This window comes from Aquibacillus halophilus, from assembly GCF_009649745.1.
GTDB lineage: Bacteria > Bacillota > Bacilli > Bacillales > Amphibacillaceae > Aquibacillus > Aquibacillus halophilus.
Map to the genome: position 1 here is coordinate 1 of NZ_WJNG01000006.1, position 165346 is coordinate 165346.

The 165346-nt window shown below is 35.7% G+C and carries 143 protein-coding genes, 3 pseudogenes, 1 riboswitch and 1 other annotated feature; of the genes and pseudogenes, 116 read left to right on the forward strand and 30 right to left on the reverse strand.

Annotation, left to right across the window (positions count from 1 at the left end; genetic code table 11):
- Positions 1-469 precede the first annotated feature (469 nt).
- From GH741_RS22100 to GH741_RS08180, 3 genes are all read left to right on the forward strand, one after another.
- Positions 470-598: a hypothetical protein gene (locus GH741_RS22100; RefSeq protein ID WP_276608222.1), complete on the forward strand. Its 129-nt coding sequence runs from the start codon at positions 470-472 to the stop codon at positions 596-598.
- A gap of 63 nt (positions 599-661) precedes the next feature.
- Positions 662-940, forward strand: coding sequence for a hypothetical protein (locus GH741_RS08175; protein ID WP_153736312.1), 279 nt, complete (start codon positions 662-664; stop codon positions 938-940).
- A 71-nt stretch (positions 941-1011) separates the two neighbouring features.
- On the forward strand, positions 1012-1563 hold the full coding sequence (locus GH741_RS08180; protein ID WP_153736313.1) for a GNAT family N-acetyltransferase: 552 nt from the start codon (positions 1012-1014) through the stop codon (positions 1561-1563).
- Between the two features lie 47 nt (positions 1564-1610).
- Here GH741_RS08180 and GH741_RS08185 read toward each other — a convergent pair whose 3' ends face one another.
- From GH741_RS08185 to GH741_RS08200, 4 genes are all read right to left on the reverse strand, one after another.
- Entirely contained in the window at positions 1611-3425 is a 1815-nt protein-coding gene (locus GH741_RS08185) for a cation:proton antiporter family protein (RefSeq protein ID WP_153736314.1), read from the reverse strand.
- 188 nt (positions 3426-3613) lie between these two features.
- Positions 3614-4312 carry a PepSY domain-containing protein gene (locus GH741_RS08190; RefSeq protein ID WP_153736315.1) on the reverse strand — a complete coding sequence of 233 codons (699 nt, stop codon included), beginning with the start codon at positions 4310-4312 and terminating at the stop codon, positions 3614-3616.
- 163 nt (positions 4313-4475) lie between these two features.
- Positions 4476-5825 (reverse strand): sensor histidine kinase, encoded by a 1350-nt coding sequence (locus tag GH741_RS08195; RefSeq protein ID WP_153736316.1) that lies wholly within the window; start codon positions 5823-5825, stop codon positions 4476-4478.
- Positions 5822-6502, reverse strand: a complete 681-nt coding sequence (locus GH741_RS08200) for a response regulator transcription factor (protein ID WP_153736317.1) — start codon at positions 6500-6502, stop codon at positions 5822-5824. Before GH741_RS08200 ends, GH741_RS08195 begins: the two co-directional genes overlap by 4 nt.
- Before the next feature lie 537 nt (positions 6503-7039).
- Here GH741_RS08200 and GH741_RS08205 point away from each other — a divergent pair.
- Positions 7040-7276: a hypothetical protein gene (locus tag GH741_RS08205; protein WP_153736318.1), complete on the forward strand. Its 237-nt coding sequence runs from the start codon at positions 7040-7042 to the stop codon at positions 7274-7276.
- Positions 7277-7385: 109 nt separating this feature from the next.
- Here GH741_RS08205 and GH741_RS08210 read toward each other — a convergent pair whose 3' ends face one another.
- The gene (locus GH741_RS08210; protein WP_153736319.1) at positions 7386-8867 is read right to left on the reverse strand and encodes a methyl-accepting chemotaxis protein; all 1482 of its coding nucleotides are present in this window, start codon (positions 8865-8867) and stop codon (positions 7386-7388) included.
- A 246-nt stretch (positions 8868-9113) separates the two neighbouring features.
- Between GH741_RS08210 and GH741_RS08215 the strand changes: the two genes are divergently transcribed.
- Together GH741_RS08215 and GH741_RS08220 are read left to right on the forward strand one after the other, a co-directional pair.
- Entirely contained in the window at positions 9114-10118 is a 1005-nt protein-coding gene (locus GH741_RS08215) for a DUF3231 family protein (RefSeq protein ID WP_153736320.1), read from the forward strand.
- Positions 10119-10367: 249 nt separating this feature from the next.
- On the forward strand, positions 10368-11366 hold the full coding sequence (locus GH741_RS08220) for a Gfo/Idh/MocA family protein (RefSeq protein ID WP_153736321.1): 999 nt from the start codon (positions 10368-10370) through the stop codon (positions 11364-11366).
- Positions 11367-11460: 94 nt separating this feature from the next.
- On the opposite strand, the gene GH741_RS08225 is transcribed toward GH741_RS08220, so the two are convergent.
- Positions 11461-12225 carry a PRC-barrel domain-containing protein gene (locus tag GH741_RS08225; protein WP_153736322.1) on the reverse strand — a complete coding sequence of 255 codons (765 nt, stop codon included), beginning with the start codon at positions 12223-12225 and terminating at the stop codon, positions 11461-11463.
- A gap of 190 nt (positions 12226-12415) precedes the next feature.
- Between GH741_RS08225 and GH741_RS08230 the strand changes: the two genes are divergently transcribed.
- The 5 genes from GH741_RS08230 to GH741_RS08250 all read left to right on the forward strand — a co-directional run bounded on the left by GH741_RS08230 (position 12416) and on the right by GH741_RS08250 (position 16789).
- Complete coding sequence (locus GH741_RS08230; RefSeq protein WP_153736323.1) at positions 12416-13321, forward strand: dienelactone hydrolase family protein; 906 nt, start codon at positions 12416-12418, stop codon at positions 13319-13321.
- 187 nt (positions 13322-13508) lie between these two features.
- Positions 13509-14909 carry an MATE family efflux transporter gene (locus tag GH741_RS08235; protein WP_153736324.1) on the forward strand — a complete coding sequence of 467 codons (1401 nt, stop codon included), beginning with the start codon at positions 13509-13511 and terminating at the stop codon, positions 14907-14909.
- 43 nt (positions 14910-14952) lie between these two features.
- The gene (locus tag GH741_RS08240) at positions 14953-15408 is read left to right on the forward strand and encodes a VOC family protein (protein WP_153736325.1); all 456 of its coding nucleotides are present in this window, start codon (positions 14953-14955) and stop codon (positions 15406-15408) included.
- Positions 15409-15417: 9 nt separating this feature from the next.
- On the forward strand, positions 15418-16122 hold the full coding sequence (locus GH741_RS08245) for an SDR family oxidoreductase (RefSeq protein WP_153736326.1): 705 nt from the start codon (positions 15418-15420) through the stop codon (positions 16120-16122).
- Between the two features lie 16 nt (positions 16123-16138).
- Complete coding sequence (locus GH741_RS08250; protein WP_153736327.1) at positions 16139-16789, forward strand: ThuA domain-containing protein; 651 nt, start codon at positions 16139-16141, stop codon at positions 16787-16789.
- An 89-nt stretch (positions 16790-16878) separates the two neighbouring features.
- Here the strand turns inward: GH741_RS08250 and GH741_RS08255 are convergent, their stop codons facing one another.
- Positions 16879-17814: an NADP-dependent oxidoreductase gene (locus GH741_RS08255; protein WP_153736328.1), complete on the reverse strand. Its 936-nt coding sequence runs from the start codon at positions 17812-17814 to the stop codon at positions 16879-16881.
- A gap of 244 nt (positions 17815-18058) precedes the next feature.
- Here GH741_RS08255 and GH741_RS08260 point away from each other — a divergent pair, with 244 nt between their 5' ends.
- From GH741_RS08260 to GH741_RS08475, 44 genes are all read left to right on the forward strand, one after another.
- On the forward strand, positions 18059-19360 hold the full coding sequence (locus tag GH741_RS08260; protein WP_153736329.1) for a four-carbon acid sugar kinase family protein: 1302 nt from the start codon (positions 18059-18061) through the stop codon (positions 19358-19360).
- Positions 19353-20348, forward strand: a complete 996-nt coding sequence (pdxA, locus tag GH741_RS08265) for a 4-hydroxythreonine-4-phosphate dehydrogenase PdxA (protein ID WP_153736330.1) — start codon at positions 19353-19355, stop codon at positions 20346-20348. Before GH741_RS08260 ends, pdxA begins: the two co-directional genes overlap by 8 nt.
- A 313-nt stretch (positions 20349-20661) precedes the next feature.
- Positions 20662-20943 (forward strand) — a binding site (T-box leader).
- Positions 20944-21005: 62 nt separating this feature from the next.
- Positions 21006-21848, forward strand: coding sequence for an SAM hydrolase/SAM-dependent halogenase family protein (locus tag GH741_RS08270; RefSeq protein ID WP_153736331.1), 843 nt, complete (start codon positions 21006-21008; stop codon positions 21846-21848).
- Positions 21849-21878: 30 nt separating this feature from the next.
- Positions 21879-22433 carry an ECF-type riboflavin transporter substrate-binding protein gene (locus tag GH741_RS08275; RefSeq protein ID WP_153736332.1) on the forward strand — a complete coding sequence of 185 codons (555 nt, stop codon included), beginning with the start codon at positions 21879-21881 and terminating at the stop codon, positions 22431-22433.
- A gap of 83 nt (positions 22434-22516) precedes the next feature.
- A complete protein-coding gene (locus GH741_RS08280; protein WP_153736333.1) occupies positions 22517-24229 on the forward strand; it encodes an ABC transporter ATP-binding protein in 1713 nt (570 codons plus the stop codon).
- Positions 24220-25050, forward strand: a complete 831-nt coding sequence (locus GH741_RS08285; RefSeq protein ID WP_153736334.1) for an energy-coupling factor transporter transmembrane component T family protein — start codon at positions 24220-24222, stop codon at positions 25048-25050. Before GH741_RS08280 ends, GH741_RS08285 begins: the two co-directional genes overlap by 10 nt.
- Positions 25051-25831: 781 nt before the next feature.
- A complete protein-coding gene (locus tag GH741_RS08290) occupies positions 25832-26575 on the forward strand; it encodes a YveK family protein (protein WP_338079304.1) in 744 nt (247 codons plus the stop codon).
- A 37-nt stretch (positions 26576-26612) separates the two neighbouring features.
- Positions 26613-27221 carry a CpsD/CapB family tyrosine-protein kinase gene (locus tag GH741_RS08295; RefSeq protein WP_338079305.1) on the forward strand — a complete coding sequence of 203 codons (609 nt, stop codon included), beginning with the start codon at positions 26613-26615 and terminating at the stop codon, positions 27219-27221.
- A 346-nt stretch (positions 27222-27567) separates the two neighbouring features.
- Positions 27568-29397 (forward strand): polysaccharide biosynthesis protein, encoded by a 1830-nt coding sequence (locus GH741_RS08300; RefSeq protein ID WP_153736335.1) that lies wholly within the window; start codon positions 27568-27570, stop codon positions 29395-29397.
- Positions 29398-29411: 14 nt separating this feature from the next.
- On the forward strand, positions 29412-30290 hold the full coding sequence (gene galU / locus GH741_RS08305) for a UTP--glucose-1-phosphate uridylyltransferase GalU (RefSeq protein ID WP_153736336.1): 879 nt from the start codon (positions 29412-29414) through the stop codon (positions 30288-30290).
- Between the two features lie 16 nt (positions 30291-30306).
- On the forward strand, positions 30307-31464 hold the full coding sequence (locus GH741_RS08310; RefSeq protein WP_338079319.1) for a glycosyltransferase family 4 protein: 1158 nt from the start codon (positions 30307-30309) through the stop codon (positions 31462-31464).
- Positions 31449-32567 carry a glycosyltransferase family 1 protein gene (locus GH741_RS08315; RefSeq protein ID WP_153736338.1) on the forward strand — a complete coding sequence of 373 codons (1119 nt, stop codon included), beginning with the start codon at positions 31449-31451 and terminating at the stop codon, positions 32565-32567. Before GH741_RS08310 ends, GH741_RS08315 begins: the two co-directional genes overlap by 16 nt.
- Positions 32564-33448 (forward strand): glycosyltransferase family 2 protein, encoded by an 885-nt coding sequence (locus GH741_RS08320; RefSeq protein WP_153736339.1) that lies wholly within the window; start codon positions 32564-32566, stop codon positions 33446-33448. Before GH741_RS08315 ends, GH741_RS08320 begins: the two co-directional genes overlap by 4 nt.
- A gap of 44 nt (positions 33449-33492) precedes the next feature.
- Positions 33493-34566 carry an EpsG family protein gene (locus GH741_RS08325; RefSeq protein ID WP_153736340.1) on the forward strand — a complete coding sequence of 358 codons (1074 nt, stop codon included), beginning with the start codon at positions 33493-33495 and terminating at the stop codon, positions 34564-34566.
- A 68-nt stretch (positions 34567-34634) separates the two neighbouring features.
- On the forward strand, positions 34635-35681 hold the full coding sequence (gene galE, locus GH741_RS08330; protein ID WP_153736341.1) for a UDP-glucose 4-epimerase GalE: 1047 nt from the start codon (positions 34635-34637) through the stop codon (positions 35679-35681).
- 217 nt (positions 35682-35898) lie between these two features.
- Entirely contained in the window at positions 35899-36498 is a 600-nt protein-coding gene (locus GH741_RS08335; protein WP_153736442.1) for a sugar transferase, read from the forward strand.
- On the forward strand, positions 36499-37173 hold the full coding sequence (locus GH741_RS08340; RefSeq protein ID WP_153736342.1) for an acetyltransferase: 675 nt from the start codon (positions 36499-36501) through the stop codon (positions 37171-37173).
- On the forward strand, positions 37127-38350 hold the full coding sequence (locus tag GH741_RS08345) for a DegT/DnrJ/EryC1/StrS family aminotransferase (RefSeq protein ID WP_153736343.1): 1224 nt from the start codon (positions 37127-37129) through the stop codon (positions 38348-38350). The genes GH741_RS08340 and GH741_RS08345 overlap by 47 nt, the downstream gene beginning before the upstream one ends.
- Positions 38350-38691, forward strand: a complete 342-nt coding sequence (locus GH741_RS08350) for a helix-turn-helix domain-containing protein (RefSeq protein ID WP_153736344.1) — start codon at positions 38350-38352, stop codon at positions 38689-38691. Before GH741_RS08345 ends, GH741_RS08350 begins: the two co-directional genes overlap by 1 nt.
- A 41-nt stretch (positions 38692-38732) precedes the next feature.
- Complete coding sequence (locus tag GH741_RS08355; RefSeq protein WP_153736345.1) at positions 38733-39887, forward strand: glycosyltransferase family 1 protein; 1155 nt, start codon at positions 38733-38735, stop codon at positions 39885-39887.
- A complete protein-coding gene (locus GH741_RS08360) occupies positions 39859-41037 on the forward strand; it encodes a glycosyltransferase (RefSeq protein ID WP_153736346.1) in 1179 nt (392 codons plus the stop codon). The genes GH741_RS08355 and GH741_RS08360 overlap by 29 nt, the downstream gene beginning before the upstream one ends.
- Before the next feature lie 14 nt (positions 41038-41051).
- Positions 41052-42083 carry a glycosyltransferase family 2 protein gene (locus GH741_RS08365; protein WP_153736347.1) on the forward strand — a complete coding sequence of 344 codons (1032 nt, stop codon included), beginning with the start codon at positions 41052-41054 and terminating at the stop codon, positions 42081-42083.
- Positions 42084-42102: 19 nt separating this feature from the next.
- Positions 42103-43284: a CDP-glycerol glycerophosphotransferase family protein gene (locus tag GH741_RS08370; protein ID WP_240795445.1), complete on the forward strand. Its 1182-nt coding sequence runs from the start codon at positions 42103-42105 to the stop codon at positions 43282-43284.
- Positions 43271-43696 (forward strand): FAD synthase family protein, encoded by a 426-nt coding sequence (locus tag GH741_RS08375; protein ID WP_240795446.1) that lies wholly within the window; start codon positions 43271-43273, stop codon positions 43694-43696. Before GH741_RS08370 ends, GH741_RS08375 begins: the two co-directional genes overlap by 14 nt.
- Complete coding sequence (locus GH741_RS08380; protein WP_153736349.1) at positions 43693-44682, forward strand: glycosyltransferase family 2 protein; 990 nt, start codon at positions 43693-43695, stop codon at positions 44680-44682. Before GH741_RS08375 ends, GH741_RS08380 begins: the two co-directional genes overlap by 4 nt.
- Positions 44683-44729: 47 nt before the next feature.
- Complete coding sequence (locus tag GH741_RS08385) at positions 44730-45701, forward strand: polysaccharide pyruvyl transferase family protein (protein WP_170287590.1); 972 nt, start codon at positions 44730-44732, stop codon at positions 45699-45701.
- A gap of 29 nt (positions 45702-45730) precedes the next feature.
- Positions 45731-46921 carry a glycosyltransferase gene (locus GH741_RS08390; protein ID WP_153736351.1) on the forward strand — a complete coding sequence of 397 codons (1191 nt, stop codon included), beginning with the start codon at positions 45731-45733 and terminating at the stop codon, positions 46919-46921.
- A gap of 16 nt (positions 46922-46937) precedes the next feature.
- A complete protein-coding gene (locus tag GH741_RS08395) occupies positions 46938-48143 on the forward strand; it encodes a glycosyltransferase (RefSeq protein WP_153736352.1) in 1206 nt (401 codons plus the stop codon).
- A gap of 635 nt (positions 48144-48778) precedes the next feature.
- A complete protein-coding gene (locus GH741_RS08400; RefSeq protein ID WP_153736353.1) occupies positions 48779-49960 on the forward strand; it encodes a glycosyltransferase in 1182 nt (393 codons plus the stop codon).
- Complete coding sequence (locus tag GH741_RS08405) at positions 49917-51008, forward strand: glycosyltransferase family 2 protein (RefSeq protein WP_240795447.1); 1092 nt, start codon at positions 49917-49919, stop codon at positions 51006-51008. Before GH741_RS08400 ends, GH741_RS08405 begins: the two co-directional genes overlap by 44 nt.
- Before the next feature lie 96 nt (positions 51009-51104).
- Positions 51105-52916: an ABC transporter ATP-binding protein gene (locus GH741_RS08410; protein ID WP_338079308.1), complete on the forward strand. Its 1812-nt coding sequence runs from the start codon at positions 51105-51107 to the stop codon at positions 52914-52916.
- 124 nt (positions 52917-53040) lie between these two features.
- On the forward strand, positions 53041-53634 hold the full coding sequence (locus GH741_RS08415; protein WP_153736355.1) for a hypothetical protein: 594 nt from the start codon (positions 53041-53043) through the stop codon (positions 53632-53634).
- Between the two features lie 134 nt (positions 53635-53768).
- A complete protein-coding gene (locus tag GH741_RS08420) occupies positions 53769-55049 on the forward strand; it encodes a hypothetical protein (RefSeq protein ID WP_153736356.1) in 1281 nt (426 codons plus the stop codon).
- A gap of 57 nt (positions 55050-55106) precedes the next feature.
- Positions 55107-58478: a non-ribosomal peptide synthetase gene (locus tag GH741_RS08425; RefSeq protein ID WP_153736357.1), complete on the forward strand. Its 3372-nt coding sequence runs from the start codon at positions 55107-55109 to the stop codon at positions 58476-58478.
- Between the two features lie 767 nt (positions 58479-59245).
- A complete protein-coding gene (locus GH741_RS08430) occupies positions 59246-61201 on the forward strand; it encodes an asparagine synthase-related protein (RefSeq protein WP_153736358.1) in 1956 nt (651 codons plus the stop codon).
- Between the two features lie 18 nt (positions 61202-61219).
- Positions 61220-61375, forward strand: a complete 156-nt coding sequence (locus GH741_RS08435) for a paeninodin family lasso peptide (RefSeq protein ID WP_153736359.1) — start codon at positions 61220-61222, stop codon at positions 61373-61375.
- A gap of 79 nt (positions 61376-61454) precedes the next feature.
- Positions 61455-62390, forward strand: coding sequence for an HPr kinase/phosphorylase (locus tag GH741_RS08440; protein ID WP_153736360.1), 936 nt, complete (start codon positions 61455-61457; stop codon positions 62388-62390).
- Entirely contained in the window at positions 62387-62677 is a 291-nt protein-coding gene (locus GH741_RS08445) for a lasso peptide biosynthesis PqqD family chaperone (RefSeq protein WP_153736361.1), read from the forward strand. The genes GH741_RS08440 and GH741_RS08445 overlap by 4 nt, the downstream gene beginning before the upstream one ends.
- 19 nt (positions 62678-62696) lie before the next feature.
- The gene (locus GH741_RS08450) at positions 62697-63137 is read left to right on the forward strand and encodes a lasso peptide biosynthesis B2 protein (RefSeq protein WP_153736362.1); all 441 of its coding nucleotides are present in this window, start codon (positions 62697-62699) and stop codon (positions 63135-63137) included.
- A 15-nt stretch (positions 63138-63152) separates the two neighbouring features.
- A complete protein-coding gene (locus GH741_RS08455) occupies positions 63153-64334 on the forward strand; it encodes a nucleotidyltransferase domain-containing protein (RefSeq protein WP_153736363.1) in 1182 nt (393 codons plus the stop codon).
- Between the two features lie 12 nt (positions 64335-64346).
- Positions 64347-66146, forward strand: coding sequence for an ABC transporter ATP-binding protein (locus tag GH741_RS08460; RefSeq protein WP_153736364.1), 1800 nt, complete (start codon positions 64347-64349; stop codon positions 66144-66146).
- A 73-nt stretch (positions 66147-66219) separates the two neighbouring features.
- Entirely contained in the window at positions 66220-67284 is a 1065-nt protein-coding gene (locus GH741_RS08465; RefSeq protein ID WP_153736365.1) for a YVTN family beta-propeller repeat protein, read from the forward strand.
- A 116-nt stretch (positions 67285-67400) separates the two neighbouring features.
- The gene (locus tag GH741_RS08470) at positions 67401-68354 is read left to right on the forward strand and encodes a metallophosphoesterase (RefSeq protein WP_153736366.1); all 954 of its coding nucleotides are present in this window, start codon (positions 67401-67403) and stop codon (positions 68352-68354) included.
- Between the two features lie 352 nt (positions 68355-68706).
- Entirely contained in the window at positions 68707-69927 is a 1221-nt protein-coding gene (locus GH741_RS08475; protein ID WP_153736367.1) for a CapA family protein, read from the forward strand.
- A gap of 77 nt (positions 69928-70004) precedes the next feature.
- Here the strand turns inward: GH741_RS08475 and GH741_RS08480 are convergent, their stop codons facing one another.
- Complete coding sequence (locus tag GH741_RS08480; protein ID WP_240795448.1) at positions 70005-70202, reverse strand: methionine aminopeptidase; 198 nt, start codon at positions 70200-70202, stop codon at positions 70005-70007.
- Between the two features lie 247 nt (positions 70203-70449).
- On the opposite strand from GH741_RS08480, the gene cyoE reads away from it, so the two are divergent.
- The gene (gene cyoE / locus GH741_RS08485; RefSeq protein ID WP_153736368.1) at positions 70450-71370 is read left to right on the forward strand and encodes a heme o synthase; all 921 of its coding nucleotides are present in this window, start codon (positions 70450-70452) and stop codon (positions 71368-71370) included.
- A gap of 78 nt (positions 71371-71448) precedes the next feature.
- Here cyoE and GH741_RS08490 read toward each other — a convergent pair whose 3' ends face one another.
- Positions 71449-72378 carry a DMT family transporter gene (locus GH741_RS08490; protein WP_153736369.1) on the reverse strand — a complete coding sequence of 310 codons (930 nt, stop codon included), beginning with the start codon at positions 72376-72378 and terminating at the stop codon, positions 71449-71451.
- A gap of 178 nt (positions 72379-72556) precedes the next feature.
- Between GH741_RS08490 and GH741_RS08495 the strand changes: the two genes are divergently transcribed.
- Positions 72557-72880: a DUF4870 domain-containing protein gene (locus GH741_RS08495; protein WP_153736370.1), complete on the forward strand. Its 324-nt coding sequence runs from the start codon at positions 72557-72559 to the stop codon at positions 72878-72880.
- A 175-nt stretch (positions 72881-73055) separates the two neighbouring features.
- On the forward strand, positions 73056-73415 hold the full coding sequence (locus GH741_RS08500) for a DUF4870 domain-containing protein (protein ID WP_153736371.1): 360 nt from the start codon (positions 73056-73058) through the stop codon (positions 73413-73415).
- A gap of 53 nt (positions 73416-73468) precedes the next feature.
- On the opposite strand, the gene GH741_RS08505 is transcribed toward GH741_RS08500, so the two are convergent.
- Both GH741_RS08505 and GH741_RS08510 read right to left on the reverse strand, forming a co-directional pair.
- Positions 73469-74188: a metallophosphoesterase family protein gene (locus GH741_RS08505; RefSeq protein WP_153736372.1), complete on the reverse strand. Its 720-nt coding sequence runs from the start codon at positions 74186-74188 to the stop codon at positions 73469-73471.
- A 105-nt stretch (positions 74189-74293) separates the two neighbouring features.
- The gene (locus GH741_RS08510; protein WP_153736373.1) at positions 74294-75490 is read right to left on the reverse strand and encodes an MFS transporter; all 1197 of its coding nucleotides are present in this window, start codon (positions 75488-75490) and stop codon (positions 74294-74296) included.
- Between the two features lie 368 nt (positions 75491-75858).
- On the opposite strand from GH741_RS08510, the gene GH741_RS08515 reads away from it, so the two are divergent.
- Together GH741_RS08515 and GH741_RS08520 are read left to right on the forward strand one after the other, a co-directional pair.
- Positions 75859-77184 carry a hypothetical protein gene (locus tag GH741_RS08515; RefSeq protein WP_153736374.1) on the forward strand — a complete coding sequence of 442 codons (1326 nt, stop codon included), beginning with the start codon at positions 75859-75861 and terminating at the stop codon, positions 77182-77184.
- A gap of 284 nt (positions 77185-77468) precedes the next feature.
- Positions 77469-79427 (forward strand): aconitate hydratase, encoded by a 1959-nt coding sequence (locus GH741_RS08520; protein ID WP_153736375.1) that lies wholly within the window; start codon positions 77469-77471, stop codon positions 79425-79427.
- 64 nt (positions 79428-79491) lie between these two features.
- Here GH741_RS08520 and GH741_RS08525 read toward each other — a convergent pair whose 3' ends face one another.
- Positions 79492-79710, reverse strand: a complete 219-nt coding sequence (locus tag GH741_RS08525; protein WP_153736376.1) for a hypothetical protein — start codon at positions 79708-79710, stop codon at positions 79492-79494.
- Between the two features lie 320 nt (positions 79711-80030).
- On the opposite strand from GH741_RS08525, the gene GH741_RS08530 reads away from it, so the two are divergent.
- Positions 80031-81401 carry a GntP family permease gene (locus GH741_RS08530; RefSeq protein ID WP_153736377.1) on the forward strand — a complete coding sequence of 457 codons (1371 nt, stop codon included), beginning with the start codon at positions 80031-80033 and terminating at the stop codon, positions 81399-81401.
- A 42-nt stretch (positions 81402-81443) separates the two neighbouring features.
- On the opposite strand, the gene GH741_RS22105 is transcribed toward GH741_RS08530, so the two are convergent.
- The 4 genes from GH741_RS22105 to GH741_RS08545 form a co-directional block, all read right to left on the reverse strand.
- Positions 81444-81575, reverse strand: a complete 132-nt coding sequence (locus tag GH741_RS22105) for a hypothetical protein (protein WP_276608223.1) — start codon at positions 81573-81575, stop codon at positions 81444-81446.
- A gap of 351 nt (positions 81576-81926) precedes the next feature.
- A complete protein-coding gene (locus GH741_RS08535) occupies positions 81927-82880 on the reverse strand; it encodes a ribose-phosphate diphosphokinase (protein ID WP_338079310.1) in 954 nt (317 codons plus the stop codon).
- A 248-nt stretch (positions 82881-83128) separates the two neighbouring features.
- A complete protein-coding gene (fdhD, locus tag GH741_RS08540; protein WP_153736379.1) occupies positions 83129-83926 on the reverse strand; it encodes a formate dehydrogenase accessory sulfurtransferase FdhD in 798 nt (265 codons plus the stop codon).
- A gap of 17 nt (positions 83927-83943) precedes the next feature.
- Complete coding sequence (locus tag GH741_RS08545) at positions 83944-86295, reverse strand: FdhF/YdeP family oxidoreductase (RefSeq protein WP_153736380.1); 2352 nt, start codon at positions 86293-86295, stop codon at positions 83944-83946.
- 328 nt (positions 86296-86623) lie between these two features.
- Here GH741_RS08545 and GH741_RS08550 point away from each other — a divergent pair, with 328 nt between their 5' ends.
- Positions 86624-86869 (forward strand): GlsB/YeaQ/YmgE family stress response membrane protein, encoded by a 246-nt coding sequence (locus tag GH741_RS08550; RefSeq protein ID WP_153736381.1) that lies wholly within the window; start codon positions 86624-86626, stop codon positions 86867-86869.
- A 131-nt stretch (positions 86870-87000) separates the two neighbouring features.
- Positions 87001-87078, reverse strand: a riboswitch (cyclic di-GMP riboswitch).
- Positions 87079-87094: 16 nt separating this feature from the next.
- Here the strand turns inward: GH741_RS08550 and GH741_RS08555 are convergent.
- Positions 87095-87268, reverse strand: coding sequence for an aspartyl-phosphate phosphatase Spo0E family protein (locus GH741_RS08555; RefSeq protein WP_170287591.1), 174 nt, complete (start codon positions 87266-87268; stop codon positions 87095-87097).
- 449 nt (positions 87269-87717) lie between these two features.
- Between GH741_RS08555 and GH741_RS08560 the strand changes: the two genes are divergently transcribed.
- The 7 genes from GH741_RS08560 (at position 87718) to GH741_RS21595 (ending at position 96262) form a co-directional block, all read left to right on the forward strand.
- Entirely contained in the window at positions 87718-88818 is a 1101-nt protein-coding gene (locus GH741_RS08560) for a PRK06851 family protein (protein ID WP_338079311.1), read from the forward strand.
- A 145-nt stretch (positions 88819-88963) separates the two neighbouring features.
- Positions 88964-90247, forward strand: a complete 1284-nt coding sequence (gene kynU / locus GH741_RS08565; RefSeq protein WP_153736383.1) for a kynureninase — start codon at positions 88964-88966, stop codon at positions 90245-90247.
- A gap of 1 nt (position 90248) precedes the next feature.
- Complete coding sequence (gene kynB / locus GH741_RS08570; RefSeq protein WP_153736384.1) at positions 90249-90881, forward strand: arylformamidase; 633 nt, start codon at positions 90249-90251, stop codon at positions 90879-90881.
- Between the two features lie 743 nt (positions 90882-91624).
- Entirely contained in the window at positions 91625-92320 is a 696-nt protein-coding gene (gene ric / locus GH741_RS08575; protein WP_153736385.1) for an iron-sulfur cluster repair di-iron protein, read from the forward strand.
- Between the two features lie 506 nt (positions 92321-92826).
- Positions 92827-93828, forward strand: coding sequence for a LacI family DNA-binding transcriptional regulator (locus GH741_RS08580; RefSeq protein ID WP_153736386.1), 1002 nt, complete (start codon positions 92827-92829; stop codon positions 93826-93828).
- A gap of 237 nt (positions 93829-94065) precedes the next feature.
- Positions 94066-96027: an aconitate hydratase gene (locus GH741_RS08585; RefSeq protein ID WP_153736387.1), complete on the forward strand. Its 1962-nt coding sequence runs from the start codon at positions 94066-94068 to the stop codon at positions 96025-96027.
- Between the two features lie 58 nt (positions 96028-96085).
- On the forward strand, positions 96086-96262 hold the full coding sequence (locus GH741_RS21595) for a hypothetical protein (RefSeq protein ID WP_170287592.1): 177 nt from the start codon (positions 96086-96088) through the stop codon (positions 96260-96262).
- A gap of 44 nt (positions 96263-96306) precedes the next feature.
- On the opposite strand, the gene GH741_RS08590 is transcribed toward GH741_RS21595, so the two are convergent.
- The 4 genes from GH741_RS08590 to GH741_RS08605 form a co-directional block, all read right to left on the reverse strand.
- Positions 96307-98826 carry an immunoglobulin-like domain-containing protein gene (locus GH741_RS08590; protein ID WP_153736388.1) on the reverse strand — a complete coding sequence of 840 codons (2520 nt, stop codon included), beginning with the start codon at positions 98824-98826 and terminating at the stop codon, positions 96307-96309.
- A gap of 137 nt (positions 98827-98963) precedes the next feature.
- The gene (locus GH741_RS08595) at positions 98964-99551 is read right to left on the reverse strand and encodes a class D sortase (RefSeq protein WP_153736389.1); all 588 of its coding nucleotides are present in this window, start codon (positions 99549-99551) and stop codon (positions 98964-98966) included.
- 179 nt (positions 99552-99730) lie between these two features.
- Complete coding sequence (locus GH741_RS22110; protein ID WP_170287593.1) at positions 99731-100039, reverse strand: LPXTG cell wall anchor domain-containing protein; 309 nt, start codon at positions 100037-100039, stop codon at positions 99731-99733.
- Entirely contained in the window at positions 100008-100409 is a 402-nt protein-coding gene (locus tag GH741_RS08605) for a hypothetical protein (RefSeq protein WP_153736391.1), read from the reverse strand. Before GH741_RS08605 ends, GH741_RS22110 begins: the two co-directional genes overlap by 32 nt.
- Positions 100410-100830: 421 nt before the next feature.
- On the opposite strand from GH741_RS08605, the gene GH741_RS08610 reads away from it, so the two are divergent.
- The 3 genes from GH741_RS08610 (at position 100831) to GH741_RS08620 (ending at position 102753) form a co-directional block, all read left to right on the forward strand.
- Entirely contained in the window at positions 100831-101475 is a 645-nt protein-coding gene (locus tag GH741_RS08610; protein ID WP_153736392.1) for a M50 family metallopeptidase, read from the forward strand.
- A gap of 110 nt (positions 101476-101585) precedes the next feature.
- Positions 101586-102125: an RDD family protein gene (locus GH741_RS08615; RefSeq protein WP_153736393.1), complete on the forward strand. Its 540-nt coding sequence runs from the start codon at positions 101586-101588 to the stop codon at positions 102123-102125.
- A 322-nt stretch (positions 102126-102447) separates the two neighbouring features.
- Positions 102448-102753: a DUF2642 domain-containing protein gene (locus tag GH741_RS08620; protein ID WP_153736394.1), complete on the forward strand. Its 306-nt coding sequence runs from the start codon at positions 102448-102450 to the stop codon at positions 102751-102753.
- 110 nt (positions 102754-102863) lie between these two features.
- Here GH741_RS08620 and GH741_RS08625 read toward each other — a convergent pair whose 3' ends face one another.
- Positions 102864-104048, reverse strand: a complete 1185-nt coding sequence (locus tag GH741_RS08625; protein ID WP_153736395.1) for an MFS transporter — start codon at positions 104046-104048, stop codon at positions 102864-102866.
- 144 nt (positions 104049-104192) lie between these two features.
- On the opposite strand from GH741_RS08625, the gene GH741_RS08630 reads away from it, so the two are divergent.
- The 4 genes from GH741_RS08630 (at position 104193) to GH741_RS08645 (ending at position 109558) form a co-directional block, all read left to right on the forward strand.
- The gene (locus GH741_RS08630; RefSeq protein WP_153736396.1) at positions 104193-105314 is read left to right on the forward strand and encodes a glycerate kinase; all 1122 of its coding nucleotides are present in this window, start codon (positions 104193-104195) and stop codon (positions 105312-105314) included.
- A gap of 229 nt (positions 105315-105543) precedes the next feature.
- Positions 105544-107064, forward strand: coding sequence for an aldehyde dehydrogenase (gene adh, locus GH741_RS08635; protein WP_153736397.1), 1521 nt, complete (start codon positions 105544-105546; stop codon positions 107062-107064).
- Between the two features lie 32 nt (positions 107065-107096).
- Complete coding sequence (locus GH741_RS08640; protein ID WP_153736398.1) at positions 107097-107459, forward strand: DUF779 domain-containing protein; 363 nt, start codon at positions 107097-107099, stop codon at positions 107457-107459.
- Positions 107460-107632: 173 nt separating this feature from the next.
- Positions 107633-109558: a glycoside hydrolase family 3 protein gene (locus GH741_RS08645; RefSeq protein WP_170287594.1), complete on the forward strand. Its 1926-nt coding sequence runs from the start codon at positions 107633-107635 to the stop codon at positions 109556-109558.
- A 940-nt stretch (positions 109559-110498) separates the two neighbouring features.
- On the opposite strand, the gene ppc is transcribed toward GH741_RS08645, so the two are convergent.
- Positions 110499-113267, reverse strand: coding sequence for a phosphoenolpyruvate carboxylase (gene ppc / locus GH741_RS08650; RefSeq protein WP_240795449.1), 2769 nt, complete (start codon positions 113265-113267; stop codon positions 110499-110501).
- Positions 113268-113653: 386 nt separating this feature from the next.
- Between ppc and GH741_RS08655 the strand changes: the two genes are divergently transcribed.
- Together GH741_RS08655 and GH741_RS08660 are read left to right on the forward strand one after the other, a co-directional pair.
- On the forward strand, positions 113654-114847 hold the full coding sequence (locus GH741_RS08655) for an MDR family MFS transporter (protein WP_153736400.1): 1194 nt from the start codon (positions 113654-113656) through the stop codon (positions 114845-114847).
- A gap of 264 nt (positions 114848-115111) precedes the next feature.
- Complete coding sequence (locus GH741_RS08660) at positions 115112-115264, forward strand: hypothetical protein (RefSeq protein ID WP_153736401.1); 153 nt, start codon at positions 115112-115114, stop codon at positions 115262-115264.
- Positions 115265-115470: 206 nt separating this feature from the next.
- Here GH741_RS08660 and GH741_RS08665 read toward each other — a convergent pair whose 3' ends face one another.
- Entirely contained in the window at positions 115471-116001 is a 531-nt protein-coding gene (locus GH741_RS08665) for a hypothetical protein (RefSeq protein WP_153736402.1), read from the reverse strand.
- 114 nt (positions 116002-116115) lie between these two features.
- Positions 116116-116286: a hypothetical protein gene (locus GH741_RS08670; RefSeq protein WP_170287595.1), complete on the reverse strand. Its 171-nt coding sequence runs from the start codon at positions 116284-116286 to the stop codon at positions 116116-116118.
- A gap of 365 nt (positions 116287-116651) precedes the next feature.
- Here GH741_RS08670 and GH741_RS08675 point away from each other — a divergent pair, with 365 nt between their 5' ends.
- Together GH741_RS08675 and GH741_RS08680 are read left to right on the forward strand one after the other, a co-directional pair.
- Complete coding sequence (locus GH741_RS08675; protein WP_153736404.1) at positions 116652-117164, forward strand: DoxX family protein; 513 nt, start codon at positions 116652-116654, stop codon at positions 117162-117164.
- Between the two features lie 619 nt (positions 117165-117783).
- Positions 117784-118239 carry a hypothetical protein gene (locus tag GH741_RS08680; protein WP_205677319.1) on the forward strand — a complete coding sequence of 152 codons (456 nt, stop codon included), beginning with the start codon at positions 117784-117786 and terminating at the stop codon, positions 118237-118239.
- A gap of 29 nt (positions 118240-118268) precedes the next feature.
- Here GH741_RS08680 and GH741_RS08685 read toward each other — a convergent pair whose 3' ends face one another.
- The gene (locus GH741_RS08685; protein WP_338079320.1) at positions 118269-118739 is read right to left on the reverse strand and encodes a nucleoside deaminase; all 471 of its coding nucleotides are present in this window, start codon (positions 118737-118739) and stop codon (positions 118269-118271) included.
- A gap of 271 nt (positions 118740-119010) precedes the next feature.
- Here GH741_RS08685 and rpiB point away from each other — a divergent pair, with 271 nt between their 5' ends.
- On the forward strand, positions 119011-119469 hold the full coding sequence (gene rpiB, locus GH741_RS08690; RefSeq protein ID WP_338079314.1) for a ribose 5-phosphate isomerase B: 459 nt from the start codon (positions 119011-119013) through the stop codon (positions 119467-119469).
- A gap of 136 nt (positions 119470-119605) precedes the next feature.
- Here rpiB and GH741_RS08695 read toward each other — a convergent pair whose 3' ends face one another.
- On the reverse strand, positions 119606-120382 hold the full coding sequence (locus GH741_RS08695) for a DeoR/GlpR family DNA-binding transcription regulator (RefSeq protein ID WP_153736407.1): 777 nt from the start codon (positions 120380-120382) through the stop codon (positions 119606-119608).
- 270 nt (positions 120383-120652) lie between these two features.
- On the opposite strand from GH741_RS08695, the gene GH741_RS08700 reads away from it, so the two are divergent.
- The 4 genes from GH741_RS08700 (at position 120653) to GH741_RS08715 (ending at position 124328) form a co-directional block, all read left to right on the forward strand.
- Positions 120653-121468 (forward strand): sugar phosphate isomerase/epimerase family protein, encoded by an 816-nt coding sequence (locus tag GH741_RS08700; RefSeq protein ID WP_153736408.1) that lies wholly within the window; start codon positions 120653-120655, stop codon positions 121466-121468.
- A 36-nt stretch (positions 121469-121504) separates the two neighbouring features.
- On the forward strand, positions 121505-122506 hold the full coding sequence (locus GH741_RS08705; protein ID WP_153736409.1) for a dihydroxyacetone kinase subunit DhaK: 1002 nt from the start codon (positions 121505-121507) through the stop codon (positions 122504-122506).
- Positions 122507-122517: 11 nt separating this feature from the next.
- Entirely contained in the window at positions 122518-123159 is a 642-nt protein-coding gene (gene dhaL / locus GH741_RS08710) for a dihydroxyacetone kinase subunit DhaL (protein WP_153736410.1), read from the forward strand.
- 185 nt (positions 123160-123344) lie between these two features.
- On the forward strand, positions 123345-124328 hold the full coding sequence (locus tag GH741_RS08715) for a 2-hydroxyacid dehydrogenase (RefSeq protein WP_153736411.1): 984 nt from the start codon (positions 123345-123347) through the stop codon (positions 124326-124328).
- Positions 124329-124790: 462 nt separating this feature from the next.
- Here GH741_RS08715 and GH741_RS08720 read toward each other — a convergent pair whose 3' ends face one another.
- Positions 124791-125687, reverse strand: a complete 897-nt coding sequence (locus tag GH741_RS08720; RefSeq protein ID WP_153736412.1) for a 2-hydroxy-3-oxopropionate reductase — start codon at positions 125685-125687, stop codon at positions 124791-124793.
- Positions 125688-126277: 590 nt separating this feature from the next.
- Here GH741_RS08720 and GH741_RS08725 point away from each other — a divergent pair.
- The 8 genes and pseudogenes from GH741_RS08725 (at position 126278) to GH741_RS08760 (ending at position 135312) form a co-directional block, all read left to right on the forward strand.
- Complete coding sequence (locus GH741_RS08725; RefSeq protein WP_153736413.1) at positions 126278-127609, forward strand: extracellular solute-binding protein; 1332 nt, start codon at positions 126278-126280, stop codon at positions 127607-127609.
- 91 nt (positions 127610-127700) lie between these two features.
- Complete coding sequence (locus GH741_RS08730; protein WP_153736414.1) at positions 127701-128648, forward strand: carbohydrate ABC transporter permease; 948 nt, start codon at positions 127701-127703, stop codon at positions 128646-128648.
- Positions 128648-129469, forward strand: a complete 822-nt coding sequence (locus GH741_RS08735) for a carbohydrate ABC transporter permease (RefSeq protein ID WP_153736415.1) — start codon at positions 128648-128650, stop codon at positions 129467-129469. The genes GH741_RS08730 and GH741_RS08735 overlap by 1 nt, the downstream gene beginning before the upstream one ends.
- Before the next feature lie 241 nt (positions 129470-129710).
- Complete coding sequence (locus GH741_RS08740; protein ID WP_153736416.1) at positions 129711-131282, forward strand: glycoside hydrolase family 43 protein; 1572 nt, start codon at positions 129711-129713, stop codon at positions 131280-131282.
- A 77-nt stretch (positions 131283-131359) separates the two neighbouring features.
- Entirely contained in the window at positions 131360-132010 is a 651-nt protein-coding gene (locus GH741_RS08745) for a ThuA domain-containing protein (RefSeq protein WP_153736417.1), read from the forward strand.
- A gap of 33 nt (positions 132011-132043) precedes the next feature.
- Entirely contained in the window at positions 132044-133162 is a 1119-nt protein-coding gene (locus tag GH741_RS08750; protein WP_153736418.1) for a Gfo/Idh/MocA family protein, read from the forward strand.
- Positions 133163-133192: 30 nt separating this feature from the next.
- A complete protein-coding gene (locus tag GH741_RS08755; RefSeq protein WP_153736419.1) occupies positions 133193-134161 on the forward strand; it encodes a sugar phosphate isomerase/epimerase family protein in 969 nt (322 codons plus the stop codon).
- A 23-nt stretch (positions 134162-134184) separates the two neighbouring features.
- Positions 134185-135312: pseudogene (locus GH741_RS08760) on the forward strand (Gfo/Idh/MocA family protein).
- 72 nt (positions 135313-135384) lie between these two features.
- Here the strand turns inward: GH741_RS08760 and GH741_RS08765 are convergent.
- Positions 135385-135522: a hypothetical protein gene (locus GH741_RS08765; RefSeq protein ID WP_153736420.1), complete on the reverse strand. Its 138-nt coding sequence runs from the start codon at positions 135520-135522 to the stop codon at positions 135385-135387.
- A gap of 343 nt (positions 135523-135865) precedes the next feature.
- Here GH741_RS08765 and GH741_RS08770 point away from each other — a divergent pair, with 343 nt between their 5' ends.
- The 10 genes and pseudogenes from GH741_RS08770 to GH741_RS08815 all read left to right on the forward strand — a co-directional run bounded on the left by GH741_RS08770 (position 135866) and on the right by GH741_RS08815 (position 148366).
- Positions 135866-136582, forward strand: a complete 717-nt coding sequence (locus tag GH741_RS08770; protein ID WP_420809392.1) for a GntR family transcriptional regulator — start codon at positions 135866-135868, stop codon at positions 136580-136582.
- Between the two features lie 107 nt (positions 136583-136689).
- Positions 136690-138786: an alpha-glucuronidase family glycosyl hydrolase gene (locus tag GH741_RS08775; RefSeq protein WP_153736422.1), complete on the forward strand. Its 2097-nt coding sequence runs from the start codon at positions 136690-136692 to the stop codon at positions 138784-138786.
- Between the two features lie 81 nt (positions 138787-138867).
- The gene (gene uxuA, locus GH741_RS08780) at positions 138868-139926 is read left to right on the forward strand and encodes a mannonate dehydratase (protein WP_153736423.1); all 1059 of its coding nucleotides are present in this window, start codon (positions 138868-138870) and stop codon (positions 139924-139926) included.
- Between the two features lie 54 nt (positions 139927-139980).
- Positions 139981-140826, forward strand: coding sequence for an SDR family oxidoreductase (locus tag GH741_RS08785; RefSeq protein ID WP_153736424.1), 846 nt, complete (start codon positions 139981-139983; stop codon positions 140824-140826).
- A 184-nt stretch (positions 140827-141010) separates the two neighbouring features.
- Positions 141011-141556: a D-lyxose/D-mannose family sugar isomerase gene (locus GH741_RS08790; protein WP_153736425.1), complete on the forward strand. Its 546-nt coding sequence runs from the start codon at positions 141011-141013 to the stop codon at positions 141554-141556.
- 35 nt (positions 141557-141591) lie between these two features.
- Positions 141592-142996: pseudogene (uxaC, locus tag GH741_RS08795) on the forward strand (glucuronate isomerase).
- Positions 142997-143416: 420 nt separating this feature from the next.
- Positions 143417-143656 carry a hypothetical protein gene (locus tag GH741_RS08800; RefSeq protein ID WP_153736426.1) on the forward strand — a complete coding sequence of 80 codons (240 nt, stop codon included), beginning with the start codon at positions 143417-143419 and terminating at the stop codon, positions 143654-143656.
- A gap of 381 nt (positions 143657-144037) precedes the next feature.
- Positions 144038-145753 carry a type 2 periplasmic-binding domain-containing protein gene (locus GH741_RS08805; protein WP_153736427.1) on the forward strand — a complete coding sequence of 572 codons (1716 nt, stop codon included), beginning with the start codon at positions 144038-144040 and terminating at the stop codon, positions 145751-145753.
- A gap of 286 nt (positions 145754-146039) precedes the next feature.
- On the forward strand, positions 146040-147194 hold the full coding sequence (locus GH741_RS08810; RefSeq protein ID WP_153736428.1) for a Gfo/Idh/MocA family protein: 1155 nt from the start codon (positions 146040-146042) through the stop codon (positions 147192-147194).
- Positions 147195-147274: 80 nt separating this feature from the next.
- Positions 147275-148366, forward strand: a complete 1092-nt coding sequence (locus GH741_RS08815) for a Gfo/Idh/MocA family protein (protein WP_338079317.1) — start codon at positions 147275-147277, stop codon at positions 148364-148366.
- Positions 148367-148422: 56 nt separating this feature from the next.
- Here GH741_RS08815 and GH741_RS08820 read toward each other — a convergent pair whose 3' ends face one another.
- Positions 148423-149598 carry an ROK family transcriptional regulator gene (locus GH741_RS08820; protein ID WP_153736429.1) on the reverse strand — a complete coding sequence of 392 codons (1176 nt, stop codon included), beginning with the start codon at positions 149596-149598 and terminating at the stop codon, positions 148423-148425.
- A gap of 155 nt (positions 149599-149753) precedes the next feature.
- Between GH741_RS08820 and xylA the strand changes: the two genes are divergently transcribed.
- The 13 genes and pseudogenes from xylA to GH741_RS08880 all read left to right on the forward strand — a co-directional run.
- Complete coding sequence (xylA, locus tag GH741_RS08825; protein ID WP_153736430.1) at positions 149754-151082, forward strand: xylose isomerase; 1329 nt, start codon at positions 149754-149756, stop codon at positions 151080-151082.
- A gap of 193 nt (positions 151083-151275) precedes the next feature.
- The gene (gene xylB / locus GH741_RS08830) at positions 151276-152775 is read left to right on the forward strand and encodes a xylulokinase (RefSeq protein ID WP_153736431.1); all 1500 of its coding nucleotides are present in this window, start codon (positions 151276-151278) and stop codon (positions 152773-152775) included.
- 203 nt (positions 152776-152978) lie between these two features.
- On the forward strand, positions 152979-154118 hold the full coding sequence (locus GH741_RS08835; protein ID WP_153736432.1) for a family 8 glycosyl hydrolase: 1140 nt from the start codon (positions 152979-152981) through the stop codon (positions 154116-154118).
- A gap of 193 nt (positions 154119-154311) precedes the next feature.
- On the forward strand, positions 154312-154965 hold the full coding sequence (locus GH741_RS08840) for a YesL family protein (protein ID WP_153736433.1): 654 nt from the start codon (positions 154312-154314) through the stop codon (positions 154963-154965).
- Between the two features lie 187 nt (positions 154966-155152).
- Positions 155153-155272 carry a glycoside hydrolase family 95-like protein gene (locus GH741_RS22280; RefSeq protein ID WP_338079318.1) on the forward strand — a complete coding sequence of 40 codons (120 nt, stop codon included), beginning with the start codon at positions 155153-155155 and terminating at the stop codon, positions 155270-155272.
- Positions 155273-155523: 251 nt separating this feature from the next.
- Positions 155524-157086: a response regulator transcription factor gene (locus GH741_RS08845; protein WP_153736434.1), complete on the forward strand. Its 1563-nt coding sequence runs from the start codon at positions 155524-155526 to the stop codon at positions 157084-157086.
- A gap of 13 nt (positions 157087-157099) precedes the next feature.
- On the forward strand, positions 157100-158845 hold the full coding sequence (locus tag GH741_RS08850; RefSeq protein WP_153736435.1) for a sensor histidine kinase: 1746 nt from the start codon (positions 157100-157102) through the stop codon (positions 158843-158845).
- A gap of 256 nt (positions 158846-159101) precedes the next feature.
- Positions 159102-160778 (forward strand): extracellular solute-binding protein, encoded by a 1677-nt coding sequence (locus GH741_RS08855; protein WP_153736436.1) that lies wholly within the window; start codon positions 159102-159104, stop codon positions 160776-160778.
- 258 nt (positions 160779-161036) lie between these two features.
- Entirely contained in the window at positions 161037-161981 is a 945-nt protein-coding gene (locus GH741_RS08860) for an ABC transporter permease (RefSeq protein ID WP_420809393.1), read from the forward strand.
- A 12-nt stretch (positions 161982-161993) separates the two neighbouring features.
- Positions 161994-162914: a carbohydrate ABC transporter permease gene (locus GH741_RS08865; protein WP_153736437.1), complete on the forward strand. Its 921-nt coding sequence runs from the start codon at positions 161994-161996 to the stop codon at positions 162912-162914.
- A gap of 122 nt (positions 162915-163036) precedes the next feature.
- Positions 163037-164059, forward strand: a complete 1023-nt coding sequence (locus GH741_RS08870; RefSeq protein ID WP_153736438.1) for an endo-1,4-beta-xylanase — start codon at positions 163037-163039, stop codon at positions 164057-164059.
- Positions 164060-164188: 129 nt separating this feature from the next.
- Positions 164189-164716, forward strand: coding sequence for a hypothetical protein (locus tag GH741_RS08875; protein WP_153736439.1), 528 nt, complete (start codon positions 164189-164191; stop codon positions 164714-164716).
- A gap of 269 nt (positions 164717-164985) precedes the next feature.
- A pseudogene (locus GH741_RS08880) lies at positions 164986-165346 on the forward strand (endo-1,4-beta-xylanase); the annotation flags it as partial.

A 165346-nucleotide genomic window follows, 5' to 3' on the forward strand; every position in this document is an offset into this window, starting at 1 on the left:
GATAACAAGTACTGATCCGGAAGTAGCATAATCTAAAACAAATATCAGTTAAGGATATGTTGGCTCTTCAAAAAAGATAATTATTGTAGGGTCTAATTTCTTATTGCCTTTTCACGTGAAGATTTTCATACAAAGAAAATAGATGTGTATTTTCGAGGAGTCTCCGTGTATTTCCTGCGTTGGTATAGTGCTTTGTTTGACTTATTACATTTAACCAGGCAGCAACGGTCTTCATCCGACGAGTAATCGCAGACCTGAATTATCTTCCTGAATCACATCGCACTTAGAAAAAGGGTTTGGATTTACTAGGAGTCTACTCATTCTGCCTATACTGGTAATAGTGTTCCTTTGTGAAGAGGACTTTCCCCTTAAATAGAAAGCTTTTCTAAGATGTTGAATTACACTACGTATAGGATAGTGATTGGAGCGGAGAACAGTGGACTCCTGCGGGAAAAGCAAATGGTTTTCGATGGGGCGAGTAATCGCAGTCCCAACAGCTGAAAATCCCACAGGAAGTGGTTTTCTTCCGAGGAAGTTGAAGCGTTGCCCGCGGAGAGCGACTGCCCGGAGCGGAAATCAACGTAGCAGTATATATTAATAGCAACAAACTATCGAAAAGAGTCTTTTTTAAAAAAATAAATTATTTCGAAGGAGGGTAATGATGTCTGTTAGTCATTATTACGAGTTGTGTCAAAAAAGCATAAAAAAATCGGTAGTAATCAGAGATGTTCATGGGAAGGTGTATGAAGGGGTTATTGAAAAGGTTGATTATGAGAAGGTATACCTTCGTCAACATGAAGCTGGAGGTGTGCCACCAGCAGGCCCCGGTGGACCTGGAATGTTTCTATGGGGACCTGCCTTTGGTGCTGGAGCGTTAGTAGGTATTGGTTTAGGTTCAATTGCCTCATTAGCATTTAGGCCATACCCTTACTATTGGTAATATGATTATTAAGGTGTGGCTTTAAATTGCCACTCCTTTTTTCTATGTAAACAACGTGAGGACGGGAAAATATGATTCATAGAAAAGAGTCTTTTCATTTTGAAACAGAAAGTCTATATATTCGGAATTTCTTTATTAGTGATAAAAAAGAGATATATTTGATTTATTCTGATCCAGGAGTACTTCAATTTGATAATAGTCCAGGATTAAAAAGTATAAAAGAAGCGGAGCAATTTATTAGACAAACGATGAATCCAAATCGTTATGATGATTCAATTAGATGGGCTGTTATTCAAAAAGAGTCAGGAAAGTTAATAGGAACCTGTGGGTTTCGAAACTGGGACCAGGAATCTAACCACGCAGAAATAGGGGGGAATTTTCTTAAAGAGCATTGGGGGAAAGGATATGCGACCGAACTGTTGCCGGAGCTGATTCAGTATGGATTTAAAAACCTCCATTTAAATAAAATTCAGGCCTATACGCTTAGAAAGAATAAGGCAGTTCTAAAGCTCTTAGAGAGGCTTAGCTTTAAAAGGGAGGGCTATTTTCGCGAGCACCAACTACTGAATGGCACCTATCAGGATGTCGTAATTTACGGAAAACTAAAGCGTGAAATGCAATAAACTGATGCACTTCACGCTTGTTTTTTGAGTGATTGGATAGTCTTGAATTAAGATAATGCTTTTTCAATCCCTAGCAGATCTTCATTTCTTCCACTTACAAGTAGCTTATCACCATTATGGAGAGATGTGTCTCCATGAGGGATAATTACTTGTCCGTAGCGGTAGATATGTAGAATAAGAGATTCTCCGAGAAACGGAAGCTCTGTAATTGGTGTCTGATCGAAATTAGAATGATTCACGACTATTTCTTTTATTGTTTTATTATGTTTGGTAATCAGTTGAAGAAGCCCAGGGTTATCAATTAGTGCTTTAAGGAATGTTCTTGTTGAGTGTAATGTTGAGTACACAGCAAAGTCTTCATCAACTAATTTTTTGTGTAAAGCCTGTTCTTCAACTTTAATGACAACAGTATCAATATCATGCTTCTTTGCATGTTGGCCGAGTGAGATGTTGGTTGAATCATCCTCAGTAGCAAAAATTATTTTGTCGGCTCGAAACGCATCCTTTTTCTCAAGCTGTTCAATTGAGAGCTCGCTAATTTGGATAATAGGAAACGGACTATCTCTTTCCTCTGTTTGTGTTTCGGTACTATATAGACGGACAATTGATTTATCTTCCATAATATCCCTAGCAACTAATAGGGTGGCCTCACTAGCACCAACAATTGAAATTTTAAGTTTTTTGCCATTTGAATTTGACGTTGGAAACATTTTCGCAAAAGCAATTGGTGAAATGAGACAAGTAATAATTGATACTAGGATAATAGCGCCATTAAGTACATCATTGATTACACCCAACTCAAGGGCAATCGATGCTGCTGCAATAACGAGGCTAAGCTTTGAAGCTGTTAAAATCCCAATGCTAATTGTTTCTTTCCATGAGTACCATTTTTTCAAAACAAGTGCAGGAATTATTTTAGCAACATACATAAACAACAATAATAGTGGCATTAATATTAAAATTCTTGAATCAACAAACAACTCCCAAATATTTAACCTAACCCCAACCATCACGAAGAAGATGGGAATCAGGAAACCAAATCCGAATGAATCTAACTGATGGACAAACTCTTTTTTTGGAGACAACAAAGAAATAATAACCCCAGCAAGAAAGGCTCCTAAAATATTTTCCGCACCAATCGTTTCTGAAAGGGAAACAAATAATAAAATTAAGGCAAATACTCCTCGAGTACCAAGTTGCACCGTTCCTTTAAGTAGATTATCAAACCATTCGAATTGAAAAAATCTACGGATTAAACGATAGGCAAGAAAAACGGCTACGAATAGGACGAAAAGCAGAAAAACCCTAAGCCCTTCCTCATCACGAAACATTGCATAGACGGTTAATAAAATCATTGTAGAAAAATCAGCTATGACGGTAACGAGTAGGATAATTTGACCTAGTATTCCTTCGGTTAAGTTTTTTTCTTTGATAACTGGAACGACAATACCTAAGGAGATCGTTGATATAATTAACGTCATGAGAAAAGGTTCTTTAATTAGTTGGAACCATACTAATAAATAAGATAGACCAAAAGAAATGGTGATAATAAGCGCGAATATAATCAGTGAAATAATAACAGGATTAGGCAGATTATCTGGCTTCTTCTTTTTCTTGAAAACACTAAAATCTATTTCTAAACCGCTAATGAACATTAGGAAAATAAAACCTAATAGCGAAAGTAGTTCGAGTAATGGATCTTCAGAAATAATGTTCAAACCACTTTTTCCAATAATCAAACCGGCTATTATTTCGGCTATAACAACTGGAACAAATGTCAGCCGAAAACGTTGCAGGATAATTGGGATGAAAAAAGCGATACCTACTACGAACATTAGTGAGGTTACGGATTGATGTTCCAATTAAACACCTACTTTCGAATCAATGATTAATGAAAATTCAGTTAATTGCTTTATTTAATTATCCTACCTTAATATGGAATTCATTAATAGCATAACGGTTTAATTTGCTATTTTATAATTTATAGATACTAAAGTACGAAAATAAGAAAAGGCATTGATTTAGTTGATCAATGCCAGTGTCTATTTTATTAATCGTCTAGATCATCAAGAGATACAGCGATAATTGCACCGGTGTAAGCGTCAATATCGATATCTACTTCATTTTTATCAGTAACTAATTCAATCTCATAAGTGAGATAACCGTCATCCTCATCCAATTCAATCTCGGTAATGGTACCATTTACTTCTGCTAGAGCAATTTCTTTAGCTTTTTCAGATGAAATTGGTGTCTTTGTATTCGTAGATTTTTTACTCACGTTCGTTTCGCTATCATCAGCATCGTCGTCATTTTTGTCAGTTGTATTTTCATTTTTACCATCAGCATTATCATCACTTTTTTCAGTTAGAGTTACATTCTTATCATCATTAGTATCATCATTTGACGAGTCGTCATCGGTTGAACGCTCTTGATCGTCTTTGCCATCGCTTGTTTTGTTTGTGCCTTTAAAATCTTCTTCTAGATGCAGTATCTCACCTGAGTTTGCATCAATTAAAAGTTCATAACTACGATCTGTTCCTTCAATTTCTACCTCGTAAACACTGTTCTTACCATTTTCATCTAACTCAATTTCAACGACTTCACCTGGAAATTGGTTTTGGGCTTTCGTTCGTGCTTCCTCCTCAGATAAACTAGCTGAAGCAGGTGATGCGGTTAATTGGTAAATCCCAAATGCACCACCAACAATAACAAGAGCACCGACAATTGAAATAAATTTTCTATTCTTCATTTTTATACCTCCTAATTTTGCACCACCACTTAATTGGTAGTGTGAAAAACTTCGAAACCGTTTTAAACGATGTCGGTTTTTCTAATTACTTATAGCATAAGCAATTTTTATGAAGGTTCGATGTGATTTAAATTAGAATTTGATGAGAATCTAATTAAAATTACTAATATGGAAGGTGGATGGTAAAGATAGACCATTCTCCTTGCTTGCTTTTCACCTTGATATCTCCACCATGTGCATGAACAATATAAAGTGCTATTGATAAACCAAGACCTGTTCCACCTGTTTTTCGGTTTCTAGCTTTATCAACCCGGTAGAAACGGTCAAAGATCTGCTCAGCATCAGATTCACTTAGTCCCTCTCCAAAATCCTTAACCGACAGTTGCAGTTCCTTGTCTAGTCGATCAATGCTCACATGAATTTCATCATCGCTATATTTGCATGCATTATCAATGAGAATATATAATGCCTGGCTAATTTTTTCTTTATCAGCACTAAAATCTAACTGCTGAATCTCAGTAAACAAGGTGATTTTACGACTGTATGCTACTGATAAGGAACGGATGACATCTTTAGTTAAGGAAACAACGTTTATTGTTTCAAAAAGAAGATTCTCACGTTGTTGGTTCTTGGCAAGTGATAGCATTTGTTCCGTCATATGTTGCATTTTTTCTGATTCAGAGCTAATTGCTTGAATAGCTTCTTCAAACACCTCGGGCTTTTCCTTTCCCCAACGTTTAAGTAGTTGAGCATAGCTTTTAATGACAGCAATTGGTGTTCTTAATTCGTGGGATGCATCAGAAACAAACTGTTCTTGGCGATTAACACTTTCATTTAGTCGATCAATCATTTGATTATACGTATTTTCCATTTGGTACAATTCATCATTGGAGCGGTTGTTCGTGTTTATTTTTTTCCATTCCCCATCTTTTGGGTTGTCTGTCATTGAATGGGTAAGCAGCTGAATTGGTCGGACAACAAAGTTTCCTAACAACCTGCCTGCTATAGCTATGGGAACAATCATGATTAAGGAAGCTAACACTAAGACAATCAACAGTGTAGACATTGTTTCATGAAGTGAAGTAAGATGTTCGGTCACCTGTAGTGTTATTATTTCCCCGTCGTTCCAAATTAGTGGAATTGAAATTACAGCATATGGAGTCTCATCCTCACCTACAACTATTTGATTGGACTCTGTCCTTGCAAAGGTGAATGGGAGGTTATAGTATTCGGCTCTCTTAGAAATTGATTGAATCACTTTCTCTTGATCATTAATAACTCTGATCATTCCGTTAGGTGGGATATATGCTTTTAAAAACTGGCGAGGCTCTGCTTCTATGTTTTCATTTTGTGCTAATGCCTCCATCAGGCTATTGGCTTGTGATTGGACGCGTTCCATTTCAGCGTTTAGTGATACATTATAAAATAAAAAATAAACTGCGGCGTTAACAAGAACGATACCGAGTATCATAATTAGGCTTAAAAATAGTTGGATTTTTGTTCGGATTTTCATGATTTGTTTTCCTTTATTGAATACCCTACACCACGAATGGTATTAATATATGGATTTTTAAAGGGGTTATCAACCTTTTGCCGCAAATATCGAATATAGACATCAACGACATTCGTGTCTCCGAAATAATCATAACCCCAAACCTGTTCGACTAATTGGTTTCGGTGTAATACTTGATTTGCATTTTTCATTAAATAGACGAGCAGATCAAACTCTCGTGGAGTTAGCTCGATGTGTTGTTCTTCACGCTTCACCTCGCGGGTTTGTACATTTACAGAAAGATCGCCAATTTTCAATTGTTCAGTGGAGGAGGAAGGGCGACTTCGCAAATGAACACGAATTCGTGCTAATAACTCTTCAATTTGAAATGGTTTTGTTATATAGTCGTTGGCTCCTAAGTCTAAGCCGGAAACTTTATCATGAACTTCATCGCGAGCTGTTAGTAATATAATTGGGGTTGCTGTATCTTTATTTCGAACCCGTCTGAGCACTTCCAAACCGCTTAATTGTGGCAAAAGAATATCCAATAAGATAAGGTCCCAAGATTGTCCAAGAATTTTCTCTAAGGCATCTTTCCCATTCGTGGCGATTTCAGTTTGATAGCCTTCATAGCTTAATTCTAGTTGAATAACTCTGGCAAGCTTTTGTTCGTCTTCAACAATCAGTATGTTTGGCATTCAAATATCAACTCCATTGAGGTTTCATTTATATAATACTAATAATAACCGAAATGGCTAAAATAGAAAGGTGTAATCAGAAAAACAAAAATATTACTCAAGGTTCTGAGATAATTGTACTGTGATTAGTACTTTTCCTGACATAAAAACTGATTCCATCACCATCTAAATTATGAGGTATTATTTTTCGCAGTTGATATAAATTGCGTCGTAACTTTGTGTGACTGTACCCCATCCTTTATAGGATGAGTGATCATCCATCGCTTCGGAAAAACACTCCCTTTCCATGGGGAACGCTTCAGCCTCCTCACGAGAAAAATCGCTCGTTGCGGGGTCTTCAGACTGTTCCTTTCCCATAGGAGTGTCGCATTTTTCCGAAGAATAGCTTTCTGTTCAAGTAAGTTGAACCTCAAAAAATTTTAATTCATTAATATCACTATTCATTTTTGAAAGTTTCATCTCGCAAAGATTTGTATTTTTATAGATCTTCGTGTATTTCTTACATAAGTATTTTGTTGTATTTGCACCTACACTTATATGGTGGTTGATTGGAGTGGAGGGCAGTCGACTCCTGCGGGAAAAGCGACGGCTGAAAATCCCGCAGGAAGCGGTTTTCTTCCGAGGAAGTTGAAGCGTTGCCCGCGGAAAGCGACTGCCCGGAGCGCAAATCTACATAGCAGCCGATTAAGGAAAAGTGAAAAAAAAATATCAATAGTTACGTCGGAGTCTATAGATTTTGTGTCTACAATGCTCTTATTAAAAAGGATAGATTGATAATTGTCAGACGGGGGAATACACACATTTAGTAGGGATACAAAAAAATGATACAACCTAATCCCATATAATAGAAGGAACTAGGTTGTATCATTAGTTTAAATGATAATTATTGATTAAAGTTATCTTTGATTGCAATTGCTTTGGACACTGTTTCATCCATGATTTTGGATAACTGGTGATTGCCGCTAGTTAGATTTTCAATAGTAGCATTCATCTCTTCTAAACTCGCAGATGTTTGTTCAATAATAGCAGCAAAATCATTGGTTGAGTTTTCCACGTCATTTGATTGATTCTGGACTTTTTCTGCTAAATAAGTGAAGCTCTTTAGACCTTCGTCCAGCTTATACATCGTAGTTGAAATTTGGTCGAAATACCCAGTTACTTCACCTGTTGATCGGACCCCAATCTCAATGTTTTGTTTACTTTCTTCCATTTGTTCGATTGCTTGCTTATTACTAGTATTTAATTCAGCTAGGTTCTTTGTGATTTTTTCAGTAGTTTTCCCTGTTAAATCAGCAAGCTTTCGAATTTCATCTGCAACCACAGCAAAGCCTTTTCCTGCTTCCCCCGCTCGTGCTGCTTCAATTGATGCATTAAGAGCTAGTAAGTTTGTTTGTTCGGTTATCTCTTTGATGGTACCGGCAAGTGTGTTAGTATCAGTTATTTTTTCGGTTAATATTTTAAACGTTGCATTCAAATCTTTAATTACATCTTCAATCGCCTTATTATTTTTATTAAGTTCATCAATTTTAATTTTTCCATTGTCCGTTAGCTTACTAGCATTGTTAGATGCATCATATAATTCAATTGATTTGCTATGCACCTGATCAATATTTGATTTTGTTTCATTTGTATTTTGTGAGATTTCAGAAATCTGCTCCGATTGTGTTTGACTACCAATCGATACTTCATTAATTGCCGATGCCATCTCATTTTGTGCAGATAAATTCGTTTGTAAATGATCATTTACTTCTGAAATACTTTCGATTATTTCAGTTATGTTTTGCTCTAATTGGATTTTTTGTGCTTCTTTTTTCTTTGATTCTTCTTCCGATTGATGCAAATAGTCTGCCAGCTTCTTTGTTTGCTCTGAGGCTAGGCGAATCACTACGTTGAATATAATTCCTGCTAAGACGTAGATTAAAAGAACCGTACTAAAAAGGTCTTGAATTGCTTCAGTGTTAGCTGTTACATAGAAATTGTTTGCGATTAAAACCGCCAATCCTAATATGTAGCCAAAGAAAAATATTTTTCTGTTTAGTTGAATGGCTGAGATGATTGTCATAAATAAAATAATAAGGATAGTGGGAATACTGCCACCTTCTTGGAAGATTGATATAAAGTTAGCAGAATAAACAACTGCAATAATTACATAAGGCAATATCGTTGGTTTTTTCATTATTCTTTGTAATACGAGGTATAGTAGGGCTACTAAAATAATTTCAGTTGCATAAACGATAAATGTAAAATTGTCTTGTTTAACAAAAGACAAGCCAGCCCCTGCAGCCAGTGAGATTAATACGGTAATTAGCATGAGTGTGTTCTTCTTAATCGTATCTTGTAGCTTCATATTTTCAACTAAATTCATGGTGGTCCCCCTATTGTTATGTAAGAAATGTATTACGCGAAAAATGTAGATAAATGTATATATTTAATTATATAAATACAACCATAAATTAACAATCAGTTTTTCAATAATTAATAGATATTTCCAACTTCTTTAAAATTATTACATTAGAATCTGTACAACCAATGCGACATAAGACAAATAATTAGCCGATTTTTTGGAATACTTATATATAGTCACTATAAAAAAATGGAGGTCATTCACTAAATGGAAACGAATCATCATCCAAAATTAACTTCTGCTGAAATGGCTGTTTTATGGGGTGCATTTCAAAATAGCACAGTAGTAACTTGTACTACTACCTATTTTCTTGAGATAGTTGAAGATGATCAAATACGCTCACTTTTAAAGTTCTCTTTAGGTTTATCGGTAGAACATGAGGAATTATTAAGAGGAATTTTTAAAGAAGAAAACCTTCCAATTCCAATGGGTTTTACGGAACAGGATGTTAATCTTCATGCAGATAGATTATATACAGATTTATTTATCCTTTCCTACCTTTCTCACATCGGTTCAATGGGATTAAATACGTATAGCATGTCATTACCAAATTCGTCGAGGGAGGATATTCGTGATTATTTTTCTAAATCTTTAAACTCTTCCATCGAACTATATAATCGTGTGACAGATGTTATGCAGGAAAAAGGGGTGTATATTCGTCCACCTTATATACCTTATCATGAACAAGTTGAATTTGTTCACAAGCAGCATTTTATTTCAGGGTGGATTGGGGAACAACGACCGCTTACATCAACTGAAATTTCATTTTTATTTAACAACATCCAGAGAAATGTACTTGGAATTGGAATGTTAACTGGATTCAGTCAAGTAGCGAGTTCTAGAGAAGTAGCGAAGTATGTTACTAGAGGGGTCGAAATTGCTAAGCATCATTGTGCAGTCTTTAGTAAGTTCCTAGATGAAAGTAACATCCTGGTACCAATGACTTCTGATGCATCTCCAACTCGATCTAAACAGGCTCCGTTTAGTGATAAATTGATCATGTTCCACACTGCCGCAGTTCAGGCGGCGGGAATGGGTTACTATGGTGCAAGTATCGCTACAAGTGCAAGGAGAGATTTAGCAGCTGCTTATACCCGTTTAATGGCCGAAGTAGGGGAATACACAGAAGACGGGGCAAAGCTTATGATTGAAAATGGTTGGATGGAAAAGCCGCCCTCTGCAGCAGATCGGAAGAACTTAGCTAACGGGTAACGATTAAGAGTCTTACTTAGTAAAGGGTAGAGCCAGTTATGGTAATCTACTCTTTTTTAGCTTAGCCGGCTTTTTTGTTATAATTATGATAAAGTAAAGGTAGAGTTTTCATCCACGATTTCCTCTAATAACTAGGGTATAAATAGAAAAAGATGCCCTGGATTGGGGTTGCAAAATTAACAACAGATAAGATGTTTATATACAGATTAAGTTTTATTTTGAAAAGTTACTAGAGGAGGAGTAGGTAAAATGGATAACAAACAGACCGGAAGAATTAGATGGGGAATTCTTGGTACAGGGGGGATTGCCAGTCAATTCGCTAAGGATTTGAAGTTTGCTGAGAATGCTGAGGGAGTTGCAGTCGGTTCACGGACACAAGAAAGTGCTACAGAATTTGCTGAAACGTACAGTATTCCAAAAGCTCACGGAAGCTATGAAGAACTAGCCCAGGATCCAAATGTCGATGCTATATATGTGGCCACACCACATCCTTTTCATAAAGAAAATGCATTGACCTGTTTGCGTGGTGGTAAGGCTGTTCTTTGTGAGAAATCATTTACAGTTAATGCAAAAGAGCTTGAAGAAGTTATTGAATTTGCTAGAGATAAAAAGCTTTTCCTTATGGAAGCAATGTGGACCCGTTTCTTACCACCAATCGTGAAAGTTAGGGAATGGATTGAGGGTGGAAAAATTGGCGAGGTTCGTCTAGTAAAAGCAGATTTCGGATTCCGCGCCCCTTGGGACCCAGAATGGCGCCTGCTTAATCCTGAACTTGGGGGAGGGGCGCTACTTGATGCAGGTATTTATCCGGTATCATTTGCCTCTATGATTCTAGGTTCAAAACCTGATAAGATAATGAGCACCGCCAATATCGGTGAAACTGGTGTCGATGAAGAATTTTCCGTTCTTATGTCCTATCCTTCTGGAAAAGTTGCATCGCTTAATGGCGCTGTTAGACTTGGCTTGACTAATGAAGCAGTCATTCATGGGACTGAAGGTTATATCCGTGTACCAACATTTTTACATGCTAAGGAAGCTTCACTGCATGTTGCTGGGGCGGAGATAGAAACATTTTATGATGATCGTGAATCAATAGGTTATGCATTTGAAATTGAAGAAGTAGGTAGATGCTTGAATGGGGATCTAAAGGAAAGCTCCATTATGCCACTGGATGAATCGTTAAAAATTATGAAGCTAATGGATGAAATTAGAGGGCAATGGGGACTTAAATACCCTTCTGAACAATGAGACTAAATAAAGTACTTATTTAGTTAACAAACTAGGTATGTCTATACAAAAGGGGTGTCCCGAACGCTTAGCATTCAGGACACCCTTTTTATGATTAAAAGTATGGAGTTTTACTATAGCTTTCGTAGAGACGTTTCTCATCGTCTCTCGTAAAGCGTTGGTGAAGATCGTAAAATGGGCCATTCTCAATTTTTTCTTTTGGTAAATCAACGACGACATTTCGGTCCAACCATGAGATGCTTTCAATCCAATCGATTGATAGTAACACGAATTTTCCTGGTAGCAATTTTTTCGTTTCCACGATAAAATAGCGAAGCTTCCAATTGTAATCATCAACTATGAAATCTGTCACATGACCGATTTCACCATCGGTAGCTTGAATGTTATAACCGGAAAAGTCACCTTTAATTTCCTTAACACTTCGCAGTTTTTTGCTTTCTTCTTGTTCTGGTGTTAGTTCTTTCTCTTTACTACCTGCTGACCTTAATTCCCCAGGTGTCGGGAATTGTCCCCAAGTCATAGGGGTGTCTAAATAATTCCAGTAATAAGGCCAACCATAATAAACACTCAACATCTGCTCTTGTTTTCTTGATACAGGTTGATGTTCATCGATACTAGGGCTATTTTTTATCATGTCTTTCGATTCAAAAATATTTACTGTTGAATTCTCATAATCGATATGGTCGAAAGAAATCGGTGAAACTAATACCTTTCTACCAGGTAACCATTTGTTTGTATCAACAACAAGGTACCTAACCACCCAACTATCCTCATCAAAATAAATGTCTTTCACTTTTCCTAATTTGCCATCTGTTGCTTGCACGTTAAATTCTTGTATCCGATTTGCATAATGTAACATTTCGATATACCTCCTCGAAATAATATGTCTTATTATCCTATTACCAAATAATATTATTCTTAAACATAATTAAGTTTGAGAGATTTACATCGAGTTCTCACACTTTTACCAATAGTTTTTGCTAGCACCAGTTAGTAAATAGATATAGAATGATAGCGAATACATAATGATTATCGAGAGGATGGAATAAATGAATCAACAGAAACGTAGGGAGGAATTGTATCGATTACTAGGTGATTTACCGGATAAATCACAGCCTATTTCAGCAAAAAAATTAAATGAAGAGGTAAGAGACGAATATGTATTAGAAAAATGGCTGCTCGATTTAAACGGTGTTGATAAAGTTCCTGCTTATTTTGTTCGACCACTAAACCAACAGGGACCATTTCCAACCATTCTTTTTAATCATTCGCATGGTGGACAATACCATATTGGAAAAAATGAACTACTTCAAGGTAATACCTATTTAGAAGAGCCTTCTTATGCGGAGGAACTAACAAAGATGGGATATGCAGTTCTTTGTATTGATGCATGGGGATTTGGCAGCAGGATGGGAAGATCTGAGGGCGAGCTTTTCAAGGAAATGCTCCTGAACGGGAAGGTGTTATGGGGTCAAATGGTTTATGATAGTATTCGTGCAATTGATTACTTAACCACCCGTGATGACGTAGATTCCACTCGAATTGGAACGATGGGTATGTCGATGGGAAGCGTGATGTCATGGTGGTTAGCCGCACTAGATACACGGATTAAAGTCTGTGTAGATATTTGTGGATTAGTAGACTTTCATACTCTAATAGAGGATAGGGGATTAGATGGGCACGGGATTTATTTTTATGTTCCTAATTTGTTAAAACATTTTTCGACCTCAGAAATTAATTCATTAATTGTACCACGTTTCCATTTAAGTCTTGCAGGAGACTACGATCGGCTTGTCCCGAGTAAAGGTCTTGATAAACTTGATCAGCACTTGAAAGCTGTATATGAGGAAAAAGGTGCTTCAGACAGATGGAATCTGTTACGCTACAATACTGGTCATTTGGAAACTGCCGATATGAGGTATGAAGTGAAGGTCTTTTTAGAGAAATGGCTGTAAAAACTCTAATTTATATAGGTAAAACTTTGAAAACTAAAGGACATGCAAATATTTAGAGGGAAATAGTTTATTTTGTTGAATCGAATTATGATAGCGCTTTATCTTTTTTTCAGCGTAGAGGGAGAGTCAAACATGAAGAATAGACAAAGAAATGTCCAACCGCGGAAAGTGAAGTGGTGGCTTCAAGATGTTTAACAAAGATAAAATTAAAAAAAGTAAAGACAATTCATCTATTAAAAAAGTCACTTTATTTGCAATAACATGGCCTATATTTATCGAAGTTTTTTTACAAACGTTCATGAGGATTTCTGACATATTTATGCTAAGCTTTGTATCCGACGAAGCTGTAGCTGCTATCGGTGTTGTAAACCAAATAATGATGTTTACCTTTGTCCTATTTAATTTTACTGCAATGGGATCGGGTGTGGTTGTTGCTCAGTATGTTGGTGCACAGAAACCAAAGGCGGTTAGCATTACGATTGCCAACTCGATTGTTATTAACCTTTTATTTGGAATTTTCATCAGTAGTATGGTGGTCATTTTTCGCCATGAGTTTTTAAGTTTGTTCAATTTGTCTCCAGAACTATTGGAGCATGCGAATATATATATGCTTATTGTTGGAGGTACATTGTTTACCCAAGCAATGATTCTTACAATTTTTTCAGCCTTACAAGCCCAAGGGATGACTAAAGATGTCATGTATGTCGTGCTTGCCATGAATGTTATAAATATATTTGGGAATTATTTGTTTATCTTCGGTGCACTAGGTGTACCACAATTAGGTGTAATGGGTGTTGCGATTTCAACAGCAGTTAGTCGGGGACTTGCAGTTGTTGCATTGTTTGTCATGTTATATAAACGAACAGAAATAAAGATAAGATTAGAAGATTACTATAAATTAAAAAAGGAATATGTTAAAAAAATCCTGGGCATTGGTGTTCCTGCTGCGGGAGAGCATTTATCCCATAATTTAAGCCAGCTAACAATTACAGTGTTTATTACAATGTTAGGTGCAAATGCATTAGCAACAAGAGTCTATACACAAAACTTAATGAATTTTATGACTGTGTTTTCGCTTTCTGTTGCAAAAGGGATGCAGATCTATATTGGTCAGTTGGTTGGTGCTGGAAAATTAGAAGAAGCTTATCAGAAGATGTACCAGGGATTGAGGGTAGCGATTACTGTTGCCCTTGCAGTTGGACTTACTATTGCTATCTCAGGAGAATTTTTATTAGGATTTTTTACCGAGGATGCAGAAATTATTGCATTAGGTTCAATTATCCTATTTCTTGGAGTTATATTAGAGCCGGGTAGAACGTTTAATCTAGTTATCATTAGTTCCTTACGTGCTGCAGGAGATGCCAAGTTCCCGGTAACCATAGGTATTTTGTCAATGTGGGGTCTTAGTGTACCACTTGCCTATTTTTTGGGTATTTCACTAGGCTATGGTTTAATCGGTGTTACGATTGCCATTATTATTGATGAATGGTTCCGAGGTTCACTTATGTTCCTGCGTTGGCGTAGTAAAAAGTGGAAGAAAAAAGTACTGGTAGAGGTAGATGAGGCTAAAACAGCTGTCGGTCAGTAGATTGGCTAATTTAGTTTCTTTTAATAAATAGGAGGTAATCATCATGGATAAAAATGTACTTGGAACAAATGTCATTGCTCAAATTGGTATCATCGTAAAGGACATCGAAAAAACTGCGCAGGTTTATGCTGATTTTTTTGGTGTTGAAAAGCCACCAATTAATTTAACAGATGCAGTTGAACAGGCAGAAACAGAGTATAAAGGTAATAGTACGGAAGCGCGTGCTAAGCTAGCGTTTTTTGATATGGGTTCATTGCAACTAGAATTAATTGAACCCGATCAACATCCAAGTACTTGGAGGGAATACCTTGATGAGCACGGGGAAGGTCCACACCATATCGCCTTTGTCGTTGAAGGTATGGAGGAAAAGATAAAAGTAATGGAAGCGAACAATATGCCATTACAACAAAAAGGCGAATATACCGGCGGACGTTACGCATATATGGATACCTTCAAGGATTTAAAAGTACTAGTCGAACTACTAGAAAACGATAAATAGGAGGCTACTATGAATATTTTAATAACAGGAGCCAACAGAGGACTAGGTTTATCCCTGGTGAAGCATGGAATTGAAAACGGTCACCATGTTTATGCTGGAACAAGAACAATTGATGGGAATACGATTGGAGACTTAAAAAAACTTCAGCAAGAATATCAAGAACAATTAAAAATAGTACAGATAGATGTTACTGATGAGGACACTGTCAAGGATGCTCTTCAGCAAATAAAGCAAACAACCAAACATTTGGATGTAATCATTAACAATGCTGGAATTTTAAATGAAAGAGACAAGTCGATTGAAGAACTGGATTTAGACGAATGTATGAAGGCTTTAGATATAAATACTTTGGGGCCTGTTCGGGTGACAAAGCATTTCCTTTCTTTATTAGAGCAAGGTGAAAAACAGTCAATTATTAATATTAGTTCAGAAGCCGGAAGCCTAACAAATGCATACAGTGGCGACTACCCATATGGATTGTCAAAGGTTGCACTAAATATGCTGACGGAAAAGCTGCATGCTACCTTGAAGGATAAAGCTATCCAGGTTCTTTCCGTTCATCCCGGATGGATGAATACAGATATGGGTGGTAGCAATGCTCCTACAGACCCAACTACTACTGCAGATGGAATCTATCAAATGATTGAACGTAAGGTTAAAATAAAAAGTGACTATCTTTTCGTTGATTATAATGGGAATGCTATGGAAATCTAGTAAGGAGTGAATAGAGATGACAAAACGAATTGTTGCCGCATTAGGTGATTTTTATCATGACAGAGATTTAGCTGTTCAGTCACTAGAGGCTGCTGTTAAATCAATTGAAGGTATAGAGATTGAGTATAAACATGTAGATGAGCTTGTTGAAAGCTTACAAACTAATCCCGATGCTGTTATTCTTTTCGCGGAGAACAGAATAAATCCTGAGGATGATCAAGTAAAAACATGGATGGATAATGATGCAGCACTTGCCATTAATCGATTTGTTGAAAATGGTGGAGGTTGGCTAGCATGGCATTCCGGACTAGCGTCCTATGACAACATCGAGGCTTATACTTCTATGCTTCACGGTTATTTCAAATATCATCCAGAAAAGCATCAAGTGGTGAGCTATACTTTTAACCCGGATTCAAATTTTATCGATGACGGACAAAACTTTGAAATCTTGGACGAGCACTATTTTGTAGCTTGTGACGTGGAGAATACAAGTGTCTTTCTAACGTCTGATTCTGTAGATGGATCCTCGATTGCTGGATGGTATCATGATTATGGAAAGGGTAAGGTTGTTTGTTTAATCCCTGCCCACCTTGAAGAAGGTTTAATGCACCCTGTTGTTCAAAAACTACTGATAAATTCAATTAAAAAGGTAAGTGACTTAGCATAGAATAACTGTGTGTAAATTATACAATAAACAAAAGTGGATCTACTCTTAATAGAGATAGATCCATTTTTGTTATTTCTTAAAATTTGAGCTTATTTCACTTTTATAACGATCTTTCCTTTAGCGTGGTGAGTCTCGCTCAGTGTATGAGCCTCTCGGAGTTCATCAGTTGAAAACCCGAAAACATGGCCAACTTGGGCTTTAACTATCTTTTTATCTAATAGATCACCAAGCTCGGTCAACTGCTCTCCATTTGGTGTAAGCCAATAAGACATTGCTTCTACTCCGTATTCTTTTGCTAAATCCTGGTCAGGCTGACCGGCAATAGTCACAAGCTTTCCTCCACGTTTTAGCACCTGAAAGCTTTTTTCTAAAACTTCGCCACCCATTGTGTCAAGAACAATATCGAAATCTTCCAGTTCCTCTGCAAAATTTTGTGTTTTGTAGTTAATAAACTTATCAGCACCTAGTTCTTTAACATACGTTTCGTTTTTCTCACTAGCTGTGGTGGCGACATATGCTCCTAAATATTTAGCGAACTGAATCGCTAAACTACCAACTCCGCCAGCACCAGCCTGTATTAAAACTTTATCACCTTTTTTAACCCCAGTTTTGTCAACGAGACATTGCCAGGCAGTTAGACCTGCAAGTGGAATGGAGGCAGCTTCCTCAAAGGAAATATTTTTTGGTTTTTTCGCTAATAGATTTTCGTCGACCGTGGTATATTCCGCATAAGTCCCATTAGCTGTCGTATCTGGTCTTGCGAACACCTCGTCACCAATTTGAAAATCTTTGACTTGTTTTCCAGTCTCTACAATCGTACCGGCGACATCCCAACCCAAGATAATAGGAAAGGAAAAATCAAGCATACTCTTTAAATAACCTTCTCTTAACTTCCAGTCGATCGGATTTATCGACGTCGCATGCACCTCAACTAATACTTGGTTATCTTTAATTTGCGGTTTCGGTACTTCTTGTTCTTGCAACTCTTCTTTACCACCATAGTTATTAATGACAATTGCTTTCATAGTTCAATCTCCTTTATTGGTAATCGTTATAGTATGAGCAAGTGTAGTAAATATAAAGGTGAAGTTCAAAAAAAATGCTTATGGAAGTGCTACTATCTGATGGTTATTTTAGAATGAAATAGTTTATTTCTAGCATCGCTGAGCCATTAGTTATAAAATGGTAACGTATTCAAATTTGTCCGTCTTAAAACATTTCCTCTACTGATTTAGTATTTCCAATAAAAAAGAAATGAGGTGGTGTTCAATGGAGCGATTGATTGGGCTGATAGCTGATGATCTCACAGGTGCAAGTGACAGCGGTGTAAAGTTAACTGAAAAAGGAATTGATACGTCCGTTTTATTTGAAATCCCGACAACTCACCGTTCGTTAACGGGTGGATTTGTCATTGATACTAACTCCCGTGCCTTAACAAAGAATGAAGCTTTTTCAATCACAAAACAAGCCGCGGAATTTCTTAAACAAGCAGGGTATATACATATTTATAAAAAGATGGATTCAACATTAAGGGGGCATATTGAAGCAGAGCTAGAAGCACTTCGAATTGTCTTTAAACCGGATTTCATAATTATTGCTCCTGCTTTCCCATCTTATGGTAGAACAACGAGAAATGGAATTCACTATGTAAACGATGTTAAAATAAGTGAGACTGAATTTAGTAAAGATCCAACACACCAGGTTCAAGAATCCTATATTCCTAGCATAATCGAAAAAGGGACCGGTCAAAAGGTAGGACTAATAAATACAAAAGAATTAGGAGATTTACAGAAAAACTGGCAAGCTAAACTCAAAGAATATAAAGACGAAGGTATCCAGTACCTCGTATGTGATGTTGATTTTCAGGAAGAGCTATCGTGGATTGCCAAACATATAAGTCAATTTTCTAGTAGCATTATCTGGGCAGGTTCAGCAGGATTAGCAGAGGTTATACCGGAAATACTAGGATTTAATAAGAATGAAGGGAAACGTGCTTTTCCAACCTCGAAAATAGTCATGACTGTATCTGGTAGTTTATCCGAAATGACACAACAACAAGTGAACTATGCAATCACACAGCCAAATGTTGCTGGTGTAGAAGTTCAGACGGACCGTATTTTTGGCGAGAACTGGAATTTTGATAAATCCTACTACATAGGACAATGTCTATCAAAATTAAGAGAAGGGAAACACGTAATCTTACATTTGCAATCAAATTCAGAAGTCCGCGATCAAGTAAACAGTCTAGCTGATAACTTAGGGTTAAATGCCTATCAGGTTGGACAGAAAATTTCCCGGGCAATTAGCGAACTAGTTCTAGAGGTAGTCCGTCAATGCCCTGACTTAAAAGCCTTCGTTCTAACCGGTGGAGATACAGCAAAAGGTATTAGCAAAGCCTTAGGGGCAATTGGACTACGTATCATCAAGGAAATCGAAGCAGGGATTCCTATTGGTAGGTTAATAGGTCCTGAAAAGGATATATATGTTGCTACAAAGGCCGGGGCATTTGGTGAAAGAGAATCTATTTACCGGGTAATGGAAGAGTTGAAAGGAGGATCTGAACATGAATAGAAAACCAATCATAGGAATTACCATGGGTGACGCAGCAGGAGTAGGGCCGGAGATTATCGTTAAAAGTCTTAGCCAACCGGGGGTATATGAAAGTTCCCAACCCTTGGTTATTGGTGATGCAAAAATATTAGAAAGAGCTGCAAACCTATTAAACCTAGATGTTCGTGTTAAAAGAATAGATTCTAATCTGAATTTTGAAGCGAAATATGGTGAAATTGCATGTTTGGATTTGGATTTATTGCCAGTCGATCTCCCGTTTGGTCAGATTTCTGCCGAATCAGGTCATGCAGCATTTGAATACTTGAGAACAGCAATTGAGTTAGCCAATGATAAAAAAATTGATGCGATATGTACAGCACCTCTAAACAAAGAAGCTCTGCATAAAGGTGGACATTTGTATCCAGGACATACAGAGATTCTAGCTGAATTAACTAACACCAAGGACTTCTCGATGATGCTCTCTTCTCCTAAATTAAAAGTAATCCATGTAACGACCCATGTTGGTATTATTGATGCTGTCAACATGATTAATCCAGGGAGAGTATATGACGTCATCCGATTGGCACACGACACGTTAAGTAAATCAGGAATTAATCATCCTAAAATTGCCGTCTGTGGAATTAACCCACACGCGGGTGAAAATGGTTTATTCGGATATGGTGAGGAAGAGGAGAAGATTATTCCTGCAGTTGAACAGGCCATTAGTGAAGGGATTAAAGTCGAAGGCCCCTTGCCAGCAGATACACTTTTCTATCGTGCAGTGCGTGGGGACTTCGATATTGTCGTGGCCATGTATCATGACCAGGGGCATGGCCCAATCAAGGTATTAGGACTAGAAGCTGGAGTTAATATTACTGTTGGTCTACCAATAATACGAACTAGTGTTGATCATGGAACAGCTTTTGATATTGCTGGTTTAGGTGTGGCCGATGAGCGGAGTCTGATGGAGGCTATTCGCCAAGCAATAGAGCTAGCACCAAAACAGTAGCGCAAAACATGCTGAGTTTAGCGCATATCCTCTAGGTTCGAGCGCATACTTGTGGGAATTAGCACATAATCAAGGGGTTTGAGCGCAATACTAATAGAACTAACGCATATCTGGATTTGAGCGCATTACATAGGTAGTCAGCGCATATATTTTAGTGATAGCGCATATCTTATGGGAAAGAGCACTTACCAAGTTTCCCGGTCAATTAACATTATCAGCAATTGTTAGAATATAAATTAGACAATTCCAATTCTTCAGAAAATTTATGTTGACAAACTATTTCTGTATCGTGTAATATTATTTCAATTAAAGAAATAAGGCGTTGAAGAGAGAAAGTAGAATCTTAGTTATTTTTTAGAAGAGAGCTTCGGTAGCTGAAAAGAAGCAAAAAATGCTGATTCGAAAATGGCCTCTGAGCTGCGGACTGAACGTATCTATTAGATATTACTAGGTTTTGACGAGATTTGGTACTCGTTATCAATACCACAGTATAAGAACCGAAGGAAGAATTGGATGTTCTGTACTTGTTAAGGCTGACTGCATGAGCAATCAGTGAATTAAGGTGGTACCACGTGAGACAAACCACGTCCTTATCTGTGTTTAAAAAGATAAGGGCGTGGTTTTTTTATTTTTCTAAAATAAGAAAGGAGTATTTATATGAGTCATGCATTGGTATTACAGTCAGATTTTGGATTAAGTGATGGGGCGGTTAATGCAATGAATGGAGTAGCGTATTCGGTAGATGCATCGATACCAATATTCGATTTAACACATGACATTCCACCATACGATATTTGGGAAGCTTCTTACCGGTTGTTACAGACAGTAACCTACTGGCCTGAAACCACTGTATTTGTTTCTGTAGTTGACCCAGGAGTTGGCTCTGACCGCAAAAGTGTGGTTATCAAGACAGATAGCAATCATTATATTATTACCCCAGATAATGGAACACTTACACACATCAATCAGAAAATTGGGATTAAGGAAGCGCGAATAATAGATGAAAAAATAAACAGGTTACCGAAATCTGGTGCATCCCATACGTTTCATGGTCGGGATATATATGCATATACAGGCGCTCGTCTAGCAGCTGGAAAAATACCCTTTGAAGAGATAGGCCCAGAAATATCGCTAGATGAAATCGTTAACCTATCTTTTTATGAAGCAAGTATTGATGACGGATTATTAACAGGTATAATTGACATATTAGACATTCGATTTGGAAATATTTGGACAAATATTGATCGCGAGTTATTTCTTCAATTGGGTATCGACTACGGGGACACAATAGAAGTTACAATTAAAACGGGAACAAGAAAAGTGTACAAAAACCTCATGACTTATGGACGGTCGTTCGCAGATATAAGTGTAGGTGAACCACTGGTTTACATCAATTCCCTCGACAATCTAGCCGTAGCGCTCAATCAAGGTTCGTTTGCAAAAGCGTACAACATTGGAACAGGATCTAACTGGAGTATCTCGGTTCGTAATAGAGCCTAAATTAATAAAAACATAAGGGAGATGGAGCAAATGAGTAGAGGAATAACAACCAAAACGATTGTAGCAATTGGAATTGGAACTGCCGTATTTGTTATTTTAAATCGGTTCGCAGCAATACCAACAGGAGTACCTAACACAAATTTTCAAACTTCTTATGCGTTTCTAGCACTGATGGCCATTCTTTTTGGACCAGTTGCAGGTGGACTTATTGGCTTTATTGGCCATGCATTAACAGACGCAATCGTTTGGGGCTCTGTTTGGTGGAGTTGGGTGATTGTCTCAGGATTCGTCGGAGTTGTAATTGGATTATTTGCTAACAAGATCAATATTGAAGATGGAACTTTTGGCGGGAAAGAAATTTTTACATTTAATATTGCTCAGGTGGTTGCCCAAGCTGTCGGTTGGTTTATTGTTGCGCCAGTTCTAGACATTCTCATATACGCGGAACCAGCAAACAAAGTGTTTTTACAAGGTATTGTAGCCGGTGCATTTAATATTTTAACTGCCGGAGTACTTGGTACACTTCTATTAGTGGCCTATGCAAAAACGCGTAGCAAGAGCGATAGTTTAGATTTAGATTTATAAAAATATACTAGGCCGGGGGCAGAGGTTTCCGGCTTTTTATATGGTAGAATAATAGAAAAAGTTTTAGGCTAGGGGATTACATAATGGGAAAACCAATCATTGAATTCGAAAACTTTGGCTTTAAGTATCGTAGTCAGGTGAATCCAACTCTTTATGATATCAATCTAACAATTGAAGAAGGGGAAAAGGTTTTAATTGTAGGACCCTCAGGTTCTGGAAAAAGTACACTGGCACATTGCTTGAATGGACTAGCTCCGAATTCCTATAAAGGAGATATTACTGGTTCGCTTAAAATAAAAGGGGAGAGCGTAGCTACTCAAGATGTTTTTGAGCGTTCCAAGTTAGTTGGCACCGTTTTGCAGGATCCAGATAGCCAGTTTATCGGATTAACCGTTGGGGAAGATATTGCTTTTTCATTAGAAAATGATTGTACATCCCAGGCAAATATGCTTGATAGGGTGGAAGAGGTATCTCACATGGTTGATATGGAGGGATACCTAGATTCATCGATTCATCAATTATCAGGTGGACAAAGGCAACGAGTAGCGCTAGGTGGTGTGATGGTTGATGATGTTGATATATTGTTGTTTGATGAACCATTGGCCAACCTAGACCCAGCGACTGGAAAGCATGCAATTTCACTTATTGATCGTATTAAGAAGGAAACCAATAAAACTGTAGTGATTATCGAACATCGATTAGAAGATATCCTTTATAGAACAGTGGACCGAATCATTGTTGTCAATGAAGGCCGTATTGTCAAGGATGCTACTCCTAATCAACTATTGGCTACTTCAGTTCTTGATGATAACAGCATAAGGGAACCGTTATACATAAAAGCACTTAAATATGCTGGGTGTGAGATTACACCAGAGATACAACCAGAAAACATCAACAGCATTCAGTTGTATTCATGTAAGAATCAATTAGTTGAATGGTTTGAGTCTGTGAATTTTGATGCTAACAGTAAGCACGTCGAACCGGGATTAGAGCTTAAAAACGTTTCGTTTAGCTATCAGTCTGATCAAGAGATTATAAGCAATGTTTCCTTCTCCATCAGTAAAGGTGAGATGGTGAGTATTGTTGGAAAAAATGGTGCTGGTAAGTCAACGCTCTCAAAGCTTATTTGTGGCTTTGAAAAACCAAGTGCAGGAAAGATTTTGCTTGGGGGAGAAGAAATCACTAACAATACGATAAAGGAACGTGCGTCAAAGATTGGAATGGTGATGCAAAACCCGAATCATATGATCTCTAAGCATCTAATTTTTGATGAAGTTGCCTTTGGTCTAAAGCTAAATGGGATTACAGAAGACGAGATTAAAGAGCGTGTTGAAAAGACGTTAAAGCTTTGTGGATTGCATCCTTTTCGTAATTGGCCAATTTCCGCACTAAGCTTTGGTCAAAAAAAACGAGTAACGATTGCGTCGATATTAGTTATGGAACCAGAGGTTTTAATTTTAGATGAGCCGACCGCTGGACAAGATTTCCGACACTACACTGAGATAATGGAATTTTTGATTGAATTAAATCATTTAGGAGTAACAATTATCATGATTACTCATGACATGCACCTGATGCTAGAATACACTCCTCGTGCAATTGTCATTGCTAATGGTGAAAAAATTGCTGATGACACAGCTGTAAACATTCTGACTGATGAAGTAATTATTTCGAAGGCAAACTTAAAGGAGACGTCCTTGTTTGAATTAGCGATCCGAGCAGGCTTTAAAAACCCCAGAGAATTTGTGCAGCGGTTTATTGATTACGATAGGGAGGTAAGACGGACATGGCAGTAGAAATGTTGTCTTTCATCGACCGAAAATCACCTATTCATCAGTTAACAGGTGCAACTAAATTGGTTTGTTTTTTATTATGGTCGTTTGCTGCCATGCTAACCTATGATACAAGGATTTTAGTCTTGTTGTTTATTGCTAGTTTATTAATCTTTAAGATATCTAAAATTAAAGTTCGGGAAATAGCCTTTATACTAATCTTAATTTTAACGTTTTTGCTAATAAACAATATTGCAATTTACGTATTTGCCCCTCAGCAAGGTGTGGCTATCTATGGAACCAAACATATTCTTCTTCAACTTGTAGGAAACTATGATGTCACGGCCGAGCAGTTGTTTTACCATCTCAATATCACGTTAAAGTATTTTGTGGTTATTCCTGCTGCGTTACTCTTCATTGTAACGACAAACCCGAGTGAGTTCGCATCCTCGTTAAATCGAATTGGGGTAAGCTATCGAATAGCTTATGCGGTATCGATTGCGTTACGTTATATTCCCGATATTCAACGTGATTATCGCACGATTGCTCTAGCCCAACAGGCTCGCGGAGTCGATTTATCCAGAAAGGAAAAACTACCAACCCGAATTAAAAATGCGGCCTCAATTGTTCTGCCACTTATATTTTCTAGCCTAGATCGAATTGAAATAATTAGTAATGTGATGGATCTTAGAGGATTTGGAAAGAACAAAAAACGAACCTGGTATCGTAATCGTCCCTTTCAAAAGGGTGACTATATTGCAATTTCCTTGTTATTATTGCTATTGATTATTTCACTTGTCGTAACGTTTTATGATGGGAATAGGTTTTATAATCCTTTTGTGTAGGATTAATTGGATAAACAAAGTAGTAATTTATTGTCTTTACATAGACATTCATGATTCCAAATATAAATTTAAAAATAAATATAAAGGTGTTAAAAACTCTTTTTTAAATTTAAATCTGTAAAAAATTGTCATTACGAATACAGCGAATATTCTACTTTTTTAATGGAAGAAGGCGAATTACTTGTAGTATTAATTACCTAATAAGCTATTTCAAACATTAAGTAGAGAGGAGAATTAAACTGATTCTACTCTCTATTTTTGTTGGAAATCCTTAGTTATAAAACAATCTTCTTAGTTGTAATGTGTATTCTATGAGAACTAAAAAGGAACCATAGATAAAATTAAACCTTTTGCTTACTAGTTTACTGTGTTTAGCAAATTGCAACAATATAATGCAAAAAGTACAAGAGTCTGTAGTTTTAAATGACTTTTAATGATTATTGACATTTACAGTTTTAGGTGAGATTATACCCATATATTATTCTTAATAGAGAACAAAACAAAAGATGATCCAAAAAGCGCGATTAAGATAAAAATATGGAGGTAGCCAATATTTTAAAAAAGATAACGGACCATAAGGAAAATTATAGTTTACAAACTCATATTTCGGTTAATTTTTCATATGATATTTAATGTGTAAAAGAAGTGTTAAAAATGGTTCTAGATTCTGTAAAGAATTAAAGGATAAAGTTGGATAGATGCTTTTTTTTAGTTAACATGTTCGTTATATAGAAGGAAACGATGTGGTTATAAATTTTGGTGTAGAAAAAGGTGATGAACAGTGAGCAGAATAAACCAAGGGTATGGATCAACTAATTTGAAAGCCAGGGAAATCAATTTAAAAGAATATTACGATTTAATCAAAAAAAGATTGTGGCTAATGATTTTAATTATAATTCTGACAACGTTAGCTGGATATTTCTATGATAGTAAATATAACAACTATGTACCGTTATATGAAACGTCAACAAGGATTATAATCGGTCCAGAAGCAGAATCGATGGTAACATTAATGGTTATGATTAAAGATCCAAGTATTTTGGAAAAGGTCATACAAGAGTTAGAACTAACAAGAACTACTGAGACTTTAGCGGCTCAAATTGATGTAGTCAGACTTGACGAATCAAGAGTAATACAGATTGCAGTTACCGATGAAGACCCTGTCTTAGCAGCAAATATTGCAAACGAGACGGCCAGGATTTTTAAGGAAGATATTGTGTCTATATTACAGTTTAGTGATGTTCGGTTATTATCAGAGGCCAAAGAGATGCCTTATCCGCTCAATGAAAAATCAAATGGTATAACCATCATTGCTTTTGTTTTTGGGGTTGTTGTCAGTATAGGTTTAGTATTTTTATTGGATTCTCTAGATGGAACGTTAAAAAAAGATCGAGATGTCGAAGAGATACTGGGTGTGCCTGTACTTGGGGTTATTTCGAATATGAACAGGAAAAAATATATTTCAAAAAAGCACAAGAATTATCAGGATTTAGAAATAAGGGGTGAGACAATTGGAGTTGAATAGGCGAAGTCAGGTGAAAAATTTCAAGAAAAGGAACCTTGTGACATATACAAATCCTGATTCAATGATTTCAGATCAATTTCAAACTATCAAAACAAATATTAAATTCTTAACAGAGAAAAGAAAAAATAAAGTTTTCTTAATAACCTCTCCAGGCTTGGGCGAGGGTAAATCAACCATATCCGCTAATTTAGCTGTCTCAATGTCTCAACAAAAGGAAAAAATCTTATTAATCGATGCAAATTTACGGGAACCAATTATCCATACCATTTTTAAACTTTCAAATGATATGGGATTGACAGATGTACTACAAAGTAAAAATTTACTTTATAACGCAATTAATAAAAGTGGTATTGGAAATTTAGACGTCATGACTAGTGGGTCACATTCTCCTAATCCAGCAGAGTTAATAAGCCATGAGTGGATGAGGGAACTACTTAATACGTTGGCAGACTCGTACGATATGATACTAATTGATGCACCTAGTATTCTCAAATGGACGGAAACACGAATACTAGCAAATCTTAGTGATAGTGTTGTTCTTACGATAGTACGAGGTAAAACGGGAATAGAAAAGGCTGAAGAGGCAAGAAAAGTTTTGGATCTAGCACATGCAAATTTAGTTGGGGCAATTATAACTGAAAAATAGAAAAGTTTAGATAAATTGTTCTTTATTGAGAACTACAGGTCTGTAATTAGCTTGTAGGTTCATATTATGGTGATGTCTACTTACCTATATCAAATTGTAGGCACTCGGTCATGCTGTGGGTTGGAATCAACCTTAGATGCGTTCGTTGTCGAAAGTGTGACGTGAGGATGGGTTAAATGCCCATATTTTTTATATTTTCACTTTAAACATTTACTTATGCGGCTTTATCACAAAGGCTATGTAAATAAGTGTTTAAATGACTTTATAATGGATGTTTTTGGTTGATATTTATAAAAATTTATATGCCAACAAGAACTAGAATCAAGTAGACAAAAGGGGGAAAGAAATGACGTATCGACAACGGTTGTCATTGTTTATTATTCTTGACTCATTTATCGTATTAATTGCAATATTTATAAGCAGCTTTCTTGTAGATGCAAGTATTTATGTGTTTACTGCGCCAGTGGTTATCAGTTCCATTGTTATTCTATTAAGTCACCACTCATTTTCAATTTTCTATAAGTTATATAAGAAGGCTTGGGAGTACGCAAGCGTAGGTGAATTAATTATTATTTTTAAAATTGTTTCATTTTCAGTGCTATTTGCCGTTGGTTTTCAGCAAGTTTTGTTTCAACAAACATATTTTAGGTTACTCGCTGTTACCTGGCTGCTTCACATGATGTTAATTGGTGGCTCTCGGTTTGTACTGAGAATGTATCGTATTTCAATTATTAATAATTCTAAAAATCAAAAAAGAACCCTAATTGTTGGTGCTGGTGCTGCAGGCACGATGGTAGCTAGACAACTTTTAAAAAATAATGATGGCCTATTACCAATCGCTTTCGTTGATGATAACTTTAAAAAACACCACCTAGATATCATGGGAATACCGGTTTTAGGTAGTGTGAGTAGAATTGAGGACGTGGTTAAAGATTATGCAATAGAGAATATAATAATCTCAATTCCTTCACTTAGTAAAAAAGAATTAAATGATATATTTCGAGAGTGTGCAAAGACAAAAGCAAAGACGAAAATACTACCAATGTTAGAGGATTTGGTAACAGGTAAAGTATCTGTTAACCAATTTCGTGATGTTCAGGTTGAAGATTTGTTGGGTAGAGATCAAGTTGATATGGATATCCAAGCCATTTCTGAATATGTTACTGAAAAAGTGGTTTTAGTAACTGGAGCTGGCGGCTCAATTGGATCAGAGATTGCTAGACAAATTTCGGAGTTTAACCCAAAGACATTAATTTTACTTGGGCATGGTGAAAATAGCATATATTCAATTGAGATGGAATTAAGGGTAACTTTTAAGCATTCACCAATTGAGTTTATAACGGAGATTGCTGACTTGCAAGATGCTAATAAAATGTCAGATGTATTTGGATATCACAAGCCCGATGTAGTTTATCATGCTGCAGCACATAAGCACGTACCTTTAATGGAGCGAAATCCTGAGGAGGCTGTTAAAAACAATATCATTGGAACGAGGAATGCTGCAAAAGCAGCAGATTGGCATGGAGTAAAGACATTTGTCATGATTTCCACTGATAAAGCAGTAAATCCCACGAGTGTAATGGGTGCAACTAAAAAGTTGGCAGAAATGGTTGTGCAAGGGATGGATAAACATAGTAAGACTAAATTTGTGGCGGTACGGTTTGGTAATGTGTTAGGGAGCAGGGGCAGTGTTATTCCTTTGTTTAAGAAACAAATCGAGACAGGTGGACCAGTTACCGTTACCCATCCAGACATGGTTAGGTATTTCATGACGATTCCTGAAGCGTCAAGGTTAGTGATCCAAGCGGGTACACTTGCTAAAGGCGGAGAGGTATTCGTTTTAGACATGGGTGAGCCAGTAAAAATAGTAGATCTTGCGAGCAATTTAATTAAACTTTCAGGTTATTCAACTGATGAAATCGGAATAGAATTCACAGGAATAAGACCAGGCGAAAAGTTGTTTGAAGAGCTTTTAAAAGCAGATGAGGTACAGGAGAAACAGGTGTACCCGAAGATATATATTGGAAAAACAGCAACCCTTTATTTGGATGAGATTGATGAAATTATTAACACATATGTTAATTTCGATAGAGATTCGCTAAGAGAGTACCTAGTGAACTTGGCAAATGGAAAAGTGGCGTTGCAGCAAAAACCATTTATGTCAGCATCTAGTTAGAGGAGTGTGAATGAATGAAAGTAAGAAAAGCAATCATACCAGCAGCAGGTTTAGGAACAAGGTTTCTTCCAGCAACAAAAGCGATGCCGAAAGAGATGCTACCAATTGTAGATAAGCCAACGATCCAGTACATAGTTGAAGAGGCAATCGAATCAGGTATTGAAGATATTATTATTGTAACAGGTAAAGGTAAAAGGGCAATTGAGGACCACTTCGACAACTCATTCGAATTAGAGCAAAATTTGTTTAATAAAGGGAAGTTTGATTTATTAAGCGAAGTCCAAAAATCTTCGAAACTAGTAGATATACATTATATTCGTCAAAAAGAGCCTAAGGGATTGGGTCACGCCATTTGGTGTGCACGTAAGTTTATAGGTAACGAACCTTTTGCAGTGCTATTAGGTGATGATATTGTCAGATCGGATGTGCCGTGTTTAAAGCAACTGATAGATCAATATAACCGTTATCATGCATCAATTTTAGGAGTACAAAAGGTTAAAGAAAATGAGGTGTCTAGGTACGGTATTGTCGACGGGACTATGATTTCTAATCGGTTTTACAACGTACATAATCTTGTGGAAAAGCCAAAACAAAATGAGACCCCATCAAATTTAGCAATCCTAGGTCGTTATATTCTCAGTTCTAGTATTTTTTCAATATTAGAAAATCAAACACCTGGTACTGGCGATGAAATACAGTTAACAGATGCCATTGCCGAATTGAATAAACACGAAGAAGTTTATGCCTATGATTTTGAAGGTCGAAGATACGACGTTGGAGAAAAATTAGGATTTATCCGAACAACGATTGACTTCGCATTGGAACGAGAAGAGTTGCGTGAAGATTTATTAGAGTATCTTTCTATTATAGTAGAGAAAGAGTTGATGAGGTAGATAGGATAGGTGATTAATTATGGCTAAGAAAATACTATTTTGCGCAACAGTTGATTACCACTTCGAATTATTTCATTTACCATATATGAAGTGGTTTAAAGATCAAGGGTGGCAGGTTGATGTGGCAGCACTTGGAGAAATTAAACTACTATATACAGATAATAAGTACAACATTCCAATCCAACGATCACCATTTAATAAAAAAAATCTACAGGCTTATAAGAAACTAAAGAACATCATTGATGAAGGGGATTATACTATTATTCATTGTCATACTCCAATAGGAGGGGGACTTACTCGTCTTGCTGCCAAGGGTGCTAGGGAACGGGGAACGAAGGTCATTTACACAGCTCACGGTTTTCACTTTTGTAAAGGCGCGCCTCTAATCAATTGGCTTGTCTACTACCCTATTGAAAAATTTCTTTCTAGAATTACCGATACATTAATTACTATTAATAAAGAAGATTACCGATTAGCAGTTAAACATAAGTTTAAGGCTGGGAATATTAAACAGGTCCATGGTGTTGGCGTAAATACTGACCATTTCAAGCCGTTAGATGTAAACCAAAAAAACGAAATGAAGAAGTCATTTGGCTATCAGCCGAATGACTTCTTATTATTTTACGCAGCGGAGTTCAATAATAATAAAAACCAAAAATTCCTACTTCAATCGTTGGCTCTAATTAAAAATGACGTTCCCGGTGCAAGGCTTGTACTTGCTGGTGAAGGGGCATTACTAGAGAATTGCCGTGAATTAGCTATAGCGCTTGGGATAGGTCACATGGTCGATTTTTTAGGTTACCAGAAGAACATTCAGCAGCTTGTTTCAATTTGTGATGTGGCGGTGGCATCCAGTCTTCGTGAAGGTTTGCCAGTCAATATTATGGAAGCGATGAGCTGTGGGCTTCCTATAGTAGCTGTCAATAATAGAGGACACCGGGAGCTTGTACAAAATAATAAAAATGGTTGGCTCGTGGAGCACGATGATAAAAAAAGGTTTTCCAATAAGATAAAGATGCTCGAAAGTGTTCCAGATCTAAAGGTGAAGCTAGGGAAAAATGGCCGTGAGATGATATTGAAAACTTACAGTTCAAGTAAAGTATTGTCTGAAATAAGCAAAATTTATAGTGTATATATGATTGAAGAGGAGGAGCCAGAATGGTCAGTCCATTAAGGGTACTTCATGTTGTAGTCAATATGAACCGTGGTGGAGCCGAAACTTTAATTATGAACCTCTATCGGAATATTGATCGGTCAAAGGTTCAATTTGACTTCTTAACTTGTAAACAAGGAATCTTTGATTCTGAAATTGTTGCAATGGGTGGGAAGGTTCATCGGATCCCTTATCTAACTGATGTAGGACATTTAAATTACAAACGTATGTTAGAAGAGTTTTTTAAAACAAATAATCAATACAAAATTGTTCATTCTCATATGGACAAAATGAGTGGACTTGTTCTTCGAGCAGCAAAAAAAGAAAATATACCTGTAAGGATCGCGCATAGTCACAACACAAGAAGCGAAGGGGCTTTACCTTCGAGAACCTATAAATGGTACACAGGTAGATATATCAATAATAATGCCACTCATTTATTTGGATGTTCTATCATGGCATCTAAGTGGTTGTTTGGTAAAAGAGCAAATGAAGCTTTTATCTTAAAAAATGGTATAGATACGTTCCAATTTCAATACTCTTCCACAAGAAGGGAGAAAATTAGAAAAGAACTAAATATTAATAAAGATACTTTAGTGTTGGGTCATGTCGGTAGGTTTTCTTCTCAAAAAAATCACTTTTTCCTATTGGAAGTTTTTGCGAATCTTATTAAGAACATACCAAACACTGTATTGATCTTAGTAGGTGATGGTTCACTAAAACAGAAGATTATCGAAAGGATAAAGAAATTAAACTTAGACGATAAAGTTAAAGTACTAGGTGTTAGAGAAGATATAAGTTTATTGCTACAATCATTTGATTTATTTGTTTTTCCTTCTATACATGAAGGCTTGCCGGTTACTTTAGTTGAGGCGCAGGGGGCTGGCTTGCCTTGTGTGATTTCCGATTCAATCACGAAGGAAGTTGATATGGAGATTGGATTGGTTCATTCTTTACCCATCAATGACTGTAGTATTTGGGTGAAGAAGATAACCCAAATAGCAAATAATAACTATTCTAGAGGGATTTCAGATAAATCTTTTGTCCTAAGAGGCTATGACATCAAGAAGACTGCAGTTCAAACACAATTGTCTTATCTAACGTTAGGTGAGAAAGCTATATGAAAAAGTTAACAGTATTTACACCGACATATAATAGAGCATATTGTCTTGTCACTTGTTATGAAGGTTTTAAAAATCAATCATCCAAAGATTTTATTTGGTTAATTATTGACGATGGATCTACTGACAATACGGAGGATCTTGTGAGTGGATGGATAAAGGAAAATACAATTGAAATAAGGTATTACAAACAAAAAAACCAAGGAATGCATGGGGCCCATAACACAGCATATAAACTAATCGACTCAGAGTTGAATGTATGTATTGATTCGGATGACTATATGCCTAAGGATGCTATTGAGAAGATACTCATTTTTTGGAATGAATATGGGAATGATAACGTCAGTGGAATAGTTGGTTTAGATTCATATACTGATGGTCGCATTATTGGAACAGAACTTCCTCAACAATTAAATAGCTCTACTTTATTTGATCTATATCATAAATACGGGGTAGTTGGCGATAAAAAGCTCGTCTATCGATCTGAGCTGACCAAAAAGTATCCTTATCCAATCTTTAGTGGTGAGAAGTATGTAGGACTTGCATACAAATATCACATGTTAGATAAGGATTATCAATTATTGTTAATGAATGAAGTGCTATGTTGTGTAGAATATCTAGCCGATGGGTCATCCAAAAACATGTTAAGACAATATCGTAATAATCCAAGAGGCTTTGCTTTTTACCGACGAGAATTGATGAAATTACCATTTACTAATGGAATTTTTAAATACAGGCAAGCTATACATTTCGTGTCTAGTAGTTTAATGAGTAGAAACTGGTTATTTATAAAAGAAACACCCCAAAAAATCCTAACTATTCTAGCAATACCATTAGGAATATTGCTGTTTTTTTATGTTACAACGAGAACAAGAGTTGCTTAAAATTACTAGATTCTAAACTCTTGTTTTACGAAAGGAATTTTTATATGACTCTTCTTTGGGTTAATCTTATTGTAGTTTTTACATTTGCTTTTTTTGCAAGATACGCAGCAACTCCAAGTATCAACATACCCGCACAGATTAAACCAAATAAGGTTCTAATATTTGGAGCACTGTTGTCTTTAATTGTCACCTCAGGTTTTCGATCAGGTGTTGGGGACACGGGCGCTTATAAACATATTTACGTAATAAATGATTTTACTTGGGAATTCATCAAATCCCAAAATGATATAGGCTTTGGTATCCTACAGATGGTTTTAAAAAAATATGTATCGGAAGATCCTCAAATATTAATATTTACTACTGCACTGATTACAAATTTGCTGGTAGTATCTGTATTATACAATTATTCCAGAATGATTGAGTTAAGCTTGTATGTTTACATTACTGGTGGCTTATTTTTGGTATCAATGAATGGAATTAGACAAGCGCTAGCTGCTGCGATAGTTTTCACTGCGACAAAGTTTTTAATAGATGGTAATTTTAAAATGTATTTTTTAATCGTAATCTTTGCTTCCTTTTTTCATCAAACTGCTCTTATTTTATTGCCTTTTTATTTTTTGGCGAGGCTAAAGGCCTGGTCAAAAGCAACTGTTGCCCTTATTGCTTTTGCAGTAATTATCGTAATAGGATTTGACATGTTCTCTACATTTTTGTTTTCTGTGATTGCTAATACCCAATATGGAGTGTATAAAGATTTTGACGAAGGTGGTGCAAATATTTTAAGGGTTGCAGTTGCCGCAGTACCGATTGCAGTCGCGTACCTAGGAAGAAGTAAACTAAGAAAAGTATTTCCTGAAAGTGATTATATTGTCAATATGGCTTTACTTGGGTTCATAGTCATGATTATTGCAACACAAAATTGGGTTTTTGCTAGATTCTCAATTTATTTTGGGTTATATCAATTAATCTTGATTTCTTGGATTGTTAAGATATTCAAAGAAAGAGACCAAAGCCTAATTTACTATGGAATTATCATTTGCTATTTTGGCTATTATTATTATGAGAATGTAATAACGTTAAATATTATATATAGAAATACCTTCTTAATAGGAGGTTAGTTAACTAACTTGAACAGTTGTTTTAGTTAGTTTTTTTTATTTCTTAAAATCGGAAGGGGGAATAATACATGGCAATTCTTGTAACCGGTGGCGCCGGATACATTGGGAGTCACACTTGTGTGGAGTTATTAAAAAGTGGCTATGAAGTAATTGTTGTCGATAATTTTTCTAACAGTAATCCAGAATCAATCAATAGAGTTCAAGAGATAACAGGTAAACAACTAAGAATGTATGAGGTTGATTTGCTAGACCAGTCAGGATTGGAACGAGTTTTTAAAGAAAATGACATTGAAGCTGTCATTCATTTCGCTGGACTTAAAGCTGTTGGCGAGTCGGTTACAGTACCACTTAAATATTATCAAAACAATGTGACGGGTACGATTATACTTTGTGAATTGATGAGGAAATATCAAGTTAAAAGGCTTGTATTCAGTTCATCAGCAACGGTTTATGGAGTATCTGAGAAAGTGCCAATCTCTGAAGAAGAAATACTTAGCTCAGTAAATCCGTACGGCAGAACCAAGCATCTAATAGAACAATTGTTACAGGATTTATATGACTCTGATCACGAATGGAACATTGCCTTGTTGAGATACTTCAACCCAATTGGTGCTCATGAAAGTGGACGTATTGGTGAAGATCCAAATGGTATTCCAAATAACTTGGTACCATACATTTCACAAGTAGCTATTGGAAAGCTAAAAAGCCTTTATATTTTTGGTAATGATTATCCTACAAAAGATGGTACGGGTGTTCGAGATTATATCCATGTAGTTGATTTAGCAATTGGCCATCTAAAAGCTTTAGAAAAAGTACAGTCTGCCATTGGTGTAGAAGCCTATAACCTTGGAACAGGTAAAGGTCACAGTGTGTTAGAGATGGTTGAGGCTTTTGAAAAAGCTTCTGGGAAGAAAGTTCCTTATATGATGGTTCAACGAAGAGTCGGAGACTCAGCTATTTGTTATGCTAATCCGAGTAAAGCAAGCGAACAGCTGGGATGGAAGGCTGAGAGAGATATTGATTTAATGTGTATTGACACCTGGAGATGGCAACAAAACAACCCAAATGGTTATCAAGAGAACAAGGAAAATAAACTAATGCATAAGCAGTACTAATTTTTAATAGTGTTCAGAGTGGGGTAAAGGATGAGTATTTCAATCAATATAACGAAAACAGACTTAAAAGAGATGTTACTAACTATCTACAAAAAAGGAAACGAATCAACAAGTATTAGTGCGCTCGAGGGTTATCATTGAGTTCAAAGAGAGCATATTGATGAGGGTAAGCTAAAAGGTTAGATAATCTGTTAATAAGAATTGGGGTTATGTCATGATGAAGCGATTAATGGATTTGGTCATCTGTTTGACTCTAATAACTGTATTGTTACTGATTTTCATAATTGTTGCTATAACTGTCAGAGTTAAACTGGGAACACCAATACTATTTAAACAATTACGACCAGGATTGTATGGCAAGGGATTTTACTTATTTAAGTTTAGAACGATGAATAACTTAATAGATAAAAATGGATATTTAAAATCTGATCAAGACCGGTTAACAACAGTTGGAAGTTTTTTGAGGAGATACAGTTTGGATGAGATACCACAACTGTTTAATGTTTTAAAGGGTGAGATGAGTTTGGTTGGCCCTAGACCATTATTGATGGAATACCTACCTCTCTATACGGAAGAACAAAAGATACGACACAATGTTAAGCCTGGTATAACTGGATGGGCACAAGTAAATGGACGGAATGAGATTGATTGGGAAGCAAAATTCAATTTAGATACTTGGTACGTCAAGAATCGAAATATACTTCTCGATATTAAGATTATTTTATTAACACTTTCCAAAGTAGTTAAGAAAGAAGGGATAAATCATCAAGGTCATGTTACGATGGGAAAATTCAAAGGCTCAAAAGAAGTGATATAGATGAGAGTAGTTATTGTTGGTGATGGTGGACACAGTAAGGTTGTTCAAGAGATGGTTAATTTGAAAAACGAAAGACAAATAGTTGCTATTCTAGATGATAAATACGGAAATAAAATTGAGGTCAACGATATAGTATTCGGTCCGTTACCTTTAATACATCACATATTAGATCATGAGATTAAAGTTATCATTGCAATCGGAAATAACTTGATACGGAAAAAAGTAGTATCCTTATTGAATTTGAGAGCAGAACAATTTTTAACAATTATTCATTCTACGGCGGTAGTGAGTAGTACAGCAAGAGTCGGTAATGGGACAGTAATTATGCCAAATGTAGTCATTAATGCTGAGACAACCATTGGTGATCATTGCATCATTAACACGGGGGCAATTGTCGAACATGAAAGTGTAATTAATGATTATGCTCATATCTCACCAAGTGCTACACTGACTGGAAATGTCCATGTTGGTGAAGGTGTGAATATTGGTGCAGGAGCAACTATTATACCTGGAATAAGAGTAGATAAATGGTCGGTGATTGGTGCTGGTTCCACAGTCATAAAACATATTCCAGCAGGTTGTAAGGCTGTTGGTAGTCCTGCCAGGATTTTGAAAAATAATCAACAGGATGAACTTTACCAAGAAAAGGTGGTGGTATCTATTGACAAAGCCTAGAATTTTTCTTTCTCCACCACACATGAGTGGTAAAGAAATTGATTACATCAGAGAAGCATTCAGTACAAACTGGATTGCCCCTCTAGGTCCCAATGTCGATGCATTCGAAAAAGAAATAGCGGAATATCTAGGAGTCAAAGAAGCTGTCGCCGTTAGTTCTGGCACTGCAGCTATTCATTTGGCTCTTTCTTTATTAGAAGTTAAAAGGGGAGACAAAGTATTTTGCTCAAGTCTTACCTTTGTGGCTAGTGCTAACCCTATTCTATATCAAAATGCTCAACCGGTATTTATTGATTCAGAAGAGACTTCATGGAACATGTCACCACAGGCGCTTGAACGAGCATTAATAGAAGCAGCTATTGAAGGGGAATTGCCCAAAGCTGTTATTGTTGTGAATTTGTATGGTCAGAGTGCAAAAATGGATGAGTTAATGGCCATTTGCAATCAATATAACGTCCCAATTATTGAGGACGCAGCTGAATCTCTAGGATCAACTTATAAAGGTAAGCCAAGTGGCACATTTGGAAGATTTGGTATTTTTTCTTTTAATGGCAATAAAATAATTACAACTTCAGCAGGGGGGATGCTTGTATCTGATGATGTAGAGGCATTGAATAGAGCACGTTATCTTGCAACCCAAGCCCGGGACCCATCAGCAAACTATCAACATAGTGTGATGGGGTTTAACTATCGGATGAGTAACATTCTTGCTGGTGTTGGCAGAGCGCAGATGGAAGTGCTAGACAACCGTGTTGAAACGAGAAGACGCATATTTGATCGGTATTATTTACAATTAGCTAATCTTCCTGGAATTAACTTAATGCCTGAAATGCTATATACAAGATCTAATCGTTGGCTTACAACATTAACAATTAATGAAGATCATTCTGGTGTTTCTGTAAAACATTTGTTGAAAGTACTAAATGATGAAAACATCGAAGCTCGTCCAGTATGGAAACCACTCCATTTACAGCCATTGTTCAAGGATGCTAAATACTATTCCCATAAAGAAAATGAGCATGTTGCAGAACGATTGTTTGCTGAAGGATTATGTCTTCCTTCTGGTTCTGGCCTGACAGTTCAAGAGCAAAATAGGGTAATTGACTGTGTGAAAAGGACAATATCGAGCAACATCAATAGTGAAAAAACCATTTTAGAAAATACGAGGTACAGCTAATGATAGGTAGCAATATTTATAGAATTCGAAAACAGAAAAGATTAACATTATCAGAGCTAGCCGAACGTGCAAATATATCTAAATCCTATTTAAGTAATATTGAAAGAAATTTAAATCAAAACCCTTCAATCCAAATAATAGGAAGAATTGCCTCAGTATTAGATGTAAATCTTGATAAAATTCTAGGAATTGAACAGGAAAAAACAGTTTATCCGGAAACAGAGTGGATAGAGTTTGTCAATGAGCTAAAGGATTCTGGAATAAAAAAGGAACAGCTTCATGAATACAAACCGGTCATAGAGTTTGTCAGGTGGAAAAATAAGAAACAGCAAGAGAAATAAATAGTACAGTGACTCAGTACTCTGAATTGAAAGGGAAATATATGAATAATAAAGAAAAAATCAAAGTCCTTCACGTTACTGGTGCGATGAATCGAGCGGGAACAGAAACGATGTTAATGAATATATTTCGGAGTATCAATCGGGACAAAGTGCAATTTGATTTTATTTCGTATGGTAGAGGCGATGCTGATTATGACGAAGAAATAAGAGATTTGGGTGGCCAGGTAATAAAACTTTCTAAACCAGACTCAGTTAAACAAATTTATAAAATTATTAAAAAGTATGGGCCATATGATGTCGTGCATTCTCATACACTATTCCATTGTGGGATTGCTAATCTAGCAGCTCTGCTAGCTGGTGTGAAAATAAGAATTGCTCATGCGCATACAACCTTAGATAACAATAATGGCCTAGTAAGAAAACTATACATTAATACAATGCGATTGATGATTAGTACATTTTCCACCAGCTTACTAGCTTGTAGTAATGGTGCAGGAAGTTACTTATTTGGGGACAGCAAATTATCTAGTGATAAGTATGCATATTTTCCAAATATAATTGATTTTTCGAAGTTCTTACAAATTCAAAAAACTGAAGTCAAGAAATTCAAGTTGGAACAAGGACTGGGAAATAGTATAGTAATAGGTCATATCGGTAGATTCATAGAAGCAAAAAATCACCGGTTTTTATTAGAAGTAATGAAAGATGTTCTTAAGAAAGCTCCAACTAGTAAACTGTTATTGGTCGGTGATGGAGATTTAAGGAAGGATATTGAAGAGCTATCAAAACAAGAAGGTATATACGATAGCATTAGATTTGTGGGTTTAAGAGATGACGTGTCAACGATGCTGCATAGCATGGATTTGTTTGTATTTCCATCACTATATGAAGGGTTAGGACTTGTCCTATTAGAAGCTCAAGCTAGCGGAATTCCGTGTATTGTGTCTGAAGCAATACAACCTGAGGCAGATTTGAATATAGATCTTGTATCAACTCTCACATTGGCAGGTGGATCAAAGACTTGGGCCGCCGAAATTATAGACAGAGTCGGAAAAAAAGAAAAGGATATTAATAAGATTACTAGTGGTTTTAATAGTAGTGGTTATTCATTACTAGGAGGAATTTCAAGGTTAATGTCTATATATAATCCAAACGAAGGAGAAACTTATGAAAAAGATGTTAGTCGCCTCCTTTGATATGGAAGTCGGGGGTGTAGAAAGAAGCTTAATCAGTATGTTAAATAACTTTGATTATGAAAATTACTCAATTGATTTGATGTTATATAGCCATACAGGTGAGTTTATGGATCTACTCCCTAATCAACCAGAATTACTATCAGAGTTACAGGCTTACAAAACATTTCGAATGTCGATTGGACAGATTTTCAAATCTGGTAGGCTTCCAGTAGGGATAGCAAGGTTATTAGCAAAGTATAAAGCGAGTCTAGATCAATCTTCTGAAAATGGTTATAAGCAAATGCAATATATGTGGAAGTATTCTCTACCTTTTTTACCAAAATTAGAAGGGAATTACGATGTTGCAATCAGTTATTTATGGCCACATTATTTTGTTGCTGACAAAGTTAAAGCAAAGACAAAAATAGCTTGGATTCACACAGACTTCTCCACGGTAGAAACGGATGTCGAAATGGACCTCAACATGTGGAATAAGTATGAGTACATCGTAGCTGTTTCAGAGGAGTGTCGAAATGCATTCATAAACAAATATCCAACTTTGGCAATGAAGGTTAAAGTAATTGAAAATATTACTTCACCAGACATTGTGCGAACATTAGCTAATGAAACCATTGACAATCCAATGGCAAGAGATCAACGTTTTAAAATCATTACTGTTGCGAGATTATCGCATGCTAAAGGAATTGATCAAGCGGTTAAGGCGTTAAGATTGTTAAAAGATAGAGGGTATCAAGATATTGCCTGGTATGTAGTTGGATATGGCGGTGATGAAAACTTAGTAAAAGAACTAATTTTTGAAAATAGTCTGCAGGACAATTTTATTTTATTAGGTAAAAAAACAAATCCCTATCCATTCATTAAAGCTTGTGACTTATATGTTCAACCATCACGTTACGAAGGTAAAGCTGTCACGGTTGGAGAAGCACAAATCTTAGCAAAGCCTGTTCTGATTACCAATTATCCTACTGCTAAAAGCCAAGTAGATGATGGCCATGATGGATGCATTTGTGATTTATCACCAGAAGGAATTGCCAATGGAATCGAAATACTATATAACAATGAACCATTAAGAAACACTTTATCTAAGTTTTGTAAAAGTGAAAGTTACAATAATAATGCAGAACTCGAAAAACTCTATCAATTAACTTAAGGGGGAACAATACATTGCGATGTGGAAAAGTAAGCATTATTGTTCCTATTTATAAAGTAGAAAAATACATCCATCGTTGTATCGAAAGTATTCTACACCAAACGTATTCAAATCTTGAAATTATCCTAATAGATGACGGTTCACCCGATAATTGTGGTGAAATAGTTGATCAATACGCTGAACAGGATGATCGTATCAAAGTATTGCATAAGAAAAATGGGGGATTATCTGACGCTAGGAATCACGGAATGAAGTTAGTTACTGGTGAATTCACTATGTTTGTCGATAGTGATGATTGGTTGGAGACATTAATGATTGAGAGACAAGTTAATTATTGTGTTAAGTATAGAGCTGATGCAGTGCAGTCAGCTTTTTATTATGCTTACGATGATCTATTGCTTTATGACAACAGGCATTATGAGCAAGGTGATAATCATATTGTTTTAGATAACAAGACACTAATGTACGAACTAGTAATCAATGAAAAAGTGAAGAACTTTGCATGGGGAAAGCTTTACAGGACAGTACTTATTAAAGATATTCCATTTAAAGAGGCTGTTTTGTTTGAAGATGTGTTTTGGGCACATCAAGTGATGCATCATATTACCACCTATGTAATGATTCATCAACCATTGTATTACTATTATCAACGTGACGATAGTATCGTCGCCAACTATACACCGAGAAACCTAGACATTATAAAAGGATTAAAAGAAAGACACAGTTTCCTCGAGAAATATCACAGTGATTTGAAAAACGAATCGTATAAGGTAATCACAAAGACATGCCTGATACACTACAACCTGTTGTTAATAAATTGGAAAAAAGATAAGCAAGGGGTACACAGAAAAGAGATTAGGTACTATATCCATAACAATTATCAAGTATTAAAAGAAGCTGTAAAAGATGATAACAAACTTCTAAAACAGTTTTCGTTATTTTCAGTCCATCCAATTCTAAATATTATGTACTTAGGGATGAAAAAAGGATTAAGAAAAATTCAATTTGGAGCAAAGCCTGCTGGGTTGGAGCGGATGAATCTATGATGTTGGGAGGGACTTAGGGTTGAATGCCACAAATTTTATTAAAAGGTCTATTTGTTTGTTAATTATTTATCTCTTTAATTGCTTGCCAATTAAAAAAAATAAAGTATTTATGTTTAGTTATTATGGGAGTCAATATGGATGCAATCCTAAATACATCACGGATTATATACTTTCCAACTATCCTAGCAATAAATTTGACGTTGTCTGGGCTTTTAATAATCCTAAGTCCAAGGCGATAGAAGGAATTAGAAAAGTAAAAACAATGTCAATTAGATATTTTTATGAACTATGTACAGCAAAGGTTATTCTTACAAATTTTCGAACAACTGAACTGTTTGTGAAAAGGAAGAATCAGTATTACATTCAAACCTGGCACAGTTCTTTAAGGTTAAAACATATAGAGAAAGATGCAGAGAATATACTACCTCAGAATTATCTAAATTTGGCAAAAAAGGACTCAACAAAGGTAGATCTGTTACTTTCTGGTTGCAAGTATAGTACGGAAATATTTAAACGGTCTTTTTGGTATGATGGTGAAATTTTTGAACATGGGACTCCGAGAAACGACTTTCTTTTTCAAAGTAATTCTGAAATTAGAAATCAGATTGTAAAAAAACTAAGTATTGGTTCTGATATCAAGATTATGTTGTATGCACCAACCTTTAGGGCAAGTGAGAGCTTGGAAGTATATGATTTAGATTACAGGCAAATATCAGAGAAATTAAAAAGCAAGTTCGGTGGTGAATGGCGTATTTTAGTAAAGCTACATCCACATTTGATATCCAAATCAAGTCAATTATTGTCTTATTTTAGTGCTATAGATGTTACTTCTTATGATGATATTCAGGAACTATTGGTTGTTGCTGATGCCTTAATTACTGACTACTCCTCGCTAATGTTTGATTATTCGATAACGAAGCGACCTTGTTTCTTATATGTCCCTGATATCAATGAATATACAAGCAAGGAACGGAAGCTGTATTTCGAAATAGAAGAGCTACCTTTTATTAATGCAACTAGTAATAGTGAGTTAATTCAAGAAATGGAGAGGTTTAATAATGTGAATTATCAGGAAAACTTAACACGATTTTTAGACAGTATTGGATCGTTTGAAAATGGAGATGCCTGTAAAAATTTGCTTTATCGTATTGACAAAGTTTGCTATAGCAAGGTTAGGAGTGAAATGCTTGAAACAGTATAAAGTTGGATATACAACCGGAGTTTTTGATTTGTTTCATGTTGGTCATTTGAATATTTTAAAGAAGGCAAAAGAACAATGCGAATATCTTATTGTAGGTGTGAGTACGGATGACCTAGTGACAGAGTACAAAAGTAAAAAACCAACCATTATATATGAAGATAGAAAAACTATTGTTGAGGGGATAAGGTATGTAGATGAAGTTGTACCTCAAATAAGTAGAAATAAATTCACAGCTTGGGAGCATTTACTATTCAACGTCATGTTTGTAGGAGACGATTGGAAAGGAAATGCTCTTTTTAATGAGCTGGAGAAACAGTTTAATGAAGTTGATGTGGATATCGTTTATTTTCCTTATACAAAGGGTGTGTCATCGACAATGGTGAAGGAGAAGATGGATAGGGTGATGAAATGAAACCAAAGATAAGTATTATTGTTCCAGTTTATAATATTGAGCAATACCTCAGGAAATGCTTGGATAGTATTCTTGCCCAAACATTCACAGATTTCGAAGTCATTATTGTTAATGACGGATCAACAGATTCAAGTGGTGACATTTGTGATGAGTATGCTGAACTGGATAACAGAGTCAGGGTAATTCACACATATAACGGTGGATTGAGTTCTGCTAGAAATGTTGGATTGAAGTTATCAAGAGGTGACTTTGTTGGATTTATAGATGGCGATGATTGGGTATTTAAAGACATGTATCAAACTTTATATGAATTGTGTAACCAGACAAATAGTGATATTTCAATTTGTACTATGTACAGAGAGATTGAGGGAGAAATAGTCTATGTAGACAGAGATAATTATATTAAAGAGATGGATAATGTTGAAGCAATGAGGCAACTTTTTAAGGGGAATCTATACCGATTCGCAGTATGGAATAAGTTGTACACTAAGAAATGTTTTGAGCACGTACAATTTCCTGAAGGAAGGATTCATGAAGATTTATTTACTACTTATAAGGTCTTTGCTAAAGCAGACAAGGTAGTATTTACTAATTATGCGGGATATATATATGTGAAAAGAGATAGTAGTATATTAACAACAAACTATAACGAAAAAAGACTAGATGCATTTTTGGGTTGGAATGAGATAATTTCATTTATGAATAAAAATTACTCTCAACTAGCTGAATACTATTTATCCTGTTTTGCTTATTGGGTAGTAGATAATGTTTATTATATTACATCTCAAGTTCAGAAAAGTAAGGATAGAAAAAAGTTTCTATCAACTATTCAGAATCATGTAGAGAATCATTATAAGCACATAATAAAAAGCGCAAATTTAGATATAAAATATAAGACTCATATAGGATTATTAAAATATGATATTAATTTACTACTGTTATCGATAAATTTTAATAAAATATTGAATAAAAGATTTAAACAATGAATGCACAAGAACATGTTTCAACCAATGAGAAGAAGGAGAAAAATTTTATGGATAAGCAAGCTGTGTGTGTCGAATCAATGATGGGATTGAAAGAAAAGATGAACAGTATATTGAGACGAATAATTCCTGAAGGATCAACTATCTATTTTTTTGATTATCCCGTCCATGGAAATGTCGGAGATATGCTTATATGGAAGGGTACTGAAAATTTTTTTCGTGAAAGCAGTATTAAAGTGAAAAGAAGATACAGTAATCATCAAATATTAAATAAGTTAAAAAATGGTAAAAGCATTAGCATTCCGCAGGATGTCATAATAGTTTGTCATGGAGGTGGGAATTTTGGTGATTTGTACATACAATACCAGAATGTTAGAAAGTTACTAGTAAATAATTTTTCTTCTCATCGTATTGTGTTTCTTCCACAGACAATATATTATCAGGACATAAAAAAAATGGAAGATGATTTTAATTTATTTAAGAAACATCAGGACCTACACATATTCACTAGAGATATGGAAAGTCTAGACATTGCAAAAAAATATTTGAATAACGTTTATGTCTGCCCTGATATGGCTCATTCTTTATATCCTATAAATACTAACGGATCAGAAGAGTTTAAAACCCTTCATCTTATTAGAAGGGATAAAGAATCTAGTGATCTTCAACAGAAAAGTTATGAAGAATCTAAGACTTTTGATTGGCCCTCATTATACAACAATCTTGAAAAAGGCCTAATCTCAGTTTTTATATCCGCACATAGTTCATCTAAGTTAAATGCAATATTACCTACCATGCTGTTACCAAAACTTTGGTTACTATTTACAAACTATTCAATTAGTAAAGCCATCATGTTATATAATGAACATCATTCTATTATTACTTCACGCTTACACGGGCATATATTAGCATGCTTAATGAACAAAAATAGTGAGCTAATTGACAATTCGTATGGGAAAAATTCAAGTTACTATAAAACCTGGACATATAGTGTGGTTAAATTAGAAATCTCAGAAGAATAAGAGAGTATAGTAGTGAGGTGAAAGGGCACATGAAACAACAAATCTTATTCGTCATTGATTCATTAGATTGTGCAGGTGCAGAAAAGAGCTTAGTAACGTTACTCTCATTATTAGATTATTCTCACTATGATGTTGATTTAATGCTTTTTGCTCACGGTGGAGAGCTGGAGGAATTAGTACCTACAGAAGTTACAATTTTAAAGCCACTGGAATATACAACATTTGCCGAAATACCTTTATATGAAGCTGTAAAACTTAGCATTAAGGAACTTGATTATAGGATGCTAGCATCGCGATTACAATATTCTACCCTCATACGTAAAGGGAAAAATACTAACCCTCAGAAGGCTAGATTGTTTTGGCAATGTGTTTCAAAGGTGATAGAAAACAATCCGAAAAGTTATGATACCGCTATTAGTTATGCACAAGGGGTTCCTACCTTTTATGTAGCCGATAAAGTAAAAGCTAAGAAAAAATTTGCATGGATTAATGTTAGTTATAGATTGGATCAAAAAGAGAAGAGTTTCCAAAAAAAATTTTATAATAAATTTAATCAACTCGTTGCTGTATCTAAGTCTACTAAAGATATTCTCATGGAGACATTTCCTGAATACGGTGAGCAAATAAAGATTATATATGATATTAATAATCCTCATGTAATTTCCAATATGGCAAAAATTGGAAATAGTTACGAGGATTTTTTTGACGGAATAAGAATTCTGACAATTGGAAGGCTTGCATATCAAAAAGGCTATGAAGTTGCACTTGATGCGTGTAAAAGTCTGAAAGAAAAAGGGTTGAAATTTAAATGGTATGTACTTGGAAAGGGGCCATTACAAAAAGAGATTGAGGATTATATAAAATTAAATGGTCTTACTGAACATTTTATATTGTTAGGGGTAAAAGCAAATCCTTATCCGTATATAAAAAATGCAGATATTTATGTTCAAACATCAAGATTTGAAGGATTTGGTCTTGCGATTGCAGAAGCACGAATGCTCAATGTTCCTGTTATTACTACTAGATTTGATGCGGTGTATAATCAAATGATTGATGAGAAAAATGGACTTGTAGTTGATAGAGAGGCTGAAGCTGTATGTAATGGAATTATTAGATTAGTAAATGATGTGAAATTAAAAGAAAGTATTATTCAATATTTAAATTTAGAGAAAAAAGGTAATCTTGAAGAAATTGAAAAGTTCTATAAATTAATAGGTTAAGAAAGAGAGTAAAATAATGAAGAAAAAAATTGTATTCATGGTTATTAATATGAATATTGGCGGCACTGAAAAAGCATTGCTTAATATGATAAATGAATTACCTAATAGCGAATATGATATTACCATTTTAATGTTAGAACATTATGGTGGTTTTTTAGATTCAATTCCTATTGAAGTAAATGTTATTTATTTAAAAGAGTACACAGAATTGAAAGATGCACTTGAAAAACCGCCTAAAACAGTTGCTCTTAATTTATTACGAAGTGGAAATATGATAATCGGACTAAGCTTCTATACAATTTACCTCATATCAAGGGTAACGAAAAACAAAAGCTTATTATTTAGGTATCTACTTCAAAATGTTCCAATTTTAACAACAGAATATGATATTGCCGTGGCTTATGCTGGTCCAATGGACTTCATTAGTTATTTTGTTGCAAATAAAATTAAAGCCAAAAAATACATTCAGTGGATTCATTTTGATGTTACAAAAATTGGATTTAACAAGAGTTACGCATCTTTAATTTACAATGAATTTGATCATATATTTGTTGTCTCTGCTGAAGGAAGAACGAAGCTAGTTAGTCAGTTACCAACACTTCAGAAAAAGATAGACACTTTCTTAAATATCGTGTCGCCTAAGTTAATAAGGCAATTGTCAAATGAAGGCGAAGGGTTTGAGGACAACTTTCAAGGAATAAGAATACTTACTGTTGGACGCCTTAGTAAAGAAAAAGGTCAAGACCTAGCTATTTCTGTACTGTCAAAACTTAAGGATAATGGTTTTAACGTTAGATGGTATTGTATCGGTGATGGAAACGCTAGATCAGAATATCAAAATTTAATAAAAAAATATGGTATAGAAAATGACTTTATTTTGCTAGGTGCCATCACTAATCCCTATCCATATATGAAACAATGTGATATCTATGTTCAACCATCAAGACATGAAGGTTACTGCATCACACTTTCCGAAGCGCGATGTTTTAGTAATCCTATTATAAGTGTTAATTTTGCAGGAGCATTTGAACAGATTGATCATAATAACACAGGCTTAATCATTAATTTTAGTTCTACTCAATTATATAATGCTTTAACACTATTAATGAATAATGAGACACTTAGACTAAAGATAAAAAGAAATTTAGAAAAGGAAATAATAAATACAGCAGAAGAAATAGAAAAATTAAATGTAATTTTTGATTTAGTTTGGGAATTGTAACTAAGTCATTCTAAAGGTTGATGAGGAGGTATTATCACATTTTAAAAGTGCCATATTTTAGGGGGGAATTTAATTAAAACGTGCCTTTAAAACTTGTATTACCAGAAAGAAGAAACACCAAATTATCCATTTCTTCATTACGTTCTTTTGCATCGATTCACAAAGAATCTACCAATAAAAAATTTAAAAATTATATATCAAAGAATGAACACATCAAGAGTACAAACAGAATTCCTTCAAAATTTATTAGACGACTTATCATTGATCAATAGAGTATAGTTTAAAGCCAAACGAGAACTTTTTTCACTTCAGCATGGACGAGATTTTCATAGACCTAACTTGGTTCATTGTATTAACTAAAGAGAAATTTGACACAACATATAGTACTTCCCTTAGACCTATAATTTACCATTTCATTATTTGGAATATCAAATAGTGAAAATAAACTTGGCATGTCATGGAATTGAATACACACTAGTATTTATGATGAATATTAAAGTATTGAATTCACAGAAAATGTGTTAGGGAATTTAAACGACTAGGCTAGTATAATTTGACTAACTATCGTAGAAAATTCCTAACTGAATTTCAGGGCTAAGCCTATCTTTATCAATAATTCGCAATGAGGAGATAAAATGAAGAAAATTCTATTTATGGTAAGTAGTATGAGTATTGGTGGAGTAGAAAAATCGCTTTTATCTCTATTTTCAATAATTTCAAAGGAAACCTATAGCATAACTCTTTTGTTACTCGAAAAAAATGGTGGTTTCCTAAAGCACGTTCCAGATTGGGTGAGAGTGGAAGAAGTGGATTGGTACAGAAACCTAAAGCCAATAATTATGCAACCCCCACAAAAAACTATTGCCAGTTTATATTATAATAAGAAATTTCATAAGATTATCCCTTTTATATGGTCATACATTATATCAAAAAAACTGAATAACAGGTACTTATATTATAATCATGTATTCAAAAATATCCCTAAACACGAAGTTAAATACGATATAGCAATATCTTATCAAGGACCCACAGATATCCTTGATTTTTTTATTGCGACGAAAGTAACTGCAAAAAAGAAAATTTCTTGGATTCATTTTGATGTTACGCAACATTCCATCAACAAAAAACTTTATAAGAATTTATATAGAATATATGACAAACTATTTGTTGTGTCTAGTCAAGCTGAAATAAAACTGAAGGAATTAATCCCTTCAGTAGAGGGTAAAACGGAAGTTTTTATGAATATTATTTCCGAAGAATTAATAAGAGAAATGTCAACAGTAAATGTAGATTTTTCAGATGAGTATGGTGGATTCAAGATTGTAACTGTTGGAAGGCTTTCAAAGGAAAAAGGCCAGGATATTGCCATTAAAGTATTAGCGGATTTAAGAGAGAATGGGTATAACGTTAATTGGTATTGTGTAGGGGAAGGCAGTGCTAGAGAAGAGTATGAAAATTTAATTAATGGTTACAACCTTAATAATCACTTTTTCTTGTTAGGAGAAAAGGATAATCCATACCCTTATATTAAGAATGCAGATATTTATGTTCAACCATCAAGACATGAAGGATATTGTTTAACGTTAGCAGAAGCAAAATGCTTGTATAAACCAATTGTAGTCACAAATTTTACTGGAGCGAATGAACAGATTGACAATGGTTTAAATGGATTAATAGTAAGTTGTGATGTACAAGAATTATATGAAACTATAAAGTTTCTTATTGATAATCCAAACCAAAAAGAGTTATTGACTACTAATTTAAAGAGCAAAAATGCTATTACAACAAATAAAAAAGAAAAAACGTTTAATGAATAAGTTAGGAAATGGGGTTTTAAAAATTGAACCAAAAATAACCGTTATTGTGCCTGTCTATAAAGCGGAACAATATATTCATAAATGTATTGATTCTATTTTATCACAAACATTCGAATGCTTTGAACTCATCCTTATTAACGATGGAACACCGGATAAGTCCGGAAAAATCTGTGATGAATATGCTCTTAAAGACAACAGGGTGATAGTAAATCATAAACCAAATGGTGGAGTATCTTCAGCACGTAATAATGGGATAAAGATTGCAAAAGGAGAGTATATGTTATTTGTTGACAGTGATGATTGGATTGAACCTAATACTTTGTCGACTTTAATAGATCACACTTTAAATGATGAGAATGATGTAATTATTTTTGGTTTAATCAAAGATTTATTTTCTAAAAAGGAATTAATAAAAAGTGAATACAATGGGTTCTTCAAAAAACAACAAATAAGCATTGAAGATCTAAGAAACAATTTTATATATTTTTTAAATTCGGTTGGAATGCACCCTTCTTGGATGTATCTATTTAAAACAGATATTATTGTTGAGCAAAATCTATACTTTGACAGTAAATTAGTATTATATGAGGATTTTGATTTTAACTTAAGATACCTGAATCATTCTAGTAAAATCACTTTTATACCAGACGCTTTGTATCATTACAATTTGGATGCATCAACAAACCAATTAGCTAAACGGAACAAAATTAATATAGTTTCTGATATTAGTACTGTTTGTAATTCGCTATTTGATTTCATAAATCATACCAATCAAAATATGATGCTCAAAAAAAACGCGGAACAAATGTATTCATATGTGCTTCCAATGTACACTTTATGTTTGAAAAATATAATCATCCACAAAAAAGTGACAAAAATGAGTGAGAAGTTTGAAGTACTAAAGCAACTACACAACGACGAAAATTTCAGACTTGTAATGTTGCACTATGCAAATTCTATTAGGTTTTATAAATTCCTATTTATTTTATTAAATAAAAAACTGTATTTATTTGCATATTTACTTCTTTTGTATAAGTTTTATAAATAAAGTAGTACTTTTTAGCCGGGGTGAGTTATTTAGATTTGATTTTATTATTTTAGGAAAATTGAAAGTAATAAATTTATTGATAAAGGGTGTGATGAAGTGGCAGAAAGTATCAGAAAGTTAGTAATGTTATTTAATAGAACTGAAAAGAAAAAGTTCCTAATTTTATTCTTTATGATGATAGTAGCAGCCTTGTTGGAAACAATAGGAATAGGATTGATTGTTCCTTTTGTAGGAATTGTAACCAATCCCGATATCATACAAAATCAAGCAATATTAGCATTTCTTTATCAATTGTTTAATTTTCAATCAACTAGATCATTCATTGTATTTTCAGTTGTGATGTTATTAGTGATATATGTATTAAAGAATCTCTATTTACTTCTTTTTAATTACGCACAATTCAGAGTGATTCTAAACCAGCAAGTTAAGCTGTCTAGCGTTTTGTTTAAAGAGTACTTAACCAAACCATACACTTTCCATTTACAACGAAATACAGCAGATTTACTGCGGAATGTAAACGGTGAAGTATCTAAGGTGTTTCGCGGGATTATAATGTCCGGATTTCAGTTAATCACTGAAATCCTTGTAATTACTTTTATTCTGGTGTTGCTATTAATAACTGCACCAATTGCAACCTTAGTAGCCTCTTGCTTATTAGGTGGAAGTGTTACTATATTTTTTGCATTTTTACGCAAAAAGATCAGCCATCTAGGTAAAGAACAGCAAAAAGTTAGTGGTTCAATGATTAAATGGGTTAATCAAGGATTAGGAGCAAGCAAAGAGGTTAAGGTTTCAGGAAAAGAGAGCTTTTTTATTAACTCTTATAAAGGCCAAAGCCAAATTAAAGCTAATAATAGTCGCTATATGAAAATGCTTGAAGTAACTCCTAGGTTATTTATTGAAACATTATTAATATCTATTGTTCTAATTACAATGCTTATACTTGTATTTCAAGGAACAAGCACAACGGGTATAGTTTCAACTATGGCATTATTTGCAATGGCAGCTTTTCGATTGTTGCCTTCCATTACGAAGGTTGTGTCATTGATTACCTCAATTCGATACAATCAACCTGCTCTAACAGTTGTTTATGAAGATTTATTTTTAAATAAGGAGGAACCCACAAAAGTTAAGCGTAATGAGTCAGTAATTATTAATAGTGGAGAAAAAACCTTTAAAGATTCAATAAAATTAAATAATGTTTCTTTCCATTATCCTAATCAAAAAGAATATGCAGTAAAAAATGTATCTCTAACGATACCTATAGGAAACTCTGTAGCTTTTGTGGGTGAATCAGGTGCAGGGAAAACAACTATTGTTGATATTATTCTTGGACTATTTAAGCCGGAACAGGGTTTTGTTTCTGTAGATGGTAAGGATTTATTTGATGAAAAATCACTATGGCAGCGAAAAATCGGTTATATTCCTCAATCTATATTTCTTTCTGATGATACTATACGTGGTAACGTTGCCTTTGGAATAGTGAAAGAACATATCGAAGATGTTGAAGTGTGGAGAGCATTAGAACAAGCACAATTGAAAGGTTTTGTTAAAAATCTTCCAGATCAACTAGAAACAAAAGTAGGCGAACGAGGTGTGAGACTTTCAGGCGGACAACGACAGCGAATAGGGATTGCTCGTGCTTTATACCATAACCCTGAAATACTGTTTATGGATGAGGCAACATCTGCCTTGGATAATGAAACTGAGAAAGAAATCATGAAAGCCATTGACGGTTTAAGAGGCGAAAAAACTCTAGTCATAATAGCTCATAGATTAAGTACAATTGAAAATTGCGATATTGTTTTTAAAATAAATGCAGGGAGATTGACAGAAATTGAGAATAAACTGAAAAGAACAGTAATTAAATTCGAAAAATCTAAGGAAGGTATAAAATATGTTCTATAAATTACGGGAATTTTTATATAAAAGTTCTCATAAAAAGGGTTTATGTAGCTTCATAATTTATCTCAAATCTGACTTACCCTATTATCATAGAAAAATAATGAACATCATTTATTTTAATTATTTAATGAAAGTAAAAGGTTATAGACTTCTTACTTTTGATAAAAAAATCACTAATGGTATCTTTAAAGTATTTGTTGATAAAAAATCTAATCTAGTGATTAAGGTTAATCGAAGGGATAGTAGTTCTAGCTCCAAATTTTATAAGAAAATAAAAGGAACCAAAGAATTTGATATATATAAGAAAACTCTTATGTCAGCCGTAAATAAAGAATTTTTGAAACCACATATTTGTTCTGTAACAGAGGTTTTTAGGGATGGAGGATATAAATCCCCCTTTGTTCAGGGGAAGAATATTCAAGTAATGTTAATTGAATTTCAGGAAGGACACTTAATGATATCCAAGGAAGAATCAGAAAAGCTGTTAACCGCAATTGACAATTTGTATTTAAACTTAAAACAATATTATCAAGCACATGAAAATTTACCAGGAGATTGGATGCTTCATAATTTAGTGTATGATAATGTTTCAAATAAAATAATAAATGTTGACATAGAGGGGTTTTACACTTTTAAAGGTTTTTTGCCAGACCGAATAAATAAACAATATCTTAACAACTTAAAGTATTTAATCAAAAAACATACAGAACATGAAGGTTAAATCTTGCGCCAATAACCAGGGTGTTTTAATTGCATCCTTATTTCTTAATAGTGAACTATTCTTGCGTTTTAATTGAGATTCGAAACTATAAACTATAGTTATTTATAAAAAAATATTAAGAGGTGGATTTTTATATGTATAATTCAAAAGGAATTATTATTAATTCGATTTCAAAATTGAAGAAAGGTTATTTAGAGATAGAATTTACAGTTCCAGACAGTGTTGAAAGGTTTTTTAATGAAAAAAGTTTTTTTTCTTCTTACTCTATTTCTATTGACAGTGTTCCGGATAGCATACTGTCCATTCCGCTTTTAGCTAATTTACTACCAGTTGCTTGGGCAAATGATGTAAATTTATTCATTGATGAAGTCGATGAAACTTTTTACGAATCAATCCCAGTATTAAAAGATGCTTTTCAGAAAATGTATCCAAAACTCAATTTAGGTGGCCATCTAATAGCTAACAAGATAGTTAAAAATGAAGCAAACAATTTAAGTAGGTCTTCACAGTTATTCAGTGGGGGGATAGATTCACTTACTACATATATAAGAAGAAGTAACGAGACTCCTTACCTCGTTACTATTTGGGGAGCAGACGTAAGATTAGATGAATTTGAGGCTTGGGAACAAGTACGAAATTACAATTCAAAATTAGCAAAAGATTTGAAAACTGAGATTGTATTTGTTAAGTCGAATTTTAAAGAATTTTTAAATCAAGGCCAACTAAAAGATGAATTTGGAGAAATTGTTATAAGTTGGTGGGCTGGTGTACAGCATGGATTAGGTTTATCAGGATTATGTGCTCCTATTACCTATGAAAAGGGGTTAGGGACTTTTTATATTGGATCGTCACATACAGTTGATTATAAGTTGCCATATGGTTCACATCCTTCAATTGATAATAATATTAAATGGGGGTCTACAAACGTTATTCATGACTCTTATGATTTAACTAGACAAGAAAAAATTAATATGATTGCTGATTATATAACTAACAAATATGGATCTTTGCAAATAAGAGTTTGTTGGTTGCCGGAGGGAAATGGAGGGAATTGTAATGAATGCGAAAAATGTTCTCGTACAATTATAGGATTAATTCTGGCAGGTTTAGATCCAAATCAGCATGGATTTTATGTTAGTAATTCTTTTCCATCTCATGTTAAAAAGCAATTTGAAACCCAAAAGTGGAAGATTACTGAGGCTATAGCATTTCAATGGCAGGATGTTCAAGACCATATTCCTCATAATTTAAATTTTGAAAATTCTGATTACAGAGACTTGTTTATTTGGTTGAAAAATTATAAGTTGAGACATTATCAACCTAGTTTATTAATAAGGGTACGTCTTATGGTTGCAAAAGCGTTGCCTGAAAGGTCAAAAAGAATCTTGAAAAAAATAATTAGAGTAGAGAACTGATAGGATTGATTTAATTGTAAAACGATTAAAACTAGAAAATTTTTAGGAGGAACTTTAATGGGGAATAGTATGTTGGAAAAAGATATGAAGACTAATTTAGCTTACTGGAAAAGAAAGATAGGAGATGGACCAACAGAATTAAGTCTTCCATTTGATCATCCTAGAACTACTAATTCTGATGCTTTAATTGAGTCTTATAATTTCATAATTTCAAATAATATCAAAGAGAAAATCGATAGTTTATTCTATCTAGAAAAAGTTACTTCGAATATATTGATTATGACAGTTTTTAATATACTACTGTACCGTTATAGCAATGAAGAGGATATATACATTGGTACTGAAATATTTGGGGTGAATAAGAATGACTTAAGATCTTCACTTGATAACACATTTCTAATGATAACAAGACTGGATAGTGATATGGGTTTCCGAGATGCTTTGGAAGAAGTCAGAAAAGTTTATCAGGAAGCAAAAGAGCACCAGCTCCCTTTTGGTGAGTTAGTTGCTGAAATGGGTGACCAAAAAAATAGCAACACTAATCGATTCTTCCAAGTAATGTTGAAAATACAGGACTTGAAGTTAACATATGAGGAAGCGGTAGATTCTCAAATAGAAAGAACGGATATCGGAAAAAGCACTGAACTAGTTGATTTAACATTAAAGATTACTCAAGTGAAAAATGAGCTTCATTGCTCATTTCTTTACAATGAAAATCTATTCGATAATGAAACCATGATTCGGATGGAAGGACATTTTAATAACTTGTTAGATGGAGTATTAGACAATACAGATATCTTAATATCTAGTGTGCCAATGTTAAATGCTCAGGAGAGACATCAGTTGATTGTTGAATGGAATAAGCCCACGTCAGATTACCCAAGGGATTCTAGTATCAATCAACTTTTTGAAGAGCAAGTAGAGTTGAATCCTAATAATGTTGCAATAATATTTGAAAATAATAAGATAACATATCAAGAACTAGATAATAGAGCTAATAAGATAGCAAGTTATCTAAAAAGAGCAAATATTAAAGATGAGCAGTTGGTTGCTATTTGCCTTAATCGCTCACCAGATATGATTGCGAGTTTCTTAGGAGTACTTAAGGCTGGTGGAGCATATTTACCGATTGATCTAGCCTATCCTAATGAACGAATTGAGTACATGCTTGAAAATTCAGGAATATCTTTTCTAATAACAACTGTGCTAATAGGTAAGGACCTTCCTTCACTAGATACAACACTGATCTATCTTGATAAAGAAGATGAGACTTTTGATTCTCGGCCAGAAACAATCACAAATACTAGTGGGCCAGATAGTTTGGCTTATGTAATGTACACATCAGGATCAACAGGGAAGCCTAAGGGGGTCGCAAATAACCATCAAGGAATAGTTCGTCTTGTCAAAAATATTACTTATGCAAATTTAGGGTCAGATGAAACAATTTTGAATAGAGCACCGATAGCTTTCGATGTATCTGTTTTCGAAATTTATGGTCCCTTATTAAATGGTGGCAAACTTGTTATTATCAATTCTCATAAACCTACATTTAAAGAAATTGCAAATCTGATATATAACTACAAAGTAACTACTCTCCGAGTAGGTCCAGATATGCTTAATATTTTATTAGAGGATTATAGTCATGAATTGAAGTCTTTAAAACAAGTTTTTTCAGGAGGAGAAGTCCTACCGGTTTGGCTTGCACGTAAATTTAAGCTCAAATTGGACGAATGTCAGTTAATAAATGCCTACGGCCCTACTGAAAATGCAGTGAACACAACCTGTTATCATGTAAATGAGCTTCCGGAGGGTGTAGCTTCTATTCCAATAGGAAAGCCGATTTCAAACGACTGCGTTTATATATTGGATAAATTTTTACAGCCTGTACCTATAGGAGTAGCGGGGGAAATCTATATAACTGGTGAAGGTATTGCACGAGGATATTTAAATAAACCTGAATTAACGAATGAAAAATTCCCTCCGGATCCTTTTATATTAGCAAAGGGGAGAAAACTTTATAAATCTGGAGATATGGGTCGTTATCGTTCTGATGGTAATATTGAGTTTATAGGGAGAATTGATGATCAAGTTAAGATAAGAGGAAATCGAATTGAATTAGGTGAAGTTGAGACAATCCTAGGAGAATTCCCAGGTGTTCGACACTTGGTGGCAGGAGTCACAAAAGGAAAGAGTGGAACTAATGAGCTTGTTGCTTATGTTGTGATGAACAACCTGACAAAGTTCGACCAACAAGACTTGCGTTCTTATTCTAGGCGGAAACTTCCAGAATCAATGATTCCAACCTTTTTTGTGGAAATGAGTGAAATCCCTGTTACACCTGTTGGAAAAATAGACCGTAAGAGATTACCTACACCTGTCGTCTTAACTTCAAAAGAACAATTTGTTTCACCAAGAAATGAGGTAGAGGAAAAATTAGTTCATTTATGGGAAACTATGTTGGATTTTAAACCAATCGGAGTGCGGGATCATTACTTCGATTTAGGTGGCAATTCTTTAGTTGCAATGCGAATGTTTGCCGATATAGAAACGTTATTTCATAAAAAATTACCTGTATCTATCATTTTCCAGGAGGATACAATTGAAAAATTAGCAAATTATTTAAGATCAAATGATCAATTGCATGATTGGTCATCTTCATTAGTGCCTATTCAACCATTAGGTAGTAAGCAACCAATTTTCTGTGTACATGGTGGGGGTGGGGAAGTACTAGGATATAGAGAGATGGCATTTAAATTTGGTAAGGAACAACCTATTTATGGGCTAAGATTCACTAATGACGAAAGTTCTAGTATAAGTGTTGAAACATTAGCTGAAAAATATGTTAAAGAAATAAAAGAAATACAACCCAACGGTCCATATTTTCTGTTTGGTTATTGTTTTGGAGGCGCAATTGCTTACGAAATGGCACAAAAGCTAATTAAGGAGACAGAGAAGGTCTCGTTATTAACAATCTTAAATTTTGCCAATCCAAAGCGTCAACCTGAAGAAAATCATTATCAAATAAATTATAAAAAAATAATAATAAATAATCTGAAAGTGCTTTTTACAATGCCATTAAAGCAACGATTTACTTTCTTTATTCAAAAAATTAAAAATGTCATGAGACTTATTGAAGTTACATCTGATATAGAGCAACCGGTAAGTGAAATTACTCAAACTAATAAAGGTCTGACTAAAGCGATTAATGCATATAAACCTAAACCTTACTCAAGTGAAATATTACTAATTCGAGCAAATAATTATAAAGACTTTGAAAAAAAACTTGGCTGGGAAACGACAAAAGAAGGATGTATTCGTGAGGAAACCATACACGCTGAACATGATGGGCTTCTGAAAGAACCTAACGTTGATTTAGTTGTGAAACACTTAAAGGGAAAATTGCAAGAAATAACTAGCCTAGTTAACTGAGAATAATTAGTACTTCAAATTTAACGAAAATTTCTTAGTAATTATCATTAAATATACTGAAGCAGAAGGAAAAAACCATGAATTTCCAGAATAAAATATAAAAATGTGTCGGGGTAGTAATTTTATTGCTATTCCTTCATGTACTGGAGGAGGTTAATGGTCTTAATTTCCTAAAATGAATGGTCTACCATTTCTGAATAATTACAAATGTCTACTTCTATATAGAATGTTATTTAGTGATGTAATAGACTAGTCAAACTTAAGATAAAATGTAATTTTTACTGTAATTTACAGTGAGAAAGATGCTCTTTATAAGTTCTATAAACGGTTGTGTAATGTTATTCATAATTTAGCTAATTATAATGTGGAGTTTCAATTTGTTAAGTGAAAATAAAGATATACTCTCAGGATCATAAAGTACTTGCAGTTGATGACAAAAGTATATTTTAATTGTTGTTTACCTTAATACCTACTCTTGATAGGGAGTTTTTCAACGATCACAGATTAGCACAATTGTTATAGGCTTTTAATTATCGATATCTTGATTTGACTGATAATATTTAACTGGAAATTGCGTTGACACAAGGATATTAAAATGATATTTTGAAATAGAACGTTCTTTATTGAGAATATAATTATGCTAACTTTTAAAAAACAAAGATAATTACTTAGCCAAAGGTATGTGTGATTATGTTTATATGTGTTTCGAAATCACGTCGTTCTATATAACGTATGTAAGTGGTGTTGACTGTTATTAGGAGGAATCTATGAGCGCAATTGTTGGTATCCATAACAGTAATCATGAACCTGTCGCTGTAGAATATATGCAAAATATGATGAAATCCCTGAAGAGTTATCCAGCTGACGAGGTTCAGATTTGGAATGATAAAAATGTCTTCCTTGGCTGCCATGCACAGTGGATAACACCAGAGTCGGTTGGTGAGAAATTACCATACTATGACTATGAAAGACAGTTGGCAATTACCATAGATGCAATTATTGATAATCGAAAAGATTTATTTAATAGTTTACAAATTGATCAATCACAAAGAAAGTTAATTCCTGATAGCCAATTAATTTTACTAGCTTATCATAAGTGGGGCGAAGAGGTTGTAAAGTATTTGGATGGGGATTTTGCTTTTATGATATGGGATGAGAGGAAGCAGAAGTTATTTGGAGCTAGAGATTTCTCTGGTGCAAGGACTCTTTATTTTCACACTGACCATGGACAGTTCGCATTTTCAACTACAATAGAACCTTTATTCACAATCCCTTACATAAAAAAGAAACTAAATGAAGATTGGCTAGCTGAATTTCTTGCAATACCAACGATTATTGAAGCAGTAGACATGTCAATCACAGTATATAAATCTATCTCACAAGTTCCTCCTTCCCATACAATCACTGTAATTAATGGGAAAGTTATTGTATCGAGGTACTGCACGATAGAGGTTAATGAAGAGTTAAAGCTTGGGTCAAATGAGGAGTATGGGGAAGCATTTTGTGATGTTTTTCAAAAAGCAATTTATGCTAGGACGCGAACACACGGGCAAGTAGGATCACATTTGAGTGGCGGTTTGGATTCTGGAACAGTTGTTAGTTTTGCTTCAAATAACCTTATAAAACAAAATAAAAAATTACACACGTATAGTTACTTAGCAGAAGATAGTTTTACAGATTGGACACCGAAGTATTATCAAGCAGACGAAAGTTCATTGGTAAAAGAAACGGTAGATTATGTAGGTAATATTACAGATAACTATTTGAGTTTTGAAGGAATGGACCCTTTGACTGAAGTGGATGATTTCACCAAGCTTATGGAAATGCCTTACAAGTTTTTTGAAAATTCATTTTGGTTAAAAGGAATTAACGAAATAGCTAACAAACAAGGGATTAAAGTTCTTTTAAATGGAGCAAGAGGAAACCACTCCATTTCTTGGGGCTCATCGAAGCTGAACGTAAACTATTACACTTCACTATTTAAAAAAATGAGATGGTTAAAGCTTAATAGCGAACTAGAATACTACACTAAGAATTATCATATGGGAAAGTCAGATATACTTCCTATTGTTGCAAAGAAAGCATTTCCAACCATATTGAATAAGACTACTAAAAAAAGTCATCAATTTAGAAATGAATTTCCTACTATAATTAATCCATCATTTGCTAACAAGACGAATGTAATTGAAAGGCTTAAGCAATATGGTCTTGACCCAACATCAGGGCCCGTTGAAGATTTAACAAAATATAGGAAGAACTACTTCAAGCAACTACATGTTTGGAATAAAAGTGGGGTTGCAGAAACAAAATTATCCTTGCGTTACTCGTTGTGGAATCGTGACCCAACAAACGATATTAATGTTATCCGGTTTTGTTTAGCTATACCGGAGGAACAATATGTTCTAAATGGAATGGAACGTTCATTTATTAGAAGAGCTACAAAAGATTTTCTTCCTGATAAGGTGAGACTTAACTATCATACACGTGGGATTCAAGGGGCAGATACAATTCATCGTATTGCTAAACATTGGGACTATTTCATAGATGAATTACAACAGCTAAGCAATGACTCTCTAGTTTCTGAATTTCTAGATTTAAATGTGATTAGAAATTGCTTATCAAGGATAGGGACCAAACCAAGGCAGGAATTAATATTTGAAAATGACTTTAAGGTTCTAACACGTAGTTTAATCGTGTACCGTTTTTTGAAGAATATGGGCTGATTTGGGGAGGTGATAATGATGAAGAGAGAGTGGAAAAAGCCATTGTTAGAAGTTCTTGATGTAAGCATGACAATGAATGGACCAGGGAATGCGAACGCGGATTGCTTTGATGTTTCTGATGGCCGTGAGGAGACACATGAAGGAAGGTCAAATGCAAGTTGCTTAGGTAGTTAGGATAGTTTTTGGAAATGAAATTATTACTTAACCCTTATACGTAAAGTATAAGGGTTTTATTAAACGGGATGGGTGTTGGATGACAGTTACCGATAACAAGATTATATACAAGGTATTCGGGCTAAATGTTTCAAGTGAACTCTATTTTCCTGAGTTACCTCAAATTAGTGCCAGGGATAATCTAGTGGATATTTTAATAAGCAAGTCTGATTTATCGTTTATATGGGCTGAATTAGCAGTACCAAATAAGTACTTTGTTGTTAAAGAAAATGTTGTTCTATTTCAAGTGCCTAGGGTGGCCACCTTTTTGATTGAAAATGGAAAAGAAATTACTTTTTCACCTTTGGAAGGAGTACAGGAAGATCAAATTAGGCTTTATATCCTTGGAACCTGCATGGGTGCGCTTTTAATGCAACGGAATATCCTCCCCTTACATGGCAGTGCAATTGCCATTGATGGAAAGGCATATACAATTGTGGGTGATTCCGGCGTTGGGAAATCAACACTTGCTTCGGCTTTTCTACAAAAAGGCTATCAGTTACTTAGTGATGATGTGATTCCAGTAACGCTATCTAATCAAAACATCCCGTATGTTACGCCTGCATACCCGCAACAAAAGTTGTGGCAAGAAAGTTTGAATGAGTTTGGAATGGAATCAAGTCAGCTACGTCCAATTATTGATAGAGAGACCAAGTTTGCTGTCCCGGTTCCAGACCAGTTTGCTCATGAACCGATGCCGCTTGCAGGAGTTATAGAATTAGTTAAAACAGAAACTGAAGAAATCAAAATACGACCGGTTCTTGCCCTCGAACGACTTCATACCTTGTTTGTTCACACGTACCGAAACTTTCTGATTAAGAGGTCGGGTTTGATGGAATGGCATTTTGATACTACAACTAAGATTGCTAATAAAATCGATTTATTTCGGTTAGAACGACCTACATCTTGTTTCACGGCCAATGAATTAACGGATGTCATTTTGACGGAGATAAAAAAGGAGGAACCAAATTTATGATTGAACATCAAGCTGTTTCGCTTAATCAGATTGTTAAACAAGGTGAAGGAAACATTGTAAGTAATATGGATGGAGAGAAAGTAATGTTAAGTATCCACAAAGGCAAGTACTATAACTTAGGTGAAATGGGTGGGGAAATTTGGGAACAGATTAAGGACCCCACTTCCGTTAAGGAATTGATTGAATCTTTACTCTCTCAGTATGATGTTGAAGAAAGCGAATGTCGGGATCAGGTCATTTCGTTCTTAGGTATGTTGGCAAACGAAGAATTGATTCAACTATCATAATTAAGGAAGGAATTAAGAAATGAGGAAGTTTAAGAGTTTTTTATTAATGGATCGAAAATTGAAACTGCTATTATTTGAATCTTATTTTTACTTAGGATGGGCTCGCATATTAAAAAATGTACCTTTTTCAAAGGTAGCTCCTTCCTTGGGCATCCAAATGCAAGAGACCACGAGAAATAATGATTTAGCGAACAAACAATTGTTAAGCAGTGTTTCTCAGGCAATCCACATGATGAGCCGCTACACCTTTTGGGAGAGTCAATGTCTCGTTAAAGCAATTGCTGCAATGAAAATGTTGGAGAAACGTAATGTGGAGAGCACATTGTATTTAGGGACTGCAAAAGATGAGTCCGGGAAGTTAGTTGCACATGCATGGTTACGAAGCGGTTCGTATTATATTACTGGATCAGAAGTAATGGAGCAATTTACTGTCGTTAGTAAATTTGCAAAAAACGTTTAAAATGAAGGAGAAAAAATGGATAACAAATATCGTCTCGAGTTAGCAGGAATATCGAAAGAATTACTTTTAATCCTCGAATTCCTGAAAAGGGATGAGTATGCCCCTCTAATTGAACCCCAACTGTTAATAAATGTCGACTGGAATTTATTTATCAATCTAGTGAATCATCATCGTCTTTATCCACTTCTATATCGTAAGTTGAAGTTAGTTAAAAAAGGCTTGATTCCAAAGTTCGTTATAGAATACATCGAACAAAAATATAAGCAAAATACATTCCAGATGTTGTTACTTAGTGCTGAAATGGAGCAAATCAGTAAGTTATTTAATCAAGGAGAAATCAGGTCTCTGTTTCTGAAGGGACCAATACTTGCCCAAGAGCTGTACGGAGATGTTTCTCTTCGAACCTCGAGTGACTTAGATATTCTAATTCCAATTAATAAACTAGAGAATGCGGAAAGACTGCTCGAGAATCTAGGGTACGAAAAAGACGACTATATTCAAACCGTGTTAAACGATTGGAAATGGCGTCACCACCATGTTACTTATATTCATCCAGAAAAAAGATTGAAACTAGAAATACATTGGAGATTAAATCCAGGGCCAAGTAAAGAACCGAGCTTTGAACAGTTGTGGGAACGAAAAACAAGAAGCTCACTTATCAGCTATCCCGTTTATCTACTAGGTAAAGAAGATTTATTTTTATTGCTCGTGTCCCACGGTGCTAGGCATGGTTGGTCCAGGCTGCGCTGGTTACTCGATATCAGTCAGCTGTTGAATCAGAAACTAGATTGGCCTAAAGTTGGTAAGCTACTTAGAACCTACCATTTTCAGAATGAAGGTGGTCAGTCTGTGATTCTAGCTTCGGAGCTGTTGGGTTCGAAAATCAGTGAAAACATGACCTCTTTATTATTAGGAGAAAAACAAAGCCAATTGGCACAACAAGCGACTTTTTACTTTAAACAGATGGTTAACTTACATACCAATCCAGTTCCAAACGAAATAGCTGTTTATCATAAACGTTATTTGTTTTCATTAATGTCAGTTCAACGAAAAATAGTATTTATAGTAAATTTTTTTCATCCGTATCCAGAGGATGCTCATACATTACCATTACCAAAGCAATTTCACTTTCTTTATTTTCCGTTAAGGCCTTTATTATGGGCGTGGAGAAAAATGAGGCAACAAGCTTTATCCTAGGGGGATAATCGAATGCGGCATATCTTGTATTTTTTGAAACAAATTCATACTTATTCGGGCAAAACTCTCTACATAAATATGTTTGCAATGATGGGAATTAGTTTATTGGAAGGTGTTGGGATACTTCTGCTCATTCCAATGATAAGTATGAGCGGAATCGTCGATTTAGGTGGAGGAGATATCCCGATTGTGGGCAACTTGTTCAGTCTACTGGAAGGCATACCTAGTTCGATAGCATTGCCTTCAATATTAGCTATTTACGTGTTGATTGTCATAAGTCAAAACGTGTTGAACCGGCAAATTACAGTTAAGAATGCAATTATCCAACATGGGTTTTTAAGGCATGTCAGATTAGAAACCTACGGACTGCTCCTCCATGCCAATTGGAATTTTTATATCAAAAATAGGAAATCAGATTTAATTAACCTACTAACAGCAGAGATTGCTCGCGCAAGTGCAGGTACGAATTCATTTTTACAGTTTGTTGCTTCACTGGTATTTACTAGTATGCAAATCATACTTGCCTTTGTTCTATCACCAACTATAACTGCTTTTGTACTGATGTGTGGGTTAGTGCTTATCTTTTTTAATCGTAAGTTTCTTACCCGTTCGTTGGAACTTGGGAACAGGAATTATGAACTAGGTAGAAGTTATTTATCAGGAATTACAGATCAGATTAATGGAATTAAAGATATAAAGAGTAATACGTTGGAAGAATCGAGAATGGACTGGTACAGCTCGATAACACATAGAATGCAGACAGAACAAGTTGAATACACGAAACTAAAAAGTACTTCACAGTTATACTATAAAGTCGCATCTGCCGTATTGATAGCAGGATTTATTTTAATAGCTGTAAATTTATTCAACGCTCAGGCGGGCCAATTGATGTTAGTGATTGTCATATTTTCGAGGCTATGGCCACGAGTTGCGGGAATTCAAGCTTCGATGGAGCAAATTGCGACCATGATACCGGCTTTCAAAGCAGTAAAAGCCTTGCAACATGAATGTAAAAATGTCCAGGAGTTTACTACTAAGTTTGACCAGGCTGTTAAACCACTTGAGATTAGAATCGGCGTTTCTTGCGAGAATGTTAGCTTCAAATACAATCAGAATGCCGAGAAATACGCTTTAAACAATATTAATCTTTCCATTCCATCTAATCAAATGACGGCTTTTGTTGGTAAATCAGGAGCTGGGAAAAGCACCTTGATTGACTTATTGATGGGCTTAAATCAACCACAGAAAGGAATGGTGCTGATTGATGACACTCCACTAACAAGTGAGAATTTAACAGCTTTGAGGCAATCGATTAGTTATGTAGCACAGGAACCGTTCTTATTTAATACGAGCATTAGGGATAATTTAACATTAGTAGAACCAAGTGCAACAGAGGCGCAGTTATGGTCAGCACTAGAATTCTCTTCAGCTGCTGAATTTGTTAGTAAGCTTCCTGACGGACTAGATAGCTTAATAGGTGACCGAGGAATTAGATTATCAGGTGGAGAAAGACAACGACTTGTTTTGGCAAGAGCTATTTTACGGAAGCCTTCTATATTAGTACTTGATGAGGCAACAAGTGCACTTGATACAGAAAATGAGATGAAGATCCAAGAGGCATTAGAGAGACTTAAAGGGAACATGACCATCATTGTTATTGCTCATCGGCTATCGACAATCCGTAACGCTGATCAAGTGGTCGTTCTCGATGAAGGAGAAATAGTCCAAATCGGAGAATTTGCCCAGCTTGCTGAGGAGAAGAGAAGTATGTTCAGTCACCTGTTAGGGAATCAATTGAAAGCAACCAATTAAAATTTCAATATGAGTTGGGTAAATTTATAAAAATATTGGAATCGTTGTTATAGTTATAGAAGGGATAGATCTAATGAAAAAAACTCTATTAGTTTTTTTAAAATGTGCAGTCTTAACGCTATTAATCAGCTGTTCGTCAATTACAGAAGATGATTCAGACCAACAAGATGAACTAGAACAAAAAAATGCTCAGGAGTCTGTGGAAACATCAGAAGAAACAATAGAAACAGAGGAAGCTTCAACAGACACCCCTGTACAAAATAGTAATAATCAACTTTTTGTTCCAAGTGAAGATGATAATATTATCTCAATTATTGAACTGCCAACTAATCGTGTTTCTGGTGAAATAAAGACAGGCGAAAGACCTGCGAATGTTGTATTTTTAAAAGAACAAGAGAAGGCGTTCGTTACGCAACGTAATGGAAATAGTATAGGTGTAATTGATTTAGACGAATACACGATGATAAAGGAAATTGAAGTTGGGATTGATCCTCATGGTCTAGTACTTACAGAGGATAAGGAACAACTTTATGTAACGACGGTAGGGGATCAATATGTCTATGTGATTGATACGCTAAAAGAAGAAGTGAGTAGAAAAATTGATTTAGGAAGTGGTGCAAGAACCAATTATCCAACTCTTGATGGGGATAAACTATATGTAACTGATCATTCAAATCAACTAGTTTACGCAATTGAAAATGATCAAATAATTAAAACTTATAAAGTCAGTGGTGCTCCAATGGTATCTAGAACTAGTAAGGATGGTAGTTTACTTTATGTTGCTTCAAGTAGCTATGGTGCTCTGGAAGTATTTGATACAAATACAGGTGAAAAGGTGAATGAAATCAAATCAGGTGATGACGTAACTGATTTTGTGATAACTGATGATGAGAAACGTTTGATTGCAACAAATAAAAATGAAAACAGCGTTAGTATTATTGATTTAGTTTCAGGTAAGATTATTGAAAAAATCGATGATTTAGCTGCACCTAAACATATTTCGTTTAATGGCGACGAATCTATGGTCTATTTAACACTTGGTGGTACAAATAAAGTTGCTGTTATTAATCTGGAATCAACGGAACTTGTTGAAGAGATAGTGGTAGGGAGTACTCCACATGGGATTCAACTAAGGTAAGCTTGCTGATAGACATAAAAAAGTCTTGATAACTCATTAACAAAACATTCACTTATCTATGGTCGGTGTTTTGTAAATTAAGGAGCGTTGTCTTGAAGAAGCTAGGTGGTAAATTTTTGAAAGGTACCATTTTATTAATGTTTTTTTTAGTTGTTTATACTGTATGGGACAATAATCGAATAATAGTTGTTAAACAAGATATACCTATAGAAGATCTTCCAAACGAGTTGGAAAATTACACTATCCTTCAAGTTTCTGATCTTCATGAAAAAAACTTTGGAAAAAACCAAGAACGGTTAATTAAAGCTATAAATTCTATCAAATATGATGCGATACTCTTTACAGGAGATATGATAGAAAATAAAGAAAGTGCAACTTATCAACCTTTTTATGAGGTATTAGAAGGAATAGAAAATAAAAAAACAGCATTATTTATACCAGGTAATACCGATCCAGATAGTTATTATGTTCACTTAACAGTAGAAAAAAGTGAATTTATTAATGGATTGGAAGACAGAGGGGTAAAACTTTTGGAATCAGTTTACACAGTTGAAGTTGGAACGAAAACTATTGATTTTGTTAATTTTGAATTATCGATTATGGATGGAAAAGTAAGCACGATTGAGGGAATACCACAACCGTCATATATTCAAGACAATCAATATATTGCCTATCAAAGTTTATTGTTAGAGGAAATGAAATATTTAGATCAAGGGGTGGACAAGAATGTGTTAATTGCTCTTAGCCATTATCCCGCAATTGATGCTAGAATTGACCAAATTAATGAAAGGCCGCTTTTGAAAATGCGGAATTTTGATTTAGTGATAGCAGGTCATTACCATGGAGGGCAAATTCGTCTGCCATTTATAGGTGCTTTATTTGTACCAGAGCCATGGTACTCGGATAGTTTTTTCCCTCCGCAAAATCGTGTAAAAGGACTTTGGGAATATAAGGGTCTCAAGCAATATGTAAGTGCAGGCCTTGGAAGTAGTGATGCGGTCTCGTATTTGGATTTTCGATTTTTAAATTCACCTGAGATAAATGTATTGAAATTTAAAAAAAGTCATTAGACTTAGATGCCTGTCGTGTTTAAACATGTGAATGACTAAGCTTATATACTGTTAAATATGTTGAATATTTGTTCTCATTTTTAAAATTTAATAGTGGAGAAAAATTAATGTGAAAGTGAAATGAACAAAAAATTCAATATAATAGTAGTAATTCGCTGGATCTAGTGATGGCGGATTAACAATCAATTGGTACTTGCTGAAGGAAAAAGATAGGTGTGCAAATACTTGTCATTCAGAGTAAACAAGCTCTTAGAGTGACGAAAGTTGAAGGAACTGTTTTTCTTGCATACGATTGGGAAATACAAATTCAACATGTCCCTATCCAACGATTATTAAAAGGAGGTTAGTCGATATGAGCAATCAACAATTAAAATTGACTTTTGTTGGGGATGTAATGTGTGAATCAAAGCAGATACCTGCACATGAATTGAGTAATGGTCAATATGACTACAATGAAGTCTTTATAGATATTAAAACGCATCTTGGAAAGTCAGACTATGTTGTTGCAAATCTTGAAACCCCAATAGCTGGAAAAGAGTTAGGATACACAACAGAAAAATATAGCTATAATACACCAAAAGAATTTGTTGAGTCATTAAAAAGATCAGGTGTTAACTTGGTATCTACTGCTAATAATCATTGTTTAGACCGTGGTGTACAAGGACTAAGGAACACAATAAAACAATTAGACGAAATAGAATTAAAGCACGTTGGCACGAATTCGGATAAGGATAGCAGGAAATATCTAATAGAAGAAATAGAAGGAATTAAGATTGGATTTCTTTCTTATACATATGGTACAAATGCTTTCGCCAACAATGTCTATCTTAAAAAAGAAGAAAAATATATGGTCAATTTATTCCAGGAACAAGAGTTAAATAATAGGTTAACTAGGAAAATATATCATAATCCTGCTAATTTGTTTTCGCGTATTTATAATAAATTCGGTAGATTATTAAATCCGCAGCAATTTATGAAACCAGTATATGAGCGGAAAGAAAGAAGTATTCAATGTAAAAAACAATTGGTAAAAGATTTGAAACAATGTAAAGAAGATGGTGCGGAATATATTGTTATGCTTATGCATGCTGGAGGACAGTATAATGATTCTCCAACTACCTATACACAGAAGCTTTCAAACTTTTTGTTAAAAAAAGGTGTTGATGCCGTGATTGGTAATCATGAACATGTAGTTCACCATTGTAAAATTCAAGGGAACAATCAAGAAAAAATAACTGCATATTCACTTGGTGGTTTTTCAGGAATAGCTGGTGTCTATAAAGAGCCATATAATAAAATGGCAGATTACTCGGTAATTTTCAATGTATATCTTTCGAAAAAAGGTAATGAAGTTAAAGTTCAAAAAACTACATTTTCAGTAATTAAATCAATTCCATTTGGTAAAGATAAAGTCAAAACAGTTCTTGTGAATGACCTAATCAGAAACTGTGAAAATGAAAATGAAAGACAAAAGTTGCTTTCAGATAATGAGAAAATGGTTAATACCTTCTTTGGTTCTCAATTTAAAGTAGTTGAAATTCAAGATGAATATAATCTTAAATCTATTAATTGAAGTAGTATCACCATTAAAAAGAGCCTTGCTTTGTCTGTAACTGAGAGTGATTTCAAATTAAATAGGCAGGCATTCTACTATTTCATCCAATCTTCAAATAACCCGCTTCCATTGCAACCTGGACAATGATAATCACTGCCATAATAATGTTCATAAGACATTATTGGAATTCCCATTCCGTTGCAATCGGGGCACTTTCCCAATTTCTCCATTTTAACTACTTTTTTCTGATACATTCCGTCTGCCCAATCGGATAGCTTACTGAGTACTCCCATCATTTATCACCTCAATTTTTACTATGTGCTATTATGATTATTTTATTCCATTGATGGAATAATGGACACTCGTCACAGTTTGAAATGAGCACTTTTGACCTGAAAAGCTGTATTAACTGTATTAAATGAAGCAAAAACGATTATAACCACGGAAGAAAAACTGGAAAACGTGGAAAATGTTTATGTGTTGAAGTAGAATTAACCATAGTATGTAATCGTCATTAAAAGAGCTTCTGAGGTGAACAAAATGAAGAAAAATTCTTCATCAATTGTAAATAAAGACCCTAATTCAACTGAACCAAATACAAGTTTAATCGCGGACATACAATCCCTTTTCAAAGCAATCGTACTGATATCCAATGTTCTTCCTGTTTTTACAGGTTTTTGGTTAGCGCTCTATTTTACCGAAAGCTCCTTATTAGGAAATTGGGATCTACTTTTGTTAACAATCATCGGAAGCACGCTAATTATGGCAGGTGCTTTACTGCTTAATAATTGGTATGATGCCGATATTGATGCTGTCATGGAACGAACTAAAAATCGCCCGACTGTAACTGGGACGATTTCTTTAAAGGTTGTTTTGTGGATGGGTATAACCATCAGTGTTCTAGGGCTGCTTCTTCTTCTCATGACAACTATTGAAGCTGCTATTTATGCTCTTGTGGGATGGGTTACTTATGTTGTGTTATACACGATGTGGTCCAAACGAAAATATACATTGAATACTGTAATTGGGAGTGTTTCTGGAGCCGTTACGCCATTGATTGGCTGGGCAGCAATTGATTCTGCTTTTCACATTGTTCCGATTATCTTATTTTTGATTATCTTTATCTGGCAAATTCCTCATACCTTTGCAATAGCGATGAAAAAATCTGGAGAATATAAGGCTGCGGGGGTTGCGATGCTACCTGTTGTACATGGGTTTGCAATTACAAAACGCCAAATGGTTATTTACATTGCTTGCTTATTTCCGTTACCCTTTTTTATTCTATCGTTAGGCAACTTATTTATAATAGTGGCTACGTTACTTAATAGTGGGTGGTTAGCTCTTGGTATTACTGGATTTTTTACTAAAGATGATTTCCAATGGGCGCACCGGATGTTTTTGTATTCGGTAAATTACCTAATGATCTTGTTTGTAATGATGATCGTTGTAACCTTATTTTAAATTGATAGATTAATAAAAAACTGGCAAGTAGACAGAATCTACTTGCCAGTTTTGTTATTCCTTCAATTGAGAAGTGTCTTAACTAGCATTTCCTTTTGCGACAGGTGGTGCGACTATTTTTCGTTCAGTTGCAATCCAAACTAGTCCCAAAACAATAACTAGTCCTCCAAAAATTTGTGCTAATGAGATAGCTTCGTTAAAGAACAATACTCCTGCTACAGCAGCTGATGCTGGCACGAAATACCGGTAGAAGTTAGCCTTTGTTGCACCAACATGTTTCATTGATAAATTCCAAGCGACAAAGGCAAAAACAGTACATAAAATTACATTATAGGCAATGGCACCCCATGTAATAGGGGAAAGTTGAGTCCACTCTATGCTTGACCACCCACCAAATGTAAAAGGAATCAAGAACAGAGATCCGAATAATATATACCAGGTTGTTACACGCATAGGTGAATATTTGTTCATCAGAGGCATACAAGCAAGATTGAATAGTGCCCCAATTAAACTAATACATAGTGCAAGAATGTTACCAAGCATATACTCTGAACTAAGGTCGAATCCATCTTTTCCTCCAAGAATAATAAGGGTTACCCCTACTAACGCAACAAATCCACCGGTTGCTAATCGAAGGGTCATTTTTTCTCGAGTAAATAGAGGAGCAAATAGAGCCGCAAAAATTGGCCACGGTGCTACGTTTAGTAAAGATGCGTTGGCTAGGGTCGTGAATTTGATTGCGTACATGACAAGTAATTCTAAAATTGTTACCCCAACGAAACCAATGACAGCTAGACGGATAAGGTCTTTTTTTTCTACTTTTATATTTCCCTCAGTAATTTTTAAAATGATAAATAAAAACGGTAGGGCTAATCCGAATCGAAGTAGTACGAAGATTTCGGCTGTAAAAACCTCCATTGCCCAGCGTGAAACGCCAAAATTGATACCCCATATGATTGATACTAAAATAAGTCCTAAGTAATAAATTAATTTCAATGTAAGATTCATCCATTCGTGTGTAAGTAATATTTAGTAATTATCGCATGTTATTGAAGTGGTTACTACCTAAATGTATTAAATAGTTGTTAAGCTCCTTAGTATAAGTAATTTAAATAGTAAATTAATACATAATAGTTTTCTTATCCTTGGAATGTATGTTTATAATGAATAAAAGGAGGCGTTAAAAATGAGTACTAAAGATGAAAGACTTTATGCCATGTTAATTTATCTACTTAGTTTCCCGTTTCCAATTCTTGCACCACTAATTATCTGGTTAATGAAAAGGGAAGAATCGGAATTTATTGAATATCATGGCAAGGAATATTTAAATTTATTAATATCATACACGATTTACTTGACGGTAAGTGCTTTATCTCTACTACTTCTAATAGGGGTTGTACTGTTACCAGTTGTCGGTACTATGTTAGCTGTTTTTACTATTATTGCAGCAATAAAATCTTATAATGGTGAAAAATATCGAATACCACTAATTATCCGTTTTGTTAAGTAACTTATTATAACCTTGTGGATTAAAAAATGGAGGCACTATCATCAATGATAGTGCCTTTTGTTATGAAGTAAAGAGCATCTTAATTTTCCACTATGTTTAGAATCTGAAGTGGTACGGGAATGGCTAACTATAAGGTTAACTACCGTTGATTGTAGTAAATAAAGGAGGAATTTTCATGGTTTCTAAAGATGAAAAACTGTTTGGGATGTTAATCTATCTGATTAGTTTCCCTTTCCCAATCCTCGGTCCATTGGTTATCTGGTTGATTAAAAGGGAAACGTCAGATTTTGTTAACTATCATGGGAAAGAATATTGGAATCTGTTCTTTTCTTATTTGATCTACTCTGTTGTAAGTGGTATTCTACTCCTTATTATTTATTTAATAGTAGGTAGCGGTTTAGCTATTTTTATAACTGCAGCCATACTGTTTTCAATAATTGGTTTACTGTTAACAATTTTCACTATCGTAGCAGCAGTGAAATCCTATCAAGGAGAAAAGTATCGCTTCCCACTTATACTACATTTGATTAAGTAAATGGTTTAGTAACTAAAAAATCGGCACCAGAATTGGTGCCGATCTTTATCTGTCTATAAGCTTCCTTTTCTAATAATGCTTTCCATCATGTCCGTATTTGGGTAATTTACTTCTTTATATTTAGCGATTGTTTTTTCGAAATCATACGCTACTCGCTCAATCGAAGTACTGACACTGCCATCATTAATATCGACAATCGCGTAAGATGCTTTTGCCTGTCCATCAAATGGAAGGCCAACGCTACCAAGATTGATTATCGTTTTTCCGTTAATATATCTGATGTATGGTTTATGAATGTGGCCATAAAGATAAATGTCCGCGGTCTTATCGGTCATCATTGTTTCTTCTATTTTATCATCAGCAGTATTTGGCAGTACCACATCAAATAAGCTATTAGGTGTTGCATGAAAGGCATGGAATGAAATACCTTCTTCTTCAAATGCTAGTTCCGTGGGAAGATTAGCTAAATAATCAATATCAGTTTGAGCCAGTTGAGAAACAGTCCAATTACGCTCCTTGTTCATTAGTTCTAGTACTTTATTAGGTACTTCTCCTTCTTGTACTCCTCGGACAATCCATTCGTCAGCATTTCCCTTAATAACGGTTGTGTACAACTTTTGTATCAATTCAATTGAACGTTTGGGTTCTGGACCTCGATAAGCAATATCTCCCAGTACTAGTACTTTATCTACTTGTTTCTTGTTAATATTCTCAAGGACAGCTTCTAAGGCAATTGCATTTCCATGTATATCCGAAATAAAGGCTATTCTCATTGTAAACGCTCCTCTTTTAGCTTTTCTTTCATCATATCATTAATTGATGGTGAGGTTAAAGGGAATGAAAAATGGACACCTTTTTGGAAAAAGGCATCCATTCTGTTAGCTTATTGAATTTTGAATTCTATTTGTTCTAATCAACAACACTACATATAGCACCATGGATAGAAACACAGAAATTGCTGATCCAAGGTAGATGTAGCTATAACCGAATAAATAGGCTATTTGTCCGAATGCAATGGCTCCAATGCCGACACCAAGGTCAAAAAAGGAGAAAAATGTTGCATTTGCCATTCCTTTTCGATTATTAGGAGCCTTCTCAACAGACCAAGCTTGTAATGCTGGTTGTACGCTTCCAAACCCTAAGCCATAAAGAGCTGCTGCGATATAGAGCACGAGTGAATTGGGAAGCCATACTAGAAGGAGCATCGCTAGCAGAATCATGAAAGTTCCTGGTAAAAAAACTATTAGATGCCCTTTTAAATCATATATTTTACCGGCAAACGATCTTGATATCATCAAAAAAATTGCAAAGAGTAAGAAGTACATTTCGATGCCATCAATCCCTTCGGCAGCAGTGTACAGTGGAAGAAAAGAAGCAAGGCCACCGAAAGTAACTGTAATGAAGAATAATAGGACAGAGGGTTGGATTGCACTTTTTTCGAAAATATCAAATTTAGGAGCAACCGATTTATGTTCCGATTTTTCTACTTTTTTATATTTTATTTGAGAAGATAACAGTAAGGCAACCGCACCTAGAGCAGCACAAATTAAGAAAAGCTGAGGAAATGAAATGTGGCCAACTAGTGTTAACCCTAATGCTGGACCGAACGCGAGGGCAATGTTGCCGGATAAACCGAAATAACCCATCCCTTCCCCACGTCGCTTAGGTGGAATCAAATCTGTTGCAATTGTACCTGTAGCAGTTGTCGAAAATCCCCACCCTATTCCTTGAACAATTCGCATCATAAATAGAAAGGCAATACTTGGAACAATTGCGTACGAACCGACGGAAAGCACGAAAATAGCTAATCCAATCATGTAAACAAACTGTCTACCCTTAGATTCTAATGAGTGACCAGCATATGGCCGGAAAATTAACGCAGAGAAAGTGAAAATACCTGTAATAACACCAATTAATTGATCACTTCCACCTAAATGTTGTACAAATAATGGAAGTGTGGGAAGTGTCATCTGAAAACCTAAGAAAATAAAAAAGTTTGCCATGCAGATGAGGGCAAAGTCTTTTGTCCAAATTTTATCATCCTTTACATGGGGTTTTTCAATTGTTTTTTCCATTATGTTTTACCCCTTCCTTCGACACTCGAAATATATTATACAAGAGAAATAGTTAGGTGTCACGAGGTTAATTTATCTAGTTAAAGAGTAAGTTTTTAAAAATACCTTTCGTATCAGAATAAAACGAACAAAACAAGATAATATTCTCTATTGAGAATGTTATGAAGTTATAGTATTATTAATAGAGATACTTATTCTGGATTTTCTGTTTTTTTGCTCTTTATGTTCTTTATCAAGAACAAGTGTTGATAGTTACATAGATTGGTAGTTATTTGCTTGATTTCTAGAGGGATGTAAAAACCCTACCACATTGATGCTTTTAAAACGCTAATGATCGGAGTTACTATTTTTGAAGGGAAGTGTGTTAAATGAAATCACAAATCATTGTTGATAAAGTTACCGTCATAAACAGGGAGTTGATTGTCCATTATCATTGTAAGGGCGAAATTGCTAATTATATCAATGGTAATAGATTTGTAGCAAAATATGATAGTGATATCAAAAATGTACCTGAAAGTTTGTTGATTATTCCTTTTCTAGCAAATGTTACTCCAATAGCGTGGGTTACCAATTCTATTATTTATTGTGGACAAGTAGATTTGCAGTTTTATAAGAGTCTAAATGTGCTGAAAGATTACTTTAAAAGCATGTATCCAAGCTTTTTATGTGAAAGTGATTTGACTCCTAATCTTATTATTAATAATGATACGCATCTTAAGGAAAACTCTAAGTCTGCTCTTTTCTTTAATAATGGGATTGCCTCGGTAGCGTCATCCATTCAGAGAAGAGATGATGAGCCTCTATTGATTTCAGTATGGGGTGCGGAAACAGAAGTGACTAATCAGGAAGCATGGCAGGCTGTATCAGAGGAGTTAAGGAATTTTGCTACTAGTTTTGATACCAAGGTAAGTGTAATTAAATCCAATTTCAGAGATATGATTAACTATGAAGAATTGAATGGATCATTTGAGGAATTGATTGGTGGCCATTGGTGGACTAAAATTCAACATGATCTAGGAATAATTGGATTGTCCGCACCACTTGCTTATCATCATCAAATAACAAAGCTTTATATCGGTGCAACTCATCAACCTTCTTTTATAAGTCCATTCGGTTCAGATATAGAAATAGAGAGTAATATAAGCTGGGGAAGTGACTTACTTCAAGTCTTCCCACAGGGATATGTATTGACTAGACATGAAAAGATAGCTTTAATAAGCAACTATATAAAGACGTATGATTCTACTTTGAAAATTAAAGCGTGCCAAAACACTCAAATAAGTCATAATTGTTCCAACTGTGAGAAATGCATTAGAACGATGATATCAATGTTGTTAGAGGGACTAGACCCTTCGAAGCACGGGTTTAAGCATGTTGATGCGACAACCCTTGATAGAATGCGCCATCACCTCGAAAATGATGGTGTGGTAACTCCAGAAAATTTATTTCACTATAAGGAGATTCAGAGTCATATTCCATCAAAAAAAGAGGGACTAACTGTATTTACATTAGACTTTTTTAATTGGTTTGAGCAAACTAATTTTAAAAGGGTTACTAATAAATTAAGACGTAAGGAAATAATCATTTATTATAAAAATAAGACAAAGAGCAAGGTCGGTACTATTGTAAATACTAGTAAGGGACAGGATATCCTTAGGAAGTTAAAAAATAAAAAAAACAACAAGGAATTATAAGTTAGGTATTAACTCGTTAAGTCGCCCTTTCATTGGTGTGATAACGGGTTTTTTATTTTGGTTTTTAGACTTTTTCATCTGAATTTCCCTTTATCCTAGAAACTTTATTCAAGGTCTTAATCAATTTTGAGCTGTATCGGGGATAATGCCTTAAAAAAGTTTATTGGAAATTCAGGACTATATATTTGTTAAAAGAGGTATACGTGTTATAAGTAGTCAAATTAATTCTATCTCCAACAGAAATACGTATCCAACATGGATACCCCAAAAAAAGGAGGGACAACATGAAATTAAATGTAACGCAAAAGCTGATTAAAGATCATTTAGTATCTGGTGAGATGACACCGGGCAGTGAAATTGGACTGAAAATCGATCAAACATTAACGCAGGATGCAACCGGTACAATGGTGATGCTGGAACTAGAAGCAATGGGGTTGGATTATGCGAAGACAGAAGCATCTGCTCAATATGTTGATCATAATCTAATTCAGGTTGATAGTAAAAACCCTGATGACCATCTGTTTTTGCAAAGTGCAGCAAAACGTTTTGGATTATATTATAGCCGCCCAGGAAATGGAGTTAGCCACCCTGTACATATGCAGAGATTAGCTAAGCCCGGCAAAACATTGCTTGGTTCTGATAGCCATACATGTGCAAATGGATGTATGGGGATGTTGGCGATGGGAGCAGGTGGTATTGATGTAGCAATGGCAATTGCGGGAGAGCCATTTTATGTGAAAATGCCAGAGGTTTGGGGTGTAAAATTAACCGGAGAATTACCAGATTGGGTAGGAGCAAAGGATGTCATTTTCGAGCTGTTGCGGCGCCATGATGTTAAAGGAGGTATTGGTAAAGTAATTGAGTATTATGGTCCTGGATTGAAGAATTTAAATGCGATGGATCGCCATGTAATCGCAAATATGGGCGCTGAGCTTGGTGCGACTGGGACTGTCTTTCCATCGGACAAAAAAATTAAAAAGTTTTTGAGGGATCAAGGACGTGAAGAGGATTGGATTAAATTGAAGGCCGATAAAGGTGCCAGGTATGACATTGATGAAGAAATCAATTTATCGGAACTAGAACCACTCGTTGCTAAACCATCCAGTCCAGGCAATGTCGTTCCGGTAAGTGAGGTTGCAGGAGAGCCAATCTACCAATCTTATATCGGGTCTTCAGCAAATCCAGGATTTCTAGATTTTGCTATGGTTGCCGAAATCGTAAAAGGAAAGCAGGTTGCAGATGGTGTATCACTTGATGTGAATCCAACCTCTCGGCAAATGTTGACTAATTTAGTGCAAGAAGGGCATCTAGCAAGCTTACTCCAAGCCGGATCACGATTACATCAAGCCGGGTGCAATGGCTGTATCGGCATGGGGCAAGCGCCAGCTACTGGACGTAACAGCTTGAGAACAACGCCGCGTAACTTTCCAGGCAGGTCGGGTACGAGAGAAGACAGTGTCTTTTTATGTGGTCCTGAGATTGCTGCTGCCTCAGCGTTAACAGGTGTGATTACAGATCCAAGAACACTTGAGATGGACTACCCACAATTAAAAAATCCTAAGAATCCAAAGATAGACAACAATCTATTGGATGAACCATTACCACCTGAAAAGGCGAGAGAAGTAGAGTTATATAAAGGGCCCAATATTGCTTCAATCCCAGAGATGGACGAATTACCAGATTATTTAGAGGTACCAATTCTCTTGAAAATGGGTGATAACATCTCGACGGATGAAATATTAGCAGGTGGTGCTCGTGTTCTTCCGTTTAGGAGTAACTTACCAGAAATCAGCAAGTTTTGCTTTGAAATCATCGACGAAACATACTATGACAGTGGCATGAATACACGTAATCACGGTGGTCATGCGGTTGTCGGCGGCTTTAACTATGGTCAAGGATCAAGCCGAGAGCATGCAGCTCTAGCGCCAAGGTTTTTAGGATTACGGATTGCATTAGTAAAAGACTTTGCTCGAATCCATTGGCAAAATCTTGTTAACTTTGGTGTTGTACCAATAACATTTGTAAATGAAGGGGATTACGACAAATTAGAGCAAGGGGATGTGCTCAAGTTCACCAACCTAAGAGATACAATTAAGCAAACAAGTGAATTTACTATCACTGTTAAAGAAAAGGGAGATGAGATAGCTGTACGTCATGCATTATCAGAAAGACAAGTGGATATGATGCTACATGGCGGCTTAATTAACTGGATGAAGGAAAGAAAGATACAGAATAACAAATAGTCTAGACAGAATTGTAAAGCAACCAATGATTTTCATTGGTTGCTTTTGTTGATGTTATATAGTCTTACTTTTGATTCAGTTTTTCTGCTACCTTGTAAGCATCAACCATTCCCCAAATCCATAGGATAGGGGTTGTAATGAACCCAATAAGGACAAACATCAAAAGCCCTGAAATAGCATAGGCAACAATAAATCCGACTCCTTTACCGATTTGGCCGTTATAAATTTGTCCAAGTCCACAAAATAAAAAAGATAATACCGCCGCTAAACCTGAATTCTTCATCAATAACACCTCTCAAATTCCATAATATTTAAGCATATGTTCAGTATAGTACTGATATCCATGTAAATAAAGAGAATTTTGTAATATTTTGACTTTTAAACTATTTGATTTATTTAATGAAGTCTACTTTTTATTTTTATAGTTCCGAAATATTTATTTCATATTAAAAATTAATATTCATATTAATGATAACAAGTACAACTTATTAGTAGTTGCATGATTGCACAATAAATAGGTATTTCTTAAAACTAGGAGAAGGGAAGGTAGTAGAACTAGAACGGTATTCTTAAATTCTTTAATAATTCTAAAGGGGTGAGAGCATGGAGGGTTATGGTCTTATTATTGTTATTGTTTTAGGTGTTTTATTTGTAATTTTTTCAACTGCTAAATTAAAGCTTCATCCGTTTATTTCATTAATAATAGCCTCATTTGCAATTGGTATCATTGCCGGATTGCCATTGGCGGACGTAGTTGCTGCCATTAATGGTGGATTTGGTGGATTAATGGGCAGTATCGGTCTTGTAATTATTTTTGGTACAATTATTGGGGTTATTCTCGAAAAATCAGGAGCCGCCCTTAGGATGGCGGAGGTCGTGCTTCGATTAGTAGGGGAAAAACGGCCGCAATTAGCCATGAGTTTAATAGGTGGAATAGTTAGTATCCCAGTATTTTGTGACTCAGGTTATGTCATTTTATCTTCTCTAAAAAAAGCACTTGCTAAGAGAGCTAAGGTAACAGTTGCCTCAATGGCGATTGCTTTATCTACTGGTTTATTTGCGACTCATACACTAGTACCACCAACACCAGGGCCGATAGCGGCAGCTGGAAACATCGGCGCGGAAAATTACTTGGGTACTGTTATTTTGATGGGATTAATTGTCGCTATTCCAGTCATTTTTGCTGGTTATTTATGGGCGATTAAGGTTGGTACCAAAATCAAAGTTGAAGGGGAAGACGATGCTAATGAAACAGATGCGGCTTTCAGTTATGATGAAATTGTTGAGCAGTTTGGCAAAATGCCCTCAGCATCGAAATCCTTTGCACCAATAATTGTACCAATCTTGTTGATAGCATTTAGCTCATTTTTAACCTTTATGGAGTTAAGTGGACCATTAGTCAATGTATTCTTGTTTCTAGGCTCACCTATCGTAGCATTACTGATAGGAGTACTATTCGCTTTCATCTTGATGCCATCGTATGATGAAGAAACACTTACGAAATGGATTGGTGTAGGAATTAAGGAATCGGCTCCTATCTTGCTAATTACAGGGGCTGGCGGAGCATTTGGTTCTGTGATTAAAGCGACACCTGTTGCTGATTTTATTCAGGGTTTTGCGGACAAAGGAATATTCACTGGAGCTCTATTCATTTTCATTCCGTTTTTAATTGCTGCTGCACTAAAAACTGCACAAGGATCGTCAACAGCAGCATTAGTTATTACTTCAACATTAGTAGCTCCATTGCTAATTCAGGTAGGTATTGAAGGTGCAGTGCCACTTGCTTTAGTTGTAATGTCAATAGGTGCTGGTGCAATGGTCGTTTCTCATGTCAATGATAGCTATTTCTGGGTTGTCAAAGAATTCAGTGGAATGTCAGTAACACAAGCCTATAAAGCGCAAACAGCTGGAACATTAGTTCAAGGTTTGGTTGCAATTACTGTGACTTTCTTGTTATGGATGATTTTTGTTTAATATGAACTTGAAAGTAATATTTTCTTTTTGTATAGTTTGTTGCTATTGAGTTGTAATTGCTAGTTGATTTCCGCTCCGTGCAGTCGCTTTGCGCGGGCAACGCTTCAACTTCCTCGGAAGAAAATCGCTTCCTGTGGGATTTTCAGTTGTTGGGACTGCGATTACTCGTCCCATCGAAAACATTTGCTTTTCCCGCAGGAGTCGACTGCACTTCGCTCCAATCACTATCTTATTACAACAATAATGAAAGGAAGATGGATATAGCCAGAAAAACAAGCGTAGAGTTTGCGTATCTTAGAATAGATTTCTGATTAAGGGGAAAATCCTCTACTCATAGAGCCAAGGACTTTATCCTTGATAATTAGAACGCTATTACCAGTGTAGGCAGAATACGTAGACTCCTCGAAAATATTTGCGATGTATTGCTACGAAGTATTCTGCCGAAGCGGTTGGTATAATTGTCTATTTAAAAAACACCTCCTGAATAAATTGAATTCAGGGGGTGTTTCTTTGTAATATATGGGTTTAATCAAACAATACACTGACAGATTGTTGCTCATAAACTCTAATAATTGCGTCACTTATTAACGGAGCGACTGTTAGTTCGGTGATTTTATCAATTTTTTTATCCTCGGAAAGCGGTATGCTATTTGTAACAATCAGTTCTTTTAGTTGCGAGTTTTGTAGCTTGTCAATTGCCATTCCGGATAGGACTGGATGTGTAGAACAAGCGTAAACTTCTTTTGCTCCGTTTTCTATTAAAGCTTTGGTACCACTGGTAACCCTTGTACCAGTATCGATAATGTCATCAATAAGGATCGCTGTCATTCCATCAATATGACCAACTACATTTATTTCTCCAGCAAAGGTATCGGTTGGATTACGTTTATCAATGATAGCAATGGGAGCTTTTAGTCGTTCGGCCAATTGACGGGCTCTTTTTACACTTCCGTGATCTGGAGCCACTACAACGATATCATCTAGATTCTTTGATTCGATGTAATCGGATAGGATAGGGATACCAACTAATTGGTCTACCGGTATATTGAAGAAACCTTGAATTTGAGTTGCATGTAGGTCTAATGTTATCACCCTATTTGCTCCAGCTGTTTCAATTAAGTCAGCAATAAGCTTGGCAGTGATTGGTTCCCTAGAACGAGCTTTTCTGTCCTGCCGTGCATAACCATAATAAGGAATGACGACATTGATTGTCTCAACTGAGGCACGTTTAAGCGCATCAACCATAATTAAAAGTTCCATAATATTTTGATTAACAGGCTCACATGTGGATTGAATAACGAAAACCTCACATCCACGGACACTTTCTTCAATATTAATTTGAATCTCGCCGTCACTAAATGTTTGAACGGAACATTGTCCTAGTTCCAGTCCCATATTAGATGCAATTTCCTCTGCAAGCGAAGGGTTTGAATTTAGGGTGAATACCTTCAGTTTTGTATTTTGATAGTTGTTTGACACGACCAATATCCTCCTATATAAATACCAATTTCTCTTATGTACTACTAATTATGACAGCAAATCGGCAATTTTATGCCTTTTCTATTAATTCATTAGTATATTGTTATCATCTCAAAAACGACAAGCGTTGACAAGTTGAGCGTCTCACAATAGATGAAATTTTTGAAATTAAATAGGATGGTCAGAATTATAATGAAAAAAAAACGCTAAATCACTATGAACGATATAACATTCTACTGTTACGGTATTTAGTTTTCCTCCATTAAGATTCGTTCTGGATGCGTATATACATTAAGCTTTTGTCCTCTAGCAAAGCCAATCGTAGTAATTTCAAGTTCGTCAGCTAGCTTTAGTGCTAAGTCTGTTGGAGCCGATTTAGAAATAAGAATGCCAATCCCAATTTTGGAAACTTTTAATAATACTTCGGAAGAAATGCGCCCACTAAAAACAATTACATTATCTTTAAGTTTTAGTTTGCTTTTTAAGGCATGACCATACAGTTTGTCTAAAGCATTATGTCTACCAATGTCGGTTTTAATTGTTACTATTTCACCAGAATTACAAAGGGCTGCATTATGCACACCGCCTGTTCTCTGGAAAGAGTCCGATTGAGCTTGTAGTCGTTTCATTAAATGCACGCACTGTTCAATGGTAATTGTCGAACGACTCATTACGGTTTTGGCAGTTTTCACGTCACTTTTAAAATAGAATTGACGGCTTTTTCCACAACATGATCCAATAAACCGTTTGGAATGATCGAATTTACTTTCATCTATAGGGTTAATTAGTTCTACATAGGCAAAACCTCGATTTTTATCAATTTGAATTGATTTAATCTCCTGTAAAAAACGAATCACTCCTTCTGAAGCGAGGAAGCCTATTACTAGATCATCTAAGTCTGTCGGGGTACAGACAATCGTAGCAAATTCAATCTCATCTATTGAAATAGTTAGTGGGAATTCCACCGCTATTTCTTCTTCAACTTCGGAAAAATCAGTCCCATCATACTTAAAAACCTTCCAGCTACTTGTGGTTTTATCATTCATAATTTATCCGTCCCTTATTAATTAACATCCATCTCAAGTTCTGCTATTCGTTTTTCAGCGTATTTAGTATCCTTATGAGCATAAAAGGTTTCCGCTCTCTCAACGATAACAGTAGTATTGTATTCGGGTATCCCAGCGTATTTTTCATAAACACCCTTTGGAATAAGGGTGTTTCCTTCAGGCCAGTGAACTTCGATATTTTCGGATTTTAGTTCAACGAATTTTGCTCTGCCGTTAAATGTACCAAATTGATTATAGACGACGATGGCCTCTTGTTCTTTAATGCCGTGTTTTTGGCCATCTGCTTGATTCATCAACACATCAAACCGATCCGCATCATTAAAAGGATCTGAGTCATTATAAATCATTGAATTAAATTGTTTACCTCGCCTTGTTGTAACATAAAAGTGTCCTTCTGGTTTCCTTAGTTCAGGGATTTCAACGGTTATAAGGTTACCTTTACCATCGGGAGTAGGGCATATTCCATCCTCACATAACCAGGCACCACCCCATTGAAAAACATCCCCGCTATTTTTTAATTCTTGAATTCCACTATAATTTGGCGCGGTAATAGCAATTTCATCACGAATTTTATTAGCAGATTGGAAGTTTACTAGCTCATATTGGTCAGGCTTCACCCTTTTTGCCAGATCAATATAGATTTCCCATTCACTCCGAGCTTCTGCTATTCGAGGTCCCTTAATTTCTGGAGAAAAATAAACCATCCGCTCGGTCGAGGTAGAGGTTCCACCACCTGGTTGTTCGTACCTAGTCATTGCTGGTAAAACAATCACTGCTTCCTTGGCGTCGACAAGAGTGGATGTATTAAGAATGATGTCTTGATGGACACGAATATCAAGATTCTCTAGACACTGCTTAACAAACTCTGGGTCTGGCATTGTTTCTAAAAAGTTCCCACCTGACATGTAATAGAGTTGTAGCTTTCTTTCGTGATCCTCTGGAAGTAGTGAATTTTCAAGTGAAACTCCAACAATATCACCCTGCCATTCAGGAATTTCAAATCCCCAATATTGCTGCACTCGGGTTTTATTTTCATCATCCATACCTCCCCCAGGGAGTGAAAATGGATCAGAGCCCATTTCGCCTGAGCCTTGGACACCGGAATGCCCCCTGATTGGCATTAATCCACAATGCTCTCGTCCGATAAATCCACGAAGAAGGGCGAGGTTAGCTACTTGGGATACATTGTCAGTCCCGAATCGATGTTGGGTTAGTCCCATAGACCAGACGAATACAGCTGAGTTAGACCTTGCGAGGAGTTCAGCGAGTTCAACCATTCGCTCTTTTGATAATCCGGAAGATTGGACAAGCTGATCCCAATCGTAAGCTACTGATTTTTCTTTTAATTCCTCGATTCCATTGGCATGTTTATTGACAAAATCATGGTCAATGGCGGATCCAGATTCGACTTCTTCCATCTCAAACCAGTGCTTTATAATTCCATGCATGAAAGCAATATCTCCACCAATATTGACCTGGTAAACATCATCAGCTATTTTTGTTCCAAACAATGCAGAGTCCGGAATTGATGGAATCCAGTAATGATCCATCGATGGCTCGTAGTATGGATTTATAATAATAATTTTTGTGCCTTTGCGCTTTGCTGCATACATGTATTTGGTTGATACTGGTTGGTTATTGGCTGCAACTGATCCCCAAAAGACAAGGACATCAGTACCAATCCAATCCTTGTAATTACAGGTAGAAGCCCCAACCCCAATTGAACGACTTAAAGCAGTTTTAGAAGGAGAATGACATATACGAGAGGCATTATCAATATTATTTGTTCCAAGGAAGCGAGCTACTTTACCTGCTGTGTAATAGGTTTCGTTTGTGATCCCTCTAGAGGTTAAGTAAAAAGCAAATTGTTTTGGATCAAGCTTTGTCATCTTTTTAGCGATTGTATCCAAAGCTTCATCCCATGTAAGACGCGTAAAGCTTCGGTCTCCGGGCTTACGAATTAACGGGTAAGGTATGCGCCCCAACTTTCTAAGTTCAGTACTAGACATTTTTCTTAGTTCATCAATATCAGCATGTAAAATATCTTCTTTAATTGAAGGCATTGTATTTAATCGTAGGACATTCAATCTAGTCGTACATAAATGTGGACCTGTTAAAGTTTGATCTTGAAGCCCGGACACTCCGAGTGCGCAGCCATCACATACTCCATTAGATAAAATGCGAGTTGCATATGGAAGGTTGTCTTTATTCTCCCAAACTACTTTCATCGTCTCTCGGATATGGTGTGGTTTTACTTTTCCTAATCCAAACGGAACCTTACTAACCCAGTGTTTCGGGTCTGGTATTTTAGTTAATTTAACTGGACCGGTATGCTTAGTTTTCCCCAACTGAAACCCCTCCATTTTTTTACATATGTAAGGCTGAACAAGAATGAAAAAACGTGTAAGTAAAGATGCAGTTCCATTTTCTTTTATAAAAATAACATACCATGTAAGTGCTTACGCATCAATGTGTAAACTGATAACAGCACAACTAAATAGAAGTGAGAACTAAGATCAAACGAATGTTTTTAACTTTAACTATAAGGGTATTAGGATTATATGCTTGTAATCAAGTATTAATCAAGGGATAGTAGTTTAGCACGTTACTCATGTAATTAGTTATAGTTTACTAAATAATTGAATAAGGTAACTAATATAAAGGGAGTGAGATTTTATGGGATTAATTATGTATTTAATAGTTGGTGGGTTAATCGGTTGGTTAGCTGGAGTTATTCTTGGAAAGGACCTACCAGCCGGAGTTGTCGGTAACATCATTGCAGGTATTGTTGGTGCTTGGATAGGTGGAGAGTTGTTAGGTAACATTGGACCAACTCTTGCAGGTATCGCTATTATTCCAGCATTGCTCGGGGCTGTTATTCTAATCTTCATTGTAAGTCTTATTGTGAAAGCAGTAAAATAGCACTGCTAATCATATTTCCAACATATTAAAAACAAGCACTCTTTCGAATGAGTGCTTGTTTCGTTATGGTTGTATTTATTATAAGAAGCATACCCATTCCTCCTAGTATATAGCGTGAAGGATCTAATCCTTTCGGTAACTGGCTGGCTCTAAAAAATTAGCCCCTATAGTTTTGCGTGGCTTCGCCAAAAGCCTTGCCTTTTCGTGTGATTATAGGATATAAAGTTAGTCATTTAGTCCATTATCTTTGCTAGGTAATGATAAAAATGCATTTAATAATTTGTCTAATTCCTGTGAGACTTTGATAACTTCCTCACTATCACGATTTTCTTGGTAGCAACGATACATTTCTAATCGCAGTATTTCCATTTTTTTTTCCCGTACTTTTGTTTGGGTCAAGAAAAGCAACTCCATCCTTTATTATTATAAAATAAAAAACCCGATCCGTTGATCGGTACTATTTTAAAATTACTTATTCACTCCCTTGTTGGTGTGGTAGAACAATTGATAGTTTATAGATATAGTCTATAATGGCTACTATCATATGTAAACAGATGAATTTATCTAATTTTGTCGAATCTAATTTTTTCTGAACATACGTACCGAAATATGGAATAAATTGTAATTAAATGATTTTTATAAACAACTACAGAAAACAGCCATTTCCCAGAATGGGGGGAATGGTTGTTTTTTTAGGTAACTTACTTGTGAGTTATCCCTTTCTGCCTTTGTTTTAAGATTATTATAGATATGTTTAAAATGAGTATTCTTCAATACATAGGACATTCACCTACTTACATATCTTTTCATAGAATAGGTTAGATAATCTAACAAAGGAGTGCTTTGTAGTGACTGAAAACTCAATTAATTACTTTTGTGGTGGAAATACAGCAAAGGGATTTTATGGTTTATATGAGTCGAACATGGAAGGCTTAGAAACGGTCTATATCTTAAAGGGTGGGCCTGGAAATGGGAAGTCAACTCTGATCAAAAAGCTTGCTGATGTATGGGGGGATAAGGGCTATCATTTGGAACTTATCCATTGCGCTTCGGATAATGATACCCTGGACGGTCTAATTATTCCAGAGCTATTGTTTGGAATTTTCGATGGTACAGCACCACATGTATTAGAACCAACTGCCCCTGGTGCCGTCGAGCAGTATGTGAATCTAGGAACTGCTTGGGATTTGTCTAAGTTAAAAATTAAACAACAAGAAATAATAGATTTCCAACAAACTATTGGAACAGTTAACCGAACAGCCTATGAATCATTTACAGATGGTTTGCGAATACATGATGATCTAGAAGAAATTTATATAAGTGAGATGAATTTTGATAAAGCCAATGCCGTCGCAAACGATTTAATTGACAAAATATTTGTTGGTAAGCAAAGTCAAGCAGATAATTCAAAAACCCGACATCGTTTTTTTGGAGCTTCTACCCCAGCTGGAGTCATTGATTTTATACCTAACATCACTGCAGATTTATCTAAACGCTATTTTATAAAAGGACGTGCGGGTACTGGGAAATCAACATTACTTAAAAAGGTAGCGGCCGCAGCAGAAGAGCGCGGTTTTGATGTAGAGATGTATCATTGTGGTTTTGATCCAGAAAGCATCGACATGGTAGTTGTTCGGGAACTAAAAGTATGTGTATTTGATAGTACAGATCCACATGAATATTTCCCGAGTAGGCATGGAGATGAGATTGTAGATCTATACGAAAAAACAGTCACACCTGGTACGGATGAGAAGTATGAAGCAGAGATTACTGACGTCACCAAACGGTATAAAAAACGAATGAAAGATGGCATTTTATATTTAGAGGAAGCGAAGGTTCTTCATGATCAGTTGGAAAAAATTTATGTCGATGCGGTTGATTTTTCAGTTATAGATGGGATATTTGAGGATATCAACAAAGCCGTTGAGCATCAAGAAAAGAAGGTTTAGTCCCTTATTAACAAGTTGATTATTATAAAAGCCGTTACTCATATGCCTGAGTAACGGCTTTTATATTTGGCGCTGAACGTTAGTAAATTCAGATTAACTTCGATACAATCAAAAGTAGAAATACATATCGATAGGGGATTATAAAATGAATGATACTAACATTTATTCGCTTGAATATGCAAAAACATTGGATAAACAAGACGAGTTACATGCTTATCGAGATGAGTTTTATACAAAAGAAGGTGTCATCTATTTTGATGGAAACTCACTTGGATTGCTGTCAAAGAGAGCAGAAAAATCAGTTAAGATGGTGATGAATGCTTGGAAAGACAATGCTATTGAGGCTTGGACACAGACGGACAATCCTTGGTATTACTTATCAGAATCTCTAGGAGAGAAGATGGCACCACTCGTTGGAGCAAATGCTAAGGAAGTGGTGGTTACCGGTTCAACTACTGTAAATTTGCATCAATTAGTAGCGACCTTTTATAAGCCACAAGAATCTAGAACTAAGATTCTAGCGGATGAATTAAACTTTCCTTCTGATATATATGCATTAAAAAGTCAGCTACAACTAAAGGGATATTCTGCAAATGATCATCTCATTCAAGTGAAAAGTAGGGACGGGCATACAATAAATGAAGAGGATATCATTGCTGCGATGACAGATGAGATTGCAATCATTGTCCTGCCGAGTGTTTTGTATCGAAGTGGACAGATTTTGGATATGGAGAGGTTGACAGATGCCGCTCATAAACATGGGATCATTATTGGCTTTGACTTATGTCATTCAATTGGTGCAATTCCCCACAAGCTCGATGAATGGGGTGTTGATTTTGCATTTTGGTGTAATTATAAGCATTTAAATGCAGGACCTGGTAGTCTGGGTGGGCTTTATGTTAATGAAAAACATTTTGGTGAAAATCCTGGCCTTGCTGGTTGGTTTAGTTCAGACAAGGAAAAACAATTCGATATGAAGCATGAATTGATACCAGCGACAGATGCTGGTGCATTTCAAATTGGTACACCACACGTGTTAAGTGCAGCACCATTAATTGGTTCCCTTGAGATGTTCCGAGAAGCTGGAATAGAAAGGATTAGAACGAAATCCTTAAAGCTTACCGATTATTTATTGAATTTAATTAGTAAAGAATTACAGGGTTACGGATTTGTCGTTGGAACTCCTTTGTCAGAAGAGCAACGAGGGGCGCATGTTTTCATCGAACACGAAGAAGCAGCAAGAATCTGTAAGGCATTAAAAGCAGATGGAGTTATCCCGGATTTTCGTGCACCAAATGGAATTAGGTTAGCTCCAGTAGCTCTATATAATAGCTTCGAGGAAATTTTTATTACAATAACAAAATTAAAGAAGATTATGGATGACAAAAGATATAAAAACTATTCCAATAATCGAGGAGTTGTGGCTTAGCATGAATAATAATAAATGGATAGATATTTCTCAACCGTTAACCAATTCGATTGCCCATTGGCCAGAGGATACACCTTTTACCAATCAACTGACATATTCTAAGGAACAAACGGGCTCTGTTAATATTGGACAAATGACAACAAGCCTCCATATAGGAACACATGTCGATGCTCCGTATCACTTTGATAACAAAGGCAAGAAAATAATAGATATGGATGTTAATTATTATATTGGCCGAGCAAAGGTAATCGATGTATCAGATGTGGATGTTATTGATGGTCGTGTTTTGGAGGATTTTTCGTTAGATGGGGTTGAACGCCTATTACTAAAGACCTCATTAAAAAGTAGGCCCGAACTATTTCCTGAAAAAATAACTAAGTTAGAACCAGAAATAGTGCCAATTTTAGTTGAAAAAGGAGTAAAGCTACTTGGAGTTAACATGCCTTCTGTCGATCCAATTGATAGTAAGGATTTGTTGTGCCATCATGCACTACATCAGCATGGTATTTATATTTTGGAAAATCTTGTGCTGGATGATGTTCCTGAAGGAGACTATAATCTGATTGCTTTGCCACTTGCAATTGCAGAGGGTGATGGCAGTCCGGTCAGGGCAGTGATTCAGCCAACAGATTAAGGGAGCCAAAACCTTGTACTCTTTTCACTAATGTTTGTTTCTTTTAACTCTTCACAGTTGATGTAAATTGCGACGTAATATGGATACTAGTTGGATTTGCGCTCCGGGCAGTCGCTTTCCGCGGGCAACGCTTCAACTTCCTCGGAAGAAAACCGCTTCCTGCGGGATTTTCAGCCGTCGCTTTTCCCGCAGGAGTCGACTGCCCTACGCTCCAATCATCATCTTAATACAACAATAATGAAAAAAGACGGATATAGCGGAAAATTCATCCTTCGATAATCAGAACACTATTACCAGTGTAGCAGAATACGTACGCTCCTTGAAAATCAAGTTCAATTTTCTTTGTGAGTGTTGATTCAGGAAGTTAATTCTAGTCCTGTGTAATCTTCAAGGTTACTTGTTTTAATGTAGTAATCTAACAACGAAACGATCCCAACGGAGGGAATACACGGAGACTCCTGCGGGATGGAAAGGCATAGATGAGACCCCACAGTGCGCAGCACGAGGAGGCTCAACAGCCGCCCGCGGAAAGCGTAGTGTATTTCCGAAGTGGTGTAAGTTACGCCACAGTTTATAGATATTCTGTCTTAAACAACAATCTTTTAGAGAGCAGCTTTAAGAAACTCATTTTTAAAAAGTCCTAATCTACTCGAATTAAAGTCACACCCTCCCTGTGATTTAGCTCACGTTACTTAAAGGTAACAAGCAGTATAGTTAAATTACAACTTAAGGAGGTATTTTAAATGACTACATTTACAATAAATGATACACCGGCGGATATTGTTAAAGTTTTCCCGAAATCTAGTGATTTGTTTAAGAAGAATAGGATTGATTTTTGCTGTGGTGGAGATAAGCCACTCGCTGAAGTGTTTGCTAAGAAGAATATGAACGAAGGTGCGATTTTAGGTGAATTAAATGCCTCTTATCTGGATTGGAAAAGTAAGGGTAACGTGGAAACTGACTGGGACCAAATTTCAAATTCAGAATTGGTTGATCACGTTGTTCATACACATCATGCGTACTTAACTGAAGAATTGCCAGCACTAGGTCAATTTGTAACAAAGATTTATCGTGTTCATGGTGGGAGTCACCCGCATTTGGTCAATCTGCATAAGCTTTACAATACGTTTAAAATGGAATTGGAATCACACATGGTTAAAGAAGAACAAGATTTATTTCCATTAATTAAAAAATATGATGTGGATCCAAGTCCAGAACTGTTAGAAAAAATCCGGACTGTAAATACCGCTATGGAAGAAGAGCATGATACAGCTGGAGATCTTCTAAAACAAATGCATGACATAACAAATGGATTTGAACCTCCAGTTGATGCGTGTAACTCATACCGCATTACCTATGCTAGGTTAGCTGAACTAGAAGGAGATACATTCCAACATATTCACTTAGAAAATAACATTTTATTTAAAAAATTGGCTTAATATACCTAAAGGGAAATAGTTTATAGCTGAGAAACAGGTTACTGATCTATTATCAGTATCCTGTTTTTGGCTGTCAGGAAAAGATTATAGAATGTTAAATCCAAAAGAAGTAATATTTTGAAACCATCTAATTCAGTCCAAAACACTAGATGATCTCATTCTTAGGATGTATGACAATTATCCGATTAATTGATATAAATAGTATATATAAAAAAACGTATGATTTTTCAGGATGACCTCCCCAGGTTAACTAACTGAAATCTTGTGCGTTATTTTATTTTAAATGTTTTTTAGTTATGAACGCCTATTAGCAACTATTTTAAAATACATAGCCTAGGCATACATATGATATAATAGTAGTGTACATAATGATTCAAAATCACACGTTAACGAATACCGTATTCAATAGCCTTTGGTCGTAAGATGCCCATTGAATGAGGATTTCTATTTTTAGTCATGATAAAATGATCGCGCTTTCAACTACTATGAAATGGAAGGATTTAAGGATGAGTCTTACTATACAGGATATTGCGAATATGGCAGGTGTTTCTCGGGCTACAGTGTCAAAAATAATAAATAATTATGCAGGTGTAAACGAAAATACCAAAAAGAAAGTGATGGCTATTATAAATGAGACTGGCTATTCACCCACATTTTCTGCTAAATCATTAGCGACAAAGAAATCAAACTTAATTGGGGTGATTTATGCTGGAAAAATAAACGTAGATTTTACCCACCCGTTTTTCAATCAAGTAGTTTCTTCTTTTAAGAAGGCCGTTGGATTGTTAGGTTATGACATTTTATTTTTCTCTAACGAGCAGTTCAAACAAGATGACGGTAGTTATTTAGCTAGATGCCGGCATTTCCATGTCGATGGTTGTTTGATTATCGCTGGTGATGATATAGAAGATACAATTGATGAACTAGTTCAAAGTGAGATCCCTTGTGTTGGTGTTGATATAGAATTAAAAGGTCCTAAATCTAGTTTCGTAACAACGGATAATAAAAAACTTTCTGCTAGAGTTATAGAGCACTTTTATATGAATGATCTTACCGATATTGCCTATATTGGTGGTGAACAAGACTCTTTTGTAGCAACCACTCGAAAGCAAGGTTTCCTTGAGGCAATGACTGACCACTCCCTTCCTATAGTAGAGGATTGGATTCAGGAGGGTGACTTTTTTGATGAAAGTGGCTATCAAGCAATGAAACAAATCTTAAAACAGAAGCCTTATCCACGTGCAGTCTACGCCACTTCCGATTTAATGGCTCTTGGAGCATTGCGTGCGATCCTGGAACATGGGTTGTCGGTACCTAAGGATATTAGATTAGTAGGTTGCGATGATATAGAGGCTTGCCGTTATAGTATGCCGAGACTTTCTACTGTTAAACAGGATAAGGAAATGATAGGTAAGTTAGCTGCAAAAATGCTTCAAGCTTTAATTGACAGCGATAAGGAAGTTGAACCAATCTTGGTAGAACCGGAGTTAGTTGTCCGTGAATCTTAGATGAAGTTTCTACATAAGTTCGATTTAAGTAAGAGTTAGCTAACCGGCTGACTCTTTTTTGGTGTGATTGTTATTAAAAACAAAACATGTGTGCTTTTTACATAAATTACATCCACAAGAAGAGCTTGGAATACCCTTTTTAAATTTGTTTTCAGTACTTAACTTTGCTTAAAAAAGCATATTTTTTCATGTTTTAAGCAAAATGATAATAGATAGAAAACTTGAGGAGGTACATAAATGGCTTTGAATGTTACCCAGAAATTAATTAAGGACCATCTCATATTCGGTGAGATGAATCCTGGGGAAGAGATAGGGCTTAAAATTGATCAAACATTAACCCAAGATGCGACAGGAACGATGGTTATGCTAGAGCTAGAGGCAATGGGGTTGGATTATGCTAAAACTGAGGCCTCGGCACAATATGTAGATCATAATCTTATTCAGGTCGATAGTAAGAATCCAGATGATCATTTATTTTTGCAAAGTGCAACTCGTCGGTTTGGCTTACATTATAGCCGACCTGGTAACGGAGTGAGTCACCCTGTACATATGCAGCGGTTAGCAAAACCAGGTAAAACATTACTTGGTTCAGATAGTCATACGTGTGCGAATGGTTGTATGGGAATGCTTGCAATGGGCGCAGGTGGTATTGATGTGGCAATGGCTATCGCTGGAGAACCATTTTACGTGAAGATGCCGAAAGTGTGGGGTATAAAATTAACAGGAGAAATGCCCGATTGGGTAAGCGCGAAGGATGTTATTTTTGAATTGCTTCGCCGTCATGATGTAAAAGGTGGAGTAGGAAAAGTAATTGAATATTATGGACCTGGATTGAAAAATTTAACTGCCATGGACCGTCATGTAATTGCGAATATGGGGGCGGAACTTGGTGCAACGGGTACTGTTTTCCCTTCTGATAAAGAAATTAGACGATTTTTAAAGGAACAGGATAGGGAAGATGACTGGATAGAGTTGAAGGCCGATCGACGTGCAAAATATGACCTAGAGGAAGAAATTAATCTTTCTGAACTAGAACCCTTAGTTGCTAAACCATCAAGTCCCGGTAATGTTGTACCAGTAAGAGAAATTGCCGGGGAGCCAATTTACCAATCATATTTAGGATCATCAGCTAATCCGGGTTATCGTGATTTCGCAATAGCCGCTGAGATTGTAAAAGGAAAACTAATTGCAGATGGGCTTTCATTTGATGTTAATCCTACATCACGTCAGATGTTAACAGACTTGGTTCAGGAAGGACATATAGCTAGTCTCTTACAATCAGGAGCCCGTTTGCACCAAGCTGGTTGCAACGGATGTATTGGAATGGGACAAGCTCCTGCAACTGGTCGAAACAGTTTACGAACAACACCACGGAATTTTCCAGGCCGATCTGGAACGAAAGAAGACAGTGTTTTTTTATGTAGCCCGGAAACAGCCGCAGCTTCCGCCTTAAAAGGGGTTATTACTGATCCGCGTACACTTGAAATGGATTACCCGAAGATAAAGAAGCCAAGGAAGCCAACGATAGACGTGAATTTACTAGATGAACCTTTATCACCAGAAGATGCCAAAAAAATTGAATTGTACAAAGGACCAAATATCGCATCGATTCCTGAAATGGACGAGTTACCAGATAACCTTGAGCTTCCAATCTTGCTGAAAATGGGTGATAACATTTCAACTGATGAAATTTTGGCAGGTGGTGCTCGTGTACTTCCATACCGAAGTAACTTACCAGAAATCAGCAAATTCACCTTCGAAATCATTGATGAGCACTACTATGATAAAGGTATGGCTACTCGCGACTTAGGAGGACATGCTGTAGTAGGTGGATTTAATTATGGGCAAGGATCCAGTCGAGAACATGCGGCCCTTGCACCGAGATATCTAGGTTTAAAGGTTGCTTTAGTAAAAGATTTTGCTCGCATTCATTGGCAAAACCTTGTTAACTTTGGTATCTTACCAGTTACCTTCATAAATGAAGATGATTACGGAAAATTAGAACAAGGAAATATTCTGGAATTTACCGACTTAAGAAGTAAAATTCAGCAGGGGAATGAATTTACAATAAGTATTAAAGGAACGGACCAAGAAATTTCTGTTCGTCATGCATTATCCGGTAGGCAAATCGAAATGATGTTAAAAGGCGGTCTGATTAATTGGGTAAAGGATCGGACAAAAACTAACGCTTCACTTTAATAGGAATTGGAATAGAAGCCCAGTTGTACTAGGAATTTAGTATAAAGGAGAAATTCAAATGGTTGATCGAAATAATGTTTGCAAAGCATGTGAGGGGACAGGAATGTTAGCTGATGACGAGGAATGGCAATATAGATGTACAGTTTGCAAAGGGGATGGCCACTTTTTCCCTGGAGACACCCCTGAGCCATCCAGTCTAATTAACGTAGATGAAAACAATCGCTTATTAGACTAAACAAAAAAAGAGGGCCTTAACAGTGAAGTTAAGGCCTTTCTTAATTACTTGTTATTTTTGTTGTACCGAATGGTAAAGAATCCGATAAACAACATGAGGACTCCACCTAGTACAAACAACCATAATGTCGCTTCACCAGTTTGTGGTAATGAATCTTCATCATCTTCTGATTGGTCACCCGATTTAGTAGGTTTATCTTCCTCTTTTTCAGGTTCTGATGCCTCACCTGGTAATGGCTCTACAGTAACGGTAATTGTTTTTGTAGTTGTTTTGCCATGGCTATCTGTTACATCATAGGTCACATCAAATTCACCGGCTGTGTTCATATTAACGTTGTTAGTAGTTACGACAATCTTGTCACTAATGTCTCCATCTTCTGCATCAGTTGCTGTTACATCTTCTAATGGCTCAAAACTATCACCAACAGTGAGTGTTTGATTGGAAGCTGCAATTTCTGGAGCTCTGTTGATGACAGTAACTGTAATCGTTTTTACAGCGCTGTATTCAGAATTGTCATATACAGAATAGGATACTTCATATTCACCAGGCACATTAGGATTTACTTCATTTTTATCGACGCGAATTCTATCCGTAATATCGCCGTTTTCAGTATCATTTGCAGTAACATATTCCATCGGATCATAGCTGTCACCCACATAAATGGTTTGGTCACTTGCGTTGATTACGGGTCCGACATTGACATAAATTTTGATTGTTTTTGTTGTCGTGTTATCGTCACTATCGGTCACTTGATAAGTTACTTCATATTCACCGGACACATTTACTTTTACTTCATTTTTGATCACTTCAATATCATCAGTTATATCACCATCTTCTAAATCGAAAGCTTGAACTCTTTCTAATGGATCAAAGGTATTACTGTCGCTACGATCAATTGTATGAGTATAAGCACCTCTGAAAAAGGGTTTACCCGTAACGGTGACAGTTATTGTTTCTACATCTGAAAGTTGTCCACTATCTGTTACTTTATAAGTTACACTATAATCTCCAGGTTCGTTTGTATTAACATTGCTACTTTCAACTTCAATAGCAGCAGTTAAGTCACCATCTTCCTCATCTGTTGCTGTAACACCAGTTATTGGGTTGAAATTAGATCCTTCTGTTATGGTTTTGTCTGTTGCAGTAATCACAGGAGTGTAGTTATCAACTCGGTTAATTGGTTGGATTGCCTCTCCTGTAAAATTAGTATTATTATCTATATTCATTGTAAATGTGAAGGATCTAGATGTATCAGCACTGTTTAATCCCGTCCATGATATAGTTGGAGAATTATAAGTACCTGAATCACTAGGGGTTATGTTTGCAACGGGATTTCCAACAACATCTTTTATTGGATTTATAATTTCTAATTCAGTGCTATTTGTATGCAGTTCAACTTCCTGTAGTGTAATAGATTGATCTTCAATCTCGAATGATGTTAATCCATCCACAACATTTTTAAGTGGTGATAAGTCACTAATTGCATTTCCAGAGGCCTCTAATTGATACAAGTATGAAAAATTACTAATTGGTGATAAATCACTAATACTATTACCTGTTAAATTTATCCCTCTTAACTGAGTTAAATTCCCTATTTGTTGTAAAGTACTGACATTATTGTTTTCAAAGCTAATTCTATTCAAACTATTATTATCGCCTAAAACAGATAAATCGCTCACATTGTTATCCGAAAAGAACAGGTAATATAAATCGTTTAGATTCTTTAGTGGAGTAAGATCACTAATATTATTTCCAGAAAAATTCAATTCGGTTATTTTAGTTAGGTTGGTTATGAATGACAAACTGTTTAAGTTTAATCCAGCTATACTCAATCTTTCTAAGTTTGGGAAATTGTCTAGAGCAGATAGATCATTTTGATCAATCTGAGTGTTATTATCTAAAGATAAATTAGTCAACTTTGGGAAATTACTAATAACTGATAAACTACTGACATCATTATTGTCTATATTTAAATTTTCTAAGTTAGTTAAGTTACTTAATTTTGAGATATCAGTAATATTATTATCTGCTAGAGTTAAAAGTGTTAACTTTGTCAAATTTTTTATTGGTTCTAAATCTGAAATTTGAACAGAATTTAAGTACAGAGCTTCCATATTTGTTAAGCTACTCAGTGGATTAGGGTCTAGGTTTGTGTTTCTATCTAAATACAACGTAGTTAGATTATTTAGACTGTTCAAGGGAGTAATGTCAGTAATGTTGTTACCAGAGAAAATTAAATACTCTAATTTTGTTAGACTACTGAGTGTGCTAATGTCAGAAATATTATTACTAGATAGATTTAAATTAGTTAAATTTGTTGCAAGTTCTAGTCCAGCTAGATTCGTTATATTTTTTCTATATGCACTTAAATTACTAATAGATTCCAAATCAGCTTGTGTTGGCTGATAGGTATCTATCTCAGCTCCCGTCTTTCCTAGTTCTTCATTAATTGCTTTCCTAAGCGCGTCATCCTGAATAGGGGAGGCTGCTGCGATACTCGTTAAAGGTAATTGAACAAAGATAAGCAAAAACATTAGTCCAATTAAGATTTTCTTGTTTCTCATTATATCACTCCTTATTTTTTATTAAGAACACCTCCTTTTATACTAGATTCAACCTTGAGTTCAAACAACTATACTTAGGGATACATTTTGGTGCAAAAAAAATCACTTGCAGCAATAACATGCTAAACAAGTGATTTCTATGCCGATTCTAAATCTACTATTTTTTCCAGTTCACCCTTAACCATGACTCGTTTTGTTCCTGTGGTATTACATGTGATTAGTGTTATCTGTTTTTTGTTCTCCATATCCTCTAGAACTTCAATATCCTCTGGCTCAATTGTTGCTATTTCATATGCAATATAGTGGTACTCTTTATTATCACTAACTAATATAATTTTTTCATCTGTGGTTACTTCTGGTAGGCGATTAAAGTGTCTTCCTTGATTCATACTTCGATGTCCAGCAATCGTGAAATTCCCTTGGCCAGGAGTTTGATTTGTCTTAATCTGTGTCAATGCTATATTTAAGTTTTCTTCGTTGGTTTCACTTAATACTGGTTGATTTAATTCTATTGAGGGAATTTTTAAATGCATGACACCATCTTCAAGTTTTTTTCTCATCTTCGGAGAAACCTCAATATCACCACCGGTTGAAATGGCGTGAATGGAAGATGTTAGTTCATCTATTTCCTGTTGTTGTTCCCAGTGGTAATAGAAGGGATATCCTACCAAACCAATACCAATCAGGATGAATAATATTCCCACTGTTCGTTTTGCGGTTTTCATTTAATCACCTAACTTTCAATTAGGGTTATATCTATATTGTTAGCACCAATTATTGGAGATATCAAGGTTTTTTGGTTTGTTATGACATAAAAAATCAAGAGTTCAATGAAAACCTCCATAAAATAAAGCTGATTAACAACCTCTTGGAGAAGTTGTCAACCAGCCCTACTTTTAATTATTTATCTTCTAGCAAATCTTTTTCTAGCTGCTAATGTTCCAAAACCTACTAACAATAGAAGTAAACCTAAAATCATAAAGCTAAACATGCTTGTTGCAGTATCAGGAAGTCCGTCTTCATTCGGTGATTTATCTTGATCTTCTGTTTTTGGATCTTGTTTAGTTGGTTCTTCCTTACTAGGTTGTTCGGTGCCTGGATTTTCCTCACCAGGTTCTCCGTCAACTGGTTCATCTGTTACTGCTAGTTCAAAAACAGTAAAGACACTAAAGTGATTAGTCTCAGCAGTTATAGAAATAGCCCGTAAAACCACGTGGGCTTGCCCCGTGGAGTAAGTCAGGTATTGTTACATGACGTACTAGACCAGCAACAGGAGCATGTGGTAGGGTGAAATACTCAAACTTTACTGAGACGCCGTATCGTTTATTCTCATAACTAAGAACTAATCTATTCTCTGTAATTTCCATTTTTTCTTCGATATAAGAGAATTCACTTTGGACGGAAAATGGTTCTAACATAACAGGTTGACCTTCGTGTTCAAATTTAATAAAAGTTCGAAACCCTTGTGTAAAGATAGATTGATAGGATTTGTCCGACGGGAAAAATTCTGTAATCGCGTGATCTTTATCCTGGATTACAAAACTTGCTATACCTTGTCCTCGATTTACATAAAAAACCCACATAGGAATCCCATCGATTCCTGCAATACCAGGTAAAAAACTAGAGAAAGGAGGTAAGGAATTAAAATTTTTGATTTGAAATTTATTTTCATTAAACTTTTACATAAGGGTACCCTTATGTAAAAATAAATTCACAAGACCACCGTATCGAAACCGGTTTCGACTATTATAGATATAATTGTTTTTACCTGTCAATAGTTCACTTGTCATAGTTTCAAATGAGTTGTCGATAAGTTGGGTGAATCTAGTTAAAAAGATTGAGGCTGGCTTCATGAAATGAAGGGATTAGAAAATGCTTATTGCGGATTAGCTAAAAATAAATCATTCATAATTTATATATAAAACCAATAATGGTGGTATTTTAAATATTCTATGGGGGTAAAATTGTAACTGGGAATTACTTAGGTGAGAGGAGAAAAGCAGTGTGTCTATTTTGTATTACATATTAATAGCTTACTTTATAACGAAGATGCCGGTGATTGGTTCTTATTTTAGGATGATTAATACGGCAATCCATGAATGCAGCCATGTTGTTATAGCGAAGCTTACTGGTGGAAAAGCCTACCGAATTGTCTTGAATCGAGATACCTCAGGTCACGCACTTGTTGGTTCTTCTTCATGGTTAAGTGGAATTGTGATTGCATATTCTGGATACACAGGCTCGTCATTAACGGCATTTATGTTGTTTTTTCTACTATCAAAGGGATATTATTTCGTGGTTTTATCTGTACTGTTAAGTATCCTCGTAGTTGCAACTATATTTTGGTTAAGAAGTATTGTTGGAATTTTGTGGTCAGTATCCATGATTTCATTGCTAGCATTACTACTTAATAATCAACTAGATTCCATAATTATTCACTTTAGTTATCTGTTAGCATCGGTTGTATTGTTAGAATCAGTAGCCAGTGCAGCTTATCTTATGTTTATTAGTATAAAGCAACCGAATCAAGCTGGTGATGCAACCAGCCTACAAAAATATACTATGATCCCAGCATTTGCATGGGGGATCTTGTTTTTTGTCCAATCAATTTATATTGGATATAGGGTTTTCTCCGATTTTGTTGTATAAGGTGGATTAATATTGGTTCTTAACCCTGTCAAAATGAGTTATCTAACAATTACATTAACTATAAAAAAGTGATATGATAATAATTAATAAGACTACGGGGAGAGGGTACTATGTCAAAGAACGAAAGGCTGGAACAATGGTTAAAGTTATGTAATGAAAATAAGTATAAAAGTGACCATGACGAGTCTGAGAATAATGACTCAACCGTTGCTACCAGCGAAAAAACCCATCACCACAATAAGCAAAAGGAAGCAGAACAAGACCAACCTTTTTTTGTTGGATTCGAAAAAAGGTTATATGCCTTCGTTATTGACTGGATTTTGTTTAGTGTTTTGATTATTGAAATAGGAAATTTCCCTCTTTTACTATTTATTTATTCCCTCTATTATGCGTTGTTAACTTCTTCACCACTAAAAGGTACGATTGGAAAACTTGCTGTTGGGGCCGTCGTAGTTGACTCAGATGGTAATAAAATTAGCTTTACCAGAGCGTTAATAAGATATTATTCTTACTGGATTTCAGCTGCCATGTTTCTGTTCGGATTTATTATGATTGCGTTTGATCACCAGAATAGATCACTGCATGATATGATTTGTCGTACCTATGTAGTTGATAAACAACAGCTTCAAGAAAGACTATCTGTATTATAAATAAAAAACGAGCCATTTTACTTAGGAAAGTGGCTCGTTTTTTATTTTTTGCAATTGATATAAAATGCGATGTAACTTTGTGTGATTGAACCCATCCTTTATAGGATGAGTGATCATCCATCCCTACGGAAAAGCACTCCCTGTATCTAGCGGAACACGATGATAGTATCAGCACTCATTTAATATTTTTACTATGTATATCTTTACTTACTATTAGAATGTTCGTTTTCATTTTCATCATTCATTTAGTGGATTAGGCATTTGCCGTGCCTAGAATCCACCCTTAGCATAGTCTACAAGTGTCTATTAAGGAGTGAACTACATGGATGAAATGAATAATCATCGAGGAGAAAAAGAATCGGAGTCACTACCACCTGGAGTGTATGTTTATACGAGTGAGCTTCCAGAAATGATGGAGAAAAACCAACCAAGTTACTCTATTAACCTGGAACCTGTTTGGTTAAATCATTTATTGATGCACCTAAACAAAGATCTGCAAGTGGTGACAGTTTCTGGAACGTTGGAAGGAAAATTAACAGGTGCTGCAGTTGATCATCTTCAACTAACAGTCCAAGGAATTGATTATCATATTAGATATCCTCATGTTGTTTATTTTAGAAAAGCATAATATATAAAAAGTGAGGTTCTCCTAGGTTCTTTCTAGTACACGAAAATCTGCTAAAAGAACTTGACAACCATTGAGGAAGGATACGTTAAATTTTTATACTTTCTAAACGGTTATTTTTCAACGTGAATAAAATAAGTTAATACAAATCCAATGGAAAGTAGTAAGGCAAACAAATAAAATGGTAATGTCACTATACCGGTATTCAATAAATAGATGGACAGAATAGGACCTAAACTTGCTCCTATGAATAAAACAAACGTATAAATCGATGTGGCAAGTCCCTTTGATTTCCCCCCTAGCTGTCCAACTAATGAAATAAGAGTAGGTACAAGAATCGCAATTCCAGTAACAAAAACAACACTCATAATAATAAGCATCATTAATGAATTACTTAAAGCCAAGGCAACTAATCCAATAATTGCCAAGGAAAATCCACCTCTTAGCACGGTAGGAAATCCAAATTTTGAAACCAATTTACCAGTGAAGGGACAAAGTAACATCCCGATAATGCCAACAGAACGGATATACAATATATCTTTGGTTGTTAACTGATATTCTGGCCCCGTTAAGTAATTTTCGAGTGATGTGTACATTCCAACGAATGAAAGTAAGATCGTAATTGCTATGACATAACATAATAGTAACGAGGGCTGTCTTGCAATGGTGCGAATATGTTTAAAAGGTGCTAGGATATTCCCGTCTGGTTGTTGAATTTCATCCTTTGGCAAAATTAAAAGAATGAGCAGCATTGTAATAAAATAAATGGCACCTAAAATAAAAAAAGCATCATGCCATTCCATCCATTGGTTAGCCACACTACTTAACACCTGACCAATAATTCCCGCTAGTAGGAAACCGGTGCTTATAAATCCAATCGTTGTTCCTCTTTGGTTGGATGGAAACATATCTCCTGCGTAAGATAAGGCGACTGGTGAAAAGGTTGCCGCAGCTGCACCTTGGATTGCCCGCATGATTATTAGAGCTGTAAGTGTATCGACGGTTCCGATCAGAGTCGTTACAAATGCTGAAACGACAAGGCCAATAACGATAATAATTTTACGACCGTATCGATCAGATAGAGCTCCATAAAATAGACATCCAATTGCAAAAAAAATTGAAAATGAGCTTCCTGCCCAAGCAGCTTCCTCGTGAGATACTTCAAATGTAGAGGCAAATGTTGAAATTAAAGGTATCGTCATATATAAGCCGCACATAACAGCTATTGCAGCCCAAAAAAGCGCAAAGGTCATTAACGGATAATTTTTCTGGTTTTCTTTCACCGCTTGTTCACTCATAACAAAACTCCTTGATCTTCCTGGATGTCATGTAAAGCTCTATTATAATGCTCAATTAAGTGGTTGTCATTGTTGAGAATAGTTGAAAACGGATACATTTTAATGGTTTAATATTATTAAAACTATAATGTAGAGGAGTCTAGTATGAAAATTGTCATTGCACCAGATTCATATAAAGGAAGTCTCTCATCGATTGATGCTGCAAACATAATGAATAGAGCTGTAACTGAAGTAGGAGGACATCATGGAATCATAAAACCAATGGCTGATGGAGGGGAAGGAACAGTTGAATCGTTATTAGCATCATCTAAAGGTGAGCGAGTACCAATTCGCTGTACGGGACCACTTGGCGAGCAGATAGATACATATTATGCGATCCTTGATGACACAACTGCTGTGATGGAATGCGCCAATATAGCAGGGTTAGTACAGGTTCCAGAGGAATCAAGAAATCCTGATTTAACAACATCCTATGGACTAGGTGAGGTGATTATTGCTGCAATTGCTAGAGGCTGCACCTCAATCATTATAGGTCTAGGCGGAAGTGCAACCAATGATGGTGGTCTTGGAATGCTTCAAGCACTAGGTATGAAAAGCTGGGATCAGGCAGATCGGGAAACAGGCCCATTCGGAATCGATTTGCTTTCTTTGGAAAAAGTTAGTCTTACTAACCTCGAGTCAAAATTATCGAATGTAAAATTGCGTATTGCCTGTGATGTTGATAATCCTTTATGTGGTGCCCAAGGAGCTAGCGCAATATATGGGCCTCAAAAAGGAGCAACTCCCGAGCAAATTTCTTTGTATGACAAAGCGTTAGACAATTTTAGTAACTTAGTAGAAAAAGAAATTGGTCGGGTAGATAAAGAAGTGCCAGGGGCAGGCGCTGCTGGTGGACTTGGATTTGCACTGTTGACTTTAGGAGCCAAACTAGAATCTGGTGCAAAGCTTATGGCCGATGCAATGAACTTGGAGGAAGCAATTAAAGAATCGGATCTTGTAATTACTGGTGAAGGACAAAGTGATGAGCAGACTTTGTTTGGCAAGGCTCCTAGCTTCGTAGCGAGTATTGCTAATAAATACAATGTACCAACAATCTTAATTTCGGGAAGTCTTGGTAGTAATAGTGATGAGTTAAGAAAAGTGTTTGCGGGTTGTTTCTCGATTATTGATAAGCCGCAGTCCCTACAAGTCTGTATCGATCAAGCAGAGCAATTGCTCTATCAAAAAACTAAACATATTATTCATTTTGTTAACGCGATTAAATAAGTCTTGGTTAGTGAATGAATCTATTATTCGAATTGCAAAGAAAAACAATACAATAAAATTGAAAAATTCACATATCTACCTCTAACAAACTAGTGGTAGATATTTTTTGTTCTAGTATAAAAAGTGTAATAAATATAATTTTGTCTCGTAAACTGTATTGTAAAAGCTTTCTACCTAAATTCAAACATAATTGCAAGCGATTACATAAATTATACGAGGAGGAATTTGTATGAAATATGAAGCACCAAACCAACCTGGATCGATAGTTCAGTTTAAAAAAAGGTATGATAATTTTATTGGTGGCGAATGGAGACGTCCTGTTAAAGGCCGCTATTTTGATAATGTTAGCCCAGTAACCGGACAGGTCTTTTGTGAGATTGCTAGATCTTCAGAAGAGGACGTTGAGCTTGCTCTTGATGCCGCACATGAAGCGAAAATTGCCTGGGGGAAAACCTCACCTGCAGAAAGGGCAAATATCCTAAATAAGATCGCTGATCGTATGGAGGAGAACTTAGAACTACTGGCTGTGGCAGAAACATGGGACAACGGTAAAGCTGTTCGTGAAACATTGGCAGCTGACATTCCGCTAGCGATTGATCATTTTCGTTATTTCGCAGGTGCAATTCGTGCGCAAGAAGGAAGTTTGAGCCAATTGGATGACGATACCGTTGCTTATCATTTCCATGAACCATTAGGGGTTGTTGGCCAAATTATTCCTTGGAATTTCCCAATACTAATGGCTACCTGGAAATTAGCTCCTGCTTTGGCTGCTGGAAACGCTGTTATTCTTAAACCAGCTGAGCAAACTCCTGCTTCGATACATGTATTAACGGAGTTAATCGCAGACCTACTTCCTAAGGGAGTTTTAAATATTGTGAATGGATTTGGTTTGGAAGCAGGTAAACCATTAGCATCAAGTAGTCGAATCGATAAAATTGCATTTACCGGCGAAACAACAACGGGACGCTTAATAATGCAATATGCTTCTGAAAATATCATTCCAGTAACTTTGGAGCTTGGTGGTAAATCACCAAATATTATTTTCAAAGATGTGATGGATAAGGATGATGCATTTTTAGATAAAGCAATCGAAGGATTTGTCATGTTTGCTTTGAATCAAGGGGAAGTATGTACATGCCCATCCCGTGCCTTGATTGATGAGTCCATTTATGATGAATTTATGGAAAGAGCAATTCAACGAGTTGAGCAAATTAAAATTGGCAATCCACTTGATACAGATACGATGATGGGTGCCCAGGCTTCAATGGAACAAATGGAAAAAATCATGTCTTACTTAGATATTGGAAAGCAAGAAGGTGCTGAAGTTTTAATTGGTGGTGAAAGAAACGCGCTGGAAGGTGAGCTTGCGGACGGATATTATATTAAGCCTACCATTTTCAAAGGTACCAATGATATGAGGGTTTTCCAAGAAGAAATTTTTGGACCAGTTCTTTCGGTAACTACGTTTAAAGATGATCAAGATGCACTTGCTATCGCTAATGATACTCTTTATGGACTTGGAGCAGGTGTATGGTCAAGAAATATTCATACTGCTTACCGGTTTGGCCGTGAAATAGAGGCTGGAAGAGTTTGGACCAACTGTTATCATGCTTATCCTGCACATGCAGCATTTGGTGGTTATAAGAAGTCTGGTATTGGTCGAGAGAATCATCTAATGATGCTTTCTCACTATCAACAAACTAAGAATTTACTAGTAAGTTACAGTACCGAACCTTTAGGTTTTTTCTAAAGAATTAGATGCTTAGAGAAAGGTTGTGTGAGATGGTTGAAAAAGTAACCGTAACTGAGGAGGCTGTTCAATTAATCGAACACTTGAAACAGATGCATGGTCCACTTATGTTCCATCAATCAGGAGGGTGCTGTGATGGGAGTTCACCGATGTGTTACCCAAGAAATGAATTTAGAGTCGGGAATTCAGATGTGTTACTTGGGGAGATTTGCGATACGCCATTTTATATATCTAAGGACCAGTATAACTACTGGAAGCATACCCAATTAATAATTGATGTTGTCGCTGGTCGTGGAGGTATGTTTTCATTGGAGGGACCTGAAGGTAAAAGATTCTTAACAAGATCGCGACTGTTCAGTGAAGAAGAAAGAAAACGCTTAGATATAATTAAATAGAAGATATGGAAGAGTCAATTTTAACTAAAATTGGCTCTTTTTATTATGAACAGAATTTTTTCGAATTTCTCTACTATGACATCTTTTTTGTCAAGTAATCTGGTAAAATCATAATAACTATCTATGTCTGGTAAAATTTGCAAAAGGTACAATGTGTGGAGGAGATGGACTATATGCTTGGAAGGAAAACCATTTTCACACTTAGAACTATCCTATTCATATTAATAATTGGGATAGGGGTAGGAGGCTTTTTCTTATTTGATTCACCTAATGAAGAGGTATTGAATACATCCGATGACATTCAGGAACAAGAACCAATTGATACTTCTGATGAAAAAGAAGAAGAAACAACTATTGAGTCTCCGGTTTATAAAGACCCTGATGCTTCGATAGAAGATCGTGTGACAGATTTATTATCTCAAATGAGTTTAGATGAAAAAATTGGACAAATGGTACAACCGGAAAAATACAATGTTACACCAAACGACGTAAGACAATTTGGAATTGGGTCGATATTGAGTGGTGGAGGCGCCGTACCTGATGAAAATACACCAGAGGGTTGGGCTGATATGGTTGATGAGTATCAACTAGAAGCTTTAGACACACGATTGCAAATTCCAATTATTTACGGAATTGATGCGGTACATGGCCATAACAATGTAAAGGACGCTACAATTTTTCCACATAATATTGGTTTGGGTGCAGCAAATGATGTGGATTTAATGAAGCAAATAGGCGAAGTTACCGCAAAAGAAGTACGTTCAACAGGCATTAGTTATACATTTGCCCCTTGTCTTTGTTCGCCTCAGAATATTCGATGGGGAAGAACGTATGAAGGATATAGTGAGCAACCCGAAATGGTTGGTAAACTAGGATCAGCGATAGTAGAAGGTTTACAAGGATTGCCGGATGAACAAGATTTCTTAAAAGAGGAACATGTTGCAGCAAGTATTAAACACTTTGTAGGTGACGGGCTAACCTATAATGGCATTGATCAAGGAGATGTTAGCGAATATTCAGAGGAAGAATTAGAAAAACATATCGAGCCATTTGATGAAGCAATTCAAGCAGGAGCAAGAACAGTAATGATTTCCTTTAGCAGCATCAACGGATTAAAAACCCATGGGGATTACCATCTAATCACCGAAGTGTTAAAGGGTGATCTAGAATTTACTGGTTTTGTTATTTCTGACTATAACGGAGCACAGCAAATCGTACCAGATGATTTTGAGGAATCAATTAAACAAAGTATAAATGCAGGAATTGACCTGTTTATGATTCCAACCGACTGGCAGGAGTTTATAACTACTACCAAACAATTGGTAGAGGATGAAGAGGTCTCAATTGAACGAATCGATGATGCAGTTACACGAATTTTACGGGTCAAATTTGAGAACGGTTTGTTTGAACAACCGTTGGCAAATCGAGCGCTGGTTGCCGAAGGGGTTGGTTCAGACGAACATCGTGCGCTTGCCCGCGATGCAGTGAGAAAATCACAGGTTCTATTGAAAAATGACAATGACATACTTCCCTTAGCTAAGGATAATTCAGATATTGTTGTGGTAGGAAGAAAAGCGGCTAATATCGGATTTCAGTCTGGTGGTTGGACAATGGAGTGGCAAGGCTCACCAGAACCAGATCTTACGGAAGGTACTACAATTTTGGCTGGGATTGAAGAGGTCGCTGGTCCTAATAGTTCTATTTCCTTTAGCACAGATGGTGAAGAGGTGAGTGGACATGATGTTGCCATTATTGTTGTTGGCGAAGAACCTTATGCAGAGTTTGAAGGTGACAGTGAAGATTTACGTTTAAGCGATGAAGATATCTCTTTACTAGAAACTGTAAAGGAATCAGGGACACCAATGGTTGTTTTATTACTATCTGGGCGTCCGATGATTGTGACAGAAGAGATAGACAAGTGGGATGCATTTGTCGCTTCATGGTTGCCTGGTAGTGAAGGAGCGGGAATTGCAGATGTCCTGTTTGGAGAGCATCCTTTTACTGGGAAATTATCCTATACTTGGCCGAAAAATATCAATCAGGTCAATAACCATGATAAATCTAATCCGCTATTTCCTATCGGCTATGGATTGGAGTAGTAAAGGATCGAGTGTTATTACTATGCCCGGAAAGCGAAATTCTTTAAAAATTCTATTTCGTTTAATACAATAGAATTAAGAATTCAATTGTATAGGGAGGAAAAGTTATGCTTGATTCACTGAAAAAGCTATTCAGCCCTAAGAAGTGTTATGTATGTAACAGTAAAGTAGTAAAGCCTCAACCATACTTGGACGATAAAGGCAATAAAGTTCTTGTTTGTTATAAATGTGTTCCTTACGCTGAAAGGCGAGCGCTTCGAAAAATGAATTAACCTTTTTGTATAGTTTATTGCTATTGATAAAATTACGTCGTAGCGTAGCTACTAGTTGATTTCCGCTTCGGGCAGTCGCTTTCCGCGGGCAACGCCTCAACTTCCTCGGAAGGAAAGCACTTCCTCCGGGATTTTCAGCCGTCGCTTTTCCCGCTGGAGTCGACTGCCCTACGCTTCAATCAGCATCTTAATAGAACAATAATGAAAAAAAGATGGATATAGCGGAAAACTTACCTAAGTGTAGTTCCACATCTTAGAATAGCTTTGTGTTCAAGAAGATAAAAATCCTTTTCACATTTAGTCATGGGTTTTATTCTTCAATAAACAGAACACTAACAGCGTAGGCAAAAAACGTAGACTCCTCGAAAATGAAGTTCAATTTTCTGGGATCAGCAAATGTTTTTCGATGGGACGAGTAATCGCAGTCCCACGAGTCCGAAGACCCTGCAGTAGCGGTTTTCTACGAGGAGGCTAAGGCCGTGCCACGGAAAGCGAAGTTTTTTGCCGAAGCGATTGTAGAAAGCGCATATAAATGATAAATAAATAGATATAAGTTACGACGCAATTTATAGTTCTTGTGTTGTGCAACATCAATCTTTTATAAATCAGCCTAACTACAACAAAACAATCCCACCTAAATTAATAGGTGGGATTGTTTTGTTGTAAAATCAACCAGTGTTACGTAAACCAGCTGCAATACCATTGATAGTAAGCAGAACTTCTGTTAACAATTCATCCGCATTTTCATCATTTTCAGATAGTTTGCGGAGCTCTGAGATTAGCTCAACCTGGAATAAGTTCAACGGATCAACAAAAGGATTACGAAGTCTCACTGACTCTTTAATAGCTGGCTTATGATCTAACAATTCAGATTGGCCAGTTATTTTTAAAACAATGTCTTTCGTGAGATGGTACTCTTCTGTGATTTGACCAAATATTCGTTTTTGAATTGATTCATCTTTTACCATTTTTGTGTACTCCTTGGCAGTAGCCAAGTCAGCTTTTGTTAAAGCCATTTGTAAATTGTTAATCGTTGATTGGAAGAAAGGCCATGTTTCATACATATCTTGAAATAGCTTCCAGTCTCCTCCGTGTTGATCAACAAATTTTTGTAAGCCTGTTCCAGCTGCGAACCATGCAGGTAGCAACTGTCTACTTTGTGTCCAAGCAAAAACCCATGGAATTGCACGTAAATCTTCAAATCTACTACTGCCTTTACGACTCATAGGTCTAGAGCCAATGTTTAAATCGCCAAGCTCATGTAGAGGTGTAGCTTGATTAAAGTAAGTTAAAAAGCCAGGATCTTTAAAGATAAGTGATTGGTATTTTTCTAATGCATAGTTGGATACCTCACTCATTGCTGCCTCTGCTTCAGTTGATGGTTGTATCTTCGTAGCAGACTCCTCTTCCTGCGTAATACCCATAATTGCTGTTATCATAGTTGTCGTTGCTTGCTCCAAACTACGATAAGCGATGTCGGGTAACAGATATCTAGATGATAGTACTTCACCTTGCTCGGTAATTTTCACACCATCACCTAAGGTAACAGGTGGTTGAGATAGTAAGCTTGTATAGAGTGGACCACCGCCACGTCCTAATGAACCGCCACGGCCATGGAAGTACTTTAACTTAACACCGTAACCCGATGCGATATCATGAATTTTTTGTTGTGCTTTGTATAATTCCCAATTAGCTGTTAATGCTCCGCCATCTTTACTACTGTCTGAATAGCCAAGCATGATTTCTTGTAAATCTTTACGAGCAGTTAAATGCCTACGATAAAGTGGTATTTCAAATAGTTTTTCTATCATATCTGGTCCGTTTTTCAAATCTTCTATTGTTTCTAGAAGTGGTGCAACGTGTAATTTACTCTTAATCGTACCGTCTGCATAAACACGATATAGTCCAGTTTCTTTTGCTAGTACAAGAACTTCTAATATATCACTAACAGATCGAGTCATACTTATTAAATATACTTCAATCGCACGTTCACCAAAGGTATCATGAGCTTTCTTAATCATACGGAACGTGTTCATTAATTCTTGAGTGTCTTCTGTAAATGTATCATAAATAGATATCATCGGTCTTGGATCGTTAAGGACCTTTAATAATACCTCAATTTTGTCTTGTTCTGACAAGTTTGCATAGTCAGGTTCAATATTAACGGAATGGAGCACTTCAGTAAGTGCAGATTCATGTTCACCACTATGGTTTCTAATATCTAGTGATGCTAAGTGGAACCCGAATAATTCAACTTGACGGATAACTTTTCTTAGTAATTTAATTGGGTTTTGCCCTGGATGATGATTTGCAATGCTATCTTGTATCATATATAGGTCAGCCAAAAGTTCCTCGGCAGTAAAGTAGCCTTTATCTGAATCTTCATTTGTTAACTCTAATTTTCTTAACATAATAGAAACTTTAGTTCTATATGGTTCATCTACCTTAAATAAAGCATCTGAATGTAATAATTTCTTTTCATTTTCAATAGAAGTTAATAACTCATCACTGACATTAACTTGTTTCGCAGAGTGGCTTAATAATTGTCTTAGATTTGTTAAAGACTCTTTATATTTTTTCAAGACTAGTTCTCTATGGGTTTTTAAAGTCTCCCAGGTTGTTGTAGCTTTGACGTTTGGATTACCATCACGATCTCCACCAATCCAAGAACCAAAACGTAAAAAGGATGGCACTTGAAATCTCTGTTGGTATTTTTCATATAAAATATCCTCTAAATCTTGGTGAATCTTAGGTAAAACATCAAATAATACTTTATCAAAATAATATAGACCGTTTGAGACTTCCTTCATAACGGAAGGTTTTTTCTCCCTAATCTCAGCTGTTTGCCAAAGTATCGTAATTTCGTTAGCAATTGTCTCGTCAATAACCTTCTTTTCATGTCGTGTATACGCATGATCCCAAGATTTTAGTAAGCCAGCAATTCGTTGGTGCATTTGCAAAATTGTCCTTCTTGTTGCTTCGGTTGGGTGAGCGGTAATAACTAGCTCTAAGGACAACGTTTCAAGTAACGTAGTAACCATTTCAGGTGTAACGTTATTTTCTAATAACTTATTTACACCGGCTTCTAGTGACCCCGGTTGGATAAGTGTTGTATCCTGTGCTTGGTATTCTCTACGGCGCCTGCTACGGTAATTTTGTTCTGCAATATTAACTAAGTGTAGATATACAGAAAAAGCTCTAATTACGTTCTGTCTCAGTGGAGGCTCGACTAAATCTATTTCAGCTTTAATCTGCTTGTAAGCAGCAGGGTCATTTGACTCTCTGATCGTTTGTGAAAGTACTCGTATCTTTTTAACTTTTTCTACTAGGACTTCTCCGACTTGTTCTAGTAAAACGCTATCTAAAAGTTGTTCTAAGTATTCCATATCTCTATGGAGTGATAAATTCGGATTTGTTTCTTCTATTTTTGTATCCATTTAAGTAACATCCTTTCAAATTCCCTATTAATATAGATTTGATGATTGAAGTTCTTTTAATGCTATTGAGCGGAGTATTTGGGGTATTCATTTTCAGATTTTTCTAGACACTTAAATCCATTTTAACACGTTTATTTGCTTTTTGCTTCAAATCATCACTTTTTTGTATGGGTTTTGGTTCATTAATACCAAAAAGAGATCAGTGATAACCGTAAAAAATTTGAACGTATTTCTAAAAACTTGATTGAATAGTCTAATTGTTTTGGAAAGATTTATATTCAAATTTATTATATTGCGAAGTGTACACAATTTGATTACATTTATCTTAATAGTGTTATTTTTAATCGGAAATTTATTCCTTTGAAATAATGAAATGAGATGAGCGAATGCCAAAAAATATTTGGTTACTGATTATAGGAACTGCAATTAGTATCACAGCGGCCTCTTTTGTTTGGCCGCTAAATGCCATCTACATGCATGATGAGCTTGGTAAATCGTTGACCTTTGCAGGTATGATCCTAATGTTTATTCAAGCATTTGGTGTTATTGGAAATTTAATAGGAGGAGTTTTGTTTGATAAACTAGGTGGATTTAAAACAATCATGAGTGGGGCTACAATTACCATGGTGGCAGCCTGCTTGCTAGCTATTTTTAATACAATTGTTCCTTACGCTATTCTTTTAATGATCATCGGATTGGGTTCAGGAATAATTATGCCAGCTGTATATGCAATGGCTAGCTCTGTATGGCCTGAAGGTGGGAGGAGGGCATTCAATTCTATTTATGTAGCCCAAAACTTTGGTGTTGCACTTGGTTCGTCAATTGGTGGTTTTATTGCTGCTTTTTCTTTTTCCTATATTTTTATTGCTAATGCACTTTTATTCATTGTCTTTTTTTCGTTCGCATTTATTACATATAAATCGATGAGTGGTGCTAGTGACCCTCAGGCTTATACGAGTGTATTCGAACAAAAAAGAACAATTAAAGATAAAACAGCTTTTCGAGCTTTGCTTCTATTAAGTGGGGGCTTTCTAATTTGCTGGATTGGTTATGTTCAGTGGCAATCGACTATTGCTCCTTATACTCAAGAACTTGGAATTTCACTCAGTAAGTACAGTCTGTTATGGACTATAAATGGAGCTTTGATAGTATTAGGACAGCCGTTGTTAAAATTAATAACGACGAGAATCCAGGATCCCAAAAAGCAAATATATTTAGGAAACACCATCTTTATCATTTCTTTTATCGTTTTACTGTTTGCTGATTCATTTTCGGTTTTCGCTCTAGCGATGATTATTCTGACAATCGGAGAGATGCTCGTTTGGCCCGCAGTACCAACACTTGCGAACAACCTTGCTCCTAAGGGGAGGATAGGTTTTTATCAAGGGATTATTAATAGTGTTGGCACTGCTGGTCGGATGATTGGCCCTGTATTAGGTGGTATTATTGTCGATAATTATGCCATTCATTTCTTATTCTATTTCTTGCTATTCCTTTACCTTATTCCTTATATTACTACATTTATTTATGATAGAAGAGTTGTTGATAAGTACGAGGAAAAACAAGGCACAGAGGTTTAATTCGCGATTACGTTCAATAGGGAATTGCTAGTACCTGTTTACTTTTTAGTAATCGTTTCCGTGATAGGTTTAACAATTACTTTCCCATTTTTAAAAAGTAAAAATCTTAATTTCTAGGTTTTAGCCTTCCTTCTATAGTGAAAATATAATATATCTTTGTTTTTGTAATTATGAGTTATTCAATAATAAATAGTAGTCATTTATTTAGCATAACAATCTCAAAAAAGTAAAAACTAAGATAACATTCATAGGAGGTTATAGAACATGGTTAAAAAAGAAAAGCAAGAACAGGATAAGTATTTTGACCACTATGCTGATCCAAAGAAACCTAAAGAAACTGCAAATGCAGAGGAACTAGCAAAATTTTATAATAATAACAATACAATCCCGATTGATGTGTCTAAATTCGATAAGTAGTTTGTCCAATAGTGAAGTGGATACCGTTCGTTCTTGGAAAATGGGACAGAACAAGTTACTCATTACTTGATTCTGTTCTTTTTCATTGCACGATATTAGATTTAGGACTCTGTGGTAAGCTGATTGTTAACTATTGCCAACTTCTCCCCGAAATCACTTCGAAAGAGCTTGCGATTTCGTTCTTGACCAAAAAACTCAGACAGTATTTAAAATAAATTCAGAACAAGTTTTATTATTTCTTTTTTTTGCTTTACTTTTTCAATTTGATAAGTAGTTTTTATTCGGTAAGCAATTTCAGGGGGATGCCCATTGTATGTCAGTTCTTTCATCATAGCTATGTAGAGCTCATTAAAGGTTTTATCTGTTTTTGATTCAAGTGTATCGGCATTGTTTTTGTATTTATTATACAAGTAAAGGAAAGAAGTGTTTTCATTATAACTTTGATTTCGTTTAATTTCTTCTTTAGCATTTTTTATTAGTTGTTCCACATTTTTGATTGTTTGGATTCGCAGATTTTCAAACTTAGGTATGTATTCCTGCTCTATTTCATTTATTGTTTTATAAGAATTGGGGACTGAATGATTGTTTTTTTGATTAACCCCTTGTGTACCCATCTCGTGGACACTGAAAGCATATAATGGTTTACCTTTAACCTCACTCTGAATTAGAAGATTAAAAGAGTATGATAGTCCACTTACTACTATTATAAAACTAAGTAATCTGTAGTGAAATTTCATAATTTCCCCCAACTGTTAAAACTATCAAGCTTTACTGTTTTAGCTATCTAACCTAACATTAGATGTAAAAAAGGCCTGTATTAGGCCTAAGCTCAGGCTATATACTGAGATTTTCTAGTTACTATCTAGCCCAGTCAGAAAATAATCCTGTGCCTTGACAGCTCGGGCACTGGAAAGAGCTATTATAGAAATGTTCATATGGTAACGATTCAATTCCTCTCCCATTACAATCTGGGCACCTTCCTTGATCACGCATTTTTTCGATTTTTTTCTCGTACCTTCCATTGGACCATTCAGCTATAGAATTTATAAATCCCAACTTGATTTCACCACGCTTCCTTTTTTCTTATTATGTGGTAATTGTGGGGAATTATTCTTAGGTAATATAAAAAACAGCCAATTATTTAGCTAATTCTCTTTTTGTTTGTGGATGCTTCTGAAAAACTATATATAGACCTATTTCAATAGTTAATTGAATATTGACACACAAGTGTCAAACGTTTTTTTCTAAAATGTGAACTAATGAACAAACCACTTTATTAACTTTATACACGTGTTAATATAAAAATATAGAAAAGATAAAAAGTGTTTTAACAACAAATGTGAATCACTGAACAAACAAAGAATATAATAAAAAGGAGTGGATGAACATGTTTGTAGAATTTCTTCGTAAAAATAATGTGATGGCAGGGGTATTAGCAATTATTCGAGTTTATCTAGGTTATGCCTGGTTAACATCCGGGTGGGGAAAAGTTACCGGTGGATTTGATGCAACTGGTTTCATACAAGGAGCAATCGGAAAGGCAACAGGAGAACATCCGGCAGTCCAAGGCTGGTGGGCAGCATTTCTAGAAAGTGTCGCATTACCAGGATCAGGAGTATTTAGTTTCCTAGTAGCATATGGAGAAGTATTAGTAGGTATCGCACTTATTCTAGGACTATTTACAAACTTCGCAGCACTTATGGGAATTATTATGAATTTCGCATTCGTTTTAAGTGGCACAGTGAGCACAAACGGACAAATGATTCTATTAACGTTCTTTATCTTAGTTGCAGGTTATAATGCTGGTAGATTTGGATTAGACCGTTACGTAATTCCATTCTTGCGTAGTAGATTTGGTAAACAACAAAGAGTAAATGGTGAAGTAGTAACAGAGGTATGATGAGTAGCAAGCACACAATCCATGTGGTTATGTGCTTGCTTTTTTTGTTGTAAACAAAAAAAATGAGCATCCAATATTGGATGCTCGAAGGGGGACAATCTATTAATCAGTTTGCTTACTCACATCTTTTTTTGCTGCGATTTGTTAATCGCTGCATACTTAAGATTGCTTTCATTCAATTGTGTAACCGTTTTCAGTATATAATAAAATTTAAATGCTTACATCATACTAAAGTCCTAAATTTTTATATAATTTTGAAAAGTGTTGATTAATTTGAATCCTTATCTGTATTGGAAATATGAGTTTTTTGGTTTTAAAGATTATCAGACTTTATACCCATAAGTGAATTTATAGGTAATAGTTCGATAATTAAATATCACCAGGCTTTCTTTACTATACTCAGAATGATTATCCACATAGGAGTCGACAACATAATTCCAATTAAACAACCTTTTGCAAATGATCCTTCTCCTTGTTTCACGGGCTTCCCTCTTTACTGGAATTTTTATAATTGTTTCCAATATATGCAACTTTTAATCAAAATTATTTGTTTATTAATAAATTGTAATTCTGTTGAATAATTTTAAATAATAAGACTAGCTTAAGGGAGAAGGATACCGTGTACAGAAAAAAGGGTATAGTGATCTTCATTGTTATTGCTATCGCAATTATAACGTGTACGGTCTTTATTGCTATGTTATTTACACCAGGTAAACAAGCGAAGAATATAGTTGATGATTTTTATCAGTATGAGCAAAATGGATTATTTGCAAACTCATGGGATCTGTTTCACGCTGAAATGAAAAATAAATTTAATAAGGGTCATTACCTTCAAGATCGTCCGCATGTTTTTATGAATCACTTTGGTGTCAATTCATTTACTTATGAGCTTAGTGATGTTGATAAAATAGAAAATTGGAAAATGGCAAATGAGATGGAACCGATAGAAATTGTTTATAAAGTCATAGTAATTCAAACATATAAAGGAAAATACGGGAATTTCAATTTAATACAAAATGTGTATGCAACTAAAGTAGAAGGGGAGTGGAAAATATTATGGGATTACAAAAAATAGAGGACTGATGCTTTCAGTCCTACTTACATTTAATATTCTAACTTCAACTCGTTTTTAGCCCATTTTTCAAAAGGAAGGTTTTTGTCAGTTAATGATAGTGAATAAAAAGGTATTTTTCTATCTTCATGTTTTTTGGCTATTTCCTCATAAATAAATGCATCATCAAAGCCACCTTCAGCAGCCAGTTTTTGATCAGCGGCGTAATATACTTTTTCAACACGAGACCAATAAATCGCTCCAAGACACATTGGACAAGGTTCACAGCTAGTGTAAAGAATACAGTCTGATAGTTGAAATGTATTCAGTTTCTCGCATGCTTCTCGAATGGCTTGGATCTCTGCGTGTGCAGTAGGATCGTTGTTTTGCGTTACTTTATTGCTACCAGACCCAATTATTTCTCCATGTTGATTGACAACGATTGCTCCAAAAGGACCACCGTTTTCTTCAACGTTTTTGGCAGCCAAAACAATTGTTTGACTTAAAAACTTCTCGTGATTTATATGATGCCCCCTTAAAATCTGTTCTCTTTTTTGTGAAATTAATATATTTTACCATAACATATTTTACAAATATTAACTATAAGAATAGTTTGAAAATAATGGGCTTGTATTGGTAATGCTTTGCATAATAATTAAAAAAAACAGATATTTTAAATTAAACATAATAAAACGAAAGCAAATGTTGATGAAAATGAAAATATATAATAAGATTAGATTATTAACATTTATCAAAAGGTTTTTTATATAGTCGATTGAAAGGGGTTTGTCTAAAGTGAAAATAGGTATTGGTAGTGACCATAATGGATTTGAATTTAAAGAAGAGATTAAGAAGGTTGTAGAAGAACAGGGTCATGAAGTTGTCGATTTTGGTTGCCATTCTTGTGATGCGGTTGATTATCCAGACGTAGCATTTGAAGTTGCGGAGGCAATAAGCAATGAAAAAATCGAACGAGGTATTTTAATTTGTGGAACTGGGATTGGTGTTGCAATTGCAGCTTGCAAGTATCCTGGAATTCGAGCAGCACTTACTCATGATACTTATTCAGCAGAGAGAGCTCAATTAAGTAATAATGCGCAAATTATTACTATGGGTGCACAAATCATTGGTGTAGAAGTTGGGAAAAAGGTTGTTGAGGCGTACTTGAATTCTCAATGGGCAAGTGGATCAGAACGCAAGGTTAATAAAATTATTGAGAAGGAAAAGGAATTTATTAATAAAATAAATGATTAAGGGAAAAATTTAGTAGACATAAGTATTTACTAATGCTTATCAATTTGTTGCAGAAATAAATAAAATCAAGCTTCCACGAGTAATTAAAGTAATGGAGGCTTGATTTTTGTTTCTATATTATTTAATTAATGATTAATTAGGAAGAGGCATCAATTATAGTGATGTTTTTTGTAGTAGAGAGTTCAGTATATATACTATCCTCTAATTTTGTATCAGTTATAATAGTATTAATTTGATTGGTTTTCGCAAATATTGCACTTGAAATCGTGCCAATCTTAGTATGGTCAATTAAAGCAATAATAGCTTTTGATTTTTTAATTAGTTCTCTCTTTAGCTGTACTTCGTATAAATTGAAGTCGGTAAGTCCTGCGTCAGGTGTGAATCCGCTGGCGGATACAAACATCAAATCAATGTTCACTTGTTCGAGGATGCCTAAGCCCAATGTACCTTCTAGGGACGATGAACCTTTTGTCAACATTCCTCCAAGTAAAATAACTGTAATATTAGGATTTTCATTTAATTCTAATGCTGTTTTTACGCCACTAGTTATAACTGTTAAACGGATTGGTTTTTGTTTTAAAAGATATGCCAACTCCATTGTAGTTGAGCTCGCATCTAGGAGGATGCATTGCTTTTCTTCTATAATTTCTAATGCTTTTTCAGCAATTAGTTTTTTTTCCTTTTGATTTCTCTTTGCGCGGGCAGAATAACTTGTTTCATTATTTGTGTCATTAAGTACCGCACCGCCATGTGTTCTAGTTAAAAGGCCTTCTTCTTCCATTTGATTAAGATCTGATCGTAAAGTGGCTTCTGATACTCCAATATTTGCCGCTAGATCTTTAACAGTTAATCGTTGTTTGTCTTGTAAGAGATGCATAATTTGATTTCTTCTTTCCGTAACAAACATTTTCATTGACTGGCACATCCTCATAAATAAAAGTTTATCCTTAATATAAGATAAAAATATGTCATTAGCAACAAAAATTTGTGGGAAATCTTTACTTTTTATTTATAATATTCATCCAATTTTTATTATTTGTATTCAATTTTTTTCGATTTTCTTGTGTATTCGAAATAGATAATTGACAAAATGCAACCAAATGATAAAATTAGTAATGTATAAATTTGGTCGAAATTACTATTGGAAGCGTTTGTATTTGTAAGAAAACTAGGAGGATAAAACATGACAATTAAATTTGGGTGTCAAGGATCAACTTGGGTTTTAGACTATGATATTGAAGCAGATATGTTAGATCAAATAATGGATAACATCTATGATGGTGGTTTTAAAGGCCTTGATATGCAGGTCACTTTATTGGGGAAATACAAGAGTTCACCTGAACGTCTAAAAGAAGAATTGGATAAAAGAGGGTTGGAGTTAGCTGCCTTAACTTTACCATTTAGTTTCGAAGGTGGTAGGGAATCCTCAAAAGAAAGAGAAATGGCAGATTTCTATTTAAATTACTTAAAAAAATTCCCTGGTGCTAAGATGAATGTACCTTCAAGAGTGGGACAAAACCGAGACAATTTATTGCAAAGGCAAAAAGAAATAATTAAAGGTGCAAACGAACTTGGAAAACGAGCGCATGATAACGGAATTATTACCTCGCTCCACCCAATTTCATATAAAACTTCTTATTGGAGATTTAGAGAAGACTATGAACTGCTTCTTGATGGATTAGATCCTAAATATATGGGATACACACCTGATGTGGGGCATATTATTTTTGGTGGAATGGATCCGGTTGAGATTATAAAAGAGTATTTACCTCTCATCAAACATGTTCACTTTAAAGATGCGACAGCAAATTGTGAGTGGAAGAAGATGGGTGAAGGAGATATCGATTTCCAAGGATGTGTACAGACTCTTGTTGACGGTGGTTATCGTGGCTGGATTATGGTGGAAGAAGAAACTCCAGAAGCTCAATCCAACACAGAACATGTGATTAAAGAAATTGGTAAGTATGTAGATGAAAATTTAAAACCAATTATTAAATGAGTAAATACATCAAATTTTAATGAAGGAGTGTATTGATTGAAAAAGCTAATTAATAACCCTGAAAATGTAGTGGAAGAAATGATTGATGGTTATGTTAAAGCTCACCCATCTTATGTAAGGCGCTTAGCAGAAAATGATCGATCATTAGTTTCTTCTATGGAAACTAAAGTAGATAAAGTCGGTATTTTAATTGGAGGCGGTTCAGGTCATGAGCCTGCTTTTATGGGATATGTTGGGGCCGGTATGGCTGATGGTGTTGCTGTTGGTAATATTTTTGCATCACCACCACCAGCACCAATTTTAGAAGTGACAAAAGCAATAAATAAGGGTGCGGGTGTCCTCTATCTATACGGTAATTATGCAGGAGATGTAATGAACTTCGGTATGGCAGCAGATTTGGCGGAAATGGAAGAAATTCAAGTTGAAATGGTACTTGCTTCTGATGATGTGGCATCTGCACCTAAAGAGGAAAAGGACAGAAGACGTGGAATCGCCGGGGAATTTTTTGTTTATAAAACAGCAGGTGCGGCAGCAGATTTTGGTTATAAATTAGAAGAGGTTGCTAGAGTAGCTAGGCAAACAAATGAAAACACTCGTTCTATGGGTGTTGGTTTAAGCCCATGTTCTTTACCGCAAACTGGTGAACCTAGTTTTGAACTAGGCGAAAATGAAATGGAAGTGGGTCTAGGACACCACGGCGAACCAGGAATTAGAAAAGCACAAATTGAATCAGCAGATAAAGTCGCTGATGAATTATTAGCGAATATTTTTGGAGATATGACCTTGAATAAAGGTGATGATGTAGCCGTTCTTGTAAATGGTTTGGGTTCAACGCCACGCATGGAACTTTACATTATGTTTAGAAGGGTTGAGCAAGTCTTAAAGGAAAAGGGAATCAACATTTATCGTTCTTATGTTGGTGACTACATTACATCACTCGAAATGGGTGGATGCTCAATAACGCTCACGAAATTGGACGATGAATTAAAAAAAATGATTGATCATCCTGTAGACTGTCCTATGTTCGTTCAGAAATAAGGGGGATAAAAATGGATTTTACAGCAAAAGACCTTATTAATTATTTTAAACAAGTGGTTGAAGTAATGGAGACTGAAAAAGACTACCTTTGTGAACTTGATCGTAAACTCGGTGATGGAGATCACGGGGTGACTATGTCAATCGGTTGGCAAGCAGTTAACAAAAAATTAATGAATGAATTAGAAAATGAAACAGACTGTGGAAAAATAAGTGCTGATGTAGGGATGACATTTTTGAATGCAGTAGGTTCTTCTGTTGGACCGTTGTACGCAACAGGGTTTATAAAAGGAGCCAAAATCATTAAAGGTAAATCTACCCTTAATGATTCAGACCTTGCTGAATTTTGGATTGCCTTTGCTAACGGTATTAAAGAACGAGGGAAAGCAGAAGTGGGAGATAAAACGATTGTTGATACACTAGATCCTGCAGCAAAAGCACTAGAAAAAAGTTTCGCTGAATCACAAGATTTTTTAAGTGCATTTAATGAAGCAGTTAAAGCTGGTGAAGAAGGCATGAAATCTACTAAAGATCTTATTTCTAAATTAGGTCGTTCAAGCCGTTTGGGTGAGAGGTCAAAGGGTGCACAAGATCCAGGAGCTACTTCTGCCTACTTAATGTTATCGACGTTTCTTAAAGTTGCAAAAGCTTCTTAAAATGTAAGTTACTATACACCTATTGCCGCGTCTGGTGATAGGTGTATATCAATTTAAAGTTATTAATTAATAATCCATCTCTAACTCTTCCTCATATTCCTAAAGTTATAGTTCCCCCGAGCTTAAGAAAGTTTTAGAGTATGGAAGGTTTAAAAATTCAAATAGGAGTTAGGGCGTGATTAGAAATGAAACCGAAAGTGTTTATTTCAGAACCGGTACCCCAAGAAGTTGAAGAGTATATCAGTAAATTTTGTGACTATAAGATTTGGAAAGAAAAATACCCAATTCCAAAAGAAATTTTATACAAAGAAACAAAAGATATTGATGGTTTAATGACTCCGAAGGGAGTGATTACCGAGGAGTTCCTCGAAAACTCACCTAACCTAAAAATTGTAAGTAATATTGCAGTGGGATATGAAGCTTTTGATATAAAAGCAATGAAAGAAAGAAAAGTATTAGGTACTCATACACCTTATGTACTTGATGAAACAGTAGCAGACTTAGCGTTTGGTCTCATCCTAATGACAGCTAGAAAGTTGGGTGAATTAGATCAATATGTTAAGAGTGGCAAGTGGCATAAGTCGGATAATCAGAAGTTCCTTGGACAGGATGTACATCATTCAACCTTGGGTATGATAGGGATGGGGCGGATTGGTGAGAAAGTAGCAAGACGTGCTACCTTTGGGTTCAACATGAATGTTCTCTACCATACTAGAAATCGACGTCCTCAACTCGAGGAGTCTTATGGTATCAAATATAGTAATATAGAGTCCCTTCTAGAAAACTCTGATTTTGTTTTATTAATGTTGCCGCTTACAGATGCTACATATCAGTTGATTGGACAAGAACAATTTAAACTAATGAAACAAAGTGCATTCTTTATTAACTGTTCACGAGGTAAAATTGTGGATGAAAAGGCTTTGATTCATGCCCTTGAAACTAAAGAAATAAGCGGAGCAGGGCTAGACGTATTTGAAGTAGAACCTGTTGATAAGGATAACCCCTTATTGAAGATGCAAAATGTTGTGACGTTACCTCATATTGGATCTGCTACAGAAAAAACTCGATTTAACATGGTGATGAAAGCTGCAGAGAATTTGGTTGCAGGTGTTACTAATCAGGTTCCACCTGATGTCGTTGACGAATTACGAGAATTATTAGAAAATTAAGCTATAAAGAGATAAATGGATTTTAGACCACACATAACGATATCTGCTCTTGAGTCTAGTTTTACTAGACAATGGATAGGTATCGTTTTTTGCTTTTAAGTTAATAGTTAAATCGATACTTATCCTCTATCCAATCCCAATATACCATCCATTTAATACATTTAACTGGATATTTTTAGTTAGAAGGGCTTTCCATTTTATGGTATTTATTTTTTGATTTTTTCAAATAGATTTTTATTATTTTCTTTTTCCTTTCACTTTGTAAAATAGCCTTTCCTTCCAAATTACTAATGTTTCGTTTAGTACTAACGCGTTAGAAGTGCAATGTGGAGCAATAAATTTCCTTTCAGAATTTTACCAACTAATTCATAGTGTGTTTAGCGCAATATAACGGTTAGCTGTTGAAAATTATATTAAAAACGCCGCACAGATGCTGTGCGGCGTTTTACTTGCGAGGATAACTTACAGTTTGCCACCTTTTGGTGTTTGGTGATTGGCCATTTTCTCGAAAAAATCAATAATAAAGGAATGGTCTTTCATACCATTACCATTGGCTATTTCGGAACTGAAAATTTCCTTTACAAGATTTGTAACTGGTAATGGAACGCCAATTGCATTTGCTGACGATTGTACATTTCCTAAGTCTTTATAGTTAATTTCGATTCGACCACCAGGTTCGAAGTTTCTATCAATGATTTGAGGCATTTTAGCTTCCATAACAGCACTACCTGCTAAACCTCCACTGATTGCCTCATACATTTTGTTTAAATCAATACCCGATTTACTTGCAAAGACACTAGCTTCTGATAGTGCCGCAAGGTTTATACTCACGATAATTTGATTTGCTAATTTAGTTGCAGATCCAGCACCTACATCTCCTACATGAACGATATTTCCACCCATGGATTCAAATAATGGTAATACTTGATTATAGTGTTCGTCACTTCCACCAGCCATGATGGAAAGCTTTCCTTCAATTGCCATTGGCTCACCGCCACTAACTGGGGCATCGATAAATGACATATTATACTCTTGTAGTCTGGCCGCAAAAGACTTTGAATCCTCAGGTGAAATAGAACTCATGTCAACAATAATGGTGTTTGGCTGACCGTTTTTGGCTAGACCGTCATCGCCAAAGAGTACTTGGGAAACATGTTTTGCTGCTGGAAGCATGGTAAAGATGACATTGCAATTTTCTGCGATTTCTTTATTTGAACTACAGGCATGTCCTCCTTGATCCACCAACTCATTAACTGCCTTTTCGTTTAAATCAAATAAATAAGTTTCAAATCCATCTTTAATTAAATGACCGGCCATCGGCTTTCCCATAATTCCTAATCCTACAAACCCAATTTTCATATTTAATTACCTCCATGTATATATTTTCCTTTTTATATTACTTATTATTTCATTTTATATTAAAATTGAAAAAGTGTACACCGATTTATATGTAAATCCAACAAATTCTGTTAAAATATTTAACTATATGAAAATAAAATATTGTTATATGAAAGTATATGAAAAATATTGAAATAAAACATTTTTTTGTTTTTATATATTGAATAGCTATATACCAAGGTTTGTGCCGGTTAAAAAGTAAAAAAAAGGATTTTCAACAAATTTATATTTTTTAAAAATAAAAAAGCGCTTACATTTTTTATTGACAATTGAATAATTTAAATTTAAAATGAAAAGAAATAAAACTTAGTTTCCTAGAATAGTATATTGAATACAGGGTAACTTTTTCATTTCGACAATTGAAATCGCTTACATAATCCAGAAGACAAGTATTTTAATAATAGTTTTGGTTTCTATTATTCCCTATCCATTAGTAATTAAAATTTTTTCAATATTTAAATTACTTAAATAAATATGAACAATTGAGAGGGGTGATAACTCGAAATTCTTTGTAATTACTTAGTCAACTAAAAAAAATAGGGGGTATTTTAATGAAATTTAAGTTTTTGCTTCTACTATTGTTATCGTTATTTGTAATTGTTGGATGTAATCCTACCAATACGGATGTAAGTAGTGGTGGAGAAGACGACACTGAGACAGAAACAGAAACAGAAACAGAAACTGAAACTGGTGGAGATGACCCAGAAGAAGTTAATTTACAACTATGGCATATTGAGGATGGTCCATCTGGAGAAGCAGTTCAAGCTGCAGTTGATCGATTTGAAGAAGCAAATCCTGGTGTATCAGTAGAAGTATCAAAACAAGAAAACGATCCATATAAATCTAAATTAGTTGTTGCAATGGGTGGGGGAAATCCACCGGATGTATTCCACTCTTGGGGCGGAGGCTGGTTGGAGCAATTCGTACAGGCTGGTCAGGTTAAGGAGATTACCAATGATATCGACCAAGATATTTATGTAGAGGCGGCTCTATCGGCATCTACTTATGATGGTAAAGTTTATGGGGCGCCGGTAAGTATGGCTGTAGTTCCTGTTTTCTACAACAAAGAAATTTTCGAGGAATATAACTTAGAAGAACCTGAAACGTACGAAGATTTGTTGGCGATTGTTGAGACGCTAGATTCTAATGGAATAATTCCATTTTCACTTGCAAATCAATCTAAATGGACGGGTTCTTTCTATCTAATGTATCTCGCTGAAAGAATCGGTGGTCCTGACTTGTTTAGTGAAGCCTTTAATCGTACAGGTAGAGGATTCGATGATGAAGCTTATATTGAAGCGGGGCATAAGTTGCAAGAATTAGTAAAAATGAATGCGTTTCCAGAAGGTGTAAACGGGATGAATTATGATACTGGTCAGTCAAGACAGTTGGTTTACTCTGGGAAAGCTGCAATGGAATTGATGGGTAACTGGTATGTGAACAATGTTAGAGAAGAAATGCCAGATTTTGAAGAAAAGCTTGGGTTCTTTTTAATGCCAGCCATTGAAGGTGGTCAAGGCGAGAAAAACCACGTTGTTGGAGGCGTTGCTCCAGTATTTTCTGTAGCAGAAACTAGTGACCATAAGGATCTCGCAACAGAACTAGTAAAGGAACTTGCTAGTGTAGCAACTGCAACAGACATGGCTAATAATGCAGGAGATGTTTCTGCTCTTATTGGTGTAGAATATAAAGATCCGTATGTTCAAGAAATTGCTGCGGTACTTGAAAACTCTGAATTTATGCAAACGTACTATGATCAAACGCTTCCACCTGAATTAGCAACAGTTCACTTGGATACTACACAAGCTCTATTTGGACTCTCAATGACTCCAGAAGAAGCTATGGCTGAAGTTGAGGCTAAAGCAAAAGAGTTATTAGATTAATCATTGGAAGTCTAATTTAAAAAAAGTCAAGGAAAACTACATTAGGTGACGGAACTTAATGTAGTTTTCTCATTATAATTGGGGTGAGATTATGCAAAAAAGTTTGGGAGAGACATCAACTCAAAAAAGTTTATCGTTAAACACTTCAACAAAGGCTATGAGAAAAAGACGTGAAATTTTAACAATTATTGGCTTTATGGCACCAGCTTTAATTATATACGGTGTGTATGTCGTTTATTCAATCGGTATGACATTTTATTACAGCCTATTTGAATGGTCAGGTATTGATAACAATTTTTCTTTTTTAGGGCTAGACAATTATGTTCGATTGTTGCAGGATGGAGTTTTTTGGGTGTCGCTTGGAAATAACTCCTTGTTACTTGGAGCATCTTTATTAACTCAGCTTCCGTTAGGCCTAATTATGGCACTATTACTCTTTAGTCCAGTTAAGGGAATGCGACTTTTTAGATCTGTTTATTTTATGCCATTTTTAATGTCAACGGTAGCCATAGGTATTTTGTTTGTATTTATCTATGATGGTAACTTTGGTTTATTAAATGATTTACTCGGTATGGTAGGGCTTGAATCTCTACAACAATCATGGATAGGTAAAGAAAGCACAGCTATTTGGGCCGTTATTGCAACCGTATGTTGGCAATTTGCGCCTTTTTACATGATTTTATTCCGAGCAGCGATAGTTGGTATTCCAGAAGAATTGTATGAAGCGGCAAATATTGATGGTGCTAAACCTTTACAACGGTTTAAAAACATTACGTTACCGTTATTGATGCCGATTATTATTACATCAGCCATTTTATCAATTATTGGTTCACTGAAATATTTTGACCTGATCTACGTAATGACAATGGGTGGGCCAAATAATTCAACTGAATTAATGGCAACGTATATGTACAAACAAACATTTACTAATTTTAATATGGGGTATGGAAGTACTGTCTCCTTCTCTATGTTTATTATTGCCTTTATTGTAACTTTGTTTATCCTAATTGGTGAGAGAAAAAGGAGAGGGGTAGAATAATGATAAAAAAAATACGTCAAATGCCACTATACCTTGTAGCGATAATTTTGTTGTTATTCACCGGCTTACCTTTTTTTATCATGATAAATACATCATTTAAGTCACAATTAGAGTTTATGACATCACCATGGTCTCTTCCGGATAGTTTTTCTTTTAGTAACTATGCACTTCTTTTAGACACAAACTTTTTTAGTTATTTCAAAAATAGTTTAATTGTTTCGGTGATTTCTGTAATAATTGTAATTATTTTCGGGGCGATGGCAAGTTATCCCTTGGCAAGATTGAAATTCAAACTAAATACACCACTATTTTTGTTGTTTATGGTTGGAATGATGATTCCGATACACACAACATTGATTCCTATTTACTTACTAACAATTAACCTAGGGTTGTATGATACAATTTGGGCTTTAATCGGACCGTATGTTGCATTTGCGCTTCCTATTTCTGTTGTAATCTTTACTCAGTTCATGAAGGAAATACCTAAAGAGCTAGAAGAATCAGCGAAAATAGATGGATGTGGACATATCAGATTATTTTGGAGAATTATTTTTCCGTTACTAACACCAGCGGTAGCAACTGTTGCAATTTATAACTTTATTCATATATGGAATGAGTTTATATTTGCATTGGTATTAACGAATTCATCAGAAAACGCAACGTTGCCTCTAGGTTTAAGAGAGTATTACGGAGAGTTTACCGTTAATGTTCCTGCGATTATGGCAGCACTCACACTAGGAAGTTTACCGCTTTTACTAATTTATTTTGTAGCCCAAGAGAAAATTGTAAAAGGACTCGCAGCGGGTTCTGTGAAAGGTTAATTTAATTATTTTTTACTTCAAAAAAATATAAATGAATAAGGCCTCCTTTTGGGAACTATGCGATTGTAATGAATCGCATAGGCCATCCCTTAAGTAGTTAAGAAGTTGTTTATTTCTAAGGCATTCTTGTTTTTTTATACTATCACTCAATTGAAATTACTTGCTGATAGTATAAGAAAGCAATTTTTTTGTGATAGTATTATATTGTAATGGATTACTGTATTAAGGAAGGATTGATTAAATGACGAAAATAATAAATCCTGTATTGCCAGGATATCATCCAGACCCTTCTATTTTAAGAGTCGAAGATGATTATTACATTGCAGTTTCTACATTTGAATGGTTTCCGGGGGTGCAAATTTACCATTCTAAAGATATGGTTAATTGGAGACTACTTACATACCCATTAACACGAACTTCTCAATTAAATATGATCGGAAATCCTAATTCGGGAGGCGTCTGGGCGCCTGCCTTAAGCTACTCAGATGGACTGTACTATTTAATTTATACCGATGTGAAGAGTAGAATGGGAGCGTTTAAAGATACACATAATTATTTAGTAACAGCAGAAAATATCGAGGGACCATGGTCTGAACCAGTATATTTGAATAGTAGTGGTTTTGACCCGTCTTTATTTCATGAAGAAGACGGGTCCAAGTGGGTAGTAAACATGATTTGGGATCATCGTAAGGGAACTAACTCTTTTGCGGGAATCGCCTTTCAGGAGTATTCCGTTGAGGAACAAAAACTCGTAGGAGAAATCAAGAATATTTTTAAAGGCTCTGAATTAGGTTTAACGGAAGCACCTCATATTTATAAGCGCAATGGTTATTATTACTTAATAACTGCTGAGGGAGGTACTTGGTACACCCATGCTGTCACCGTTGCTCGATCCAAAACACTTAGTGGTCCCTACGAAATCGACCCTACTAATCCAATACTTACCTCGAATCAAGATGATTTGACGCAATTGCAAAAGGCTGGGCATGGTAGTTTTGTGGAAACTCAAAATGGTGAATGGTATTTGGCTCATTTATGTGGACGACCGGTTGTCGATAAAAAATGTATTCTTGGTCGTGAAACTGCCATACAAAAATGTTATTGGACTGAGGATGACTGGATTCGAGTTGAGGGTGGTAATCATCCGAAATTGGAAGTTGAAGCACCTAATCTAAAACAACACCCTTTTGAACTGGAACCTAACCATGATGACTTTACAGCAAAAGCATTTAAAAAATATTGGAATTCTCTAAGAAGACCCTTCACAGAAGACTGGGTCTCTTTGACAGAACGTCCAGGTTTTTTAAGGTTGATAGGTGAAGAGTCAATGAACTCTGTACACCATCAAAGTCTTGTAGCTAGAAGACTTGAAAGCTTCAATGTAGAAGTAGAAACTGCAGTCGAATTTGACCCGGTGAATTTTCAACAAATGGCAGGATTGATCGCCTGTTATGATACAGATGACTATGTGTATCTTCGTGTTACTCAACACGAGCAGCATGGTAAATGTTTAGGGATCATTGAATCAAAGCATGGGAAATATGATGAGTTACTAGATGAGGACATTCCTTTAACAGCAGACTCAACCAAGTTAAAAGCAACTATTGACAATGAATGGCTCCAGTTTTTCTACGCCGAAGGAAATGGCGATTGGCAAAAGATTGGTAGCAAAATAGACATTAGTCATCTCTCTGATGATGATGCTGACTATATTCGTTTTACTGGTACGTTTGTTGGCGTTTGTGCACAGGATTTAAGTGGTCAAAGCCTGCACGCTGATTTTGAATATTTCGATTATCAAGAAAAAAAGTAATGGATAAATGAAGGGGGGGTTATCTGCCCCTTCCTTTTCCTCAAAACAGTATTTAAAAAATGATAGGAGTGTATTCTATGAAAAAAGCATTAATTTTTCAAGGTGGATGGCAGGGACATGAACCTGCAGAAGTAGCGGGTATTTTAGCAGGGATTCTCAAAGAAGAAGATTTCGAAGTAAAAATAACTGATACGCTTACAACATTAAAAGAGGACGATCTTACTACATACGATTTAATTGTGCCGAACTGGACGCAAGATACGATTTTGGAAGAACAACTAACGCCATTAATGGAAGCGATTGCATCAGGTGTTGGGTTAGCGGGTTTACACGGTGGAATGGGCGACTCCTTTCGAATGGCGGTGGATTATCAGTTTATGGTAGGTGGACAATGGGTTGCTCATCCAGGAAACGATGGTGTCAGTTATGATGTTCATATCTTAGATCAAGATCATCCACTAACTGAAGGTATGGAAGATTTTAAAGTAGTATCCGAGCAATATTACATGCATGTCGACCCTGCAGTAAAAGTACATGCGACTACTAGGTTTCCTGTAGCAGAAGGGCCATATCAGACTAACGGTGAAGTAGATATGCCTGTAGTTTGGACGAAAAACTGGGGAAAAGGGAAAGTCTATTATTGTTCATTAGGACACGTAGCAGAGATTGTTAGAATGCCAGAAGTTATTAAGTTAATGCGAAAAGGAATGAGCTGGGCGGCGAGATAAATCTATCAAAGTGATGAACAGGTGAGGTGTAAAATGCAAACTATTAAAGCTGGTTTAGTTGGTTGTGGAAACATTAGTAAAATATATTTTGAAAATGCAAAAAAATTCAACGTCTTTGATATTGTTGCTTGTTCTGACTTGGATTTAGAGCGAGCAAAACAAAGTGCAGAAAAATTCGGCATTCCGAAAGCTTGCACGACCGAGGAACTATTATCAGATCCTGATATTGATTTGGTAATAAACCTAACAATACCAGCTGTCCATGCGAAGGTAGCTCTTGCTGCAATTGAAGCAGGTAAACATGTTTATGGCGAAAAGCCATTAGCTGTATTACGAGAAGATGCACAAAAAGTATTGGAGCTTGCTAAAGAAAAAGGAGTGCTTGTGGCTAATGCCCCAGATACGTTTTTAGGTGGGGGTATTCAAACGTGCCGAAAGTTAATTGACGATGGATGGATTGGAAGACCCGTCTCTGCAACTGCATTTATGATGAATCACGGACATGAAAATTGGCATCCTGATCCTGGTTTTTATTATCAAACAGGTGGAGGACCAATGTTTGATATGGGGCCATATTACATCACGGCGCTAATCTCATTAATGGGGCCAGTAAAACGAGTTACTGGTTCAACAAATATTACTTTTCCTGAAAGAACAATAACTAGTCAGCCTAAATATGGTGAGAAGATTCTAGTAAACACCCCTACCCAGATTAATGGAATACTAGATTTTCAAAACGGGGCTGTAGCATCCATCATTACAAGCTTTGATACTTGGTATCATCATCTACCAAATATCGAAGTTCACGGGACTGAGGGGAGTATGGTGGTTCCAGATCCTAACAGATTTGGGGGACCAGTATATGTTCGTAGACATGACCAAAAAGAATGGTCAGAGATTCCATTAACTCATGGATTTACTGAAAATAGTAGAGGATTAGGGATTGCTGATATGTCACATGCAATTTTAACTGGAAAAGAATCCAGAGCTAATGGAGAGCTTGCTTACCATGTACTAGATGTTATGCACGGCTTTCAGGACTCATCAGATACTAATCAACATTATCAATTAACTAGTACTTGCCAACAACCTGAAGCATTGCCAATTGGTATGAACTACGGTAACTTTGATGATTTACTAAGAGGTTACTAGTCGATTTTTAAAAATAAGGAGTGTGTGTTAATGAAACTTGGCGTTTTTGCTGTCTTATTTGGAGACAAGTCACTCGAGGAAGCACTGGACATTATTGCTGAAAAAGGCTTAGATTCAGTAGAAATTGGTACAGGTGGATATCCGGGAAACTCGCATTGTAATCCGAAGGAGTTGCTTGAGGATGAAAAGAAGCTAAAAGCATTTAAGCATGCTATTGATAGCCGTGGTCTAGAAATTAGTGCATTAAGTTGTCACGGAAACCCACTTCATCCTAATAGCCAAATTCAATTAGAACATCATCAACAATTTCAAGATACCGTCCGACTCGCATCAAAGCTAGGAGTCGAAACAGTAATCACTTTTTCAGGCTGCCCCGGTGAATCTGAATATTCTAAGTTTCCTGTTTGGGTCACCTGCCCATGGCCAGAGGACCATTCTGAGGTGTTAAAATGGCAGTGGGACGAGCGAGTTATTCCGTATTGGAAAAAACAAAGTGAGTTTATGAGAGAGCATGGTGTTCGTGTAGCTATTGAACCCCACCCTGGATTTGTAGTTTACAACAATGAAACAGCATTTCGTCTCAGAAACGAGTGCGGAGATAATATAGGAGTTAACTTCGATCCAAGTCACCTATTCTGGCAACAAATGGATCCGGTTGTTGGAATTAAAGAAATTGCTAAACAAAATGCACTATATCATTTTCATGCAAAGGATACAGCAATTGACCAACAAAATACAGGTTCAAATGGTGTATTAGATACTAAACCTTATAGTGATGAACTAAATCGATCATGGATATTCCGAACAATTGGCTATGGACATGGTGAAGAAACGTGGCGCCAAATTATTAGTGCACTTCAGTTGGTAGGTTATCAAGGAACAATTAGTATAGAACATGAGGACAGTTTAATGTCTGTGGATGAAGGTTTTCAAAAAAGCGTGGCATTATTAAAGAATGTACTTATTAAAGAAAAGGTTGGTGAAATGTGGTGGGCGTAAAGCAAAAGGAAATTAGAATTGGAATGGTAGGATATCAATTTATGGGAAAAGCTCATAGTCATGCTTATCGTGACTTACCTTTTTTCTTTGATCCAAAAGTGAAACCAGTCCTTAAAGCAATAGCAGGAAGAAATGAAGAGGCTGTTAAAGAAGCTGCTGAAACAATGGGATGGGAGTCCTATGAAACAGATTGACGAAAATTGATTGAACGTGACGATATCGATGTGATTGATATTGTAACCCCAAACCATACTCATGCAGAGATTGCGATTGCTGCTGCTGAAGCGGGCAAACATATTATATCGGAAAAACCACTTGCATTAACGGTTGAAGAAGCCGAACAGATGTATGAAGCAGTAAAAAAACATAAGGTGAAACACATGATTTGTCACAATTACCGTTATGTACCAGCTGTTCAATATATTAAGAAGCTAATTGATGATGGACGTTTAGGTAGAATCTATCACTTTAGAGCAAACTATTTACAGGATTGGATTATGGATCCGAATTTTCCGCTTGTATGGCGATTAAAGAAAGAGGTCTCCGGTTCTGGTGCTCTAGGTGATATTGGAGCACATAGCATTGATTTAGCTCGCTTTTTAATCGGTGAATTCAAGGAATTAGTAGGAACCACGGAAACATTTATCAAGGAGCGGCCTATTGGTGAAATGTCAGGCGGTCTAAAAGCTCAATCAGGTGGTAATGAAGTAGGAGAGGTTACTGTTGATGATGCAGTAGCTTTTATCGCCCGGTTTGAAAATGGAACCTTAGGAACGTTTGAGGCTTCTAGGTTTGCTGGTGGGAACCGCAACAAAAATAAGTTTGAAATAAATGGAGAAAAAGGTTCGGTTCGTTGGGACATGGAAAATATGAACAATTTAGAGGTGTTTTTTCAAGATGATGAACCTGGATTACAGGGATTCCGACTAATTAATTGTACGGAAGAGCACCATCCCTACGTTGGTGCATATTGGCCTGCAGGACATATTATTGGGTATGAGCATACGTTTATTCATTTAATTCATGAATTTATGAAGGGTATTGTAGAAGATTATCAGCCAACCCCAAACTTTGAAGATGGGGTGAAGAATCAAAAGGTATTGGAGGCAATTGATCAATCGTCTGAGACAAAACAGTGGGTTAAATTATAATTAAGAAACGATATTAGGAGGGAGGCCTTAGGGCGCTTCCTCTTTTAGTTTGCTCTTTTCAATTTTAAAACCTCACAGTTGATGTAAATTGCGTCGTAAAGTAGCTACTAGTTGATTTGCGCTTCGGACAGTCGCTTTCCGCGGGCAACGCTTCAACTTCCTCGGAAGAATACCGCTTCCTGCGGGATTTTCAGCCGTCGCTTTTCCCAACGAAACGATCCCAACGGAGGGAATACACGGAGACTCCTCGAAAATAAACATCCATTTTCTTCGTGCGGTGTTGATTCAAGAAGAAAATTCAAGTCCTGCGGGATGGAAAGGCATAGATGAGACCCCACAGTGCGCAGCACGAGGAGGCTCAACAGCCGCCCGCGGAAAGCGTAGTGTATTTCCGAAGTGGTGTAAGTTACGCCGCAGTTTATGGAAATTGTGTCTTAGAAAACGGTATTATATTTTAATAGTTATTTTTCATTTGAAATCTAAACCAAAAAACCTTATAATAAATCTTGTATAACTACCATACTAGTATAACTAAAGTGTCAAACTGATTGTGATATATTTATTTGCTAGTTTTGAGGGTGGGGTGAAAGGGATAACTATAATAAACACAAGGATTAATGGATCAACAAGAGACTTTGTATATTACACATTAAGAAACCAAATAATTAATCTAAAGCTTGAGCCCGGTACGAAAATTTCAGAAAAAGAGGTATCCGAAAAGCTTAAGGTAAGTCGAACGCCAGTCCGGGAAGCCTTTCTTAAGTTGTCTCAGGAAGAATTATTAGGAGTCTATCCTCAAAGTGGGACAATTGTTACACTAATAGATTTATCGCTGGTTGAAGAGGGTAGATTCATAAGAGAAAATATCGAAAAGGCTGTTGTAAGGGAAGCTTGTCAGGTCTTTGACAAAAATCTATTATTCCAATTGGAAACGAATGTTAGATTCCAGGAATTATGTATTGAAAAAGATTCACATCATAAACTGTTTGAGCTTGATGATGAGTTCCACCGTATTTTGTTTGAAGGTTGTGGGAAAATACGAACATGGAACATGATTCGACAAATGAATAGTCACTTTGATAGATTACGGATGTTACGTTTGGTTGCAAATCAAGATTGGAATATTGTAGTTTCCCAGCATAAAGAAATATATAACTATGTTGCAAAGAAAAGTCTAGATCATGCAGAGCAAGCGATGACAAGTCATCTAAAATTGGTTAATCTAGAAAAAGAGGAATTAAAGAAACGCTATCCGGGATTCTTTGAATAAGGGCAATAGATAGTAGTTTTTTTTAAGTCAATTTGTAACCGTTGTCAAAAATAACTGTTAGTGTTTTTCTAGCAGAACTTTGACGAATATTAGAGGGGGATACATTCATGAATATAAATAGTGTAAACATTGTTGAAGATACTTTTTTGGAAAAAGGTTATTCCTGTTGGCTTCAATATAACAAAATAACCGATAGTAAGTTAATTGAAGAATATTTACCTTATTGTTTAAGTTTAAGTTTTACTGAAGATTCACCTATTGTGAGATCTGCTGTAGAGGAACTAGCTGATGGTGTCAAATCTATGCTAGATAAAGAGCCAACAATCTATAACTATTTTTCAAACGATGCTTCTATTATTCTAGGTACATACGAAAGCATTAACTTAAGTGACTATGAACTATCTTCGGATCTTTTTGAAAAATTAAATGACGAAAGCTACGTGCTTAAATCAGTCAACAAGGAAGGGAATAACAAGATCCTTTTGGTTGGCAAGTCTGATAAAGGTATATTGTACGGTGCGTATCATTTGCTACGTTTAATACAAACAAGAAAATCGGTAAATTCACTTGATCTAGTGGAGTCTCCAAGAAATCAGATTAGAATTATCAATCAATGGGATAATATGGATGGAAGTGTTGAACGCGGCTATTCAGGAAACTCCATTTTCTATGATAACAATCAATTTACTAATGACTTATATAGAATCAAAGATTATGCAAGACTGTTAGCGTCAGTTGGAATCAACGCTATTTCGATTAATAATGTTAATGTTTGGGAGATTGAAACGAATCTTATCACAAGTAAATTTTTACCTGAAGTTCAAAAAGTAGCAGACATATTCAGGTCATATGGTATTCAAACACTTTTAAGTATTAACTATGCAAGTCCGATTGAAATTGGCAACTTGACTACAGCTGATCCACTTGATGAAGGTGTGCAACAATGGTGGGCAGAGAAGGTAAAAGAAATCTACAGTTACATTCCAGACTTTGGTGGATTTGTTGTAAAAGCTGACTCAGAGCATCGTCCAGGTCCATTTTCATATGATCGTGATCATGCTGAAGGTGCTAATGTGCTAGCTAAAGCATTGCAGCCTTATAATGGTATCGTTGTTTGGAGATGTTTTGTCTACAACTGTTTACAGGATTGGCGTGACAGAACAACTGACCGAGCGCGAGCTGCTTATGACAATTTCAAACCATTAGATGGTAAGTTTCTTGATAATGTTATTTTACAGGTGAAAAATGGACCAATGGATTTCCAGGTTAAGGAGCCAGTTTCTCCATTGTTTGGTGCGATGGAAAAAACAAATCAGATGATGGAATTCCAAGTCGCTCAGGAATATACAGGTCAACAAAAAGACTTATGTTATCTAGTTCCACAGTGGAAAGAATACTTTGACTTTGATACTCATGCAAAGGGCGAAGGTTCAACGGTTAAAACCATTGTAGATGGCTCTATGTACAATTATCGTTATAGTGGTGTAGCGGCAGTTTCAAATATTGGTAATGATATCAATTGGACTGGTAATACACTTGCCCAAGCTAATTTCTACGGATACGGCCGCTTAATCTGGGATCCGGAATTGGGAGCAGAAGAAATAGCTGAGGAATGGGTTCAATCAACATTTGGTAATGATCCATTGGTAGTGGAAACTATTAAAGGAATGCTACTAGATTCATGGAATATCTATGAGAACTATACGGCTCCATTAGGTGTTGGTTGGATGATTAATCCAAGTCATCACTATGGACCAAATGTAGATGGGTATGAATACGATGTGTGGGGAACTTACCACTTTTCAGATCGAGACGGAGTCGGTGTTGATCGAACTGTAGAAACAGGTACAGGCTACACGAATCAGTATTTCTCACCTAATGCTGAGATCTATAATTCTCTTGAGAATTGTCCTGATGAATTTCTATTATTTTATCATCACGTTCCATATACCCACCAGCTTAAATCTGGTGAAACAGTTATCCAATATATTTACAATACCCACTTTAAAGGGGTAGAGCAGGTGAAAGATTTAATTGACAGATGGAACAAGTTAGATGGGAAAATAGACGACTATCGATTTAATAATGTTGCTGAAAGGCTGCAACTTCAATTAAAAAATGCTGTCGAATGGCGAGATAAGATTAATACGTACTATTTTAGAAAGTCCGGAATTTCGGATGATCAGAATAGAACAATCTATTAAAGCATGATTTAACAAAGGGGTTATCTATAGATGGCCCCTAGTTATCTGTTGTAGATCGTAAATGGATTGGGGGAAAATGATATGAGAATGGTATTTCGGTGGTTTGGTAATGGGAATGATCAAGTAAGTTTGAACCACATCAAACAAATCCCTGGTGTCGAAGGAATAGTTTGGTCCCTGCATGATATACCAGCGGGCGAGGAGTGGCCGTTAGAACGGATTGAGGAAGTGAAGCAACAAGCTGATGAACATGGATTTCATATTGATGTTGTAGAAAGTGTCAATGTTCATGAAGATATTAAACTAGGTTTGCCAGCGAGAGATAAATATATAGAAAACTACAAACGAACAATTGAAAAGTTAGCAAAAGCTGGTGCGAAGGTTATTTGTTATAATTTCATGCCTGTGTTTGATTGGACTCGTACAGAACTAGATAAACGATTAGAAGATGGTTCAACCGCTTTATTTTACGAGAAAGCCAAGGTTGAGAGTATGGATCCAATTGAGTTAGTAGAAAAAATTGCTGCTAACCAGGACTTTACCATGCCGGGTTGGGAACCAGAACGGTTAAAGTCGTTGAAACGATTATTTACTGCTTACAGTCAAGTAACGACAGAAAATTTATGGGATAATTTACAATATTTTTTAGAACAAATCATTCCTGTTGCTGAAGTGAATGATATTAAAATGGCTATTCATCCAGATGATCCGCCTTGGCCAATTTTTGGATTACCAAGATTGATTACATCACAGGATAACATTAGAAGATTACTAAAGCTTGTTGACAGTCCTTATAATGGTGTCACTCTCTGTAGTGGCTCTCTTGGTGCAAATCCAACAAATAATATTCCTGACATGGTAAGAGAATTTGCTGATAGAATTCCGTTTGCGCATATAAGAAATCTAAAGGTCTACCAAAACGGGGATTTTGTGGAAACCTCTCACAGGACCGAGGATGGAACAGTTGATATCTATGCTATTGTAAAGGCTTATCACGACAGTGGATTTGCCGGTTATGCACGTCCAGACCATGGCAGACATATATGGGACGAGAAATGTAGACCAGGGTATGGTTTGTATGACCGAGCACTAGGTATCATGTATTTATGGGGATTATGGGATTCTGTAGAAAGACAGTAGAAATCAATATTGATTCATTAATTTTTCCAGAAACCAAAAAGGAGGAACTATAGCATGTTAACTATTAATCCAGATTTAAAGGGTAAGGTGGCTGTTGTTACTGGAGGTGGTGGAGTTCTTTGTGGACAGATGTCAAAAGAGCTTGCTAGGCAAGGTATGAAGGTAGCTATTCTAAATCGAACCGAAGAAAAAGCAATTGTAGTAGCAAACGAAATTAAAAAAGCTGGTGGACATGCACTTGCTATTCAATGTGATGTTTTAGATAGAGAAAGTGTAAAAAACGCTGAAGAAATTGTTTTTCAAACATACGGACGATGTGATGTATTAGTTAATGGTGCTGGTGGAAACCATCCACAAGGTAGTACGTCGAATGAAACACTGAACTTGTCTGATATTGAAGATGAGGAAGTGAATTCATTTTTCGACTTAACAACGGAGGGGTTTAATTCCGTTTTAAATGTTAATTTTATCGGTACCCTCATACCAACACAAATTTTCACGAAACGAATGGTAGGAAATAGTGGTTCGGTTATAAATATTTCATCTATGAGTGCACCAAGTCCGATGACAAAGGTTCCTGCATATAGTGCTGCCAAGGCTGCTATTAATAACTTTACTCAGTGGTTAGCCGTACATATGGCAGAGTCGGGTGTACGTGTGAATGCAATTGCTCCAGGATTTTTCTTAACTGATCAAAATCGTTCTCTGCTTACTAATGAGGATGGTTCACCGAAGCCAAGAATGGAAAAAATAGTAGCACACACACCGATGAGAAGATTAGGAAGCCCTGAAGACCTATTAGGAACACTATTGTGGTTAGTGAATGATGATGCAAGTGGGTTTGTGACAGGAACTTGTATCCCAGTTGATGGAGGATTCATGGCTTATTCAGGAGTTTAAGTAAAGTTGTATTTTAAAAAGGCAGGTTATAAACCAATCACGTCGTATTCTTAGGTTTTTATTTACAACAAGTATTGGTGCTAAGAATCCATTATTTCTTTAAGAATGTGATGAAACATTCTACTATATTTTTGGTTGTCTAGAAGGTTATACATGTACGATTAAAAAGGAGAGGTGAATTCCAATGGTAGCTAAAGACGAGTATTTAATAGCTAAGAAACGAACGAATGATCTTTTTGAACAAGCCGGAATTGTTTTAACAAAACAAGAAAAAGAAGCAGTTGAAATTGCTGATTTTGGGCTTAATCAGTTGGAGTTACAAGGGTTGGAATTAATTACCTATATTAATAACGATTATTATTGTGCGAAGGAATTAGTTCTGTTTCCAAATCAAACATGCCCTGAACATAAACATCCTTCGATTGGTAGTTTAGAAGGTAAAACAGAGACGTTTCGGTGTCGATGGGGGAAAGTATGGTTGTATATAGAAGGAGAGCCAACAACAGATATAAAGGCAAAAGTTCCTTCAGGTAGTGACAAGTATTATACTGTGTTTCATGAAATTGAATTAAATCCTGGTGATCAGTTTACGATTCCTCCAAATACCTTACATTGGTTCCAATCTGGTCCTAGTGGTGCAATTGTTTCTGAATTTTCAACGACTAGTAGGGATGAGTATGATATTTTTACTGATCCAACTATTTTACGTGCGCCACAGATTCCGAACTAAAACAGAAGCCTATAAACAGTGACAGGAGGGTAGTAATGAAATCATTTTTAGATGTTGATTTTTTGCTAGAAACCGAAAACAGCTAAAGAATTGTATCATAAATATGCGAAAGACATGCCAATATTTGATTATCACTGTCACCTAACTGCAAAAGAAATTGCAGAAGATAAACGATTCAATTCGATCACAGAACTTTGGCTAGGTGATGATCATTACAAATGGAGAGTATTAAGGAGCAACGGTGTTCCAGAAGAATATATAACTGGTGCCAAAAGTGATGAAGAAAAATATATTAAATGGGCAGAAGCTGTACCGCATTTGATTGGAAATCCATTGTACCATTGGACACATTTAGAGTTACAACGATGTTTTGGAATTAATGAGGTATTGAGTCCTAAAACAGCAGAACAAATATGGGAAAAGTGTAATAGAGAAATACAATCAGAACAGTTTTCAGCACGGAATATTATTAAGCAATTTAATGTGAAAGCGTTATGTACAACAGATGATCCTGTTGACTTACTGGAATATCATCTACAACTAAAAGAAGATCCATCGTTTGATGTCAAAGTTCTGCCTACTTTCCGCCCTGATGGAGCATTAAATGTTCATCTGGAAACATTTACGGACTGGCTGGATAAATTAGCACACATTCATGGGGAAGAAATTACTACGTTCGCAGATTTCATGCATGCAATGGCAGGGCGAATAAACTATTTCCATGAAGTAGGTTGTCGACTATCGGATCACGGTCTTGATCAACCTTTTTATACTGTTTCAAGTGAACAAACGTGTGAAAAAATATTCGCCAAAGCACTGCGAAAAGAAACTTTAACAACAGAGGATGCGAAGCAATTTAAATCGTATTTATTAGTGTTTTTAGGAAAACAATATGCTAAAAAAGGGTGGTCAATGCAATATCATATTGGGGGATTGCGTAGTACCAATTCTCGTATGGTAGAAAAAGTTGGTCCAAATACAGGATTTGATTCAATTGCAGATTTCACCTATGCACAGGACTTATCAAGTTTGTTAAATGAGCTAGACAAAACAAATGAGCTGCCAAAAACGATTCTTTACAATTTAAATCCTCGTGATAATTATATGATTGCTACTATGATTGGGAATTTTCAGGCAGACGTACCTGGAAAAGTCCAGTTTGGAACTGCGTGGTGGTTCAATGATCACCGTGATGGGATGGAGGCACAGATCAAGACACTCGCTAACGTAGGGGTGTTATCCAGGTTTATTGGGATGCTAACAGATTCCAGAAGTCTGCTCTCTTATACACGGCACGAATATTTCAGAAGAATTCTATGTAATATCATTGGTAATTGGGTTGAAGATGGTGAATACCCAAAGGATATTGAATGGCTAGGAAGTGTTATTCAGGATATTTCTTTTAATAATGTTGAAAGTTATCTAGATGTTAAACTGTGACTAAAGGTAATTCAAACGAAAAATAGAAAATAGCGTAGAAGTTGTATTTTTTTGCAGTTGGAAAATGGTACCCAAACTTAATTTAATGCTCATTTTGTAAGTTTTTTAGTTCCTAATATTCGCAGTTGATGTAAATTGCGACGTAACTACTTGTTGATTTGCGCTCCGGGCAGTAGCTTTGCGCGGGCAACGCTTCAACTTCCTCGGAACAAAACCACTTCCTGCGGGATTTTCAGCCGTCGCTTTTCCCCCAGGAGTCGACTGCCCTCCGCTCCAATCACCATCCTATACGTAGTGTAGTTCAACATCTTAGAAAAGCTTTCTATTTAAGGGGAAAGTCCTCTTCACAAATGAACACTATTACCAGTGTAGGCAGAATGAATAGACTCCTAGTAAATACAAATCCTTTTTCTAAGTGCGATGTTGATTCGGGAAGATAATTCAGGTCCTGCGGTTATTCGTCGCATGAAAGCCGTTGTTGCTTGTTTAAATGTAGTACTCAAACAACGAACTATACCAACGGAGGAAATACCGGAGACTCCTGCGGGATGGAAAGGCATAGATGAGACCCCACAGTGCGTAGCACGAGGAGGCTCAACAGCCGCCCGCGGAAAGCGTAGTGTATTTCCGAAGTGGTGTAAGTTACGTCGCAGTTTATAGATAATCTGTCAAAAATAACAATCTTTTAGAAAACAGCCTAATTTAATAAAAAATACCTTAGCGGTAATAGTAACAACTTATAAAAACTATTAAAAAGATTGTAGTTCTCTATTGAACTACAATCTTTTTTTGCTGTTGAAAGGAAGTGTATCTTATGAAAACGCAAACAAATACATTCATTAATTGGCAAAAAAACTGTAAAAAGTTGTCATAACTATAGTTTTCAAAGTTTTATCTATACTTTTTGGGGTGACTATTATAACTAATAAGCGATATGATGAAAGTGCTTACATAAAAGAGAGGTAAAGGTGTAAGTGCTTACACTTAATAGGAGGTAAAAGTTCAAGTAAGACCAATCACAAAGTATGGAGAGGGGTAATTATGTTGTTTAAAAAGAATTATTTGCTTTTAGGTTTTGTATTAATGTTTTTACTATTTGTTGTAGCTTGTAGTGACGATGAATCAACCAGTAACACAGATGACAGTAACACAGAGTCTGAGTCTAGTAGTGATACTGATGGCGAGGGAGAAGTTGAACAACAAGAAGTAGTAACATTTGATTTCTTTGATGCTAGCGGTCCAGACACAGACATTAACACAAGTGAAACAACGCTCGGTAAACAATTCGAAGAGGCTACAGGTGTTAATTTTGACATCGAGCACATTGTAGGAGATGTTAACCAGAAGATTGGTACAATGATTGCTAGTGGTGATTACCCAGAACTATTAAATGCAGAGCAATCTACAGATGCTGTTATTGATGCAGGAGGATTTGTTCCTTTGAATGATCTTATTAAGGATCATGCACCAAACCTTTACAAAATGTACGAGCCATATTGGGAATTAATGAAACGTGATGATGAAAACATTTATATTATATCATCTGGTGCACCTAACGGGTATGCTAAACCAGTCACCCAAAACCAAGGGGCTTGGTGGATTAAGCGTTCTGTACTAAAAGAGCTTGGCTATCCACACCCTGAAACACTAGATGAATATTTTGATATTATTGAAACATACAAAGAAGATAATCCAACTATTGATGGAGCAGATACTATCGGGTTTACAGCGTTAACTTACGATTGGAGATTTTTCGCGCTTTCGAACCAACCAAACCACTTAGCTGGTTATCCAAACGATGGTGGTGTTTACGTTGACATGGACACTATGGATGCAACAATATATGCAGATAAAGAAATGACACACAGGTGGTTAGAAAAATTAAATGATGTAAACAACAAAGGTCTTTTTGATAGAGAAGCATTTACACAAAACTATGATGAGTACCTAGCTAAGATTACATCTGGTCGTTTGCTTGGATTCTTTGATTATGGTTGGCAGGTAGGACCGGCTTTTGATACGCTTGAAGCAGATGATGATATATACAATGATTACATGGCTTTCCCAGTAACATTTGAGAAAGATATCAAAGATCAATATTTAGATCCAGTTGCTTATGTTGCTTCTCCAGGAATGGGTATAACAACGGGTACATCTGAAGAAGATCAAATTAAAATTATTAAATATTTTGACCATCTCGCTAAAATTGAAACTCAAAAGTTAATTATGTGGGGTGTTGAAGGCGAACACTACGAAGTAGATGAAGATGGTCGTTATACCCGTACTATGGAGCAAATTGAATTAACTTCTGATCTAGAATACAGAGATTCATATGGTTTTAGCTATTTTGAATGGGGTTGGCCACGTATGAGCGGCAAATTCGATGATGGTAATGCCGTTGAACCACCTACACAACCTGAGGTAGCTACACTGATGTACACTGAAGGGGACCAAGAATTCCTAGATGCTTACGATATTACCACTTTCACTGAAAATTTTGCTGCGCCAGACGAAAGACCATGGTTCCCAGCTTGGGATACACCGATTGAAACTGGCTCTCCAGCTGCAATTTATGCTCAACAAATTAATGATTTGATGGTACGTGCATACCCTGCAATCATTAATGCTGAACCTAGTGAATTTGAATCTAAATGGGAAGAATACAAAGCTGAGGTAGCAGAACTTCCTTATGAAGCTTATGAAGAAACGATAACTGAATCTGTTAAGAATAAAGCAGCAAAGTTGTCAGGTAATTAAGAAGTAAAGATGGAAGGCTGAACTATCCTTTACAGGAAGTTCAGCCTTCTTATTAATTATTTTAAGGTTGAAGTCGATTATAGGGTCAAGAATTTGTTGAAAATTATTGAAATATATTCTCTTTTCGTAGGTTTTTGTTGCCTTCTAAAATTAATCCAACAAATTTTTTGATTGGATTTGCTTTATGCCACTCTTTTTGAATCGAGTACCTACTACTATAATAAGCCAGTCTAGTATATTCAGTGATTTTAAAGTTTCAGTGAGAAAAACTTAGGAGTGAGTGTATATGATAAACATAGCGATTATTGGTACGGGTGCAATTGTGTCTTCCCACATTAAAAGTTATTTAGAGTTCCAAGATAAATGTAAGATTGTGGCTTTATGTGATTTATTTGAAGATAAAGCGGAACATTTGGCAATTGAATTTAACCTTTCTGTAGATATTTATAGTAATTACAAAGAGTTGTTGGAAAGGTCAGATATTGACTTAGTTTCAGTTTGTACCCCTCCATATACACATGCGGATATATCAATCGACTTTTTAAATGCGGGTAAACATGTTTTGGTTGAAAAACCTATGGCTTCTTCTTTAGCTGAGTGTGATGCGATGAATCAAGCCGCATCGAACAATAACAAACTCCTCTCAGTTATAGCGCAGAATCGTTTTACCACCCCGATGATGAAGTTAAAGCATGTACTAGATACAAAATTAATGGGGCCAATTGTACATACACAAGTTGATTCTTTTTGGTGGCGAGGCCACAGTTATTATGATCTTTGGTGGAGAGGTACATGGGAAAAAGAAGGTGGTGGATGTACGTTAAACCATGCAGTACACCATATCGATATTTTTCAATGGATGAACGGTATGCCGGCTGAAATAACGGCTGTTACAAGTAACACATCTCATGATAACGCCGAAGTTGAGGATTTATCAGTAGCGATAGCAAAGTATGAAAATGGTAGCATAGCTCAAATTACAAGTTCTGTAGTACACCATGGTGAAGAACAACAGCTGATTTTTCAAGGTAAGAAAGCGCGTGTGTCTGCACCTTGGAAGCTTAAAGCATCAACTTCACAAGAAAATGGTTTTCCGATTGAGGATTTAGAGCTAGAAGAAAAAATTCAACACGTTTATAACCAAATACCAGACCTAAAATATGAGGGACATGTAGGACAAATAAATGATATATTATCTGCCATTGAAGACAATAGAGATGTCTTAATTGATGGTAAACAAGGAAGACAAACACTTGAATTAATCACAGCTATATATGAATCTTCAAGTCTAGGCAAAACAGTTAAGCTACCATTGAGTGAGGACAGTCCTTTTTATACAAGAGAAGGTGTAATGAAAGGTGCTACCTATTTCTATGAAAAGAAAAATTCAGTTGCGAATTTTACTAATAACACAATTACAACTGGTGGGAAGTACGAGTAATTAAGTGATGAGTACTGAATGGTTAATAGGATTGAATTAAAAAAATAAAATTTTAAGCAAGTGAAAGGGGTTTAGGTTAGGTGGATAACAAAGATGGTATGAATTATGCGCCAAAAGGAAAAAACAATAATGTGGTCAAAAAGGGAGAATTTCCTTTTGCTGTTATAGGTCTGGATCATGGACACATTTACGGCATGTGCAACGGATTAATCGAAGCAGGAGGCGAATTAATTTCTGTTTATGACCCTGATCCCAACAAAGTGGAAGGATTTTGTGGAAAATTTCCTACAGTCCACGTAGCTTCGTCGGAAGAGGAAATATTAAATAATCCAACTATCAAGCTAGTAGCAAGTGCAAATATTCCGTGCGATCGAGGTCCTTTAGGTTTAAGAGTTTTGGATCATGGAAAGCATTATTTCACAGATAAGCCTGCATTCACTAAAATAGAACAAATAGAAAAAGCTAAACGTAAGACAGTTGAAACCGGTCTTAAATGGGGCATTTACTATAGTGAGCGTTTACATGTAGAGAGTGCAATTTTTGCTGGTCAACTAATTGACGAAGGTGCAATTGGTAGAGTGGTACAAGTGATTGGTACTGGTCCGCACCGAGCCAATGTACAAAATAGACCCGATTGGTTTTTTGAGCCCGATTCATATGGAGGAATACTTTGCGATATAGGCAGTCACCAAATTGAGCAATTTCTTCATTATACTGGTGCTAAAGATGCAAAAGTGTTACATAGTAAAGTTGCCAACTATAAATATAAGCAATACCCTAAATTTGAGGACTATGGTGATGCTACACTTGTTGCAGATAATGGCGCCACTTTTTATTTCCGAGTGGATTGGTTTACTCCAGATGGGCTTAGTACTTGGGGAGATGGAAGGGCATTAATCTTAGGGACTGATGGCTATATTGAAGTGAGAAAATATGTTGATATCGGACGTGATGCATCCTCCAACCATCTCTATTTAGTTAACCATCAAGGGGAAAAACACTTTGAACTATCTGGTAAAGTTGGATTCCCGTTTTTTGGTGATTTTATTTTGGATTGTTTAAATGGAACGGAAAATGCTATGACTCAAGAGCATGCGTTTAAAGCTGCGTCATTATGTATTGAAGCACAGGAGCAAGCAATTAATGTAGAATCAGCTAACATAACAGTTTAACAAGTATGTTAAACAACAACAATCGACACTTCTCATCTAAGAGAAGTGTCGATTGTTCAATGAATCATATCTACTTCTAAAAAATTTTCAATTGTAAATGCTGCTACACCAAGTGCAGGAGAGTGTGTTGTTAATTTAGAAAAATCAATAGCTAAATCATTTTGGTGAAATTTTAGCGCATATCTATAAATTCTGTCTGTGATTGAGGTTTTAAGCCAATTTTCAGAAGCGGCAATTCTATTACCGATAATGACTTGGTCTGGGTTAAACGTGTTAACAATCGTAGTGATACCAACACCAAGGTAGTCACCAATCTCATTGAATAGCTGTCTGGTCACTTCGTCATCTTCAGCAAGGATGTTTAATTTATCAAGTGTAAGTTCCCCGCCATCAGGAGGACTAATGTTCAAATGCTTCGCTCTTCTCAGTAGTGCTTGTTCGGAGGCATATAATTCCCAGCACCCATTGTTGCCACACCGACAATTCAATCCATTGACTTCAATTGTCATGTGCCCCAATTCACCAGAGTACCCATGACTACCTTTATATAATTTCCCGTTTAAAATTAGCCCTACACCAATTCCTACACCAACACTGATGTAGATGATATCTTCAAAGGCTTGCCCGACACCAAATTTTTTTTCACCATATGCACCTGCATTCGCTTCATTTTCAATAACAACAGGTAGGTTATATTTTTCTGTAATTACTTTCTTTAATTGAATTCGCTTCCATTTTAAATTAGGGGCAAGTAGGATTTCGCCTTCGTGACTTACAATTCCGGGAACCCCAATGCCAATTCCAATCACACCATTCGGGCTAGACGGAGCAGACGAAATTAATAGGTCAATGATACTATATAATTCATTAACAATTTCCTCATAGGATAAACCTTCATAAATAACTTTTCTCTCATTAATAATATTTCCGCTAAGATCGGTAAGAATACCAAGTAAGTAATTAACTCCTAAATCAATGCCGATTGAATAGCCGGCTATCTGATTGAAAAGTAGCATAACTGGTCTTCTGCCACCACTCGATTCTCCGGGACCAGATTCTTGAATCAATTGTTCTGCAATTAATTCACTGACTAAAGATGAAACGGTGCCTTTATTTAAACCGGTCATTTGGGCGACATCTGCTCTTGAAATAGGAGCGTTATCTTTTATTGTTTTTAGTACTAGTGTTTTGTTTTCTTTTTTTACAACATGCTGATTCCAAGTTTGGGTCATTTGATCAACTCGCTCCCGTAATTTACACTAATTTTCTGTATAATTTATTTTATCATAAACTTAGTTTATCCACTAGACAAACTTCTGAGTCGTTGTTATAATAAATTTATAGCAAGTGGTTACACAATATTATATTTTAATGGAGGAATTTTTTTATGGCGTACTTTGAAAACGTTAACAAGATTAAGTTCGAAGGTGCAAAGTCTACGAATCCTTTTGCATTTAAATTTTACAACCCTGAAGAAGTGATTAACGGGAAAACAATGGAAGAATACTTACGTTATGGTGTAGCATACTGGCATACATTTACTGCTGACCTTTCAGACCCGTTTGGTGCAGGTACAGCAATCCGTAATTGGGACAAGTTCAGTGAAATGGATCAAGCAAAGGCTCGTGTTGAAGGCGCATTCGAATTTTTCGAAAAGTTAGGCGTACCTTACTTCTGTTTCCATGATGTGGATATTGCACCTGAAGGAAATTCTTTAGCAGAATCAAATAAAAACCAAGATATCATTGTTTCAATGATTAAAGACTACATGAAAGACAGCAAAGTAAAATTACTTTGGAACACTGCGAACAATTTTACAAACCCACGTTTTGTTCATGGTGCTGCTTCTTCTAACAATGCTGACGTATTTGCTTATTCAGCTGCAAAAGTTAAAAAGCAATTAGAAATTGGTAAAGAACTAGGCGGAGAAAACTATGTATTCTGGGGTGGCCGTGAAGGTTACGAATCACTTTTAAACACTGATCTTAAATTAGAGCAAGATAACCTTGCGCGTTTCTTCCACATGGCAAAAGACTATGCGAAGGAAATTGGCTTTGGAGCACAATTCTTAATTGAGCCAAAACCAAAAGAGCCTACAACACACCAATATGACTTTGATGTTGCTACAGGTATCGGGTTCTTACGCACATATGGCTTAGAAGATACTTTCAAATTTAACATTGAAGCAAACCACGCTACATTGGCTGGACATACTTTTGAGCATGAATTACGCACAGCTAGAATAAATGGTATGTTAGGATCTGTAGATGCTAACCAAGGTGATCCATTACTTGGATGGGATACAGATGAATTCCCAACTGATCTATGGTCGACAACATTAGCTATGTATGAAATCATCAAAAACGGTGGTTTAGGTACTGGTGGATTAAACTTCGACGCAAAAGTAAGAAGAGGATCTTTCGAACAAGACGATTTATTCCTTTCTCACATTGCTGGTATGGATGCATTTGCTGTTGGTTACAAAGTTGCTAACAAGTTAATTGAAGATAAAGCATTAGATAGCTTTATAGAAGAGCGCTATTCAAGTTACACATCTGGAATTGGTAAAGACATCGTTGATGGAAATACTAACTTCAAGAAACTTGAAGACCATGCACTTGGTTTAAATGAAATCACGAATAAATCAGGTCGTGTAGAAAGCATTAAAGCAACAATTAACCAATATCTTTTAACTGCTTTTGCAGATAATAAGTAATAACAAAGTAACCATTTTACTTACACAAAATGAATTTTAAGTCTTTGGTAAGAAAAACGGTTTAGCTAAGCAAACAGCGTTATGTCTCGTTGTTCATGTAAATACCCCCACTTAACAACGTAAGTGGGGGTATTGAACGTTAATAGAGATATGCCATATAAAATTATGGTAAAACTATGAAAGAGGTGCTTTGATGAAATATGTAATTGGAGTAGATCTTGGAACAAGTGCGGTGAAACTTTTACTTGTTAATCAAGAAGGAAAAGTGGCACATGAAGTTTCTAAATCGTATCCATTAATTCAGGAAAAGACAGGTTATAGTGAACAAGATCCTGAGGAATGGGTAAAGCAAACCACTGCTGGTCTTGCTGAATTAATTAGCACATTCGATGGCGATGTAACAGACATTGAGGGAATGAGCTTTTCTGGCCAAATGCATGGTTTAGTACTGCTTGATGAGAATAACCAGGTACTTCGTAATGCCATTTTATGGAACGATACACGTACAACTGAACAGTGCCAAGAAATCTACGAAAAGGTAGGTAAAGAGAAATTCATCTCGATTACTAAAAACTTGGCATTAGAAGGATTTACATTACCTAAGATACTATGGGTAAAGGAAAATGAACCAAACCTATACGGAAAAGTTAAGACGTTTGTACTTCCTAAAGACTACTTACGTTTCCGTATTACTGATGAATTGCAAATGGAATATTCAGACGCAGCGGGAACAAGTCTACTTGATGTTAGCTCAAAGCAATGGAGTAAGGAAATATGTGATCTTCTAGATCTGGATATTTCTATTTGTCCACCGTTAGTAAATTCCCATGATAATGTTGGTAAGATAACTGCTGATTTTGCTAACCAAACAGGACTTGCAGCAACAACGGATGTGTTTGCTGGTGGAGCAGATAACGCATGTGGTGCTATTGGTTCTGGAATTCTTTCTCCTGGAAAGACATTTGCAAGCATCGGAACTTCAGGGGTTGTTTTATCTTATGAAGAGACTGGTGACAAAGACTATGAAGGAAAAGTTCACTACTTCAATCATAGTGCACCTAATGCCTATTATACAATGGGTGTAACTTTGTCGGCTGGACATAGTTTAAATTGGTTTAAAAATACATTTGCTGAAAATGAAGACTTCGATACATTATTAAAAGAAGTTGGTACCGTTCCAGTTGGATCTAACGGATTATTATTTACTCCATATCTAGTTGGTGAAAGAACGCCGCATGCTGATGCAACAATCCGTGCCAGCTTTATTGGTATGGATAGCTCACATAAAAGAAAAGACTTCGCGCGTTCTGTATTAGAAGGAATTACATTCTCGTTGAATGAATCGATTGCAATCTTCAGAGAAAATGGTAAAACCATTGATACAGTATATTCTATCGGTGGTGGAGCAAAAAATGAAAATTGGTTACAAATGCAAGCAGATATTTTTGATGCTAAAATTGTAAAGCTTACAAGTGAACAAGGTCCTGGTATGGGTGCAGCGATGCTAGCTGCATTTGGTTCAGGATGGTTTTCTTCTCTTGAGGAATGTGCAGATTCATTCCTGGAAGAAGCGGAAGCATACGAACCTATTCCGGAAAATGTAGATACGTATCAAAAACTGTTTAAAGTATATAAAGATGTTTATGCTCAAACGTCTAGCTTAAATAAACAATTAATGGAGTTCCGTAACTAAGATAACTGAGTTTAATATGCGGATTAACTGCGAAGAAAAAGAAAGTGAGTGTTGCTGGTTTCCTACTCCCTTTCTCTTCGTAGTCAATCCTTTTATAGTATGAACATGTAAGGGTTTTCAGGTTTTGCATCGACTGATTTGATACATAAATTAAATTAATTTGGTTGTGCTAATAGATACATTACGATAAAGGGGAGAAATGCATGACAACAAACAATGCTGCTTTTTATACTAAACAACATAGAAACTTACTAAAGGAATATGGATACTCAGAGGAAGAAATAGTGACCCGAGTGGAAGATACTTGGAATAAACTGTTTACAGATAAAAACCCTGAAACACAAATTTACTTTACAGTTGGTGGCGATGAGGGGTATATGCTAGATACTGGTAATATCGATGTCCGTACGGAGGGCATGTCCTATGGGATGATGATGGCTGTTCAGATGGATAACAAAGATATTTTTGATCGACTTTGGAAATGGACATACAAAAACATGTATATGACAGAAGGAGAAAATGCAGGTTATTTTGCATGGTCATGCAGCCCTGATGGATCAAAGAATGCATATGGACCAGCTCCCGATGGAGAAGAGTATTTCGCATTAGCATTGTTCTTTGCTTCACACAGATGGGGAGATGGTATTGAACCTTTCAATTATAGTCAACAAGCAAAAGATTTATTGCGTACATGTATCCACAAAGGAGAAAATAATGATGGATATCCGATGTGGAATCCCGACAATAAATTAATAAAATTTGTACCGAGCGTCGAGTTTTCTGACCCGTCTTATCATTTACCGCATTTCTATGAACTGTTTGCTTTATGGTCTTATCCGGAGGATCAACGGTTTTGGAAGGAAGCTGCTGATGCAAGTAGAAGTTATTTGAAATTGTCTTGTCACCCTGAGACGGGATTAGCACCAGAATACGCTTTTTATGATGGAACTCCAAATAATGTACGAGGGTTTGGGCAGTTCTTTAGTGATTCTTATCGCGTAGCGTGTAACATCGGTTTAGACTATGAATGGTTTCAAGATAAAGAGTGTCCAACAGACATAGTTGACAGGATACAAGCTTTTTTTGTGAATAAAGACCCAGAAGATTATCGCCGTTATACGGTCGCAGGTGAACCGTTTGAAGAGAAATCATTACATCCTGTTGGGCTTCTCGCTTCCAACGCAATGGGATCACTCGCAACATCAGGTGCAAATGCAGAAAAATGTGTCGATTTATTTTGGAATACGCCACTTCGTACTGGTGATCGACGATACTATGATAATTGCCTTTACTTCTTTAGTTTACTTTCATTAAGTGGTAATTTTAAAATCTGGATGCCTTAAAGTGAAGGATTTATGGGAGGTACTTTAATGACTCTACTCATTAGGTATCTTCCAGTTTTTATATAGGAATCAAATATACTGTATTAGTATACTAATCCTTTCATTCAATTTAAAATTATTAAATAGGATACATGCTTTTCCCCTATCATGAGAAGCTTGTATCATAGAATTCAACAAGAAAAGAGGTACAACTATGGCAAAATCTAATGGTTCTGGTGGTGGATTATATCGGATTCTAGAGTGGATCATGTGGATCGCGTATATTAATTTACTATGGGTTGGTTTTTCGTTACTTGGACTAATAGTTTTAGGTGTTTTTCCTGCAACCGTTGCTGGATTTACAGTTATTCGTGGGTTGTTAATGAAAAATACAGATACGCCAATCATCAAAACATTTTTTCGTACGTATAAAAATGAATTTTTTAAATCCAATGCAATTGGATTTATCTTTGTTGTAGTTGGTTATATTTTATATCTTGATTTTGTGTTTATAGGTAATATTAATGGGCTATTATTCTATGTCCTTCAAATTGGATTAGTTTTTGTCAGTTTGGTTTACTTAATTGCATTATTGTATATCATGCCAGTCTATGTTCATTTTGACTTGAACTTTACTAGGTACTTTAAACAAGCTATTCAAATTGGGATTTTTAGCCCACTCATGACGATTGCAATGGTTCTCGGATTATTTATTGTTTATTTCTTAATAACGTTAATACCAGGTTTAATTCCGTTATTTGCCTTTGGGGCGAGTGCATTCGTCATTATGGCATGTGGATTGTTTGCGTTCCATAGACTTGAAAACAAACAAAGGTTACTGAATGAACCAAAAGAAAAAAAAGAATAAACGTCTAAGTTAAAAAACTACTTACAATGGATTGGTGCAATAGGCAGATAAGAATTTTAGTGAAATGGAATTTCGCAAGGGTAGACTTTAACAAAAATACTACATCCGAATCGTTAGATATATAATGTGGATTCTAACTGTCGTATTCCACGACTATTTTAGAGTGCTTTATTCAGGTGGAATTGAGTTGTTACCAGCGTTCCCCAACGAACTAGATTTTGGCAGTATTTCTGGTTTGTTAGCTCGTGGACAGATTGAAGTTAACCAATTAAACTGGGATTATAAAGTGAAAATTAATCAGGTTTAGACTGATTTCGAAACTAAATCAAAAGTAAAACTTACTATTTTGCAGGGTCGAAGGTCAGTCGTAAAGATAATTAACTTAACGAACAAATACAACTTGACCACAATCAATATACTAGAAATGGATTTTATAAATATCAACTAACAGTCCTAGAGAACACCTTGAAAAATAATAATGTAAGCATAAGACTATCAAGCTAAAACAAGGTCTCTTTTAAACTAACACTAGCATCAAAGAAAAGGAGGAGGTTCGCATTGATCAACAAAGTGTTTTTAGTCGACGATGATCGTTTTGTACGTAAAGGACTAAAAAGTATAATTGATTGGGAAAGTTGTGGTTATGAAGTTTGTGCAGAGGCTGATAACGGAGAAGATGCCTTAGAGTATATTAAACATCATACCCCTGATTTAGTAGTTACTGATATACGAATGCCAGTGCTAGATGGTCTCCAATTGATAAAAGAAGTTTCTGAATCGTTGAACCCTAAGCCTAGTTTTATCATTATTAGTGGGTATAGTGATTTCAAATATGCTCAACAGGCGGTTAAATATGGTGTGCATGATTTTATTCTAAAACCAGTTGATAAGGAAGAATTTGAGAAAACATTGCAAATACTCTCAGAAAAGTTAAAAAGAGAAAAGATAATGACAAGGGCGAGAGAAAACATGATAGCTACTTCGACCCTTGAAAATATTCTAACTGGTAAACAGGAAGAGCCCCTCGAACATAATTTTTTAAAGAGATTAAATGTATCCTATGGTGGTCCACTCACTTATTTAATTATTGAAGTTAATAAAATGATTGTAGATGTATCTAAGTTACAGGACATGATTATGCGTAAGACAACTACTGAAGAAGAGAATGAATCTTTATTAATTCGTGATCATGGACAAGGTAGCTTTGGGTTACTCGTTTCTGATCGAAAAGAATTAGTATATAGTGAAGACATTGAACTCTTTGCCGAAGACCTTCAGAAAAGGATGGAAAGACAATTAGATAAAGAGGTCTCGGTCTTTGTTGGGAAAACGGTTAATGCTCCAAGTGAAATAAAAGAGTCTTATGAAACAGCAAAACTTGCTGCACAGTTTAAATATGTGAAATCAGATAAAAGACCAATCTTTTATCAAGATGTAGAAAACGAGTCAATCAACTACATTGAACTTGATCAGAAGACACACAATTTGTTAATGGAACAAATAGAAGAGTATAATTCAACTACCATATTACAAACAATTGATGAGATAATTAACGAGTTTAAAACAAAAGAATTTGCAAGAGATGCTGTGAAGACTTCTATAAACCGTTTTGTTCATGAGATAGTTAAAACAATAAAAACATTAGAGGGTAACGAACAGGATCTCTCTACGCTACCATCGATGCTTCATTGGAGCGATCATCCGTACACATTGGAACAAATAAAGGATATGTTTAGTGAATTTATAATTGAGGCATCTAAACTAATTTCTCAGTTGAATAAAGACAACGTCAAAGGTAATATCCATAAGATTAAAAGGTATATTGATACGAATTACAAAAAGAACCTGACTTTAAAGCAGATTGCCAACCACTTTTATATGAATCCTGTTTATATGGGCCAACTGTTTAAAAAAACGTATGGTGTCTATTTTAAAGACTACTTCTTACAAGTTCGTATCAATGAAGCGAAAAAAATGTTGCGACAGACTGATTTAAGGATATATGAAATAGCAGAAAATGTTGGGTTTAGTAATCCCGATTATTTCGTCACACAGTTCGAAAAAACAGTTGGAGCTACACCAACTAAATATCGTAACAAAGTTACCGATAAATTCTTGTGAAGATGGCGATAAAATGAACCGATTCCATTTTAATAACATAGGTCTTAGAAACAAATTATTAATCATCTATATTGTTTCAGTGTTTTTACCGATTACGTTAACCCATATAGCCTTTTATAACGTAACATCTGAAAATGTTAGAACTCAAAAAATGCATGATTTATCTCTCTCAGTAGAACAAATGGCTAACGAATTTCGAAAAGCTATGGATGAAGCTGTAGCGGTTTCATCTGTTCTTTATGTAGATAGTAGACTGTATACCTTTTTAGAAACAGAGTATGATTCAGTAATTGAATTTATTCATGCATATAATTCCTATTATCGAGACATAAGTAAATTTGTACCTATATATTCTTCTATTCGTTCCATTAATTTGTACACTGATAACGAAACAGTAATTTTTGCCGGAGGTCTTAGTGAAATTGACAACTCCCTGCAAGAAAAAAAGTGGTATAAGGATTCGCAAACAATAAGTTCGTTTCCGCTGATAACCCGAATAGAAGATGATACAAATGATTTAGATGAGTTAGATCGATTTAGTATAATTAGAGAACTTGACTATTATAAGAATAACACTGCTAAGAAAATACTTGAGATAGAACTAAACTCAGCTTTAATAGCAGGGATTTTTGATAATGTGACATTTCCAGGTGATGTATATTTATTAAATAAAGATAATGTAATTGAATATACGACTAATCGAGACCTTGACTTGTCAAGTAGAAGTGTCCAATTTGACTCGATTCCGATTCCTGAAAATACAGTTATCTTTGAAGAAGAATATGAAATTCAATATTTAAATAACTGGAAAGTAGTTGGCATTACAGATGAAAAGGAGTTACTTCAGGAAGTACAAAGTTCCCGAAATTTTATTATTTATTTAGCGATGATAAATCTAGTGTTTCCATCCTTGTTTATTATTTATATTACAAGTTCACTGCACTTGCGAATATTGCGCATTTTAAAGCATATGAGAAAAGTTGAAGATCAAAACTTTGAGCTGATTGAAGGTAAAGATTACCAAGATGAGATTGGTGAGCTTACTAAGGCATTCAATCGAATGGCTAGCAAAATAAAAAATCTAATCAACGATGTTTATGTAGTAGGTATCGAGAAGAAAGATTTGGAGTTACAACGAAAACAAGCACAATTAAGTGCGCTACAAAGTCAGATTAATCCACATTTTTTATTTAACGTATTGGAAACAATTCGCATGCGGAGTATATTGAAAAAAGAAGATGAAACAGCAAAGATTATTCATAATATGGCAAAAATGTTAAGGAAATCTTTTATCTGGGGGAAAGATTGGGTTACCGTAGAAGAAGAAATCTATTTAATAAAATGCTTTTTGGAAATTCAATATTATCGATTTGATGATAAAATGCAATACCATATTGATGTAGACCCCGAGGCTTATCAGTCAGTCATACCAAACATGCTACTCATTCCATTTGTAGAGAATGCAAGTATACATGGTGTAGAACCATTAAAAGGACAAGGACTGATTACTATCACAATCAGGTGTAAGGACGAACAGTTAGTTTGTGAAATAAGAGATAATGGAGTAGGGATGGAAGAAGAAACCTATGAGAAGCTACTTCAATCATTGTATGAAGAAGAATATATTGGCGAAAATGTTGGCATGAAAAATGTCTATTATCGTTTAAAGCTTTACTATCGCGATCAATTTACGTTTGAAGTGAAAAGTTTAAAAGGAACTGGGACATTAATTCGACTTATTATTCCGTTACAAAAGTAGACAATACCGTAGTTCTTAGTAACTACGGTATTGTTATGTTTTACGAATCTAAATCTATAAACTAATTAAATAATACTCTTACTCTATTGGTGAAGATTATAATAATAGCTTCACAAACCTAAAGTTTACAAAGTATTATCTATAGTTTGAGGGGTAACTCTTAGAAAATATTAAGGTTATAATGTAAGTGCTTACAAAAAAGAACAAGCTTTTTATGTGAGTAAAAAAAAAAGAAGAAATTAGGGGGAATCTAATTATGTTGAAAAAGAAACATCTTTTTCTAGCTTTAATCATGATGCTACTATTAGCGGTTGCTGCTTGTAGTAATAATGAAGCTGGAAATGAAAGCGATTCAACAGATGATTCAGAAGGAACTGAAGAAGTTGTTACTTATAAATTCTTCGATGCATCTGGACCAGCTACAGATATTAATACGAATGAAACTACACTTGGTAAAAGATTTGAAGAGGAAACTGGAGTTAACTTTGACATTGAGCACATTGTAGGCGACGTTAATCAAAAAATCGGTACAATGATCGCTAGTGGTGAATATCCAGAACTTCTAAATGCTGAGCAATCAACTGATGCAGTTATTGATGCAGGTGGGTTTGTTCCATTGAATGATCTTATCGAGAACCATGCACCAAACCTTAAAGAAATGTATGGCCCATATTTAGATCTAATGAAACGTGATGATGGAAATATTTATGTTATTTCATCTGGTGCGCCTCACGGATATGCTAAGCCAGCGAATTTAAATCAAGGTGGTTGGTGGATTAAGCGTTCTGTTTTAAAAGAACTAGGCTATCCACAACCTGAAACTTTAGATGAATATTTTGATATTATTGAAGAATATACAACAGCAAATCCTACTATTGATGGCGCGGACACAATAGGGTTTTCAGCATTAACATATGACTGGAGATTTTTCGCACTATCTAACCAACCAATGCACTTAGCTGGTTTTCCAAACGATGGTGGTATCACTGTTGACATGGAATCTCAGGTAGCAACTGTATACGGTGATAAAGAAATGACACAAAGATGGTTAGAGAAATTGAATCAAGTAAATGACATGGGCTTGTTTGACAGAGAAGCATTTACACAAAATTATGATGAATATTTAGCTAAAATTACATCAGGTCGTCTTGTTGGATTCTTTGACTATCGTTGGCAAGTAGGCCAAGCGATGAATACGCTTGCAGAAGACGAGAATTTCTATAATGATTACATGGCATTCCCAATTGTATTTGAAGAAGGAATTAAAGACCAATATTTAGATCCAGTTGGTTTCACTGCATCACCTGGAATTGGTATTACTTCTGGTACATCTGAAGAAGATCAAATTAAAATCATTAAGTTTTTAGATCACATTGCTAAGATTGAAACACAAAAAATGATTACTTGGGGTGACCCAGGTGAAACGTATGAGGTTAGCGAAGATGGACGTTACACTCGTACTCAAGAACAAATCGATTTAACTTCTAGTACTGAGTTTAGAGACGAGTTCGGTTTCACGTACTTCGAATGGGGTTGGCCACGTATGAGAGGCGTATTTGACGATGGTAACGCTGTTGAGCCTCCTAAACAACCAGAAGTAGCGAACTTGATGTATGACGAAGGTGATAGAGAATTTTTGGATGCTTACGGTATTCAAACATTTACAGAGTTATTCTCTGAGCCAGATCCACGTCCATGGTTCCCAGCTTGGGATACACCAATTGAGACAGGCTCTGAAGCACAGCTTTACGAGCAACGTGTTAATGATTTAATGGTACGTGAATACCCGGAAATGATTTTTGCTGATCCATCTGAGTTCGACTCTGCGTGGGAAGAATATAAAACAGAATTTTCCGAGCTTCCAGTTGAAGCTTATGAGGAAGTAATTACTGAGTCTGTTAAGAGAAAGGCTTCACTTGTAAATTACGAATAATATCAAAAATTAAAAGGAAGGCTGAGTTGTTCTACAGGAAGTTCAGCCTTCCTATAATTTGAAGATGCAAGTCACTACCTTTGGCTTGAATACTGACCATCAGAAATAGGGGACTCCCTCACTGGTGGAATTTCATTTTATTTAAAATGAAAGTATCACCACGGGCTAGAAAATGCTAAGTGAGTACTGAGTTTTTCTAATCAAGTTCACGAGTGTATAGAGGATGAGGAGGGAATAGAAGTGCAAACACAAACACCAATAAATACACCCACGTCTCCAAAACAAACAAAAGGTATTAAACCATTTCTTAAAAAATGCAAAGAGCAAAGAGCATTATTATGGATGACCGTTCCGTTTGTTATTTGGGTGTTCATATTCAAGTACCTTCCAGTCTGGGGCTGGACAATGGCGTTCCAGGATTATAAGCCTGCTAGAGCCTTTACTGAACAAGAATGGGTTGGATTCAAACACTTTTTGTTCTTATTTACAGATGATCGTTTCTTAGGCGTACTTCGAAACACATTGGCACAGAGTGTAATTAATATGGTCTTAGGCTTTGTGACTGCGATAGGTATGGCAGTATTAATTAACGAACTAACAAACATTAAGTTTAAAAGAGTGGTTCAAACGATCAGTTATTTACCACACTTTCTTTCATGGGTTGTTGCAGCAGCGCTTGTTTCATCTGTACTATCCATTGATGGGATTATTAATGAAGTATTAATGGGACTCAACATCATTGATGAAGAAATTCTTTGGTTAGGAATTGGAGAATACTTCTGGGGAATTCTGGGTGCTGCAGAAACATGGAAAAATGTTGGTTGGAATGCAATTATCTACTTAGCAGCTATATCTATGATTGACCAAGAACAGTATGAAGCAGCAAAAATAGATGGTGCTTCACGAATACAGCGTATTATTCATATTACAATACCTGGAATGAAGTCAGTTATCATTGTTCTGTTAATTATGAATATTGGTTACATTCTTGAATCAGGCTTTGAACCTCAATATTTATTAGGTAATGGACAAAACGTTCAGTATTCAGAAAACATCGATGTTTTTGTTATCAAATATGGTATTGCGATGTTTAACTTTTCACTTGCAACCGCAGCAGGAATGTTTAAGACAGTTATAAGTTTTATCTTCTTGGTAGCGGCAAATTCATTATCGAAAAAAATGGGTCAAGGTGGACTATACTAGGGGGTGTACAACATGAAAAAAGTTAAAAAAAGAAAAAGAAGTTATATGAGGACAAGAGAAGATGTAATCTTTGATACTAGTAATATTATTTTCATGATCTTGCTATGTGTGGTCATGTTATATCCATTTTTAAACCAAATAGCTATTTCTCTAAATTCTGCGACTGATTCTGTTAAAGGTGGAATCTATCTATGGCCTAGAGAATTCACGTGGCATAACTATCAGCACGTATTTGATAAAGCATCCGTTTTACAGGCAATACTAATTTCTGTTCTAAGAACAGTTATTGGAACAGGCTTTGGTTTGCTATGTACTGCGATGGTAGCATATGCAATTGCTCAGGAAAAATTTGTTTTCAAAAAAACAGTTACAATTATATTTATCATGACAATGTACTTTAATGGTGGGCTAATTCCAACATTCCTTCTTATGAGAGATTTAGAACTAATTGGAACGTTTTGGGTTTATATTATGCCAACATTAATTAGTGCCTTTAACCTTATTATTATGCGTTCATTCATTGAAGGACTTCCACGAAGTATCTTTGAACAGGCAGAAATAGATGGGGCTGGAGACTTTAGAAAGTTCTTCCAGATCGTATTGCCATTATCCTTACCAGTTATAGCAACAGTAGCGTTATTCCTTGCAGTGTTCCAGTGGAACCAGTGGTTTGATGTATTCTTGTATAACTCAAGTAATGAACATTTAACTACCTTACAGTATGAGTTGATGAAAATACTTTCAAACTCAGCTACTTCAAGTGGTGATGCAAACTCTGCTTTTGCGAATTCTGGTGGGGGAAGTGCAGCTGTTGTTACACCGAAATCAATTCAAGCTACTATGACGATTGTAGCCAGTCTACCAATTATCTGTGTCTATCCGTTCTTACAAAAGTATTTTGTTAAAGGTATGACATTGGGTGCAGTAAAATAGTCTAATTAGTTTACATGACGACCGTTCAACTTTAATTTTAGTATTACCTGGGATTTTCAGATCCATCCGGGGATGGGAACTATTTGAAATGTGAATCTTTTTTTAAAGAGGAGAGAGTTTAGATGACGAATAATAATAATAATAAGGGAACTCCATCACTTCATGAGGTATATCAAGATTATTTCCTTGTTGGTGCAGCGGTCAATCCTATAACACTAAAATCACAGCAGGAATTAATTATTAAACATTTTAATAGTATTACAGCTGAAAACGAAATGAAATTTGAACGACTGCATCCGGAAGAAAATCGTTTTACATTTGATCATTCTGATAAGATGATGTCATTTGCAAAAGAACATGGAAAAAAAGTTCGTGGTCATACTCTAGTATGGCATAATCAAACGCCTGATTGGTTTTTTACAGATGAAGAAGGAAATTTAGTGGACAGAGAAACTCTGTTGAAAAGAATGGAAACACATATATCAACAGTAATGGGAAGATATAAGGGACAAATCTATAGCTGGGATGTTGTTAACGAAGCAGTATCAGATAGTGGAGAAGACTTATTAAGGGATTCTAAATGGTTAAATATAATTGGAGAAGACTTTATCGATAAGGCCTTTGAATACGCTCATAAAGCAGACCCTGAAGCTGCACTTTTCTACAATGACTATAATGAGTCAGATCCTGAAAAACGCGAGAAAATATATACGCTAGTAAAAGGATTAGTAGATAGAAAAGTACCAATACATGGTATTGGTTTGCAAGCTCATTGGAATTTAACAAAACCATCTTATGATAACATAAGACAAGCTATTGAAAGATACGCCTCTTTAGGCTTACAAATACACATTACGGAAATGGATGTATCCGTTTTTGATTCAGAAGATAAACGGATAGATGTAGTTGAACAAACAGACGAAATGAAAGAAGCTCAAGCAGAACGCTACCAACATTTTTTTGAATTGCTTCGAGAGTATTCAGATGTGATTACTTCCGTTACATTTTGGGGAGCGGCAGACGACTATACATGGTTAAGTAATTTTCCTGTCAGGGGAAGAAAGAATTGGCCGTTTGTATTTGATGAGAATCACGAACCAAAACTATCATTTTGGAAAATTGTCGATTTTGATAATGGTAAATAGTTATAATACTTAACTTATACTAGCTAATATCGACGGATTCTGACCTTTTTTAAAGATTTGGACTCCGCGTATGTTACGTCTTGATACCATAGATACTATCGTTAACCGTAGACATTTGGGGTGAGTAATATGAAAAGGTTAAGTGTAAGAATAATACTTGTACTATTCGTAATGATTGCCAGTGGATGTAGTTCAGAAGAGGACAAGACTGAATTGTTCTTTTTTGCAGACTTTCCAACGACTATCACTGAAGATGTGAAAAGCATCCTTGTTGAAGGGATAGAAGGTAGTACAGCGGATGATTTCGAAGTTAGTTCTTTGCCGATGTATCATGAGAAAATCTACGCAGAACTAGCTGGTAAACATGGTGACATTTATATTATTAGACAAGTTGCAATTGAAGGAATAAAGGATCCAATAGGTTTTTCTAAATTAGATGAAATTATTGATCCTGAATTAGTGACAGACGAATATAAAGGTGTTAACCCCGACACAGGTGACGAACATGTTTATGTAGTTCCAATCGACAATGACTCACTATTATTGAGAAAACTTGGTGTCGAATTAGATATACAATTGGCAGCTTTTATCCCCAAGTTTAGCGATAATCAAGAAGAGTCTATTCGTGTGTTAAAGTATTTACTTGAAAAACAATAAATTCTAGCTATGATAAAACACTTTTCGGGAAAAGGAGAGGTAACAATCACTTCTCCTTTCCGAAAAACTTCTTACATAAACCACACATTACCATAAATACTTCTAAGAGCTTTAAATTCAAATAGTTTTTACTCCATATATTTTCTATTTAACTAGTTATCTAACAAAATCTATTAGGCCTGTTTAAGGAAAAGGGGGTGTTTGCCTTAGTAATGTAAACGGTTTCAACTTTTTAAGAATTTGTATGAACTATTACAGGGAGGCATAAAATGAAAAGAAAATTTAGCTTAGCAATGGTTTTATTACTTATTTTCAATTTACTATTACCACCTGGTTTACTTTCGACAATAAGTACAGTTGAAGGAGCTCAGACAGATACAGAAACGGTTTATCATGAATCCTTTGCTGATGGTCCAGGTGTTGCTGTCCAATCCGGCGGTGCCAGCCTAACACAGGTGACTGATAAGACTTTCGCAGGCAATGATGATGGAACAGCTTTATATGTGAGTGACAGACAGAATGATTACTCTGCAGCTGATTTCAATTTCACAGACATAGGATTAGAAAACGGAAAGACCTACACAGTAACTGTTACGGGTTATGTAGACAGTGATGTAACTGTGCCAACTG

Bases quoted from the DNA above. Each gene is read 5' to 3' on its own strand.
- GH741_RS22100 (WP_276608222.1), top strand. From the start codon at position 470: ATGGGGCGAGTAATCGCAGTCCCAACAGCTGAAAATCCCACAGGAAGT.
- GH741_RS08175 (WP_153736312.1), top strand. From the start codon at position 662: ATGTCTGTTAGTCATTATTACGAGTTGTGTCAAAAAAGCATAAAAAAA.
- GH741_RS08180 (WP_153736313.1), top strand. From the start codon at position 1,012: ATGATTCATAGAAAAGAGTCTTTTCATTTTGAAACAGAAAGTCTATAT.
- GH741_RS08190 (WP_153736315.1), bottom strand. From the start codon at position 4,312: ATGAAGAATAGAAAATTTATTTCAATTGTCGGTGCTCTTGTTATTGTT.
- GH741_RS08195 (WP_153736316.1), bottom strand. From the start codon at position 5,825: ATGAAAATCCGAACAAAAATCCAACTATTTTTAAGCCTAATTATGATA.
- GH741_RS08200 (WP_153736317.1), bottom strand. From the start codon at position 6,502: ATGCCAAACATACTGATTGTTGAAGACGAACAAAAGCTTGCCAGAGTT.
- GH741_RS08205 (WP_153736318.1), top strand. From the start codon at position 7,040: ATGGTGGTTGATTGGAGTGGAGGGCAGTCGACTCCTGCGGGAAAAGCG.
- GH741_RS08210 (WP_153736319.1), bottom strand. From the start codon at position 8,867: ATGAATTTAGTTGAAAATATGAAGCTACAAGATACGATTAAGAAGAAC.
- GH741_RS08215 (WP_153736320.1), top strand. From the start codon at position 9,114: ATGGAAACGAATCATCATCCAAAATTAACTTCTGCTGAAATGGCTGTT.
- GH741_RS08220 (WP_153736321.1), top strand. From the start codon at position 10,368: ATGGATAACAAACAGACCGGAAGAATTAGATGGGGAATTCTTGGTACA.
- GH741_RS08225 (WP_153736322.1), bottom strand. From the start codon at position 12,225: ATGTTACATTATGCAAATCGGATACAAGAATTTAACGTGCAAGCAACA.
- GH741_RS08230 (WP_153736323.1), top strand. From the start codon at position 12,416: ATGAATCAACAGAAACGTAGGGAGGAATTGTATCGATTACTAGGTGAT.
- GH741_RS08235 (WP_153736324.1), top strand. From the start codon at position 13,509: ATGTTTAACAAAGATAAAATTAAAAAAAGTAAAGACAATTCATCTATT.
- GH741_RS08240 (WP_153736325.1), top strand. From the start codon at position 14,953: ATGGATAAAAATGTACTTGGAACAAATGTCATTGCTCAAATTGGTATC.
- GH741_RS08245 (WP_153736326.1), top strand. From the start codon at position 15,418: ATGAATATTTTAATAACAGGAGCCAACAGAGGACTAGGTTTATCCCTG.
- GH741_RS08250 (WP_153736327.1), top strand. From the start codon at position 16,139: ATGACAAAACGAATTGTTGCCGCATTAGGTGATTTTTATCATGACAGA.
- GH741_RS08255 (WP_153736328.1), bottom strand. From the start codon at position 17,814: ATGAAAGCAATTGTCATTAATAACTATGGTGGTAAAGAAGAGTTGCAA.
- GH741_RS08260 (WP_153736329.1), top strand. From the start codon at position 18,059: ATGGAGCGATTGATTGGGCTGATAGCTGATGATCTCACAGGTGCAAGT.
- pdxA (WP_153736330.1), top strand. From the start codon at position 19,353: ATGAATAGAAAACCAATCATAGGAATTACCATGGGTGACGCAGCAGGA.
- GH741_RS08270 (WP_153736331.1), top strand. From the start codon at position 21,006: ATGAGTCATGCATTGGTATTACAGTCAGATTTTGGATTAAGTGATGGG.
- GH741_RS08275 (WP_153736332.1), top strand. From the start codon at position 21,879: ATGAGTAGAGGAATAACAACCAAAACGATTGTAGCAATTGGAATTGGA.
- GH741_RS08280 (WP_153736333.1), top strand. From the start codon at position 22,517: ATGGGAAAACCAATCATTGAATTCGAAAACTTTGGCTTTAAGTATCGT.
- GH741_RS08285 (WP_153736334.1), top strand. From the start codon at position 24,220: ATGGCAGTAGAAATGTTGTCTTTCATCGACCGAAAATCACCTATTCAT.
- GH741_RS08300 (WP_153736335.1), top strand. From the start codon at position 27,568: ATGACGTATCGACAACGGTTGTCATTGTTTATTATTCTTGACTCATTT.
- galU (WP_153736336.1), top strand. From the start codon at position 29,412: ATGAAAGTAAGAAAAGCAATCATACCAGCAGCAGGTTTAGGAACAAGG.
- GH741_RS08315 (WP_153736338.1), top strand. From the start codon at position 31,449: ATGGTCAGTCCATTAAGGGTACTTCATGTTGTAGTCAATATGAACCGT.
- GH741_RS08320 (WP_153736339.1), top strand. From the start codon at position 32,564: ATGAAAAAGTTAACAGTATTTACACCGACATATAATAGAGCATATTGT.
- GH741_RS08325 (WP_153736340.1), top strand. From the start codon at position 33,493: ATGACTCTTCTTTGGGTTAATCTTATTGTAGTTTTTACATTTGCTTTT.
- galE (WP_153736341.1), top strand. From the start codon at position 34,635: ATGGCAATTCTTGTAACCGGTGGCGCCGGATACATTGGGAGTCACACT.
- GH741_RS08335 (WP_153736442.1), top strand. From the start codon at position 35,899: ATGAAGCGATTAATGGATTTGGTCATCTGTTTGACTCTAATAACTGTA.
- GH741_RS08340 (WP_153736342.1), top strand. From the start codon at position 36,499: ATGAGAGTAGTTATTGTTGGTGATGGTGGACACAGTAAGGTTGTTCAA.
- GH741_RS08345 (WP_153736343.1), top strand. From the start codon at position 37,127: ATGAACTTTACCAAGAAAAGGTGGTGGTATCTATTGACAAAGCCTAGA.
- GH741_RS08350 (WP_153736344.1), top strand. From the start codon at position 38,350: ATGATAGGTAGCAATATTTATAGAATTCGAAAACAGAAAAGATTAACA.
- GH741_RS08355 (WP_153736345.1), top strand. From the start codon at position 38,733: ATGAATAATAAAGAAAAAATCAAAGTCCTTCACGTTACTGGTGCGATG.
- GH741_RS08360 (WP_153736346.1), top strand. From the start codon at position 39,859: ATGAAAAAGATGTTAGTCGCCTCCTTTGATATGGAAGTCGGGGGTGTA.
- GH741_RS08380 (WP_153736349.1), top strand. From the start codon at position 43,693: ATGAAACCAAAGATAAGTATTATTGTTCCAGTTTATAATATTGAGCAA.
- GH741_RS08385 (WP_170287590.1), top strand. From the start codon at position 44,730: ATGGATAAGCAAGCTGTGTGTGTCGAATCAATGATGGGATTGAAAGAA.
- GH741_RS08390 (WP_153736351.1), top strand. From the start codon at position 45,731: ATGAAACAACAAATCTTATTCGTCATTGATTCATTAGATTGTGCAGGT.
- GH741_RS08395 (WP_153736352.1), top strand. From the start codon at position 46,938: ATGAAGAAAAAAATTGTATTCATGGTTATTAATATGAATATTGGCGGC.
- GH741_RS08400 (WP_153736353.1), top strand. From the start codon at position 48,779: ATGAAGAAAATTCTATTTATGGTAAGTAGTATGAGTATTGGTGGAGTA.
- GH741_RS08405 (WP_240795447.1), top strand. From the start codon at position 49,917: ATGCTATTACAACAAATAAAAAAGAAAAAACGTTTAATGAATAAGTTA.
- GH741_RS08415 (WP_153736355.1), top strand. From the start codon at position 53,041: ATGAAAGTAAAAGGTTATAGACTTCTTACTTTTGATAAAAAAATCACT.
- GH741_RS08420 (WP_153736356.1), top strand. From the start codon at position 53,769: ATGTATAATTCAAAAGGAATTATTATTAATTCGATTTCAAAATTGAAG.
- GH741_RS08425 (WP_153736357.1), top strand. From the start codon at position 55,107: ATGGGGAATAGTATGTTGGAAAAAGATATGAAGACTAATTTAGCTTAC.
- GH741_RS08430 (WP_153736358.1), top strand. From the start codon at position 59,246: ATGAGCGCAATTGTTGGTATCCATAACAGTAATCATGAACCTGTCGCT.
- GH741_RS08435 (WP_153736359.1), top strand. From the start codon at position 61,220: ATGAAGAGAGAGTGGAAAAAGCCATTGTTAGAAGTTCTTGATGTAAGC.
- GH741_RS08440 (WP_153736360.1), top strand. From the start codon at position 61,455: ATGACAGTTACCGATAACAAGATTATATACAAGGTATTCGGGCTAAAT.
- GH741_RS08445 (WP_153736361.1), top strand. From the start codon at position 62,387: ATGATTGAACATCAAGCTGTTTCGCTTAATCAGATTGTTAAACAAGGT.
- GH741_RS08450 (WP_153736362.1), top strand. From the start codon at position 62,697: ATGAGGAAGTTTAAGAGTTTTTTATTAATGGATCGAAAATTGAAACTG.
- GH741_RS08455 (WP_153736363.1), top strand. From the start codon at position 63,153: ATGGATAACAAATATCGTCTCGAGTTAGCAGGAATATCGAAAGAATTA.
- GH741_RS08460 (WP_153736364.1), top strand. From the start codon at position 64,347: ATGCGGCATATCTTGTATTTTTTGAAACAAATTCATACTTATTCGGGC.
- GH741_RS08465 (WP_153736365.1), top strand. From the start codon at position 66,220: ATGAAAAAAACTCTATTAGTTTTTTTAAAATGTGCAGTCTTAACGCTA.
- GH741_RS08475 (WP_153736367.1), top strand. From the start codon at position 68,707: ATGAGCAATCAACAATTAAAATTGACTTTTGTTGGGGATGTAATGTGT.
- GH741_RS08480 (WP_240795448.1), bottom strand. From the start codon at position 70,202: ATGGGAGTACTCAGTAAGCTATCCGATTGGGCAGACGGAATGTATCAG.
- cyoE (WP_153736368.1), top strand. From the start codon at position 70,450: ATGAAGAAAAATTCTTCATCAATTGTAAATAAAGACCCTAATTCAACT.
- GH741_RS08490 (WP_153736369.1), bottom strand. From the start codon at position 72,378: ATGAATCTTACATTGAAATTAATTTATTACTTAGGACTTATTTTAGTA.
- GH741_RS08495 (WP_153736370.1), top strand. From the start codon at position 72,557: ATGAGTACTAAAGATGAAAGACTTTATGCCATGTTAATTTATCTACTT.
- GH741_RS08500 (WP_153736371.1), top strand. From the start codon at position 73,056: ATGGTTTCTAAAGATGAAAAACTGTTTGGGATGTTAATCTATCTGATT.
- GH741_RS08505 (WP_153736372.1), bottom strand. From the start codon at position 74,188: ATGAGAATAGCCTTTATTTCGGATATACATGGAAATGCAATTGCCTTA.
- GH741_RS08510 (WP_153736373.1), bottom strand. From the start codon at position 75,490: ATGGAAAAAACAATTGAAAAACCCCATGTAAAGGATGATAAAATTTGG.
- GH741_RS08515 (WP_153736374.1), top strand. From the start codon at position 75,859: ATGAAATCACAAATCATTGTTGATAAAGTTACCGTCATAAACAGGGAG.
- GH741_RS08520 (WP_153736375.1), top strand. From the start codon at position 77,469: ATGAAATTAAATGTAACGCAAAAGCTGATTAAAGATCATTTAGTATCT.
- GH741_RS08525 (WP_153736376.1), bottom strand. From the start codon at position 79,710: ATGAAGAATTCAGGTTTAGCGGCGGTATTATCTTTTTTATTTTGTGGA.
- GH741_RS08530 (WP_153736377.1), top strand. From the start codon at position 80,031: ATGGAGGGTTATGGTCTTATTATTGTTATTGTTTTAGGTGTTTTATTT.
- GH741_RS22105 (WP_276608223.1), bottom strand. From the start codon at position 81,575: ATGGGACGAGTAATCGCAGTCCCAACAACTGAAAATCCCACAGGAAGC.
- fdhD (WP_153736379.1), bottom strand. From the start codon at position 83,926: ATGAATGATAAAACCACAAGTAGCTGGAAGGTTTTTAAGTATGATGGG.
- GH741_RS08550 (WP_153736381.1), top strand. From the start codon at position 86,624: ATGGGATTAATTATGTATTTAATAGTTGGTGGGTTAATCGGTTGGTTA.
- kynU (WP_153736383.1), top strand. From the start codon at position 88,964: ATGAATGATACTAACATTTATTCGCTTGAATATGCAAAAACATTGGAT.
- kynB (WP_153736384.1), top strand. From the start codon at position 90,249: ATGAATAATAATAAATGGATAGATATTTCTCAACCGTTAACCAATTCG.
- ric (WP_153736385.1), top strand. From the start codon at position 91,625: ATGACTACATTTACAATAAATGATACACCGGCGGATATTGTTAAAGTT.
- GH741_RS08580 (WP_153736386.1), top strand. From the start codon at position 92,827: ATGAGTCTTACTATACAGGATATTGCGAATATGGCAGGTGTTTCTCGG.
- GH741_RS08585 (WP_153736387.1), top strand. From the start codon at position 94,066: ATGGCTTTGAATGTTACCCAGAAATTAATTAAGGACCATCTCATATTC.
- GH741_RS21595 (WP_170287592.1), top strand. From the start codon at position 96,086: ATGGTTGATCGAAATAATGTTTGCAAAGCATGTGAGGGGACAGGAATG.
- GH741_RS08590 (WP_153736388.1), bottom strand. From the start codon at position 98,826: ATGAGAAACAAGAAAATCTTAATTGGACTAATGTTTTTGCTTATCTTT.
- GH741_RS08595 (WP_153736389.1), bottom strand. From the start codon at position 99,551: ATGAAAACCGCAAAACGAACAGTGGGAATATTATTCATCCTGATTGGT.
- GH741_RS08605 (WP_153736391.1), bottom strand. From the start codon at position 100,409: ATGTGGGTTTTTTATGTAAATCGAGGACAAGGTATAGCAAGTTTTGTA.
- GH741_RS08615 (WP_153736393.1), top strand. From the start codon at position 101,586: ATGTCAAAGAACGAAAGGCTGGAACAATGGTTAAAGTTATGTAATGAA.
- GH741_RS08620 (WP_153736394.1), top strand. From the start codon at position 102,448: ATGGATGAAATGAATAATCATCGAGGAGAAAAAGAATCGGAGTCACTA.
- GH741_RS08625 (WP_153736395.1), bottom strand. From the start codon at position 104,048: ATGAGTGAACAAGCGGTGAAAGAAAACCAGAAAAATTATCCGTTAATG.
- GH741_RS08630 (WP_153736396.1), top strand. From the start codon at position 104,193: ATGAAAATTGTCATTGCACCAGATTCATATAAAGGAAGTCTCTCATCG.
- adh (WP_153736397.1), top strand. From the start codon at position 105,544: ATGAAATATGAAGCACCAAACCAACCTGGATCGATAGTTCAGTTTAAA.
- GH741_RS08640 (WP_153736398.1), top strand. From the start codon at position 107,097: ATGGTTGAAAAAGTAACCGTAACTGAGGAGGCTGTTCAATTAATCGAA.
- GH741_RS08645 (WP_170287594.1), top strand. From the start codon at position 107,633: ATGCTTGGAAGGAAAACCATTTTCACACTTAGAACTATCCTATTCATA.
- ppc (WP_240795449.1), bottom strand. From the start codon at position 113,267: ATGGATACAAAAATAGAAGAAACAAATCCGAATTTATCACTCCATAGA.
- GH741_RS08655 (WP_153736400.1), top strand. From the start codon at position 113,654: ATGCCAAAAAATATTTGGTTACTGATTATAGGAACTGCAATTAGTATC.
- GH741_RS08660 (WP_153736401.1), top strand. From the start codon at position 115,112: ATGGTTAAAAAAGAAAAGCAAGAACAGGATAAGTATTTTGACCACTAT.
- GH741_RS08665 (WP_153736402.1), bottom strand. From the start codon at position 116,001: ATGAAATTTCACTACAGATTACTTAGTTTTATAATAGTAGTAAGTGGA.
- GH741_RS08670 (WP_170287595.1), bottom strand. From the start codon at position 116,286: ATGGAAGGTACGAGAAAAAAATCGAAAAAATGCGTGATCAAGGAAGGT.
- GH741_RS08675 (WP_153736404.1), top strand. From the start codon at position 116,652: ATGTTTGTAGAATTTCTTCGTAAAAATAATGTGATGGCAGGGGTATTA.
- GH741_RS08695 (WP_153736407.1), bottom strand. From the start codon at position 120,382: ATGAAAATGTTTGTTACGGAAAGAAGAAATCAAATTATGCATCTCTTA.
- GH741_RS08700 (WP_153736408.1), top strand. From the start codon at position 120,653: ATGACAATTAAATTTGGGTGTCAAGGATCAACTTGGGTTTTAGACTAT.
- dhaL (WP_153736410.1), top strand. From the start codon at position 122,518: ATGGATTTTACAGCAAAAGACCTTATTAATTATTTTAAACAAGTGGTT.
- GH741_RS08715 (WP_153736411.1), top strand. From the start codon at position 123,345: ATGAAACCGAAAGTGTTTATTTCAGAACCGGTACCCCAAGAAGTTGAA.
- GH741_RS08720 (WP_153736412.1), bottom strand. From the start codon at position 125,687: ATGAAAATTGGGTTTGTAGGATTAGGAATTATGGGAAAGCCGATGGCC.
- GH741_RS08725 (WP_153736413.1), top strand. From the start codon at position 126,278: ATGAAATTTAAGTTTTTGCTTCTACTATTGTTATCGTTATTTGTAATT.
- GH741_RS08730 (WP_153736414.1), top strand. From the start codon at position 127,701: ATGCAAAAAAGTTTGGGAGAGACATCAACTCAAAAAAGTTTATCGTTA.
- GH741_RS08735 (WP_153736415.1), top strand. From the start codon at position 128,648: ATGATAAAAAAAATACGTCAAATGCCACTATACCTTGTAGCGATAATT.
- GH741_RS08740 (WP_153736416.1), top strand. From the start codon at position 129,711: ATGACGAAAATAATAAATCCTGTATTGCCAGGATATCATCCAGACCCT.
- GH741_RS08745 (WP_153736417.1), top strand. From the start codon at position 131,360: ATGAAAAAAGCATTAATTTTTCAAGGTGGATGGCAGGGACATGAACCT.
- GH741_RS08750 (WP_153736418.1), top strand. From the start codon at position 132,044: ATGCAAACTATTAAAGCTGGTTTAGTTGGTTGTGGAAACATTAGTAAA.
- GH741_RS08755 (WP_153736419.1), top strand. From the start codon at position 133,193: ATGAAACTTGGCGTTTTTGCTGTCTTATTTGGAGACAAGTCACTCGAG.
- GH741_RS08775 (WP_153736422.1), top strand. From the start codon at position 136,690: ATGAATATAAATAGTGTAAACATTGTTGAAGATACTTTTTTGGAAAAA.
- uxuA (WP_153736423.1), top strand. From the start codon at position 138,868: ATGAGAATGGTATTTCGGTGGTTTGGTAATGGGAATGATCAAGTAAGT.
- GH741_RS08785 (WP_153736424.1), top strand. From the start codon at position 139,981: ATGTTAACTATTAATCCAGATTTAAAGGGTAAGGTGGCTGTTGTTACT.
- GH741_RS08790 (WP_153736425.1), top strand. From the start codon at position 141,011: ATGGTAGCTAAAGACGAGTATTTAATAGCTAAGAAACGAACGAATGAT.
- GH741_RS08800 (WP_153736426.1), top strand. From the start codon at position 143,417: ATGTTGATTCGGGAAGATAATTCAGGTCCTGCGGTTATTCGTCGCATG.
- GH741_RS08805 (WP_153736427.1), top strand. From the start codon at position 144,038: ATGTTGTTTAAAAAGAATTATTTGCTTTTAGGTTTTGTATTAATGTTT.
- GH741_RS08810 (WP_153736428.1), top strand. From the start codon at position 146,040: ATGATAAACATAGCGATTATTGGTACGGGTGCAATTGTGTCTTCCCAC.
- GH741_RS08820 (WP_153736429.1), bottom strand. From the start codon at position 149,598: ATGACCCAAACTTGGAATCAGCATGTTGTAAAAAAAGAAAACAAAACA.
- xylA (WP_153736430.1), top strand. From the start codon at position 149,754: ATGGCGTACTTTGAAAACGTTAACAAGATTAAGTTCGAAGGTGCAAAG.
- xylB (WP_153736431.1), top strand. From the start codon at position 151,276: ATGAAATATGTAATTGGAGTAGATCTTGGAACAAGTGCGGTGAAACTT.
- GH741_RS08835 (WP_153736432.1), top strand. From the start codon at position 152,979: ATGACAACAAACAATGCTGCTTTTTATACTAAACAACATAGAAACTTA.
- GH741_RS08840 (WP_153736433.1), top strand. From the start codon at position 154,312: ATGGCAAAATCTAATGGTTCTGGTGGTGGATTATATCGGATTCTAGAG.
- GH741_RS08850 (WP_153736435.1), top strand. From the start codon at position 157,100: ATGAACCGATTCCATTTTAATAACATAGGTCTTAGAAACAAATTATTA.
- GH741_RS08855 (WP_153736436.1), top strand. From the start codon at position 159,102: ATGTTGAAAAAGAAACATCTTTTTCTAGCTTTAATCATGATGCTACTA.
- GH741_RS08865 (WP_153736437.1), top strand. From the start codon at position 161,994: ATGAAAAAAGTTAAAAAAAGAAAAAGAAGTTATATGAGGACAAGAGAA.
- GH741_RS08870 (WP_153736438.1), top strand. From the start codon at position 163,037: ATGACGAATAATAATAATAATAAGGGAACTCCATCACTTCATGAGGTA.
- GH741_RS08875 (WP_153736439.1), top strand. From the start codon at position 164,189: ATGAAAAGGTTAAGTGTAAGAATAATACTTGTACTATTCGTAATGATT.